The sequence below is a fragment of the Gellertiella hungarica genome (assembly GCF_014197145.1).
GTDB classification, from domain to species: domain Bacteria; phylum Pseudomonadota; class Alphaproteobacteria; order Rhizobiales; family Rhizobiaceae; genus Gellertiella; species Gellertiella hungarica.
Genome location: NZ_JACIEZ010000010.1, coordinates 1 through 161,592 on the forward strand (window position 1 = coordinate 1; position 161,592 = coordinate 161,592).

At 65.5% G+C, this 161,592-nt stretch carries 140 protein-coding genes and 2 pseudogenes; 70 read left to right on the forward strand and 72 right to left on the reverse strand.

Going from position 1 to position 161,592, the window contains the following annotated elements:
• Positions 1–444: 444 nt before the first annotated feature.
• Together GGR23_RS18480 and GGR23_RS18485 are read right to left on the reverse strand one after the other, a co-directional pair.
• Entirely contained in the window at positions 445–2,499 is a 2,055-nt protein-coding gene (locus GGR23_RS18480; protein WP_183367928.1) for a bifunctional aldolase/short-chain dehydrogenase, read from the reverse strand.
• 45 nt (positions 2,500–2,544) lie between these two features.
• Positions 2,545–3,495, reverse strand: a complete 951-nt coding sequence (locus GGR23_RS18485; protein WP_183367804.1) for a sugar-binding transcriptional regulator — start codon at positions 3,493–3,495, stop codon at positions 2,545–2,547.
• Between the two features lie 897 nt (positions 3,496–4,392).
• On the opposite strand from GGR23_RS18485, the gene GGR23_RS18490 reads away from it, so the two are divergent.
• A complete protein-coding gene (locus GGR23_RS18490) occupies positions 4,393–7,299 on the forward strand; it encodes a VCBS domain-containing protein (RefSeq protein WP_183367805.1) in 2,907 nt (968 codons plus the stop codon).
• Between the two features lie 96 nt (positions 7,300–7,395).
• Here the strand turns inward: GGR23_RS18490 and GGR23_RS18495 are convergent, their stop codons facing one another.
• Complete coding sequence (locus GGR23_RS18495) at positions 7,396–8,328, reverse strand: GGDEF domain-containing protein (RefSeq protein WP_183367929.1); 933 nt, start codon at positions 8,326–8,328, stop codon at positions 7,396–7,398.
• A 251-nt stretch (positions 8,329–8,579) separates the two neighbouring features.
• Between GGR23_RS18495 and arsK the strand changes: the two genes are divergently transcribed.
• The 9 genes from arsK to GGR23_RS18540 all read left to right on the forward strand — a co-directional run bounded on the left by arsK (position 8,580) and on the right by GGR23_RS18540 (position 21,554).
• Positions 8,580–9,770: an arsenite efflux MFS transporter ArsK gene (arsK, locus tag GGR23_RS18500; protein ID WP_183367806.1), complete on the forward strand. Its 1,191-nt coding sequence runs from the start codon at positions 8,580–8,582 to the stop codon at positions 9,768–9,770.
• A 147-nt stretch (positions 9,771–9,917) separates the two neighbouring features.
• Positions 9,918–11,663, forward strand: a complete 1,746-nt coding sequence (locus GGR23_RS18505) for an alpha/beta hydrolase (protein WP_183367807.1) — start codon at positions 9,918–9,920, stop codon at positions 11,661–11,663.
• A 354-nt stretch (positions 11,664–12,017) separates the two neighbouring features.
• Complete coding sequence (locus tag GGR23_RS18510) at positions 12,018–13,172, forward strand: glycosyltransferase (protein ID WP_183367808.1); 1,155 nt, start codon at positions 12,018–12,020, stop codon at positions 13,170–13,172.
• Between the two features lie 4 nt (positions 13,173–13,176).
• Positions 13,177–15,345, forward strand: a complete 2,169-nt coding sequence (locus GGR23_RS18515) for a GumC family protein (protein WP_183367809.1) — start codon at positions 13,177–13,179, stop codon at positions 15,343–15,345.
• The gene (locus GGR23_RS18520; protein ID WP_183367810.1) at positions 15,345–16,490 is read left to right on the forward strand and encodes a glycosyltransferase family 4 protein; all 1,146 of its coding nucleotides are present in this window, start codon (positions 15,345–15,347) and stop codon (positions 16,488–16,490) included. Before GGR23_RS18515 ends, GGR23_RS18520 begins: the two co-directional genes overlap by 1 nt.
• On the forward strand, positions 16,487–17,875 hold the full coding sequence (locus tag GGR23_RS18525) for an O-antigen ligase domain-containing protein (RefSeq protein ID WP_183367811.1): 1,389 nt from the start codon (positions 16,487–16,489) through the stop codon (positions 17,873–17,875). Before GGR23_RS18520 ends, GGR23_RS18525 begins: the two co-directional genes overlap by 4 nt.
• Positions 17,875–19,419, forward strand: a complete 1,545-nt coding sequence (locus tag GGR23_RS18530) for a lipid II flippase MurJ (RefSeq protein WP_183367930.1) — start codon at positions 17,875–17,877, stop codon at positions 19,417–19,419. Before GGR23_RS18525 ends, GGR23_RS18530 begins: the two co-directional genes overlap by 1 nt.
• The gene (locus tag GGR23_RS18535) at positions 19,412–20,425 is read left to right on the forward strand and encodes a polysaccharide deacetylase family protein (RefSeq protein WP_183367812.1); all 1,014 of its coding nucleotides are present in this window, start codon (positions 19,412–19,414) and stop codon (positions 20,423–20,425) included. The genes GGR23_RS18530 and GGR23_RS18535 overlap by 8 nt, the downstream gene beginning before the upstream one ends.
• Positions 20,418–21,554, forward strand: coding sequence for a glycosyltransferase (locus tag GGR23_RS18540; protein WP_183367813.1), 1,137 nt, complete (start codon positions 20,418–20,420; stop codon positions 21,552–21,554). Before GGR23_RS18535 ends, GGR23_RS18540 begins: the two co-directional genes overlap by 8 nt.
• Positions 21,555–21,563: 9 nt before the next feature.
• On the opposite strand, the gene GGR23_RS18545 is transcribed toward GGR23_RS18540, so the two are convergent.
• The 4 genes from GGR23_RS18545 to trxC form a co-directional block, all read right to left on the reverse strand.
• Positions 21,564–22,892: a hypothetical protein gene (locus tag GGR23_RS18545; RefSeq protein ID WP_183367814.1), complete on the reverse strand. Its 1,329-nt coding sequence runs from the start codon at positions 22,890–22,892 to the stop codon at positions 21,564–21,566.
• Positions 22,889–24,040, reverse strand: a complete 1,152-nt coding sequence (locus tag GGR23_RS18550) for a glycosyltransferase family 4 protein (protein WP_183367815.1) — start codon at positions 24,038–24,040, stop codon at positions 22,889–22,891. The genes GGR23_RS18545 and GGR23_RS18550 overlap by 4 nt, the downstream gene beginning before the upstream one ends.
• Positions 24,041–24,282: 242 nt before the next feature.
• Positions 24,283–25,143: an urea carboxylase-associated family protein gene (locus GGR23_RS18555; protein ID WP_183367816.1), complete on the reverse strand. Its 861-nt coding sequence runs from the start codon at positions 25,141–25,143 to the stop codon at positions 24,283–24,285.
• Positions 25,144–25,210: 67 nt separating this feature from the next.
• Complete coding sequence (trxC, locus tag GGR23_RS18560; RefSeq protein WP_183367817.1) at positions 25,211–25,645, reverse strand: thioredoxin TrxC; 435 nt, start codon at positions 25,643–25,645, stop codon at positions 25,211–25,213.
• Between the two features lie 186 nt (positions 25,646–25,831).
• Here trxC and GGR23_RS18565 point away from each other — a divergent pair, with 186 nt between their 5' ends.
• The 5 genes from GGR23_RS18565 to greA all read left to right on the forward strand — a co-directional run bounded on the left by GGR23_RS18565 (position 25,832) and on the right by greA (position 31,717).
• Positions 25,832–27,121, forward strand: coding sequence for an NAD(P)/FAD-dependent oxidoreductase (locus GGR23_RS18565; RefSeq protein WP_183367818.1), 1,290 nt, complete (start codon positions 25,832–25,834; stop codon positions 27,119–27,121).
• 144 nt (positions 27,122–27,265) lie between these two features.
• A complete protein-coding gene (locus GGR23_RS18570) occupies positions 27,266–29,362 on the forward strand; it encodes a putative bifunctional diguanylate cyclase/phosphodiesterase (RefSeq protein WP_183367819.1) in 2,097 nt (698 codons plus the stop codon).
• Positions 29,363–29,595: 233 nt separating this feature from the next.
• Positions 29,596–30,438 (forward strand): hypothetical protein, encoded by an 843-nt coding sequence (locus tag GGR23_RS18575; protein WP_183367820.1) that lies wholly within the window; start codon positions 29,596–29,598, stop codon positions 30,436–30,438.
• A 56-nt stretch (positions 30,439–30,494) separates the two neighbouring features.
• A complete protein-coding gene (locus tag GGR23_RS18580; protein ID WP_183367821.1) occupies positions 30,495–31,073 on the forward strand; it encodes a YceI family protein in 579 nt (192 codons plus the stop codon).
• Positions 31,074–31,234: 161 nt separating this feature from the next.
• A complete protein-coding gene (greA, locus tag GGR23_RS18585) occupies positions 31,235–31,717 on the forward strand; it encodes a transcription elongation factor GreA (RefSeq protein WP_183367822.1) in 483 nt (160 codons plus the stop codon).
• Between the two features lie 54 nt (positions 31,718–31,771).
• Here the strand turns inward: greA and tpa are convergent, their stop codons facing one another.
• On the reverse strand, positions 31,772–33,151 hold the full coding sequence (gene tpa, locus GGR23_RS18590; protein ID WP_183367823.1) for a hypotaurine--pyruvate aminotransferase Tpa: 1,380 nt from the start codon (positions 33,149–33,151) through the stop codon (positions 31,772–31,774).
• A gap of 318 nt (positions 33,152–33,469) precedes the next feature.
• Positions 33,470–33,772: a hypothetical protein gene (locus tag GGR23_RS18595; RefSeq protein ID WP_183367824.1), complete on the reverse strand. Its 303-nt coding sequence runs from the start codon at positions 33,770–33,772 to the stop codon at positions 33,470–33,472.
• 555 nt (positions 33,773–34,327) lie between these two features.
• On the opposite strand from GGR23_RS18595, the pseudogene GGR23_RS18600 reads away from it, so the two are divergent.
• The 5 genes and pseudogenes from GGR23_RS18600 (at position 34,328) to GGR23_RS18615 (ending at position 39,932) form a co-directional block, all read left to right on the forward strand.
• Positions 34,328–35,775, forward strand: a pseudogene (locus tag GGR23_RS18600) (TolC family outer membrane protein).
• Positions 35,776–35,835: 60 nt separating this feature from the next.
• The gene (locus GGR23_RS23545; RefSeq protein ID WP_343066702.1) at positions 35,836–36,270 is read left to right on the forward strand and encodes a hypothetical protein; all 435 of its coding nucleotides are present in this window, start codon (positions 35,836–35,838) and stop codon (positions 36,268–36,270) included.
• Positions 36,267–37,985: a type I secretion system permease/ATPase gene (locus GGR23_RS18605; protein ID WP_343066705.1), complete on the forward strand. Its 1,719-nt coding sequence runs from the start codon at positions 36,267–36,269 to the stop codon at positions 37,983–37,985. The genes GGR23_RS23545 and GGR23_RS18605 overlap by 4 nt, the downstream gene beginning before the upstream one ends.
• Before the next feature lie 4 nt (positions 37,986–37,989).
• Positions 37,990–39,321 carry an HlyD family type I secretion periplasmic adaptor subunit gene (locus GGR23_RS18610; RefSeq protein ID WP_183367825.1) on the forward strand — a complete coding sequence of 444 codons (1,332 nt, stop codon included), beginning with the start codon at positions 37,990–37,992 and terminating at the stop codon, positions 39,319–39,321.
• A 2-nt stretch (positions 39,322–39,323) separates the two neighbouring features.
• Entirely contained in the window at positions 39,324–39,932 is a 609-nt protein-coding gene (locus tag GGR23_RS18615) for a ribbon-helix-helix domain-containing protein (protein ID WP_183367826.1), read from the forward strand.
• A 60-nt stretch (positions 39,933–39,992) separates the two neighbouring features.
• On the opposite strand, the gene GGR23_RS18620 is transcribed toward GGR23_RS18615, so the two are convergent.
• Positions 39,993–40,910, reverse strand: coding sequence for a transglutaminase-like cysteine peptidase (locus tag GGR23_RS18620; protein ID WP_183367827.1), 918 nt, complete (start codon positions 40,908–40,910; stop codon positions 39,993–39,995).
• A 458-nt stretch (positions 40,911–41,368) separates the two neighbouring features.
• Here GGR23_RS18620 and GGR23_RS18625 point away from each other — a divergent pair, with 458 nt between their 5' ends.
• Together GGR23_RS18625 and GGR23_RS18630 are read left to right on the forward strand one after the other, a co-directional pair.
• Positions 41,369–47,140 carry a beta strand repeat-containing protein gene (locus GGR23_RS18625; RefSeq protein WP_183367828.1) on the forward strand — a complete coding sequence of 1,924 codons (5,772 nt, stop codon included), beginning with the start codon at positions 41,369–41,371 and terminating at the stop codon, positions 47,138–47,140.
• A gap of 55 nt (positions 47,141–47,195) precedes the next feature.
• Entirely contained in the window at positions 47,196–48,380 is a 1,185-nt protein-coding gene (locus GGR23_RS18630) for a type 1 periplasmic-binding domain-containing protein (protein WP_246365844.1), read from the forward strand.
• Positions 48,381–48,406: 26 nt separating this feature from the next.
• On the opposite strand, the gene GGR23_RS18635 is transcribed toward GGR23_RS18630, so the two are convergent.
• From GGR23_RS18635 to GGR23_RS18650, 5 genes are all read right to left on the reverse strand, one after another.
• The gene (locus GGR23_RS18635; RefSeq protein WP_183367829.1) at positions 48,407–49,750 is read right to left on the reverse strand and encodes an HlyD family type I secretion periplasmic adaptor subunit; all 1,344 of its coding nucleotides are present in this window, start codon (positions 49,748–49,750) and stop codon (positions 48,407–48,409) included.
• Complete coding sequence (locus GGR23_RS23290) at positions 49,747–50,628, reverse strand: ATP-binding cassette domain-containing protein (protein ID WP_246365875.1); 882 nt, start codon at positions 50,626–50,628, stop codon at positions 49,747–49,749. The genes GGR23_RS18635 and GGR23_RS23290 overlap by 4 nt, the downstream gene beginning before the upstream one ends.
• Entirely contained in the window at positions 50,517–51,482 is a 966-nt protein-coding gene (locus GGR23_RS23295) for an ABC transporter transmembrane domain-containing protein (RefSeq protein ID WP_246365846.1), read from the reverse strand. The genes GGR23_RS23290 and GGR23_RS23295 overlap by 112 nt, the downstream gene beginning before the upstream one ends.
• Before the next feature lie 268 nt (positions 51,483–51,750).
• Entirely contained in the window at positions 51,751–51,957 is a 207-nt protein-coding gene (locus GGR23_RS18645) for a hypothetical protein (protein ID WP_183367830.1), read from the reverse strand.
• A gap of 214 nt (positions 51,958–52,171) precedes the next feature.
• A complete protein-coding gene (locus GGR23_RS18650; protein WP_183367831.1) occupies positions 52,172–52,567 on the reverse strand; it encodes a winged helix-turn-helix transcriptional regulator in 396 nt (131 codons plus the stop codon).
• 124 nt (positions 52,568–52,691) lie between these two features.
• On the opposite strand from GGR23_RS18650, the gene gstA reads away from it, so the two are divergent.
• From gstA to GGR23_RS18690, 8 genes are all read left to right on the forward strand, one after another.
• On the forward strand, positions 52,692–53,297 hold the full coding sequence (gstA, locus tag GGR23_RS18655; protein ID WP_183367832.1) for a glutathione transferase GstA: 606 nt from the start codon (positions 52,692–52,694) through the stop codon (positions 53,295–53,297).
• Entirely contained in the window at positions 53,294–53,683 is a 390-nt protein-coding gene (locus GGR23_RS18660) for a nuclear transport factor 2 family protein (protein WP_183367833.1), read from the forward strand. The genes gstA and GGR23_RS18660 overlap by 4 nt, the downstream gene beginning before the upstream one ends.
• A 1-nt stretch (position 53,684) precedes the next feature.
• Positions 53,685–53,945: a tautomerase family protein gene (locus tag GGR23_RS18665; RefSeq protein ID WP_183367834.1), complete on the forward strand. Its 261-nt coding sequence runs from the start codon at positions 53,685–53,687 to the stop codon at positions 53,943–53,945.
• Positions 53,946–54,118: 173 nt separating this feature from the next.
• Positions 54,119–55,081 carry a galactofuranose ABC transporter, galactofuranose-binding protein YtfQ gene (gene ytfQ, locus GGR23_RS18670; RefSeq protein ID WP_183367835.1) on the forward strand — a complete coding sequence of 321 codons (963 nt, stop codon included), beginning with the start codon at positions 54,119–54,121 and terminating at the stop codon, positions 55,079–55,081.
• A gap of 113 nt (positions 55,082–55,194) precedes the next feature.
• The gene (locus tag GGR23_RS18675; RefSeq protein WP_183367836.1) at positions 55,195–56,715 is read left to right on the forward strand and encodes a sugar ABC transporter ATP-binding protein; all 1,521 of its coding nucleotides are present in this window, start codon (positions 55,195–55,197) and stop codon (positions 56,713–56,715) included.
• Positions 56,712–57,719, forward strand: coding sequence for an ABC transporter permease (locus tag GGR23_RS18680; protein WP_183367837.1), 1,008 nt, complete (start codon positions 56,712–56,714; stop codon positions 57,717–57,719). The genes GGR23_RS18675 and GGR23_RS18680 overlap by 4 nt, the downstream gene beginning before the upstream one ends.
• Positions 57,716–58,696 (forward strand): galactofuranose ABC transporter, permease protein YjfF, encoded by a 981-nt coding sequence (yjfF, locus tag GGR23_RS18685; protein ID WP_183367838.1) that lies wholly within the window; start codon positions 57,716–57,718, stop codon positions 58,694–58,696. The genes GGR23_RS18680 and yjfF overlap by 4 nt, the downstream gene beginning before the upstream one ends.
• Positions 58,693–59,424: a FadR/GntR family transcriptional regulator gene (locus tag GGR23_RS18690; RefSeq protein ID WP_183367839.1), complete on the forward strand. Its 732-nt coding sequence runs from the start codon at positions 58,693–58,695 to the stop codon at positions 59,422–59,424. The genes yjfF and GGR23_RS18690 overlap by 4 nt, the downstream gene beginning before the upstream one ends.
• Positions 59,425–59,439: 15 nt before the next feature.
• On the opposite strand, the gene GGR23_RS18695 is transcribed toward GGR23_RS18690, so the two are convergent.
• On the reverse strand, positions 59,440–60,678 hold the full coding sequence (locus GGR23_RS18695; protein ID WP_183367840.1) for an MFS transporter: 1,239 nt from the start codon (positions 60,676–60,678) through the stop codon (positions 59,440–59,442).
• 68 nt (positions 60,679–60,746) lie between these two features.
• Here GGR23_RS18695 and GGR23_RS18700 point away from each other — a divergent pair, with 68 nt between their 5' ends.
• Positions 60,747–61,172: a helix-turn-helix domain-containing protein gene (locus GGR23_RS18700; protein WP_183367841.1), complete on the forward strand. Its 426-nt coding sequence runs from the start codon at positions 60,747–60,749 to the stop codon at positions 61,170–61,172.
• A 30-nt stretch (positions 61,173–61,202) separates the two neighbouring features.
• Here the strand turns inward: GGR23_RS18700 and GGR23_RS18705 are convergent, their stop codons facing one another.
• Positions 61,203–62,864: a putative bifunctional diguanylate cyclase/phosphodiesterase gene (locus tag GGR23_RS18705; protein WP_183367842.1), complete on the reverse strand. Its 1,662-nt coding sequence runs from the start codon at positions 62,862–62,864 to the stop codon at positions 61,203–61,205.
• Between the two features lie 162 nt (positions 62,865–63,026).
• Positions 63,027–63,332, reverse strand: coding sequence for a hypothetical protein (locus tag GGR23_RS18710; protein ID WP_183367843.1), 306 nt, complete (start codon positions 63,330–63,332; stop codon positions 63,027–63,029).
• 237 nt (positions 63,333–63,569) lie between these two features.
• Between GGR23_RS18710 and GGR23_RS18715 the strand changes: the two genes are divergently transcribed.
• Positions 63,570–64,508 carry a cytochrome c gene (locus GGR23_RS18715; protein ID WP_246365848.1) on the forward strand — a complete coding sequence of 313 codons (939 nt, stop codon included), beginning with the start codon at positions 63,570–63,572 and terminating at the stop codon, positions 64,506–64,508.
• Positions 64,509–64,518: 10 nt separating this feature from the next.
• Here GGR23_RS18715 and GGR23_RS18720 read toward each other — a convergent pair whose 3' ends face one another.
• The 5 genes from GGR23_RS18720 to GGR23_RS18740 form a co-directional block, all read right to left on the reverse strand.
• The gene (locus tag GGR23_RS18720) at positions 64,519–64,941 is read right to left on the reverse strand and encodes a c-type cytochrome (RefSeq protein WP_343066703.1); all 423 of its coding nucleotides are present in this window, start codon (positions 64,939–64,941) and stop codon (positions 64,519–64,521) included.
• Positions 64,922–65,788 (reverse strand): cytochrome c oxidase assembly protein, encoded by an 867-nt coding sequence (locus GGR23_RS18725; protein ID WP_246365850.1) that lies wholly within the window; start codon positions 65,786–65,788, stop codon positions 64,922–64,924. Before GGR23_RS18725 ends, GGR23_RS18720 begins: the two co-directional genes overlap by 20 nt.
• Before the next feature lie 44 nt (positions 65,789–65,832).
• Positions 65,833–66,048 (reverse strand): hypothetical protein, encoded by a 216-nt coding sequence (locus GGR23_RS18730; protein ID WP_183367845.1) that lies wholly within the window; start codon positions 66,046–66,048, stop codon positions 65,833–65,835.
• Between the two features lie 24 nt (positions 66,049–66,072).
• On the reverse strand, positions 66,073–67,509 hold the full coding sequence (locus GGR23_RS18735; protein ID WP_183367846.1) for a sensor domain-containing diguanylate cyclase: 1,437 nt from the start codon (positions 67,507–67,509) through the stop codon (positions 66,073–66,075).
• A gap of 113 nt (positions 67,510–67,622) precedes the next feature.
• Positions 67,623–68,081: an Lrp/AsnC family transcriptional regulator gene (locus GGR23_RS18740; protein WP_183367847.1), complete on the reverse strand. Its 459-nt coding sequence runs from the start codon at positions 68,079–68,081 to the stop codon at positions 67,623–67,625.
• Between the two features lie 130 nt (positions 68,082–68,211).
• Here GGR23_RS18740 and GGR23_RS18745 point away from each other — a divergent pair, with 130 nt between their 5' ends.
• Together GGR23_RS18745 and GGR23_RS18750 are read left to right on the forward strand one after the other, a co-directional pair.
• Positions 68,212–69,261 (forward strand): ornithine cyclodeaminase, encoded by a 1,050-nt coding sequence (locus GGR23_RS18745; protein WP_183367848.1) that lies wholly within the window; start codon positions 68,212–68,214, stop codon positions 69,259–69,261.
• A gap of 93 nt (positions 69,262–69,354) precedes the next feature.
• Complete coding sequence (locus GGR23_RS18750) at positions 69,355–70,521, forward strand: serine hydrolase domain-containing protein (RefSeq protein WP_343066704.1); 1,167 nt, start codon at positions 69,355–69,357, stop codon at positions 70,519–70,521.
• Between the two features lie 222 nt (positions 70,522–70,743).
• On the opposite strand, the gene GGR23_RS18755 is transcribed toward GGR23_RS18750, so the two are convergent.
• On the reverse strand, positions 70,744–71,562 hold the full coding sequence (locus GGR23_RS18755; RefSeq protein WP_183367850.1) for an AraC family transcriptional regulator: 819 nt from the start codon (positions 71,560–71,562) through the stop codon (positions 70,744–70,746).
• Between the two features lie 114 nt (positions 71,563–71,676).
• Here GGR23_RS18755 and GGR23_RS18760 point away from each other — a divergent pair, with 114 nt between their 5' ends.
• A complete protein-coding gene (locus tag GGR23_RS18760; protein ID WP_183367851.1) occupies positions 71,677–72,873 on the forward strand; it encodes an MFS transporter in 1,197 nt (398 codons plus the stop codon).
• 115 nt (positions 72,874–72,988) lie between these two features.
• Entirely contained in the window at positions 72,989–74,014 is a 1,026-nt protein-coding gene (gene mgrA, locus GGR23_RS18765) for an L-glyceraldehyde 3-phosphate reductase (protein ID WP_183367852.1), read from the forward strand.
• 17 nt (positions 74,015–74,031) lie between these two features.
• On the opposite strand, the gene GGR23_RS18770 is transcribed toward mgrA, so the two are convergent.
• Entirely contained in the window at positions 74,032–75,171 is a 1,140-nt protein-coding gene (locus GGR23_RS18770; RefSeq protein ID WP_183367853.1) for a PQQ-dependent sugar dehydrogenase, read from the reverse strand.
• A gap of 123 nt (positions 75,172–75,294) precedes the next feature.
• On the opposite strand from GGR23_RS18770, the gene GGR23_RS18775 reads away from it, so the two are divergent.
• Together GGR23_RS18775 and scpB are read left to right on the forward strand one after the other, a co-directional pair.
• The gene (locus GGR23_RS18775; RefSeq protein ID WP_183367854.1) at positions 75,295–76,248 is read left to right on the forward strand and encodes a DUF1403 family protein; all 954 of its coding nucleotides are present in this window, start codon (positions 75,295–75,297) and stop codon (positions 76,246–76,248) included.
• On the forward strand, positions 76,245–76,907 hold the full coding sequence (gene scpB, locus GGR23_RS18780; protein ID WP_183367855.1) for an SMC-Scp complex subunit ScpB: 663 nt from the start codon (positions 76,245–76,247) through the stop codon (positions 76,905–76,907). The genes GGR23_RS18775 and scpB overlap by 4 nt, the downstream gene beginning before the upstream one ends.
• A 4-nt stretch (positions 76,908–76,911) precedes the next feature.
• On the opposite strand, the gene GGR23_RS18785 is transcribed toward scpB, so the two are convergent.
• Together GGR23_RS18785 and GGR23_RS18790 are read right to left on the reverse strand one after the other, a co-directional pair.
• Complete coding sequence (locus GGR23_RS18785; protein ID WP_183367856.1) at positions 76,912–77,898, reverse strand: bile acid:sodium symporter family protein; 987 nt, start codon at positions 77,896–77,898, stop codon at positions 76,912–76,914.
• Positions 77,899–78,053: 155 nt separating this feature from the next.
• Positions 78,054–78,455: a DUF1236 domain-containing protein gene (locus GGR23_RS18790; RefSeq protein WP_183367857.1), complete on the reverse strand. Its 402-nt coding sequence runs from the start codon at positions 78,453–78,455 to the stop codon at positions 78,054–78,056.
• A gap of 191 nt (positions 78,456–78,646) precedes the next feature.
• On the opposite strand from GGR23_RS18790, the gene GGR23_RS18795 reads away from it, so the two are divergent.
• Complete coding sequence (locus GGR23_RS18795) at positions 78,647–79,150, forward strand: DUF4405 domain-containing protein (protein ID WP_183367858.1); 504 nt, start codon at positions 78,647–78,649, stop codon at positions 79,148–79,150.
• A gap of 12 nt (positions 79,151–79,162) precedes the next feature.
• Here GGR23_RS18795 and GGR23_RS18800 read toward each other — a convergent pair whose 3' ends face one another.
• Together GGR23_RS18800 and GGR23_RS18805 are read right to left on the reverse strand one after the other, a co-directional pair.
• On the reverse strand, positions 79,163–80,119 hold the full coding sequence (locus tag GGR23_RS18800; RefSeq protein ID WP_425486196.1) for an HWE histidine kinase domain-containing protein: 957 nt from the start codon (positions 80,117–80,119) through the stop codon (positions 79,163–79,165).
• Positions 80,007–81,578 carry a GAF domain-containing protein gene (locus tag GGR23_RS18805; RefSeq protein ID WP_183367860.1) on the reverse strand — a complete coding sequence of 524 codons (1,572 nt, stop codon included), beginning with the start codon at positions 81,576–81,578 and terminating at the stop codon, positions 80,007–80,009. Before GGR23_RS18805 ends, GGR23_RS18800 begins: the two co-directional genes overlap by 113 nt.
• 189 nt (positions 81,579–81,767) lie before the next feature.
• Between GGR23_RS18805 and GGR23_RS18810 the strand changes: the two genes are divergently transcribed.
• The 3 genes from GGR23_RS18810 (at position 81,768) to GGR23_RS18820 (ending at position 85,745) form a co-directional block, all read left to right on the forward strand.
• A complete protein-coding gene (locus GGR23_RS18810; RefSeq protein WP_246365851.1) occupies positions 81,768–82,499 on the forward strand; it encodes a Crp/Fnr family transcriptional regulator in 732 nt (243 codons plus the stop codon).
• Between the two features lie 224 nt (positions 82,500–82,723).
• Positions 82,724–84,295: a Re/Si-specific NAD(P)(+) transhydrogenase subunit alpha gene (locus tag GGR23_RS18815; RefSeq protein ID WP_183367861.1), complete on the forward strand. Its 1,572-nt coding sequence runs from the start codon at positions 82,724–82,726 to the stop codon at positions 84,293–84,295.
• 13 nt (positions 84,296–84,308) lie between these two features.
• A complete protein-coding gene (locus GGR23_RS18820) occupies positions 84,309–85,745 on the forward strand; it encodes an NAD(P)(+) transhydrogenase (Re/Si-specific) subunit beta (RefSeq protein ID WP_183367862.1) in 1,437 nt (478 codons plus the stop codon).
• 108 nt (positions 85,746–85,853) lie between these two features.
• On the opposite strand, the gene GGR23_RS18825 is transcribed toward GGR23_RS18820, so the two are convergent.
• Entirely contained in the window at positions 85,854–86,474 is a 621-nt protein-coding gene (locus GGR23_RS18825) for an alpha/beta hydrolase (RefSeq protein WP_183367863.1), read from the reverse strand.
• A gap of 60 nt (positions 86,475–86,534) precedes the next feature.
• Positions 86,535–87,485 (reverse strand): ring-cleaving dioxygenase, encoded by a 951-nt coding sequence (locus GGR23_RS18830; protein ID WP_183367864.1) that lies wholly within the window; start codon positions 87,483–87,485, stop codon positions 86,535–86,537.
• A gap of 141 nt (positions 87,486–87,626) precedes the next feature.
• On the opposite strand from GGR23_RS18830, the gene GGR23_RS18835 reads away from it, so the two are divergent.
• Positions 87,627–88,571 carry a LysR family transcriptional regulator gene (locus GGR23_RS18835; protein WP_183367935.1) on the forward strand — a complete coding sequence of 315 codons (945 nt, stop codon included), beginning with the start codon at positions 87,627–87,629 and terminating at the stop codon, positions 88,569–88,571.
• On the opposite strand, the gene GGR23_RS18840 is transcribed toward GGR23_RS18835, so the two are convergent.
• Entirely contained in the window at positions 88,562–88,903 is a 342-nt protein-coding gene (locus tag GGR23_RS18840; RefSeq protein ID WP_183367865.1) for a DUF2853 family protein, read from the reverse strand. The two genes, GGR23_RS18835 and GGR23_RS18840, sit on opposite strands and share 10 nt — an antisense overlap.
• A 262-nt stretch (positions 88,904–89,165) precedes the next feature.
• Between GGR23_RS18840 and GGR23_RS18845 the strand changes: the two genes are divergently transcribed.
• The 3 genes from GGR23_RS18845 to GGR23_RS18855 all read left to right on the forward strand — a co-directional run bounded on the left by GGR23_RS18845 (position 89,166) and on the right by GGR23_RS18855 (position 92,071).
• Positions 89,166–90,077, forward strand: a complete 912-nt coding sequence (locus GGR23_RS18845) for a DnaJ C-terminal domain-containing protein (protein ID WP_183367866.1) — start codon at positions 89,166–89,168, stop codon at positions 90,075–90,077.
• Between the two features lie 3 nt (positions 90,078–90,080).
• Positions 90,081–90,398: a chaperone modulator CbpM gene (locus GGR23_RS18850; RefSeq protein WP_183367867.1), complete on the forward strand. Its 318-nt coding sequence runs from the start codon at positions 90,081–90,083 to the stop codon at positions 90,396–90,398.
• 77 nt (positions 90,399–90,475) lie between these two features.
• Entirely contained in the window at positions 90,476–92,071 is a 1,596-nt protein-coding gene (locus GGR23_RS18855; protein WP_183367868.1) for an MBL fold metallo-hydrolase, read from the forward strand.
• Positions 92,072–92,078: 7 nt separating this feature from the next.
• On the opposite strand, the gene GGR23_RS18860 is transcribed toward GGR23_RS18855, so the two are convergent.
• From GGR23_RS18860 to GGR23_RS18875, 4 genes are all read right to left on the reverse strand, one after another.
• The gene (locus GGR23_RS18860) at positions 92,079–92,777 is read right to left on the reverse strand and encodes an RES family NAD+ phosphorylase (protein WP_246365852.1); all 699 of its coding nucleotides are present in this window, start codon (positions 92,775–92,777) and stop codon (positions 92,079–92,081) included.
• Positions 92,771–93,184: an MbcA/ParS/Xre antitoxin family protein gene (locus tag GGR23_RS18865; protein WP_183367870.1), complete on the reverse strand. Its 414-nt coding sequence runs from the start codon at positions 93,182–93,184 to the stop codon at positions 92,771–92,773. The genes GGR23_RS18860 and GGR23_RS18865 overlap by 7 nt, the downstream gene beginning before the upstream one ends.
• A gap of 64 nt (positions 93,185–93,248) precedes the next feature.
• Positions 93,249–94,016, reverse strand: a complete 768-nt coding sequence (locus GGR23_RS18870) for a class II aldolase/adducin family protein (protein WP_246365853.1) — start codon at positions 94,014–94,016, stop codon at positions 93,249–93,251.
• Between the two features lie 93 nt (positions 94,017–94,109).
• Positions 94,110–94,505 carry a winged helix-turn-helix transcriptional regulator gene (locus GGR23_RS18875; protein WP_183367871.1) on the reverse strand — a complete coding sequence of 132 codons (396 nt, stop codon included), beginning with the start codon at positions 94,503–94,505 and terminating at the stop codon, positions 94,110–94,112.
• Between the two features lie 155 nt (positions 94,506–94,660).
• On the opposite strand from GGR23_RS18875, the gene GGR23_RS18880 reads away from it, so the two are divergent.
• Entirely contained in the window at positions 94,661–95,293 is a 633-nt protein-coding gene (locus tag GGR23_RS18880) for an NAD(P)H-dependent oxidoreductase (protein WP_183367872.1), read from the forward strand.
• 75 nt (positions 95,294–95,368) lie between these two features.
• Here GGR23_RS18880 and GGR23_RS18885 read toward each other — a convergent pair whose 3' ends face one another.
• Both GGR23_RS18885 and GGR23_RS18890 read right to left on the reverse strand, forming a co-directional pair.
• On the reverse strand, positions 95,369–96,469 hold the full coding sequence (locus GGR23_RS18885; RefSeq protein ID WP_183367873.1) for a branched-chain amino acid aminotransferase: 1,101 nt from the start codon (positions 96,467–96,469) through the stop codon (positions 95,369–95,371).
• A gap of 191 nt (positions 96,470–96,660) precedes the next feature.
• On the reverse strand, positions 96,661–97,170 hold the full coding sequence (locus tag GGR23_RS18890; protein ID WP_183367874.1) for an SRPBCC family protein: 510 nt from the start codon (positions 97,168–97,170) through the stop codon (positions 96,661–96,663).
• 232 nt (positions 97,171–97,402) lie between these two features.
• Between GGR23_RS18890 and GGR23_RS18895 the strand changes: the two genes are divergently transcribed.
• Positions 97,403–98,380: a 3'-5' exonuclease gene (locus GGR23_RS18895; protein WP_183367875.1), complete on the forward strand. Its 978-nt coding sequence runs from the start codon at positions 97,403–97,405 to the stop codon at positions 98,378–98,380.
• A 34-nt stretch (positions 98,381–98,414) separates the two neighbouring features.
• Here the strand turns inward: GGR23_RS18895 and GGR23_RS18900 are convergent, their stop codons facing one another.
• Complete coding sequence (locus GGR23_RS18900) at positions 98,415–99,125, reverse strand: SDR family oxidoreductase (RefSeq protein ID WP_183367876.1); 711 nt, start codon at positions 99,123–99,125, stop codon at positions 98,415–98,417.
• A 119-nt stretch (positions 99,126–99,244) separates the two neighbouring features.
• Complete coding sequence (locus GGR23_RS18905) at positions 99,245–99,487, reverse strand: WGR domain-containing protein (RefSeq protein ID WP_183367877.1); 243 nt, start codon at positions 99,485–99,487, stop codon at positions 99,245–99,247.
• A 366-nt stretch (positions 99,488–99,853) separates the two neighbouring features.
• Between GGR23_RS18905 and repA the strand changes: the two genes are divergently transcribed.
• From repA to repC, 3 genes are all read left to right on the forward strand, one after another.
• Positions 99,854–101,050 carry a plasmid partitioning protein RepA gene (gene repA, locus GGR23_RS18910; protein ID WP_183367878.1) on the forward strand — a complete coding sequence of 399 codons (1,197 nt, stop codon included), beginning with the start codon at positions 99,854–99,856 and terminating at the stop codon, positions 101,048–101,050.
• A 76-nt stretch (positions 101,051–101,126) separates the two neighbouring features.
• Positions 101,127–102,104 carry a plasmid partitioning protein RepB gene (gene repB, locus GGR23_RS18915; RefSeq protein WP_183367879.1) on the forward strand — a complete coding sequence of 326 codons (978 nt, stop codon included), beginning with the start codon at positions 101,127–101,129 and terminating at the stop codon, positions 102,102–102,104.
• 232 nt (positions 102,105–102,336) lie between these two features.
• Positions 102,337–103,551, forward strand: coding sequence for a plasmid replication protein RepC (repC, locus tag GGR23_RS18920; protein WP_183367880.1), 1,215 nt, complete (start codon positions 102,337–102,339; stop codon positions 103,549–103,551).
• An 8-nt stretch (positions 103,552–103,559) separates the two neighbouring features.
• Here the strand turns inward: repC and GGR23_RS18925 are convergent, their stop codons facing one another.
• The 4 genes from GGR23_RS18925 to prmB form a co-directional block, all read right to left on the reverse strand.
• A complete protein-coding gene (locus GGR23_RS18925) occupies positions 103,560–104,603 on the reverse strand; it encodes a site-specific integrase (protein WP_183367881.1) in 1,044 nt (347 codons plus the stop codon).
• A 163-nt stretch (positions 104,604–104,766) separates the two neighbouring features.
• A complete protein-coding gene (locus GGR23_RS18930) occupies positions 104,767–105,201 on the reverse strand; it encodes a hypothetical protein (RefSeq protein ID WP_183367882.1) in 435 nt (144 codons plus the stop codon).
• Positions 105,202–105,328: 127 nt separating this feature from the next.
• Positions 105,329–105,940: an FMN-binding negative transcriptional regulator gene (locus GGR23_RS18935; RefSeq protein WP_183367883.1), complete on the reverse strand. Its 612-nt coding sequence runs from the start codon at positions 105,938–105,940 to the stop codon at positions 105,329–105,331.
• A gap of 170 nt (positions 105,941–106,110) precedes the next feature.
• Complete coding sequence (gene prmB / locus GGR23_RS18940) at positions 106,111–107,028, reverse strand: 50S ribosomal protein L3 N(5)-glutamine methyltransferase (protein WP_246365857.1); 918 nt, start codon at positions 107,026–107,028, stop codon at positions 106,111–106,113.
• A 107-nt stretch (positions 107,029–107,135) separates the two neighbouring features.
• Between prmB and GGR23_RS18945 the strand changes: the two genes are divergently transcribed.
• From GGR23_RS18945 to GGR23_RS18955, 3 genes are all read left to right on the forward strand, one after another.
• Positions 107,136–107,942 carry a pseudouridine synthase gene (locus GGR23_RS18945; RefSeq protein ID WP_183367885.1) on the forward strand — a complete coding sequence of 269 codons (807 nt, stop codon included), beginning with the start codon at positions 107,136–107,138 and terminating at the stop codon, positions 107,940–107,942.
• Between the two features lie 129 nt (positions 107,943–108,071).
• Positions 108,072–108,845 carry an EAL domain-containing protein gene (locus tag GGR23_RS18950; RefSeq protein WP_183367886.1) on the forward strand — a complete coding sequence of 258 codons (774 nt, stop codon included), beginning with the start codon at positions 108,072–108,074 and terminating at the stop codon, positions 108,843–108,845.
• 105 nt (positions 108,846–108,950) lie between these two features.
• Positions 108,951–109,448, forward strand: coding sequence for a gluconokinase (locus GGR23_RS18955; RefSeq protein WP_246365863.1), 498 nt, complete (start codon positions 108,951–108,953; stop codon positions 109,446–109,448).
• 16 nt (positions 109,449–109,464) lie between these two features.
• Here the strand turns inward: GGR23_RS18955 and GGR23_RS18960 are convergent, their stop codons facing one another.
• Complete coding sequence (locus GGR23_RS18960) at positions 109,465–109,719, reverse strand: hypothetical protein (RefSeq protein WP_183367887.1); 255 nt, start codon at positions 109,717–109,719, stop codon at positions 109,465–109,467.
• Between the two features lie 88 nt (positions 109,720–109,807).
• Here GGR23_RS18960 and GGR23_RS18965 point away from each other — a divergent pair, with 88 nt between their 5' ends.
• Positions 109,808–110,677, forward strand: coding sequence for a LysR family transcriptional regulator (locus tag GGR23_RS18965; protein ID WP_183367888.1), 870 nt, complete (start codon positions 109,808–109,810; stop codon positions 110,675–110,677).
• 2 nt (positions 110,678–110,679) lie between these two features.
• Here the strand turns inward: GGR23_RS18965 and GGR23_RS18970 are convergent, their stop codons facing one another.
• The 4 genes and pseudogenes from GGR23_RS18970 to GGR23_RS18985 form a co-directional block, all read right to left on the reverse strand.
• Positions 110,680–111,780 (reverse strand): ABC transporter substrate-binding protein, encoded by a 1,101-nt coding sequence (locus GGR23_RS18970; protein ID WP_183367889.1) that lies wholly within the window; start codon positions 111,778–111,780, stop codon positions 110,680–110,682.
• A pseudogene (gene fhuF, locus GGR23_RS23645) lies at positions 111,777–112,166 on the reverse strand (siderophore-iron reductase FhuF); the annotation flags it as partial. The gene GGR23_RS18970 and the pseudogene fhuF, both read right to left, overlap by 4 nt.
• A gap of 21 nt (positions 112,167–112,187) precedes the next feature.
• Positions 112,188–112,529: a hypothetical protein gene (locus GGR23_RS18980; protein WP_183367890.1), complete on the reverse strand. Its 342-nt coding sequence runs from the start codon at positions 112,527–112,529 to the stop codon at positions 112,188–112,190.
• Complete coding sequence (locus tag GGR23_RS18985; protein WP_183367891.1) at positions 112,526–114,679, reverse strand: TonB-dependent siderophore receptor; 2,154 nt, start codon at positions 114,677–114,679, stop codon at positions 112,526–112,528. Before GGR23_RS18985 ends, GGR23_RS18980 begins: the two co-directional genes overlap by 4 nt.
• A gap of 427 nt (positions 114,680–115,106) precedes the next feature.
• Between GGR23_RS18985 and GGR23_RS18990 the strand changes: the two genes are divergently transcribed.
• Complete coding sequence (locus GGR23_RS18990; protein ID WP_183367892.1) at positions 115,107–116,069, forward strand: sensor domain-containing diguanylate cyclase; 963 nt, start codon at positions 115,107–115,109, stop codon at positions 116,067–116,069.
• A 12-nt stretch (positions 116,070–116,081) separates the two neighbouring features.
• Here GGR23_RS18990 and GGR23_RS18995 read toward each other — a convergent pair whose 3' ends face one another.
• Genes GGR23_RS18995 through hutI form a run of 4 tightly spaced genes read right to left on the reverse strand, consistent with a single transcriptional unit; the run spans position 116,082 to position 121,159 of the window.
• A complete protein-coding gene (locus GGR23_RS18995) occupies positions 116,082–116,648 on the reverse strand; it encodes a HutD/Ves family protein (protein WP_183367893.1) in 567 nt (188 codons plus the stop codon).
• Between the two features lie 7 nt (positions 116,649–116,655).
• Entirely contained in the window at positions 116,656–118,344 is a 1,689-nt protein-coding gene (gene hutU, locus GGR23_RS19000; RefSeq protein ID WP_183367894.1) for a urocanate hydratase, read from the reverse strand.
• 50 nt (positions 118,345–118,394) lie between these two features.
• Positions 118,395–119,930, reverse strand: a complete 1,536-nt coding sequence (gene hutH / locus GGR23_RS19005; protein ID WP_183367895.1) for a histidine ammonia-lyase — start codon at positions 119,928–119,930, stop codon at positions 118,395–118,397.
• On the reverse strand, positions 119,927–121,159 hold the full coding sequence (hutI, locus tag GGR23_RS19010; RefSeq protein WP_183367896.1) for an imidazolonepropionase: 1,233 nt from the start codon (positions 121,157–121,159) through the stop codon (positions 119,927–119,929). Before hutI ends, hutH begins: the two co-directional genes overlap by 4 nt.
• Before the next feature lie 88 nt (positions 121,160–121,247).
• On the opposite strand from hutI, the gene GGR23_RS19015 reads away from it, so the two are divergent.
• Together GGR23_RS19015 and hutC are read left to right on the forward strand one after the other, a co-directional pair.
• Entirely contained in the window at positions 121,248–122,612 is a 1,365-nt protein-coding gene (locus tag GGR23_RS19015; protein WP_183367897.1) for a formimidoylglutamate deiminase, read from the forward strand.
• A gap of 32 nt (positions 122,613–122,644) precedes the next feature.
• Entirely contained in the window at positions 122,645–123,388 is a 744-nt protein-coding gene (hutC, locus tag GGR23_RS19020) for a histidine utilization transcriptional repressor HutC (protein WP_183367898.1), read from the forward strand.
• Here hutC and GGR23_RS19025 read toward each other — a convergent pair.
• Both GGR23_RS19025 and GGR23_RS19030 read right to left on the reverse strand, forming a co-directional pair.
• Positions 123,385–123,645: a PilZ domain-containing protein gene (locus tag GGR23_RS19025; protein WP_183367899.1), complete on the reverse strand. Its 261-nt coding sequence runs from the start codon at positions 123,643–123,645 to the stop codon at positions 123,385–123,387. The two genes, hutC and GGR23_RS19025, sit on opposite strands and share 4 nt — an antisense overlap.
• Positions 123,646–123,776: 131 nt before the next feature.
• Complete coding sequence (locus tag GGR23_RS19030) at positions 123,777–124,028, reverse strand: hypothetical protein (RefSeq protein ID WP_183367900.1); 252 nt, start codon at positions 124,026–124,028, stop codon at positions 123,777–123,779.
• Between the two features lie 316 nt (positions 124,029–124,344).
• Between GGR23_RS19030 and GGR23_RS19035 the strand changes: the two genes are divergently transcribed.
• Complete coding sequence (locus GGR23_RS19035) at positions 124,345–124,713, forward strand: response regulator (protein WP_183367901.1); 369 nt, start codon at positions 124,345–124,347, stop codon at positions 124,711–124,713.
• Here GGR23_RS19035 and GGR23_RS19040 read toward each other — a convergent pair whose 3' ends face one another.
• Positions 124,714–125,622 carry a MerR family transcriptional regulator gene (locus GGR23_RS19040; protein WP_183367902.1) on the reverse strand — a complete coding sequence of 303 codons (909 nt, stop codon included), beginning with the start codon at positions 125,620–125,622 and terminating at the stop codon, positions 124,714–124,716. It lies immediately after the preceding gene.
• A gap of 107 nt (positions 125,623–125,729) precedes the next feature.
• The gene (locus GGR23_RS19045; protein ID WP_183367903.1) at positions 125,730–126,476 is read right to left on the reverse strand and encodes a BON domain-containing protein; all 747 of its coding nucleotides are present in this window, start codon (positions 126,474–126,476) and stop codon (positions 125,730–125,732) included.
• A 178-nt stretch (positions 126,477–126,654) separates the two neighbouring features.
• Here GGR23_RS19045 and GGR23_RS19050 point away from each other — a divergent pair, with 178 nt between their 5' ends.
• Entirely contained in the window at positions 126,655–126,855 is a 201-nt protein-coding gene (locus tag GGR23_RS19050) for a hypothetical protein (RefSeq protein WP_183367904.1), read from the forward strand.
• A 70-nt stretch (positions 126,856–126,925) separates the two neighbouring features.
• On the opposite strand, the gene GGR23_RS19055 is transcribed toward GGR23_RS19050, so the two are convergent.
• Positions 126,926–128,962: an NADH:flavin oxidoreductase gene (locus tag GGR23_RS19055; RefSeq protein WP_183367905.1), complete on the reverse strand. Its 2,037-nt coding sequence runs from the start codon at positions 128,960–128,962 to the stop codon at positions 126,926–126,928.
• 142 nt (positions 128,963–129,104) lie between these two features.
• Here GGR23_RS19055 and GGR23_RS19060 point away from each other — a divergent pair, with 142 nt between their 5' ends.
• A complete protein-coding gene (locus tag GGR23_RS19060; protein ID WP_183367906.1) occupies positions 129,105–129,734 on the forward strand; it encodes a TetR/AcrR family transcriptional regulator in 630 nt (209 codons plus the stop codon).
• 12 nt (positions 129,735–129,746) lie between these two features.
• Here GGR23_RS19060 and GGR23_RS19065 read toward each other — a convergent pair whose 3' ends face one another.
• Together GGR23_RS19065 and putA are read right to left on the reverse strand one after the other, a co-directional pair.
• Positions 129,747–129,956, reverse strand: coding sequence for a hypothetical protein (locus tag GGR23_RS19065; protein ID WP_183367907.1), 210 nt, complete (start codon positions 129,954–129,956; stop codon positions 129,747–129,749).
• A gap of 75 nt (positions 129,957–130,031) precedes the next feature.
• Positions 130,032–133,697 (reverse strand): trifunctional transcriptional regulator/proline dehydrogenase/L-glutamate gamma-semialdehyde dehydrogenase, encoded by a 3,666-nt coding sequence (putA, locus tag GGR23_RS19070; RefSeq protein WP_183367908.1) that lies wholly within the window; start codon positions 133,695–133,697, stop codon positions 130,032–130,034.
• A gap of 195 nt (positions 133,698–133,892) precedes the next feature.
• Between putA and GGR23_RS19075 the strand changes: the two genes are divergently transcribed.
• Entirely contained in the window at positions 133,893–134,381 is a 489-nt protein-coding gene (locus tag GGR23_RS19075) for an Lrp/AsnC family transcriptional regulator (protein WP_183367909.1), read from the forward strand.
• A gap of 4 nt (positions 134,382–134,385) precedes the next feature.
• Here the strand turns inward: GGR23_RS19075 and GGR23_RS19080 are convergent, their stop codons facing one another.
• Positions 134,386–136,374: a putative bifunctional diguanylate cyclase/phosphodiesterase gene (locus GGR23_RS19080; RefSeq protein ID WP_246365866.1), complete on the reverse strand. Its 1,989-nt coding sequence runs from the start codon at positions 136,372–136,374 to the stop codon at positions 134,386–134,388.
• Positions 136,375–136,561: 187 nt separating this feature from the next.
• Positions 136,562–137,503 carry a LysR family transcriptional regulator gene (locus tag GGR23_RS19085; RefSeq protein ID WP_183367910.1) on the reverse strand — a complete coding sequence of 314 codons (942 nt, stop codon included), beginning with the start codon at positions 137,501–137,503 and terminating at the stop codon, positions 136,562–136,564.
• A 144-nt stretch (positions 137,504–137,647) separates the two neighbouring features.
• Here GGR23_RS19085 and GGR23_RS19090 point away from each other — a divergent pair, with 144 nt between their 5' ends.
• Both GGR23_RS19090 and GGR23_RS19095 read left to right on the forward strand, forming a co-directional pair.
• On the forward strand, positions 137,648–138,835 hold the full coding sequence (locus GGR23_RS19090) for an acyl-CoA dehydrogenase (RefSeq protein WP_382341474.1): 1,188 nt from the start codon (positions 137,648–137,650) through the stop codon (positions 138,833–138,835).
• 177 nt (positions 138,836–139,012) lie between these two features.
• Positions 139,013–140,134: a CaiB/BaiF CoA transferase family protein gene (locus tag GGR23_RS19095; RefSeq protein ID WP_183367911.1), complete on the forward strand. Its 1,122-nt coding sequence runs from the start codon at positions 139,013–139,015 to the stop codon at positions 140,132–140,134.
• Between the two features lie 25 nt (positions 140,135–140,159).
• Here the strand turns inward: GGR23_RS19095 and GGR23_RS19100 are convergent, their stop codons facing one another.
• From GGR23_RS19100 to GGR23_RS19120, 5 genes are read right to left on the reverse strand one after another with little or no spacing between them, the layout of a single operon-like run.
• Entirely contained in the window at positions 140,160–141,536 is a 1,377-nt protein-coding gene (locus GGR23_RS19100) for a virulence factor family protein (protein WP_183367912.1), read from the reverse strand.
• On the reverse strand, positions 141,533–144,127 hold the full coding sequence (mprF, locus tag GGR23_RS19105) for a bifunctional lysylphosphatidylglycerol flippase/synthetase MprF (protein ID WP_246365869.1): 2,595 nt from the start codon (positions 144,125–144,127) through the stop codon (positions 141,533–141,535). Before mprF ends, GGR23_RS19100 begins: the two co-directional genes overlap by 4 nt.
• A 55-nt stretch (positions 144,128–144,182) precedes the next feature.
• Positions 144,183–145,532, reverse strand: coding sequence for a sensor histidine kinase (locus tag GGR23_RS19110; RefSeq protein ID WP_183367914.1), 1,350 nt, complete (start codon positions 145,530–145,532; stop codon positions 144,183–144,185).
• Complete coding sequence (locus GGR23_RS19115; protein WP_183367915.1) at positions 145,529–146,197, reverse strand: response regulator; 669 nt, start codon at positions 146,195–146,197, stop codon at positions 145,529–145,531. The genes GGR23_RS19110 and GGR23_RS19115 overlap by 4 nt, the downstream gene beginning before the upstream one ends.
• 1 nt (position 146,198) lies before the next feature.
• Positions 146,199–146,579 carry a PepSY domain-containing protein gene (locus tag GGR23_RS19120; RefSeq protein ID WP_183367916.1) on the reverse strand — a complete coding sequence of 127 codons (381 nt, stop codon included), beginning with the start codon at positions 146,577–146,579 and terminating at the stop codon, positions 146,199–146,201.
• 179 nt (positions 146,580–146,758) lie between these two features.
• Here GGR23_RS19120 and GGR23_RS19125 point away from each other — a divergent pair, with 179 nt between their 5' ends.
• From GGR23_RS19125 to GGR23_RS19135, 3 genes are read left to right on the forward strand one after another with little or no spacing between them, the layout of a single operon-like run.
• The gene (locus tag GGR23_RS19125) at positions 146,759–150,808 is read left to right on the forward strand and encodes a Pls/PosA family non-ribosomal peptide synthetase (RefSeq protein WP_183367917.1); all 4,050 of its coding nucleotides are present in this window, start codon (positions 146,759–146,761) and stop codon (positions 150,806–150,808) included.
• A gap of 21 nt (positions 150,809–150,829) precedes the next feature.
• Positions 150,830–151,237, forward strand: a complete 408-nt coding sequence (locus GGR23_RS19130) for a 4'-phosphopantetheinyl transferase family protein (RefSeq protein WP_183367918.1) — start codon at positions 150,830–150,832, stop codon at positions 151,235–151,237.
• A 3-nt stretch (positions 151,238–151,240) separates the two neighbouring features.
• Positions 151,241–151,513 (forward strand): hypothetical protein, encoded by a 273-nt coding sequence (locus GGR23_RS19135; protein ID WP_183367919.1) that lies wholly within the window; start codon positions 151,241–151,243, stop codon positions 151,511–151,513.
• Between the two features lie 14 nt (positions 151,514–151,527).
• Here GGR23_RS19135 and GGR23_RS19140 read toward each other — a convergent pair whose 3' ends face one another.
• From GGR23_RS19140 to mtnK, 5 genes are read right to left on the reverse strand one after another with little or no spacing between them, the layout of a single operon-like run.
• Entirely contained in the window at positions 151,528–152,655 is a 1,128-nt protein-coding gene (locus GGR23_RS19140; RefSeq protein ID WP_183367920.1) for a RuBisCO large subunit C-terminal-like domain-containing protein, read from the reverse strand.
• The gene (locus tag GGR23_RS19145) at positions 152,655–153,656 is read right to left on the reverse strand and encodes a transketolase family protein (RefSeq protein WP_183367921.1); all 1,002 of its coding nucleotides are present in this window, start codon (positions 153,654–153,656) and stop codon (positions 152,655–152,657) included. The genes GGR23_RS19140 and GGR23_RS19145 overlap by 1 nt, the downstream gene beginning before the upstream one ends.
• Positions 153,657–153,658: 2 nt before the next feature.
• Entirely contained in the window at positions 153,659–154,594 is a 936-nt protein-coding gene (locus GGR23_RS19150) for a transketolase (protein WP_183367922.1), read from the reverse strand.
• Between the two features lie 4 nt (positions 154,595–154,598).
• The gene (gene mtnA / locus GGR23_RS19155) at positions 154,599–155,693 is read right to left on the reverse strand and encodes an S-methyl-5-thioribose-1-phosphate isomerase (RefSeq protein ID WP_183367923.1); all 1,095 of its coding nucleotides are present in this window, start codon (positions 155,691–155,693) and stop codon (positions 154,599–154,601) included.
• Positions 155,690–156,958, reverse strand: a complete 1,269-nt coding sequence (mtnK, locus tag GGR23_RS19160) for an S-methyl-5-thioribose kinase (RefSeq protein WP_183367924.1) — start codon at positions 156,956–156,958, stop codon at positions 155,690–155,692. The genes mtnA and mtnK overlap by 4 nt, the downstream gene beginning before the upstream one ends.
• A 146-nt stretch (positions 156,959–157,104) precedes the next feature.
• Between mtnK and GGR23_RS19165 the strand changes: the two genes are divergently transcribed.
• From GGR23_RS19165 to GGR23_RS19175, 3 genes are all read left to right on the forward strand, one after another.
• The gene (locus GGR23_RS19165; protein ID WP_183367925.1) at positions 157,105–158,631 is read left to right on the forward strand and encodes a sugar ABC transporter ATP-binding protein; all 1,527 of its coding nucleotides are present in this window, start codon (positions 157,105–157,107) and stop codon (positions 158,629–158,631) included.
• Complete coding sequence (locus tag GGR23_RS19170) at positions 158,628–159,674, forward strand: ABC transporter permease (RefSeq protein WP_183367926.1); 1,047 nt, start codon at positions 158,628–158,630, stop codon at positions 159,672–159,674. The genes GGR23_RS19165 and GGR23_RS19170 overlap by 4 nt, the downstream gene beginning before the upstream one ends.
• A gap of 71 nt (positions 159,675–159,745) precedes the next feature.
• Positions 159,746–160,789 (forward strand): substrate-binding domain-containing protein, encoded by a 1,044-nt coding sequence (locus tag GGR23_RS19175; protein WP_183367927.1) that lies wholly within the window; start codon positions 159,746–159,748, stop codon positions 160,787–160,789.
• Positions 160,790–161,592 lie beyond the last annotated feature (803 nt).

The window sequence follows — 161,592 nt, forward strand, 5'->3', positions numbered from 1 at the left end:
GGGATGAACGGGATGCAAATTTTTATCGGTGGAGAAACAGGGGGTTAGGGATTTGGGGGGAGTGGGGGTGCCTCGCGCGGCGTTTTCTTTGCCGCCCCGCACCCCCCTCTGTCCCTGCCGGGACATCTCCCCCTCAAGGGGGGAGATCGACAGTGGTTTTAGGGTTTCCCCAGACAAGAGGCGTCTCATTTTGCTGAAACGGTGGCTGGGGACTGCCCCAAGAATCCCCATCCCGATCTCCCCCCTTGAGGGGGAGATGCCCCGGCAGGGGCAGAGGGGGGTGCAGAACGGCAAACTCCACGCCGCGCAGGGGCAGAGGGGGGTGCGGTACGTCAAACGCAAGCCACGCGAGGCAGAGGGGGTGCACATCCGCAACCCCCACGCCACGCGAGCCGGAGCGGGCTGCACCTCGGCGAACTCCACACCGTGCCGGTCAGTGGCCCCCTACCGCAGCGCTGCCGCGATGTTGCCGCCGTCGACGGTGGTGACGTCGGCGGTGGTGCGTTCGGCGAGTGCCTGGTGGACGAAGGCGCGGGCGACGTCTTCGGCGGTGACTTCGAGGCCGAGGAGGTTGCCGGACATGTAGTCCTTGACCGTGACGCCGCGGGCGGCGGAGCGGTTTTCGATCATGTCGTCGTTGAGCAGGCCCGAGCGGATGCGGTCCGGGTTGACGGCGTTGACGCGGATGTTGTCGGCGCCGTGCTCCAGCGCATACTGGCGCGAGAGGAACAGCGTCGCGGCCTTGGGCAGGCCGTAGGCGCCGAATTTCGCGCCGGGATTGACCGCCTGCTTGGAGACGTTGAAGAGCAGCACGCCGCCGGTCTGCTGCGCCTTCATGATGCGCACCGCGTTCTGCGCCACCGACTGGTGGGCGAAGAAATTGAGCTCGAAGCTCTTGCGCAGCAGGGCATCGTCGAGCGTGGCGATCGCCCCTTCCCAGGCGGCGCCCGCATTGGACACCACGATATCGACACCGCCGAAGCGGTCGACAGCGGCGTCGAAGGCGGCGCGGACGGAAGCGGGATCGGTGACGTCGCAGCCGATGCCGATCGACTGGTTGCCGATGGCCTTTGCGACCTCAGCGGCCTTCGCCCCGTCGAGATCGAGCACGACCGCATGGGCACCCTCGGCCACGAAAGCTTTTGCCGTGGCGGCGCCGATGGCGCCCGCACCGCCGGTCACCAGCACCACCTGGCCGGTGAAGGGCCGGGGCTTGGCGCCGGCGAGCTTTGCCTGCTCCAGCGACCAGTATTCGAGATCGAAGAGATCCGGCTTGCTGACCGGCTGGAAGCGGCCGACGGATTCCGCATCGCGCGCGGCCTCGATCCACATCTCGCCGACATCGGCGGCAATCGTCGCATCCTTCAGCGTCCGGCCATGGCCGAACATGCCGAGCCCCGGCACGAGCGTGAGGCGCGGCATGGGATCGAGCATGATGCGCTTCACGTCGTCGCGCGCGTCGTTCGAGCGGAAATACTCCGTATAGGCGTCGGCAAAGGCCTTCACCCGCTCCTCGATCACGGCACGGTAGCTCCCGAGCGCGGCCGCATCGGGTGCGGGCAGCACCATGGGGCCGGTCTTGATGCGGATGGAGAGATCGGGCGTCGAGACGCCGCGCGACGCCATGTCCTCCACCTCGGCCGCATTGACGAAATCGAGAATGGCGGGCGAGGTGCGGAAGGTGGAGACCATGCGCTCGAAGCGGCCCTCGCCCTTCGGCACGGCGACCGCACCGCGCAGCAGGGGCGCGATATCGCGGGCAGAGGCAAGATTTGCGGGCAGGGCGGCCGGGGTGAAGGGGTTCCGCCCGTTCGTCTTCACATAGTCTTCGGCCATGGAGACGTAATGGATCATCCGGTCATAGGCTTCCTTCGCCGTCTCGCCGAAGGTGAAGATGCCGTGCTTGTCGAGGAAGAGGCCCTCGACGGAAGGATCGGCCTCGTAGACTTCGGCCGCGAGCTTGGCGAGCGCGAAGCCCGGCATGATGTAGGGCACATAGCCCAGCTTGCCGGCAAAGAGCCGCTTGCCCATCGCCTCGCTTTCGGCCTGGTCGGCAATCGCAAGGATCGCGGTCGAATGGGTGTGATCGACGAACTTGTGCGGCAGGAAGGCATGCAGCAGCGCCTCGACGGAGGGATTGGGCGCGGCGGGATCGACCAGATTGGCGCGCAGCAGCGTCACCATGTCCTCATCCGAAAGGCGGTCGAGCTTGCGGGCTTTCAGAAGCGCCGCCATCTTCACGGCCGGCAGGCCCTGCGGCTCGATGGTGCCCATGTCCCAGCCGCTGCCCTTGACGCAGAGCACATCCCAGCTGTCGCCGACGAGATCGGTGACGGTGGTCTTCACGGACGTGTTGCCGCCGCCATGCAGCACCAGGCGCGGCTCGCCGCCCAGAAGCCGGGTCGTGTAGGTCCTCAAGGCCCAGTCGCGATTGATGCCCTTGCCGGCATAGGCCGCCACCATGGCTTCGGCCTCGTCGTCGCGCCACAGGTTTTCCATTCTCTTGTCCTCCATCGGCAGACCGTCCGGCTTTCGCGCCCGACGTCAGCCCTTGTTCCACTTCTTCAAAAGGCGGCGCGCCATGGAGGTGGTGACGATCAGTTGCGAGGCGAAGCCGCCCCGGATCGCCGCCACCAGCGGCGCGAATTTCTCGTCTTCCTGCACCACCATGAGACGCTTCTCGATGGTGCGGATCGACTGGAGATCGGCGGAGATGCAGCGCCGGTTGTGCGCGCAATCCATCCACTGCCCCTCCGTATCGATGAGCTGCCCGGCAATGACCCCGGCAGCGCCCTTCTCCCCCATCCGGCGCATGTCGTCGGGCGAAAGCGCGCCGCACTTCACCAGATGGCTGTCGTCCTCGATGCCGCCCACGGAATAGAGCGCGAGCCGGCAGTCGGCGATGGTGGCAAGCTGCTCGCGGATGACGGGCTCGGCCCGCAGCTCCTCCGCAAGACGCTCCGAACTGAGCACCAGCGGCGCGTAGAGATTGATGCCCTGCGCATTGAGGCGGCGGGCGATTTCCGTGGTGCACTGGTCCGGCCGGTAGGAGTAGGGCGCACCGAGATTGCCGCAGAGCTGCACGACCGTCACATCCTGCAGGTCGGCAAAGGGCATGACATCGGCAATGTGGTAGACCGTGCGGCCCCAGGCGACGCCAACCCGGTCGCCCTTGCGGATCAGGCTCTGGAAGACGGATGCCGCAACCACGGGCATTTCCGTCGCCGGATCGAGCGCGGAGCGATCTTCCGGCACGATCCAGACGGAGGTGAGGCCGAGCGCATCCTCCAGCTCGCGCGCAAGCACGTCGTCGGTGAAGAGCTGCGAGGAGGTGGAAATGGTGACGATGCCCATCTCCCGCGCGCGGCGCAGATAGGTGGCGACGGATGCCCGCGAAATGTTCAGCTTCTGGGCAACTTCGTCCTGCCGAAGGCCGTGGCTGTAATAGAGCCAGGCAGCCTTGTGCAAGATCTGGTCTGTGGTGCGGATCGGCATGGAAGTCCTTCAATCAAAGGCGTGGTGACATTATTCAAGAACGGTGACAAAAGTCAAAGCATTTGTCCGCTCGTCCCGCAAAGCCCGGATTGTCACCGATTTTCCGGAAGAGTCCACCGGCTGGAGCGGCCGGCACACCCCTCCCGTTACGGCAGGAAAGTAGGGGGCTGGCGTGGCCCGGATGCGGCTGGCCGGGGGCCGGGCGAGCCCGCCCGCCGCGTTGCCCCCGCCGTTGTGGCCAAGTCCGGCATGAAGCCGCCAAGAGCATGTCCGGCGTTGCCGGGATCTATTCTTGGCCACTCTCCCGTTAGACTTGCCGGGGCGCCCGGGCGGCTCCGGCAGGGCCACGCGCTTCGCGGGGCGAAAGCCACAACCTGAGCGAGCTTCCCCGGAGGATGTCCGATCCGTGCCAGGCGGGGCTTCTGGCGAGGGGCAGTCCGCGGGAATTTCAAGCCTGCGGTCTCGGAAATTTTTCTTGACGTGAATTATTCTTGCCAGGGAGCGGTCATGAGTCATGAAGTGGACATGTAAATTCGTAATGCCGGGGTCAATACTGTAAAACCTGTTATGCTTTTGGCGGGATGTATAAATAATATCCGGATCATGACCAAGGCAAATCTGGATCAAGCATTGATGAAAAGATAATTCGGAAATTTGAACATAAAATATACATCAGAATACGGGATTGCGCCTTTATGGCACAGTGCAGCAGCGGCGGCTGTGTCCGGCAGTGGCACTACAAGTTTTTACGGGCAAACTTTTTTTGGGCGACCCGCCATTTCCAACTTCAGATAAGCGGAGCGGACTTGAAATGAGTCATCTTGAACGTTAGTAATTTATTATGGTTTACGGAATGTTACGACTGTCGTCATTCCGTCGGAAGAGGGAACGCAAGTAATGGCAACGACAACTGTCGGCGGAAGCACGGTTGCATTCTCGAACTCATCTGCGGCTGCCAATCTCTCCCAGTCGGTGGGTGAGGATAATGCCAGCGGCTACGAGTTCGTCTTCGATGTCCTGGCGGCATCGGGCGGCGGCGCGGGGGCGCAGATCTATTCCGTCGATGACGGCGTCAAGAACGATGACGGCGGCGCGGACATCAACGTCACCAACAAGGCCTTCCAGGACTACAACAAGGATCTGCTGATCAAGGATACGGTCGGTGCGGCCGAAGCGGATCAGGGCGGCGACCTTGCCGGCAGCACCTTCTGGATCGGCTCCGACGGCAAGATCCATTACAAGGTCAATCCCGACAGCGCCCTTGCCGCCAAGGTCCAGGCTCTCGGCGAGGGCCAGACGCTGACGGATACCATCCAGTACACCATCAAGATGGCCAACGGCACCCTTTCTGTCGGCACGCTGACCATCACCATCAAGGGCACCAACGACAAGCCCGTCGCGGAGGCCGCGGTGAATTCGGCCACCGAAGGCGGCGCCGTCGTCAACGGCCAGCTGAAGGCAACGGATGTCGACAGCACCTCGCTGAGCTTCAAGCTGGTCGACGCAGCCCCGGCGGGCTTCAAGCTCAACCCCGATGGCTCCTACAGCTTCGATCCCTCCAATGCCGCCTATGACAGCCTGAAGGACGGCGAAACCAAGGTCATCGAGATCAAGTTCGTCGCCAATGACGGCAAGGCGGACTCGGACGTCAAGACGCTGAAGATCACCATCACCGGCACCAACGACAAGCCGGTTGCGGAAGCCGCAACGGCTTCGGCCACCGAAGGCGATGCCGTCGTCAACGGCACGCTGAAGGCATCCGACGTGGATGGCGACGCGCTGAACTTCAAGCTTGTCGATGCAGCCCCGGCGGGCTTCACGCTGAACGCCGATGGCTCCTACACCTTCGATCCGTCGAATTCTGCCTATGACAGCCTGAAGGAAGGCCAGACCAAGGTCGTCGAGGTCAAGTTCGTTGCCAATGACGGCAAGGTCAATTCCGATGTCCAGACGCTGAAGATCACCGTCACCGGCACGAACGACAAGCCGGTCGCGGAAGCTGCCGTCAACTCGGCCACCGAGGGCGGTGACACCGTAACCGGAACCCTGAAGGCAACCGATGCGGAAGGCGATGCGCTGACCTTCGAGCTGGCCGGCTCGGCTCCTGCCGGTTTCGAGCTCAAGCCCGATGGCACCTACAAGTTCGATCCGACCGACAGCGCCTATGACAGCCTGAAGGAAGGCGAGACCAAGGTCGTCGAGGTCAAGTTCGTCGCCAATGACGGCAAGGTCAATTCCGATGTCCAGACGCTGAAGATCACCGTCACCGGCACGAACGACAAGCCGGTCGCGGAAGCCGCCGTCAACTCGGCCACCGAAGGCGGTGACACCGTAACCGGCACGCTGAAAGCAACCGATGCGGAAGGCGATACGCTGACCTTCGAGCTGGCCGGCTCGGCTCCTGCCGGTTTCGAGCTCAAGCCCGATGGCACCTACAAGTTCGATCCGACCGACAGCGCTTATGACAGCCTGAAGGAAGGCGAGACCAAGGTTGTCGAGGTCAAGTTCGTTGCGAACGACGGCATGGTCGACTCGGCGGAACAGACGCTGAAGATCACCGTCACCGGCACCAACGACCGCCCGGTCGCGCAGGCAGCAACGGCTTCGGCCACGGAAGGCGCAGCCGTTGTCACCGGCAGTGTCACGGCGACGGACGTGGACAAGGATGCGCTCACCTTCAAGCTCGTCGGCGATGCGCCCGCAGGCTTCAAGCTGAATGCCGATGGTTCCTACAGCTTCGATCCGTCGAATTCTGCCTATGACAGCCTCAAGGCCGGCCAGACGCAGGATGTGGTGGTGAAGTTCGTCGCCAACGACACCCATGTCGACTCGGCGGAACAGACGCTGACGATCAAGGTGACCGGGGTCAACGATCCTGCCTCCATCACCGGCTCCTTCACGGGCGACGTGACCGAGGACGGCGTGCTTCAGGCCAGCGGTTCGCTGTCCATCACCGATGTGGACTCGGGCGAGAACGCCTTCAGCGCCACCACGTCGGTGAACGGCACCTACGGCAAGTTCACCCTGACCAACAGCGGCTGGGTCTACGACCTCAACAACGCTGCTGCCAATGTTCAGGCCCTGAACACCGGCGACACGGTCTATGACAGCCTGACGATCAAGTCGGCAGACGGTACGGCCGAAAAGACCATCAAGGTTGCCATCCATGGCACCGACGATCTGGTCCTTGCGTCCATGCCGACGACCTATACCGGCACCGGCGATCCCAACGATTTCGACAATCTGGGATCGGCAGGCATACAGAAAATCGGAAGCAAGGGCGCCGAAACGCTCTATGGCGGTGCGGACGGCGACACGCTGACGGGCGGTGGCGGTGCCGATACCCTTTACGGTGGCAGCGGCAACGATACCATCAAGGGCGGTGTGGGCTCCGACACGCTTTATGGCGGCTCCGGCAACGACAGCCTCGACGGCGAGAAGGGCACCGACACCCTCGTCGGGGGTTACGGCGCGGATACGCTGGTTGGCGGGGAGGCGAACGACATCTTCAAGTTCCTCGACATTCGCGACACCAACGACACCATCAGCGGTTTCGAACGGGGCAGCGACAAGCTGGACTTCAGCCAGATGGACGCCAACGCGAATGTGGCGGGCACCCAGCAGTTCTCGGCCGTGAGCGAGGTCGGCGGTGCCTATGTGAAGGCCTATCAGATCACCTGGTATGCCGCCGCCGACGGCGTCCATGTGCTGGCCGATACCGATGGCAACCTTGCCACCGCAGAGTTCCATGCGACGCTTTCGGGCCTGACGGCCCTCGGCAGCAGCGACTTCATCCTCAGCTGAGGACGGAAGAACAGGAATGGAAAAGGGGCGCCTCCGGCGCCCCTTTTTGTGTTGCCCGCTGCGGCGAAAGGCGCCGAACGCGCGAACGGCTCCGCACTAGAATGTCATGCGCTTGATCGGGGCGGCCTCGCCATCCATCTGGATCTGGTCCCGGCCCCGAAGCTTGGCCGCATATAGCGCCAGGTCGGCGCGGCGGAACAGCGTGTTGGTGTCGTCGCCCGGCGCCGCGCGCGCAATGCCCGCGGAAAAGGTGTAGCCGAAATCCGCGGGATCGGCGAGCGGGCGCGACTGCCTGACCGCCCGGAGCATGCGCTCCAGAATGGCGCGGGTCTCCTCGGGCGTCGTGTTGGGCAGGATGAGGATGAACTCCTCGCCGCCGATGCGCCCGACGATGTCCACCTTGCGGACGAAGTTCTGGATGATCGCGGCGAAATCCCTCAGAACGATGTCGCCGACGCTGTGGCCGAAGCGGTCGTTCACCAGCTTGAAATGGTCGATGTCGAGCACCGCAAGGCAGGTGACGCCGCCGGCCGCGCCGATGCCGTCCCCCAGCAGCTCTTCCAGCTTGGACATCACGAAGCGGCGGCTCGGCAGCCCGGTCAGCTCGTCGGTCTGGGATGCCTTCAGCGCCTGGTCCCGGTCTTGCCGGAGCGTTCGCTCGTCCGGCCGGATGGACGTCACGTCGGTGGCGATGCAGATCATCCAGCCATCGGCGCGCATGGTCTCCGTCATCCACAGCCATCGCCCGTCATGCAGGTCGGTCTCGAAGGCGCGAAACCCGGTCTTGCCGCGGCGGGCACTGGTGGAGCGCAGCCAGCACTCGAAATCGCCTGTCTTCACGATGGTGCCGCGGTCCGCATGGTAGTTGCGCCGCATCAGCTCGCTCCACAGCAGGGCTTCCGCTTCCTCGACGAAGAAGGCGTCCCGGAAGGCGCGGTTGGCATAGCGCAGCCGGTCGTCGGCGTCATAGGCCGCCACGAGCGCTCCCGAGACCTCCAAGAGCTGCAGGGTCTGCAGCGTCGATTCCATAGTGTCCATGGCCTTCAGATCATTGGCGCGTTGCGGGGATGCAGGTCCATCCCGGTTATACGATAAAATGATATCCGAAAGGTTATCGGTCGCCGGAATTGCCGGGTCCGGCTGTTCCGGGCGGTTCAAATCCGCCGGCGGATCGCCTAGTGTGGAGATGTTCCCACCAACACGAAACCACCCGCCGTGCACCATTTCCCGATCGACACAGAGGCGAACCGGCCTGGCCCGCCACAGGGCGACGTCCTGCGATGAGCGAAGGCCATCTTCCCCGCGCGGGCCTGATCGGCCTCGGCGCAACGCAGATCGCCGGTTACGGCACGCTCTACTATGCCTTCAGCGTGCTGGTGCCGGACGTGGCCCGGGAATTCCAGATGCCCGAGCGATGGGTTTTCGGCGCCTTTTCCGTGGCGCTTTTGGCGGGAAGCCTTGCGGCCCCCTTTTCCGGACGGCTGGCGGACCGGTACGGGGCGGGGCGGGTGATGACCGTCGGCTCCGCCGGGGCGGCCCTTTCGCTGGTGGCGACGGCGCTTGCGCCCGGCGCGCTCGCCTTTGCCGCCGCCCTCTGCCTCATGCAGGTGGTGTCCTCGGCCGTGCTTTACGCCACCGCCTTCACCGCCATCGTGCAGGCGGGCGGCGCCAAGGCCCAGCGCTCGATCGTCCATCTGACGCTGATGGCCGGTTTTGCCTCCTCGATCTTCTGGCCGCTCACCTCCTGGCTGCACGGCTTCCTCTCCTGGCGGGAGGTCTATCTCGTCTTTGCGGCGCTCAATGCCCTGCTCTGCGTGCCCATCCACTTCGGCATCGCCGGGCTGACGGGACATGCGCTTGCCGCGCGCAAGGGGCAGGCCGCTCCGGAGGCCGGGCACGCACCGCCCGGCAACCGGCTGATCTTCGTGCTGATGCTCGCGGGCTTCGCCATCGAAGGCTATGCGCTCTCGGCCATGCTGGTGCACATGGTGCCGCTGACGCAGGCGCTCGGGCTCGGCGGCGCGGGGCTTCTGGTGGCCTCGCTCTTCGGTCCCTCCCAGGTGGCAAGCCGGTTCATCAACCTGGTATTCGGGCAGGGGCTGTCGCAGGCCTGGCTTGCGGTCATCGCCGCCGTGCTGATGCCGGCCGGCATCGTCATCCTGCTGCTGACCACGCCTTCGCTTGCCGGCGCGGTGGTGTTCGCGGTCTGCATGGGCCTCGGTTCCGGCCTCACCAGCATCGTCGGCGGCACGCTGCCGCTCGAGCTCTTCGGCCGCAAAGGCTACGGCCGGCTGATGGGCTGGTCCACCTCCGCCAAGCAGATCGCCTCGGCGGTCGCGCCCTTCGGCATGTCGTTCGCCATGGAGGCGGTCGGGGTGAAGCCGGCGCTCCTGATCGTGGTGGCGGCCGGGCTTTCCGGCACGCTGGCGCTGGTGGCCATCCCGCTTCTCGTCCGGCGCGCCGGCCGGTGACGGGGCCTGCGCGGCCTCCGGCTGCCGTTATCCTATAAAACGAAATCTTCAGATTAGGCCTCTAGGATGGGGGCCTTCATGCAACCGAGATTGCGAAGATCAGATTCACCCGTACCTCGTGGAAATGACTTTGCGCGAGAGGAAGTCTTGAAACGCGACTTTGGCATACCGGTCACCTTCGGCGCCTGCGCCGGATTCGTCCATGATGGCGGTGGCACGACGGGGATCCTCCTGCTGCCGGCCTGGGGCTTCGAGGAATTCACCATCCGGCGGGGCTGGGCGGGCCTGGCGGCCATGCTGGCCGATGCCGGCTATTGCTGCCTGCGCTTCGACTGGCCCGGCGCCGGCGACAGCCTCGGGGATGCGGGCAGCGGCGTGTCGCTGGCCGACTGGACGGCCGCCGTGGAGGCTGCCGCAGACTTTCTGCGCTCCCGCCATGGGGTTTCGCGGATCGTGCTGGCCGGCCACGGCGTCGGGGCCCTGCTGGCGCCCCATCTTGCCGCCGGCCTGAAGGCCGATGCCGTGGTGACGATGGCGCCGCAGGGCGAGGGGCGGGCGGGCCTGCGCGAGCTCGAGGCCTGGAGCAAGCTCATCGCCTCCTTCCTGCGCCTGCCGCCGGAAAGCTCGGAGGACCGCATTCACGTCGCGGGCCATGCGATTTCGAAGAAGCTGGCCGAGGAGATCGCCGCGCTGCGCATCGCCGCCACGAAGCAGCCGGCCCTGCCGGTGCTCGCGGTGCTGCGCGCGGGCACGCTCGGCGCTGTGGAATGGCCGAAGCGCCTCGCCGAGGCAGGCTTTTCCGTGACCGTTGCCGATTATGCCGGTTATGACGGCTTTCTTGCCCACACCATGGCCTCGGTGCCACCGCTTGCGGATTTTGCCCATGTGCGCGACTGGCTGACGGCAAGCGTGCCGCCCGGCGACCGAAGGCAGCCGGCCGGTCAGCCGACGGCCATCGAGCCGTTGCACGGCCCCGGCTTCAGCGAAACGCCGCAGCTTTTCGGCGAGGAAGGCCGCCTGTTCGGCATTCTCTGCCGGCCCGAGGGCCAGCCCTCGCGCGGGGTCTATGTTCTCGTGAATTCCGGCGACAACTATCATGTCGGCTGGGCGCGCATGCATGTGGACTTTGCCCGGCAGCTTGCCGCGCGCGGCTTTTCCTCCTTCCGGATCGATACCGCCGGCATCGGCGACAGCGAGGCGACCAGCGGCCCGCTCTTCTACGACCCGGCGCAGGTGCGCGACGTCCTGACGGCGGTCGGCCATGTGGCCGGCATGGGTCTCGGGCCGGTGCTGGTCTCGGGCCGGTGCAGCGGCGGCTATGCATCCTTCCAGGCCGCGGCCGGCGATCCGCGCATCGCCGGGATGGTTGCCGTCAATCCCGCCCGGCTGGCGCTCGCCCCCGGCGAAACCTTCGAACAGGTGATGAGCGGGGGAACCTCCTCGCTGGCCGATTACCGCAAGCGGGCGCTTTCGCCGCGCCTTCTGAAGGACATCCTCACGGGGCGCGTGCCCGTTGCCTCGATCGCCGCCAAGGGCGCGCGCATGGTGAAGACGCAGCTCGCGGTGCGCTTCCCCGCACTGTTCGGCATGGTGACGGGCGGGAATGCGGTGGCGCGGACGGCCCGGGCGCAGGCCGATGCGATCCGCACGCGCGGAGCCGCCGCCTACCTGGTCTATGCCGACAATGACGGCGGGCTCGACGATCTTGCCCGCCTCTTCGGCCGGCGCGAGCCCGGCACCCATGACCACGCCATCGTCCGGCTCGTGCCCGACGCGGAGCACAACATGACCGCCCCCCACGCCCGCCAGGCCATCCTCTCCGCCATGATCGATGCGGCGGAAACTGTCGCGGCGCGGCACAGCGGGGCCGTACCCCTCGACCCGGCGGCCTGAGGGAGACCGTCTGGCGCCGGCCCTCGCGGCCCGTTCTTCGGGCGGGGGTCAAGGTCTCGTCCGTCACGAGGGAGTGGAAAGGGAAGTGCCCGGTGCCTGCCGGGCATTCATTCCAGGTGGACCCCACTATAACGGTGCGGGAAAGGGGAGGATGCGGACTGCGGAATACGTTCATCCGGCGCGATACATGCATTCTTGCTCAATGTATACTTTATAATGCGAGGCAATACGGAAAGCAGGAGTGGCCTATATTGGCGGTTGTGACTGGTTAACCTTTCTTATCGTAAATGGTTATATTAACTAAATGTTATGCCCTCGCGCTGTACGAGAGTATGGGTACAGAGGGCTTTTGTGATGCGTGTGGCGATTGTACATGACTGGCTTTATACGATTGGCGGCGCCGAACGCGTGTTGCAGGAAATGCTGGCCTGCTATCCCGATGCGGATGTCTTCTGCCTCTTCGATTTCCTGAAGCCGGAGGATCGGGCCAAGATCGGCCTGAAGTCGACGCAGACGAGCTTCCTGCAGAAGCTGCCCTTCGTGAAGCGCTCGCATCGCGTGTTTCTGCCGCTGATGCCGATCGCCATCGAGCAGCTGGATCTTTCGCCCTACGACCTGATCATCTCGAGCAGCTATGCGGTGGCCAAGGGCGTGCTGACCGGGCCGGACCAGCTGCACGTCTCCTATGTCCATTCGCCGATCCGCTATGCCTGGGATCTCCAGCACACCTATCTGGCGCGCAATCCGAACCCGATCACCAGCTTCCTGGCGCGGCCCCTGCTGCACTGGCTGCGCGTCTGGGATACCCGCACCGCGCACGGGCCGGACATGATGATTGCCAATTCCCATTTCGTGGCGCGGCGCATCCGCAAGGTCTATGGCCGCAAGGCGAAGGTTCTCTATCCGCCCGTTCTGCTGTCGACCCGCAGCGAGCCGCTGCCGAAGAAGGGCCACTTCCTCGCGGCAAGCCGCCTGGTGCCCTACAAGAACATCGAGGCCATCGTCCGCGCCTTTGCCGAGCTGCCGGACCAGCAGCTGGTCGTGGCGGGCGACGGACCGGAAGGGGCGCGGCTGCGCAAGATCGCCGGCCCCAACGTGACCTTTGCAGGTTTCGTCAGCGACGGCGCGCTGCGCGAGCTGATGGCGACGGCCCGCGCCTTCGTCTTCGCCGCGGAAGAGGATTTCGGCATCATCTCGGTCGAGGCCCAGTCGGAGGGAACGCCCGTGCTCGCGCTCGGCAAGGGCGGCTCCTGCGAGACCGTGGTCGACGGCCGGACGGGCCTGTTCTTCGATACGCCCGAGCCTTCGGCCATCGCCGCCTGCGTGCGCCAGTTCCTGACGCGCGAGGCTGAATTTACCCCGGAAAATTGCAGGGAGCAGGCCGCCCGCTTCTCCGCCGACCGCTTCCGCGACGATCTTCGTGCTTACGTTGCCGAAACCATTTCGGCCTATACTTCCTCCTCGGTCGGCTACGTTCCCGGCAACAGGTTCTCGACGGAAAGCAGATGACGGAATGGTCGACAGACAGGACATGATGGACGGTCGGCTGTTCGACACGCGCCCCTTTCAGATCCAGAAAGGGCTGCTGCTCAGCATCTGGCGTCACCGCCTGCTGTTCCTGGCCGTGCTTTTCGGTTCGGTCCTGCTGGCCGTCATTGCCTCGCTCGTCATCCCCGCCCGCTATCTCGCCACCGGCATGGTGATCGTTGCCGAGGCCGACCCCGCCACGCGCACCTCCGATGTCTGGGCGCAGAAGCAGGGCGACCCCGCCGACCTCGAAAGCCAGATCATGATCCTCCGCTCCTCGCGGCTGATGAAGCTGGCGCTTGCCCAGCCCGGCGCCTACGAGGCGGCGATTGCCGAATGCGAGAAGGCGGGCGATGCCTGCGCCACCATGGAGCGGGACTCCGTCCAGCTGATGGAAAAGATCGCCGAGCGCTACTCGGTCGGCGCCGTCGGCCGTTCGCGCGTGCTGTCCATCTCCTACAATTCCGCCCTTGCCGATACGGCGATGACCATGGCCAATGCGCTGGTGACCGCCTATCTCGACGATCAGCGCGGCACCCAGTCGAACAGCCGCGAGGTGGCGGCCAAGTGGCTGTGGCAGGAAATTGCCGATCTCGACCGCGAGATCCGCGAACGGGTCGCCAAGATCGAAGCCTTCCGCCGGCAGAACGGTCTGGTGCAGGGCGCGACAGCCTCGATCAGCTCCGAAAGCCTGACCAACATCAGCCAGCAGCTTGCCGCGGCCGAACAGTCCAAGGCGCAGGCCCAGGCGCGCCTCGATGCCATCCGCGACATGCGCAACGACCAGGACATGTCGTCCTCCGCCATGGCGCTCGACAACCGCACCGTCGCCGACATCAAGCAGCAGATGGCCGCCATCGGCAACCAGCTTGCCGCAAGCAGCACCGTACTCGGGCCGCGCCATCCGCAGCGGCGCATGCTGGAAGCCTCGCTGGGCCTTCTTCAGCGCCAGCTGGACGCGGAAATCGACCGCATCTCGGCCAGCGCGCAGAAGGATTACGATACGGCGGTCAATCTGGTCGCCTCGCTCGAGCAGCAGGTGGCCGCCGCCAAGGACAATGCCGCCAACGCGCTCACCGACGAGTCCTCCATCGAAGGCATGGTGCGCGACGTGGAGGCCAAGCGCCAGCTCTACACCCAGCTCTACCAGCGGGCGAGCGAACTGGAATCGGAGCGCCGCTCGCTGAACGGCGGCGCCCGCCTCGTCAGCCTCGCGGAAAAGCCCACCAAGCCCTATTTCCCGAAGAAGACGCCGATGGTGGCCGCAGGCTTCGCCCTCGGCCTGTTCCTCGCTGCCGCCGCCTGCCTGGTCTGGGACCGGTTCCGCGGCAGCATGAAGGCGCCAGCCTCGGAGGAGGAAGTGCCGGAGGCCGCAGCACCGGTGGTCGCCAGCGCGCCGCCCCCGGCCGCGGCCATGCCGCTGCAACTGATCGGCACGCTTCCGCCGCTCGCCGCCTCCGGCCTCAGCGAGGCGGGGGAGGGCAACGTGCTCTCGCTCCTCAGGCGCAGCATGCTGGGGGTCGGCTTCCAGCAGGGCGTGCGCCACCTCGCCAACGATCTGCTTCCTTTGGGGGCGGACCGGCCGCTTCTGGTGCTTCCCTGCGACAGCCATCTGAAGGATGCGGGCTTCCTGACCCTCGCCGTCGCGCAGGCGCTGACGAAATCCGGCCTCAATGTCCTGGTCGTCGAATGCGCGCCCGCGCAGGCCTCGCTTGCCGAAGCCTTCGATCTGCCGCCGGCACAGCCGGGTTTTGCCGAAGTGATGACCGGCGCGGCGGAAGCGGCCGCGAGCGTGTCCCGGACCTCCATTCCCGGCCTTCACGTGGTGACCGGTTCGGTAGCCGATCTCGACCTTTTGGCCCGGGGGGAACTCGATGGCTACGGCTCGCTGATGGCCTGGGCCGAACCCTATGACCTCGTGCTGTTCAGCGGGCCTGCGCTCTTCGACCGCCAGTCGCGCCGCGCGCTCCGGGCGCTTTCGGCCCTCGGGATGAATGTCGTCGTCTGCCTCAACCGGCCGGACCGGCTGGAGGAGGCGGGACGTCTTGCCGGCGAGCTCGGCCTGAACGCCGCCGGTGCCGTCCTCATGCCGCAGATCGGCCGGGAGGACCGCCGGGCGGATCCCTTCGCCCGGCAACGCAGAAAGATCGCGTGATGCATGGGCCGCGCGTTCTGTTCGTCAGCCAGACCGGGGTCATGTCGGGCGCGGAATATGTGCTCGCCAGCCTGACCGAAGGCTGGGCAGGCGCTTCCGCCTTCCTGCTCGAGGGCGGGCCGCTGGAGGACGTGCTGCGGAAAAACGGGCTTTCGGTCGAGGTTGCGCCCGCGGGCGCACAGCTCGGCGCCATAAGGCGCGACCAGTCTCTCCTGAAGGCACTGCCGCTGGTCCTGCGTCTTCAGCGCCTTGTCCTCGCCATCATCCGCGCCGCCCGCCGCCACGATATCGTCTATGCCAATTCGCAGAAGGCCTTCCTGCTTTCCGCGCTCGCCTCCCATTTCTTCCGCCGCCCGCTGGTCTGGCACTTGCACGACATCATGGACGAGCGGCACTTCGGCAGAAAGCAGCGGCTGATCCAGATTGCGCTTGCCAACCGCCGGGCCGCCTCGGTCATCGTGCCCTCGAAGGCGGCGGCCGATGCCTTCGTCGCGGCCGGGGGGCGGCGTGATCTCGTCCGGGTCGTGCCGAACGGCATTGCCCTTGCACCGCCGCCCGCCCTGTCGCGGGAGGCGCTTGGCCTGCCCCCGGGTCCGCTCGTCGGCGTCTTCAGCCGGCTCGCGCCCTGGAAGGGCCAGCATGTGGTCATCGAGGCGCTGAAGGCCTGCCCCGGCATCCGCTGCATTCTCGTCGGAAGCGCGCTCTTCGGCGAAGACGCCTATCGCGACCGGCTTCTCGCCATGGTCGCGGAGCAGGGGCTCTCCGAGCGCGTCACCTTCCTCGGCCAGCGATCCGACGTGCCCACCCTGATGCAGGCCGTCGATGCCGTCATTCACCCCTCGGTCGATCCGGAGCCCTTCGGGCTGACACTGGTCGAGGCGATGCTGGCGGGCACGCCCGTCATCGCGACCGATGCGGGCGCCTCTGCCGAAATCCTGGCCGGCGGCCAGGCGGGCACCCTTGTTCCGCCGGGGGATGCGGCCGCGCTCGCCGGTGCCCTGCGCGGTTTCTTCGACGATCCCGCCCCCTCCCGGCAAAAGGCGGCGCTGGCGCGCGAGCGGGTCGGCGCCGTTTACGGCATAGCCCGGATGCGCGAGACGGTGCTGGGCCTCGTGGCAGCCGTTCAGGCGGGACGGCGCCCATGAGAACGAGCCCGCTTCCCATCGACGGCGCCATCCGTCGCCCGCCTTCCCGGCAGGGCTGGGTGCCGGCGCTCATCTTCATCGCCGTCTTTGCGCTTGTCGGCGGCTTTGCCGGCGGGCTCGGCAGGCCGCTCTTCGTGCTCGGCTGCATGGGCGTTGCCATCATCGCCTATCGCGACGGCATCGCCGCACATTTTCAGGCAAGCCTCGTCCTGTTCTCCTTCGCCCCCTTCATCCGCCGCATCGTGGACAACGGCGCCGGCTATGACGAGCTGGGCCTGATGCTGATCGGCCCGCTGATGGCGCTGCTGGTGCCGGTGGTGGAGCTGCGCCGGCTGCTGGATCCGCGCGAGCCGCTCGACATAAGGTTCGGTCCGCTGCTGCTGGCCGGGGCCTGCATCGTCTATGCCGGCATTCTCTCGCTCCTGCAGGGAAAGATGAACGACGCGGCAAGCGGTCTGCTGAAATGGCTGACGCCCGTGCTCTATGGCGCGGTGCTGGTGCTGAGGGCAAACCGGGACGAGATGCTGGACGCCGCCGTCCGCGCCTTCTTCGTCATCCTGCCGCTGACCGGGCTTTACGGCATCCTGCAATATGTCGATCCGCAAGCCTGGGACCGCTACTGGATGGAGTTCGCGCCGATCCTCTCCATCGGCCAGCCGGTGCCTTATGGCGTGCGCGTCTTCTCGACCATGAACAGCCCGGCGAGCTTTGCGAGCTTCACCGCCGCCGGCCTGCTGCTTGTCGCCTTCCTGCGCTCGGGCTGGGTCTCCTTCTTCGTCGCGGCACCTTCGATGCTGGCGCTTCTCCTGTCGCTCTACCGCACCGCCTGGCTTTCCATGGCGCTGGCGCTGCTCTTCTGTCTGCTGTTTGCCCGCACCCGCGGCAAGGCACAGATGATTGCGGTCGCGCTGGCGATTGCCGGCGCCGTTGCCGTGACCATCCCGCCCTTCTCCGACGTCATCGGCGACCGGCTGGCGACGCTTGGTCAGGGCAGCCAGGACGGCTCCTTCCAGGAGCGCCTGACGCAGTATTCCACCCTGTGGTCGCTGCCGGACAGCTCGCTGATCGGCAACGGCTTCACCATTACGGACGTGGGCTCGGCGGGGCAGATGCCGATCGACGGCATGATCATCGCCTGCTGGCTGATGATGGGCATCGTCTTCGGCATCCTGTGCCTCTGCGCCTTCTTCTGGGCGATCGGCCGCGCCGTGATCCGCGCGCTTCTGGAACGCTCCCGCCAGGCTATCATGATCGGTGCCATGGCCATGGGCAGCATGCTGCAGATGCCGCTCGCCAACATCAGCGCGGCGGAGGCCGGCTTCCTGTTCTGGAGCTTCGTCGTGCTCATCCCCTCCTTCCAGCATCGCATCAGCGGGACTCCATGATGGACAACACGCTCGACACCCAGGACAACGCTCCCGCGCCGCCCTCGATCAAGAAGGTGGCGGCGAAGCTGTCCAGCGGCGCGCTGTTCAGCAAGAGCCTCGGCTTCGTGCGCGAGATCTTCATGGCGCATGTGGTGGGCGTCGCGGCGCTGGCCGACAGTTTCCGCAGCTCGATCACCATCATCCTCGTGCCGCTCGCCTTCCTGCAGAACGAGAGCGTGCCGGCGATCCTCATTCCGCGCATGCAGGAGGCCGGCCGCCAGGGCGAAGCCGCCCACCGGCTTGCCGCCATGACCATCGCGCTCACCTCCATCGGCGCGCTTCTCATGGTGCTGACGATGATCATCGCCAACCTGCTCGTCGATGCCATGCTGGCCGGCGTCTCGGTCGCGGAGCGGCAGACGACGATCTATTTCGTGCACATCATGGCCTTCTCGATGCCCGCTTCGGTGGCGATCAACTGCCTTGCGGCGGGAGAGATCGCGCTCGGCAAGACGCGGGTCACCAATGCGCGGGCCAGCATCCTCAATGTCGGCGTCATGCTCGGGCTCGCCATGCTGGTGCTGACCGACGAGGGCGCGATGCTGGCGATCGCCTTCACGCTTTCCTTCAACACGCTCGCCATCTGGGCCACCTGGTCGCTGTGGCGGGAGGGGAACCTCTCCTTCGAGCGGCTGACGGCAGGGGACGTCTGGTCGGAAACGCGCATCTTCCTCAGCCGGCTCGTGCCCTTCCTGCCGCTGCCGGCGGCGGAGCAGACCAACATCTGGCTGGAGCGCCTGCTGGCCTCGAAGCTGACGACCGGCGCCATCGCCTCCATGGACTATGCCCGCACGCTCACCGACAGCGCGCTGCTGCTCGTCAGCCAGCCCATCGGTCTTGCGGTGCTTTCCCACGGAGACGAGGACCGGATCAAGGAACAGTCCGAAGCGATCACCCGCTTCGTCGCCATCGTCATGATGCCGGCCTCCGCCTTCATCTTCGTCTTCGCGCCCGACATCGTGCGCCTCATCTTCCAGCGCGGCGCCTTCAACGCGCTCGGCGTGGAGCTGACGAGCGAGGCGCTGCGCGGCATTTCCATCGGTCTCTGGGCCTCGACGCTGGGCTGGATCCTGCTCAGGCTTCTCAACCGCGCGAACCGCAGCACGCTTGCTGCCGGCATCCTCGTTGCATCCTACCTCGCCAACATCGGCATCAATGCCGCCACCGCGACGCTCGCCGAGGCGCAGACCTACGGCACCCTCTTCCTCGGCTTCGGGGAAACGGTGCGCAGCTTCGTGATGTGCGCCTCGGTGATCATTGCGCTCGGCACGCCGCTGTCGCTGCTGCGTCTCCTGGCCCGCGGGCTCATTCCCGCCGCGGCCATGGCGCTTGCCGGGCTCGAGGTGATCGAAACCTTCGACGGCACGCTGGTCCGGCTCGCGCTCGGCCTCAGCTGCTACCTGCTGGCCGTGGCAATCGGGGCGGCTCTCCTCGCCCCCGAAATCTTCGGCAAGCTCTACGCCCTTGCGGTGTCCAGAAAGGGAACCAAGCCCGATGCCTGACCGCATGATCCCGAAAATCTCCGTGCCCGGCGGCATGCTCGCCACCACGGCCCGCTGGATGGATGCCCTGCGCGGCCAGAGGGGGTGCTTCTTCACCTTCCACCGCGCAGCGCCTTCCTCCCTGTGGCCGAGCCTCCCGAACCGCGATTTCTACATCGATCTCGGCTTTCTCGACACGCTGCTCGGCCATCTCGCCGCCAGCGGGCGGCGGGTCGTGACCGTGGAGGAGGGGCTGGCGCTGGCCGCCGATCCCGCAAGCCGCGAGACCTTCGTCAACTTCTCCATCGACGATTGCTACCGCGACACCTTCGAGGAGGTGGTTCCTCTCTTCCGCCGCCACGGCGTGCCGATCACGCTCTTCGTCACGACCGGCATTCCCGACGGCACCCTGCCCCTGTGGTGGATCGGGCTGGAAGACACCATTTTCACGCGCGACTTCGTTCTCGTCGATGGCGAGCGGCACGAGACGGACACGACGGAGCGCAAGATCGCCACCTATCTCTCGCTCCAGGCCCGCTGGGACGGACCGGGCGCGCCCGACCACTACGCGCGTTTTGCCGCCGACAACGGCGTGGACACCGAAGCCGTCCACTGGAAGCACGCCATCACCTGGGACATGCTTTCGCAACTGGCGACCGATCCGCTCGTCGAAATCGGCTCCCACACCGTCTCCCATCCCCGCGTCTCCACGCTCTCCGACGAGGAGGCAAGCCGAGAGCTGGCCGGCAGCCGCAGCCGGCTTCGGGAAAAGCTTGGCCTGCCGGTGAAGCACTTCGCCTTCCCCTATGGCCGCAGGAAGGATTGCGGGCCGCGCGATTTCGAGATCGCCCGGCAGGCCGGTTACGGCAGCGTCGCCACCACCACCAAGGGCCTGCTGAAGAGCGGCCCCACCCCTTATGCCTATCCGCGGATCACGCTGAACGGGGCGCACCAGAACCTCGTGGTGCCGGAGCTCCATCTGGCCGGTGCATCCGCCGTCGCAGCCAGGATGCTCGGCCGTGTCTGAGAAGCTTCGCGTCATCTCCATCGCCCACACCGCCGTCTCGCGGTCCGCGGGCCGGCTCCGCTACGCGCCCTTTGCGGGACGCGACGATCTCGACGTGCATCTGGTCGTGCCCGCCCGCTGGAAGCAGTTCGGCCGGGAGATGGTTGCCGATCCGCCCGGCGACCCCGGCGTGACCACCCATGTGCTGCCGATCCTCTTTCCCCATGCGGGTCCGTTCAGCTGGTACCTGCACGTCTATCGCGGGCTCGGCCGCCTCATCCGCGAGGTGCGCCCCCATGTGATCCACCTGTGGGAGGAGCCCTGGAGCCTCGTCGCCCTGCAGGCCCTGGCGCTGAAGGGCAAGGCGGGCTTCGTGCTCGAGGTGGACCAGAACATCCTCAAGCGGCTTCCGCCGCCCTTCGAGGCGATCCGCCGGCATGTGCTGGCAAACACCGATCACATCCTCTCGCGCAGCAACGACGCCACCATGGTGGTGGAGGCGCGGGGCTATCGCGGCCCCGTCAGCATGATCGGCTACGGGGTCGACCGGGGGGTCTTCGCGCCCGCGCCCGGCGGCACGGAGACGGCCGGGCGCGAGGGGCTGGTGCTTGGCTATGTCGGCCGCCTGGTGGAGGAAAAGGGCATTCAGGATGCGCTCGATGCCATGGCGCGGAGCCCCGTTCCCGTGACGCTGAAGCTGATGGGCGAGGGCCCCTACGAGGCGGCACTGCGGGAGAAGGCGGCAGGCCTCGGCCTTGCGGACCGGGTGCATGTCCAGCCCTGGGACAAGCCGGAAGGCGTCGCCGCCTTCATCCGCTCGCTCGACGCGCTGATCCTGCTCACCCACACCACGCCTGTCGTCAAGGAACAGTTCGGCCGGGTGATCATCGAGGCCCAGAGCGCCGGCGTCCCTGTCATCGGGGCGCAGTCGGGCGCGATCCCCGACGTGATCGGGGAGGGCGGCTGGATCGTGCCGCAGCGCGACCCCGCCGCGCTGGCCACCCTCATCGGCAGGCTTGCGGCCGATCCCGCCGAGCGGAAGCACCGTGCGGCCCTCGGCGAGGAAAACGTCCGGCAGCGCTTCACCTACGAGGCCATCGCGGGGCAGCTCCTCGGTGCCTACAGGGATGCGGCGCGCGGATATCGCTGATCGGGCGCGTCAGCGGGTCACAAGCGCCATATAGGTCTCGCCGCCGGGCAGCGCCTCGAAGGTGAAGCTCTCGCCACCGGCATCGCGGATGTCGCGCAGGCCGTCCCAGCCCCACAGCTCGATGCGTCTAGCGCCTTCCGGAAGCGGGATCGTCCAGCGCCCGCCGGCAATATCGGTCCAGCCGCGCCGGTTGTGCCAGACGAAGAGATCCCCCTTCGGCCCGGTGAGATGCATCGTGCCCGACTTGTAGGGGTCCGACGAGACGATGGTCATGTCCGCCGCAAGCTCCATCACCCGCATCAGCACGCGGGAGCGCTCCTCCGGCACCCAGCCCGTTCCATCCTTGGCCATGGCATAGCCCGCGCCTTCGCCGTGGCCGGTATCGGCAAGGTTCCAGGGAAAGGCGAAGACGGTGATCGGCTGCCCCTTCGCGCCCACGACGCCGAGATTGTCCCAGATCGCGGTGAGGAAGAGGCTTGCCGCGACCTTCTCGTCCGACCAGCCGGCACTGCGCGAGATGTTGTATTCGGTGGAATAGAAATTGATGTCCCGCTTCAGCCCGAGCGTCTGCTTGATGCGGTCGAAACAGGTCTGGGCGGAGAACTGCCGGCCTTCGGTCAGCGGATACCAGCGGTCGTTGTAGTAGGTGTGCAGGTCGATGCCGTCGAGCTTGCCGGACTCGAGAAGGTCCGCGATTGCCGGCCCGTAGCCGCGCAGCGTGGCATCGCCATCGATGTTGCAGGCGGCAAAGCCGGCCGGCACCACCTTCAGCGCCGGATCGACCGAATGGATACCGTCGGCCAGCCCTTCCAGCGCGTCGCGATAGTCCTTCTTCGGGATCGTGTTCTGGACATCGGGTTCGTTCACGGCGGAAAAGATGGTCGCGCCGAAATCCCTGATGCGGTGTTCCTGGCCCCATTCGCCGTTCGGGCGGAAGCGCTTGGCATAGATGACGCCGGCCTTGTACCAGTCGTCATAGGAACCGATCGGCTGGGGCGGGTCGAGATACTGGTAGCTGCCCTCGTATTCGAAGAGGATCACCGGCGTGATGCCGTTGCGGTAGGCCTGCATCATCGCCGCATCGAAATCATGCGGGGTGGGCACCCGCTCGAGGTCGCGCCAGCCATAGGAGTTCATCCGCCCGAGCCGCGCGCCGACCCCGCGAAGCGCCTCGTAGAGCGAGTCCGTGGGAGCGCCCGCAAGGTGAGTCACGAGATTGCCGCCGCCGATGCGCCATTTCAGCGTGCCATCCGCCGCAAGGGCGCCGGATGCGCCGAGGACAAGGCCAAGACCGGCGGCAGCGGCGAGGCACGCCATCCGGCGCCAGGGCGCCGTCACGAATACTTCTCCTCGAGCACTTCTTCGGCAAGCGAAAGGTACTTGCGGCTGATCTCGGACCAGCCATAGCTCGTGGCGGTGCGGATCGCGCCCTCCTTCAGGCTGTCGAGCGCATGCCCGTCCTTCAGCACCCGGTCGAGCTTCTCCGCAATGTCGTCACCATTGCGGGTGATGGCATAGCCGTTCACCCCGTCCTTCAGATATTCCTCGATGCCGCCGACCCTGGTGGCCAGAACGGGCACGCCGCAGGCCATCGCCTCCATGCAGACCAGCGAGAAGGTCTCGTAGGCGCTCGGCAGCACGAAGAGATCGGCCGCCGGATAGATCCGCTCCATGTCGCGCCGCTCGCCCGCAAAGACCATGCGGCCTGCGGTCTTGCGGGCCATCTTCACGTAGGGTTCGGGATTGTCCGAGCCGACGACGAGCAGCCAGAGATCCGGATCGTCGCGCTTCTCCAGCGCCTCGATCACCGGCGCAAGGCCCTTGCGGCCGAATTCATGGCTGACGAAGAGCAGCAGGGTGGCCTTGTCGGGAATGCCGAAGCTCTCCCGGATGGCGGTGCGGAAGCCCGGTTCCGGATGGAAGCGGGAGAGATCGATGCCATTGGGGATCACGGCAATCCTTGCCGGCGGCACATGGTAATAGGACATCAGCTCCTGCTTCACCCGGCTGGAAACGGCGACGTATCGCCTGTAGCGCAGGCCGCCGATCATCAGCCGGTCGCGCAGCGCGACCCAGGCATGCATGGGATTGAGAAGCCAGGCCCATTGCCCCGCCTGGCGCTTTTCCTTGAGGTTCTCCGCATTGACCGCGTGCACCACCAGAATGTCGCCATAGAAGGTGTCGCCGTGGCTGATCAGCACGGTGTTGCGCTCCGGCAGCCGGGCAAACTGCGCCGCGATGGTGAAGAGCGGCACCACGACGAGCCGCCCGACATGGCGGAAAAGCCCGCGCTTCGGCACGCGCGACAGCCATTCGACGATGGGGCGCAGCGTCACGTTTTCCGGCGGCACCTCAGGCGTCTTCGAGGCCACCACGGAATTCTTCTGGCCAAGCCTGCCGAAGGTCATGGCGAGATCCCAGGCCACCCGTTCGGCGCCGCCGGCGGTGGTGAATTCCTGGATGATCTGCACAATTTCGAAGTCCATGATCGGGAACCGATGCTGGTTGTCGTTCGGAGACGGATGTTCTGCGGCCTGCCACAGTTAACGAATGGTTATGTATTAGATATTTCGGATCGGGCTGTCGACCGCATAAGTGTTTGATGGTTAATGGCAAACCGGTTTCCCGGAATGGGGCTCGCGCCCCCGGGAAATCTCATTTCGGTGCAGGAATGGCGTCTCCGATCGGGACAGCCGCGGCCGGCGGCAGGCCGCCGCCGGGCAATCGCCTAAAGGCCGTGGCTGCGATTGTAGCCGTTGACCGGCGGCGGGCTCCAGCCCTCCGGCAGACGCGCCGGACGGTAGATCTCGACGACCAGCGGATAGCAGGCCGCGCTGTCGGAGGAGTGTTCGGCCGAGCAGTCGCCGCCCGGGCAGGCGGACATGCAGCCGAGAAGATCGATCTCGGCGAAGAACTCCAGATAATCGCCCGGCCGCACCGGGCTTGCCTTCATGAAATACTGGCCGGTGTCGCGGGTGAAGCCGGTGCACATGAAGACGTTGAGCACGTCATGGATGAAGGTTTCCGCCTCGGCGAGGGGCTTGCCCGTCCGTGCCGCGAAGGCCCGGGTCAGGTTCGAATGGCAGCAGTGGTGATACTGGCCGCCATGGCTGAGAAGATTGTGGGTATAGGGGTCGCAGCGCGTGCCGATGACATCGTGCACGGAACCGCCAAAGGCGTCGAAACCGTACCAGTCGAGCGTATCGTGGGTGATGGTCGCCATCGGGCGCAGGTAGGGAAAGCTCGAGAACAGCTGGTCCCCGAGCCCCACATGGGTGCCGTTCAGCGCGCGGGTCTTGCCGCTGTAGAAGCGCTCCGAGAGATTGTCCCGGTTGAAGAGGTTGAGATCGCCCACCTGAGATCCCTCCGAGCAGAGGATCCGGAAGAAGTGGCCGGCAGGCACCTCCCAGGTGGCCGCCTCGCGCGGCGGCACCGTCACGGTCTCGACGAGCTCCAGCCCGTCTCGCAGGGCGCGATAGGCGGAAAGGTCGGGCCGCGGCAGGCTCTGGACCGGATAGCAGATCACCGGCTTCACGGCCTTGCGGGCATCGGCATCGGCAGGGGCTTCAGTGATCGGGCGGGGCTTCATCCGGAATCTCCATGGTTCGCGCGGGTTCTGAATGGCCTGCCGCGGGCTCCCGGTCAACTGCCCGGGATCACGCGATGCCGTGCGCGGCGATCCACCGCCGAAGCTCGCCTTCCGGCAGGGCGCCGCTCACGCGGGCCACTTCCTGACCGCCCCGCAGGAGCACGAGTGTCGGGATGGAGCGGATCTGATACCGCGCCGCAAGCGCCTGTTCCGCATCCGTGTCCACCTTGGCAAAGCGCAGCCTGTCCGCATAGGCCGCCGCCGTCCGCTCGAAGACCGGCGCCATGGCCTTGCAGGGGCCGCACCAGGAGGCCCAGAAATCCACGAGCACGGGCAGATCCGGCGATTTGACCTGCCGGTCGAAATTCTCCGCCGTCAGCGTAACCGGCTTGCCGTCGAAGAGCGGCGCCTTGCAGCTGGCACAACGGGCCTTTGCGGCCTCGCGTCCGTCCGCGTGACGGTTCATCTGGCCGCAATGGGGGCAGGGAATGATGCGCGACATGAAAAAACGCCTCCGCTTGTGGGAATGGCCCTCCCGGCGGCAGGCCCGCAGTTGAGGGGAGCGGGACCCGCAGGCGCCGGTGCGGGCGGTGATCTTTCCTAGCATTTAGTTGCAGGATAAATCAATTGATTTCCGTATCTACGAAGCTTAGTATCTAAATAGGTCAAGCGCTGGAGGAGGCGGAACATGACAGACATCGTGGTATTGGGAGCCGGTCTCGGCGGGACGATCATGGCATTCGAGCTGAGGGATCAGGTGCCGCCCGGCAGCCGCATCACCCTCGTCAGCAAGGGCAGCACCTATTCCTTCGTGCCGTCCAATCCTTGGGTGGCGGTGGGCTGGCGCGAGCGCAAGGACATCGAGGTCGACCTGCAGGCAGCCTGCGAGCGGCGGGGCATCCGGCTTCTGTCCCAGGGCGCGGAGCGGGTTCATCCCGAGGAGAACCGGGTACTCCTCGCCGACGGCACCAGCATTTCCTACGACTATCTGGTGCTCGCGACCGGGCCGGACCTTGCCTTCGACGAGATCCCCGGCTTCGGCCCCGGCCAGCACAGCCACTCCGTCTGCCATGTGGATCACGCCATGATGACGCGCGAGGCCTTCGAGCGGCTCGTCGCCAATCCGGGGCCGGTGGTGATCGGGGCGGTGCAGGGCGCTTCCTGCTTCGGGCCGGCCTACGAATTCGCCTTCATCCTCGACAAGGCGCTGCGCGATGCGCGGGTGCGCGACCGGGTGCCGATGACCTTCGTCACCTCGGAGCCCTATATCGGCCATCTCGGTCTCGATGGCGTCGGCGATACCAAGGGGCTGCTCGAGAGCGAACTGCGCAACCACCACATCAAGTGGATCACCAATGCCCGCGTCACCCGGTTCGACGAAAAGGCAGTGGTGGCGGAGGAGATCAACGAGGATGGCAGCGTCAGGGCCACCCATGAGGTGCCCTCGGTCTTCACCATGATGCTGCCGGCCTTCCGCGGCGTGGCCGCCGTGCGCGACATCGAGGGCCTTACCAATCCGCGCGGGTTCATCACCGTCGACAAGCACCAGCGCAACGCCCGCTTCCAGAATGTCTTTGCGGTGGGCGTCGGCGTCGCCATTCCGCCCATGGGCAAGACGCCCGTGCCCGTCGGCGTGCCGAAGACCGGTTTCATGATCGAAAGCATGGTCACGGCCACCGCCCACAACATCGCCCGCCTGATCGACGGGAAGGCACCCAATGCGCAGGGCACCTGGAATGCGGTCTGCCTGGCCGATTTCGGCGATGGCGGGATTGCCTTCGTCGCACAGCCGCAGATCCCGCCCCGCAACGTCAACTGGTCCTCGTCCGGCAAATGGGTGCATGCCGCCAAGGTGGGTTTCGAAAAATACTTCCTCTACAAGGTCAAGCTCGGCAAGTCCGAACCCTTCTACGAAAAGCTCGCGCTCCAGGCGCTCGGCATCGACAAGCTGAAGGCCATCGCACTCGACGAGGCCTGACCGCGCCGGCCGCCGGCCTGCCGGCCCCCTGCCGGGGGACCGGCATGGATCGTGGTTTTTAGTTTTATGTATAAATATAAAAGCTTATGCTTCCTGATGCAGATCTCGTTAAGATTCTCGGTCTAGCGTCCGCGCCAAACGCCGATGACCGGCCTTCCCCTGCGCATGATCGCGCGCCGCATACGAGAACGCATGTCCATGGCCGCATCCACCCTGTCGCATACCCGCGAAGCCCTTTCCCGTCATCTCGCCTTCATCGGCTTCGGGGCAGAGGACCGCAAGGCGCTGACCCTCGCCCACGAGGCAATCACCGAAGCCTTCGTCCCCGCGCTCGAACATCTCTACGACCAGATCCGCGTGACCCCCGAGGTCGCAGGCCTTTTCCGCGACGAGGACGCGGTCGAGCGCGCCAAGGCTGCACAGCGCGGCCACTGGCTTCGGCTGCTCTCCCATGGCTTCGACGATACCTATATTGCGGAGGTGCTGAAGATCGGCGAAGTGCACGCCTCGCTCGGGGTGACACCGGGACTGATGGTGGGCGCGCATACGCTGCTGCTCACCGAGGCCCTGCACATGCTGGCCCGGCTCAGCCACGACCGGGTGGGGCCTGCGGCAAAATCCGCCCTCATCAAATGCGTGCTGGCCGACATCCATTTTTCCATCGAGGTCTATCACCGCGAGCTGGAGCGCGCCCGCGACCTCAGCGAGACCCGGAAGGCGGAAATTCTCTCCAGCCAGCGCGATGCGCTGGACATTCTGGAACATGCGATCAACGAGGTCGCGATCGGCAACCTGGAATACCAGATCCCCACGCCGCAGCCGGGACGGTTCGGCGTTACCGTGGACAATTTCAATGCCGCCATCCGCAAGCAGCGCCAGCTGGTCCGGCAGATCGAGCACAAGGCGACCCACGATCCGCTGACGGGGCTTTTCAACCGCGAGCACTTCTTCCGCTGCGCCCAGCTTCTTCTCGACGAGGCGCGGGCAGGGGGCGGCAACGTCATCGTGGAGATGATCGATCTCGACGGCTTCAAGCTGATCAACGATACCCTCGGCCACGACGTGGGCGATGCCTGCCTGCGGGAGGTCGCGCGCCGGCTGCGCCGCCTGTGCGGGCCCGAGGCGCGGATCTTCCGCCAGGGGGGCGACGAGTTCACCGTCGTACGCCCCGCCGCCGCCGATGGCGCGGATGCCTCCGAAGCCTATTACGAGCGGATCCTCTCCGGCCTCCAGGAGCCCATCCCTGTCGAGGCGCACATTCTGCATGTCTCGGCCTCCATCGGCTCCGCTGACAGCGCCGCCGATCCCGACTCCGATATCGAGAACCTCACCCGCCACGCCGATCTCGCGCTCTACGAGGCCAAGAACAAGGGCAAGAACCGGCATTGCTCCTTCGCGCCTTCGCTGCTGCTGAGGGCGCTGCAGAGCGCGAACATCATCGCCAGCAGCCACCGCGCCCTGGAGGAGGGGCGGTTCTCGCTGCATTTCCAGCCGAAGCACGATCTGGCGACCGGTCATGTCGTGGGTGCCGAAGGGCTGCTGCGCATGCGCGGCGAAGGCGGCGAGTGGCTGACGCCCGGCGCCTTCGGCCCCGCCCTCGACGATGCCGCCTTCCAGCGGGACATCGGCAACTTCGTGCTGGTGGAGGCCGTCCGGGCGATCCGCCAGTGCCGGCACGTGCTGCCCGCCTTCGGCCATGTGGCCATCAACCTGGATACGGCGCAGTTCATCGAATCCGGTTTCGTGACGGACCTTGCCCGGCTGATCGAAGAGCGCGAGATCACGGCGGACAATCTCCAGATCGAGGTGACCGAGCGCGTCATCATCAATGACGGCCGCTACGGCACCGCCCGGCATCTCAACGCGCTGGCGGCGCTCGGCATTTCCATCGCGCTCGACGATTTCGGGACCGGCTATGCCTCCCTCAACCATCTTCGCTCGCTGCCGATCGATACGGTGAAGATCGACCGGTCCTTCATCCGGGCCCTGCGCAACTCGCCCGTCGAATATCACATCACCCGCGCCATCGTCGCGCTCGGCCGGGACCTGCGCAAGACGGTGGTGGCCGAAGGCATCGAGGATGTCGAGACGCGGGCGCTGCTGGTCGAGATGGGCTGCCAGATCGGGCAGGGCTATCTCTTTTCCCCGGCCCTCTGCCTGACGGATTTCATCGCCTATTGCCGCCAGACCCATGACGTGCGCCATCTGCCGCCGGCCCAGGGAAGGGTGGCGCGGGGCTGAGGCGGCGATTCGCCCGCGCCTCTCCGGCCACCGCTCGCGGATGGCCGGCGATCACTGTAAAGTGATTATTGATGCCATTTGGGATGTCGTTCACAAATATTGAACGGTTTGTCTCTGCGGAAACCGGCCGATCTCACGGGCTCGTGATTGCACAGCCGGGTCCGCCATCTTGTTGTAAAATATCATGATCAGTAGCGTCCGCTCCGTTCCATGCCTGAAGGGAGAAACGCCGCTTGATCGCCGATCTGATCCTCTGGACCGTGCTGGTCCCCCTGGCCCTCGGCCTCGCCCTCGGGCTGTTCAGCCGCCATGCGGGGGAGCGGCGCGCGCTCGGTGGCGGGCTGCTGTTCGTCCTGGCGCTTCTGGCCGTTGTGGCCATCGAGGGGATGCCGGTCTTCCCGCCGGTCGCGGGCAAGCAGAAGCTGCCTTTCGTGCTGGCGGGCCTTGCGGTTCTCTTCTTCCTCCTCGGGCATGTCCGCCGCCCGGCCGGACGGCTCCCGGCGGCAGCAACGGTGCTTCTTGCCGCCGCCGTGCCGGCGGTCTGGATCGGCTACCGCATTCTTTCCGCAGCGCCCGTGAAGGCCTTCCTGGTCTTCGGGCTCCTGTTCTTCTTCGCGCTCGCCGCGGCCTTGCTCTCGCCGTCGCCCCGGTCCCGGGCACAGGGACAGGCGCCGCTCGCGGCACTGCTTTTTGCGCTCATCGCCACGGCCGTCGTTTCGGTCACGGGCGGCTATATCGGCATGGCACAGGTGTGCGGCGCCGCCGCCGCCGCAACCGGGGGCTGGCTCCTTCTGTCCTATGTCGCCTATCTCGGAGGCGATGACGCCGCGATGCATCCCGGTCCTCAGCCCCTGCTGGCCTGGCTGGTGCTGACGGCGCTGCTGATGGCCGTGACCGCGCTTCTAGCGCCCTCTGCCAATCCGGTGGCGCTGGTGCTTGCAGCCCTTCCGCTTGCCCTCGCCGCCTGGCTCGAACGGCGCGGACCCGATCTGCCGCGGGCGCTCCAGCCGGTTGCCGCCGGTGCGATCTGTGCCGTTCCGGCGCTTGCCGCCATCCTCGTTTCGGTTCTCGCCTGACCGGCGGAACCGGGCCCACCCCCCACCATCCATCAACATCACTGGAGATCATACGGATGAAGTTCACCCTGCTTGCCGGCGCTCTTTCGGCCCTCGTTCTGGCCTCGCCCGCTCTTGCGGCCGATTCCTACGACATCGACCCGACCCATGCCTGGGTTTCCTTCAAGACCAACCATGCCGGCTGGTCCAATGCGCACGGCATCTTCAAGACGGTCTCGGGTTCGATCTCCTTCGACAAGGACGACGTCACCAAGAGCAGCGTGGAGATCACCATCGATGCCGGCAGCATCGACACCAATGACGCCAAGCGCGACGAACACCTGAAGAGCCCCGACTTCCTCAACGCCGCGGAATTCCCCGCGATCACCTTCAAGAGCACCGCCATCGAGAAGACCGGCGACAAGACTGCCAAGGTGACCGGCGACCTGACCGTGGTCGGGACCACCAAGCCGGTGACCCTCGACGTGACCTTCAATTCCGAAGCGTCGCTGCCCTGGGATGCCTCCGTGGTGAAGACCGGCTTCTCCGCGACCGGCTCGTTCAGCGGTCCCGATTTCGGCCTCGCCAAGATGACCGAGTTCGGCCTCGGCCCGGACATCAAGCTCGACATCGACGTCGAGGCAGTCAAGAAGTAACCGGCCCTTCGTGGACGGGAGAGGGGCGGGTGAAAACCCGCCCCTTTTTCATGTCCTGCGGCAGACTCTGGTTCTTTCGGACGGCCGGGCCTATCCTGTGACCGAATCCGGCGGCTTCCGGCCCGCCTGACGGCATGGCATTGCATCGGAAGGAGAAGAGAATGAGCGTCGCCTTCGTGAAGGAAGAGAGCGCCGAGACCGCAGCGGAAACCCAGCTGCCCGACAGGCCCATCTCGCCCCACCCCAATCTCGTCACCGAGGCGGGTCTGAAGGCGCTCGAGGCGCAGCTGCAGGAGGCGCGCGATGCCTATGCCGCGGCCAATCTCGTCGAGGATGTCAACGAGCGGCGCCGGCAGACGGCGGGGCCGCTGCGCGACATCCGCTATCTTGCCGAACGGTTGCGCACGGCCGAGGTGATGCCGGCACCGTCCTCGAACGCGGTGGTGGCCTTCGGCAGCACCGTCACCTTCTCCCGCGAAGACGGGCGGGTGCAAACCTACCGGATCGTCGGCGAGGACGAGGCCGATCCGAAGAACGGCTCCATTTCCTATGTGTCGCCGGTGGCGCGCCTGCTCTCCGGCAAGGCGGTCGGCGATGTCGTGACGCTGAACGGGCAGGAGCTCGAGGTCGTTTCCATCGCCTGAACGGAAAAGGGCCGCGGTTTCCCGCGGCCCTTTCCTTTATCTTTTGGTCCGCCCTCAGCCGAGAACGGTGGTCAGCGCGCTGTCGATCGCATCGACGATGCGGTCGATGTCGGCCTTGGTGGCGATCAGCGCCGGCGAAAGGCAGAGCGTGTTGTTCAGCCCGTTCAGCGAACGGTTGGTCGCGCCGATGATCACGCCGTTTTTCAGGCAGTCGGCGACAACGGCCTGCACCAGCTTTTCCTCGAGCGGCTCCTTGGTCTCGCGGTCGGCCACCAGCTCGGCGCCGAGGAAGAGGCCCTTGCCGCGCACGTCGCCCACGACCTTGTGCTTGCCTTTGAGCTCTTCGAGGCGCGACAGGCAGTAATCGCCCATCCTGATGCAGTTCTCGAGCAGGCCTTCCTCCTCGATGATGCGCATGTTTTCGAGTGCGGCCACCGGGCCGGCCGTGCAGCCGCCGAAGGTGGAGATGTCGCGGAAATAGCTCATCGGATCGGAGGCATCGTCCTTGAACATCTCGAAGACGCGCTCGGTGGTGACGGTGCAGGAAATCGCCGCATAGCCCGACGCCACGCCCTTGGCCATGGTGACGAAATCCGGCTGGATGTCGAAATGCTGGTAGCCGAACCACTTGCCGGTGCGGCCAAGGCCGCAGACGACCTCGTCGATATGGAGCAGGATGTCGTACTTCTTGCAGATCTCCTGCACCCGCTTCCAGTAGCCTTCCGGCGGCACGATCACGCCGCCACCGGCGGTCACCGGCTCAAGCACCAGGCAGCCGACGGTCGCGGGGCCTTCGCGCAGGATCACTTCCTCGATGGCATCGGCGGCACGTTCGCCATAGTTCTCCACGTCCCACTGCTTGCGGTATTCGAGGCAGTGCGGAACCATCACGAAACCATCCGGATAGGGTCCGTACTGGGCGGCGCGCTGCGGCTGGCCTGACGTGGCGAGCGTGCCGATGGTGGTGCCGTGATAATCGCGCTCGCGGAAGAGGATCTTCCACTTGTTGCCGCCATGGCGACGATGCGCGATCTGGCGCACCATCTTGTAGACCTTCTCGTTCGCCTCGGAGCCCGAGTTCGAATAGTAGACGCGGGTCATGCCCGGCATCTTCTCGATCAGCTTTTCGGCAAAGAGCGCGCCCGGGACGGTGCCGGCGGCACCGGCATAATAGTTCAGCTTCACCAGCTGGTCGCGCACGGCGTTTGCAATGCTCTCGCGGCCATAGCCGACATTGACGGTCCAGACGCCGCCGGAGACGGCATCGAGATATTCGTTGCCCTTGGCATCCCAGAGCCGCATGCCCTTGCCTTCGATGAAGACGCGCGGATCGACGGTCTCGTAGACCTTGTGCTGGCTGAGATGGTGCCAGACATGGGCGCGGTCCGCCTCGATCACCTTACCCAGATCGTTCGTTTGCAAATTCAGTGTCATGGTTCCCTCAGCAACTAGAATGCCAATGCGACTGCCGTTCTGGGCCTGCCTCGCGCGGCCCGCCAGGGCGGATGAACAGGATCATGCCGAAACCGTGCCGACAGATCAATGAAGTCCGCGGCGGGCTGCCGGCTCTGCGGGCGCGCAGCACCCCTCAGACAGGCATAAACCGGATGAAGGCCATACAATGGTGCCACTTGCGGGGAAAAGATAGTCCCCTGGGCACCGGAACGGGTGCAAAACACACAGAACGAAAGGCGGCCCCGAACGGGGGCCGCCGGATCGTTTGCAGTGCCGGAGCGGAACCAGCGGGCCTTGTCAGGCCTGGGTTTCGTCCGGGGCGGGACCGGGTGCGGCCGGCGGGTCCGACGGCGCAGGATCGGTCGGCGGCACCGGATCCGGTGCCGGTGCGGCATCGAGCATCGTCTTGGCGATCAGCGAAGCGGCCTTGCCGATGGCGTTGGGGGCCGTGTCGCCGCTCTCCGCAACCTGAGCTTTTGCCAGATGGCCGACGCTCTGGCTGCTTTTCGACTGTTCCGGCATCGGCTTGTCTGCGGACCGCGTCTTGCCGGCGCCGGAGACATCCGGCGCGTGGCCTTTGGGTCCTACCTGTTGAACCATGTAAAGTCTCCTTCAATAAAGATATACATTATAAATATTATTTGACATTGCTTGCTTGGGGCTGAAGCGGAGCGATCCATGGCGCGCGGGATGGCAATCAGGAGCTGCGATAAACTCTGGAATCGGCAACTCCAAATCGAGTAAATCTGCTGCCCGGAGTTTACGGAAAGGGAATTCAACCTCTGGCGGTGAAACCCAGGGGAGAGCGGATGCAGCCTGCCTTCCAGAACCCGGTTGCGACCGGATCGACTCGGCTCTGTACCGTTTTGCGGCACCGGAAGCGCCGAGAAGAGTCCAAAATTGGTCGATTGCAGGCTGCCGGGGTCATCATGCCGCAGGCGATTAAGTGCCTCTTTTCCACGGGTTTAAGTAATAATGCATCACTATCAAACGAGAAATAGTCGTTTACATCTGATAATCCCGCTATTATAGATACCGGCTGAATTCTCCGATGTGTTGCAGACGGGTCCACTGCGGGGCGGTGGGGCTGCGGTCAGTCGGGGAGCGGGCAGATCCTGACGGGATCGAGGCGACCTTTGCGTTTCGGGGGAAGTGATGAAGTTGCATTTGAGCATGCTGTTTGCCGCAGGTCTTCTGGCCAGTACGGCACTCCTGTCCACAGGAGCAAATGCCATGTCCCTGAAGGAAGCCATGCAGATTGCGGTTTCCTCCAACCCCGAGGTCGGCCAGGCGCTTGAAAACCGGGAAGCGGTGGAGTTCGAACTGCGGCAGGCCCGCGGCCTCTATCTTCCGAGCATCGATCTCGAAGCCTCCGTCGGCGTTCGCCAGCTGGACTCTCCGGGCCGTCGCCTGACCGGCACCGACGATGACGAATTGCATCCCGCCGATGTCGGCCTGTCGATCACCCAGAAGCTGTTCGACGGCGGTGGTCGCCGCGCGGAGCTCGATACACAGGCAGCCCGCGTCGACAGCGCCTCCTTCCGCGTTCTCGAGCGCTCCGAGAGCATCGCGCTCCAGGTGGTCCGCGATTACATCGAGCTGGTTCTCCAGGCCCAGATCGTTGCCGAATCCCAGAAGAACGTCGCCTTCCACCAGGACATGGTGTCGAACATCGGTTCGCTGATCTCGAGCGGCACCCTGACCGAGGCCGACCGCCAGCAGGCGCGCGAGCGTCTGCTTTCGGCAAAGGCGCGGCTGAAGGAAGCCCAGGAAGCTCTGGAAGCCGTCAAGGCGTCGCTGAACCGCCTTCTCGGCCAGCCGCTGACCAAGCCCAGCATGCCGCCGTCCGTCGCAAAGGCCCTGCCGCGCAGCCTCGAGGCCGCGCTCGACATCGCCATGCGCAACAATCCGCGCGTGCATGTCGCCAATTCCGACATCGATGCGGCAGACGCGCAGGTGCGCGGCGCACGCAACGCCTACATGCCGGAAATCTCTGCCGAAGCCCGCGTCCGCACCGGCCGCGACATCGATGGCTCCGAGGGCCGCACCGCTGACGGCCAGGTCCGCATCGTCGCGCGCTGGAACCTCTATCGCGGCGGCATCGACGTGGCGAACGAGCAGGAGAAGATCCGCCGCGCCTCCGAGCAGCGCCTTGCCCTGCATCAGGTTTACCGCGAAATCGAGGAAGCGGTACGCGTTTCCTGGGACCGCCGCCTGAAGCAGATGGAACTCGCCGGCCTGCTGCGCGAACAGTCCTCCACCAACTCGCAGCTGGTTTCCACCTATCGCGAGCAGCTCGGCATCGGCCAGCGTTCGCTGCTCGACGTTCTGGGTGCCCAGAACACGCGCTACAACGTCGCCATCCTCGCCCTGACGGCGGATGCGGCCTCGCGCTTTGCCGAATACCGCGTGCTTGCCGCGACAGGCAGCCTGCTGAAGACCACCTGCTGAAGACCATGAACATCACCGCGCCGAAGCAGGCGACCGCCTATGCCCGGCAGGAGTTCAACACGCCCACCGGCTTAGACGGCAGCAAGTACAAGCGCGCCCGTTCCGAGCAGGAGGCCGGCCTGCCGCTGGATCTGCTCGCTCCGGCGAACTGACGCGGAAACCGATTTCGCGCGGAAAGTGCCGAAACAATAGCGGGCTGGGGCGTTTACCCGATGTCAAATGGATTCGCAGCCGCCTTTCAGAGCGTCGCCGGCTTTCTCGGCCGGCCGACCTCCGAGACCGTGCTGTTTTCGGGCGTGCCCTTCGACGAGCAGCGCCCGACGATCGAGGAAATCGAGCAGCTCAGCACCCGCATCGGCCTCGAATCCCAGCCGATCCCCGCCCAGCAGTTTACCCGCGGCGCCTTCGAGACGCCGCTGATCCTCATCCTGAACGGCGGTGGCGCCATCTCGCTTCTCGAGGAGACGACGCCCGGCGCTACGTCACCAACCAGAAGAGCGCCGACGGCACCCCTGAAATCGTCACGGTTCCCGAATGCATCGCGCTCGGTCCGATCGGCGCCTTCAGCTTCTCGCTCGTCTATGCCAACCGCTCCGAAGAGGGCGTTTCCGGGGTCGCCGAGCAGATCGACCGCCTGCACTGGCTGAAATCCGTTCTCAAGCCTTTCTGGCGTTCCTATCTCGACGTGGTGCTGGCCACTCTGTTCATCAACCTGGTGGCGCTCGCCATCCCGCTCTTCACGATGAACGTCTATGACCGCATCCTGCCCAACAAGGCCATCGCCAGCCTTTGGGTGCTGGCGATCGGCGTCAGCCTCGGGCTTCTGTTCGATTTCACGCTGAAGAGCATCCGGGCCAGCATCATCGACAGCGCAGGCCGCAAGGCGGACCTGAAACTGTCCTACCTGCTGTTCGAGAAGATCCTCAACTCGTCCCTGAAGTCGCGTCCGATGTCCACGGGCGAATATGCGAACCGGGTGACGCAGTACGAATTCGTGCGGGAGTTCTTCACCTCGAACACGATCAGCACGCTGATCGACTGCACCTTCGTGTTCATCTTCGTGGGCGCCATCTACCTGATCATCGGCTGGATCGCCATCGTGCCGGTTGTCGCCTTCTTCATCGCCGCGGCAATCGGCTACTACGCGCAGATCCGCATCGGCCAGGTGATGACGGCATCGCTGAACGAGGGCTCGATGAAGCAGTCGCTGCTCTTCGAATCGATTTCCGGTCTGGAAACGATCAAGCTTCTGAGCGCGGAAAAGCCGCTCCTGCGCCGCTGGCAGCAGCTGTCGCGCAACGCCTCCCACACCTCGGAAGACATCAAGGAAATCTCCGCCTGGGCGGCAAACTGCACGGGCTTCATCCAGCAGCTCGTCACCGTCGTCATCGTGGTGGCGGGTGTCTATGAATTCGCGGAAGGCCACGTGACCTCCGGTGCCATCGTGGCCTCCTCGATGCTCGCGGGACGGGCGGTCGGGCCGCTCGCGCAGCTGGCGCTCACCCTGTCGCGCTTCCGCCAGGCCATCATGTCGCTGCGCATTCTCGAAGGCATCATGGAGCAGGAGGAAGACCGCCCAAACACCAGCGGCTTCGTCAGCCGCACGATCACCTCGGGCGCGGTCGCCTTCCAGGGCGCCGAATTCACCTATCCCGGCACGGACAACAAGGTCGTCAACAGCCTGTCGGTATCGATCCGGCCCGGCGAGCGCGTCGGCGTGATCGGCCGCATCGGCTCCGGCAAGACCACCATGGGCCGGCTTCTGTCCGGCCTCTACCCGGTCGACAAGGGCCGCATCCTCATCGATGGCGTCGACATCCGCCAGTATCACCCGGCCGCGGTGCGCGAGGCGGTTGCCTTCGTTTCGCAGAATTCCGAACTGTTTTCCGGAACCGTAAAGGAAAACCTGCTGATGGCCGCGCCGGAGGCCAGCGACGAGGAGATTATCGCTGCCGCCCGCATTGCCGGCGTGGACGGCTTCGTGTCCCGCCATCCGAAGGGCTACGACATGCCGGTCGGCGAGCGCGGATCGCTGCTGTCGGGCGGCCAGCGGCACTCGCTTGCCATCGCCCGCGTGCTGCTGCGCAAGCCGAAGGTCGTCTTCCTCGACGAGCCGTCCGGGTCCATGGACATGGCGAGCGAGAAGGAGCTGATCGACCGGCTGTCCACCAATTTCCCGGCAGGCGTGACGCTCATCATCTCCACCCACCGGTACAGCATGCTGTCGCTTGTCGACCGTCTGCTCGTGCTCGAGGAGGGACGCCTCGTCGCCGACGGGCCGAAGGATCGGGTCATCGACCAGCTGAAGGGCCAGGCGCCGCCGCAGGCCCAGCCGCAGCCACCCGTACGGGCGAGGGTCTAGGCCGATGCTCCAGTCCCTCTACAACCGCAGGCGCAAGGGTGCAGCCCTCTTCGGAAGCGATTCCGTCGAGCCGGATCGCGCGCCGCACGTGCTCTATGCCATCTGCGCCGCCTTCACCGCCTTCGTCATCTGGGCGGCTTTCGCCGAGCTGGACGAGATTTCCCGGGGCGTCGGCAAGGTCATTCCCGTTTCGAAGACGCAGATCGTGCAGTCGAGCGAGCCGGGCGTGGTCCAGGAGATCAACGTGCAGGTGGGGCAGGTCGTCAAGAAGGGCGAGCTGCTGATCCGCCTCGACAAGGCGATCACCGCATCGTCGCTGGGGGAGGCGCGGGCGAAGTCCCGCTCGCTGACCGCGCAGATCGCGCGGCTGGATCTCGAGCAGAAGGGCGACTTCAAGATTGCCTATGTCTGCCCGGACGACATCCTGAAGAACGCGCCCGCCATCTGCGACAACGAGGCGAGCCTCTACCGCGCCCGCGCGGACAATTTCCTCACCAAGGCCTCCGTTCTGGAAAGCCGCTACCAGCAGCGCCTGAAGGAAATCAACGAGGCCACCGAGAACATCGCCCGCCTGAAGAAGAATCTCGAGATCACGCAGCAGGAGGAAAATCTCCTCCAGCCGATCGTCAAGCGCAAGCTCGCCGCCCAGACCGATCTTCTGAAGGTCCAGAAGGAACTGGCCGACACCACCGGCCAGATCAGCCTCTACAACGAGACGCTGGCGCGGCTGCAGTCCGCCGCCAAGGAAGCGCGGCTGGAAATGGACGAGCTGAAGCTCGAATCCCAGCAGGAGGCGCTTGCCGCAAAGACCGAGGCGCTGGCGCAGCTCTCGATCCTCGAGGAAACCATCAAGGGCGCGGAGAGCCGGGTGGTGAACACCGAGATCCGCTCGCCGGTCGACGGCATCGTCAACACGCTGGAGGTGAACACCGTCGGCGCCTACGTGAATGCCGGCGGCGTGGTGGCCGGCATCGTGCCGACATCCGACAAGCTTCTGATCGAGGCACGGCTTTCGCCGAACGATGTCGCCTTCGTCCGGCCCGGCCAGCCGGCCATGATCAAGATCACCGCCTACGACTTCACCATCTATGGCGGTCTCACGGGAACGGTCGCCAACGTCTCCGCCGACAGCCTGGTGGACCAGCAGACCGGCGATACCTTCTATCAGGTGCGCGTGAAGACCGACAAGGCGGCCCTGGAGAAGGACGGCCATTCCTATCCGATTTCACCGGGCATGGTCGCTTCCGTCGACATCATGACGGGCAAGAAGACCGTGCTCGCCTATCTGCTGAAACCTCTGATCAAGGCACGACAGGAAGCGCTGCGGGAGCGTTGACCATGGAACTGATGCGTGAACATACGGAGATTGCCTCGGGCGCACAGCTGCGGTTTCGCGCCGTGCCTGTCGACGGCGTGCGCAAGGGACTGCGCCTCGAGGAAGCCTATTGGGACGCCCTTGCCGAACTGGCGACCGACCTGGGCGTGAAGCCGGGGCAGCTGATCAGCCGCTATGCCGCCCAGTACGGCGAAAACGGGAATGTCACCGCAGCCGTCCGGCTCGGCGTACTCGAGGGCCTGCGCGAGCGGGAAATGCAGCGCCAGGCGACGATGAGCCTTCAGGCGATCATCGGCATGGTGGCGGGCTGCCCGACGGCGGCTTTCGCGCTTTCCGGCGGCAAGAAGGTGCTGACCTACAACCCGCCCTTCCTGAGTTTCCTGCAGGCGCGGCTCTCCCATCTCTCGCCCGAAGCGCTTGCGGCCGGTCTGAAGCTCCAGCTCGACATTCCCTTCGGCGCGCTCATGTCGCGGTTGCGCAACGAGCCCCAGACGCCGGTATCGGCCGGATATGTCATCGCCACAAACGACCGCATCCTGCGCGGGCGGCTGAACGCCGTTCTTGCCAATGCCGTGGGCGAGGGCGCAATCATCGGCTATCTCGCCGGATGAGATAAAAAAAAGGGAGAGGCCTTGCCTCTCCCTTCCGTTTCCTGTCCGTGGGGGCTGCCTTCAGCCCGGAACCGACATCGGATCCAGACCCGCCTGTTCCGCCACCGCGCCGCCGGCCTTGAAGCCGTGCAGCCAGGAGCGGTCGCCGCTCATCGAATAAAGCGGCATGTAGGTGGAATAGGAGACATCGAGCGGGGCATTGCGGCGCAGGTTGTCGAGGATGAAATGCCCCTCGCTGGTGGAGACCGCCAGCACCGCGTGGAACAGCCGGCGATCGGTCACCTTGAGAACCACGATCGACATGGACCGCTCCGGCACGCCAAGTTTCTTCAGGGCCGCCATCTTGAGCAGTGCGTAGTCTTCGCAGTCACCTTTGCCCCGCGACAGTATTTCCTGCGGCTTTGCCCAGTAATCATTGCGGCCATACAGCGCCTGGTCCGGCGTGTAGCGGATCATGGCGTTGACGGTGTTGTTGACCGCGGCCAGCTGTTCGCGAAGGCTGGCGGGCTTGCCGCTGCCGGTGACGGTGCGCAGACGCGCCAGGCGCTCGGCGCAGCCGCCACCGCAGGACATGCCGTCCAGCGATACGGAGCTGCGGACCTTCTTCCAGCTTTCGGCCGCCGGAAGACGGGAAAACGGAACGAGAACCGAGGCGAAAACGCCCTTGGGCATGGCGGAGGCGCTGGACGGGCCACGGCTGACGGAGCCGGTGGTCAGTCCGCCGAGATCGGCCGGGGTGGCCGCCCTGCCGGAAACGGGCATGGTGAGCGCCGTGGCGACCGGGTTTGCTCGATAGTGCTCGACGATCGACCAGAGGTTGTCGCGGGCACGCAATGCCAGCGAATAGGCGGCGTCCAGTTCGTGGACAGCCGCGGGGACGGCGAGCGGGGTGATGGGGCCGGCAGCGGCGGGACCGGTCACCAGGGCGGCGGCCGCGGCAGCGAGGAGAGCAAGCGTCTTGTTGTTCTTGTTATTCATGTCGAACACTCCTTTTGAGGAGTTTTATAGTTCGAAAGCTCAAAGATACTGTTTAGAGACTTGGAATATAAGAGATTGATCTTTTCGATAAAATTTTCATCAAATCGGGCGCTGCCGAACGGCGCGCTCCCGCACCGCCGCGCGCCGGGCGAAACCGCGCGGCACATGGCCTTGCGGCGGGCGAGACCGTTGACGGTCGCGGGGAATCGACGGTGTGCCGAAACGGGATCGGGCGAGACATCATCCCGTTACGAGACATGTCGGCATCAGGCGGCAGGATGGCTCATTTCTCCGCAGGCTGCATGTATAACCGGTTATGCCTGCAAGTTAACCAACCAATAAAAATCCAGGCTAGATGTATAACCGGGTATGTCAGATGGCCCGTTTTGAGTATTTTCCAAGTTGCACTGCCCGGCGTTCGATGGTTTACCTCTCCTTAAGTTAACCGGGAGTTTACCATGCTCGATCGCGACATTGACATCCACAACAACGCAGCCGCCTCCGGCGAGGAAAGCCGCGTCGAAGGCAATGCACCTGCAGGGATCGAAGTCGCGCAGGCAAACCAGAACCCGGTCTTCACCGATCCGGCAACCGGCAGCGCCGTTCCCGCCGATCAGGCGCCGGCTGCAACGCCCGATGGCACCCGCTTTGCCGCCGACCAGTCGAACACGGTGACGCTGCCGGAAGGCGTTTCGATCGACAAGATCGTCATCCAGGGTAAGGACATCATCCTCGTCCAGGCCGACGGTACGCGCATCATCATCACCGACGGCGCCGTGAAGGTTCCGACCTTCCTGATCGGCCAGGTGGAAGTGCCGCAGCAGACCCTCGTGGCCGCCCTGCAGGCCAATGGCATCAACGTGGCCGCCGGTCCGGACGGCACCGTTTCCGTCGTGAGCACCCAGAGCTCGGGCGGCAACCTGTCCGACGGCAACGGCGACATCGGCGATGCCGGCGGTGTCATCGGCCTTCTCGGCAATACCGACCTCGTGTTCGGCGGCGCGACGGAAGAAGAGGTCATCGCGGGCATCGACCCCAACGATGCGCCCGTCTTCACCTCCGCTGCCGGCATCGGCTCCGTGACGGAAATTCTCGACGGCGCCCCGGGCGAAAACAGCACCGCGCTGACCGCCACCGGCGAGCTCCGCTTCACCGATGCGGACCTGCAGGACAGCCATTCCGTCAGCGCCATTGCTGGCGGCGCCGGCTATCTCGGCTCCTTCACCCCCGTCATCACCGATTCCGCGACCGGTGACGGTAGCGGCGCCGTGCGCTGGACCTTCTCGGTCGACGATGCGGATCTCGACTACCTCGCCGCCGGCCAGACCCTGACCCAGACCTACACGGTCACCGTCACCGACGGCAGCGGCGCCGTCGCGACCCAGACCGTGACCGTCACCCTCGTCGGCACCAACGACGCGCCGGTCATCATTTCCGGCCCGGGCGCAGGCTCCGTGACCGAACTCGCCGACAACGCCGAAGGGGAAACCGTTGCCACGCTGACGACCTCGGGCCTGCTCTCCTTTGCGGACGTGGACGATCTCGACACCCACACCGTCAGCGCCGCTCCTGTTGGCGAAGGCTATCTCGGCACCTTCACGCCGGTGCTTGCCGACGACTCCACCGGCGACAACGCCGGCTCCATCGGCTGGACCTTTTCCGTTTCCGACGGCGCGCTGGATTTCCTGGCGGCCGGCGAGACCCGCACCCAGACCTATACCGTCACCGTGACGGATAACAACGGCGCCACCTCCTCCCAGACCGTGACGATCACCCTTGTCGGCACCAACGACGCCCCGATCATCACGTCCGGGCCCGGCGAAGGCTCGGTGAAGGAATATTCCTACCGCGGCGAGGAAGAGTGGGGTTCCGAAGGCGAGTGGGAAGGCCCGCGCGAAGCGGCGCCGATGATTCATTCCACCACCGGCACCCTGGATTTCACCGATGTGGATGACATCGACACCCACACCGTGAGCGTCACCCCGAATGGCGAAGGCTATATCGGCAGCTTCCAGCCGATCATCACCAACACCGCCACCGGCGACAACAACGGCCAGATCTCCTGGACCTATACCGTGCAGGACGGCGCGCTCGACTATCTCGGCGCCGGCCAGACCCGCACCCAGACCTACACCGTGACGGTGACCGACAACAACGGCGCGTCGTCCTCCCAGACCGTGACCATCACGCTGATCGGCAGCAACGACCGGCCAATCATCACCGGCGGTCAGACCTCCGGCTCCATCACCGAGCTGACCGATACGGACAAGCTCGAGAACAATTTCGATCATCCGGCGTCGGGTACCCTTTCCTTCATCGACGTAGACGATGTCGACACCCATACGGTCAGCTACTACTCGCTCGGCAGCGATTACCTCGGCACCTTCTCCGTAACGCTCACCGACGACTCCACCGGCGACAATGCCGGCACGGTTGCCTGGAACTTCTCGGTTCCGGACTCCGCCATCGATTACCTCGCTGCCGGCCAGACCCTGACCCAGTATTACGGTGTCATGGTGAACGACGGAAAGGGTGGCCTCACCTCCCAGCTCGTCGCGGTCACCATCACCGGCACGAACGACGCCCCGATCATCACCACCGGTCCGGTAACGGAATCCGTCAAGGAAATCGCCGACGGCACGGAAGGTGAAAACGTCGATGATCTCGCCACGAACGGCACGCTCGCCTTCACCGATGTCGACGACATCGACACCCACACGGTGACTTTCACCCCGGCCGGCGAAAAATACCTCGGCGACTTCTCCGTCTCCATCGGCGACGACTCCACCACTGACAATACCGGCACCATCAACTGGACCTTCTCGGTCGCCGATGCGGATGTCGACTACCTCGCGGTCGGCGAAACCCTCACCCAGACCTACACGGTCACCGTCAGGGACAACAACGGCGCGACTTCGACCCAGACCGTGACGATCACCATCGTCGGCACCAACGACAAGCCTGTGATCACCTCCGGTCCGGACGCAGGCTCGGTCACCGAGATCGCCGACGGACAGACGGGCGAGACGACCGCCGACCTGACGGCAACCGGTTCGCTTGCCTTCTCGGATGTCGATCTCACCAACACGCACACGGTCACCCATGCGCTGACCTCGGTCACCGGTGCTGCGGCAGCACTCGGCACCTTCGAGCCCACGATCACCAATGTGGCGACCGGCGACGGCACCGGCACCATCGGCTGGACCTTCAAGGTCAATGACGGCGCCATCGACTATCTGGCGGCTGGCGAGAAGGTGACCCAGGTCTACACGATCACCGTGACCGACAGCTCGGGCGCAACCTCGACCCAGACGGTGACGATCGAGATCAACGGCACCAACGACAAGCCTGTGATCGGCGCCGGCGTCACCACCGGTTCGATCACCGAGATCGCCGACGGGCAGACGGGCGAGAACACGGCTGACCGGACGGCGACCGGTTCGATTGCCTTCACCGATGTCGATCTCAGCGATGTCCACACGGTCAATTATGTGCTGTCTTCGGTTGTCGGTGCTCCGGCAGCGCTCGGCACCTTCACACCCTCGATCACCAATGCGGCGACCGGCGACGGCACCGGCACCATCGGCTGGACCTTCAAGGTCAATGACGGCGCCATCGACTATCTGGCGGCTGGCGAGAAGGTGACCCAGGTCTACACGATCACCGTGACCGACAGCTCGGGCGCAACCTCGACCCAGACGGTGACGATCGAGATCAACGGCACCAACGACAAGCCTGTGATCGGCGCCGGCGTCACCACCGGTTCGATCACCGAGATCGCCGACGGGCAGACGGGCGAGAACACGGCTGACCGGACGGCGACCGGTTCGATTGCCTTCACCGATGTCGATCTCAGCGATGTCCACACGGTCAATTATGTGCTGTCTTCGGTTGTCGGTGCTCCGGCAGCGCTCGGCACCTTCACACCCTCGATCACCAATGCGGCGACCGGCGACGGCACCGGCACCATCGGCTGGACCTTCAAGGTCAATGACGGCGCCATCGATTATCTGAAGGCCGGGCAGCAGATCGTCCAGACCTACACGATCACGCTCAACGACGGTAAGGGCGGCACGGTCACCAAGGACGTGACGATCACGATCACAGGCACGAACGATGCGCCTGTCATCGGCAACGCAACGAACCTGGTGGTTTCCGAAGAAGGGCTGACGAACGGCATCCCGGATACGGTCGGCTCCACCGACACGACCAACAGCGTCATCGCAAGCGGCTCTGTCACGGCGACCGATGTGGACGGCAATACGCTCAGCTATTCCTTCGGAACGCCCACCACTCCAGCGCTGACTTCGGGCGGCGTCGCCATCGTCTGGACGGCCGTGGGCAACCAGATGATCGGCAAGGCCGGGGTCAACACCATCATCACGCTGACGATGGCGTCGAACGGTTCCTACACGGCAACCCTCAGCGGCCCGATCGATCATCCGAACGGCAATGGCGAAAACACCCTGGCGCTGACCGTTCCGGTCAACGTCACCGACGGGATCGCGACGGCGACGCAGAACATCACGCTGACGATCGAGGACGACTCGCCGATCCGCGCCGAGCCGGAATATGCCTATCTGAAGAACGGCGCCGGCAACCCGGTCACCTTCGATCTCGACCCCGACACCACCCTCGTCAACAACTACGGCGCGGATGGCGGCTCGGTCCGGTTCAGCCCGCTCATCAACGGCGACGACAGCGGCCTCACCTCGAATGGCGTTCCGATCACCTACGTCATTTCGAACGGCGGCCTGACGCTGACGGGCATGGCCGGCTCCACCTCGGTCTTCGTGATGACGCTCAACCCGGCGACCGGCAAATATTCGGTCGACATGAACGGGGTTGTCGACAGCCTCTCCAGCGTCGTGTTCGACGGAAACAGCGGATACAACTTTGAAGGGGCCAACAAGTCCTGGGCGGGCTTCGTCCCGACCGGCGAGTACCTCAGCTCTCCCGTCAACAACGACAGCTACGACCTGCTGCTGACCCCCAAGGTCAACAACGTCAACGACGGCACGATCAACACCAATGCCAATGGCGGTGGCGTGAACAATGCCTTCGTGAATGCAGGCGAGACCATGCGTGTTGACTTCGTCCGCGACCTGCGCAACAGCCCCAACGGAAACGACTATGGCGTTTCCGGAAACCGAAACCATCTTTTCGATGCCCACTACACCACCAACGGTGCGTCCGTCGGGTTCAGGGGCACGGCGGGAACCGTCATCAACATCACGGCATTCGACGATCCGGATGGTAACCTGGTCGTGGGCGACGGTGCGAAGGATACGATCACCCAGGTTGCGATTTCGTATGGCGGTGCTTCGCTGATCGTCACCGCCACCACCACCCTGACCAGCTATAATGTCGGCGGAAAGATCTTTTCTGTGGATCTCAACGCGGATGGCTCCGTCGATGTGGGCGGTGTCGTCACCGGCGCACAGATCGGGGTCTACACCGGAAACGGCTACAATAGCGTGGAATATTCCTACGTATCCGGCGACCCCTTCCAGCTGGCCGGCTTCGGCACGTCCATCCCGACGACCGCCCCCGCAAGCTTCTCGGTTCCGATTGAGATCATCGACCGTGATGGCGACATCGCCCACAGCAACATCGGTGTTACGCTCACCGCATCGACCGATGCGATCAAGGACTTCTCTGCCTTTTCAAGCGGGCAGCCCTTCACCGTCACCTCCGCGACCGAAAAGCATGTCATCGGCTCGTACTACAACGACACGCTCACCGGCGACAGCCGCGACAACGTGCTCTACGGCAACAACGGCGCGGACACGCTCACCGGCAACGGCGGCAAGGATGTGCTCATCGGTGGCCATGGCAACGACATTCTCTATGGCGGCGACGGCGACGATATGCTGATCGGCGGTCATGGAATGGACACGCTCTATGGCGGCACTGGTGCAGATACGTTCGTGCTCACGGACCTCAACATCGCGGACGTGATCATGGATTACTCGCCGCTGCAGGGCGACACGGTCGATCTGACTTCGCTGCTGGGCGGACTGGCTTCCAGCACCGACCTCGAAGCCGGTGGTTATGTCCAGGCGGTCACCAGCGGCGCCAATACCCTGCTGCAGGTCGATGTCGACGGTGGCGGCAACAACTGGACGACGGTTGCGACGCTGAACAACTTCACCCAGGCCGTCAATGCCGACACGATCCGCGTGCTGTTCGGTGATGAAAATCACCATGCGACGGCCCAGCAGATCTGATAGGGTCTGCTTCGCTCCGCCGGGGGGCGGCACACGCATGGCAATGGAGGCAGGCATGGGAACCGCACGAATGGGCTCCACGGGTATTTCTCGTGGAGCGAGGTGGGTGTTCCCCGTTCTGGGGCTCCTGCTCGCGGGATGCCAGACCAAGGACTTCGTGCCCGCTTCCTCGGGCTCGAAGGTTCCGGCGGCGACGACGGCGCAACAGCCTGCCCAGGCAGCCAACCAGACATTCGGAGCCGGCGCGGTTCGCGTCGGCTTCCTTGCGATCAAGCGCCAGAACCAGAGCCTGCGCCAGGCCGACAGCGATTATCGCAGCGGTGCGGCCTTTGCGGTGAACCGGCTGGGCGGCGATGCCGTGCAGCTGATCGTCCGCGAGGTGCCCGAAGCGCCTGCCGCCATCAGCGACGGTGCAGCCGCGCTCGGCCGGCAGGGTGTTTCCTTCATGCTGACGACGGCGCGGGGACCCGAGGTCGATACGGTGAAGGCCGGTCTGGGTGGCCGGCCCGTGCCCATCCTCTCCTTCCAGCCGAACGGCACCGCCGTCCCGGAAAGCGCCCATTCCTTCCTCTCCAGCCAGACGGACGGTCTGGTCGAGGGTGCCTCCTTCGCCATGGCCGAGGGCTCTTCCCAGGCCATCGTGCTCTATGCCTCGCCGGCAGAAAAGCCTGCCGCAGAGCGGGTTTCGGCGGAGCTGCGTTCCTTCGGCGCGGGCGTTGCGCCTCCTGTGGATGTCAGCGGCGGTTCGGTCTCCGGCCGGTCCATCGAGGCCTGGAACAAGGTCGACATGGTCGTGATCATGCCGGGGGTAAAGGCTCCGGGCGATGTCATCCGCCGGACGGACGAGCAGAAGCCGCCGCGCCCTGGACGGCGCATCGTGCTGGCGGATGGCATGCCGCAGGCCGACATGAGCCATCCCAAGCTGACCGGCAGCATTGCCTGCCGGTTCGGGCAGGAGGTGCAGGCGCGGATCGGCAAGTCCTATCTGGCGAATTCCGGCATGCCGGCCTCCACGGATGTCGGCTACGGCTTCGATGCCATGGCCATGGCCATCGGCCTCGTCAACCGATGGGGAGAACAGGCCTTCAGCCCCGAGGCGATGATGGCGCCGGAAGGCTTTTCCGGCTCGCTCGGCGTGTTCCGGCTGGAAAAGGCGGGCCATGTGCGCCGCACCTGCGACATCTTCAAGATCGCCAACGGCTCCTACATGTTCTTCCAGCGGGCGCCCAGCACGCTCTGAGGCGCCTGCCTTCCGGGCCTGGCCCCTCAGCGCTCCCGGAAGGAGCGGTCGAGCGAGGGAATGAGCGGCCCGAGCAGATAATCGAGCGCCGAACGCTCATGGGTGGTGATGACGACGCTGGCCGGCATGCCGGGATAAAGCTCGATCTGCGGAACATCCGCCAGCTCCTTCTCGTCCACGTCGATCAGCGCCGTGTAATAGGGCATCTGGGTACGCTCGTCGGTGAAGCGGTCGGCGGAAATCTGGCGCACGCTGCCATGGATCAGCGGCAGGGTCTTCTGCTTGTAGGAGGTGAAGTGCACCTCGGCCTTCATGCCCGGGCGGATTTCCGAGATGTCCTCGACGCGGATCTTCGCCTCGACATCGAGCGGACTGTCATCGGGAACGATATCCATCATTTTCTCGCCGGGGCGGATGACGCCGCCGACGCTGAACACCGAAAGGCCGACGACGGTGCCGGAATAGGGGCTCTTGATGTGGGTGTTGTCGAGCGCCTTCTGGGCGGCATCCAGCCGGGGGGTGACGTCGTTGAGCTTCATGCGCGTGTCGCGCAGCTGCTGGGCGACATCCTCGAGGTAGTCCGTCTCGATCTGCTTGATCTGGGCCTCGACCTCCGTCTTCGTCTGGAGCAGCACCTGCTCGTTGGTCTTCAGGGCGTCGAGCTCCGCGGCGGTCTGGGTCGAGGCCCTTTCGAGCTCGCTCAGGCGGCTTCGCGTGGCGAGCTTTCGTTCCACCAGTCCGGCCACGGATTTCTTCTCCTCGTCCAGCGAAACGAGCTTGCTCTCCAGCGCGAGCTTCTGGGCGGCTACGCCCGAAATCTGGCTTTCATACTGAAGGCGCCGCTGCACGAGCACGGATTTCCGGTTTTCGAGCGCCATGCGGCGCGAGCGGAACTCCGCCGCCTGCTCGATGAGGGCAGCGGAGATCGCATCGTTGCGCTTGCCGGCGAGGTTCGACGGGAAGGAGATGGTGCCGCGGCCTTCCGCTTCCGCCGTGAGACGCGCCAGAACGGCGGAAAGCTGGGCCTCCTGCTGCTGCAGGATCGAGAGCTGCGTGCGTACGGGGACATCGTCGAGGATGATCAGCGTATCGCCCTCCCGCACATGGCTGCCTTCGCGCACCAGAAGGTCCTTGACGGTGCCGCCGTCGAGATTCTGGATGCTCTTGCGGTTGCCTTCGACCTTCACCACGCCGTCGCCGATGACGGCTGCATTGAGCGGGGCAAGGGCGGCCCAGCCGCCGAGCACCCCGAAGAAGAGAATGATGACCGCCCAGCCGAAACGGGCCGTCTGGCGGAAATCGTCCGGCGGGCGATGGCTGATCCACTGGCGGCCGCTGGTGCCATCGGAAACGGTCAGCGCGGTGCTCATGCCTGGCCTCCCTGACCGGCCGCGGCGGGCGGCTTCACGTTGATGACCTTGACGGGCTGCGCGGGCTTCTGCGGCGTCGTGGGCGCGGCGAACCGGTTCATGATGGACTGGCGGTCGCCGAAGGCCTCGACCTGCCCGTCCTTGAGCAGCAGCAGCTTGTCGACTGAGGCGATGGTGCCGCTGCGGTGGGAAATGATAATCACGGTCGTGCCATTGGCCCGCAGGTTATGGATGGCATGGCCGAGCGCCTGGTCTCCCACGGCATCCAGATTGGAACTGGGTTCATCGAGCAGCACGAATTTCGGCATGCCGTAGACGGCACGGGCAAGTCCGATGCGCTGACGGTAGCCGCCGGAAAGAAGCGTGCCACCGGGCCCGATGATCGTGTCGTAGCCCTGCGGCAGCTGGAGGATGAGCTCGTGCACGCCGGCAAGCTTCGCCGCTTCGATCACGAGGTGGTCGTCGACCCGCTCGAAGCGGCATATGTTGGCCGCAACGCTCTCGGGAAAAAGCTCCACCTCCTGCGGGAGGTAACCGAGATAGCGCCCCAGATGGGTCTTCGGCCACTGGGTGATGTTCGCGCCGTCGAGCCGCACGGTTCCGGCTGTGGGAGGCAGGATGCCCATGAGGATGCGGGCCAGCGTGCTTTTCCCCGCGCTCGAGGGGCCGATGATGCCGAGAACCTCGCCGGCCTCCAGGGTAAAGCCGACCTTCTGGAGGATCGGCCTGTTGCTGTTCGGCGCAACGAAGGCGACGTTGTCGACGATCAGCCTGCCATGGGGGATGGCAGGGTGAGCGCCGGCTTTTCCGCCGGCACGCTCTCCAGCAGCTGGGTCAGGCGGGCCAGCGCATCGCGCGCATTGACGAAGTTCCGCCAGTTGCCGACGAGCTGCTCCACGGGCTGGAGCGCGCGGCCCAGCAGCATGTTGCTGGCGAACATGATGCCGCCCGCTGCCAGCCGCTCGATGACTAGATAGGCCCCGACGGCCAGCACCATCGACTGCATCGACATGCGCAGATACTTGATCGCTCCGCTGAGCACGCCGCCGCGGTCGCTCGCCACCACCTGGGCATGGAGCATGCGGTCGCGGTCCTCGGACCAGCGGGTGAGAAGCCCTTCGGCCATGCCCATGGCGCGCACGGAATCGGAATTGCGCATGCTGACATCGGTGAAGGCGTAGTTGCGGTTCGCCGCGTCGCCCGACTGGCTGAGGCTGCGCTTCAGCACCACCTCGTTGAGGCCCGCGAGCAGCACCAGTGCTGCCATGCCGCAGAGGGCGAAGATGCCCACCGCCGAATGCAGCAGGAAGAGCACGATGAGATAGATGGGGATCCACGGCACGTCGAAGAGCGCCTGCACACCCGCACCCGTGGCAAAGAAGCGGACCGTATCGAGATCCCGCATGGGCTGGCTGCGAAGCTCCGGCCGCTCCAGCGCGGCCATCATGACGCGCCGGGAAAGGAGGGCATCGATGCGAAGTCCGGCGCGGTTCAGAATGCGGCTCCGCACGCCGTCGAGCAGGACCAGTGCGGCATAAGACACCAGAAGGATGAGGCTGAGCATGGTCAGCGTCACCAGGCTGCCGCTGGACATCACCCGGTCGTAAACCTGCAGCATGTAGAGCGGCCCCGCCAGATAAAGCAGGTTGATCGCCAGACTGAACGCCGCCGCGACCGAGTAATATCCCCGGAGGTTGGAAAGGACAGACCGTATTTCCGCATTGTTGAACATGAAACGCAGGTACCAACCCAAAACCGGCGGCGATCACGGCGCAGAGTGTCTGGCGGGGATCTTCCGGATAAAGCCATTGCGAGCGACATCGTTATTTACGATTAAACATCGTATATAAACGAAGATGTCTAATAAAACACTCGCAGGCGTCGGTCAAAGTCAGCGGAAGACTTTTATGGACCTGTGATCAGGAGAAAGAGGGCGGTGCGTGCCTCGGCGCGTGGAGGACGAGGGCCCGTCGTCAGGCGGAAACCGCGACCGCGCCTCCTCAGGAGACGGCAACCAGCTCGTGCTGCTGGTCGGCCTCATGGGCCACGGCTGCAACGCGATAGGTGACGGTTACCGATACTTCATGCCCGACGATCCGGGCGTGTTCATGCGCCCAACGGGTGGCAGAGCGACCGGTGCGCTGCTGTCCGCAACTGCACTTCGCCGATGCCGTTTCCAGAGACTGGTTCGTACTCACGTCACTCATTCCCGCTTGCCTTGGTCGCCAGTGCCATGAGGGCCATAGTTGCATGTATCGATGAGCAAAGGTTTACTGTCGAAAGCGCAAAACAATGCAACAACCTTTTTTGGTTGCTTTTCACTTAAGCAGGAAATCGCCGAAGTGGAGCGGATCTAAACGAGAAACCTTCGTTTATATCCTGCGTTCTACTGGTGCTGTTCCTGCCGGGTTCGTTTCACGACTATCCGGCCGCATGGGCGGCGGTGGGGCCGCCGGGTGAGGCCGGCGGTGCCTCCGGCTTCCTTTTCTGCTTCAGGCGATGCCCGACCTCGACGATCGCCCGGATCGCAGGGAGGAACTCGGCGCCATGTTCCGTCAGGACGTACTCGACCGATGGCGGGGATGTGGGCATGACGTTGCGGGCAATGACGCCCCTGTCCTCCAGCTCCCGCAGGCGCTGGGTCAGCACCTTGGCGGATACGAGAGGGATGTCCGAGCGCAATTCGGAAAAGCGGCGCGGACCTTCGGACAGATACCAGATGATGTTCGGCGTCCAGGCGCCGCCCAGCACCGCCATGCATTCCGAAAGCGGGCAGAGAGGCGTCGGCGTTCTGTTCTTGCGGCGCTTGAGGGGCATCGGCGGCTCCTTTCGGTGGTTACCGCAGGGATACCTCATTCTGAAGCTTACTTCAAGTTTCCACGTTACTTAAGGTGACCATGCGGCTAGCGTGCCTCTGCAAACCACAACAGAGGAGCTCACCATGAAGCTTTACTACAAGCCCGGCGCCTGCTCGCTGGCCTCCCACATCATCCTCAACGAGGTCGGCGAGCGCTTCGCCCTCGAATCCGTCGATACCGCCAGCCGGCGCACGGCCTCGGGCGCGGATTATTTGCGCATCAATCCGAAGGGAAAGGTTCCCGCGCTGGAACTGGAGGGCGAGGTGCTCACCGAGGGCCCGGCCATCCTTCAGTTCATCGCCGACCGGAAAGGCCGAAGGGACCTGGCGCCGGAACCGGGCGGCATGGCGCGTGCCCGCCTCCTGGAAGTCCTCAACTTCACCGGTACGGAACTGCATGTGGCCTTCGGACCGCTCTTCAATCCCGCGTCGGACGAGGCGAGCAAGGCGGCGGCGCGCAAGGCGGTATCGGCGAAGCTGGACTGGCTGGAAAGCCGTCTGGGCGACGGGCGTTCCTATCTGACGGGCAGCGATTTCACGGTTGCCGATGCCTATGCCTTCGTCGTCGCCAACTGGGCCAATTTCACCGGAATCGACCTTTCCGCCTGGCCGAAACTCTCCGGCTTCATGCAGCGCGTTGCGGAACGTCCGAGCGTGCAGGCCTCGCTTCGCGCCGAGGGACTGGCATGAGCGCCGGCAACACCCAGGCCTTCGGGGCCGTGATCGAGGTGGTGCAGACCTATTTCGACGGGCTCCACCATTCCGATACGCGGCGCCTGCGCCGGGTTTTCCATCCCATGGCGCAGTATGTCTGCGTCACGGACGGAAGCCTGCTCCATCGCGACATGGAAACCTACTTCGATGTGGTGGACCATCGTCCATCCCCGGCATCCCGCGGGGAGGCACGGCGCGACGAGATCGTCTCGATCGAGTTTGCCGGTCCCGTGACCGCCAGGGTCAATCTCCGGTGCAGCATCGGCAGCCGGGATTTCATCGACTTCCTGACGCTGATCTTCATCGATGACCGCTGGCAGGTGATTTCGAAGGTCTTTCACTACACCGAAACGGAGGCGTGACATGCCCTATGTCAACATCAAGATCACGCGCGAGGGGGTAACTCCCGAAGCAAAGGCAGACCTCGTTGCCGGCGTGACCGACCTGCTGGTCAGGGTGCTGAACAAGAACCCCGCCACCACTTTCGTCGTCATCGACGAGGTGGAACCGGAGGACTGGGGCATCGGCGGGTTGCCGGTGCTCGAATACCGGGCCTCCTTGCGAAGAAGGTGGCGGACGGCGGGTAATCTGCCGTCCTTTTCCCGCCCTCAGGCCGGCGCGTGACCCGCGCCGGTCTTTTTGCGTGACGGCACCGGTGCCGCGCCGGGTACCGGCCGCGTTGAATGCTGCATTGCAGCATATATAATATTACTTTTGCCCTTTACAGCGAGCCGTGAATGATGAATGAATTGTGTCGGCCGCCATTGGAGGTGGTGGCCGCTCAATGGGAGGAAATCATGAACAGGATCTTCAAACTTGCGCTTTGCGCAGGTGTGGCAACACTCGTCTCTACGGCAGCCATGGCCGCCGGCATGACCGTCGGATTCTCGCAGATCGGCTCCGAATCCGGCTGGCGCGCGGCGGAAACCTCGGTCACCAAGCAGGAGGCCGAAAAGCGCGGCATCACCCTGAAATTCGCCGACGCGCAGCAGAAGCAGGAAAACCAGATCAAGGCCATCCGCGGCTTCATCGCGCAGGGCGTCGATGCAATCCTCGTCGCGCCCGTCGTCGCGACCGGCTGGGAGGAAGTGCTCGGCGAAGCCAAGGAAGCGGAAATCCCCGTGGTGCTGCTCGACCGCGGCGTCGAGGCCCCGCAGGATCTCTACCTCACCTCGGTTGCATCCGATCAGGTCAAGGAAGGCCGCGTTGCCGGCGAATGGCTGGTCAAGACCGTGGGCGACAAGCCCTGCAAGGTGGTCGAGCTTCAGGGCACGGTCGGCTCCACGCCGGCGATCAACCGCAAGAAGGGCTTCGAGGAGGCCATTTCCGGCCATTCGAACATCACCATCGCCCGCAGCCAGACGGGGGATTTCACCCGCGCCAAGGGCAAGGAAGTGATGGAAGGTTTCCTGAAGGCCGAAAACGGCGGCAAGGACATCTGCGCCATGTATGCCCATAACGACGACATGGCCGTGGGCGGCATCCAGGCGATCAAGGATGCCGGCCTGAAGCCGGGCAAGGACATTCTCGTCGTCTCCATCGATGCCGTGCCGGATATCTTCGCGGCTATGGCGGCCGGCGAGGCCAATGCAACGGTGGAACTGACGCCGAACATGGCCGGCCCTGCCTTCGATGCGCTGGAAGCCTTCAAGAAGGACGGCAAGCAGCCGGAGAAGTTCATCATCACGGAATCCAAGCTCTACACGCCTGCCGACAATCCGCAGGGCGAGTATGAAGCCCGCAAGGGCCTCGGCTACTGATGTCCTCCCGGGAAAGCCCCTGCCGGTTCGCCGGCGGGGGCTTTTTGAAGCTTCTAACCTGTAACCATTCCGGCTAGGATCGACCGGCTTTGGCGTGGGGGGACGACAGGCGAATGACGAACGATCAGCGCGCGGTGCTCCAGGCCACCGGCATCACCAAGACCTTCGGCAGCCATGCCGCCCTGAAGAATGTCGACATCGCCTTTCAGGCCGGCGAGGTCCATGCTCTTCTCGGCGAGAACGGCGCCGGCAAATCCACACTCATCAAGATACTCACCGGCGCCTATTCCCTCGACCAGGGAACGATCAGGCTCGATGGCGAGGAGGTCTCCTTCGCGACGCCGCTGCAGGCGCAGGCGCTCGGCATCGGCACGGTTTACCAGGAGGTGAACCTGCTGCCGAACATGACGGTGATGGACAATCTCTATATCGGCCGCCAGCCGCGCCGTTTCGGTCTCGTGGACCGCAAGCGCATGGAGCGCGAGGCGAGGGCGGTTCTTTCCGGCTACGGCCTCGATATCGATGTGCGGGCGGATCTCTCGACCTTTTCCGTCGCCGTGCAGCAGATCGTCGCCATCGCCCGCGCCGTCGCGCTGTCGGGCAAGGTGCTGATCCTCGACGAGCCGACGGCGAGTCTCGATGCGGCCGAGGTCGAGAAGCTCTTCGACATCGTGCGACGGCTGAAGGCGCGCGGTCTTGCCATCGTCTTCATCACCCATTTCCTCGATCAGGTCTTTGCCCTCAGCGACCGGGTCACCGTGCTTCGCAACGGCCAGTTGATCGGCACGCGGGCGATATCCGACATCAACCGGACCGAGGTGGTCAAGATGATGCTCGGCAAGGATCTCGCGCTCCACCACGGGGAGATCCTCGCCGAGGAATCGGAAGTGGGCGAGACGCTTGTCTCTCTCCGCGACTATGGCCTCAAGGGCCGCGTGGAACCGATCAATCTCGACATCCACCGGGGCGAGGTCATCGGCGTTGCCGGGCTGCTCGGCTCCGGCCGGACGGAAATGGCCCGCCTGCTGTTCGGCATCGATACCGCCGACAGCGGACGGATCGCCGTCGACGGGCGCGATGCGACGATCCGCTCTCCTCGGGATGCCGTCGCGCTCGGCTTCGGCTTCTGCCCCGAGGACCGCAAGCTCGACGGCATCTTCGGCGATCTCTCCGTCCGCGAAAACATCGTCATGGCCATGCAGGCCCGGCTCGGCTGGTTCCGCGCGCTGACGCGGGACGAGCAGATGGAAATCGCCGGAAACTACATAGAAGCACTCGACATTCGCACCGCCTCCGCCGAGCTGCCGGTCAAGCTCCTCTCCGGCGGCAACCAGCAGAAGGTGATCCTGGCGCGCTGGCTTGCCACCGATCCGCGCTTCCTCATTCTCGACGAGCCGACCCGTGGCATCGATGTCGGGGCGCATGCGGAAATCGTCCGCGTCATCAGCCGGCTCAGGGAGGACGGGCTGGCGCTCGTCGTCATCTCCTCCGAGCTCGACGAGGTGGTGAGCTATTCGTCCCGCGTCGTCGTCATGCGCGACCGGGCCATCGCTGCCGAACTGCATGGCGCCGACATCAACGTGGCCCGCATCGTCGAGACCATCGCCAGCCATCATGCCGAGGCAGAACAATGAGAGCCCAGAGCCTTTCCCATCTCTTCAGCCACCAGGTCATCGCGCTGGCGGGTGTTCTCCTCATCAACTGGATGGTGTTTCCCGGCTTCTTCGACGTGACGTGGAAGGACGGACGCCTCTTCGGGAGCCTGATCGACGTGATCAACCGCGGCGCGCCGGTGGCGATCCTTGCCATCGGCATGACGCCGATCATCGCGACCCGGGGCGTGGATCTTTCCGTGGGTGCCGTCATGGCGGTGGCGGGCGCAGTTGCCGCCACCTTCACCGTGGCGGGCCATCCGCTGGTCGTCACGCTCGCCGCCGCCCTTGCCGTCGCCATTGCCTGCGGCCTGTGGAACGGCCTGCTGATCGCCTTCCTCGGCATCCAGCCCTTCGTCGCGACGCTGGTGCTGATGGTGGCGGGGCGGGGTCTCGCGCAGCTCATCACCGAAGGGTCCATCGTCACCTTCTCCGATCCCGCACTCATCTTCATCGGCACGGGCTCGCTGCTCGGCTTGCCGATGCCCGCGGTGATCGCCCTTCTTCTGATGCTCGGCGCGCATCTCTTCGTGCGGCGGACGGCCATGGGCCTCTTCATCGAGGCGATCGGAACGAACCGCTCTGCCGCGACCTACACGGGTCTGAGAAGCCGGTCGCTGATCCTCGCCATCTATGCCTTCGGCGGCTTCTGCGCGGGCGTCGCCGGCATCATCGCGGCGGCCGACATTCGCGGGGCCGATGCCAACAATGCCGGCCTGTGGCTGGAACTGGACGCCATCCTCGCGGTGGTCATCGGCGGCACCTCGCTGCTCGGCGGGCGCTTCTCCATTCCGCTGTCTGTTCTCGGCGCCATCATCATCCAGGCGATGAACACCGGCATCCTCGTCTCCGGCTTTCCCCCGGAATTCAACCTGATCGTCAAGGCCGGCGTGATCATGATCATCCTCATCCTGCAATCGGCCCGGCTCGGCGAAATCGTGGCCGCGATCCGCACCAAGAATCCCCTCGGGAGGAAGACGCCATGAATGCGCGCTACCGGCCGCTGATGGCCACAACGCTGATCTTCATCGTCGCCTACGCGCTCTGCGTCAGCCAGTATCCCGGCATGTGGTCGACGCGCGTGCTCGGCAATTTCCTCACCGACAATGCCTTTCTCGGCGTCGCCGCCGTCGGCGCGACCTTCGTCATCATCTCGGGCGGCATCGACCTTTCCGTCGGGGCGGTCATCGGGCTCACCGGCGTGGTCACCGCCATCCTCATCACCCGCCTCGGCCTGCACCCCCTCGTGGTCTTTCCGCTCGTGCTTGCGCTCGCGGCCCTGTTCGGTGCCGTGATGGGCGCCGTCATCCACTTCCTCCGGGTGCCGCCCTTCATCGTGACGCTTGCCGGCATGTTTCTCGCCCGCGGCCTTGCCTCGGTGCTGACGCAGGACAGCATCCCGATCGACCACGAGTTCTACCGCACGGTGTCCTCGCTCTACATCAAGCTTCCAGGCGGCGGGCGGCTGAGCGCCATCGGGCTGACGATGCTGGCCGTCTTCGCCATCTTCGGGCTCGTCGCGCACAAGACCCGCTTCGGCTCCTATGTCTATGCCATCGGCGGCAATCCGGTTTCCGCGGCGCTGATGGGCGTGCCGACCGGCCGGACGACGGTTGCCATCTACGCGCTGTCGTCCTTTCTGGGCGGTCTTTCGGGCATCATCTATTCGCTCTACACCTCGGCCGGCTACCCGCTGGCGGCGGTCGGCATCGAACTTGACTCGATTGCCGCCGTGGTGATAGGCGGAACGCTGCTGACGGGGGGCTACGGGTTCATTTTCGGCACGCTGATCGGTGTGATGCTGCAGGGTCTGGTCCAGACTTTCATCGTTTTCGACGGCACTCTTTCGAGCTGGTGGACGAAAATCGCGATCGGGTTCCTGCTCTTCATGTTCATTCTTCTGCAGAACCTGGTTTTCAATCGGCAAAACGGGCCTGCGCACCTGAGGAAAGGCCCTGCATGAGCGAACCGGGGAGCCTCCTTCGCTCCCTTGCCGGGCGAACAACGGCACGGAATTTCCATTCCTACGTGATCAACGAGATCGGCGCCGGCGTCATCAATGGCCGCTTCCCCGTGGGGAGCACCCTGCCGAACGATGCGGCACTCATGGCCGAATTCGACGTCTCCCGCACGGTGCTGCGCGAAGCCCTGAAGACGCTGGAGGCCAAGGGTCTGCTCGAGGCACGGCCGAAGGTCGGCACCAAGGTCGCCAAGCGCACGCGCTGGAACCTCTACGATCCGCAGGTGCTGGCCTGGCATTTCGGACAGCCGCTGGAACGCGAGTTTCTGGCGGGCCTGAGGGAAATGCGACGGGTGGTCGAACCCGCCGCTGCTGCCCGTGCCGCCCAGCGCCGGACGGCCGATCATCTCCGCCTCATGCAATACTGGGTGCGGCAGATGGAAACCTCCGCCTCCGAAATCCAGAACTTCGCGCTGGCGGATTTCGAGCTGCACCGCATCATAGCGGATGCATCGCAAAACCCCTTCATGCGCAGCTTCATCGGCGTCATCGAACTCTCGCATGCCTTCGCCTACAGGCCGCTGGTGGAGGACGCCGGTCCGCACGATCTGGAGGAGATCATCGCCGCTCACCGCACGCTGGTCTCCGCAGTCGAAAGGGGCGAGCCCGAAGCCGCCCACTCCGCCATGCTCGCAACCATCGCCATAGACGAGGAGAAGGCGGGCGTCTGAGACGCGCGCCGGGGCTCACGCCTCTGCCGCGCGACGGCGCTTCGCGAAGCGGTCTATGCCCCAGGCAAGCATAACCAGCACGCCTGCGGCCGCAAAGGTCACCCTCATCCCGCGGGCAATGGCGGCCGGTGCCGCATGGGCGAGATCATCCGTGCCGGTGCCCAGGCTGAACATGAGCCCCATGCAGGACGCACCGCCGATCAGGCCGAGGTTGCGGGAGAAGCTGAGCAGACCGGAAACGGTGCCGCGGCTGGCAGGGGGAACATCGGCAAGCGCCGTGGTGTTGTTGGCGGCCTGAAAGAGCTGATATCCGGGCGTGAGCACGGCGATCGCCAGCAGGTAGCCCGCCGCGCCGATGGCGTTCGGCAGCACCGACAGCATGAAGGCGCCCGCCGCGAGGAGGCCGAGGCCCGCCGCCAGCACGCGCCTGGCGCCGAACGCATCCACCAGCCGGCCCGACGGCACGCCGCTCGCGATGGAAATCGCCGGTCCCACCGCCATCATCAGGCCGGTCCGGGTCTCGTCGAGGCCCAGCCCCAGCGCGAGATAGAAGGGCGCGACCACCAGCGTCGTCATCATGACCGCGGCAACCAGTAGGTTGACGGCCAGGGCGGGCAGCAGGCTCGCATCCAGCACGGCACGCAGGCTCAGGGAGGTACGCCGCTCCTCGGCACCGTCCTTCGGCAGCGTGGTCAGGGTCAGGATCAGGGCGGCGGATGCGAGCGGCACCTGGATCCAGAAGATGCTCTGCCATCCCCACGCCGGTATCATGAGGCCGCCGAGCGCCGGGCCGAGCGCGGTGCCCAGGGCGGAAATGGTGCCGAGCAGGCCCATCGCTTTTCCGATCTCTTCCGGTCTTGCGAGCTTCCGCATCAGCGCCATCGACAGGGCCATCAGGAACGCGGCGCCGAGGCCCTGCGCAAAACGGGCGGCGGTCAGCCAGACGAGGTCCGGCGCCAGCGCCGCCAGTGCCGCCGCGGCCGCGAAAAGCGCGGCTCCGCCCGCGATGCCCGCCCGCAGGCCGTATCGGTCGCCGATCCTGCCCGCCAGAACGACGGCAACCGTCAGCGCGGCGAGATAGGAAACGACAACGGCGCGCACCTCGGAGAAGGGGGCGTCGAAGGCGGCCGCAAGCGACGGCAGGGCAACATTTGCAATGCTCGTGCCGAGCGAGGCGAGCAGCATGGAAAGCGCGAGACTCGCGCTTGCCGCGCGTCGCCGCAGGGGAGGGACAGTCGTGGTTGCGGATTTCATGGGGAGACCTCTTGTGGTTCGTCGATTTCACGCGCATGCTGCCACTTCAAGTCGACTTGAGGTCAAGCATGAAGTTTCTCGATATCGGCGAAGTCTCCGCCCTCAGCGGCATCGCGCCCTCGGCGCTCAGATATTACGAGGAGGCTGGACTCATTTCCTCGGTCTCCCGGCGCGGCCTGCGCCGGCAGTTTCCGCCGGAAGTGTTGCTGCAGCTCAAGCTCATCGCCATGGCGAAGAGTGCCGGTTTTTCGCTGAAGGATATCGGCGGCATGTTCGGCGCCAACGGAATGCCGGATCTGCCGCGGGCGATGCTGCATCGAAAGGCAGAGGAAATCGATGCGCAGATCCGCGAACTGGCTGCGCTTTCCGACATGCTGCGCCATATCGCGGATTGCCCCGCGCCCTCGCACATGGAGTGTCCCACCTTCCGCCGGCTGCTTGGGGAGGCGGGAATGCCGGCAGGCAGGACCGTCAGGCCCTTTTCAGCCGGATAGGGTAGGGAACGGTTGTGCCGGCAGCGGCGCTCAGGCCGTTTCGCGCAGGACCGGCAGCCGGAGCAAGGCGTCGAGCTCCGATTCGGGAACGGCCCTTCCGTAGCGGAAGCCCTGTCCGAAGGGGCAGCCCATGGCGATGAGCGCGGCTTCCTGCGCTTCCGTCTCGATGCCTTCGGCAATGGTCTGAAGGCCGAGATCGTGGCTCATGCCGATCAGCGCGCGGGTGATGGCGGCATCCTGTGGGCTGTTGTCCAGATCGCGGATGAAGCCGCGGTCGATCTTCAGGGTGGTCAGCGGGTAGCGCTGAAGCGACAGCAGCGAGGCATATCCGGTTCCGAAATCGTCAAAGGCGACACCGACGCCCATGTCGCGCAGCTCCGTGAGGGTGTGCAGCGAGCGTTCGTCCCCCAGCGCAACCTCTTCGGTGATTTCAAGCTCGAGATGCTCGGGCGGTACGCCATGTTTCCTCAGGGCTTCGGAAACCTTGTCGCAAAGATTGAGCGCGCGGAACTGGATGGGAAAGAGATTGACGCTCATGCGCAGGTCCGAGCCACCCGCGTTCAGGCGGGCAATGACCCGGCACGCCTCGTCGAGCGTCCACCAGCCGATGTCGAGCGCCAGGGCGCTTTGTTCCAGCGCGGGCAGGAAGAGGCCCGGGGGAAGCAGGCCGCGTTGCGGGTCGTTCCAGCGGATCAGCGCTTCGAAGCCGTAGATGCGGCCCGTCGCAAGCTGCACCTGTGGCTGATAGTGGAGTTCCAGCTCGCCGTTGCGCAGGGCCTGGCGCAGCTCGTCGCGCATCGTCCGCCGGGCCTGCGCCTCGTCCCGCATGCCGGGGTCGAACAGGCGGCAGTAATACCCTCCGGCCGCCTTGGCCCGGTAGAGCGCGAAATCGGCACTGGCAATCAGCTCCTCCGCCTCTGCGCCATCCTGCGGACCGGTGGCAACGCCGACGCTGGCGGAGAGATCGAGCACCAGGCCGCCGAGGTGGAAGGGCTTGCGAAAGGCTTCGATCACCCGCTCGCCTTCCTTCTGCCAATGGGTTGGATCGCCCACTGCCGGTACAAGGAAGGCGAATTCGTCTCCGCCGAAACGGGCAAGCGCCCAGTCTGGGCCGGAAATGTGCGAAAGGCGCACCGCAACCGCCTGCAGCAGCGTGTCGCCGACGCTGTGCCCATAGGTATCGTTGACCTCCTTGAAGCCGTCGAGATCGAACAGCATCACCGTGGCGGACGGCCCCGCGGCCAGGCTCTCGCCCACGAGGTTGGTAAACTGGTGCCGGTTGTGAAGCCCCGTCAGCGCATCCTGGGAGGCAAGGCGCATCAGCTTCGCATCCCGCTCGCGCCGCTCCGTGATGTCCTTGATGACGGCTCCCGCCGCAAAGCCGGCCGGTCCTCTCCAGACGGAGAGGGTGATCTCGATCGGAAATTCGCTTCCGTCCTTCTTCACCGCAAAAACCTCGACGGCCTTGCCCCCGAGACTGGGCTTCTCGCCGGAGGCGACCCGGGCGAGACCCGCCATATGGGCGCCGCGCATGCGTTCGGGAATGATGATGGTGATCGGCTGGCCGATCATCTCCTCCCGCGTGTGGCCGAAGAGATCGCAGGCGGACTGGTTGACAAACTCGATGTCGCCTTCGCCGTTGATGACGATGAGAGAGAGGTCGGTTGCTTCGGCAAATCTCCGAACCGACATTGCTGCATTCCGGCTGTTGATCGAAGACCGCTTCAAACTGGGCATCCACCGCAAATGATTTCCACAGTCTATGACCGGCTGCTTGCAAAAGCATGAACGCCCGGACGCAAGTTCATGCTGTCGTGGGCGAAAGCGACGCAGACCAGACCTGTATTCGCGGAATCAGATACCCGAGCCGTCGAGTTCCCGGGCATCCTTGCCTTCCCATGGTGAGGGCAGGGAGGTGCGGTCGAGGTTGGCGGTGGGCAGGGGCATCCAGCATTTCAGTTCCGGTTCGGCATAGGCGATGATGCGGCCCGGGGAGGAGTCCGAGGAGCGCCAGCCTTCTCCGCCGAAGCGGTCGCCATTGGACCAGTAGGCCAGGTCGACCTCGGCCGGGCCCTGTTCCGACGGGCGGATGGTGACGAGGATGCGGCTGCCATCTTTCGGCGCACTCGGCATGTGGCGCCAGCGGTCGGGTTGATCCATCACGGTTCCTCCTCTTGTCCTGCTGAAGGGAAGTGTCGCGCCCCGGACCCGCTTGGTCAACCCGGCCAATCGCAAAGACAACAGCCAAGTTGGGTGCACCGGCCGTTGCGGGGCAGGGGTGCTGCGGCGGGAAGTCCTTGCGGCAGGGCTGGCACCGCCTGCCGTTTTCCGACAGCGGAACTCCACCTGCACCTGCCCTGTTGATGGTGAAACGGCTGGCTTCGGGAAAGAAGAAACATGCGCCACTTTGCCTCCACTTCGCGATCCGCCATGACGATCGGCCTCGTTGCGGCCGGGCTGGCCATGGCGTGTGCGGTGGCGGCGGGGTGGTTTCTCTCGGCGCCGACCGTCTTTTTCGAAGAAGGCGGTGCTACCCTTCCCTCCGGCGATCCGGAGAGGGGAAAGCTGGTGTTTCTCGCGGGACAATGCGCCTCCTGTCACGCATCGCCCGGCCAGCCCGACCGGCTGAAACTCGGCGGTGGCATTGCGATCGCGTCGCCTTACGGAACGTTCCGGGCGCCGAACATCTCGCCCCATCCCGCCGACGGCATCGGGCGCTGGTCGCCGGAGGCATTCGGCAATGCCCTGGTCAGCGGCGTTTCGCCCGCCGGCGAACACTATTATCCCGTCTTTCCCTACATCGGATACACGGCCATGAAGGTGCAGGACATTGCCGACCTCTATGCCTACATGAAGACGCTTCCGCCCGTTTCCGGCAGGGCGCCCGACCACGACCTGCCGGCGATCTTCCGCATCCGCCGGGCGATCGGCCTCTGGAAACTGGCGTTCTTCCGGGAGCGGCAGTCGAAGGCGACGATGACGGGAGAACCGGTGCACGACCGGGGCGGTTATCTGTCGGAAACGCTGCTTCACTGCGCCGAGTGCCATTCCAGCCGCAATGTCTTCGGCGCGGTCAGCAAGGCTACCCGCTTTGCCGGCGGCCCGGATCCGGAGGATACGGGCTTCGTGCCGAACATCACGCCGGGCCGGATCGGGGCCTGGTCCGAGGAGGATCTGGTGCGGATGATGCAGACCGGCCAGACACCCGGCCATGGAAGGGTGGGATCGTCCATGGCCGATGTGGTGGTCAATCTTCGGGGGCTGCCCCGCGACGATCTCGTGGCCATCGCGCGCTACATCAAGTCCCTGCCGGCGCGCGAGACGCCGAAACCCTGACGGCGGAGGCTCAGCGGCTGTAGAGATAGGCTGCAACGTCCCGGGCCTCTGCCGGGCCTATTCCCGTCGACGGCATGGCGGTGCGGGGGTCCTGGCGTTCCGGGTTCACGATCCAGCGCAGGAGATTGTCGGGCGAGTTCGGCAGCACGCCGGCGATGAAGACCCGCTCGCGCAGGCCGTCGAGCGAGCCGCCGACCCTGCCGTCGGCGCCGGGGATCCCCGATATCTCGTGACAGCCGCTGCACCCGTAGCGTCGGAGAAGCGCCGGTGCGCGCGCGGCGACGCCGCCGGTCATCGCCTCGGCCTCGATGCGCCGGTCGTCGGCGTTGCGCCAGCCGTTGACGGCATATCCCGCGGCGACGGCGAGAAAAATCCCGATCCCCAGGCCGGAGAGGCCCGCCAGTCCGGGATGATCAAAGCGGACTTGCTTCACGGTGCATCTCCTTTCCCGACGACCTGATCCATGCGGCGATGAGATATAGCGCGGCAGCCGCATAGACCGTTCCCGCCGGCACCCACATCAGCATGCCGGCCATCTGCTGGTCCTCGAGCGGCGTGAGGCCGAATTCGGGCGCAAGGCGGGTCTGCACGGGATAGAGGACCACGGGCGAAAGCGCGATCAACGCGCCCAGCAGGCTGGTATGCATCATGGTGGTGAAGAGGTGCCATGCGGCCACGCCCCGTGCCGCTTTCCACAGCACCGCCCACCAGAACAGGAGGGCGGTCAGAAGAAAGGTCGCATGTTGCAGGCGGTGCAGCAGAAGCGTCTCCACCACGGGATCGAAAAGGGCAGGCAGATGCCACATCCAGATAACAGCGCCGTGAAGCAGGGTGGCAACGCCGCCATTGCTGACGATCCGCCACAGGGCGAGCGGCTTCGGCTGGCGGAATGCCCGTCCCGCCCGATGCCGGATGTGGCGCGGCAGAGCGAAAAGCAGGATGCCGAGCGGTCTTGCCAGCACGATCAGCGGGGCTGCGACGGCCATGACGATCTCATGTTCGATCATGTGCGCGGTGAAGAGCGCCTCGCCGATGGCGTGCAGCGGCGAGAGGAGGGCGCCCGCAACGCAGAGAAGGCCGAGGCAGAGGCAGGTGACGCGTCCGTGAAGCTGCACGCGCCCCCGCCTTGCCCGGCGGTATAGCCGTGCGGCGCCGGCGATGGAAAGGCCGGAGACAACCAGCAGCGGCACCACCACCCATGGATCGAGCGTCCAGCCGAACTCGGCCCTATGTGCCGAACCGCCATGGGCTGCCGCCGGCCAGGCGGCCGACAAAACCATGAAAACGGCGGCGGCAGGGACGGGGCCGTGGCGGCGGCCCGCCGCTAGCGCAGGCATGGATCCAGCAGCCAGGCGGCTGCTCCCTGAAGGGCCATGGCAAAGGCGAAGGCCAGTCCGACGATACAGGACAGCCGTCCGATGAAGCGGGGCATGCGCCCCTCGGTCCTGCCGGCAAAGCGGGCAGAGATCTGCATTGCGGAGGAACCGCGTTTGCTGCTGATGCGGCTGCGCCCGAGCGAGCAGCTGTCGGGCGGGGCCATTCGCCTCAAGCGCAGGGCACCGTTTCAGCCGAGCCGAAGGGCCTCGTAATGCGCCTTCTTGTGCTCGTACATGGCGGCATCGGCCCGCCTTATGACCGACTCGATGGTTTCTCCCGCCGCGCTGGTGGCATAGCCGCTCGAAAGGCTGAGCGGGCAGCTGGAATAGAACTGGTTGTTGATCTTGAGCAGTTCGCCGATCGTGTCGAGCAGGGTAACGACGGCCTTTTCGTCGGCACCGGGCATCAGGATCGCAAATTCGTCGCCGCCGATGCGGGCAGCGTGGTTCGGCGCGGAGACGGCGCCGTTCAGGATCTCCCCCAGCCTCTGGAGAAGCCCGTCCCCGGCCGCGTGGCCCAGCCGATCGTTGACATCCTTCAACCCGTTGAGATCGATGATGATTGCCGAAACCGGCCGCAGGGCGCTGCGCTCCAGCCGGTTCACCTCCTCCACATAGAAGGCGCGGTTGTAAAGCTTGGTGAGGACATCGTGCTTGCCCAGATATTCCAGATAGGCCTCTGCCTTCTTGCGGGCGGTAATGTCGGTCAGGGCGACCTGCACGCGGGACCAGTCCGCCTCGTGACCGGGAAAGACGGAGAAGTGCAGCAGGAGATGCCTTTCCCCGCCGTCGAGCGCATAGTTGATCACCTCCCGGTGGTGGGAGAGAACACCGTTCCAGAGGTCGAGCAACTGTTCCCGGAAGGGCTTTTCCATCTCTCCGCGGAACACATCGCCGAGCCGCATGAGCAGCGTCATGCGATCCGGAGCACCGAAAAGATCGAGCGTCGCCTTGTTGACGTCGATCACCCGGATCTCGCTCATGCATTGACGGACGAATTCGGGGTGGACATCCATGAAGGTCCGGAAATCCAGGATGCCGCGCTGCCTTATGCCATCGATCAGCGCCTTCACCCGGCTGAAATCCTCGATCCAGAGAGAGACGGGAGAATGTTCGAAGATTCCTTCGGCGAGCCGCCGCTGCTCCTCTTCGGCGCGCCGGGCATTTTCCCGTTCGGTGATGTCTTCCGTCGTCAGCAGCACCCGCTCGAGGGTTTCCTCGTGCCCCGGCATCACCGTGCCGCGCAGCTGGATGTCCAGCCGCCTTCCCGAAAGCGTGTAGTTTACCGTCGTGCTGGAGAAGCTCCGGCTGCCGTCGAAGAGTTCGGCGAGCTCGTGAATGTGATTGTCCAGCATGTCGTCGCGGAAGACCCTGTCGAGGCCCGCGCGCAACGCGTCGATGTCGGCTGCCTCGAAAAGTTCGAGCGTCTTGCGGTTGACGGCCAGCAGGCGGATCCGGGCGGAGCATTCGGCAACCCGGGCCACGTCCTCGCCGAGGAAACGCCGGATGTCGGTCACGCCCTCGGAGCGCCAGCGCTCGAACAGTGCCCTCACCTCGCTGAAATCCTCGATCCACATGGCGATGGGCGAAAGATCGAAGATGTCCGAGTTGAGGGAGGATGCCATGAGGATTCGCGCTGCATATGATGATGTTGGATAGTTGCTACACATTAGACGCATCGAAGCGGCAAATGCAAAGCCTGTTCGGTGCGCTCTTCCGGGCCGCATGGCCTGCCCGGTCAGACGCTCGACAGCATCAGGCTGGTTTCGCTGTTGGCCACCCCGTCCACCATGCGCACCTCGCGCAGCACGCGGTCGAAATCGGACAGGCTGGCCGCCCGGATATCGGCAATCAGGTCCCAGTTGCCGTTCGTCGTGTGGAGAGAGTGGATTTCCGGCATGCCGCGCAGCTTGCGGATCACCTGCGTGGTCGACTTGCCTGTCACTTCGATCATCATCACCGCCCGCACGGTCTGGCCGTCGTAATCGTCCCGCACCCGTACCGTGAAGCCCAGGAGCGTACCCGTCTCGAAAAGCCGCTCCAGGCGGTTCTGCACCGTGCCGCGGGCCACGCCCAGCGCCTCCGATAGCTTTGCCAGCGAGGCGCGCCCGTCGGCTCTCAGATGGGCGATGATCCGCCGATCGAGATCGTCGGGAATGTATTTTGCGATGGTGGCTTCCCTGACATTGCTGGGCATAGTGTTCAGTCCGATTGGTCAAATCTGGCAAAAGCTGGCCGAAATTAGCACTCTTTTGCGATTTCAGCCAGACCATGTGGCCTGCTAGCCTGAGCGCCTCGCTACAATTCGGAAAAAGGAAGGCCCGCCCGTGCTGCTGCAGCCCTCGAAGAAAGCTCTCGTGCCGTTCGTGAGTGTCGAAAACATGATGCACCTCGTCCATCATGTCGGCATCGAAACCATGCTGGCCGAGCTGACCGATGCGATCGAGGACGATTTCCGCCGCTGGGAAAGCTTCGACAAGACGCCCCGCGTCGCCTCCCATTCGCCCGAAGGCGTGATCGAGCTGATGCCCACCTCCGATCACGAGACCTACGGCTTCAAGTATGTGAACGGCCACCCGAAGAACATGTCTCAGGGCCTGCAGACGGTCACCGCCTTCGGTCTGCTGGCGGAAGTTTCGACAGGCTATCCGGTCCTGCTGAGCGAGATGACGCTGCTCACCGCGCTGCGCACGGCAGCGACCTCGGCCATGGCGGCGCGGCACCTGGCGCCGAAGAACTCCCGCGTGATGGCGATGATCGGCAGCGGCGCGCAGTCGGAATTCCAGGCGCTGGCGATGAAGGTCGTCGTCGGCATCGAGGAGGTCCGCTTCTACGATATCGACTTCCGCGCAACGGAAAAGGCCGTCCGCAACCTCGCCGACAGCGGGCTGCGGGTCGTGGCCTGCCGGAGTGCCGAGGAGGCCATCGAAGGCGCGCAGATCGTCACCACCTGCACCGCCGACAAGCAGTTCGCGACGATCCTCACCGACAACATGATCGGGCGCGGCATTCACATCAATGCCATCGGCGGCGATTGCCCCGGCAAGACCGAGCTTCACCGCGACATTCTCCTGCGGTCCGACACCTTCGTGGAATATCCGCCCCAGACCCGCATCGAAGGCGAGATCCAGCAGATGGATCCCGATTACCCGGTCACGGAACTGTGGCGGGTGATTACCGGCCTCTCCGAAGGACGCCGCGACACCAACCAGATCACGCTTTTCGACAGCGTCGGCTTTGCCATCGAGGATTTCTCTGCCCTGCGCTATGTCCGCAACCGCCTGAAGGGGACGGACCTGTTCCTCGAACTCGACCTGCTGGCCGATCCCGACGATCCGCGCGACCTGTTCGGCATGCTGCTGCGGGCCAAGGGCTGAGTATCCGCTTCAACCGGAGGCCGCGTGCATCGGGCGTCATTCTCTCCTAAGCTCGCGTTCGCGACACCGGGCAACGGTATGGGAGGAACACGCGTGGAGAAGGGTTTTCATGGTCGCCCTCAGGGGCTGACGGCGGACAACTGGGACCGGGGTCCCTTCAATCGCTGGGCCTTCCAGCATGTGCGCGAACTGGTGCCGACCGTGAACGTGGCGCGAGGCCTCGGGCATGCCAGCGCCCTGCCCGCCCGTCACGAGACCCTCGCTACCGTCGCCTTCTCCCTCGATGGCGAAGAAGATACCGTGGGGAACTGGCTTGAAACGAGCCATACGGACGGTTTCCTGGTGATCGAAGGCGGCGCCGTGACCGCCGAGATCTACGACAACCACATGAGCCCACGCACCCCGCAGCTTGTCCAGTCGGTCTCGAAATCCGTGACCTCTGCCGTGGCGGGATGTCTCGTCGCCGAGGGAGTTCTGGACCCGGAAGATGCCCTCACCCGGCATCTGCCCGAGCTTGCCTCCACCGCCTATGCCGGCGCCACGATCCGCCACGTTCTGGACATGACGAGCGGTGTGGTCTTCGAGGAGGATTACACCGCGCCTCAATCCCATTGCGCGCGTCTCGACGCCGCGGCCGGCTGGAAGCCGCGCCGGCATCCGGAGTGGCCGGGGACCGTTTTCGACCTCGTCCTGTCCCTGGGGGAAACGGAGTGCGCACATGGTTCCTCGTTTCGCTATCGCTCCATCGAGACGGATGTGCTGGCCTTCGCCATGGAGCGGGCAAGCGGGCTGCCGCTCGCCGAGCTGGTCTCGCGCCATGTCTGGGCACCGATGGGCGCGGAAAGCGATGCGTCCTTTACCGTCGACCCGAGCGGTTATGCCCTGGCGGACGGCGGCTTCAATGCCACGCTCAGGGATCTCGGCCGCTTCGGGCTGATGGTGGCGCGGCGCGGTCGGGCCGGGGACAGACAGGTCGTTCCCGCTGCCTGGATCGAGGATTGCCTGAGGGGCGATCCGGCCCTCTTCAATGCCGAATCGCGCGTGGTGCTGCCGCAGGGCGCCTATCGCAACCAGTTCTGGGTGGAGGAAGCCGGAAGGCAGGTCCTTTTGTGCCGGGGCGTTTTCGGACAGCTGATCTACATCGATCTCGAGGCGGATTTCGTCGCCGTGAAGCTGTCGAGCTGGCCGGATTTCGTCAATCCGGCGGCAACACGCCGGGCGCTGGCAGCCATTCGGGCAATCCGCGACCGGGCGCGCTAGACATGGGGTGCTGAAAAAGAGAAGGCCCCGGCTCCATCCTCGCATGACGGGAAGCCGGGGCGCTTTCCTGCTTCGGGTCCGCACATCCCTGGGGATGGTAATAGGCGACGAAGGTCAACTGCAGGGAGTAAATAATGCTCGCTTGGGTGGTGATCCCGTCGATTAATGTGAGGACGATACATCTTTGCAACAGATGGCCGCGGCATGCCCCGGCGGCGTCGGTCAGCCACCCCGGGCGCGCAGGTAGGAGCTCGGGGAACTCCCCAGCATCCGCCGGAACATGGTGGTGAAGGCCGAAATGTTCTCATAGCCCGCATCGAGCGCGACGGAGGTCACGGCCTGCCCGTCCGCGAGCCGCGGCAGCGAGGCGAAGATGCATGCCTGCTGACGCCAGGTCACGAAGCTTACTCCGGTTTCCTGGCGGAAATGACGGGTGAAGGAGCGACGGCTCATGCCGAGCGCCTGCGCCCAGCCATCGATGCTGGCCGAAGCCGAAGGCGCCTTGAGAAAGGCCCGGCACAGGGCGGCGAGCCGTGCCTCGGACGGAAAAGGCAGTCCGAGCGGTCTTTCCGGCAGGCAGGCCAGCTCGTCGAGAAGGAGCTCCATGACCAGAAGCTGCCGCCGTTCCGAAAGCGGCTTTTCCTCGACCCGCACCAGCTCCTCGATGAGACTGCGCGCCAGCATCGTGACCTCCACAACCCGCGGGCCCTTCGCCCCCTCGGCCCCCGCATCCACATAGATCGAATGCATCTCCACATCGCTGACCATCTCGGTCGCATGATCGAGACGGGCGGGTATGACCAGAGCATGGCCGGGGGGAATCATCCAGCGGCCTGTCGCCGTGGTGACGAGCACCACACCCCGGCGGGCGAACCAGAGTTGCGTGCGGCTGTGCTGGTGTTCCGGCACGCGCAGGCCCGCCGGATAGAGGCGACCGAGGGCCACGACCGGTTCGTTGGCGCCTTCGATCCATCGCAGGCTTCTGAAATGCTGCTCGTCCGCGGTCGCGTGATCGTTCTTGATGAAATCTAAATTGCGCATCTGGCCCACTCGCGAAGGAAGTCGACCAGAGCACAAAAGCGGGCCATCGGCAACACTTGTATGACATCCCCTCGGCGCTGCGCGCCGCCATCAGGCATGAACGGGAGAGGCATCATGGCCAGCATCACGGGAACCGGTGTCAACGTCGAGCGCACGGCCTTTTCGGTCATCCTCGCCGCCAGCTTCTGTCACATGCTGAACGACATCATGCAGTCGCTTCTGACGTCCCTCTATCCGCTGCTCAAGGACAATTATGCGCTCGATTTCGTCCAGATCGGGCTGCTGACCTTCGCCTTCCAGGTAACGGCGTCGCTGCTGCAGCCGGCGGTGGGCGTCATCACCGACCGCTGGCCCATGCCCTTCTCGCTGCCGGTGGCGATGGTATCGACGGCGACCGGCCTCTTTACGCTGGCCTATGCGGGAAGCTTCCCCTTCCTCGTGCTCGGCGCCTGCCTCATCGGCATCGGCTCGGCCATCTTCCATCCGGAGGCCTCGCGCGTGGCGCGTCTTGCCTCGGGCGGGCGGCACGGGCTGGCCCAGTCCTTCTTCCAGGTGGGCGGCAACACGGGAACGGCCATCGGCCCGCTGCTTGCAGCCTTCATCGTCATCCCGCATGGCCAGCGCAGCCTCGGCTGGTTCACGCTCATCGCGCTCACCGGCTTTGCGGTTCTTTCCTGGGTCAGCGTGTGGTACGTGCGTCACCGTCGTTCGGCCGCCGGCCGGAAGCCGGCAAGCCGCACCCTGCCACTCGCCCGCAATCGGGTCATCTGGACACTGGCCATCCTGGTCGTGCTGACGGCGACGAAGAACGCCTATCTCGCAAGCCTTTCCAGCTATTTCACCTTCTATGCCATCGAGAAGTTCGGCGTGGACGTGCAGAGCGCGCAGATGATGCTGTTCCTGTTTCTTGGCGCTTCGGCCGCGGGCGTGTTCCTCGGCGGACCGATCGGCGACCGCTACGGCGCCCGCGCCGTCATCTGGTTCTCCATCCTCGGCGTCATTCCCTTCGCGCTGCTGCTGCCCTATGCCAATCTGTTCTGGACGACGGTGCTGGTGATCGTGATCGGCTTCATCTTCTCGTCCGCCTTCTCGGCCATCGTGGTCTTCGCGCAGGAGCTCGTGCCGGGCCGCGTCGGATTGATCGCCGGCATGTTCTTCGGCTTCGCCTTCGGCTTTGGCGGTATCGGCGCGGCAGTGCTGGGCGTCCTTGCGGACCGCCAGGGCATCGAGACGGTCTATGCGGTGGTTTCCTTCTTGCCTCTGCTTGGCCTGCTCACCATCTTCCTTCCCCGGATACCGGATCACGCCTGAGGCGGCGGATCCGCAAAGGCGCCATTCCGTCTTTTCCTCCGGACTGAATCGATTTAACCAGGAACGCAAGTGGCCGCCCCGCCGGGCGGCCCGTCAATGATGGGAGGTTCCATTCATGTATGTACCCGCGCAGAACCGCTATGACGACGTGACCTACCGGCAGTGCGGCCGCTCCGGCCTCAAGCTTCCGCCGATCTCGCTCGGCCTCTGGCACAATTTCGGCGGCACGGATGTCTTCGAAACGGGCCGCGCCGTCATCCGCCGCGCCTTCGACCGGGGCGTCACGCATTTCGATCTCGCCAACAATTACGGCCCGCCCTATGGTTCGGCGGAAGAGAACTTTGGCCTGATCCTCGAGCGCGATTTCCGCAGCCACCGCGACGAGCTGATCATCTCCTCCAAGGCCGGATGGGACATGTGGGCCGGGCCCTACGGTCTTGGCGGGTCGCGCAAGCATGTGCTCGCCTCGCTCGACCAGAGCCTGAAGCGCATGAAGCTCGATTACGTGGACATCTTCTATTCGCACCGCCCCACCCCGGATGTGCCCCTGGAGGAAACCATGGGCGCACTGGTGCAGATGCACCGCCAGGGCAAGGCACTCTATGTCGGCATTTCCTCCTACGGTCCCGAACGCACCCGGCAGGCGGAGAAGATCCTGCGCGCCGAAGGGGTGCCGCTGCTCATCCACCAGCCGTCCTATTCGCTGCTGAACCGCTGGATCGAGGACAAGCTGCTCGCGACGCTCGAGGAGCTCGGCACGGGCTGCATCGCCTTCTCGCCGCTGGCGCAGGGCATGCTGACCAACAAGTATCTGAACGGCGTTCCCGCCGATGCCCGCGCCGCCAAGGGCGGCTCGTTCCAGCAGGACATGCTGAGCGAGCAGAACCTCGCGATGGTGCGCGCGCTCGATGCGATCGCAAAGCGCCGCGGCCAGACGCTGGCCCAGATGGCGATTGCCTGGGTCCTGCGCGACCCGCGCGTCACCTCGGCGCTCATCGGCGCGCGAAACGTGGCGCAGCTCGACGATTCGCTCGACGCGCTGAACAACCTCACCTTCACGGCCGAGGAACTGGCCGAGATCGATGCCCATGCCAGGGATGGCGGCATCGACCTCTGGCGCGGAGTCTCGGAGTTCAAGTAAGCCTCCTCGGCGCCGCCTTATTTCCCGGGCGGCGCCAGCCTCAACAGCCGTCCGGGCTGATCGTCCTCGACAATCCAGACGGCGCCGTCGGGTGCGACAGCCACGTCCCTGATCCGGGCCTCCATGTCGAAGCGCTCCGCTTCGTCCGGATTTCCGCCTTCGTCGAAGGTCACGCGGACGAGGCAGAGGCCGGCGAGGCCGCCGATCAGGGCGGATCCCTTCCATTCCGGAAAAAGCCCGCTCTCGTAGAAGGCAAGGCCTGCCGGCGCGATAACCAGGTTCCAGTAGAGCGGAGGCGCGGCGAATTCGGGCCGTGTCTCGTGCCGCGCAATCGGCGCGCCGCTGTACTGGTCGCCGTTGGAGACGACGGGCCAGCCGTAATTCAGCCCCGGCTCGATCCGGTTGAATTCGTCGCCGCCCTTGGGGCCCATTTCATGCAGCCACAGGCGGCCATCGGGTGCGAAGGCAAGGCCATAGGGGTTTCGGTGTCCGGTGCTCCAGGTCATCGCTGCAACGCCCGGCTTGCCGGCTTCAGGGTTTCCGGGGGCGGGCTTGCCGTCGAGCGTCAGCCGGAACACCTTGCCGCGCGCCATGTCCGGATCCTGCGCCGTCTCGGGCTCCATGCGGTCCCCCACCGTCAGGAAGAGATGGGTACCTTCGGGATCGAAAGCGATGATGCCGCCCGGCTGGCCGCGCCCGCCCGGCTTCTGTCGGAAAAGCTCCGAGAACTCGGAAAGTCGCGCCCCGCCGCCACTCTCGTCCAGCCGTGCCTTCGCCAGGACGAGCGAAGTCCCGCCCCGGTCGGGTGCGACATAGGTGAGGTAGATGGTGCCGTCCTCGCTGTAGCGGGGAGAGACCGCCACGTCGAGAAGGCCGTTCTGGCCGGACGCCGCGACCTCGGGAACGCCCGAAACCCCGCTCTTCTCCCCTTTTTGCGTGACGAGGAAAAGGCCGCCCGGCTTTTCGGTCACGAGCAGACGCCCGTCCGGCAGGAAGGCAATGGCCCAGGGCGTGTCGAATTCGGCGATAGCCGTCGCCTCGAAGGGCTTTTTGGCGGTCGCCGGTCGGTCCCCGGCATTGATGGAGGCTGCTGCCGCCGGCATCGCAGCGGCAAGGGCAAGGGAAAGCAGTAAGGATCGAAAGGCGCTGGTCGTCATGCAGGTGTCTCCGGAGATCGTCCATGATCTAGGGTGCGCCATCCCCGGAAAAAGAGCGGCAGAAGGGCGATGCCGCATTTGTGAAGGGGTGCATGCGGCGGCAGAGGACGCTATCCTCTCGGCATGGATTCGCTTCCTCTCAAAGCCGGCCCGGAGGCTTCGCCGGTTGCCCTCGTTCCCGAATGGGCAACGCGCCCCGGCGCGTCCCCATCGGAAGCCGATGCGGCGTTCGGCGCCGGCGCGGCGCTCGCGGTGCTGGATGGCATCGTCCGGAGCCAGCCGGAGTGGTCGGGCGTCTGGCAGGCGCGCCTCGCACTCGCCGCTGCGCAGGAAACGCTGACATTCTTCCGCCGTCAGCAAAGCGCGGAGGCACTGCGTGACGCGCTTCTTCTGACGCCCCCGCAGGGGGATCCCGGTCCCGACGGTCATGTGCTGCGTGCCTGGCAGGCGCTGTCCGAGCGGCGCGCGGCGATTGCCACGCCGCTGCTCCGGGACCTCGCGGCGGATTTCGGCATCCGCTTCGATGGCATCCTGCTCGACATTCCGGCACTTCTCGACGATCTCGAACAGGCGGCCGGGTCGCCGCTCCATTCCGCAGCGGTGCTGCTCGAGACGATTGCGCGGGATCGTCCCGATGCAGAGCCCCTCGGCCTCTGGCTTGCCGACTGGATGATCGCCCGGCGCCTGCGCTGGCCCCGCCCCCTTCCCCTGATCATGACGCAACGGTCCGGCCCTCCCTTCCGCACCGCGGGCGGGAGGGGACGGTGCAAGCCCGCAGAGCCGGGCTATCGTGCCGCGCTGTGCGCAGCCGTCGCACTGGCCGCGGCGGATGCCTGCCGGCGTGCGGCGGAACTCTCCCGCCGCGCGGCCCAGCTTCAGGATGTCTCGCGCAAGGTGCGGACCAAGGGAGCGGCAAAGGTCATCCGCCTGCTGCTTGAGCGGGACGCCGTTCTCGCCACCGCCCCGGGCACGGGGCTGTCGCGCTGGGCGGCGGGGCGCCTTTTCGAGCGACTGGAAAGCCTCGGCGCCGTGCGCGAGCTTTCCGGGCGCAACAGTTTCAGGATCTATGGCCTATGACCGCCCGGCGTGCCCCCTCCCCCGGCGCCGAGGCCGGGCCGACGGATGCAGAGCTCCCGCATCTCACCCCGCCCCAGCGGTGGCGGGAATGGATGATGCGCGTTGAAGCCATCATCTTCGCGGCCCGGGAGCCCGTCCCCCGGGACCAGCTGTCCCGCGTCGTCGGACGCGACTGCAATCTCGATCTGCTGATCGCCGACATCCGGGAGGAACTGAAGGCGCGGCCCTATGACATCATGGCCGTGGCCGGCGGCTTCCAGCATCGCACGCGGAAGGCCTATGCCGATGTCATCCGGGCCTCGTCTGCCTCGCTTCCTCCTGTCGCGGATCTGGGCACGCGGGAGGCGGCGGTGCTGATGGCGATCGCCTATTTCCAGCCGGTGACCCGCACGGAGCTCTCCCGCATCTTCGGACGGGAGATCGGCCGGGAGGTGATCGCCGCGCTGCGGCAGGCCGGGTTCGTCAGCGCCGGGCCGCGCAGTCCGGCCCCGGGCGCGCCCTACACCTTTGTCACCACCCGCTTCTTCCTGTCCGCCTTCGGCTTCCAGACCTTGCGCGATCTGCCGGATATCGAGATGCTCGAGGATGCGGGCCTGCTCAGCCGGCGCAAAACCGCCGATGAGGGCGATCTGGCGCCCGAAGGTGACGAGGCGGACTGACGTTTCAGGCTACGGGGGCCACCCTTGCCGCAGCCTTTGCCCGCTCTGCAATGGAGCGGGCGATCCATGCGCAGACGATCAGCTGGATCTGGTGGAAGATCATCAGCGGCAGGACGATCGCGCCGATGCTCTGTCCGGCAAAGATGACGTTCGCCATGGGGACGCCGCTTGCCAGGCTCTTCTTCGAACCGCAGAAGATGGCGGCGATCCGGTCCCCTTGCCGGAAGCCGAAAAGCCGGCTGCCGATGGTGGTGATGGTCAGCACCAGCGCAAGGATTGCGCAGTCGAGGGCAATGATGAGGCCGAGATCCTTAAGGTCCAGCGTCTTCCAGATGCCCTCCACCACCGCGTCGCTGAAGGCGAGATAGACGACCAGCAGGATGGAGCCCCGGTCGAAGGGCGTGAGCAGCTGCTTCCTCGCCCTCACCCAGTTGCCGATGAAGGGCTGAAGCAACTGGCCGGCCACGAAAGGCAGGAAGAGCTGCGTCATGATCTTCACGAGAATGTCGCCGGAAAAGCCGATATGGCCGCCCGCCGAAAAGAGAGCCGCGACGAGCAGCGGCGTCAGGACGATCCCGAAGATGTTGGAGGCCGACGCCGCGCAGATGGCCGCGGGCACATTGCCGCCCGCCATGGAGGTGAAGGCAATCGAGGACTGGACGGTGGATGGCAGCACGCAGACGTAAAGCAGCCCCAGATAGAGCGGTTGCGGCACCAGCCATGGCGACAGGAAGCCGAGCGCGACGCCGATGGCCGGAAAGACCGCGAAGGTCATGACCAGAATGAAAAGCTGCAGCCGCCAATGCAGGAAACCGGCGATCACCACATCCGTGGAAAGCCGTGCCCCATGCAGGAAAAACAGAAGCCCGATCGCCACAACGGCGGCCTGCGAGAGAATATCCGCCGCCCCTCCCGTCGCCGGCAGGACACTCGCCAGAACCACGCAGAGAACGAGGAGTGTGGTGAAGAGGTCGGGCAGAAAACGCCGCATCGGCTGGCTCCTTGGCTGGGCGGGGCGGCTGATGTTCCCCAAAGCGGGGTGCAATGCAAGCCGGATCTGCCGTTTCCGGGTTCGCCCCGTCCTGCCGCCAAGAAAAAAGGGAGGTGCATTCCTGCACCTCCCTTTGTCTCACGCATCGGGGCGGATTACTGAAACACCTGAACCACAGTGCGGGACTGCGGATCGACGATCACGCGCTCGTTGTTCACCACGGCATAGGCATATTTCGGCTCGTCCGGGATCGGAACGATTTCCACGGTCTGCGGCAGGGGCTTGCCCACCACGACCTTTTCCTCCACGACCACGCGCTGGGTCGGTGCGGGCTGTTCCTGCACATAGGTGACCACCTTCTGCGGCGGCGGATCGATGGCGGTCCCGACAAGCGCGCCGGCAACACCGCCGACGGCTGCGCCAACCGGACCGCCGACGATGGCGCCGGTCACCGCACCGCCGGCAGCGCCGTTGATGGTGCTCTGCTGGGCAGCGGCGGTGGTGGCAAAGCCGGCTGCCGAGGCAAGCGCGGCGACAAGAATCATGGTCTTACGCATCACGTTTCTCCTTTGTCGTTGTGCCCCTAAAACGGACAATGAAGAAGTTCGGTTCCATGCGAAGCGGGCGAGAGGGCGTCCGGATGGACGTTGGACGGTCGGAAACGGCTGACATTACAAGGATTTAATTCGGCGGGACAAACGGGCTCGTCTACAAGCAAGGAGGGAGGCAGACGAAACGGAGAACAACCATGCGAGCCACCATCCTGCGCTACGCGACACCCACCATCACCGGGCTTTTCCTGGTATCGCTCGTCTCGGGCATCGCCCTCTTCTTCCACGTCGGCGGCGGCCTCTTCAACGCGATGCACGAATGGCTCAGCATGGTGCTGATCCTGCCTTTCGTGCTTCATCTCTGGAAGAACTGGCGGGCCTTGACGACCTATTTCTGGAAAGGACCGATGGTCGCCGCGCTGGCCCTGTCGCTCATGGCCGCTGCCGGTTTCGGCCTTGCATCGATGAGCGAAGGCCGGACCGGCGGGCCCCCGCAGATTGCCCTCACCCACGCGCTTTTCGCCCGCACCGCGACCGAATTCGCTCCCGTCCTCGGCATGTCGGGAGAAGCGCTTGCCGCGCAGCTCCGGCAGGCCGGTTACAGTGCGGCCGATCCGTCACTCCCCCTGTCCGCGATAGCCGCCCGGTCCGGCAAGAGCGAGTTCGAGCTCAGCAGCGCCCTGCTTCAGGTGAGGCCGTGACTTTCGGACCGGTCAGATCGCCGGGCGTTTCAGCACCTGCAGGATCGCCCGGCCGAGTTCGCGGCCCTCGAAAGGCTTGCCGATGATCGGCGTATCCTGAAACCGCTCGGGGATGACCAGACGGTCGCCGTAACCCGTGGCGAACAGGAAAGGTATGCCGAGATCCGACAGCCGCACGGCAATCTCCTCGGAGGTCCCCTGCCCCAGGTTGAAGTCCAGAAGGGCAAGGTTCGGCGTTGCCTGGTCGAGCACGCCGAGCGCGTCGCGGACATGGGCGGCGAGCGTCACGGTCGCTCCCATGGCGCGCAGCGTATCCTCGATTTCCATCGCAATCAGCGCCTGATCCTCGACGACGAGGATATGGCTGCCCGAAAGGTCCGCATTCTGGGCGGAGGTCTCCTCCAGCACCGTATCGCGCGGCACTTCGGCGACCACATAGGCGGCCGGAATGACCAGCGTCGCCTGCAGCCCGTCGGGCACGAAGCGCATGTCTGCCTCGCCGCCGAGATCGTACTCCATGCAGCTTGCGATCAGCTTCGTGCCGAAGCCCTGTGCGGAGGGTTCGGAAACCGTGGGGCCGCCTCTCTCCAGCCATTCTATGGAGCAGCTTCCGTCGTCGCGGATGGTCCAGCTGACCCCGAGCGTTCCGCCCGGCGTGCTGAGTGCACCATATTTTGCGGCATTGGTCATCATCTCGTGGATGACGAGCGCCACGGCGCCCGAAGCCCGTTCGTCCAGCGCAATTTCGGGACCGTGGACGCGCAGCCGGTCCGGCTGGCGCTGCGGCCGGTAGAGAACCGCCTCCGATTCGACGATGCGGGCAAGGGAGCGCGAGCTTGCCCCCGAGATCGACTGGTCATGGGCGCGTGAGAGTGCCTGAAGACGCCCCTCCAGCGTTGCGGAAAAATCCGGGACGGAAGCGGCATGGACGCCGGTCTGGCGCGCGATGGAAAGAATGAGCGTGATGATGTTCTTGATCCGGTGGTTCAGCGCGTCCTGGATCAGCCGGCGCCGCCTTTCCTGGAGCGCCCGCCGGTCGCGCTGGAATTCCGCGATATCCGCGAAGGCGCCCTTGAGTTCGCCCGCGATGACGCGCGCGATCCTCCCGGCAGAAGGGGCCGCGCTGACCGGTGACGCCCGCTGGCCCGGCGACCCGGAAGAAGATCAGATGCCGCCGCGGAGACAGGCTGAGCGGCACGATCAGGAGCGCGCGCAGGTCGGCCCGTCCGAGCGGCTGTCCAAGGCCGGCAAGGTCATTGGTCTCGTAGATGTCGCCGGTGGAGTCGGAAAGGGCGGTGATCTGCTCCAGTCCGTGCATGTCGGGCGTCGCGCCATGCGCCAGCCAGCGGCCGCTTTCGCCATAGGCCACGCCATCCGCACGCAGAAGGGTGGCGAGGGCCGGCACATGGGCATGCATCGAGGGCATGTCGGCCGCCCGGGCTTCCTGCCGGATTTCCAGCGTCATCTGCCGCAGCTGCTGGCGCGCCTCTTCTTCTCGCAGGCGCGCATCGCGGCGTTCTGCCTCGGTGAGCTGCAGCGCAAGAATGCGGCCGAAGAGTTCCAGGCCGGCGCGCTCGGGTGCGGTCAGCCGCCGCGGCGAGGGATGATGACAGGAGAGCACTCCCCACAGCCCGTTCTCGCCCATCAGCGGAACGATGAGGCTGGCCGCAATGCCGTGCCGGGCAAGCGCCGCGGCGTGCTCCGGCAGCAAGCAGCGCAACTGCGCATGGGCGAGATCGGGCTGCTCGTTCGCCATCCCGTCCGGCATCATCGGCATCGTTTCCGAGCCGGTATCCGCAATCATCCGGATGGCTGGCAGCGGCGGATTGCCCGCAAGAAAGACCGCTTCCGCAAGGGGCGCACTGTCTGCAAGGCTTCCGAGGCGCGATCCGGCCCGGAGGGTCTCGGCCATGATGCGGGCCTCGCCGGTATTGGAAACACGATAGAGAAGCGCCCGGTCGTAACCCAGAAGGGCGCCGGCAATGCGGGTTGCCGTGGCGGCCATCCGTTCCGCGGACATGCTGGCCTGGAGGCGGCGCGCCAGAGCCTGGGCCGGATCGATGGCCGACTGGATGAGACTTTCGCCGGCGGTCGCCTCCTCCAGCTCGACGATCACATGGCCGCTGTAGCGGTGGATGAAGACATCGAAGCTCTGCTCCTCGCCGGAAAGCTCGACTCCGCTGAGAATGCCGGGAGACGGCGTGCTGCCCGTTTTCGCCAGCAGATTGCGCAGGGCATGGGCAGCCTGCATGCCGATCACGTCCTCCAGTTCGTCATCCGTCGCCAATGGCCGTGGCCAGGTGCCCGACCAGGACACCAGCCTGAGGTTTTCTTCGCTGAAGGCCAGCAGGCGGCCGTGGCTCTGGACGCGGCCACGCCAGAAGCGGGCATCGCAATCGGCATGCAGGATTTCGATAGGCAGATTCAAGGCGGCGGCTTTCGAATGGGGGCGTTCAAGCCTGAGGCGACGATCGTGCGGAACCAAATCGCGCCCTCCGTCTTTAAGGCTCGGGTCGGCGGGCTTCTTGATTCTTGTGTTCACGATTAACAGAAGGCGCTCGCCGGGTCGGTCTACTTGTGGACGAATCCATAAGAAACAAAACCGGAGGGTGAAATATTGTCTGCTCCGACGCTCCAGGATCTTGCCGGGAACGCGCTGATCTCAGCACTCAGGGAAGAGGATCGCCGGCGGCTCATGCCGCACATGATGATCCACGAATTACGACCAGGCGATGTATTGCAGGAGTCCGGGCAGGAGGTTTTCGAAACCTGGTTTCCGCTCGATGCGGCCCTCGCAAGTTTCTCCGTGGCGACCTACCGGGACAACGACGCGGTCGAGGTGGCGCTTGTGGGGCGGGAAGGCGCGGTGGGCGGCATTGTCTCCGACGGCTCGATTGCGGCCTATGCCACCGCGTCCGTTCGCATGGCAGGGCGGTTCATCCGCATCCGCAGCCAGACGCTCGAGCAGCTGAAGACCGAAAGCATCCATGTCAGGCACTGGTTCTCGCGCTATTCCGACTACCTCCTGGCGCAGTCCTTCCAGAATGCCGCCTGCAACGCCAAGCACACCATTACCCAGCGCACCGCCCGCTGGCTTGTGTCGGCCATGGATCGCACGCAGAGCAACCGCTTCGAGCTGACGCAGGAACAGCTTGCGGAGATGCTGGGGGTGGGGCGCACATTCGTGACCCGGACGGTCAGCGCCATGCGCGCCGAGGGTCTCATCGAGAGCCGTCGGGGGGTTTTCACCGTGGTGAACGAGCAGGCCCTGCGCAACCATTCCTGCAGCTGCGGCGCCGCCCTGGAACGGCATTTCCATGCGGTTCTCGACAATCTCTATCAGAGTTGATCCATTGTGCACGCGCGGCGGGATCGCACCCCCGGTGATCCCCCGGGCAGGCCGATCCTCGCCGGATTACGCCAAAAAAATGCCGGAATAGGACATCTGTGGCCGAATCCGTACTTGCCGTCCGTCAAAGAACCTGATGGTTTCCAGCACACCGTGGCACAGGTTGCAGGGATACGTGGTGGAGCACTGGCCGGCATTTCCGGCTGGATGATGGAGGCAGACCTATGAAGATAGGTGCATTGAGAGAGCGCGCGGAGCATGAAAACCGCGTCGCGCTGACGCCGGATTCGGCATTGCAGCTGAAGAAGCTCGGGCATGACAGCGTGGTCGAGGCAGGTGCCGGGGCCCGCGCCGGGATTTCCGACGATGCTTATCGCGCCGCGGGCGTGGAGGTCCTCGGCGATGCGGCAGCGGTGATCGCCGCCGCGGATGTCGTCGTGAAGGTTCGCGGACCGGAACCCGATGAGGCGCAGACCCTGAAGGACGGGCAGACGCTGATTTCCTTCCTGTGGCCGGCACAGAATCCGGAGCTTCTCGAGCTCTTCAGGCAGAAGAACATCACCGCGGTCGCCATGGACATGGTGCCGCGCATCTCCCGCGCGCAGAAGATGGACGCGCTGTCGTCGATGGCGAACATCGCGGGGTATCGCGCCGTCATCGAGGCGGGCAACCAGTTTGGCCGCTTCTTTACCGGCCAGGTCACGGCAGCAGGCAAGGTGCCGCCGGCCAAGGTGCTGGTCGTGGGTGCCGGCGTTGCCGGTCTTGCCGCGATCGGCACGGCTGTCAGTCTGGGCGCCATCGTCCATGCCTTCGACGTTCGCCCGGAAGTGGCCGAGCAGATCGAATCCATGGGGGCGAGCTTCGTCTTCCTCGAGTTCGAAGCGAACCAGGACGGAGCGGCGACGGGTGGCTATGCGGCTCCCTCCTCGCCGGAATTCCGCGAAAAGCAGCTTGCCAAGTTCCGCGAGCTGGCGCCAGAAATGGATATCGTCATCACCACCGCCCTTATCCCCGGCCGCCCTGCCCCGAAGCTGTGGACGGAAGACATGGTGGCGATGATGAAGCCGGGCTCGGTCATCATCGATCTCGCCGCGGAGCGCGGCGGAAACTGCGATCTGACGGTGCCGGACCAGCGCATCGTTTCGCCGAACGGGGTGGTGATCGTCGGCTACACGGACTTCCCGAGCCGGATGGCCGCTCAGGCCTCGATCCTCTACTCGACCAACATCCGCCACATGCTGGCGGACCTGACGCCCGCCAAGGACGGCGTGATCAACCACAACATGGACGATGACGTGATCCGCGGCGCGACCGTCACCAAGGGGGGCGAGATCACCTATCCGCCACCGCCGCCCAAGATCCAGGCAATCGCCGCCGCCAAGCCGAAGGAAAAGGCGAAGGAGCTGACGCCGGAGGAAAAGCGGGCGCAGGAGGCGGCAGCCTTCCGCAAGCAGACGACCACGCAGGTGGGCCTGCTGGTCGTCGGTGGCGCGCTGATGCTGCTCGCCGGTCTTTATGCGCCGGCGGCCTTCATGAGCCACTTCATCGTCTTCGTGCTCTCCTGCTTTGTCGGTTTCTCCGTCATCTGGAATGTCAGCCACTCGCTGCACACGCCGCTGATGGCCGTCACCAATGCGATCTCCTCGATCATCATTCTCGGTGCCCTGATGCAGATCGGTTCGGGCAGCTGGCTGGTGATCATTCTCGCCGCGCTTTCGGTCTTCATGGCCGGCATCAACATTTTCGGCGGCTTCATGGTCACGCGGCGCATGCTGGCCATGTTCCAGAAGTCCTGAGGGGGAGAGAACAATGGGTTTCACGACATCCGCTTACGTCGTCGCGGCGGTTCTCTTCATCCTGTCGCTCGGGGGCCTTTCCGGCCAGGAAAGCGCCAAGCGCGCCGTCTGGTACGGGATCGCGGGCATGGCGCTTGCCGTCATCGCCACCTTCATCGGCCAGTCGGCCAATGGCACGCTCGTCAACGTGCTGACGGTCCTCATGCTGGTCGCGGGTGCGGTTCTCGGCGCGATTGCCGCCAAGCGCGTGCAGATGACCGAGATGCCGCAGCTTGTGGCCGCCATGCATTCGCTGGTCGGCCTTGCCGCCGTCTTCATCGGCTATAACGCCCATATCGAGGCGGCCCGCGTGATCGGCCTCGACGAGGCATCGAAGGCAGCGCTATCCGGCTTTGCCGCGATCCTCGCCCACAAGGATGCGGTCGAACTCTCCATCCTCCGGGTCGAGACCTTCCTCGGCGTCTTCATCGGCGCGGTCACCTTCACCGGCTCGGTCATCGCCTACGGCAAGCTTGCCGGGAAGGTGGACGGCAAGGCCAAGAAGCTGCCGGGCGGCCACCTGCTCAATGCGGCAGCGGCCATCCTTTCGGTCGTCCTGCTGGTCGTCTACCTGCAGACGGGCTCGTCGATCGCGCTCATCGTCATGACGCTTGCCGCGCTCTTCATCGGCTATCACCTGATCATGGGCATCGGCGGCGCAGACATGCCCGTCGTGGTGTCGATGCTGAACAGCTATTCCGGCTGGGCGGCAGCGGCCATCGGCTTCTCGCTGTCGAACGATCTGCTGATCGTCGTCGGCGCGCTGGTCGGTTCTTCGGGCGCGATCCTCTCCTACATCATGTGCAAGGCCATGAACCGCTCCTTCATCTCGGTCATCCTCGGCGGCTTCGGCGGCACGACGGGCCCCGCGATGGAAATCTCGGGCGAGCAGATTGCCATCGACGCGGAAGGCGTTGCGGCCGCGCTCAACGATGCGGATTCCGTCATCATCATTCCGGGTTACGGCATGGCGGTGGCGCAGGCGCAAGGGGCGGTTTCGGAACTCACCCGCAAGCTGCGCGCCAAGGGCAAGAATGTCCGCTTCGCGATCCATCCGGTGGCCGGCCGCCTGCCGGGACACATGAACGTGCTGCTCGCCGAGGCCAAGGTGCCCTACGACATCGTTCTCGAGATGGACGAGATCAACGAGGACTTCCCTGAAACGGATGTGGCGATCGTCATCGGCTCGAACGACATCGTCAATCCGGCCGCACAGGAAGATCCGAACAGCCCGATTGCCGGCATGCCGGTTCTCGAATGCTGGAAGGCCAAGCAGGTCTTCGTCTCCAAGCGCGGACAGGGAACGGGCTATTCGGGCATCGAAAACCCGCTCTTCTTCAAGGAGAATACCCGCATGTTCTACGGCGATGCGAAAGCGTCGCTGGAAAAGCTCCTGCGCCTGATCGACTGACCGGCCGCAATGCCATCTGCTTCCGACGCCGCGCCGAAAGGTGCGGCGTCTTGTTTTGGGCGTGAGGGGCGGGTTTGGACTTCTCCCTCCCCTCCCCTTACCTGCGGCTCAGGCGCGCTTCGCCATCCATGTCTTCGCAAGTTCGAGATCCATCCGCGTCAGGCCATGGCCGGAAGGAAGGACCTCGTGGGTGACATCCGCACCCGCCGTCGAAAGGGCGCTGGCAAGGCGGGCGGCGTTGTCGGCCGGCACGATCGGGTCCATCCCGCCGGAAAGCAGCAGGACCGGCTTTCCTTGAAGCCCGCCGGCGGGCGTTTCAGCAAGCGGAACCATGGCGCGCAGGAGCATGGCGCCTGCCAGCACGTCCGGGTGGCGGTAAAGCAGCGCGGCGGCGATGTTGGCGCCGTTCGAGAAGCCGATGGCGACGGGCGCCTCCAGTCCGTAAGCCTGCCGCGCCTCCTGGACGAAGTGTGCAAGCTCGCTTGCGCGGTGCCGCACGTCGTCCTCGTCGAAGACGCCTTCCGACAGGCGGCGAAAGAAGCGCGGCATGCCGTTTTCCAGCACCTTCCCCCGCGGAGAAAGCAGCGCCGCGCCGGGCGACAGCTGCTGCCCGAGCCCGAGCAGGTCGTTTTCGTCGCCGCCGGTTCCATGGAGGAGCAGCAGCGGCGGCAGGTTCGGTGCCGTTGCGGGCACGAAGCGGTGGATATGGGAAAGACCGTTTTCCGTCATGGCTCTCTTCCTCGTTTTCTGGGGCGGGCTTCGCGGAAAGGCGCGAAGCCCCTGTCCGGGTCAGGCAAGAGGCCTGTTGTCCGTGGCGAGCGGCGGCAGCAGGCCCTCGATCTTCTCGCGATAGGGCTCGAGATTGGCCGGCAGCTTCAGCGCTTCGCCAAGGCTTTCCGCCGGCTCGTCCACAGCAAAGCCCGGCTCGTCGGTTGCGATCTCGAAGATCACGCCGCCGGGGGAGCGGAAATAGACCGAGCGGAAATAGTCCCGATCCTTCTGCTCCGTCGTCGGGATCCGGAGTTCGGAGCGGAGCCTCTCCGCAAGTGCGGCCTGTTCGGCATCGTCCTTTGCCCGGAAGGCAATGTGATGCACCGAACCGGCTCCCTGGCGGGCGGGCAGGAAACCGCCGGCCGCATGGATATCCACGATGCCGCCGATCTTCTCCGACCGGATTGCGTAGCGCGTGGTCGTGCCCTCGGTGGCAATCCGCTCGAAGCCGAAGACGGCGGTCAGGACGCGTGCCGTCGCTTCGCCGTCCTCGATCAGGAGCGAGACGCCGTGGAAACCGCGAAGCGCGACATCCGCCGGGATGTCTTCCGTCGCCCGGGCCGGTTCGGCTTCGATCCCGTCGATGCCGACGAGCGCGAGGCGCATTCCGTCCGGGTCGCGGAAGGGCAGAACGGTCTCGCCGAAGCGCGTTTCCATGGCGCCGTGGGGCACGCCCTTCTCGATGAAGCGGTGCATCCAGAAACCGAGCGCAGCCTTCGGCACGCGATACATGCTCTCCTCGGTTTCGCCGATGCCAAGCCGGCCGGGACCGACCCCTTCGAAGGGAAAATGGGTCATGATCGTGCCGGGCCGTCCCGTCTCGTCGCCGAAATAGAAATGATAGGTGCCGGGATCGTCGAAATTCACCGTCTTCTTGACGAAGCGCTGACCGAGGGTCCGGGTGTAGAAATCGTAGGTTCGCTGGGCATTGCCCGAGATGGCGGTGATGTGGTGGAGCGGGTTGCTCATCTTGGTTCTCCGTATCCTGTGGCGGATACCGCCGTTGCTGTTGGCACAGAGGTAGGAGATCCCGCGGCGGATTGCACGCGGTTGCGCTTGCATCGATGCAAGGTTAGTCTTGCACACGGGCAGAATACCTTGCAGGTGAACATGAAAGCCATCGACGATCTTTCCTGGGACGATGTCCGGCTGGTGCGGCTGGTGGCGGAATCCGCCGGACTGGCCGGTGCCGCCTCGCTTCTCGGGGTCGATCCGTCCACGGTCTATCGCCGCCTCGGGGCGCTGGAGAAGCATCTCGGATGCACGCTGTTCGAGCGCCACCGCACGGGCTATGTGCCGACCGCCATCGGCGAAGAGCTGGTTGCGCTCGCCGATGGCTTCGAATCGGGAATTCTCGAGTTCGGCCGCCGTCTGAAGGGCAAGGCGATCGACATAACTGGCGAGGTGCGGGTGGCGACTGCAGACAGCCTGCTCGCCCATCTCCTGACGCCCGTCTTTGCCCGGTTTCAGGCATCGCATCCGGGCATCCGGCTCGATGTGGTGATCGGCAATCTGCCGCTCAATCTCTCGCGGCGCGATGCGGATGTGGCGATCCGCGCCACGGACAATCCGCCCGACACGCTCGTCGGGCGGCGTATCGGAACGCTTGCCTGGGCGCTGTACGGCCAGCCGCCGCTATCGTTGGCGGTGGCCGATGGCTCGGCCAACTGGGTGACCCTCGGTGACGAGATGGCGTCGCTCAACGTGGTTCGCTGGGCGCATGAGGAAGTGCCGCCCGAGCGTCGCGTCTATCGGGCCAATTCCGTGCTGGCGCTGGCCTCCGCCGTGGAGGCCGGCATCGGCGTGGGGCATCTTCCCTGCTTCATAGGGGATCAGTGCCGGGCGCTCGTCCGGTTGTCCGATCCGGTGTCGGCCTTTTCGGCCGGTCTCTGGCTGCTCACCCATGCAGACCTGAAACAGTCGCCGCGCATACGCCTGTTCATGGATTTCGTCGCAGCCGAACTCAACCGGCTGCGACCGCTCATGGAAGGCGATGCTTTCCGTCTGCCCGCCGCTCACGACGGGCCGGAGGACCTTATCTCGCCTCAGGCGTAGACCGCTTCCTTGCCGAAGTGCTTCACCAGCAGATACTGGAGGCAGACGCGATACTTGTTGCGGTTGGAGCGCCCGTAGGTGTCGAGGGCGGCGTTCAGCCCCTTCTCCAGTTCGGGGCCGGCCGAAAGGCCCAGCTTCTTGACGAGGAAGTTGTTGCGCACCCGGTCCAGTTCGGCCTCGTCGGAGGACGAGACGGTCGAGGCGTCGTCATTGTAGATGGAAGGTCCTGCTGCCTTGGCGATTTTGGTCAGCAGGGCCATGTCGGCATCGATCCCGCATTTGGCCTTCAGGTCCGCCGCATATTTCTCGATCAGACGGTTGAGTTCGCTCATTCCCGGTTCCCTTTTCTCCTGGTGGTCATTGTTTTCTGGAGGGGTTCACGCGCGCGCTGAACGAAGCGAACCGTAGCAAAGCCGTTACTACTTGTCATTGATAAAAATTAAAAATTACGAAGATTAAAAAAACCGCTGTTTTCGGCCTCCGCCGGTCCTGCAACCGTTGAAATTGCCGGCTTGCCTTCCCCACATAAGAATAAAATCTTGTAGCGTGGCGGTGCGGGCCGATCCCCGGCCGCCGGCGGAACCGGAGGGCTTCATGGCCAAAGATCCATACGAGATCCTCGGCGTGGCGAAGAGTGCCTCGCAGAAGGACATCCAGAGCGCCTATCGCAAGCTGGCGAAGACACTGCACCCGGACCTGAACCCGGGCGACAAGGCAGCGGAAGAGAAGTTCAAGGCGGTGTCGGCCGCCTATGCGATCCTCGGCGACGAGGAGAAGCGCAAGAAATTCGACGCGGGCGAAATCGATGCTTCCGGCATGGAGCAGCCCTCGCGTGAATTCTACCGCGAATATGCCAATGCCGGCGGCGATCATGGCCGCTATACCTATTCCGGCGGCTTCTCCGATTTCGGCGATGCGGACGATTTCCTGTCCGGGATCTTCGGCCGCAGGGCCGGTGCAGACCGCAACCAGCCCTTCCGGGGCCGGGACCGGCATTACGCGCTTTCGGTGGAGTTCCTCGATGCCGTCAATGGCGGGTCGATGAAGGTGAACCTGCCGGAGGGCGGTGCGCTCGACATCCGCATCCCGCCGGGCACCCGTGACGGCCAGACGCTGCGCCTGAAGGGCAAGGGGGAACCGGGGCTGAACGGCGGCCCGCAGGGCGATGCGCTCATCGACATCACGGTGAAGCCGCATCCCTTCTACGAACGGGATGGCGACGATATCCGCCTGGACGTGCCTGTCAGCATCAAGGAGGCGGTTCTCGGCGGGAAGATCCGCGTTCCCACGCCAACAGGTCCGGTCAGCGTCACCCTGCCGCCCCATTCCTCGAGCGGCAAGGTGCTGCGCCTCAAGGGCAAGGGCGTCAGCCGTGCGGGCGGTGCCGGCGACATCTACATCACGATCCGCCTGGTGCTGCCGGAAAAACCGGATGCGGCGCTGGAAGCCTTTGTCAGGGACTGGGCGGCCGAGGGCGACAATCCCCGCCGTGCAATGGGAGTGTGAGCCATGAGGGAGCATGATTTCCGGCAGAAACTGCGCATCGAGGTCACTATGCTCGACAGCTGGGTGTCGCATGGCTGGCTGATACCGGTCACGACGCCGCAAGGGCGGGAATTCACCGATGCCGACCTTGCCCGGGCGCTGCTGATCCGCGACCTCGTGCACGACATGGGCGTGAACGAGGCGGGCGTCGACGTGGCCATCCGGCTGATCGACCAGATGCATGGCCTCAGGCAGACGCTGCACGGCCTCGTCCGGGCCATGGATCGTCACGACCGGCGCCTGCGGGACCGGTTGATTGCCGAGATCGTGGATCTGGATTGAGGCGCAGCCGGCCTTGACTTCGCGGGTGCATTCCTGCTCGTTTGCCGTGCAATGCAATCGCAAAGAGAGAGAATGCCATGTCGTCAGATCCCGTCCTGCATTTCCACGGGGCCGCGGGCACCGTTACCGGTTCCTGCTTCCAGCTCGAGACGGACGGGGTCCGGATTCTCGTCGATTGCGGGATGTTTCAGGGTTCGAAGACGGAAAAGGAGCTGAACTACCGCCCCTTCCCCTTCGATCCCCGGTCGGTCGATGCCCTCGTTCTCACCCATGCGCATATCGATCATTCGGGCCTCGTTCCGAAGCTGGTGAAGGACGGTTTCAGCGGGCCGATCTATGCGACCGGCCCGACGGTTGATCTTGCCGCTGTGATGCTGCCCGACTCGGGCCACATCCAGGAAATGGAGGTGGAGCATCTGAACCGGCGCAACCGCACGCGCGGCCGCGAGGGCGTCGAGCCGATCTACACCGCAGCCGATGCCACCGCCTGCATGACCCAGTTCCGCGCGGTGCCGCTGAAGGAGTGGCAGGCGATCGGCAATGGCGGGTTGAAATTCCGCTTCTGGAATGCGGGACATCTTCTGGGTTCCGCTTCCATCGAAGTCGAGACGGGCGCGGGGCGGCGCATTCTCTTCTCGGGCGATATCGGCCCGGCCAACAAGCTTCTCCAGCACGATCCGGAAGCGCCTTCCGGCTGGGATTACGTGCTGTGCGAAAGCACCTATGGCGACCGGGACCGGGACGATGCGACCGACGAGGCGCGGCTCTCGATGCTGCGTGCGGAAGTGCGGGCGGCGACCCGTCCCGATGGCGCGCTCGTCATCCCGTCATTTGCGGTGGAACGCACGCAGGAGCTTCTGGCGGATCTCGTGCTGCTCATGGAGCGGCGCGAAATCGAGACCTGCCCGATCCTCATCGATTCCCCCCTCGCCTCCCGGGCGAGCCGGGTGTTCCAGCACCATGCGCGCGAGATGGACAATGGCGACCTGCTCTCGAGGGCCATGCGCGCCCGCAATGTCCGCTTCACCGAAACGACGGAGCAGTCGAAGGCCATCGACTTCATGCACGGTTTCCACATCGTGATCGCCGCAAGCGGCATGTGCGAGGCCGGCCGCATCCGCCACCGGCTGAAAAACTGGCTGTGGCGCGAGGAGGGTACGGTGCTTCTGGTCGGCTTTCAGGCCGCCGGAACGCTGGGGCGCATCCTTGAGGACGGCGCGCATACCGTACGCATCCAGGGGGAGGAAATCGCGGTGCGCGCCCGCATCCGCAAGCTGGACGTCTACAGCGGCCATGCGGACGGTCCCGATCTCGCCAGGTGGGTGAAGGCACGCCTGCCGGTAAAGGCTGGCCTCTTCCTCGTTCACGGGGAAGACGAGGCCGTCGTCGGGATGAAGGGGCGGCTTGCACCCTTGGTCGGCGAGAACAGGCTTTTCACGCCCGCGCTCGATTCCGCCTACCGTCTGGAGGCCGCTGGCCCCGTGCTGCTGGAGGCGGACGAGACCAAGCCGCGCATCGATCCGGTGGCGGCGGGTCATCCCGACTGGCACAACGACACGCAGGCCTTCCTGCTCGATCTCAACGACGCGCTCGCCAGGGCCGGGGATGCCAAGGCCCGGCGCGTGCTTCTGCGCCGCCTCAAGCGGGCGCTCGAGGACGAGCGGCACCACTGAGGGCGCCTCACAGGACCTGCAACACCTTGCCCGTATCGTGCTGCCGGACGAAATCCACCCGGGTTCCGTTCCAGTGGTAGCTGTAATGCCGACCCTGGACGGGGATCGGAACGATGTCGGGCCAGAAGAGGCCGACGCAAAGGCCGCCGGGCATGCGCACGCTGCTCCAGAGGAGACCGTCGCTGCCGGCTGCCCTGAGCCTGCGCCCCACCGCCTGCGAGGGGCCGTAGTCCACGGGATCGAGCGCGCCCTCGATGTGGCTGACATCATGCAGGTCCCGGTCGAGCGACCCGATCAGAACACGGAAATCGGACGTCCAGCCGGGCTCTTCGCGGGTTGCCGCCATGAATTTCTCGTGGTGGTGGATCGTCTCGGCCAGGGCCACGTCCTCGCTGCTGCCGGCATAATAGATGCCGTAGCTTCCGTCGGTGAAGCGGCCCGGACGGAGCGGCGAGCAGTGCACGAAAGGCGCCATCACGAGGCTCGCGCCCGGCCCCGATACGCGGCGGTTCGCCGGCACCTTGCCGAGATCGCCAATTTCCAGCCGGATGCGGGGGTTCGTTTTTTCCTCCACGGCCGCGAGCGCTTCCCAGTCCCGGGGATCGGCGATGTCCTCGAAAAGATCAATCGGCGGATGGATCGACCGGATGATGCGGAAGGTCTGTGGCCACCGGACCCGGATCGGTCGCGGCAGGCCGTCTACCATGCGCCGCGCTCCGCATCGAGCCATTCGCGCATGGCCGACAGGTCGGCCATTTCACCGCGCAGCATGAGGTCGAGAGCGGATTGCCCCGCGAAGGCGTCGTTGGGCTTGCGGATCCAGGCATAACCGCGGGCGGGGTCCTTGAAGAGATAGCGGAGGCCCTTGTGGATGCCCATCAGATGGGCCATCCGCATGCGCAGATCCCGGTCGATGCGGCCGATCTGCCCTTCCTTCCAGCGAGCCCATGTGCGGGCGGAAAGCCCGCCGAGCAGGATGCAGGCTTCCGCATCGCTGAGGTTCCAGGCGCGGAACAGGTTGACCGTGGTGCGGGCGAGCGCGCCTGCCTCCTCTTCGGTGATGACAGGGGTCTGGCTGGCCGAAGGCGTGGTTTCGATGGGCTGGAGCAACATGAATGCATTCCTTCTTTGGCATGAATATAGAGATATTCTGCCAAATGGCAAGGATCGCCCCCATTCAAAGCCGCCAGGATCGGTCTTCCGCGTCCAGGGTCGATTTCAGATAGTCGAAATGCTCGTAGGCCATCCCGCGATAGGGAAGCCAGTCCTCCGCGGTTTTCTGGGCGAGATCGTCCGCCATCACCGCCAGCGGCTTGCCCGTGGAATAGGCAAGCACCAGCGTCTTGGCCGCTCTTTCGAAGAAATAGAGATGCTCGAAGGCTTCCGCCACCGTGGGCCCGGTGACCGTGACGCCATGATTGCCCATCAGCAGCACGGAGTGATTGCCGAAGGCGGCCGCAAGGCGCCTGCCCTCCTCCGCCTCGTCGGCAATCCCGCCGAAATTCGTGTCGATGCCGACCTGCCCGAAAAAGCGGGCCGTGTTCTGGTCGATCGGCAGCATTGCGGGGTCCTTGAGACAGGCAAGGGCCGTCGCATAGGGAGGATGACAGTGAAGGATCACCCGGACGGAGGGGCGCTCGCGGTGGATGGTCCCGTGGATGCACCAGGCAGAGGGGTCGGGCGCCTGAGGTCCCTCCATGACGCTTGCATCATCGGCGTCGAGGAGAAGCAGGTCGCTCGCCCGGATCGAGCCGAAATGCTTCCATCGCGGATTCATCAGGAAGCGCTTTCCGTCGGCGGAAACCGCCGCGCTGAAATGGTTGCCGACCGACTCATGCCAGTCGAACTTCACCGCCAGCCGAAAGGCGGCCGCAAGATCGATGCGAAGCGCCGCCAGGGCCTCCGGGCCCGGTTCGCCCATGCTGTTGTCCTCGCTCCGTGCCATGAGATCCTCCCAGCCTGCTGTTCCCTGTCCGGGAAAGGCTAGCGCCGCCCGAGGCAGCGGAGAAGGCGAAGGAGCCACAAAAAATCAATGGCCTCAGGCCTCTTCCGCCTCATGGGCAGAAGCGGCAACGCCATTGGCGCTGTCATAGGCCTGCCGCGCGCGGTCGATGTTGGGCAGGTTCTGGTGCGCCCACTTGCCGAGCGCCTCGACGGGCTCCCAAAGCGAGCGGCCAAGGGGTGTCAGCGCATATTCCACCTGCGGCGGCACGGTCGGATGCACGGTGCGGTTCACCATGCCGTCCCGTTCGAGGGTGCGCAGCGTCAGCGTCAGCATGCGCTGGGAGATGCCGCCGATCCGCCGCCGCAGCTCGTTGAAGCGCAGCGCCTCGTCGCCGAGCATCATGATGACCAGGACGCTCCACTTGTCGCCCACGCGTTGCAGCACCTCGCTGACGCGGCCGCACTGGCAGGGCTCGTAATAGTTCGGCATGGCAAAGTTCCCTCGCGGTGACCTGGTCACAAATTTGTGCCTTCTTGCGCCCGATTGCAAGTACCCTATTTTATCCAAGTTACTATTTGTTACTGCTTCGGGTGCTTGTTTCCGGAAGGCCCGGAGCAGTTGGAGCCAAAGGAAGGACCACGCTCATGCTGCTCGAAAAACTGAACTGGCGCTATGCGACCAAGAAGATGGACCCGGCCCGCAAGGTGCCGCAGGAAAAGGTCGACCGCATCATCGAGGCGGCTCGCCTTGCCCCGACCTCCAGCGGGCTGCAGCCCTTCGAGGTACTCGTCATCACCAATCCGGAGCTCAAGGAGAAGATCCGCGCCGTCGCGTGGAACCAGGCCCAGGTGACCGACAGCTCGCATCTCCTCGTCTTCGCCGCGTGGGACAACTACACGGCCGAGCGCATCAACCGCATGTTCGATCTGGTGAACGAGGAACGCGGATTCACCAGCGAGGGCTGGGAAGCCTATCGCCAGAAGCTGCTGGAAACCTATGTGCCGCGCAGCGCCGAAATCAACTTCGAGCATGCCGCACGCCAGGCCTATATCGGCTTCGGTCTTGCCCTGACGGCCGCCGCCTTCGAGGAAGTCGACGCGACGCCGATGGAAGGCTTCGATGCCGCGGCGCTGGACGAAATCCTCGGTCTCCGGGAAAAGGGGCTCCGTTCCGTGACGATCATGCCCATCGGCTATCGCGATGCGGCCAACGACTGGCTCGTCAATCTCAAGAAGGTCCGCCGCGACCGAAAGAATTTCGTGACCGAGATCGCCTGATCCCGTCTTTCGAAACCCGCAAAGAAAAAGGGCCCGGCGCTTGCCGGGCCCTTTCTCGATGCTCCGAAGCGGGTCTCAGAGGCTGACGACGTGGCTCCAGCCGCGCTCGTCGTTCGACGCACCCTTCTGGATGCCGACCAGCTGTTCGCGCAGGGCGGTGGTGAAGTCACCGGTCTCGCCATGGCCGATCTTGAACTCTCCGCCTTCATGCTTGACGGTGCCGATGCCGGCCAGAACGGCGGCGGTGCCGCAGGCGAAGCATTCCTGCAGACGGCCGCTCGTGGCGTCCTTCTGCCATTCCTCGAAGGTATAGGGGCGTTCCTCGACCTTCATGCCACGGTCACGGGCAAGGTCGATCACGGAGGAGCGGGTGATGCCGGGAAGGATGGTGCCCTTCAGCGGCGGCGTCACGATGGTGCCGTCAGTCATCACGAAGAACACGTTCATGCCGCCGAGCTCCTCGATATAGCGGTGCTCCGCCGCATCGAGGAACACCACCTGGTCGCACTGGTGCTTGTAGGCTTCGGCCTGCGCAACGAGACTTGCCGCATAGTTGCCGCCGCACTTGGCAGCGCCGGTGCCGCCATTGGCGGCGCGGGTGAAGTGGGTTTCCACCCAGAGCGTCACCGCCTTGGAGCCGCCCTTGAAGTAGGCGCCGACCGGCGAGGCGATGATGCAGAAGAGATATTCGTTTGACGGACGCACGCCGAGGAAGGCTTCGTTCGCGAACATGAACGGACGCAGATAGAGGCTTGCATCGCCCGAGGGCACCCATGCCTTGTCCACCGAGACCAGCGTTTCCACGGCCTTGACGAACAGCTCCTCCGGCATGGTCGGCATCGCCATGCGCTCGGCGGAGAGGTTGAAGCGGCGGGCGTTCTGTTCCGGCCGGAACAGCAGGATGCGGCCGTCATCGGCGCGGTAGGCCTTCATGCCCTCGAAGATTTCCTGCGCGTAATGAAGCACAGCGCTTGCCGGATCGATCTCCAGCGGCTTGCGGGCGGTCACCTTGGCATCGTGCCAGCCTTCTTCCGCGGTCCAGCGGATGGTGATCATGTGATCGGTGAAGACCTTGCCGAAGCCGAGCGACTCCATCAGGCGGTTGCGTTCCGCTTCCGGGACGGGGTTCTTGTGCAGATCCATCTGGAAGTCGGGAATCTTGGTGTGAGCGTTCATCCTATCAACCTTCGTTTCCGGTCACGCCGGCGGCCGCATGGCGCCCGCGGGAGCATCACCGCATCAATCCGTTTCAAGCTCTAGCGTAGAGGGCCTGCCGTTGAAAATAGCCGGAGCACCTCTCGCGAAGAAAAATGTCAGCATCGCTGACCGAACGGGCTGCCCGCCCCTTTGCCGGAGCGCACCGGCGCTCAGCCCATCAGCTTTCCGAGCCAACCCTTCTTCTCGCCTTCGGTCGGTTCGGGCTCGGGTGCCGGAGCCCCTCCCCCGACGATCTCGCCGAACTTCGAGAAGAAATCTCCGGCCAGCTTCTTGGCGGTGCCGTCGATCAGGCGGCTGCCGAGCTGGGCAAGCTTGCCGCCGATATCCGCCGTGACGGTGTAGTGCAGGATCGTCGCGTCGCCATCGGCCTCCAGCGTGACCTTCGCCCCGCCCTTGGCAAAGCCTGCCATGCCGCCCGATCCCTCGCCGCTGATGGTGTAGCCGTTCGGCGGGTCGAGATCGGAGAGCGTCACCTTGCCGGAGAAGCTCGCCTTGACCGGCCCGATCTTCAGCGTGACCTTCGCGGTCATCTCCGTGTCGGAGGTCTTCTCGATCGACTCGCAGCCGGGGATGCACTGGCGCAGCACATCGACATCGTTCAGCCCGGCATAGACCGCCTCCCGGCTCGCCTCGATCCTCTGGGATCCGTTCATGTCCATGGGCATCTTCCTCCTCGATGGTTCGCCCGGCACTCCCCTGCCGGCCGTTACCCTTGCCTAATTGAGCGGAAACTTCGGCCTTAGCAAGGGCAAGATCAAGCCCTTCTTTTGAATCAGGATTGCTTTCTCCGGAAAATGGAGCGGGGAGATATCCACCGTTTCCCGCCTGTCCCGCATTGGTGGGTTGCTATGGGCCATATATAATCGCGAAGGACAGAAATCCGGAGCGACGATGAGCCGATCTGCAGCCAGCCCTTCCCAATTCGACCTCTTCGGCATCGAGGACGCCCCCTCCCCTGCCGGCGAGAAGACGGCTGCAAGAGCGCCGGCCCGCGCCATGAGCCATGAGGACATGGCCCGCCATCTGGTGGAATCGGGGCGCTACCGCGTCCTCAGGCGGCTGGAGCCGCGTGCCGTGCAGCCCGTGGCGCGGCCCGAATTTCCCCTGCGCGGCATTGTTCTCGATACGGAAACGACCGGCCTCAACCACAGGAAGGACGAAATCATCGAGATCGGTCTCGTCGCCTTCTCCTTCGACGCCGAAGGGCGGATCGGCGAGGTGACCGACGTCTATGGCGGGCTCAACCAGCCGTCCCAGCCCATTCCAGCCGACGTCACCCGGCTGACCGGCATCACCGACGAGATGGTGGCGGGCCAGCGGATCGATCCCGAGGCCGTGATGCGGCTGGTCGAGCCCGCCGATCTCGTGATCGCCCACAATGCCGGCTTCGACCGGCCCTTCTGCGAAGCCTTCATGGATGTCTTCCGCACCAAGGCCTGGGCCTGTTCGGTCAAGGAGGTGGACTGGGGAAAGAGGGGTTACGAGGGCACCAAGCTCGGTTATCTGATCGGCCAGTCCGGCTATTTCCACGACGGGCACCGCGCCGTGGACGATTGCTTTGCCCTGCTCGAGGTGATGGAACGGGGCGCCGGCTCCCCCTCCCCCTTCGCGGAACTCCATGCCGCGAGCCAGCGCGCCAATGTCCGGATCTTCGCCGAAAACAGTCCCTTCGACATGAAGGACCATCTGAAGGCGCGCGGCTATCGCTGGTCGGACGGTTCGGCGGGTCTGCCGAAATGCTGGTGGGTCGAACTGCCTGAAGAGGCGCTCGAGGCGGAACTTGCCTATCTCGGCACCGAAATCTACCGCTGGCGCGATGCCGATCCGCCGGTGCGGCGTCTCACCGCCTTCGATCGCTACAAGGGATGAGGCGGCCGAAGCCGCCTCCCCTCCCCTTTTCCGCTCAGGGCGAAACGGAGCGCATCAGCCCGCCATCGACGCGGATGCTCTGCCCGGTGATGTAGCTTGCCTCGTCCGATGCGAGGAAGGCGATGGTCGCAGCCACCTCTTCAGAACGGCCATAGCGGCCCATGGGCACGCCCTGCCTGCGCTCTTCCGTTGCCGGAAGGCTGTCGATCCAGCCGGGCAGCACATTGTTCATGCGTACATTGTCGGCGGCGAAGCTGTCGGCGAAGAGCTTGGTATAGGCGTTCAGCCCTGCCCGCGCCACGGCCGAGGTCGGGAACATCGGTGTCGGCTCGCTGACCCAGGCGGTCGAGATATTGACGATCGAGCCCTTCTTCTGCGCCTGCATGATGGGTGCGACGAGCCTTACGGTGCGGATGACGTTCATCAGGTAAACCTCGATGCCGGTCATCCACTGTTCGTCGGTGATTTCGAGCAGCGGTGCGCGGGGCCCGTGTCCGGCGCTGTTGACCAGCACGTCGATCCGCCCCCACTTTTCCATGGTGGTGTCGACCAGGCGCTTCAGGTCGTCGTTCGAGAGGTTGGACCCGGTCACGCCGATGCCGCCGAGCTCCTTGGCGAGCGCCTCGCCCTTGCCCGAAGACGAGAGCACGGAAACGGCATAGCCATCCGCCGCAAGCCTGCGTGCCGCCGCTGCGCCCATTCCGCTGCCGCCTGCCGTAATGACGGCTACCTTTTCTCCTGCCATGCATCTCTCCTGTCTCTGGCCGGTTTTTGTCCCGGCTCCTGCAATCGGTCGCGGACCCTAGCATCCGGTTCGGACCGCTGCGAGAGCGATTTTCTGACAGGTCGGATGAACGGGATTGATCAGGGGGCCGGCCTGTAGTGCCGGAGCCGCTTCAGCCGGGCATGCAGAAGCAGCGCGCGCAGCGCCTCCCCTTCGTTGCCGAAGAGCTCGACCCGCTGCCGCCCGAACGTGCCGATCCTGCCCCAGCGCCGGATGAGGGCGACTTCTCCAAGCAGGGTTTTCTCGATGGACAGTGCGTAGAAACGCTGCATGTTGCGGCGCGGGTCGATGCGCTGGAGATGGAGCTGGAAGCGATTTTTCATGGGAAAGAGTCTGATTCCTTCCCCCGTCGGCGTCCAACGAATGATATGAATCGGTTGTCGCCGACCGATTCATCGGGGTGATGAGTCGGCCTCCCAGGCGGTGCAGTTCGCGCCCGGGCGGACGCCTCCCTGCCTCGAAGCTTGCACGGCGGTTGCGCACCGCGCGATACGCAGGCAGCCGGCGGCGAAACCTAAGGTGCTGATTTCAAATGCATAACGCCGCCTTGGAGAGGCCGCGGCAAAGAGCAGGCGGGCAGTGCCGTTAACCATTTGTTAACGCTATTTTTCTTGTCAGATTGCGGGAATCGGCGATAATGGCGGCAAATCTTCTTTCATGCCAAAATTATCGCCAGAACGGTTGATCCGATGAATGCCTATACCCCGTTGCCGTCGTTCGAATTCGACGACAAGATCCTGATGCAGGGTGCGGAGATCTCGCGCAAGCTCGACCAGCTGCGTTTCGAGAAGTTCCCGCCGAATGCCCGCAAGACCCTGCGCCAGTTTTCCATGGCGGAGGTGGCGCATTATCTCGGCGTCAGCCCGAACAATCTCAAGCGCCTTCATCTCGAGGGCAAGGGACCCGTGCCCACCACCTCGACGGGCGGCCGCCGGTTCTACACCGCCGAGCAGATGCTCGAGCTGCGCTTCTTCCTGGACAAGACCGGCAAGGCGGAAGCCAAGAAATATGTGCCCCACCGCAAGCCCGGCGACAAGCTTCAGGTGATCGCGGTCGTGAACTTCAAGGGTGGTTCCGGCAAGACGACGACGGCGGCCCATCTGGCGCAGCACCTGGCCCTGACCGGCCACCGGGTGCTGACCGTCGATCTCGACCCGCAGGCATCCCTTTCGGCGCTGCACGGCTTCCAGCCGGAGCTCGACCGCAACCCTTCCCTCTACGACACGATCCGCTACGACGATCAGCGCAAGCCGATCGCGGACATCATCCTGCCGACGAACTTCCCGGGGCTGGATATCATCCCCGCAAATCTCGAGCTGCAGGAATACGAATACGACACGCCGCTGGCGATGCAGCAGTCGAACGAAGGCAAGCGCTTCTTCACCCGCATGGGCAAGGCGCTGGCCGATGTGGACGACCGCTATGATGTCGTCGTCATCGACTGCCCGCCGCAGCTCGGCTACCTGACGCTGACGGCTCTGACGGCGGCGACCTCGGTGCTGATCACCGTTCACCCGCAGATGCTCGACCTCATGTCGATGTCGCAGTTCCTGCTGATGCTCGGTAACATCACCAAGACCATCAAGAAGGCCGGCGCGAATGTCCGCATGGACTGGCTGCGCTATCTCATCACCCGCTACGAGCCGAGCGACGTGCCGCAGGTGCAGATGCTCGGCTTCATGCAGTCGATGCTGGCCGAGGAAATCCTCAAGACACCGATGGTGAAGACGACAGCCATCTCCGATGCTGGCCTGACCAAGCAGACCCTCTACGAGGTCGACCGGGCGAACTTCACCCGCGAAACCTATGACCGCGCCATCGATTGCCTCGATGCGGTGAATTTCGAGATCCAGGGTCTGATCCACAAGGCGTGGGGGCGGCTATGACCTGCGTTGACGGCCGTAAAAACGGGGAATTTCTCTCGAAAATTCAACTGGATGCTCCACCGCGGGAGGCCTTCTGATGGCGCGGAAGAACCCGTTTGCAAATCTGATGGACGACAAGGCCGATGAGGCTCTCCGGCCGAAGCTCGACTATACGATCAAGGGTGCGTCCCGGTCCATCCTCTCCTCCATCGACGAGATGGCCGAACGAGCGGACAAGCTCCTGGAAGGGCTGACCGTCGTCGAGGTCGATCCCGCGCAGATCGACGGTTCCTTCGTGAAGGACCGTCTGGCCGAGGATGACGAGGAGTACCGGATCCTGCTCGAGGCAATCCGGGAGCAGCAGCAGCAGAGCCCGGTTCTGCTGCGCCCGCACCCGCGCCAGCCGGGCCGCTACATGGTGGTCTTCGGCCACCGGCGCGTGCGCGCCGCCCGCGATCTCGGGCGAAAGGTCCGGGCCGTCGTCCGCGAGATCTCGGACCGCGAACATGTGGTTGCCCAGGGACAGGAAAATTCCGCGCGCGCCAATCTCTCCTTCATCGAGAAGGCTCTTTTTGCCGGCGCGCTTGCGCGGCTGAACTATGATGGCGACAACCAGACGGTCATGGCCGCGCTCTCGGTGGATCGTGCGACGCTGTCGAAGCTGCTCTCGGTCAGCGCCTTGCCCGCGCCCATTCTCGAGGCGATAGGCCCCGCACGGGGCATCGGGCGGGATCGCTGGTACGAGCTGAAGATCCTGCTGGAACGCAAGCCGGCGCTGGAGGCGGCGCTCGCCGCCGTTGCCGATCCCGCCTTCCGCTCCATCCCGTCCAGCGACGATCGCTTCCACCGGGTCGTCGCCGAGGCAAAATCCGCGGGCAAGGCAGCGAAGCCGAAACCGAAGCCGGTCTCGCGCAGCTGGGCCTCGGAAGACCGGCGTCTGGCTGCCGAGATGAAGAGCGACGGCAAGAATTATACGCTGGCGCTCAAGGCGCGGGATGCGGTGGGATTTGGAGAATACATGGCCGAGAACCTGGCCTCGCTCTACGAGGCCTATCGTCGGTCAAGGGAGAGCTGAGGCCGCGCCTTCGGGCGTGGCATTTAGGAAACGCGGGGAAGGGCGCGATGTCCTCCACCCCCGATGCAAGGAGATGAAACCGCAAAAGAAAAAGGCCCCCAAACGTTTCCGTCGTGGAAGCCCTTCTCCGTGTTGTAGCAAACCGAGAATCGCATTTCCCCGAATCACTGTCAAGAGTCTTTGGCATCGTTTGGTGCGCTGATTTCTGCTGCCTTTTCGAAAGGTGAGAAAGATGCAGCCCGGACTTGTGACGACGCCCTTCGGGCGGCGGCCGATGTCGCTTGGCCAGATCGCCGCGCAGCGCAGCCTGCCTGCGGTCGAGGAGGGCAAGACGATCGACAAATGGAAGCTCTACAGAGCGCTATGCGAAGCGCGTCAGGCCCTCGGGATAACCGACCGGGCGCTGGCGCTCCTCAACGCGCTCCTGTCCTTCCATCCCCATGCGGTGCTTTCCGCGGAGGAGAGCCTGGTGGTCTTTCCGTCGAACGCGCAGCTTTCGCTGCGGGCGAACGGCATGGCCGAAACCACCATTCGCCGCCACATCGCGCTGCTCGTGGAGAAGGGCCTTCTCCAGCGGAAGGACAGCGCCAACGGCAAGAGATTTGCCCGCCGGGACAGGGAAGGGGAGGTCGACCAGGCCTATGGCTTCTCGCTGATGCCGCTTCTCGCCCGCGCCGATGAGATCGAGGCGATTGCCGCCGGCGTCGTTGCCGATCGGCTGGCGCTCCAGCGCCTGCGGGAGGAGATCACGGTCTGCCGCCGCGACATCTCGAAGCTGGTCGCCGCAGCCCTCGAGGAGGGGCTTCCGGGAGACTGGACCGGCTTCACGCTCGCCTATCAGCAGATCGTATCCGCCATGCCGCGTTCCCTCGATGCCATGGCCGCCAGGGATTGTCTCGACCGTCTCGAAACGTTGCGCGCGCAGGTGCTCAAGGCGATGGAAAATATCGCTCTTTTCAAGAAAGAGGACGGCAATGACCGCCATTCTGGCGGCCACATACAGAATTCAAATACCGACTCTATCCATGAATCTGAACAGCTCCTCGAGAAGGAGCAAGGCGAAACGCCGGCGGAGGAACGGAAAGGGATGCGCGCACCGCCCAAGGTGTTCCCTCTGGGTCTGGTTCTCTCGGCGTGTCCCGAAATACTGCCCTATGGTCCGGGCGGGAGCATAGGCAGCTGGCGCGACCTCATGACCGCAGCCATTGTGGTGCGCTCCATGCTGGGCGTCAGCCCCTCGGCCTACGAGGCGGCCTGCCATGCGATGGGACCGGAAACGGCTGCGGTCGTGATGGCGTGCATTCTCGAAAGGGCCGGGCATATCCAGTCCGCCGGCGGCTATCTCCGGAACCTGACGCGAAAGGCGGAAGCGGGTGAATTCTCCGTCGGTCCGATGCTGATGGCTCTCCTGCGCGCCAACGGGGCAGGGCAGAGGCAGCGGGCGTGACCGGGATGTCAGAGCCCAGCCGCCTTGGTGAGATTGATCCGGAAGCGGTCGCGACGGCGCTGGTATTTCCGGGTCATTTCGGCGGAGGCATGTCCGAGCTGCTTCTGGACATGGCGTTCGTCCACCTCGGCGGAGGAGGCAAGGCCGGCGCGCAGCGAGTGGCCGGAAAACAGCTGGAGGCGCTCGCCTTCCCTGAGGTCGGAGCGGAGACCGGCTGCCAGGGCCGCGCGCTTCACCAGGCGGGCGACTTCCTTGTCGTTGAGCCGCTCGGAGCCAACCGAGGTGCCGCGGTCGGTCACCCGACGGAAAAGCGGGCCATGCGCCAGCCGGGCATGGGCGATCCAGCTTGCGACCGCGTGAACGGGGCAGCTCATGTCGGAGGAGCCCCGGCCGATCTCGACCTCCCGCCATCCGGTCTTGCCGCGGAGCGTGACGATCATCCCCTTGTCGAGGATCTCTATCCATCCCCGGCCATCCTCGGTCTGGTTGCGGCCGAGATCGAGCCCGGTGACCTCGGAGCGGCGAAGACCGCCGGCAAAGCCGACGAGCAGCATCGCCCGATCGCGCATGCCGCGCAGCGAGCCCCTGTCCAGGGTTTCGAGCATGGCCAGCAGATCGGACGGAAGGATGGCTTCCTTCTGCCGCGGCGGCTGCCCGTGGGTGTTCCGGATCCCCGCGAGCACCGTGGCGATATGCCGGTCGCTCCGGTCGAGCGAGAAGCCCGCCTCGCGATATGAGGAGGCGAGGGCAGAAAGGCGTCGCTCGATGCTGGAGACCTTCAGGGGTTTCATGGCCGGGCTACCGGATGCGAGTGCGGTGATGTAGAGACCGATGACCTGCGGGTCGGGCGGTGCTGCCTCGAGACCCTGCCGGCGGCACCAGCCGCTGAAATGCCGCCAGTCGGAGGCATAGGCCCGGCGCGTGTTCGCAGAGCTTGCCGCCTCCACATAGTCGCGGGCTCTTTCGGTGAGGTGGTCGAGATGGGCGGGGAGCGGCGAGATGATCCTCTCCTCAAGCGCCGTCGTCTCGCGCGAGGCATCGTCCTGCTGCATGCTTCCCCCTGCTCGTTCCGGGTCGGGCACCTGTTGACCGGCTTAACGGAAAAAGTCCGATAATGCAAGATTATCGGACAACACAGGAAATGCGTTAACCGTGCACATTGAGGGATAAAACCGGTATGAAACCGCTCGCGAACGAATGCTGGCGCCGCCGGTTTCAGGGGTCTTGCAGCATTCTGGACAGCGCCAGCGGATCCTCCTCGCCGGAAGTCTCCTCGTCCCCCAGGCCCATGCGGCGACGGATTTCGTCGCGGATCGCCTTTTCCACCGCGTGCCGCTTTTCCGGTGGCAGGTTGCGCAGCTCGGCTTCGGAGAGATTGAAACGCTCGAGAACGACGGCGCGTGCAATGCCGGCAATCGTCAGGTTTCCGAGCAGGGAGGTTTCCCCGTCTTCCCCGGGCTGCCTTAAGCTGAAAAGCGCGGCAGACAGCTTGGAATAGCGGGGTGGTTCGGCTTCCTCGGGCACCGGCGCAGATCCGCGCTGCGCATTGGGCTGCGGCGCTTCCTGGTTCGGGTTGTCCGGGGCAGCCGCGGAATCCTTGCGTTGCCGGATGGAAAAGGGCAGGGGGCTCAGGCGGTTCACGTCGATCATTTCAGCCGTCCTCGGTCGTCGATCCGGGGACGATTGAGGACGGGCAGGCTTGCCCGGGAATGGCGTTTTCAGAATATGACAGTCGTCATGAAAAGCGATGCTACCCCGTCATCGGCGGCAACGCACATTACGGGATCAGTTGCGCAATCGCGTCGTGACCTTCGGCAGACAGGCCGGCGCGCACGCCGGCGCGATCGGTTTCGTTGCGGTTCTGGCTCATCTTCCGCTTGCCGGCCAGCCGTGCAATCGGCATGCGCAGCCCGACGATGCCCCGCAGCTGCGCCGCGACAAAGGGCGCGGGAGCATCGCCGACTGCCCATGCATCCGCCCTGTCCTTCTCGTGCAGGTCCGTCAGCCGTGTCACCACGTCGAGCAACCGTTCGGGATCGTCGAAGAATTCCACCGGCCCGCTGGCCTGCACGGTCTCGTAGTTCCAGGTGGGAACCACGCGACCATGCTCGGCCTTGGAGGCATACCAGGACGGGGTCACATAGGCATCGGGACCCATGAAGATCGCGAGGCCATCGCCGATAGGCGCGGCCTGCCATTGCGGATTGGCTCTGGCGAGATGGGCATAGAGGGTGCCGTATTCTCCCTCGCTTTCGTCCAGGAATACCGGCAGGGGTGTCGCCTGCGGGCCGTCCCTGGTGGCGGTGACGAAGTTCGCGATGCGGCAGGCGCGCATGAGGGCGTGGATGTCTGCCTTTTCGGCAAGGACAAATGCTGGCGGATTGTACATGCGCTCTCCCTTCGGCCTCGGCCGACCCTTTTGCCATTCATACGCCGCCCGCCGGGGACTGACCAGCAGTCCTGGCCGACGATGAGGACGGTCCCGGCAACAGCCGGCAACCGGCCGCGGGTCACGGGATCGGGCGGGCAGTCAGCCGGAGCTGCGCCCGGAACCCCGGATTACGCGACGCCCAGCGCCTCGGCGGTGATCCAGAAGACCGCATCCTGCGATTCCGCCGTTTCCAGCCACAGGAAGTCGAGATGCGGGAATTCCTCCTCGAGGATTTCGCGGCCCGAACCGATTTCGCAGATCATGCCGCCACCCGGATTGAGGAAGGCGGGGGCGTCCGCGAGGATGCGCCGCACGAGATCGAGCCCGTCCACGCCTCCGTCATGGGCCATCTCCGGCTCCGCGCGGAATTCCGGCGGATAGCCCGCCAGCGCTTCGTGGTCCACATAGGGCGGATTGGTGATGATGAGATCATAGGTGCGGCCGGCGAGCGGCGCAAAGAGATCGCCCCGGAGCAGCTCCACCTGATCCTCCACCCCATGTTCGGCGAGGTTGATGCGCGCGACCTCGAGCGCATCTTCCGAAAGGTCCACCGCGTCGACGGCTGCATGGGGGAAGAATTTCGCGGCCAGGACCGCAAGGCAGCCGGAGCCCGTGCAGATGTCCACGGCACTTTCCACCGCAAGGGGGTCGGGCAGGAACGAGGACCCGCCGGAATGGATGTATTCGTTGAACAGGATCTCCCCGATATGGGAGCGGGGCACGATCACCCGTTCGTCCACATGGAAGCGCATGCCCTGGATATAGGACCGCCCGGTGATGTAGGCCGAGGGCTTGCGGCTGGTCACGCGGCGATCGATCCGCTCGGCGAGCAGCCTGCGCTCTTCGGGCAGAAGCCGGGCATCGAGGAAGGGATCGAGCGCGTCGATCGGCAGGTCGAGCGAGTCGAGGATCAGGAAGGCGGCGTCGTCGCCTGCGGTCGTGGTTCCGTGTCCGTAGCTCAGATCGGCGGCGTTGAAGCGGGAGATCGCATAGCGCCAGTAATCGCGCAGCGTCACGAGTTCGGCTGTAATGATGTCGTGGCTCAAAATGCTCTCACTTCCCGCCATTATTCCTGTAAGACGGGACGGATTTAGAATGGCATGGGCATGGCGGTCAACAGCAAGGGCCGGATGCCGACGGGAACGGTTCGACGATGAAGGATCGGCACAAGAGGCAGGACAGGCCCCCGCGAAAGGCGCCAGCGGCTGCGGCCGACACGGGCAGGCGCGCAACGATTGCCCGCGCCCTCTCGAAGCTTGGCTATTGCTCGCGCACCCAGGCGGAAAGGCTGGTCGCCGAAGGCCGCGTCACGGTCGATGGCCGGGTGGTGCGCGATCTCGAAACATGGGTGGATGTTGAAAAGGCCCGCATCGCCGTCGATGGCCAGCGGGTCGCGGCGGAAAGGCCCGTCTACTACATGCTGAACAAGCCTCGCGGCCTCGTCACCACCCGCCACGATCCGCAGGGGCGGGCGACCGTCTACGACTGTCTCAAGGGCCTCGATCAGGCCCATCTCTCGCCCGTCGGACGGCTGGACAAGGCGAGCGAAGGGCTGCTTCTGTTCACCAACGACACCGCCTTTGCCCAGCGCCTCCTCGATCCCGAGACCCATGTGGCAAAGACCTATCATGTCCAGATCGATCGCCAGCCGGATGCAGCCCTGCTCGCGGCGCTTGCGAAGGGCGTGGTGCACGATGGAGAACACCTGCGGGCGACCGGCGCTGCGGTTCTCCGGCAGGGCGAGCGCAATGCCTGGCTGGAAATCGTGCTGGACGAGGGGCGCAACCGGCATATCCGCCGCATGCTGGAGGCGCTCGACATCGCCTGTCTCCGGCTTGTCAGGGTTGCCATCGGCGGCCTGACGCTCGGTAACCTGGAGAAGGGCGCCGTGCGGCCGCTCGCCCCGGACGAGGTGGACGATCTGCGCAACCTCACCGGGATTCGGGACAAGCACGGCTGAAGGCCGCGCATGCCTGCGCTCTGCCGCCTTCTCCGCATCCGTGCGAAGATCTGAGGCGGTCGCGGAAACACATGCTTAATCCCATTTCGGTTATATATCGAATATAACGGAGGCTGAGGTCGGGAGTTCATGTCGAAACGATGCGAGGGGTGCCGCGACGGCGCTGCATTCGAACTGCCTTTTTCCATGGCCTTCCAGCCGATCGTCGATATCGGCACGGGCAGGGTCTTCGCCCATGAAGCGCTCGTGCGCGGACCGAACGGCGAAGGCGCGGGCAGCGTGCTGTCCCAGGTCCGGGATGACAACCGCTATGCCTTCGATCAGCAATGCCGGGTAAAGGCCATCGAACTCGCCTCGCGTCTGTTCGATCCGCTGGACGGCGCCAGACTTTCGATCAATTTCATGCCCAACGCGGTCTACGAACCGAGCGCGTGCATTCGCCTCACGCTTGCAACGGCCCTGAAGACCGGTTTCTCTCTCGACCGGATCATCTTCGAATTCACCGAGAACGAGCAGCTGGACACCACCCACGTCCTGCACATCCTCAGGACCTACAAGGGCATGGGCTTTAAGACGGCCATCGACGATTTCGGCGCGGGGCATGCGGGGCTTTCCCTGCTCGCCGATTTCCAGCCCGACATCGTCAAGCTGGACATGAACATGATCCGGGGCATCGACACCGATCCTGTCCGGCGGACCATCGTGAAGCATACGCTGCGGATGCTGGAAGAGCTCGGCATCGTGCCGCTCTGCGAAGGGGTGGAAACCGTGTCGGAACTGCAGGTTCTTCAGGAACTCGGCGTCAGCCTGATCCAAGGCTACGTGCTTGCCCGACCGGTCTTCGAAGGCCTGGGCAAGCCGGCCATGCCGCCCCTGGCCGCCGGTGAGCCGCTTCAGGCGTGATTGCATCCGCGCGCGAAAGCCTTTTTTCGCCAGCTCCTCTCCCTTCTGCTGCCGCGAGAGGCATATTGCCTGCAGGCTGAAGCGTGGGTCCGAAAGGAGGCAGGGATGAAATATGTCATCATGGGGGTTTCCGGCTCCGGAAAGTCGTCGGTCGGCGAAGCGCTGTCCGCAGCCATGGACGTGCCCTATGCCGATGGCGACGACCTGCATCCGGCAGAAAACATCGCCCGGATGAGCGCGGGCATCCCGCTGACCGACGAAGACCGCTGGCCCTGGCTCAGAGCCGTGGGCGAGGCCCTGCGAGCCCATGCGGGGGACATGATCATCGGCTGTTCCGCCCTGAAGCGGCGCTATCGGGATTGCATCCGGCAGGCCGCCGGCGAGCCGGTGACCTTCATCCATCTGGACGGACCGCGCGGGCTGATCGAAGCGCGCATGCAGGATCGGAGGGGGCATTTCATGCCCGCCTCGCTGCTCGACAGCCAGTTTGCCGCGCTGGAGCGGCCCGATGCGGACGAGGATGCGGTAACCGTGTCGATCGATCAGCCCGTGGAGGGCATTGTGGCGGACATCCTGATATCCCTTGCCGCCCGCAAGGGATGAGAGCCTCGCAGGCGCGTCAGCATTCGTGCGGATCGCACCGCACGAGACGGGAAGGGGAGGGGCGCACCGGCTCCCTTCGCTTCGCCAGACCCGCCGCGCCTCCCGGCAATCGCGGCATGGGCAGCCATCGGGCAAGGCGTTCGGCAAGCGTCCTCCGGGGCGCAAAGGCGTCGTAGAATGCCTGTTCGGCCCGGGCCCTCTCCCGCTCGTCTGGCGAAGATCGGCTTTCCCGTTCGAAGGTGGGGTGGTTCGGAGGCGGAATGATCAGCATGGTCAACTCCTTTCTGAAAAGGCTGTCTCCCTGATAAACCTCCCTTTTCTCTTTCCATAGAGCGAGGATTGCACTAGCTTTTTCATCCATGAAAAAGCTCTCCTGGGACGATCTCCATCTCTTTCTTCACGTTGCCCGGGGCGGCGGCCTTTCGGCGGCGGCACGCACGTCGGGCCTCAGCCCCGCGACGGTCGGGCGGCAGATGCTGGTGCTCGAGGAGGCACTGGGCCAGCCGCTCTTCGACAGGCGGCAGACCGGCTATCGCCTGACGCGGGAGGGGCAGGCCCTCTTCGAACGGCTTCTGCCGATGGAGGCAAGCGCCCGCGATATCGAGGCCTGGCAGGCGGAAGGGGAGGGGCGGCCGCTTGTCCGCATTGCCTGCGGCACCTGGCTTGGCTGGTTCTTCGCGCGGCACATGCCGGCGCTCCAGACGCAGGCCGACCGCTTCCGGCTTGATTTCACCATCGCCGAGCAAAGGGCGAGCCTCACCCACCGCGAAAGCGATATCGGGATCCGCGCCGTGGAGCCGGAGGAGCCCAATCTCGCGGCCCGCAAGCTTTGCGACGTTGCCTATGCCGCCTATCGGCTCCGGGGCTCCACCGCGGCAGAGGAGCGCTGGATCGCGGTGGCGGAGGATGCTGCCATCTCTGCCTATCTGGCATGGCCGCACCGGCATCACGCAGCGGCCGTCGCGGTTCTGGTGAACCGCCCGCGGTCGCTGCGGGACATGGCAGCCTCGGGTGCCGGCCTTGCGGTTCTGCCGTGCTTCGTCGGGGACCAGGACCGACGGCTGGAGCGGGCGGGTCCGGAGATCGCCGCCCTGCGCCATCGCCAGTGGATCGTCACCCATGCGGATGGCCGCCACCGGGCCGAGGTGCGGACGGTTGCCGCCCGCATGACGTCCCTTGTCCGGGAAGCCCGGCCTCTCTTCGAGGGACGGGGCCTTGCGGATGCCTGACCTCAGCGCGGGGCAGGTCCGGTCCAGTAGCTGCCCTCGAAGGGAACGGCGGCAAAGCGCCTGTTGATCTCGGCAAGCGTCTCGGCAGGGTCGATATCGGCAAAGAGCTCCGGTTGCAGCCAGCGCGCCACCGCTTCCGCTGCGAGCAGATTGACCGGAACGGCATTGAAGAAGTTCCAGAGGCCGTGGACGCGTCCCTCGCGCACCGCCCGCAGCCCGGCAAGGTGGGGGCTGGCGACGGCAGCCTTCAGGCTGTCCTGCGCTTCCTCAGCCGAAACGCCGGGACCGACGGAGAGGGGGCTGTAGCGGCCACCGGGGGAAGCCGTGGCGATATAGACATCCGGATCGGACGCGAGAACGAATTCGCTGCTGACGACCGCCCCCTGGCTGGGCAGGCCGGCGGCCACGTTTTGCCCGCCGGCAAGGGCGATGAAGCTGCCGATGCCGCCTTCGCCATAGGCGTAGCAGCACTGGTCCGGATTGGGAAAGGCTTCGAGCAGGACACGCGGTCCCGGCTGCTTTCGCGCCGAGACCCTGTCCCGGATGCGCTGAACATGGGCCTCGTAGAAGGTGGCATAGGCTTCCGCCTGCTCCTCCCGGTCGAGTATCTTTCCCAGAAGGCGGATCTGTTCCGGCGTGCGGGTGAGAACCTCCGTGTTGAAGTTCACCACCACGACGGGCACGCCGGCTCGCTCCAGCATGGCGATCGTCTGCCGGCCGGGCTCCGTCTCCGCCTGCCAGTTCGCCAGCAGGGCGAGATCCGCCTTCAGCGGCAAGGCCGCTTCGAGCGATATGGCAACACCGTCCCCGATCAGCGGCAGCTTCCCGATGGCGGGGAAGCGCTCCCGGAACCGCTCGTATATCTCGGGATTGTCGTCCTTCATGTCCCCGGCCCAGCCGGCGAGCAGGCTCACGGGGTCCGGATGGATCAGCGACATGGCGACGAGGTTGAAGCCACTGCCGAGCAGGATCGCCTTCGGCGGAGCGGGAAGCGTAACCTCACGCCCGATAGCATCGGTCACGGTCAGGGGATAGCGGACCCCGGCGGCTGCGGGCAGGGCCAGCAGGAGGAAAAGCAGGATGGCGATCAGGCGGCGGGTCATGATTTTCTGAGCTCCGGCAGGGCGCAAAGCTCGCCGCAGCCCGGAATGCCGGGAAGCATGTAGCGAAGGCAGCATATCTTGCGCCGGCAATGGATCTGGCCGTCCTCCCGCTCATGCCGGAGAAGACCGAAGAAGGGGTTGCGGCTTCCGTCCGGAAGGGATGCCGCGGTAAAGAGGGTGCCGGTCACCCCGTCAGCCGCCCCGCCGGATGCGGCAAGGGCGTGATCGATGTAGACGGCGGCATTGTTGAAGAAGAGCTTCGGCGCCAGCCCGGCTTTCGTCCTGAGAAGCAGGGCGGCTTCCTGGAGATGGCCTGCGGCAAGCGGAGCGGCGATTTCCAGCGGATCCGCCGAAGGACCGACCCATTCCCCCTCGTCAGGGAGACCGAAGGCCTGCGGAAGGCCGGTCTAGTCGGTAAGGAGGGTGAGGTGGTCGATCTCAGCCGAAAGCCGTCGCCCCGCCATTCGCGCCACCACATAGGGAATGGAAAGCGCCGAGACGTAGTAGAGCGTCCAGAAGGAGGCAACCGCCCGGCGATCAGCGCCGGCGTGCCGGGCGGAGAGGCAATCCAGCGCCTCGCCGAGAAGCGGACCCTCGAGGAAAGTCCTAAGCGGCACGGCCGCCGTCAAGGTATGGGCCGGCCTCAGTTTTTCCGCGCACCAGGCCTGCTCCCCGGAAAAGATCTCGGCAAGCCCGGGCCGGGCCGGCGGGATGATCGGCTGGAGCGCAGGCCGGGTCACAGCATTCACCAGGTGTATTTCAGGCTGCCGATCACGCTGCGGCCCTGATCCTTGTAGCAGAAGCCGGCAGAGCAGACGGGTTCGCGCCTGTCGAAGAGGTTGGTTGCGTTGACCTGCAGCGTCAGCCCCTCATAGGCCTTGTCGATGGCGGCCATGTCGAAGTCGAGCGAGGCATCGAAGAGTGCGCGCGCATCGTTCTCGGTGGTGTTGTAGTCGCTGCCATAGCTCTTGCCGATGAAGCGGACGCCCGCGCCCAGTCCGAGGCCTGAAAGGGGTCCGTCCTCGGGCATGTCGTAATGCGCCCAGAGCGAGGCCATGTGCCGGGGAATGGAGGAGACGTCGTTGCCGACGGTGCCGGCCGGTCCCTCGACGATCTCGGCCTTCGTGTAGGTATAGGCCGCCGTCAGCGAGAGGCCGTTGTCGAGACTGGTGCTCGCTTCCAGCTCCAGACCGCGCGAGCGCAGCTTGCCGCGCTGGACCTGAATGTTGGCAGGGCCGGTCGGCAGGTTCACCACCTCGTAATAGAGCCCGTTTTCCTGGTCGATGTTGAAGAGCGCGGCCGAAAGCATGGTGTTGCTGTCCGGCAGCAGATACTTCACGCCCACCTCCTGCTGACGGCTTTCGGTCGGCTTGAAGGCGCTGCCCGTTTCCTGGTTGATGCCGGCATTGGGCGAGAAGGCGGTGGAATAGCTCGCATAGGGCGCGATGCCGAAAGGCGTCTGGTAGGTGATGCCCGCGCGCCAGGTGAAGGCGCTGTCGTCCTGGGTGACCGTGCTGGCGGCTCCGGTTGCGAGCGTCGTGTTCTGCGTGTCGGTGCCCACCCAGTCGCGGCGGCCGCCGAGCGTCAGGGTAAGGTCGTCCACCCGGATCTGATCCTGAAGGTAAAGGCCGGTCAGCAGCTGGTCCTGGTCCGTTTCCGTCTGGAAGGGAATGGAGGCCATGGGGCGCCCGGCGGAGGGGTTGAGCGTGTCCAGCGGCGGCGCGACGCCGTAGCCGTTCTTCGAGTTCCAGTTCAGCCGCGTGACGTCGATGCCGGCAAGCACCGTATGCGCCGCAGGCCCGGTATCGAATTCGGCCTCTAGCTGGTTGTCGATGGAATAGGCCACAAGCGATTCCGAGAAGCTGCCGGCACTGCTGTCGAGATAGCGGGGGTCGGCGGCGTTTCGCTGATAGGCGAAGGCCCAGTCCGCATCGATGTCCAGCCGCGAGGCGCGCGCATTCTGCCGGAACACGAAGACATCGTTCAGCCGGTGCTCGAACTCGTAGCCGATGCGGCCCTGGGTCTGGAGCGAATCGTTGAAGGCGGGATTGCCGGCAAAGATGTCGGACACGCCGGTCACGGGGTCGTTGTAATAGGCGGCCGTGCCGCCGGTGCGGGTGCGGGAATACTCGCTGAGCAGGGTAAAGCGGGTATCCTCGTCCGGCTGCCAGGTGAAGGCGGGCGCGATATAGGCGCGGTCATCCGGCACACCGACCTGTTCCGTGCCCGAATCCCGGAGAAGGCCGGTCATGCGGTAGGTGAAGGGGCTTTCCGGCGAGAAGGCGCCGGAGAAATCGAATTGCGCCTGCTTGCGCCCGTGGCTGCCATACTGCACGCCCACCTCGCGCAGGCTATCTTCCGTCGGACGCTTGCTGATGAGGTTGTAGAGGCCGCCGGCGCCGGATGCGCCATAGAGGGCGGAGGAGGGGCCGCGCAGGATCGACACCCCTTCGAGGCCGTAGGGTTCGGTCTTGAAGAGCGAGGAGCCTGCGCCCGGCTGGCGCAGGTTGTCTCGGAAGACGCCCGTATAGGTCACGTCGAAGCCGCGCACGGTGAAGCTGTCGAAGCGCGGGTCGAAGCCATAGGCGCCGACGCGTGCCCCGGGCGTGTAGGCAATGGTGTCGAGCAGCGTCTGCGGGTTCCGGTCCTTGAGCTGTTCTTCCGTGACGGACGAAACCGATTGCGGCGTCTCGATGAAGGGGGTGTCCGTCTTGGCGCCCGTTGCGCTGCTCTTGCCCACATAGCCATCCGCCTGGATCACCCCGCCGCTGCCGGCATCGACGACGATGTTGTCGAGGACGGTCGCCTCGCCGGAGCCGGCCTGATCCTGGGCGGCGGCGGTGGCAGCAAGAGCAAGGAGGGACGTGCCCGCAAGGGCGTGGCGAAGGAAGCGGTACATGGGAATGCCTTCTCGGAAATGGTTATAAGATGACTCCAATACTCAACATTTCCCGAGCGGCAAGATTTAATCTTGATTCATAGACTCATGTTTATGCCGCTGTTGCGCCACGGTCACACCACAATCGCGCTATTCGGGATGAATGGCGCTCCTCGCTTCGAAAGAAAATCTGTGGTTGAAATCCGCTTGCGAAAGGGCAACGAAAGGCGAAGCGAAATCCCGCCAAGAATTATGGTTCGCTTCGCTTGGGTGAAGAATCCTTAACCATCCCGCAGAACTTTCCGGATGGTAACGTGTCGATGGCCGATGACCGCGACAAACCGCCACTAGGCCAAATTTATTGCCTGTTATAACTGACATATATTCGGAAACATTCGGAAAGTAGATTCCCAATATTATCTTCGGGAATAGCCAAGGCCTCCTCGACATGACTCCAAATACCCCCTTCGAGACTGTCCGTACCCGTATCATCGGCGGTCAGGGCGATACCGATATCGATGCACTGACGGTCCTTGCGACGGCGGTGACCGGCAAGCCCTATGCGCTGGTCTCGGTTCTCGACGGACCGATCCGCTGGTCCAAGGCGGAATGCGGGATTTCCGTTCCCCCGGCTCCGCGGGAGCTTTCCTTCTGCTCGGCCTGCGTCGAGGCGGGCGAGATCCTGATCGTCGACGATGCCGCTTCGGACCCGCGATTCGCATCCCTCCCGGCGGTTTCCGGGCGAGCGGGGATCCGTTTCTATGCGGGCCTGCCGCTGCATGTGAAGGTGGGGAACATCGAGTTCGACGCGACCCTGTGCGTTCTCGATTCGGCGCCGGGAAGGCTCGAGGAGGGTCAGCTCGACCATCTCAAGCGTCTGGGCGCGCTGCTGCGCTTCCTCCTGATCGCCAAGCTTGCGGCCGCGACCGATCACGTCACGGGCCTCTGGAACAAGCGCACCTTCGACGAGACCATGAAGGCGATGCTCGCTGTCAGCCGCAGGACGGGCACGGCCGTGCATCTCTGCCTGCTCGATGTCGATCATTTCAAGACCATCAACGACAGCTACGGCCACGATTCCGGCGACCGTGTGCTCCAGTCGCTGGCAACCTTGCTGACCAGCGCCTGTCCTGCCGATTCGGTGCTGTGCCGTCTCGGCGGGGATGAGTTTGCCGTGCTCTACGCCACCGGCGGACGCGATGCGGCGACGGAATTTTTCCGCAAGCTGCCGTCGAAGCTTCAGTACCGGCTTCATGAAGGGCCGGTGGTTTCGGTCACCGCGGGACATGCCTATTTCACCGAGGACATGGCCGGCGCAGCGCCGCTTTTCAAGGCGGCGGACATGGCGCTTTACGAGGCAAAGCGCCGGCAGCGCGGCACCTCCTGCAGCTTCCGCGACCTTGCCGCCTGAGCGGCCGGCGCTTCAGACGATGGTGACGAGACAGGCGGAGGTTTCGGCAGCCGCCGCGGAAAGCCGCATGGGCCCGCTGCCCGGCTCAGCCAGCGTATCGCCGGTTTCCATCTCCCATACCGTCCCCTCTGCCTGAAGCCGCAGGGGCCCGCATGCCGCCAGCAGGCAGATGCCGGCGCCCGGTCGGACGAGACTGTCCCGTCCGACGGCGAGGCGGGTCATGTCGTGGCGGTACCGCCCGCGCCGGGTCATGACGTTGAGGTCGGTGGTGGCGCCGCCGGGAAGCGTGCAGTGGACGGGCTCTTCGCCATCGAAGGCAAAGGGCGGGTCGGAAGGCGTCAGCGTCCGCGCCCCGCCCCGCATGTCGAGCCGGATGCCGTCGCCGTCGAGGACGGCAATGGTCCGGTCTATCCCCGGAAAGGGCGAGAAGGGGCCGGGGGCGTCGACGGTCGCGATGCTGACCCGCCAGAGAAACGCACCCGGCTTTTCCGGGTCGGCCAGGCGCGCCACCTCGCGGGTGACGCCGCCGCCGTTCTTCCAGGGCGTGGGCTCCAGGTCGCGAAAGCGGATCAGCCGCATGGCCGCCTCAGTTGCCGAGAATGCCGGGAAGGCGAAGGCCCTTCTCCCGGGCGCAATCGAGCGCGATGTCGTAGCCCGCATCCGCATGGCGCATCACGCCGGTCGCCGGATCGTTCCACAGCACGCGTTCGATGCGGCGGGCGGCATCTTCCGTGCCGTCGCAGCAGATGACGACGCCGGAATGCTGCGAGAAGCCCATGCCGACCCCGCCGCCGTGATGGAGCGATACCCAGGTGGCGCCCGAGGCGGTGTTGAGGAGGGCGTTCAGGAGCGGCCAGTCGGAAACGGCGTCCGATCCGTCCTTCATCGCTTCCGTCTCGCGGTTGGGAGAGGCGACCGAGCCCGAATCCAGATGGTCGCGGCCGATGACGACGGGGGCCTTCAGCTCGCCATTCTTCACCATCTCGTTGAAGGCGAGCCCGAGGCGGTGGCGGTCGCCGAGACCGACCCAGCAGATGCGGGCGGGCAGGCCCTGGAAGGAAATGCGCTCGCGCGCCATGTCCAGCCAGTTGTGCAGATGGGTGTTGCCGGGGGTAAGCTCCTTCACCTTGGCATCGGTCTTGTAGATGTCCTCCGGATCGCCTGACAGCGCCGCCCAGCGGAACGGGCCGATGCCGCGGCAGAAGAGCGGGCGGATATAGGCCGGCACGAAGCCGGGGAAATCGAAGGCGTTCTCGCAGCCCTCGTCCTTCGCCACCTGGCGTATGTTGTTGCCGTAGTCGAGCGTCGGCACGCCGGCCTTCCAGAAGGCAAGCATCGCCTCCACATGCTCGCGCATCGAGGCGCGGGCGGCCTTTTCCACGGCCTTCGGGTCGGTCTCGCGCTTCGCCTTCCATTCCGCCAGCGTCCAGCCCTTGGGCAGGTAGCCGTTCAGCGGATCGTGGGCGGAGGTCTGGTCGGTGACGATGTCGGGGCGCGGGCCGCCGGCCTGCATGCGCCGCACCAGTTCCGGGAAGATCTCGGCCGCATTGCCGAGGAGCCCGACGGATTTCGCCTCGCCCGCCTTCGTCCAGCGGTCGATGAGGGAAAGCGCCTCGTCCAGCGTCTCGGCCCTCGCATCGACATAGCGGGTGCGCAGGCGGAAATCGATGCTGTCGGGGTTGCATTCGACGGCAAGGCAGCAGGCGCCGGCCATGACGGCGGCGAGCGGCTGGGCGCCTCCCATGCCGCCGAGGCCGCCGGTCAGGATCCACTTGCCCCTGAGATTGCCGCCATAGTGCTGGCGGCCCGCCTCCACGAAGGTTTCGTAGGTGCCCTGCACGATGCCCTGGCTGCCGATATAGATCCAGGAGCCGGCCGTCATCTGGCCGTACATGGCAAGGCCCTTCCTGTCGAGCTCGTGGAAATGGTCCCAGGTGGCCCAGTGGGGCACGAGGTTGGAATTGGCGATCAGCACGCGCGGCGCATCCTTGTGGGTGCGGAAGATGCCGACGGGCTTGCCCGACTGCACGAGCAGCGTCTCGTCCTCGTTGAGGTCGCGCAGCGACTCCACGATCCTGTCGAAGTCGCCCCAGGTGCGGGCGGCGCGGCCGATGCCGCCATAAACCACCAGCTCATGCGGGTTCTCGGCCACTTCGGGGTCGAGGTTGTTCATCAGCATGCGCAGCGGCGCTTCGGTCATCCAGCTCCTGGCGGTCAGTTCGCTGCCGCGCGCGGCGCGGATCTCGCGGATGTTATGGCGGGGATTGGCGGTCATCGGTGGTCTCCCTGATCGGCGGATGGGCAAATGTCGTTGGTTCGGCGGGCTCAGACCGTGAGCGTCGGCAGCAGGCCGGGGCGGATCGCCCCGACGATCGCGCCGGAGGCAATCAGCCCGGCGGCGGCTTCCAGGTCGGGGGCCATGTAGCGGTCTTCCTCGAGCGCCGGCACCGCGGCGCGCAGCACGGCAATCGCCTTCTGCAGCTCCGGGCTCGTCGTCAGCGGCCCGCGCAGCTCGACGCCCTGCACCGCCGTCAGCGCCTCGATGCCGAGGATCGCAAAGAGGTTGTCGGTCATCTGGAGCAGGCGGCGCGCGCCGTGGCAGGCCATGGACACATGGTCTTCCTGATTGGCCGAGGTGGGGGTCGAATCCACCGACGCCGGATGCGAGAGCTGCTTGTTTTCCGACATCAGCGCGGCGGAGGTGACCTCCGCGATCATCAGCCCCGAATTCAGCCCCGGCTTCTTCGAGAGGAAGGCCGGCAGGCCGTAGGAGAGCGCGGGATCGACAAGAAGCGCGATGCGGCGCTGGGCAATCGCCCCGATCTCGCAGACCGCAAGCGCGATCTGGTCGGCGGCAAAGGCGACGGGCTCCGCATGGAAGTTGCCGCCCGACACGACCGAGCCGTCGGAGAGCACCAGCGGATTGTCCGTCACCGCATTGGCCTCGGTCACGAGGGTCGCGGCAACGGAGCGGAGCAGGTCGAGGCAGGCGCCGTCGACCTGCGGCTGGCAGCGGATGCAATAGGGGTCCTGCACGCGCTCGTCGCCCTCGATGTGGCTTTCGCGGATCACCGAACCCTCGAGCAGGTTGCGCAGCGCCGCCCCCGCATCGATCTGGCCGCGGTGACCGCGCAGCGCATGGATGTCGGGATGGAAGGGCGCGGAGGAGCCCATCGCCGCATCGGTCGAAAGCGCACCGGTCACCAGCGCCGCCTGAGCCGCCCGGTGGGCGCGGAAGAGCCCGGCGAGCGCCAGCGCCGTCGAAACCTGCGTGCCGTTGATGAGCGCCAGACCCTCCTTGGCGGCAAGCGTCACGGGGGTGAGGCCCGCCCGCTTCAGCGCCTCCGCACCCGGCATTCTCTCGCCTGCGAAGAAGGCTTCGCCCTCGCCCATCATGACAGCGGTCATGTGGGCGAGCGGCGCGAGATCGCCTGAAGCTCCGACGGACCCCTTTTCCGGGATCAGCGGCGTGACGCCCCTTTCCAGCATGGCTTCGATGAGGCGCACCAGTTCGAGCCGCACGCCGGAGGCACCGCGCCCGAGCGAGACGAGCTTCAGCGCCATTATAAGGCGCACGATATTGCCGGGCAGCGGCTGGCCGACGCCGCAGCAATGGGAGAGGATGAGGTTGCGCTGGAGCGTGGCCACATCGGCCGCGTCGATCCTGATCGAGGCGAGCTTTCCGAAGCCGGTATTGATGCCATAGACCGGCGCATTGCCCCGGGCGATCTCGGCGATGCGGGCGGCGGCCCGCTCGATGCCCGCATCGAAGGCACGGTCGAGCCGGGCAGACTTGCCGTCCCAGTAGATGGCCATGAGATCCTGAAGGGAGACGGCTCCCGGGGTGAGGGTGATGGTCATGGGCTGATCCTCTGTCCCTTGAAATAGCGGCTGTGCAGCGGGTTGAAGCCCATGCGGTAGACGAGCTCCGCCGGGCTATCGATCGTCCAGATGGCGAGGTCGGCGGACTTGCCGGCTTCGATGGTGCCGGTTTCGGCAATGAGGCCGAGCGCGCGCGCCGCCTCCCGGGTGGCCCCCGCGATGCATTCGCTGACGGTCAGGCCGAAAAGCGTGGCCGACATGTTCATGGTCAGCAGCAGCGAGGTGAGCGGCGAGGTGCCGGGATTGCAGTCGGTGGCAATCGCGATCGGCACGCCTGCCTTGCGCAGCGCCTCGACCGGCGGCTTCTGCCTTTCGCGGATGGCATAGAAGGCGCCGGGCAGAAGCACGGCCACGGTGCCGGATGCGGCCAGCGCCGCCACGCCCTCATCGTCGAGATATTCCACGTGATCGGCCGAAAGCGCACCGTAGGAGGCCGCAAGCTTCGCGCCGCCGAGATTGGAGAGCTGCTCCGCATGCAGCTTGACCGGAAGCCCGAGCGTCCGCGCGCGGTCGAAGACGCGGGCAATCTCTTCCGGCGAGAAGGCGATGCCCTCGCAGAAGCCGTCCACCGCATCCGCCAGCCCTTCCGCATGGGCGCGGTCGAGGCCCGGCAGGACGACATCGGCGATGTAATCGCCGTTGCGGCCCCGGTATTCGGGCGGTGTGGCATGCGCCCCGAGATAGGAGGTGACGACCCGGACCGGCCTTGCCCGTTCGACAAGGCGGGCAGCGCGCAACATGTTCAGTTCGCCTTCCACCGAAAGCCCGTAGCCGGACTTGATCTCCAGCGTCGTCACGCCCTCGGCAAGCAGCGTGTCGATGCGGGGCAGGCTTGCGGCCAGAAGTTCTTCCGGGGAGAGCGCATTGGTGGCCGTGACCGAGGAGACGATGCCGCCGCCGGCGCGGGCGATCTCCTCATAGGTTGCCCCCTCCAGCCGCATCTCGAATTCGCGGGCGCGGTTGCCGCCGTGGATCACATGGGTGTGGCAGTCGATGAGCCCGGGCGTCACCCACCGGCCTTCGAGATCGACGACGTCGGCACTGTCCGCCGAAGTCTGCAAGGCCGCGGCTCCGACGGCGGCAATGCGGCCGTTCTCGATCAGGATCGCGCCGCCTTCCGCGATGCCGAGGCCGGGCGCGTCGGGCCGCAGCGTGGCGATCCGGCCGTTTCGCAAGAGGGTCTGGCGATGGGAAAGGGAGGGGCTCATCTCGTTTTCCGTCTTTGCTTCCGGACAAAACATGTATATACATAATCCAAGCAATGCAACGGATTTCTTTCGAGGAGGCAACTGGCACATGGAACGGGCAACGAAGGGGCTTTTCGCAAAGCAGGCGCTCCTCGCCGATGGCTGGGCCGGCAATGTGCGCCTGACGCTCGCCGACGGGATGGTGCGGGAGATCGAAACGGATGCCGCACCGTTGCCGGACGACGAGCGGCACGCGTTCGTCCTGCCCGGCATGGGCAATCTTCACAGCCATGCCTTCCAGCGCGCCATGGCGGGTGCCGCAGAGGTGCGGGGGCCGGGCGACGACAGCTTCTGGAGCTGGCGGAACGCCATGTACCGGGTGGCCCTTTCCTTCACGCCCGACGATCTCGAGGCGGTGGCCTCGGCACTCTATGTCGAAATGCTGGAAGCCGGTTTCACCCGGGTCGGCGAGTTTCACTATCTCCACCATGATATCGACGGCGGTACCTTTGCCGATCCGGCGGAAATGGCGGGCCGCATCGCCGCGGCAAGCGCGCAGACCGGCATCGCGCTCACCCTGCTTCCCGTCTTCTATGCCCATGCAGGTTTCGGCGGGCTCGCGCCGGGGGAGGCGCAACGCCGCTTCATCCACGATATCGACGGCTTTGCCCGGCTGATGGAGCGTTGCCGCGCCATCACCTCCGGCCTGGCCGGTGCAAGGCTCGGCATCGCCCCGCACAGCCTGCGCGCGGTCACGCCGCAGGAGCTGGAGGCGATCCTTCCGCTTGGCCGGGAGGGGCCCGTCCACATCCACATCGCCGAACAGGTGAAGGAGGTCGAGGATTGCGTTGCCTGGTCGGGCGCGCGGCCCGTCGAATGGCTCCTCGACCATGCGCCCGTCGATGACCGCTGGACCCTCATCCACGCCACCCACATGACCGCGGATGAAACGCGCCGCATGGCCGCCCGCCGCGCCGTCGCGGGTCTCTGCCCGATCACCGAGGCCAATCTCGGCGACGGCACCTTTCCCGCCCCGGCCTTTCTGGATGCGGGCGGACAATTCGGTGTCGGGTCCGACTCCAACATCCGCATTTCCGTGCCGGAGGAATTGCGGCAGCTCGAATATTCGCAGCGTCTGGCGCTCCGCGCCCGCAACGTGGTGGCGGCGCCCGGCCAGTCGACGGGCGAACGGCTTTTTGCCGAGGCGGTTTCAGGCGGGGCACAGGCGCTTCAGGGGGGCGGCGGCCTTCGTCCCGGCGTTGCCGCCGATCTCGTCTCGCTGGACCCGGGAGACGCACCCGCTGCGTCGGCCGCCTCGCTCCTCGACCACTGGATCTTTTCCAGCGGCGTTGCGGTCGATTGCGTCTGGGTCGGCGGACGAAAGCTTGTTCAAAACGGCCGCCATCGCGACCGCGAGCGTATCCGCGCGCGTTTTCGTGATAGGATGCAGGCCCTCGTTACCCGTTTCACATGACGGGGCCGCCTGATGGTCCCGCGGAAAGCACCATGAAGGACAAGAAGCCGGCGGCTGCGACCCTGCACCAGCAGATCCTCAGCGACATCGAAACCCGGATCGTTTCCGGGGAATGGCCGCCCGGCCACAGGCTGCCCTTCGAGGTCGATCTGGCGAAATCCTACGATGTCTCCCGCATGACCGTGAACAAGGTGCTGACGAAGCTTGCCGATGCCGGCCTCATCGAGCGGCGCAAGAAGTCCGGCAGCTTCGTGGCCCAGCCGCAGGTCCAGTCGGCGATTCTCGAAATTCACGACATCGAGGCGGAGGTCCGGTCGCTGAAGCGCGATTACCGTTACCGGCTGGTGGAGGCGCGCAGGCGCAAGGCGAGCGAGCCGGAGCTCGCCGCCTTTGAACTTGCGGGAAAGACGGATGTGCTGGCTCTCTCCAGCGTGCATTATGCCGGCGACATGCCCTTCTGCACGGAAGAGCGGCTGATCCATCTCGGCGTGGTGCCGCAGGCGGCGGATGTGGATTTCGCGCAGACGCCGCCCGGCCAGTGGCTGCGCGTGGAGGTACCGTGGACAGCGGCCGAGCACAAGATCTATGCCACGGGCGCCCGGGGAGTGGTGGCCGAAAGGCTCGCCCTGCCGGAGGGGGCGCCCTGCCTCGTCGTCCAGCGCCGCACCTGGAGCGACCAGGGGCCGGTGACCTTCGTGAAGATCACCTATCCGGCGGAAACCCACGCGATCGTCGCCCGCTTCACGCCCGCGCAGGCGGGAAAGCCCGCGCTCTAGAGGGTCAGGAATTCCACGCCGAACTCGGACAGCTTGCGCCACCGCACGATGCACTGGCGCTCGCGCCCGTCCTCGAAGCGGAGGCTGAATTCGTCGGGAAGATTGGTGGGCGTCGAAAGCGCGATCTTCGCACCCGTATCGGACAGGTTGCGGATGGTGCAGTCCAGCGCGCTGGCGCGGTTGTTCAGCAGGATTCGTGCGCCTTTCAGGGCGCGTACCCTGCCCTGGACGCGGCGGTTCGGGGTTGTCTCGTTCATGGCCGTCATCAGCGGGGAGGCGCGCCACAACGCGTTCCGTTCCCCGGGTCATCGCCGACTTCATGTCGCCCGGCATCTAGGTAGGGTCCGCTTAACGGGGGGTAAAGGGCAGGAGGCCAGATTCTCGCGCGCTACATCTGAAGGCGGCGCGGGAGCGGCCAGTCGTTGATCGTGCGGGGTACGAGAAGCCGTGCCGCGATGAGGTTGGAGAGCGTGGCAATGATCACGCATTCCGGGGCAGCAATCCAGCGGAACCGGTTCATCACCTCCGCCATGTCTGCGCCCGGCTGGGCGACGGCGAGTGCGGTGAAGGTTCCGCCCAGCACCACGGCGGAGGCGGGTATCGAAACGGCCATGCGCAGAAAGAAGCCTTCGTCCGTCATGATTCTCCTCCATTCCGCGAGGTGAATGCATCCGGAGCGGCTTTGGTTTCACGAGGCGCAGCATTGGCATCGGCTGAATGTCCTGCCGCACGATGGCGGCGGTGGAGAACGCCCGTCGTAGAGCCAGATATGTAAACATTTAAATATACAGTTTAACTTGAGTAAGGCTTTTTCCCGTAGACCGTCCGTGTGGCGAGACATTCCGTCTTCCGACAGGCAAGCAGGCTCCGGTTCTGGGTCGTGCACTGGCCACGGCTTACCCCGCACCGCTTTCGTTACCACCTTTCCCTCGCCTCCCAATGCCAGGAGCTTACAGATGAAGACGATCCTTGTTGTCGACGATTCCACACTTATGCAGTGGTCGTTGAAGACGACGCTTGAAGGTGCCCGTTTCCGGGTGGAATCCTGCCCCGATGGAACAGAAGCCATGAAACGGATCAACAGCGGGCTGAAGCCCGACCTGATCCTCACCGACCTGAACATGCCCAACATGGATGGGCTTGCCCTCATCAAGGCCGTGCGCGCGAAGCTGCGCTTCACGCCGATCATCGTCGTGTCCACCGAATCGCAGGCGAGCCGCAAGGATGAAGCCAAGCGCGCCGGCGCGACCGGCTGGCTGGTGAAGCCCGTTCAGCCGAACGACATGCTGCGGGTGATCGGCAAGGTCCTGCCGGAAATGGCCTGATCAGCCCCTTTCGGGCTGGTGCTGACGCCGATGCCCGGCTTTCTGGAAGATCTCGGGCAGCGCCTCGAGATCGAGGATCGGGATGAGGTTTCCGGATCTCGTCCCGTTTCTTGCCGCCGATCCACCCACCACGAGGGTGACATCGGCGGGCAGCAGCGCCCGCAGATCCCCGACGAGGGCGGAGGCGGTCTCCCCGGGCAGCGTCAGGCTGCCCACCATCACATGGCTTGCCTTCAGCCGCGAGGCGGCAGCGGCGATCTCCCGCACGGGCAGGGAAGGGCCGAGATAATGGGCCATGACCCCCTCGAGCCGCGCCAGAAGCGCGGCCGCGAGCGCGCCGAATTCATGCTGTTCCCCGTCGAGCGTCGTCACCACCGCAACCGTCGCACCCCCGGTGACCTCCGTATCGTGCAGGCACTGGACGAGAACCTGTTTCACCCCGAGCGAGATGACGTGCTCGCCTGCAATCGGCAGCTGCGCCTCGCTCCAGAGCGCCCCCACCTGCCGGAGCAGCGGAATGACCGTTTCCAGAAGCCATCTGCGGGTTCCCTGCGACCGGAGCCGGATGCGCAGCAGCCCGGCTACCCGCTCGTGATCGAGAAGGCGCGCCGCGTCGATGAGTTCGCGGAAGGACTGCACGGGACGCTCCTCCCGCACCAGCTGGTCGAGGGCTTCTTCCGGCAGCGCGACCACCTGGCTAATCCGGTGGCCGGCATCGCTGCACAGCTTGAGCTTGCGGAAGCGCTCGGCCTGTTCGAGCGTGTAGAAGCGCCTGCCGGCCGCATTGCGCTCCGCCGGCAGAAGGCCATAGCGCCGCTCCCACTGGTGGAGAGCGTTCCTGTTGAGGCCGGTATAGGCAAGGAATTCATCGAGCGCCATCAGGGCTGGCGTGTCAGTGTCGGCAGTCATCGTCGTCGGTCAGGCGCAGGCGGTTCGGGTTCCGGGTCGAGGATATCGCGAGGCCAGCATGCGGGGAAAGACTTGTTCGAGCCTTTCCTCGCCGCGGGGCTTGCGCCTCACCGTCCCCGGATGCGCAGGTTGTTCTGCACGTGCCGCACGCCCGGAACGCTTTCGGCGATGTCCTCCGCGTGCCGCTTGGCGAAACGCTCGGTGACGGTGCCGTCCAGCGTCACCTCGCCCCCGGATACCGAAACCTCCATCTCGGAGGCGTCGATGTCGGGATCGTCGGAGAGGCGGTCGTTCACGTCTTCGCGGATGCGCTCGTCGGACCGGGTGTAGTTCTTCGGCCCGCGCCCGCGATGGTCGGCATCTGCCTGCCGGCGCTCCACGGCATCGCGGCCGTCCAGCCAGGCGGTCACTTCGCCATTTGCCCGGTCGAAGGTCATCGGGCGGCGGTCGTTGCGGCCGACGGCATAGGCGTCGCGGTCGCGCACGCGCCGTTCGCGCCCGTCCTCGGGATAGTAGTAGTCCGGATCGTAGGAGCCGCGGCCCGGACGCACGGGCTCCTCCTCGTCCTCGCGGCCCGTGGCCCGTCCCCGGCTCACGGGCATCGCGGCCCCGCCCGGGTCGGGTTCGCGGTAGCCGCCGGGTCGCCTGCCGAAATGGCTTTCCGCATGCTTGCCGCGGAAGCCCGGCTCGGCGATCCAGCGCTCGTCGCCCTCCGGTTCCCAGTCGGCCTGATCCCGGTCGAAGCCCTCGCGTCCCGCCGGGTGCGGCCGTTCGGGGCGGGGACGCTGCCGGTCCATCCGCATGCCGTCGCGCCCGAGTTCGTTGCCATGCCCGTCTTCCGTGTGCCTCGCCATGCTGTCGCTCCTTTCGCTGAAACGGTGCGAGCCCGAAGGCTCTTCTCCCGGTAAACCGGCGGAGGATGCGGCTGGTTCCGACGGGGGGAACCCTGCCGCCGCCGGCGGGTTACCCGAGGGGAGGGCAGGAGCCGCGCGGTCGCCCGCCGTCCCGGCGAAACCATGAAGGAGATGCGCCATGCCAGAGAAACATCCGAACACCGCCCGCTGGGGCGGTCCGGGCGCCAGCCACGAGGACCGTTCGAAGCCGATGCCCGAGAAGCACGATCCCCGCCCGGACGGCACGCCCACCAATCCGCGCGTCAGCCAGGTGTCCGGCGGCGGCGGCGAGCGGGACGAAAAGCACAGCCACGACGATCGGCTGCGCAGCAGCAAGTGAACGCCCCGGGACAAACGCAAAAGGGGCGGGTCTGCCGGACCCGCCCTTTCGATTGGCGCCGATGCGACGCTCAGAGATCCTTGGCGAGCCGGAGCGCGTCGTAGATCGCCGCGTGGGTGTTGCGCGCGGCAACCGCATCGCCGATCCGGAAGAGCTGGAAGGTGCCCTCGGGGTTGCGCCGCTCCGCCTGCGGCTTGCCCGCGATGAGATCGTCGTAAGACACCGCGCCGAGGTTCGAGGATTGCGGCTTCAGCTCGAAATAGAGTTCGTCCAGCGGACGGGTTCCATGGTTGACGACGATCTGGTCGAAGGTCTGCTTGCGCGACATGCCGCCGTAATCGCTGCCGACGGTCGCCGTCAGGGCGTTGCCGCTCTTCTCCACCGCCTCCAGACGGTAGGTCACGGTGAAGGTGGTGTTGAGCTTCTGCAGCGAGCGCATGTAGGGCACGAGGTTCATGGCCATGACCTCCGGCGCGAAGGCGCGGTCGGGCGTCATGATTTCCACCTTCGCCCCGGTAGCGGCGATGATTTCGGCGGCCTGAAGACCCGCATGATCGCCCGCATCGTCATAGACGAGCACGTTCGATCCCGGCTTCACGTCGCCGGCGATGATGTCCCACGAGGAGACGACGAGATCGTTGCCGGCGGTCAGCACCTCCGTGTGCGGCAGGCCGCCGGTCGCGACGATCACCACGTCGGGCTTTTCGGCCAGAACGGTCTCGGCCTCCGCCCAGGTGTTGAAGCGGAAGGTCACGCCCAGCTTCTCGCACTGCGCCACGCGCCATTCGATGATCGAGATCATCTCGCGGCGGCGGGGGCTTTGGGCGGTGAGCCGGATCTGGCCGCCCGCCTCGTCGGCGGCCTCCAGCACGACGACCTCGTGGCCGCGCTCGGCCGAAACGCGCGCCGCCTCGAGGCCTGCCGGTCCGGCGCCGACGATCACCACCTTGCGCCGCCGGTCCGCCTTCGGGATCAGGTGCGGCATGGTTTCCTCGCGGCCGGTGGCCGCGTTGTGGATGCAGAAGGCCAGCCCGCCCTGGTAGATGCGGTCGAGACAGTAGTTCGCCCCGACGCAGGGGCGGATGTCGTCCTCGCGCTTCTCGATGATCTTGCGCACCAGATGCGGGTCGGTCATGTGGGCGCGGGTCATGCCGATCATGTCCACCTTGCCGGAGGCGATCGCGTGGCGGGCGGTGGCGACATCGGGCACGCGCGCGGCATGGAAGGTCGGGAAATTCGTCGCCGCGCGGATTTCGCCGGCGAGATCCAGATGGGGCGCGCTTGCCATGCCCTGGATGGGGATGAGGTCGGTCAGGCCCGGATCGGTATCGATGTGCCCGCGAACCACGTTCAGGTAGTCGATGAGGCCGCTGTCCTTGAGGCGGCGGGAGATTTCCAGACCCTCGGCCTTGTCGGTGCCGCCGGCCATGTCCTCGTCGCCCGTATAGCGGATGCCGAGGATGAAATCGTCGCCGACGCGGCTGCGGATCGCCTTCAGCACGTCGAAGCAGAAGCGCATGCGGTTGTCCAGCGAGCCGCCATAGGGGCCGTCAAGCTCGTTGGTGAGCGGCGAGATGAACTGGTCGAGCAGATGGCCATAGGCCTCGAGCTCCACGCCGTCCATGCCGCCCGCCTTCATGCGCTCGGCGGCATCGGCATAATCCTTGATGATCCGCTCGATGTCCCAGTCCTCGATCATCTTCGGGAAGGCGCGGTGGGCCGCCTCGCGGTGGTGGGAGGGCGAGACGACGGGCAGCCAGTCGCCCTTGTCCCAGCGCGTGCGGCGGCCGAGATGGGTGAGCTGGATCATGATCGCCGCCCCCTCCTCGTGCACGGCATCCGTCATCCGCTTCACCCACGGCACGATCTCGTCCTTGTAGGCGAGCAGGTTGTTGAAGACCGGCGGGCTGTCCTTGGAGACCGCGGCGGAACCGGCGGTCATGGTCATGGCGACGCCGCCCCGGGCGCGTTCCAGCGTGTAGCGGAGATAGCGCTCCTTCGGCATGCCGTCTTCCGGATAGGCCGGCTCGTGGGAGGTGACGATGATGCGGTTCCTGAGCGTCAGATGCTTCAGCTGGAACGGCTGGAGAAGGGGATCGTTGGACATGGCTGTTGCTCCCGGGGTGAGGATTTGCCAGACCCTAATGAGAAATGTACACTAGTGTCAATATTCAAATCAGGGTGGTCCGCAAAAGAAACAGAGGTGTACATTTTCTTGCCGGAACGGGGGCGGCATGCTAGGAAGGGGCATGGAACAGAACACAAGCGAAAGCGGCTGGCGCGGCTCGCCGGAACTCTGGCTCGAGGCGGCTTACGATTCGCTTCTGGAAACGGGCGTCGATTCGGTGAAGATCCTGCCGCTCGCCAAGCGGCTCAACCTGTCGCGCACCAGCTTCTACTGGTTCTTCAAGGATCGTGAGGAGCTTCTGGCGGCCCTTCTCACCCGCTGGCGGGACAAGAATACCGGCAATCTGGTGCGCCAGTCTGAAGCCTATGCCGAGACCATCGCCGAGGCGGTCCTCAACGTCTTCGACTGCTGGCTGGACAAGCGCGTCTTCGACGCGCCTTTCGAATTCGCGATCCGCAGCTGGGCGATCCAGTCGCCTGAAATCCTGGCGGAGGTGCAGGCGGCAGACCAGCTGAGGCTCGAGGCGCTCACGCGCATGTTCGAGCGGTTCGGCCACGCACCCGGCGTGGCAGACGTGCGCGCCCGCACGCTCTATCTCGTGCAGATCGGCTATATCTCGATGCAGACGCGGGAGGATCTGGCGCTGCGCATGAAGCGCATTCCCGATTACGTGGAGATCTTCACCGGTCAGCCGCCCGAGCGGCGGGAGCTCGACCGTTTCTTTGCCCGGCACGATTACCGGCCGGGCTGACGGTCCGTCCCGTCAGTCGTCCAGCACGCTTGGCGGCATGTGAAACCCCTCCGGCAGGGCCGAGGGCGACCATTCGCGGGGTTCGGTTGCCATGGAGGGCGCGGCGGTTCCGCCTGCGGGCGCGCGCATCGCGGCCGCGGCCGAAACGGCCCGGATGCCGATAGGCCGGTAGCGGCTGACGAGATCGACCGCCCCGCCCTTGCCATTCTGGTTCATGCTCATGCCGCGTCCTCCTCTCCCGGCGGATGGCGTGCCCGCAGTGCCGGAAAGGCAGCCGCGGGCACTCCCGTGTCTGGATCAGCCGATGGTCATCAGGCTGGCATTGCCGCCGGCGGCTGCGGTGTTGATCGAGGTGGACACCTCCTCCAGCAGCCAGTTGAGGCAATAGGCTTCCGGATCGTTTTCCAGCTCCTGCGTGGTGGCCGACTGCACGAGGACCAGCGGGCCGTCGAGCGCGGCGATCTTGCGGTTCGCCTCGAGCACGCGGGCGGCATCGCCTTCGATCAGCGCACCGGCAAAGGGGGCATCCTTCTGCCAGTCGCTCGTCCAGCCGATGCGGCCGGCCACGCTCGCCGGCAGGCCGGCCAGCGCCCCCTCGAGCCCCGAAGCGGCGTCGATCGCCACGTCGTTGCCGGTCGCCAGTACCGCCGCGATCTGCCGGTAGAGGCCGCGCGCCGTTGCCGGCACGGCGAGGATGCGGCCGCGCGCATGAAGCGCATAGATGTTGCGTTCGCCGACCGGGCCGCTGAGCTCCTTGATCATGCCGAGGGCCGAAAGGCCGCCCATCTCGCGGGCCGCTTCTGCATCCGCATTGTGGCCGCGGCTTCCCAGCCAGGTGGCGAAATCGCGCAGCGCCGGGTCCATGTGCACGGAGCTCACCTGCGGCGGAACCGGCGCCTTTTGCACGAGGCGACCGATGTAAAGCGGACCGCCCGCCTTCGGACCGGTGCCGGAAAGGCCGCGTCCGCCGAAGGGCTGCACGCCGACCACGGCGCCGATGATGTTGCGGTTGACGTAGAGATTGCCCGCCTTCACCCGCTCGGTGACATGGGCAATCGTCTCGTCGAGACGGGTGTGCAGGCCGAAGGTCAGGCCGTAGCCGGTGGCGTTGATCTCGTCGATCAGGCTGTCCATGTCCTCGCGGCGGAAGCGCATGACGTGCAGCACCGGACCGAAGACCTCGCGCTTCAGGTCGGAGAGCTTGCCGATTTCGATGATGGTTGGCGCAACGAAGGTGCCGCGCGCGGCTTCCTCCGGCAGCGGCAGCTGCTCGACGGTTGCCCCAAGCGAGCGCATGCGCTCGATATGGGCTTCGATGCCCTCCTTGGCCTCCGCCGTGATGACGGGTCCGATATCGGCCGAAAGCCGGTCGGTGCGGCCGAGGATGAGTTCGTTCAGCGCGCCCTTCAGCATGGTCAGCGTCCGGTCGGCCACGTCTTCCTGGAGGCACAGCACGCGCAGCGCCGAGCAGCGCTGGCCCGCGCTGTCGAAGGCGGATGCGATGACGTCGCCGACGACCTGCTCGGCCAGGGCCGAGCTGTCGACGATCATGGCGTTCTGGCCGCCCGTCTCGGCGATCAGCGGGATCGGCTTTCCGGCGGCGGAGGTGCGCTCGTTGAGCTGGCCCTGGATGAGCCGGGCCACTTCCGTCGAGCCGGTGAACATGACGCCTGCGGTTTCCGGCGCGCCCACCAGCGCGGCACCGAGCCTGCCGTCCCCCGGGGCGAACTGCAGCGCGCCGCGCGGAACACCGGCCTCGTGCAGGATCTTCACGCTCTCGTGGGCGATGATCGGCGTTTCGTCGGCGGATTTCGCAATCACGCTGTTGCCGGCGACGAGGGCTGCGGCCACCTGTCCGGTGAAGATTGCCAGCGGGAAGTTCCACGGGCTGATGCAGACGACGGGGCCGAGCGGACGGTGGTTTGCGCCCAGCGTGCGGCGGGCCTGGTTGGCGTAGTAGCGCAGGAAGTCGATGGCCTCGCGCACTTCGCCGACGGCATTGGCCGCGGTCTTGCCGGCCTCGCGCATGGCAAGGCCCATCAGCATCTCCAGGCGGTCCTGCATCAGATCGGCCGCGCGGTCGAGGCAGGCGGCACGATCGGAAGGCGAGGTCGCGGCCCAGGCCTCGACGCCCTCGCGGGCAAGCTTCAGGATCCTGCCCGCATCCTCGGGGCGCACCTCTGTGACCTTGCCCACCACATCCGCGTGATCGGCGGGGTTCAGCACGTCGCGCGTCTCGCCCTCGGCGGAGCCATCCGCAAGGATGGGCCTCGCATGCCATTCGGTCGCGGCGGTCTGCTTCAGCTTCTCTGCCAGCGCCTGAAGCGCAACTTCGTTGGACAGATCGATGCCGGCGGAATTCGGACGGTCCTTGCCATAGAGGTTGACGGGCAGGGCGATCTGGTCGTGCGGCATGCCGATCTCGGGCATGGCGGATACCACGTCCACCGGATCGGCGATGAGGTCCTCGACCGAAACGGCCGGGTCGGAAATGCGGTTGACGAAGGAGGAGTTCGCACCGTTTTCCAGCAGGCGGCGCACCAGATAGGCCAGCAGCGTCTCATGGGTGCCGACGGGCGCGTAGATGCGGCAGGGACGGTCGAGCTTGCCCTTGCCGACAACCTCGTCATAGAGCGGCTCTCCCATGCCGTGCAGGCACTGGAACTCATAATTGCCCACGGCAAAATCCGGGCCGGCCAGATGATAGATGGTGGCGAGCGTCTGGGCATTGTGGGTGGCGAACTGCGGGAAGATCTCAGCCGGTGCGGCCAGCAGCTTGCGGGCGCAGGCGATATAGGCCACGTCCGTGTGCACCTTGCGGGTATAGACGGGGAAGCCTTCGAGGCCGTCCAGCTGGGCGCGCTTGATCTCCGCATCCCAATAGGCGCCCTTGACGAGGCGCACCATCATCCGGCGGCCGGCGCGGCGGGCGAGATCGATGATGAAGTCGAGAACGAAGGGGCAGCGCTTGCCATAGGCCTGCACCACGAAGCCGAGACCGTTCCAGCCGGCGAGATCCTTGTCGAGCGCCAGTTCTTCCAGCAGGTCCAGCGACAGCTCCAGGCGGTCTGCCTCCTCGGCGTCGATGTTGAGGCCGATGTCGTACTGCTTGGCGATCTGCGCGAGCTGCTTCACCATGGGCAGGAGTTCGCCCATCACCCGGGCGGACTGGGCCCGGTTGTAGCGCGGATGCAGCGCGGAAAGCTTGATCGAGATGCCGGGACCTTCATAGACGCCACGGCCGGCAGCCGCACGGCCGATGGCATGGATGGCGTTCTCGTAGTCGCGGTAGTAGCGCCGTGCATCGGCAGCGGTCGTCGCGGCCTCCCCCAGCATGTCGTAGGAATAGCGGAAACCGCGGGCTTCCAGCGGGCGGGCGCGCTTCAGCGCCTCGTCGATGGTTTCGCCGGTCACGAACTGCTCGCCCATCATGCGCATCGCCATGTCGACGCCGCGGCGGATGACCGGTTCGCCGGCGCGGGCGATGAGCCGGGTCAGGGCCGCGCCCAGGCTGCGGTCGCTGACCGTCGAGGTCAGCTTGCCCGTGACGACGAGGCCCCAGGTCGCGGCATTGACGAAGAGCGACTTCTGCCCGCCGATATGGGACTTCCAGTCGCCCTCGGCGATCTTGTCGCGGATCAGCGCATCGCGGGTTTCGGTGTCGGGAATGCGCAGCAGCGCCTCGGCCAGGCACATCAGCGCGATGCCTTCCTGGCTGGAGAGCGAATATTCATGCACCAGCCCCTCGACGCCGGTGCCCTTGTGCTTGGCGCGCAGCGCCTCGATCAGCGTGCGGGCGGTACCGGCAATCGCAGCCTTCATCTCCGGGGCAATGCGGGCTGCATCCGCAAGCGGGCGCAGGCATTCCGGCTCCGGCCGGCGATAGGCGGCGGTGATCGCCTGGCGAAGCGGGGTCTGGGTGTGGATCGGCGGTGCAAAGCTGGCAAAGGCGGGGTTCGTCATCAGTCTGTCTCAGCGTTCCTGGCGGCATCGGATGGCCGCATCGTGTCCCGGAAAATGGTGTCCGGCCGCGCCTTCTGGGGTCTTGGCCGGACTTGAGCGGAAAGATATCACAAGCTTGCAATGCGTTCAGTCTTGTTTCATGGTTTTTCCAGTCCATTTGGATTTTTGAAAGGCCATTCGGAAGGAAAAACGACAATGAAAATGCCCGTTGGTGGTGATTTGGACGCCTTCGACCGGAAAATCCTCGAGGCGCTGGCGCAGGACGGCCGCATGTCGATCACCGATCTCGCGGCAAAGGTCGGGCTGTCGAAGACGCCCTGCCAGCAGCGCTTCCGCAAGCTGGTCGCCGACGGCTATATCGACGGCTTCCGCGCGATCCTCAATCCGGCCCGGATGGGGCTCGATCACGTCGCCTTCGCGGAGGTAAAGCTCACCAACACCAGCGAGGAGGCGCTCAGGGCCTTCAACCAGGCGGTCAAGAAGATCGTGGAGGTGGAGGAGTGCCACATGATCGCCGGGCGCTTCGATTATCTCCTGAAGATCCGCACCCCCGACATCAAGCGCTATCGCTACATTCTCGGCGAGCGGATTTCCGCGCTGCCCTATGTGGCGAGCACCTCCACCAATGTGGCCATGGAAACGGTGATCGACAACTGGTCGAGCCCGGCGGGCCGGATCGGCTGAGCGGTCAGTCGGCGCTGACGCGGCGCCTGTCGCGCTCGCCGGCTTCCGCCTGCACCAGGTCCTGCGCGGCGGAGGCCTCCAGCGGCCGCGAGAAATGGTAGCCCTGCACCACCTCGACGCCCATGTCCTTCAGCACGGAAAGCTCCGCTTCCGTCTCCACCCCCTCCACGATCGCCTCCAGCCCCATGTCCTCGCACATGGCGAGCACCGACTTGACGATCTTGTAGCTCGCCGGCCGGCTGTCGATCTGGGCGACGAAGCTGCCGTCGATCTTGATCTTCGATAGCGGCAGCTTGTGCACGTGGTTGAGGCTCGAATAGCCCGTGCCGAAATCGTCGAGCGAAATGCCCGAGCCGAAATGGCGGAGGAGCTCGATGGATTTTGCCGCCTGGGCGAAATCCCGGGTGACGGCGGTCTCCGTGATCTCGAAATTGATCCGCCTGGGGTCGAAGCCGCTCGCCTCGACGACGGAAATGATGCGCAGCACGTTTTCGGGCGTGGCGATGTCGTGCGGGGAGAGGTTGAAGGAGAGGAAGGTTTCGCCGGGCCATCCGCGCGCCTCGGCAAGCGCCATGGCGAGCAGGTGCCGGGTGATGAGGACGATGCGGCCGGAATGTTCGGCGATCGGAATGAACTCCCCGGGCGAAACCCGGCCGAGGGTGGGGCTCGTCCAGCGCGCCAGCGCCTCGAAGCCGACGCAGCGGCTCGTCGCCACGTCGACGATCGGCTGGAAGACGAGCGACATCTCCTTCTCGATGTCGGCCGCCATCAGCACTTCCTCCACCTCGCGGTGACGCGACAGGGTCTTGGCCTGCGCCGCGTTGAAAAGCACGATGCCGCCGCGCTGGGTGCGCTTGGCGGTGTAGAGGGCGTAATCGGCCCGTTCGTAGAGATCCTGTCCGCTCGTCCCGATGTCGGGATAGACCGCAAAGCCCATGGATGTGGTCACCTGCACCACGCTGGTGCCGATGTCGATGCTGGCGGCCACCGCCTGGCAGACCCGCTCGCCCAGCGCCAGCAGGTCCTCGTCCCGGTGCGCGCCCGCATGGATGATCGCGAATTCGTCGCCGCCGAGACGGTAGACGGTGATGTCGCTCCGGGCAAAGCCGCTCAGCCGCCGCCCGACCTCCACCAGCACCTTGTCGCCGGCGGCATGGCCGTACATGTCGTTGACCGGCTTGAAGCCGTCGAGGTCGAGCACCCCGACCGAAAGCCGCCGGCCCTCCTCCTCGGCCCGGGCAAAGGCCCGGTTCAGCACGTCGAAGAAGCTGCGCCGGTTGGCCAGCAGCGTCAGGCTGTCCATGTTGGCGAGCCTGAGGTTCTCGTCGGAAAGCGCCTGCATCTCCCGGTGCTGGCGGGTCAGCTCCTCCTGCTGGGCCAGCAGCCGCTGGCGGGATTCGTTCAGCTGGCGGAAATCGCGGTAATGGGTCAGCAGCACGGCAATCAGCGCGAAGGTCACCAGCACCACGTTGATGCCTGTCGCGATGAAGGTCGGCTGGCCGCTCGCCACCATCACGATGAAGAAGGGCACGTTGACGAGCACCGTCACCACAAGCGCCGCCGATCGCAGGTGCATCAGGCAGAAGATCACGCCGATCACGGTGATGGCCATGAAGAAGGCCACATGGGCCTTCTGGTAGGAATCGCCATAGGGCAGCAGCGCGATGGACCACAGCACGCACAGGATGGCGATGGGTGCCGCCAGCCGGTTTGTGGAACGGAGCTTCCGATAGGCCTGCGCGGCGTCCACCGTCCGGTTGCGCCCGACGATCCAGCCTATGGCGCGGCTGATGAAGACGATCCCCAGCACCGAGGGCAGATAGATCACCAGCCAGGCGGGCGCGACATCCCGATGGGTCCAGGCCAGCGATGCCATGTTGGTCAGAAGGATGAAGTAGAGGAGGGGCACCTGCTTCGAGAATGCCTCGAACTGGGCCACCGTCAGCGCGGGGTTGTCGTTCGGGACCTTCAGGAAATTCATGATCTTCAGCATCGCATCGGGCTTTCGTGCCGCGTCCCGGCAGGGTTCTGTCGCTCTACATTGCTATTACCATATACCTGCTATCCTTAACCCGGACCTTGCGGGCCTTTCTTATCTATTACGATTATGACGAATAGTGGCGACTTGGTAAATGATTATTACCTAAAAAGCCCGATGAAGCGGCGTCACCCGTCCCGGTTCAGCGCATGGCGGAGAGGGGCTGTCCGGGTTGCTCCTCCCGTTCGACGAAGCGCCGCGCCTGCTCGAGAAGCCAGGCGGAGAACCGCCGCACCGACGGGTTGTCGGCCTTGTGGCGGGGATAGACGAGATAGTAGCCGTTTCCGGTCTTGAAGCGGGGCACGTCGAGCTCCACCAGCTGTCCGCTCTCTAGCTCCGACTGGATGAGGATGAGCGGCATCAGCGCCACGCCCAGCCCCGTCATGCAGGCCTGCGCCACATGGATGAACTGCTCGAAGCGCATGCCTTCCCGGTAGGGTTCGGCAATCCCGGCGGCCGCGAACCAGTTGCGCCAGCCATCCGGGCGGGACACCATCTCGAGCAGCGGCATGTCGAGCAGCGCCGCCGGCGCGGCGATGGCGTTTGCCGCGCGGAAGGCCGGGCTGCAGACCGGTGCCGCCACTTCCGGCATCAGGTGCTCGAAGACGAGATCGGGGGAGAAGGGCCGGCCCACATGGATCGCGGCGTCCAGACGGTCCCGTTCGAAATCCACCCGCCCGATGCGGGTCACGAAGTTCAGCGTCACATCCGTGTTGGTCGAGACGAAATCGGGAATGCGCGGCAGAAGCCAGCGCGTGCCGAAGGTCGGCAGGATGGCAAGATCGAGCTGGCCCGGATGGATGTTGGACATGGCATCCAGCGAAAGCAGCCGCAGCCGGTCGATGATCTCAGCCACGCCCGCGGCATAACGCCGGCCCTTCTCGGTCAGCTCGACGCCCTTGTTGGTGCGCTTGACCAGCACCACGCCCAGCTGTCCCTCCAGCCCGTCCACATGCCGGCTGACCGCCCCCGGCGTCAGCGACAGCGCATTGGCGGCAGCCGAAAAGCTGCCGAGCCGCGCCACCGCCTCGAAGGCGGTGAGGGCGGCGGTGGAGGGGATGAGGCGTCGCTGGATTTCCTTCATTCCGTTATGAGTAAAGCTCAAAGCGGGCGGAGTAAATATGGTTTGTGGAGTCCTGCTGTCGGAGGCACTATGGCGCCACCATCATCGATGGCGAGGCCGTGCTGAAGCAGCCCGAGGCCTTGCCGGCCCTACCGGAGGAACAGCATGAGCCATATGACGCCTTTCACCTGGGACGATCCCTTCCGCTTCGAGAAGCAGCTTTCCGAAGAAGAGCGCATGATCCGCGATGCGGCGGCGGCGTTTGCCGAGGCCGAGCTCCTGCCGCGCGTCTCGGATGCCTATCTTGAAGAAAAGACCGATCCCTCCCTCTTCCGCAAGATGGGCGAGGCAGGTCTTCTCGGCGTCACGCTGCCGGAAAAATATGGCGCCGCCGGCGCCAACTACGTGTCCTACGGTCTCGTCGCCCGCGAGATCGAGCGCATCGATTCGGGCTACCGCTCGATGATGAGCGTCCAGTCCTCGCTGGTGATCTATCCGATCTATTCCTACGGTTCGGAAGAGCAGAAGGACAAGTATCTGCCGGGCCTGGTGTCGGGCGAGCTCATCGGCTGCTTCGGCCTTACCGAGCCGGATGCCGGCTCCGATCCGGGCTCGATGAAGACCCGCGCGGTCAAGACCGCCAACGGCTACAAGCTCTACGGTTCGAAGACCTGGATTTCCAACGCCCCGATCGCCGATGTCTTCGTCGTCTGGGCCAAGTCGGAAGCCCATGACAACAAGATCCGCGGCTTCATCCTGGAAAAGGGCATGAAGGGCCTCACCGCACCGCAGATCAAGGGCAAGCTGTCGCTGCGCGCCTCCATCACCGGCGAGATCGTGCTCGACGGCGTTGAAGTGGGCGAAGAGGCCCTGATGCCCGGCGTCTCCGGCCTTGCCGGCCCCTTCGGCTGCCTCAACCGCGCCCGTTACGGCATTTCCTGGGGCGTCATGGGCGCCGCCGAGGATTGCTGGCACCGCGCCCGCCAGTACGGCCTCGACCGCAAGCAGTTCGGCCGGCCGCTGGCCCAGACGCAGCTCTTCCAGAAGAAGCTTGCCGACATGCAGACCGAAATCTCGCTCGGTCTCCAGGGCTCGCTCCGCGTCGGCCGCCTGATGGACGACCATGATTTCGCCCCGGAAATGATCTCCATCGTCAAGCGCAACAATTGCGGCAAGGCGCTCGATATCGCCCGCCAGGCCCGCGACATGCATGGCGGCAACGGCATCCAGGCCGAATATCACGTGATGCGCCACGCGCAGAACCTCGAAACGGTGAACACCTACGAGGGCACGCATGACGTCCACGCGCTGATTCTCGGCCGCGCCCAGACCGGCCTCCAGGCCTTCTTCTGAAATTCATGAAAGTCCCCCTCCCCCCTGTGGGGAGGGGCTAGGGGTGGGGGTCGGCCACAGGATCGAAAAGGTGACATCCTTTAGGAGCCGAGCGCCTCTTTTTCCGCTTGCCCCCACCCCTGACCCCTCCCCACAGGGGGAGGGGAACGCACCCGCATTCAGCAAAAGGACCCATCCATGACCGCTCCGCTCGAAGGCATAAAGGTCGTCGAACTCGCCCGCATCCTGGCAGGGCCCTTTGCCGGGCAGACGCTTGCCGATCTCGGCGCCGAGGTGATCAAGGTTGAAAGCCCGGAAGGGGACGACACCCGCCAGTGGGGTCCGCCGTGGATCGAGAACGAGGGCGAGCGGTCGGCGGCCTATTACCACGCCTGCAACCGCGGCAAGCGCGGCATGATCGCCAATTTCGGCAATCCCGATGACCTCGAGAAGGTCAAGGCGCTGATTGCCGATGCGGACGTGGTCATCGAGAATTTCAAGGTGGGCGGGCTGAAGAAGTTCGGCCTCGATTACGAAAGCCTCGCGAAGATCAACCCGCGTCTCGTCTACTGCTCGATCACCGGCTTCGGCCAGACCGGGCCCTATGCGTCGCGCGCGGGCTATGACTTCATCATTCAGGGCATGGCCGGCATCATGGAGCTGACCGGCGATCCCAAGGGCGAGCCGCAGAAGATCGGCGTTGCCTTCGCCGACATCTTCACCGGCCTTTATGCGGTGGTCGGCATCCAGGCAGCGCTTCTCCAGCGTGCCGTCACCGGCCGCGGCCAGCATATCGACATGGCGCTCTTTGACTGCATGTCGGGCGTGCTGGCCAATCAGGCGATGAACTATCTCGCGTCGGGCAACAGCCCGCGCCGCCTGGGCAATGCCCATCCCAACATCGCGCCCTATCAGGTTTTCCCCACCGGCGACGGGCACATCATCATCGCCTGCGGAAACGACCAGCAGTTCGTCCGCCTCTCGGAGGTGCTGGGCGTGGGCGAGCTTCCCGCCGACGAGCGCTACCGCACCAATCGCGAGCGCGTGGCAAACCGCGACCGGCTGACGGAGATCCTGACCGAACGCACGGTAACCTTCACCAAGGCGGGCCTCCTCGAAGCGCTCGAAAAGGTGGGCGTGCCCGCAGGCCCGATCAACACGGTGGCGGAGGTCTTTGCCGATCCGCAGTTCATCCATCGCGGCATGAAGATCGCACCCGGCGGCATTCCCGGGCTCAGAACCCCGATCACCTTCTCCGATGCGGAGCTGAAGCTCGACGCGCCTTCGCCGCGGCTCGGACAGCACGAGAAGGCCTCCTGAGGGGCAGGCCTTCCGCCGGCCTGCGCTAGTTCTTCAGGCGCTTCTCCAGGCCGGCGACGATCCGGTCGGTCAGGGCGGCATAATCGCCGTCGAAGTGATGGCCGCCATCGATGCCGATCAGCTCCACGCCGCTCCCGGCAAGCGTCGGGCAGGCGTCCTCCTCCTCGTCCTTGCCGTAGATGCACTGGATGCGCGCGGGATCGATCCGCGCGATGTCGGTGACGGGGTCGCCGGCATTCGCCTTGCCGCCGCCGCCGAGCCAGCCCTCCACCGAAATTTCGTAATCCGCCCGGTGCGACAGCGCCATCAGGGTGATCTGGCTCACCCGCGCCCTGGCATCCTCGGGAAGCCGGTTGAAGGTGCCGGGCAGGATATCCGCGCCGAAGGAATAGCCGATCAGCAGCACATGGCCGACCTTCCATTGCCGGCTGTAGGTGTCGATGATGCGGGAGAGGTCGTCGGCCGTCTCCTGCGGATCCCGCGCCGACCAGAAGTAGCGCAGCGAATCCACCCCGACCACCGGAATACCCTTCGACTGGAGAACGCCGCCCACCTGGCTGTCGATGTCGCGCCAGCCGCCATCGCCGGAATAGATCACGGCCATCGTGTCCCGCGTGGGCGCGGTCTCGAGCAGGGTGAGCGGCAGGCCGAGCGTCCTGCCGTCGTCGCCGGCGGCATCGACCCGGTCGGAGAGGGCCTGGGACAGGCTGTCCAGCGCGGTGCCGTCGTCGTTGCGGAGCGCAATCGCGGCATGGGCGGCGTGCAGGGCCTCGGCATGGCTGCGGCCATCGGCCGGCGCATTCTTCGTGAGGATGACGGTGACGGCCGCGGGCAGGGGGCCGTCGGTCATGTCGTAGACCGTGCGGTTGCCCTGGCGGGTCTTTTTCGCCGGCGTGCAGAGCTCGCGGTCCAGCGGGATGCCCGCGAGCGGATCGACGGCAATGGCTTCCCCGACGGTCGCCTTCGGGCTCTGCGAGATCATCGCCAGCGCCAGCGCGCCGCCCTCGCCGATGCCGGCGACGATGGGGGGATTGTATGTCTTCGCGCCGCCGGCGCGCTGCATCTGCTGGGAGAGCGCTTCCACGTCGGAGATCATGTAGACGCAGTCGCCCTTGTCGGCGGCAAGCGCCTTCAGATAGGCGGGAAAATCGATGCCCACCACGGTCGCGCCATCGCCGGAGAGCTTTTTGGCAAGGCTCTCTTCGCCGTCGCCCCAGCCCCCGGCGTCGGAGATGAGGAAGATGTTGGCGCCCGGCTCTCCCTCCGGAAGAAAGATGTGCCCGGGCGGGATCATGCCCGTGTCGAAGGTCGGTTCGGCGGCCCGCGCCGAAAGCCCGGCCGGCAGCAGAAAGGCCAGTGCCGCGGCCAGGGCAAGGCCGATGGTGGGGATCTTGGCTCTCATTTGGAAATCACTCCCTTCACCCCGCCGCCGATCAGCAGGGTTACGTCGACAAGCGCCAGCGCGGCGCCGGTTCCGTTGGAAACCGCGAGATAGCGGGGCTCCCAGCGGGGGTGGAACTTGGACTTGAAGGCCCGGAGGCCCTTGAAATTGTAGAAGCGTTCGCCGTGCTCGAAGAGCGTGCCGCCGAGCCGGTCCCAGACGGGTGCGGCCTCGCGCCGTGCCATGCCCGACAGCGGCGCCATGCCGAGATTGAAGCGCCGGTATCCATCCGCCTTGAGGCGCTCGAGTATGCTGACGAAGAGGAAGTCCATGGTGGCCTTCGGCGCATCCGGCAGGAAGCGCATGAGGTCGATGGTGCCTTCCGCCCGCGTATCCGTCACCATCAGCGTCGCGAAGGCGACGAGGCGGCCGTCGAGGCGAACCGCCGCAACCGGTTGGGAGGCCACGTAATCCGGGTCGAAGGCGCCGAGCGAGAAGGTCTTCTCGCGGGTGTTGTGATGGGCGAGCCAGCCGTCGGAGACCGCCTTCAGCGCGTCGATCCCCGCCCTGACATCCGCCTGCGCGATGAGCTCGAAGGACAGCCCGTCGCGCAGGCCGCGGTTGTAGGACTGGCGCAGCCCCGAATTGCGGCTTCCCCTGAGGTCGAAGGCCTCCAGGTCGACGGTCGCGAGTTCGCCGAGCTTGAAGGCGCGCAGCCCCGCGTCGACGCAGGACGACAGCAGCGCCGGCGAGATCTGGTAGAAGGCGGCGCGGCCGCCGCCGGTGCGCGCAAGTTCGACGAAGCGCCAGACGAGATCGGCAAATTCCTCCTCCTCGCCCACCGGGTCGGCCAGCGCGATCCACGAGCGCCCCTGGATGCCGTACATCAGGAAGCTCCGGCCCGTTTCCGAGAAGAGGAGGTGCTTGTCGCCCATCCGCACCAGATTGGCATCGGCATTGTCCTGCGCCATGGCGATCGCGACCGCCCGCTCGAGGTCGGCCCGCCCCGGCGGTGCGGGCAGGATGGGCGCCGGGCGCAGCAGGCTGAACATGGCCACCGCGGACGCCCCGATGGAGACGCCCAGGAGCGCGCGCAGGCCGCGCGGCGCCTCGCTCGAGAACTCGAACTGCCACCAGAGCTCGTGGGTATACTGGGTATCCCGGTAGACGAAGAGGAGAATGACGAAGGCGGCGAGCAGGATCACCCCCATGCCCGCGATCCAGCTGGGGCCGAGCGCCTGGCCGAAAAGGTTTGCCGGGCGGTCGAAGGCATGGCGGTTGAGGACGAGCGCGACGAGCAGCACCGCGAGAAGCACGAACTGATGCCAGGCCGCCGCCGTCGGAAAGGCGAGGAACAGCGCCGCGGTCACGGCGCCCGTCGCCACCCACCACGCCCCGTCGAGGCGCTGGCCGAGGCCGCGTGCGCTGATCACCATCGCAAGTCCCAGCATGCTCGACATGAAATGCGCGCCCTCGACGATGGGGAGCGGCAGCATCTGCGCGAGATAGTCGAGGTTGTCCGGTCCCGTCGGCACGACGCTGGAGAAGATGAGGATGGTCCCCGTCAGCAGCGCAAAGGCGGAAACCAGCGCCGGTGCGAGCTTCGCCGCCACCTGGACGACGCCCGCAAGCTCGGGACGCCGCGCGATCTGGCGCGTTTCGGTGCCGAGCAGCAGCAGCACGGCGAGAAGGAGCGGCAGGATATAGTAGATGACGCGGTAGAGGAGGAGCGCGCCGAGCAGCTGCTCCAGGCTGATCGCGTGGGAGAGGCCGGCCATGATGACCGCCTCGAAGACGCCGAGCCCGGCCGGCACGTGGCTGAGCATGCCCAGCCCGATGGCCGTCGCATAGACGGCGAGAAAGGTCGGCCAGCCCACATGGGTTTCCGGCAGCAGCACGTAGAGCGTGCTGGCGGAGGCGGCGATGTCGAGGACGGAGATCAGGAACTGGCGGGAGGTCGTCCGGCTGTCGGGGAGATGGAGGGTGAAGCCGAACAGGCGGAATTCGCGGCCATTCCTGCCGGCGAAGAACAGGAGCCCGAGCAGTCCGAGGCAGAGCACCGCACCCGCCTGCAGCGCCAGCGGCTCCATGCCGACGATGGCGGCAATGCGCGGCGCGACCGCAAGCACCGCAAGCGAGGTGATCGCCGCGAGGCTGAGCCCGAAGGACAGGGTGACGAAGGCCAGCACGCGGCCGATCTCGCCCGGCTGCAACCCTGCGCGGGCATAGGCGCGGAAGCGGATCGCCCCGCCGCTCAGCGCGCCGAAGCCCACCGTGTTGCCGATCGCATAGGACATGAAGGCGATCACCGCCACCGATCCCGCCGGCACCTTCCGCCCGATGTAATCGAGCGCATTGGCATCGTAGCGGATCAGCGCGGCAAAGCTGAGCGCCGTGAAGCCCGCCGCCAGCAGGATGTCGCGCACGGGTGTTTCCCCGAAGGCCCCGAGGACATTCTCGTAGCGCACCTCTTCGGTCACGCGGTAGATCGCATAGGCCATCGCCGCGAAGACGGCGAGGATGGCGAGTGCCGCAAGCGAGGCGCGATAGCGCTCGAAGCGCAGGGAAAAGGCGTTTTTCCCTTCCGGAGATGGTTGTTCAACGGCGTTCATGTCGTCATTCCTGTTCATGGCGTCGGCGCTGCCGGACAGCCCGCCGCAAGACGGCTCAGGTCCGGCCGGGCAGGTCGACCGTGACCTCGAGGCCTCCGAGGGGCGAGCGGCCGAAGGACAGCGTGCCGTCATAGGCTTCCACGAGGTCCTTCACGATGGCGAGGCCGAAGCCGGAGCCGGTCACGGCCTCGTCCAGGCGCCGCCCGCGCGCGACGTGCTGCAATTGATCGTCATCGGGCATGCCCGGCCCGTCATCGGCAACCGCAAGCCTGACGCGGCCGCCGCTTTCGAGAAGCGTGACGGAAACCTCTCGGGCCGCCCATTTGCGGGCATTGTCGAGAATGTTGCCGCAGATCTCCATGTAATCGGCCTCCTCCATGGCCGTCAGCAGCCGATCCGGTGCCGAAAGCCGGAAGTCCAGGTTCGTCCGCGCGGAGATGCGCTGCATGGTGGAGACCAGCTGGCGGGTGAGCGGCGCGATGTCGATGTCGCCGGTGCTGCGGGCGGCGGCGAGACCGGCGCGGGCCTGGGCGAGGGTGCGCCGCACATGCGCATCCATGCGGGTCACTTCCGCCCGGATCGCGTCTGCGATGTCGCCTTCGCCCTTGCGGTCAAGCTCCCGCGCCACGGTTTCCAGCACCGCGAGCGGCGTCTTCAGCCCGTGGGCGAGGTCTCCGGCCCGCGCCCGCGCCGAGGTCAGCTGGGTTTCCCGCTTGAGGATCAGGGCGTTGAGATCGTCCACCAGCGGCTGGATTTCCGAGGGATAGTCTCCCTCGATCAGCCGCGCCTGGCGGTCGTGGACGGCGGCCAGCGAGCCGCGCAGCCGGTCGAGCGGCGCAAGCCCGAAGCGCAGGAACATCCAGACCGCGCCGAGCAGCGCGAGCGCGAGTACGGCGAGCGAGGGCGCCATCGCATAGACGAATTCCCGCCGCGCCTCCTCGATCTGCGTGTCCTCCAGCGCCACGAGGATCGTTACCGTCTGTTCGCCGGAAGGCGTGTTCAGGATGATGCTCTGCTGTTCGCCGATGAGCATCTTGCCGTTCGGCCCGGCAAAGCGGGTCTTGGTGCCGTTCGGTTGCGAGGGCGTGAAGGCCATCTGCTGGTCCCATAGCGACTGGGAGCGCAGCTCCACCTTGCCGTTCCGCCCGGCCTGCCAGTAGAAGCCGCCATAGGGCAGGCTGAAGCGTGGGTCGCGCGGCTCTTCGGAAAGCACCAGCTGGTTGTCCGGCCCGATGTCGAGAACGCCGGTGAGGATGCGCATCTGGTCCTCGACATCGAAGAGTGCGACGCGCTCCACCGTTCGCCCGACGATGAATTCCATGCCGACGCCGGCGAGCGCGAAGGCGCAGAGCACGGCGGCAATCGCCCAGTAGGTCAGCCGGAGACGGAGCGAGCGCGCGTTCAACGGGCGGCCTCTGCGGATATGAAATAGCCCTGACCGCGCCGGTTCTCGATCACCCCGCCGCCGAGCTTGCGCCTGAGCCGCGCGATGACGACCTCCACCGCGTTGGAATCCCGGTCGAGATCCTCCTCGTAGATATGGGCGGAAATCTCGACGGGGGAGAAGACCTTGCCCGGATGGTGCAGGAGATAGGCGAGCAGCCGGTATTCCAGAGGCGTGACCGAAACCGGGCTGCCGTCATGGGTGACGGTGCGCAGGCGGGTATCGATCTCGATCAGCCCGTTGGTGAGGATCGGCGAGGAATGCCCGACCGCCCGGCGCAGCAGCGCCCGCACCCGGGCGAGAAGCTCCTCCATGCGGAAGGGTTTGGTGAGGTAATCGTCGGCGCCGAAATCGATGCCGTCCACCTTGTCGCGCCAGGAATCGCGCGCGGTGAGGATGAGAACCGGCATGCCCCGTCCGCTGTCGCGCCAGCGCTTCAGCACGGAGAAGCCGTCCATCCGCGGCAGGCCGAGGTCCAGGATGATGAGGTCGAAGTCCTCGCTGTCGCCGCGAAACCAGCCGTCTTCCCCGTCGCGGGAAAGCGTCACCACGTAATTCTGTGCCGTCAGCGTCCGGCGGAGGTCTTCCGCCAGCCGCGCTTCGTCTTCCACGATCAGCACGCGCACGTCATTTCCTTTCGAGGATCTTCAGGCTCTTGGCATCGATGTCGAGTTCCACCCGGCGCCCGTCCGGCTTGAGAAGCCGCACATGGTAGATCCAGCGGGCCTTCTGCCGGCGGAGCTTGATGCTGACCGCCTCGCCGGTAGAGGCCTTGCGGGCCGCATCCAGCACGTCCTTCAGCGGCTGCACCTCGTGGCTGGCGACGAGGCTGCGAACCAGATCGTTGAAGGACTGCCGGTGGGCGACCGGGCGGTGCACCGGCGGGGGCGCCGCGGGGCTTGCCGGGGCGGCCCCTGCGGCCTGCGCCGCAGCGGGCAGGGCAGCCAGCAGGAGAACCCGCATCATCATGCGACATGTCTGCATCTCGGCGTTTCCCGTCTTCGTCACGGCCTTTTCCGGGCCTCGCACGGCATCCGGCACAGGAGGATAGACTAGCGCAGCGAAACTTACAAAACGTCGTCAGGCGGTGACGGGCGACCGTAAGGGGCCGGGGTCTATAGATCGCGTCGAAGGCGCCGCCGTGCATGTTGCACGGTCCGCGGCGCCAGCCGGAACGGACCTGCGCCATGAACCTGATCAATACCCGCCACCGCTTCGCCACCGCACTCGCGCCGACCGCTTCGCTGCTGCTCGGCGAGAGCCGTCCCGATCTCATGGCAGACCTCGTGCTGCCGGACATCTTCCGCGCCGGCCTCGAAAAGGGACCGGACCGCACGGTTTTCGTCACGCCCGGCAAGCGCTACAGCTACCGGGAGGTGGACGAGGCGGCCAATGCCCTGGCCGCCGGTCTCGTCCAGAGGGGCATCGGCCCGCGCGACGTGGTGGGCCTCTGGTTTCCGCGGGGCGTGCCGGTGCTTGTAGCGCAGCTCGCGATCAGCCGGACGGGCGCCGCATGGCTTCCCTTCGACGCGGATACGCCGGTCGAACGCATCCGCGCCTGCCTGGAGGATGCAAGTGCGAAGGCGCTGCTCACCGATGGCGAGCGCGGCACGCTTCTTGCCGGCAGCGGCCTTCCCGTGCTGGTCGACCGGACGGTTGCGCTGCGGGGGGCCGTTCCGCCCGATCCCCGGCGCCTCGGCCTCCTGCCGGATCACCCTGCCTATTACATCTATACCTCCGGCTCCACTGGCGTGCCGAAGGGCATCGAGATCACCCATCGCAACATCTGCCATTTCCTGCTCGCAGCCCGCGAAACCTATGGCATCGCGGCATCCGACGTCATGTTTCAGGGGGCATCCGTTGCCTTCGACCTCTCCATGGAGGAAATCTGGCTTCCCTATGCGGTCGGCGCCAGCCTCTTCGTGGCCGACCCCGCGCTGATGGCGGATCTGTCCGCCCTTCCGGGGGTGCTCTCCCGCCACGGCGTCACCGTGATGGACACGGTGCCGACGCTCCTTTCGCTCCTGCCGGAGGATGTGCCGAGCCTGCGCATCATCATTCTCGGCGGCGAGGCCTGCCCGCCCGCGATCGCCAGCCGCTGGTGCCGGCCGGGCCGGCGGATCTTCAACAGCTACGGACCGACGGAGGCGACGGTCGTTGCCACCGCCGCCGAAATCCGCCCCGGCGAGGCCATCACCATCGGAAAGCCCATTCCCAATTACAGCTGCTACGTGGTCGACGAGGCGCTCGAGCTGGTGGCCGAGGGAGAAGAGGGGGAGCTGCTGATCGGCGGCCCGGGCGTTGCGCGCGGCTATCTCAACCGCCCGGAGCTTACCCTTCAGAAATTCGTGCCCAATCCCTTCCCGCTCTCCAGCATGGACCCGGTGCTCTACCGGACCGGGGACGCGGTCAGCGTCGATGCGCAGGGCAATCTGCGTTTTCACGGCCGGCTGGACGATCAGGTCAAGATCCGCGGCTTCCGGGTGGAGCTCGGGGAGATCGAGGCGCGCCTTTCGGCCTTTCCCGGCATCCGCCAGGCGGCGGTGGTGCTGCGCAAGGACGACGGGATCGAGCGCCTCGTCGGCTTCCTCGTCTGCGATCCGCCGCACCGCGCGGATCCCGACGCGCTGCGGGCTGACCTTGCCCGCACGCTTCCCGGCTACATGGTTCCTGCCCGGCTTGTCGAGCTTGAGAGGCTGCCCGTCCTGATTTCAGGCAAGGCAGACCGCAAGGCGCTCGCGGCGCAGCCGCTTCCCGAGACGGCTGCGCCGCACGCGGCGGCCCATCCTCCGCAGACGCCCACGGAAGAGGCGCTGCATGCCGCCGCCTGCGCCCTTTTCCCCGGCGCCACGCTCTCCATGGAAGCCGATTTCTTCACCGATTTCGGCGGGCATTCGCTGCTGGCAGCCCGCTTCCTGTCGCTCGTGCGGCAGAACCCGGCGCATGCCGGGCTCGGGCTTCAGGACGTCTATCGCGACCGCACGCTGCGGGCGATGGCCGCCCGGCTGGATGCGGATGCGGCGGGTTCGGCCGGTGCGGCCGACCTTTCCTTCGAGCCGCCGCCGCTCCTGCGGCGCTTCCTCTGCGGCCTTGCCCAGGCGGCTGCCATGCCGCTGGTGCTCGGGCTGATGTCCGCCCAGTTCCTCGGCGTGTTCCTTGCCTACTGGTTCATGGCCTCCGGCGAGATGGGCGTTCTGGCCGAGATGGCGGCGCTCTCGGCAATCTATCTCGGCATCAACCTTCTCACCGCCGCTATCGCCATCGGGCTGAAGTGGCTGGTGCTCGGCCGCACCCGCCCGGGCCGCTATCCGCTCTGGGGCGTCTATTACTATCGCTGGTGGCTGGCGCAGCGGCTGATCTCGCTCATCCACATGAAGTGGGTGCAGGGCACGCCGCTGATGTCCGGCCTGCTGCGTCTGCTCGGTGCCCGCATCGGCAGGGACACGCTTCTCTATGAAATCGAGGCCGGTGCCATCGATCTCCTCGATATCGGGGCCGGGGTCTCGGTCGGCGGGCATTGCGGCTTTGCCAATGCGCAGGTGATCGGCAACGAGCTCGTCATCGGCACCATCGAGATCGGCGACGATGCCTATATCGGCTCATCCTGCGTGATCGGCGGGAATTCCCGCATCGGGCGCGGCGCGGAGCTGGGCGACCTGACCGCCATCGGGGCGGGAAGCGTGATCGGGGCCGGCGAGCGCTGGGATGGCTCGCCCGCCCGGCGGATCGGCACCGTCGACGACGCTTCGCTTCCGGCCCCCGCCACCGCCGGCCGCCTTCGCCGCGCGGCCAATCTTGCGGTCTATCTCATCGCGATCCTCTCCATCCCCGCCATCGGCCTCATTCCGCTGGTGCCTGCCTTCTTCCTGATCAACCGGGCGGATGCCTGGCTCTCCGGCGTGACCGCGCTCGATCATCACTGGTTTCTGCCGCTGATGGCGCTTCCGGCGGCGCTCGGCCTCGTGGCCGCGACGGTGGCGCTGATCGTGGCGATCCGCTGGCTGGTGCTGCCGCGGCTTCAGGAAGGCGTCTATTCCGTCCATGGCGGCACCTACCTGCGCAAGTGGATCGTCTCGCTGTGCTCGGAAGTCGCGCTGGAAACGCTCTCCTCGCTCTATGCCACCGTCTACATGCGCGGCTGGTACCGCCTGATGGGGGCCCGTATCGGCAAGGGATCGGAAATCTCGACCAGCCTTTCCGGCCGCTACGATCTGGTGGAGATCGGGGCGAAATGCTTCATCGCCGACGAGGTCCTGCTCGGCGAGGAAGACATCCGCCGCGGCTGGATGACGCTGAAGCGGGTGCGCACCGGCGATCAGGTCTTCGTCGGCAACAGCGCGGTCGTGCCTGTGGGCACGGATATCCCGGATCGCTGCCTCATCGGCATCAAGTCGAAGCCGCCGGCCGCAGGGGCGATGGCTGCGGGCGAGACCTGGTTCGGCAGCCCCGCGATCCGCCTGCCGGTGCGCCAGCAATTCGATGGCGGTGCGGCCCGCACCTTCGAGCCTTCGCTGCTGCGCCAGGTCGGCCGGGGCCTCTTCGAGGCGCTCTTCAACCTGTCGGTGCCGACCGTCTCGATGATCTACTTCGGCACGCTGGCCATCGAGGCGCTCGGCGCGCCGCTGGAGCGGGGCGCCTATGGCACCGCGCTCCTCCTGCTGCCGGTCCTCGGCATGGCCATGGCTGCGGCGATGACGCTGATCGTCGTCATCCTGAAATGGCTGATGATGGGCACCTACCGGCCGCAGAGCAACCCGATGTGGTCGTGGTTCTCGCTGCGCACCGAGGCGATCGCGGTGATGTATTCGGGCATGGCGGCCCGGATGCTGCTCGATTTCCTGCGCGGCACGCCCTTCCTGCCCTGGGTGCTGCGGCTCTTCGGTGCCCGCTTCGGCAAGGGCGTCTATCTCGACATGACCGACATCACCGAATTCGACTGCATCTGCGTCGGCAATTTCGTGGCGGTGAACGGCTTCGCCGCGCTGCAGACCCATCTCTACGAGGACCGGGTGATGAAGATTGGCCGCGTCCGGGTGGAGGACGGCGTCACCGTCGAGGCCGGCTCCACGGTGCTCTACGACAGCGAGGTCGGGGCCTTTGCCCGTCTGGGGCCGCTGACCATCGTGATGAAGGGCGAGCGCATCCCGCCCCATACCGAGTGGCACGGCGCCCCCGCCACGCGCCGCCCGCGCCTCGACGGGCTTGCCCTGCAGATCGTCACCCCGGGCCGGTGCTGAGCCCGCCAAAGGACCCTCTTCATGTGCGTCGGTGCCCGGGCAAGCCTGGGGGCGAGCGTTGAGCTCGCCCTTCTTTTCACCGGGGGCGGCCGCCCTCCGGGCGTGCTCGGCGCCCGCCTGATCCGCGCCTTTCTCGCAAAGCGCCTCGGCGGGCCGGAAGAGGTCTGGACGGTCGGGCACGATGCCGCCGGAGCGCCCTTCGCCCTGAGGGAAGGACGTTCCCGGCCCGTCCATGTCAGCGTGAGCTATGCGGAGGGGCTGGTGGCTGCCGCCCTCTCCACCGCATCACCCCTCGGGATCGACGTGGAGAGGCTCTCGCCGCATGGCGCCGACGGGGCGCTGGCCGATAGCTTTTTCTCCGAGCCGGAACGGGCCTTCCTCGCCTCGCTTGCGCAAGAGGAAAGGAGAGCGGCCTTCTTCCGCATCTAGACGTTGAAGGAAGCCTACATCAAGGCGCGGCGGATGGGGTTTGCCCTGCCGCTCGACGGTTTCTCGGTGGTGGATGCCGAAGGCAGGCCAGCGCTTCTCCTCCCCGAGGGGCAGGCCGACGGCTGGACCCTGGGGGAACTCGGCCTGCCGTCCGGCCACCGGCTCGGCCTTGCCATCGCGGCGCCTGCGGCAAGGCTCTGCCTGTTCCGGGCGACGGCTTCGGGCCCGTCCTTTGCCTTTGCGGCGCAAGGCCGGCTTCGGTTCCCCGCCGCCTGATGCCGTTGAACGCCTCAGGCCGACCGGCCCTCGACCGCGTCCGCGAGCCGCCGGCAGGCGCTTACGAGGTCCGGCTGTTGCAGCAGCGCGCCGCCCACCAGATACATCACGTCGGGGCCGTAGGCATCGCGCATGTCGGGGATGCGGTCGAAATTGACCCCGCCGCCCGGGGCGGGCACGATGGGCTTCAGGCCATGGAGATCGGCGGCGCAGGCGCGGGCGATCGACTGGCATTCCGCGCGGCTGAAGCCGAAGCGCCCGCCATAGTTCGGATAGATCGCCGCATCCGCGCCCATCAGCCGGTGCAGCGTGCCGAAGAAGCTGCGATGCGAGAAGCCTGACGTCGGGGAGACCACGTTTGCGCCCGAGAAGGCCGGGTGCGAGACGATCGGCAGGGTGAAATCCGGATGGGCGGCGAGCGTCCTGACGATGTCGTAGCCGGTCATGGCAGGCGCCAGCATCACGGCGCCGGCACCCGCTTCCGCGGCCATCAGCGCGCGCTCGACGATCGCGCCGGCCGGGCCGGTGATGTTGGGCACGAAGCTCGCCCTGCCGCCGGATTTTGCATTCGCCTCGCCCACCGCATCGACGCAGGCCCTCAGCCGTTCGGCAAAGGGAGAGGTCTTCTGGTCGACCAGCCCGTGGTCGTCCTTGACGTAATGCATGCCGCCGAGCGCGAAATCATGGGCAAGGCGGGCGAGCGCCGCCGTCGACAGGCCCACCGGCTTGATTGCCGACATGAGGAGCGGCACCCGGCCGATGCCGGCCCGGGCGCGCAGGCCCTCGATGCCATGGCGGGGGCCGGGGCAGATGGCGAGAATGCCGGGCGAAAGGCCGATATCCTCCACCTTGATCCCCGGCTTGATCGAGCTGTTGCCGAAGACGATGTTGAGCAGCTGGAGAAAATCGCCGCCGATATCGTCTTCCGAATAGGAGATGGTGGCGAGAAAGCCGGGCCTGCCTTCCGCGTCCGGCTTCAGATCCTCAAGCTTTCCGAGGATCTCGTCTTCCACATAGCCCGCCGGCACCACGTCTCTCGGGATTTCCACGGTCTGTTCGAGCGCGATGTCGAGCGCCCGCTGGCGTGCCTCCCGCTCGTCGGCGGCGATCACCAGATAGGTGACGGTGAAGCGCTCCGCCATCAGAGCGCCTCCGCCTTCTGGGCCGAATGGACCTGATCGAGGCGCACGGCGGCCAGCTCCTCCTCCGGAATGTCGAGCGGCTTGCCGAGAAGCGTGCCGATGGCGGAGACGAGCGCCCCGGCATCGAGACCGTATTTCTTCATCAGATAGGGCTTGGAGGCCCCGTGCGCGAAGGTGTCGTCAAGACCGAGGCGCTTCAGGCGAAGCCCAAGCCCTTCTTCGGCGAGGATTTCCGCCACCAGCGAGCCGAGCCCGCCGACGATGGTGTGGTTTTCGAGCGTCACCACGCCCTTCTTGCCGCGCGCGGCCTTCAGAAGGCCCTCGCGGTCGAAGGGTTTCAGGGTGGAGGCGTGGAGATGGTGGATGCCGATGCCGCGGGCCTTCAGCGGCTGGGCGGCGCGCAGCGCCTCTTCCGTGCAGACGCCTGACGACACGACGAGGATATCGTCGCCCTCGGAAAGCGTGCGCAGCCTGTTGAATTCGAAGGGGGTTGAGAAGAGCCGGGGCACCTCGCCGCGCAGGATGCGGACATAGACCGGCCCGTCGATGCTGTCGGCCACCTCGAGCACGGTTTCTACCTCGGTCGCGTCACCGGTTTCGAGGATGGTCATGTTCGGCACGGCGCGCAGCACCGCAATGTCCTCGATCGCCTGATGGGTGATGCCGCCGGGCGTGGTGATGCCGGGCAGGAAGCCCATGAGGCGCACCTTGCGGTTGGAATAGGCGATGGAATTGATCAGCTGGTCATAGGGCCGCCGGTAGAGAAAGACCGAGAAGGTGTGGATGAAGGGCCGGAAGCCCTGCATGGCAAGCCCGCCGGCAAAGGACAGCATGTTCTGCTCGGCCATGCCGAGCGAGAGGAACTGGTCGGGATGCCGGTCGCGGAAGCCGTCGACCTCGCAGGAGGAGGTCAGGTCCGCCGAAAGGCACAGCACCTCGGGGCGCGCGCTTGCGAAGGCCTCGAAGGCTTTCGCATAGGGACGATGAACGATTTCGACCATGATCAGGCCCCTTCGATCTGTGCGGGATCAATGCCGAGCTCGGCGGCCAGCGCCGCCTGCATCTCGAGCCGCTCTTCGGCGCTCTTGAAGCGCACGTAATGAAGGCGGGGGAACCGCTTCTTGAGGAAATTCATGCCCTGGAAGGGCGACGTATTGGCGAGGATGACCAGCGGCTTCTCCGGTTCCGCGCTGTTGGCGGCAAGCCTGAGCGCATCGAGATCATGCCCGTCCACCGACCGGCAGGTGACGCCGAAGGAGGACACGCGGGCGGCGAGATCGCCGAGATCGAGCACGGAGGACATGGCGCCGTCGCATTGCTGCCGGTTCACGTCGACGATCACCCGCAGATTGTCGATGCCGTGATAGGCAATCGCCGCAAGGCATTCCCAGGTCTGCCCCTCCTGGAACTCGCCGTCCGACATGTAGACCCAGACCTTGCCGGGCTCCTGCCGGCGCTTGCGCGCCCAGGCAACACCCGCCGCCATGGAAAGCCCCTGCGCCAGCGAGCCGGTGGTCACTTCCATGCCGGGGCTGTGTTCGGCCCCGATCATCTCCACCGATCCGCCGTCCTTGTTGAAATGGTCGAGCGCGTTCTCGTCCATCCGGCCCGTCTCGATGAGGGCGGAATAGATGACGAGCGCGTAATGGGCGGGCGAGATGAAGAAGCGGTCATATTCCGGCGCGAAGGGCCCGTGATAGCCGGCCCCCGTGAAGGCATCCGGATTATGGGCCGAAGGCACGCCCCGGAAGGGCAGCGGCACCTTCGGCAGCGTCGGCGCGCCCAGCGTCAAGAGCTCGTTGTAGAGAAGGGCAAGGCTTTCGGCCGCCGAGCAGGCCTGGCTCAGATAGCCGCCATTGTGCTTCATCGTGTGGAAGAAGACGCGCCGGCGGATGCCGAGCGCGATATCCTCGGTGGTCTTCTGGTTGGTGAGGGTCATGGTCTCAGCTCCGCTCCGGAAAGAGCGCCTTCAGGCCTTCCTCGGAAGGGGTTGCAATGCCGCGTTCGGTGATGAGGCCGGTGATGAGGCGCGCAGGCGTCACGTCGAAGGCGGGGTTGGCGGCCGGGCTGCCGTCGGGCGAGATGCGCACCGTGGTGATGGAGCCATCGGCAAGGCGGCCCTGCACATAGCTCACCTCGTCGCTGTTGCGCTCCTCGATGGGGATCTCCTTCACCCCGTCATGCACGGTCCAGTCGATGGTGGGGGAGGGGAGCGCCACATAGAAGGGCACGCCATTGTCGCGGGCGGCCAGCGCCTTCAGATAGGTGCCGATCTTGTTGCAGACATCGCCGCGGGCCGTCGTCCGGTCGGTGCCGACGATCACCATGTCCACGTCGCCATGCTGCATCAGATGGCCGCCGGCATTGTCGACGACGAGCGTGTGCGGCACGCCATGGCCGTTCATCTCCCAGGCGGTGAGCTGCGCACCCTGGTTGCGGGGCCGGGTCTCGTCCACATAGACGTGGACCGGAATGCCCTCTTCCGTTGCCAGATAGATGGGCGCGGTGGCGGTGCCGTAATCGACCGTCGCCAGCCAGCCGGCATTGCAGTGGGTGAGGATGTTGACCGGCTCGCCGGGCTTCTTGGTCGCCGCGATCTTGCGGATCACGTCGAGGCCGTAGCGGCCGATGGAGCGGTTGAGATCCACATCCTCGTCGGCAATGGCAGCGGCGCGCAGATAGGCGGCCTCGGCGCGCTTCTCCGCGGCGATGGGGCGGAGATAGTCGCGCATGGCATTCAGCGCCCAGCGCAGGTTGATGGCCGTCGGGCGGGTTTCGTTGAGCTCGTCCCAGACCTTGTCCAGATGGGCATCGGACGGATCGGCGCGCATGGCGATGGCCACGCCATAGGCGGCGGTGACGCCGATCAGCGGCGCGCCGCGCACCCACATGTCGCGAATGGCGACGGCGACGTCATCGACCGTCTTCAGGGTGACGACGCGAAAATCGTGCGGCAGCCAGCGCTGGTCGATGATGTCGACGGAGACGCCGTCCTCGTTGACCCAGATGGTGCGGTAGTGGCGGTTTCCGACCTTCAAGACAGGGCCTCCTTTTCCAAGAGTTCGGCAGTGGCGCGGATGTCCGCGAGGCTGTGAATGCTGCGGCGGTTGACGGCGAGATGGCGGCCGAGCTTCAGCGCCTTCCTCTCGCAGGCGGCGCGTCGGCCCGTATCCGCGATGGTTTCGAAATCCGCATTGTGGGCGAGGCCGAGGATGCGGCGATGCATCTCCACACCGGCAAAGCCCAGCATGTCCGTCCAGATGTCGGCGATCACGCCGTTCAGCGCCTGTTCGGATGCCAGCGGATCGCCGCGCTTCTCGAAGAGGCTTGCCTGATAGAGGATGCCCTTGCGCTCCGTGCGCCAGAGATGGGCGAATTCCGTGCGGAAGGTGGCCCAGATCTCCTCGATCACGTCGAGCAGGTAGTCCCGCATCCCGTCGCGCTCGCCCTTTGCGGTCTCATGGCCGGACTGGGAGAAATAGCTCATCCAGAAATTGGCGAGCAGCATGCCGACATCGAAGGCCATCGGGCCGTAGAAGGCGAATTCCGGATCGATGACGCGGGTGTTTTCCGCCGTCACCATGACCGAGCCGGTGTGCAGGTCCCCATGGAGCAGGGTTTCGGCGGAGGCCGCAAACTTGTGCTTCATGATCTGGGCCGTAACCTTCATGTCCCGGTCGGAGCGTAAGTCCGCGACGATGTCGTCGAGCTCAGGCGTGTGGCGGTTCAGTTCCGCCTCGAAATAGGGGTCGGAGAAGACGAGGTTCTCGGTGATGTCGCAGAGCTCGACATTGTCGGCAAAGAGCGCCAGATCCTCCTTGCGGGCCCGTGCCTCCATGGAAAGATCCGAGCCGCGGAACAGCGTGCGGGCGAGGAAGAGCCCGAGATCGCGGCCGATCTTCGGCAGCTGCCGGCCCTCGATCAGTGCCCGGCGGAGAATCACGTGCGGGGTGAGATACTCCATCACGATGATCGCCTGGGTGCCGTCGAAATGGTAGATTTCCGGCACCATGCCCGGATCGCGCGCCGCCTGGCGGGTCAGCGCGTGATATTCGAAGAAGGAGCGCTTGAGCGGCAGCGGCCAGCTTTCGCCGACGAGCCGCACATAGGGCAGCGCCTGCTTGACCACCGCCGCACCCGACGTGCCTTCCACGATGAAGACGAGATTGAGATTGCCGTCGCCCACCTCGCGCACCGACCAGCGGCTCGCGTCGGGGCCGATCTTGGCCTTCAGCACCTCATTGCCGCCCAGACGGGCAGGGAGCGTTTCGGGTGTCAGGGCTTGGAAAGTCTGGCTGTCCATGAACTCCTCCTCATGCGCGGGGTCCGGCCTCCACCGGGCCCGATGCGGGTCATTTCTCCTGAGCTAAATGCGCACGCTGTCAAATGTCAAGGCCATTGACATTTGACGGAATGCTGTCCTAACCTGCCAGTCATCGGGAGGAGAACATGGGCGATCAAGCTGTGTTTCGCATTGCGGGCGTATTGAAATCCTTCGGGGCCGTGCCGGTCCTGAGGGGTGTCGATCTCGATTTGCGGGCAGGCGCCGTGACCGTGCTGATGGGCGCGAACGGGGCCGGCAAGTCGACGCTCGTGCGGATTCTCTCCGGCGTCTATCCCCGCGACGCGGGTACCATCACGCTGTCCGGCGAGGCCTTCGAACCGGCAAGCCCGGCAGATGCGATCCGCTCCGGCGTCGTCACCGTGCACCAGAACATCAATGACGGCGTGGTCGCCGATCTGGATGTGGCGACCAACCTCACCCTCGACCGGCTGTCCGGCAAGGGCGCGCGGCTCTTCTTCAATCCGCGCCGGGTGCGCCGCGAGGCGGCCGCCGTCGCCTCGCAGATGGGCCTCGACATCGATCTCTCCGCCTCCGTCGCCGATCTCACGCTGGCCGACCGGCAGATGGTGGCGATTGCGCGCGCCATGGCGCACGAGCCGAAGGTGCTGATCCTCGACGAGCCCACCTCCTCGCTCTCCAGCGCCGAGGCCGAGCGGCTCTTCGCGCTGGTCGAGCGGCTGAAGGCCCGCGGCGTCGCGATCCTCTATATCTCCCACCGCATGTCCGACATCCGGCGCCTCGCCGACAGCATCGTCTCGCTCCGCGATGGCCGCATCACCGGCCGCTTCGAGGGGCCGGAGCTGGATTATCAGGGCGCGGTGAACGCCATGCTCGGCCAGCAGGTGACGCACAGCACCGTCGTCGTGGCCGACAGTTCCTCGGTGATCTTCCGGGCGGACGACCTGAGGCTCACGCCCTCTTCCCGGCCCTTCAGCCTGGCGCTCGGCGATGGCGAGATCGTCGCCGTCACCGGCCTCGTCGGCGTCGGCAAGACGGCGCTGGCCGAAACGCTGTTCGGCGCGCGCCAGCCGGTTGCCGGCCGCATGAGCCTCGACGGCCGGGCCTATGCGCCCGCCTCGCCCCGCCAGGCCATTGCCGACGGCGTCTTCCTCGTGGCCAAGGACCGGGCGACCAGCGGGATCGTTGCCGACTTCAACCTCTATGAAAATGTCAGCCTCCCCTTCCTGCCGCGCTATTCCAGCGCCTCCGTGCTGAACCGCCGCGCCGAGCGCAGCATCGCCCGCCGCCAGATCGCCGATCTCGGCATCGTCTGCCGCGGCGAGCGCGACGAGATGTCGACGCTGTCCGGCGGCAACCAGCAGAAGGTCATGGTCGGGCGCTGGCTCTCCCAGCCCTCGCGGCTTTTGATCCTCGACGAACCCTTCCAGGGAGTCGACATCGCCGCGCGCCGCGACATCGGCAACAAGCTTCGCCAGTCGGCCTCCGGCCGGGCCACCATCGTCTTTCTCACGGAACTCGACGAGGCCTTCGAGGTCGCCGACCGCATTCTCGTCATGTCGGAACACACGATCACTGGCGAGCACCGCAACGACCGCATCGACATGGACCGCCTGCTGGCCGAAATCGCCGGCCGGTCCGCCGATACCATGGGGACACGAGACGCATCATGAGCACTGACATCGACAAGACGGCAGCGGCGCCGGCCACCGCACGGGCGATGGGGCCGAGGGATCTCCTGATCCGCTACGGTTTCCTCGTGCTGCTCCTCGGCATGATCCTGTTCTTCTCGGTGACGACCTCGGGCTTCGCCTCGCCGCAGAGCGCCGTCTTCATCCTGCAATCGGTCTCGATCACGGGCATTCTGGCGCTCGGCGTCACCGCAACCCTCGTCGTCGGCGGCTTCGACCTTTCCATCGGTTCGGTCGCGACGACCGCCATGATGGCATCCTCCTACGTGATGGTGATCCTGGGCGGCGATGCGCTGACGGCGGCGCTGGTCTGCATCGCCATCGGCGTCATCGTCGGCCTGATCAACGGCGTTCTCATCGTCTACATGCGCGTCCCCGACCTGCTCGCCACCCTCGGCATGATGTTCCTGCTCGTCGGCCTGCAGCGCATTCCGACGGAGGGGCGCTCCATCGCGACCGGCATGACGCTGCCCGACGGCTCGACCGCCTCCGGCGCCTTCAGCCCGGCCTTCCTGGCGCTCGGCCGCCACCGCTTCGATTTCATCCTGCCGAACCTCGTTCCGGTCTCGGTGGTGGTGCTGATCGTGCTGGCCATCCTCATCTGGTTCTTCCTCGAATACACCCGCTTCGGCCGGATGATGTATGCGGTGGGCTCGAACGAGCGGGCGGCCGGCCTCGCAGGCGCACCGGTCAACAGCTACAAGATCGCGGCCTACGTGATTTCGGGCGTCTTTGCCTCCATCGGCGGCATCCTGCTCGCGGCCCGCCTCGGGCGCGGCGACATCGCGTCCGGCAACAACCTGCTGCTCGATTCCGTCGCCGCCGCGCTCATCGGCTTTGCCGTGCTTGGCGCCGCCAAGCCCAATGCCTATGGCACCGCCATCGGCGCGCTCTTCGTCGGCACCCTCCTGCAGGGGCTGACCATGATGAACGCGCCCTACTACACCCAGGATTTCGTCAAGGGCGCCGTCCTTGTGATTGCCCTGGTCTTCACCTTTGCCTTCTCGAGAAAGGCCAAGCGCTAGGGCCGGGGGCCCCGGCGAGCGACTTCGCATCCCAGAAACAGACTTCATTCTTTAACCGGAGGAGAACGAGAATGACGATCACCCGCAGACTGCTCGGCAAGATGGCCCTTGGCCTCGCCGCCACCGCAAGCTTCGGCCTGCCGGCCTTTGCCGCCGACATGCCGAAGCCCTTCGACAAGCCCGGCGACGTGAAGATCGCGCTGGTGCGCTATCTCTCGACCGGCGACTTCTTCCAGTCCTATCTCGCCGGCGTCGAAGCCCAGGCCAAGGCGCTCGGCGTCCAGCTCCAGGTTCTCGACAGCCGCCAGGATGCCGCTCTCCAGGCCGACATGGTCGATCAGGCCATCGCGCTCGGCGTGCAGAGCATCATCATCCAGCACGGCCTGACCGAAAGCATGAAGGAAGCCGCCCAGCGCGCCGTCGATGCCGGCATCAAGGTCGTCGCCTTCGACGTCAATGTCGAGAACGAGAAGATCCCGCAGATCGAGCAGTCCGACCGCGACCTCGCCCGCTTGGCGCTCGAACAGGCGATCAAGGACAATGGCGAGAGCTTCAAGGCCGGTTATGTCTACGTCGCCGGCATCGCCCCGCTCGACCGCCGCGACGAGACCTGGAAGGAGTTCAAGAAGAAGTATCCGGGCATCCAGGAAGCCGCCCAGTTCGGCACCATGGATAACCCGATCGCCAACTCCGTCGCCAACCAGGCCCGCTCGGTCGTCTCGGCCAATCCCGACATCACCGTGATGTTCGCCCCCTATGACGAATTCGCCAAGGGCGTGAAGATCGCCGTCGACGAGGCCGGCCTGTCCTCCAGCGTGAAGATCTATTCCGCCGACATCTCCACCTCCGACATCGCCGCCATGCGCGAACCGGGCTCCGCCTGGGCCGCCACCGCTGCCACCAACCCGGCCGTGGTCGGCCAGGTCTCCGTCCGCGCGCTCGCCATGCTGCTCGCCGGCGAAGACCCGGGCCGCAGCGTCATCGTGCCCCCGACGCTGATCACCCAGAAGGACCTGAACGACCAGGACATCAAGAACATGGAAGAACTCGGCGCCAAGCTGCCCCAGTTCGCCCATGCGGATGTCGCCATGCCCGCCTGGATGCCCAAGCCCTGACATCTCCTCCCGGAGACCGACCCCGAAAGGCGGCCCCCAAATGGGCCGCCTTTTGTTTTGCGCGGCCCTCTGTTGGCATGGGGTGGAGATTGCGGTACGGCACCCCCTCTGTCTTGCGCTATGTCGCGTTTGCCGTGCTGCACCCCCCTCTGCCCCTGCCGGGGCATCTCCCCCTCAAGGGGGGAGATTAAGGGTGCCTCGCATCGCGTCGAGTTTGCCGCGCCGCACCCCCTCTGTCCCTGCCGGGACATCTCCCCCTCAAGGGGGGAGATCGGCTGTGGGTTTTGTGGTTTCCTCAAACAATGAAGGTCTCATTTGCAGAAACGTCTGCTGGGGACTTCCCCAAGAATCCCCATCCCGATCTCCCCCTTGAGGGGGAGATGCCGGCAGGGCAGAGGGGGGTGCGTATCCGCAAACGCGACGCTCGATCTCCCCCCTTGAGGGGGAGATGTCGGCGAAGCCGACAGAGGGGGGTGCGGTGCGGCAAACGCGACGGTTTGCGGGCAGAAACAGTGCGCATCCTCAAACCCGACGCCACCCAATCCCAGCCCCCCTCCCGCTCGTCACGGAAGGGGGCGCCGTCATTCCCATTCCAAATCCCATGCGTCATCCTTCCCGCACCCATGGAAAGGCCGGGGGATGCATCATGTCCTTCCCTCGGGACACGAGGGGGTGGCCGGGGCGCGGGGTGCACCTCGTATGAATGAGTATATGGCGCATTCCGCGCCCCGTTTCGGCTTTTGCCAACGCAACTTCGGTCTCTCTGCGCCCATCGCGCTCCTTCCGGGGTTTTCGCATGCCCC

Coding starts and splice junctions, on each gene's coding strand:
- GGR23_RS18815 (WP_183367861.1), top strand. CDS start 82,724: ATGAAGATAGGTGCATTGAGAGAGCGCGCGGAGCATGAAAACCGCGTC.
- GGR23_RS18630 (WP_246365844.1), top strand. CDS start 47,196: ATGGGAACCGCACGAATGGGCTCCACGGGTATTTCTCGTGGAGCGAGG.
- GGR23_RS18660 (WP_183367833.1), top strand. CDS start 53,294: ATGAGCGCCGGCAACACCCAGGCCTTCGGGGCCGTGATCGAGGTGGTG.
- mprF (WP_246365869.1), bottom strand. CDS start 144,127: ATGAACGCCGTTGAACAACCATCTCCGGAAGGGAAAAACGCCTTTTCC.
- GGR23_RS19150 (WP_183367922.1), bottom strand. CDS start 154,594: ATGACCCTCACCAACCAGAAGACCACCGAGGATATCGCGCTCGGCATC.
- GGR23_RS18690 (WP_183367839.1), top strand. CDS start 58,693: ATGAGCGAACCGGGGAGCCTCCTTCGCTCCCTTGCCGGGCGAACAACG.
- GGR23_RS18845 (WP_183367866.1), top strand. CDS start 89,166: ATGGCCAAAGATCCATACGAGATCCTCGGCGTGGCGAAGAGTGCCTCG.
- GGR23_RS18645 (WP_183367830.1), bottom strand. CDS start 51,957: ATGAGTGACGTGAGTACGAACCAGTCTCTGGAAACGGCATCGGCGAAG.
- GGR23_RS18785 (WP_183367856.1), bottom strand. CDS start 77,898: ATGCGGCGTTTTCTGCCCGACCTCTTCACCACACTCCTCGTTCTCTGC.
- hutI (WP_183367896.1), bottom strand. CDS start 121,159: ATGAGCCCCTCCCTTTCCCATCGCCAGACCCTCTTGCGAAACGGCCGG.
- GGR23_RS18895 (WP_183367875.1), top strand. CDS start 97,403: ATGAGCCGATCTGCAGCCAGCCCTTCCCAATTCGACCTCTTCGGCATC.
- mgrA (WP_183367852.1), top strand. CDS start 72,989: ATGTATGTACCCGCGCAGAACCGCTATGACGACGTGACCTACCGGCAG.
- mtnK (WP_183367924.1), bottom strand. CDS start 156,958: ATGGACAGCCAGACTTTCCAAGCCCTGACACCCGAAACGCTCCCTGCC.
- GGR23_RS18955 (WP_246365863.1), top strand. CDS start 108,951: ATGAAATATGTCATCATGGGGGTTTCCGGCTCCGGAAAGTCGTCGGTC.
- GGR23_RS18580 (WP_183367821.1), top strand. CDS start 30,495: ATGAAGTTCACCCTGCTTGCCGGCGCTCTTTCGGCCCTCGTTCTGGCC.
- GGR23_RS18820 (WP_183367862.1), top strand. CDS start 84,309: ATGGGTTTCACGACATCCGCTTACGTCGTCGCGGCGGTTCTCTTCATC.
- GGR23_RS18710 (WP_183367843.1), bottom strand. CDS start 63,332: ATGGATCAACCCGACCGCTGGCGCCACATGCCGAGTGCGCCGAAAGAT.
- GGR23_RS18495 (WP_183367929.1), bottom strand. CDS start 8,328: ATGGAATCGACGCTGCAGACCCTGCAGCTCTTGGAGGTCTCGGGAGCG.
- GGR23_RS19165 (WP_183367925.1), top strand. CDS start 157,105: ATGGGCGATCAAGCTGTGTTTCGCATTGCGGGCGTATTGAAATCCTTC.
- GGR23_RS18735 (WP_183367846.1), bottom strand. CDS start 67,509: ATGGCATCCTCCCTCAACTCGGACATCTTCGATCTTTCGCCCATCGCC.
- GGR23_RS18665 (WP_183367834.1), top strand. CDS start 53,685: ATGCCCTATGTCAACATCAAGATCACGCGCGAGGGGGTAACTCCCGAA.
- GGR23_RS18535 (WP_183367812.1), top strand. CDS start 19,412: ATGCCTGACCGCATGATCCCGAAAATCTCCGTGCCCGGCGGCATGCTC.
- GGR23_RS19130 (WP_183367918.1), top strand. CDS start 150,830: ATGTGCGTCGGTGCCCGGGCAAGCCTGGGGGCGAGCGTTGAGCTCGCC.
- GGR23_RS18835 (WP_183367935.1), top strand. CDS start 87,627: ATGAAAGCCATCGACGATCTTTCCTGGGACGATGTCCGGCTGGTGCGG.
- GGR23_RS18680 (WP_183367837.1), top strand. CDS start 56,712: ATGAGAGCCCAGAGCCTTTCCCATCTCTTCAGCCACCAGGTCATCGCG.
- GGR23_RS23545 (WP_343066702.1), top strand. CDS start 35,836: ATGTCAAATGGATTCGCAGCCGCCTTTCAGAGCGTCGCCGGCTTTCTC.
- GGR23_RS18650 (WP_183367831.1), bottom strand. CDS start 52,567: ATGCCCCTCAAGCGCCGCAAGAACAGAACGCCGACGCCTCTCTGCCCG.
- greA (WP_183367822.1), top strand. CDS start 31,235: ATGAGCGTCGCCTTCGTGAAGGAAGAGAGCGCCGAGACCGCAGCGGAA.
- GGR23_RS19045 (WP_183367903.1), bottom strand. CDS start 126,476: ATGGCGAGGCACACGGAAGACGGGCATGGCAACGAACTCGGGCGCGAC.
- GGR23_RS18880 (WP_183367872.1), top strand. CDS start 94,661: ATGCTGCTCGAAAAACTGAACTGGCGCTATGCGACCAAGAAGATGGAC.
- GGR23_RS18935 (WP_183367883.1), bottom strand. CDS start 105,940: ATGTACAATCCGCCAGCATTTGTCCTTGCCGAAAAGGCAGACATCCAC.
- GGR23_RS19050 (WP_183367904.1), top strand. CDS start 126,655: ATGCCAGAGAAACATCCGAACACCGCCCGCTGGGGCGGTCCGGGCGCC.
- GGR23_RS18515 (WP_183367809.1), top strand. CDS start 13,177: ATGGTCGACAGACAGGACATGATGGACGGTCGGCTGTTCGACACGCGC.
- scpB (WP_183367855.1), top strand. CDS start 76,245: ATGACCGCCCGGCGTGCCCCCTCCCCCGGCGCCGAGGCCGGGCCGACG.
- repA (WP_183367878.1), top strand. CDS start 99,854: ATGAATGCCTATACCCCGTTGCCGTCGTTCGAATTCGACGACAAGATC.
- GGR23_RS18615 (WP_183367826.1), top strand. CDS start 39,324: ATGGAACTGATGCGTGAACATACGGAGATTGCCTCGGGCGCACAGCTG.
- GGR23_RS18675 (WP_183367836.1), top strand. CDS start 55,195: ATGACGAACGATCAGCGCGCGGTGCTCCAGGCCACCGGCATCACCAAG.
- GGR23_RS19055 (WP_183367905.1), bottom strand. CDS start 128,962: ATGTCCAACGATCCCCTTCTCCAGCCGTTCCAGCTGAAGCATCTGACG.
- GGR23_RS18900 (WP_183367876.1), bottom strand. CDS start 99,125: ATGGCAGGAGAAAAGGTAGCCGTCATTACGGCAGGCGGCAGCGGAATG.
- yjfF (WP_183367838.1), top strand. CDS start 57,716: ATGAATGCGCGCTACCGGCCGCTGATGGCCACAACGCTGATCTTCATC.
- GGR23_RS19145 (WP_183367921.1), bottom strand. CDS start 153,656: ATGGTCGAAATCGTTCATCGTCCCTATGCGAAAGCCTTCGAGGCCTTC.
- GGR23_RS18620 (WP_183367827.1), bottom strand. CDS start 40,910: ATGAATAACAAGAACAACAAGACGCTTGCTCTCCTCGCTGCCGCGGCC.
- GGR23_RS18960 (WP_183367887.1), bottom strand. CDS start 109,719: ATGCTGATCATTCCGCCTCCGAACCACCCCACCTTCGAACGGGAAAGC.
- GGR23_RS18890 (WP_183367874.1), bottom strand. CDS start 97,170: ATGGACATGAACGGATCCCAGAGGATCGAGGCGAGCCGGGAGGCGGTC.
- GGR23_RS18775 (WP_183367854.1), top strand. CDS start 75,295: ATGGATTCGCTTCCTCTCAAAGCCGGCCCGGAGGCTTCGCCGGTTGCC.
- GGR23_RS19175 (WP_183367927.1), top strand. CDS start 159,746: ATGACGATCACCCGCAGACTGCTCGGCAAGATGGCCCTTGGCCTCGCC.
- GGR23_RS18700 (WP_183367841.1), top strand. CDS start 60,747: ATGAAGTTTCTCGATATCGGCGAAGTCTCCGCCCTCAGCGGCATCGCG.
- GGR23_RS18625 (WP_183367828.1), top strand. CDS start 41,369: ATGCTCGATCGCGACATTGACATCCACAACAACGCAGCCGCCTCCGGC.
- GGR23_RS18905 (WP_183367877.1), bottom strand. CDS start 99,487: ATGAAAAATCGCTTCCAGCTCCATCTCCAGCGCATCGACCCGCGCCGC.
- GGR23_RS18565 (WP_183367818.1), top strand. CDS start 25,832: ATGACAGACATCGTGGTATTGGGAGCCGGTCTCGGCGGGACGATCATG.
- GGR23_RS19140 (WP_183367920.1), bottom strand. CDS start 152,655: ATGGCGGAGCGCTTCACCGTCACCTATCTGGTGATCGCCGCCGACGAG.
- GGR23_RS18830 (WP_183367864.1), bottom strand. CDS start 87,485: ATGAGCAACCCGCTCCACCACATCACCGCCATCTCGGGCAATGCCCAG.
- GGR23_RS18725 (WP_246365850.1), bottom strand. CDS start 65,788: ATGGTTTTGTCGGCCGCCTGGCCGGCGGCAGCCCATGGCGGTTCGGCA.
- GGR23_RS18485 (WP_183367804.1), bottom strand. CDS start 3,495: ATGCCGATCCGCACCACAGACCAGATCTTGCACAAGGCTGCCTGGCTC.
- GGR23_RS18990 (WP_183367892.1), top strand. CDS start 115,107: ATGACTCCAAATACCCCCTTCGAGACTGTCCGTACCCGTATCATCGGC.
- GGR23_RS18995 (WP_183367893.1), bottom strand. CDS start 116,648: ATGCGGCTGATCCGCTTTCGCGACCTGGAGCCCACGCCCTGGAAGAAC.
- GGR23_RS18695 (WP_183367840.1), bottom strand. CDS start 60,678: ATGAAATCCGCAACCACGACTGTCCCTCCCCTGCGGCGACGCGCGGCA.
- GGR23_RS18870 (WP_246365853.1), bottom strand. CDS start 94,016: ATGGCACGGAGCGAGGACAACAGCATGGGCGAACCGGGCCCGGAGGCC.
- GGR23_RS18550 (WP_183367815.1), bottom strand. CDS start 24,040: ATGGACTTCGAAATTGTGCAGATCATCCAGGAATTCACCACCGCCGGC.
- GGR23_RS18705 (WP_183367842.1), bottom strand. CDS start 62,864: ATGTCGGTTCGGAGATTTGCCGAAGCAACCGACCTCTCTCTCATCGTC.
- gstA (WP_183367832.1), top strand. CDS start 52,692: ATGAAGCTTTACTACAAGCCCGGCGCCTGCTCGCTGGCCTCCCACATC.
- GGR23_RS19065 (WP_183367907.1), bottom strand. CDS start 129,956: ATGAGCATGAACCAGAATGGCAAGGGCGGGGCGGTCGATCTCGTCAGC.
- GGR23_RS18885 (WP_183367873.1), bottom strand. CDS start 96,469: ATGAACGCTCACACCAAGATTCCCGACTTCCAGATGGATCTGCACAAG.
- GGR23_RS18925 (WP_183367881.1), bottom strand. CDS start 104,603: ATGCAGCAGGACGATGCCTCGCGCGAGACGACGGCGCTTGAGGAGAGG.
- hutH (WP_183367895.1), bottom strand. CDS start 119,930: ATGACCATCACCCTCACCCCGGGAGCCGTCTCCCTTCAGGATCTCATG.
- GGR23_RS18795 (WP_183367858.1), top strand. CDS start 78,647: ATGCGAGCCACCATCCTGCGCTACGCGACACCCACCATCACCGGGCTT.
- GGR23_RS19035 (WP_183367901.1), top strand. CDS start 124,345: ATGAAGACGATCCTTGTTGTCGACGATTCCACACTTATGCAGTGGTCG.
- arsK (WP_183367806.1), top strand. CDS start 8,580: ATGAGCGAAGGCCATCTTCCCCGCGCGGGCCTGATCGGCCTCGGCGCA.
- GGR23_RS19095 (WP_183367911.1), top strand. CDS start 139,013: ATGACCGCTCCGCTCGAAGGCATAAAGGTCGTCGAACTCGCCCGCATC.
- GGR23_RS18595 (WP_183367824.1), bottom strand. CDS start 33,772: ATGGTTCAACAGGTAGGACCCAAAGGCCACGCGCCGGATGTCTCCGGC.
- GGR23_RS19040 (WP_183367902.1), bottom strand. CDS start 125,622: ATGACTGCCGACACTGACACGCCAGCCCTGATGGCGCTCGATGAATTC.
- GGR23_RS18570 (WP_183367819.1), top strand. CDS start 27,266: ATGACCGGCCTTCCCCTGCGCATGATCGCGCGCCGCATACGAGAACGC.
- GGR23_RS18730 (WP_183367845.1), bottom strand. CDS start 66,048: ATGGCCCCGCCCGACAGCTGCTCGCTCGGGCGCAGCCGCATCAGCAGC.
- GGR23_RS18875 (WP_183367871.1), bottom strand. CDS start 94,505: ATGCCGAACTATTACGAGCCCTGCCAGTGCGGCCGCGTCAGCGAGGTG.
- GGR23_RS18715 (WP_246365848.1), top strand. CDS start 63,570: ATGCGCCACTTTGCCTCCACTTCGCGATCCGCCATGACGATCGGCCTC.
- GGR23_RS18840 (WP_183367865.1), bottom strand. CDS start 88,903: ATGAGCGAACTCAACCGTCTGATCGAGAAATATGCGGCGGACCTGAAG.
- GGR23_RS18860 (WP_246365852.1), bottom strand. CDS start 92,777: ATGGTAGACGGCCTGCCGCGACCGATCCGGGTCCGGTGGCCACAGACC.
- hutC (WP_183367898.1), top strand. CDS start 122,645: ATGAAGGACAAGAAGCCGGCGGCTGCGACCCTGCACCAGCAGATCCTC.
- GGR23_RS19025 (WP_183367899.1), bottom strand. CDS start 123,645: ATGAACGAGACAACCCCGAACCGCCGCGTCCAGGGCAGGGTACGCGCC.
- repB (WP_183367879.1), top strand. CDS start 101,127: ATGGCGCGGAAGAACCCGTTTGCAAATCTGATGGACGACAAGGCCGAT.
- GGR23_RS19080 (WP_246365866.1), bottom strand. CDS start 136,374: ATGCTGAAGATCATGAATTTCCTGAAGGTCCCGAACGACAACCCCGCG.
- GGR23_RS18760 (WP_183367851.1), top strand. CDS start 71,677: ATGGCCAGCATCACGGGAACCGGTGTCAACGTCGAGCGCACGGCCTTT.
- repC (WP_183367880.1), top strand. CDS start 102,337: ATGCAGCCCGGACTTGTGACGACGCCCTTCGGGCGGCGGCCGATGTCG.
- tpa (WP_183367823.1), bottom strand. CDS start 33,151: ATGACACTGAATTTGCAAACGAACGATCTGGGTAAGGTGATCGAGGCG.
- GGR23_RS18490 (WP_183367805.1), top strand. CDS start 4,393: ATGGCAACGACAACTGTCGGCGGAAGCACGGTTGCATTCTCGAACTCA.
- GGR23_RS19075 (WP_183367909.1), top strand. CDS start 133,893: ATGAAAATGCCCGTTGGTGGTGATTTGGACGCCTTCGACCGGAAAATC.
- GGR23_RS18480 (WP_183367928.1), bottom strand. CDS start 2,499: ATGGAAAACCTGTGGCGCGACGACGAGGCCGAAGCCATGGTGGCGGCC.
- GGR23_RS18825 (WP_183367863.1), bottom strand. CDS start 86,474: ATGACGGAAAACGGTCTTTCCCATATCCACCGCTTCGTGCCCGCAACG.
- GGR23_RS18525 (WP_183367811.1), top strand. CDS start 16,487: ATGAGAACGAGCCCGCTTCCCATCGACGGCGCCATCCGTCGCCCGCCT.
- GGR23_RS18635 (WP_183367829.1), bottom strand. CDS start 49,750: ATGAGCACCGCGCTGACCGTTTCCGATGGCACCAGCGGCCGCCAGTGG.
- hutU (WP_183367894.1), bottom strand. CDS start 118,344: ATGACCGCCAATCCCCGCCATAACATCCGCGAGATCCGCGCCGCGCGC.
- GGR23_RS18740 (WP_183367847.1), bottom strand. CDS start 68,081: ATGCCCAGCAATGTCAGGGAAGCCACCATCGCAAAATACATTCCCGAC.
- GGR23_RS18965 (WP_183367888.1), top strand. CDS start 109,808: ATGAAAAAGCTCTCCTGGGACGATCTCCATCTCTTTCTTCACGTTGCC.
- GGR23_RS19125 (WP_183367917.1), top strand. CDS start 146,759: ATGAACCTGATCAATACCCGCCACCGCTTCGCCACCGCACTCGCGCCG.
- GGR23_RS19090 (WP_382341474.1), top strand. CDS start 137,648: ATGAGCCATATGACGCCTTTCACCTGGGACGATCCCTTCCGCTTCGAG.
- GGR23_RS18530 (WP_183367930.1), top strand. CDS start 17,875: ATGGACAACACGCTCGACACCCAGGACAACGCTCCCGCGCCGCCCTCG.
- GGR23_RS18755 (WP_183367850.1), bottom strand. CDS start 71,562: ATGCGCAATTTAGATTTCATCAAGAACGATCACGCGACCGCGGACGAG.
- GGR23_RS18950 (WP_183367886.1), top strand. CDS start 108,072: ATGTCGAAACGATGCGAGGGGTGCCGCGACGGCGCTGCATTCGAACTG.
- GGR23_RS18985 (WP_183367891.1), bottom strand. CDS start 114,679: ATGTACCGCTTCCTTCGCCACGCCCTTGCGGGCACGTCCCTCCTTGCT.
- GGR23_RS18770 (WP_183367853.1), bottom strand. CDS start 75,171: ATGACGACCAGCGCCTTTCGATCCTTACTGCTTTCCCTTGCCCTTGCC.
- GGR23_RS18520 (WP_183367810.1), top strand. CDS start 15,345: ATGCATGGGCCGCGCGTTCTGTTCGTCAGCCAGACCGGGGTCATGTCG.
- trxC (WP_183367817.1), bottom strand. CDS start 25,645: ATGTCGCGCATCATTCCCTGCCCCCATTGCGGCCAGATGAACCGTCAC.
- GGR23_RS18610 (WP_183367825.1), top strand. CDS start 37,990: ATGCTCCAGTCCCTCTACAACCGCAGGCGCAAGGGTGCAGCCCTCTTC.
- GGR23_RS19030 (WP_183367900.1), bottom strand. CDS start 124,028: ATGACGGACGAAGGCTTCTTTCTGCGCATGGCCGTTTCGATACCCGCC.
- GGR23_RS18510 (WP_183367808.1), top strand. CDS start 12,018: ATGCGTGTGGCGATTGTACATGACTGGCTTTATACGATTGGCGGCGCC.
- GGR23_RS23295 (WP_246365846.1), bottom strand. CDS start 51,482: ATGTTCAACAATGCGGAAATACGGTCTGTCCTTTCCAACCTCCGGGGA.
- GGR23_RS19015 (WP_183367897.1), top strand. CDS start 121,248: ATGGAACGGGCAACGAAGGGGCTTTTCGCAAAGCAGGCGCTCCTCGCC.
- GGR23_RS19060 (WP_183367906.1), top strand. CDS start 129,105: ATGGAACAGAACACAAGCGAAAGCGGCTGGCGCGGCTCGCCGGAACTC.
- GGR23_RS18945 (WP_183367885.1), top strand. CDS start 107,136: ATGAAGGATCGGCACAAGAGGCAGGACAGGCCCCCGCGAAAGGCGCCA.
- GGR23_RS18790 (WP_183367857.1), bottom strand. CDS start 78,455: ATGCGTAAGACCATGATTCTTGTCGCCGCGCTTGCCTCGGCAGCCGGC.
- GGR23_RS18930 (WP_183367882.1), bottom strand. CDS start 105,201: ATGATCGACGTGAACCGCCTGAGCCCCCTGCCCTTTTCCATCCGGCAA.
- GGR23_RS18850 (WP_183367867.1), top strand. CDS start 90,081: ATGAGGGAGCATGATTTCCGGCAGAAACTGCGCATCGAGGTCACTATG.
- GGR23_RS18865 (WP_183367870.1), bottom strand. CDS start 93,184: ATGTTGCTCCAGCCCATCGAAACCACGCCTTCGGCCAGCCAGACCCCT.
- GGR23_RS19100 (WP_183367912.1), bottom strand. CDS start 141,536: ATGAGAGCCAAGATCCCCACCATCGGCCTTGCCCTGGCCGCGGCACTG.
- ytfQ (WP_183367835.1), top strand. CDS start 54,119: ATGAACAGGATCTTCAAACTTGCGCTTTGCGCAGGTGTGGCAACACTC.
- putA (WP_183367908.1), bottom strand. CDS start 133,697: ATGACGAACCCCGCCTTTGCCAGCTTTGCACCGCCGATCCACACCCAG.
- GGR23_RS18555 (WP_183367816.1), bottom strand. CDS start 25,143: ATGAAGCCCCGCCCGATCACTGAAGCCCCTGCCGATGCCGATGCCCGC.
- GGR23_RS19085 (WP_183367910.1), bottom strand. CDS start 137,503: ATGAAGGAAATCCAGCGACGCCTCATCCCCTCCACCGCCGCCCTCACC.
- GGR23_RS19170 (WP_183367926.1), top strand. CDS start 158,628: ATGAGCACTGACATCGACAAGACGGCAGCGGCGCCGGCCACCGCACGG.
- GGR23_RS18855 (WP_183367868.1), top strand. CDS start 90,476: ATGTCGTCAGATCCCGTCCTGCATTTCCACGGGGCCGCGGGCACCGTT.
- GGR23_RS18970 (WP_183367889.1), bottom strand. CDS start 111,780: ATGACCCGCCGCCTGATCGCCATCCTGCTTTTCCTCCTGCTGGCCCTG.